Consider the following 230,168-nt stretch of genomic DNA (forward strand, 5'->3'; position numbering starts at 1 on the left):
GGAGTGCGGGGCCGCCTCGCTGGCGATGATCCTCGGCTACCACGGCAAGTTCGTGCCGCTGGAGGAGCTCCGCTCGGCCTGCGGCGTCTCCCGCGACGGCGCCAAGGCATCCAGCGTGGTGGCCGCCGCCCGCCGTTACGGGCTGATCGCCAGGGGCTTCCAGATGGAGGCCGAGGACCTGCGCTCGCTGACCGAACCGGCCATCGTGTTCTGGGCGTTCCAGCACTTCATGGTCCTGGAGGGGGTGCGCAGCCGGTTCGGCAGGAAGGCCGTCGCGGTCAACGACCCGGCGGGCGGCCCCCGGATGATCGACTGGGACGACTTCGACTCCGGCTTCACCGGCGTGGTCCTGACGTTCGAGCCGGGGCCGGACTTCCGGCCCGGCGGCCGGCCCACCCGGGTCGGGCAGGCCCTGCTGGCGCGGCGGATGCCCTCGGGCCGCGCGCTCCCGCTGGTGCTGCTGGCCAGCCTGCTGCTGGTCGTGCCGGGCATCATCGGCCCGGCCTTCAGCCGGGTGTTCATCGACCGGATCCTGACCGGGCGCGACCCGGGCTACCTGGTGCCGCTGCTGTTCGCGATGGGGGTCACCGCGGTCGTGGTGTTCGTGCTGACCTCGGTGCAGCGGCACTACCTGCTGCGGCTGGAGATCCGGCTCGGCCTGGTCAGCTCGGCCCGGTTCTTCCGCCATCTGCTGCGGCTGCCGGTGGAGTTCTTCCTCCAGCGCCGTCCGGCCGAGGTGGCCAAGCGGGTGCAGGCCAACGACGGCGTGGCCGAGATCCTCTCCCGGGACCTGGCCGTCACGCTGGTGAACCTCGTCCTGGTGCTGTTCTACGCGGCCGTGCTCATCCGGTACGACGTGCTGCTCGGGCTGGTCGGGGTGTCGATGGCGCTGCTGAACATCCTGGTGCTGCGCCAGGTGTCGCGGGCGCGGACGGACGCGGTGGCGGCGCTGCGGGCCGACCTGGGGAACCTGACCTCCACCACGTTCAACACGCTGCAGCTCGTGGAGACCGTCAAGGCGACGGGGGCCGAGCCGACGGCGTTCCAGCGCTGGGCCGGGTTCCTGGCCAAGGCGGTCACCGCCAAGCAGCGGCTGGGCGTGGCCACGGCCACGCTGACCGTCGTGCCGCCGCTGCTGGCCGGGATCAACAGCGGCCTGATCCTGCTGATCGGCGGGCTGCGGGTGGTGGACGGCGTGATCAGCGTCGGCATGCTGGTGGCGTTCCAGACGCTGCTCAACGCCCTGTCCAGGCCGGTCACCCAGCTCACCAACCTGGGCGGCCAGCTGCAGGACATCTCGGCCGACATCTGCCGCCTGTACGACGTCGAGAAGTACCCGATGGCCAGGACGTTCGAGCGGGCCGCCGCCGGCGGGGAGCGGGCCGACCCGGGCGGGCGCCTGGACGGGCGGCTGGAGTTCGCCGACGTGACCTTCGGCTACAACGCGCTCGCCGCCCCCGTGATCAGGAACCTGTCGTTCACCGTGGTGCCGGGCCGCCGGGTGGCGATCGTCGGCAACTCCGGCAGCGGCAAGTCCACCGCCGGCAAGCTGGCCGCCGGCCTGTACGCGCCGACCGCCGGCCAGGTGCTGCTGGACGGCCGGCCGCGCGACGACCTGCCGCGGGCCGTCGTGGCCGCCTCCGTCGCCTACGTGGACCAGGACATCACCCTGTTCGAGGGCACCGTGCGCGACAACCTGACGTTGTGGAGCGACGACGTGCCCGACGAGGTGGCGGTCTCGGCGCTGCGCGACGCGGCGCTGTTCGACCTGATCGCGGCCCGGCCCGGCGGCCTCAACAGCCGGGTGCTGGAGGGCGGCAGGAATCTCAGCGGCGGCCAGCGGCAGCGGCTGGAGCTGGCGCGCGCCCTGTCGATCCAGCCCACGCTGCTGATCCTGGACGAGGCGACCAGCGCCCTGGACCCGGAGACCGAGCGGACCATCGCCGACAACCTGCGCAGGCGCGGCTGCGGCTGTCTGATCATCGCGCACCGATTGTCCACCGTGCGCGACGCGGACGAGATCATCGTGCTCGACCGCGGCGAGGTGGTCGAACGCGGCAGGCACGCCGAGCTGCTGGCGCTCGACGGCCGCTACGCCGAGCTGCTCAGGAGCTCGCGCAAGAACGGCGACGGAGGATGACACGGAGGATGACGCAGTGCTGAAGGTGGCCGGTTTCTCCCCGTTCTTCACCGACGCCGCCACGCCGGTGGACTACTCGGCGGAGAACCTGTTCGTGTTGTCGGGCGTGCGCGAGGTGCTGCTGGTCGAGGAGGGCGCGGTCGACCTGTTCGCGGTGCGGCTGGAGGGCGGCCGTCCGGTCGGCCGGTGGCACTACCTGTGCCGGGTCCGGCAGGGCACGCTGCTGCCGGGCTCGCCCAAGGGGCCCAGGCACGGCATCGTGGGCCGTCCGGTGCTCGGCACCCGCGTCTCGCGCCTGCCGCTGGCCAGGCTGGGCGAGCTGTCGGGCACCAACCGGTCGGCCACGATGTCCACCGCCGAGTACGGGCTGGCCGTCCGGCAGTTCGTCCGCGGGCTGGAGGCCGGGATGATCGCGCTGGCCACCGCCCTGCGCGACGCGCTGCCGCCGCGCGAGTTCGTCCCGCTGCTGCCCGACGCGGTGACCGAGCTGTCCGCCGGACGCGCCGCCCGCTCGGTGGACGGCGTGCGGTGGATGACCGTCGAGGCGGGCGCGGTCGAGATGCCCGACGGGGTGGCCGGCGTGCTGACCGCGGGCGCCGAGCTGGCGGTGACCGAGCGGGACTGGCTGGTCGCCGACGCGCCGGCGCGGCTGCGCGCCCGTTCGACCTGGCAGTTGCTGGCCGACGAGACGATCTGGGCCCGCTGGGTCGAGCACGCCATCCGCTTCCTCTACACCGTGGACCGCCGGGTCGAGCGGCGGCGGGCGCAGGAGCTGGAGGCGTTGCGGCGGCGCAAGGAGCGCGAGGCCGGCACGACGCGGGCGGCCCGCCGCGGCTTCGACACGCTGCTCCGCGACACCGAGGCCAAGGTGCGCCTGGCCGACGTCACCGCCGACCCGCCGGCGCTGGCCGCGGCCAGGCTGGTGGCCTCGCACGGCGGGTTCACCGTGACCGCGCCGCCACCCGGCCAGGCCCGGGGAGCCGACCCGCTGCAGGCCGTCGCGCTGGCCTCCGGGGTGCGCACGCGCTCGGTCCGGCTGGACGACGGCTGGTGGAAACACGACATCGGGCCCATGGTGGGCTACCGGTCCGACGACGGGACGCCGGTGGCCCTGCTGCCGATCGGCTCGCGGTACGTGGTGGCCCAGCCGGGCCACAGCCGGGTCACGCCCGTCACCAAGGCGGTGGCGGCCACGCTGAGCGGCAAGGCCGAGGTGCTGTACCAGCCGCTGCCGCGCGAGGTGCGGACCGTGGCCGGGCTGCTGCGCTTCGGCCTGGCCCGCAACGGCCGCGACTTCTGGGTGCTGGCCTCCCTAGGCACGCTGGTGGCGGTCATCGGCCTGCTGGTGCCCGCGATGACCGGGCTGGTGCTGGGGACGTTCGTGCAGCGGGCCGAGCGCGACCTCATCGTGCAGGGCGCGGCGCTGGTGATCGGCGGCGCGCTGGTGGCGGGGGCGCTGTCGATCGTGCAGAACGTCGCGGCCCTGCGCATCGAGGGCCGCTCGTCGGCCCGGGTGCAGGCGGGCGCGTGGACGCGGCTGTTGTCGCTGCCCGTCACGTTCTTCGGCCGGTACTCCACCGGCGAGCTGGGCACGACGGTGCTGGGCGTGAGCGCGGCGCAGGAGACGCTGTCGGGCGTGATGACCACGGCGACGCTCGGGCTGTTCGGCGGGCTGGCCAACCTGGCGCTGGTGTACTTCTACGACGTCGGCCTGGCGCTGCTGGCGACCCTGCTGGTGCTGGCCGGCGTGCTGGTGTGCGCGGTCGCCGGGTTCTTCGAGGTGCGCCTGCAACGCCGCCTGTACGAGCAGGAGCAGCGGCTGTCCTCGCGGGTGTTCCAGCTCCTGTCGGCGGTGCCCAAGCTGCGCGTGGCGGCCGCGGAGGACCAGGCGTTCGGCGTGTGGACGCGCGACTTCATGGCCACCAGGACCACCTCGGCCGCGGCCCGGCGGCTGCAGAACGTGGTGACCACCTTCAACGCCGGCTTCCCGCTGGTCTGCTCGGTGGTGATCTTCGCCGTGGCGGCCGGGCCGCTGCGCGGGCAGCTCCCGATCAGCGCGTTCCTGGCCTTCTTCGCCGCGTTCAGCCTGCTCATCGCCTCGGTGCTGCAGTTCACCGGGGCGGCCATCACGGCCATGGGCGTCGTGCCGATGCTGGAGAAGCTGGCGCCGGTGCTGGAGGCCGAGCCGGAGGACCACGCGGGCAAGGCCGACCCCGGCGACCTGTCGGGCCGCGTCAGCCTGTCGCGGGTCTCCTTCCGCTACGGCGAGGACGGCCCCGCGGTGCTCACCGACATCGACCTGTCGATCGAGCCCGGCGAGTTCGTCGCGATCGTGGGCCCGACCGGCAGCGGGAAGTCCACGATCCTGCGCCTGCTGCTCGGCTTCGAGCAGCCCGACGTCGGCTCGGTCCTGTACGACGGCCAGGACCTGGGCGAGCTGGACCTCGGCGCGGTGCGCCGGCAGTGCGGCGTGGTGCTGCAGAACGGCGCCCTGCTGGCCGGCGACATCAGGCAGAACATCGTCGGCAGCACGAACCACACCGTCGACGACGCCTGGGAGGCGGCGGCGATGGCCGGCATCGCCGACGACATCACGGCCATGCCGATGGGCATGCACACCGTCCTGTCGGAGGGCACGAACACGCTCTCCGGCGGCCAGCGGCAGCGCGTCATGATCGCCAGGGCGCTGGTCTCGCGGCCCCGCATCGTCTTCTTCGACGAGGCGACCAGCGCCCTGGACAACCCCGCCCAGAACGTCATCGCCGAGAGCACCCGGCGGCTCAACGCCACGCGCGTGGTCATCGCCCACCGGCTGTCCACCATCCGGGACGCCGACAAGATCCTGGTGCTCGACGGCGGGCGCATCGTCCAGCAGGGCACCTACGACGAGCTGCTCACCGAGGAGCAGGGGCTGTTCGCGCGGCTGGCGCGGCGGCAGATGTGAGCGCAGGGAAGGAGCCGTCATGGAGTTCGCGCTGCTGATCCACGGGCCGGAACGGGCCTGGGCCGAGCTGCCCGAGCAGGACCGGGCCGGGCTGTTCGCCGCCTACCTCGACTTCGGGCGGGAGCTGCGGGAGGCCGGCGTCACGGTGCTGTTCGGCGCGCGGCTGGCCCGTCCGGACGCGGCGAAGGGGGAGCCGCGCGAGGACGGCAGTCCCGAGCTGGGCGGCATGTGGATCCTCGACCTGCCGTCGGAGGAGGCGGCGCTGGAGTGGGCCGGGCGCCTGCCGGCCGGGCCGGGCGACCGGGTCGAGTTACGGCGCTGCGACCGTGGAAGGATGTCACGATAGTGCCAACCGGGGCTCTGCCCGCGCCCCACCACGCCTTTGGGGCAGAACCCACAGGGAGGTAGACGACTCATGGACTTCGTGCTGCTGATCCACGGCGACGAGATGCTCTGGGACGCCTTCAGCGAGAGCGAGCGGGAGCGGATGGCCGAGGCGCACCGCCAGTTCGGCCGGGCGATGGCGATGGCGGGCGTCAAGGTCAAGTACGGCGCGGGGCTGACCAGGTCCAGGGAGGGCAAGCTGGTCAGGCCCGACGGGCCCGCCGTCGACGGGCCGTACGCGGTCGGGCGGGAGCAGATCGGCGGCATCTGGGTCATCGAGGTCCAGTCGGCCGAGGAGGCCGAGTCGTGGGCGCGCAAGATGCCCTACGCGCCCGGTGACATCGTCGAGGTGCGCCCCTGCGACCCGGCCTCCTGAAGGGCCGGGCCCCGGGCCGCCCTCAGTAGCGGGCTCTGCGGCTGAGCAGCACGCCGACGGCCAGGAACAGCAGGCCGGCGGCGCCGTACACGATGGCCAGCGAGGTCGAGGGCGGCTTCTCGCTGGCGTTCACGACGGCCAGCCCGAGGCCCACGATCGCGCTGATGTAGCTGAAGATCGCGATGAAGATCTTCCAGAACGGACTCATGACGTGCTTCCTTCCGATGGGTGCTGAGCCGGTCCGTACGGTGCGGTCCCGGCGACGACGAAGCCGAGCAGCATGACCCAGGCGTCCGGGTCGGCCAGGAAGCGCCGCCAGCGGTCGGCGGCCAGGGCGAGCCCCGCCATCGGCAGCGCGCCCGAGGCGACGAGCGGCGCCAGGCGTTCGGGCCCCAGATGCGGGGCGAAGGCCGCGGTGGGGTGGGTGTCGTTGGTGGTGGCGAACGGGCGCAGCACCACGTCGGCGAACCCGCCGCGGCGCAGCAGCCGGGTGAGCTTCCTGCCGATCTGCCGGTCTCCTCCGGCGCCGCGCTGGGCCTGGGCCATGGTGGCGTGGACGGAGGCCAGCTCCGGGTACATCGGGTCGGCCAGCCCCCACAACATGCTGTCCACCTCGACGACCACGATCCGGCCGCCGGGACGCAGCACGCGCAGCGCCTCGGCCAGCATCGGCGCCGGATCGCCCACGTGCTGCAGTACGTACCGCAGCAGTACGCCGCCCACGCTGCCGGTACGCAACGGCAGCCGGGCGCCGTCGGCGGTGACCAGCGGCGCGCCGCAGCCGCCCGCGTTGCGCAGCAGGGCGGCGTCCACGTCGAGCGCGATGACCGGCAGCCCCGGCTCGGCGGCGCGCAGCCTGCGGGTCACCGCGCCGGACCCGGCGCCGAGCTCCAGCAGCGGCCCCTGGCCGGTCAGGCCGAGGTCGCGCATGATGCGCAGCTCCTCCTCGAAGGAGAGCGCCGCCTGGGCCTCCAGCCGGGCCAGCTCGCCCGCCACGCCGCCCCAGGTGGTGTTGGCGGCGTCGTAGGAGCCGGTAGCGGCCTGAGCACTCACCGAGGCGCTCACCGGGGCCTCGGGGTCATCATCAGGCCGTGCCGGGGCCGCAGCGTGACCAGCGCCTCGGGCTCGACGGGGAAGCCCGCCACCAGCTCCATGCGCAGCCCGCGCAGGATGACCGCGAGCACGAGCGTGGCCTCCACCAGCGCGAAGTGCCGCCCGACGCAGATGCGCGGGCCGCCGCCGAAGGGCAGGTACTGGTGGCTGAGCAGCCGGGCGGCCCGGTCGGGGTCGAACCTCTCCGGCCGGTACGCATCCGGCTCCGCCCAGTACCTCGGATCCCGGTGCAGCACCCACGGGCTGACGCATACCAGCGACCCGGCCGGTACGTCGTAACCGTCCAGCACGTCGTCGGCCGTCCCGCGGCGGGAGATCAGCCAGACCGGCGGGTAGAGCCGCATGGCCTCCTGGACGGCCTGCCGGCAGCGCCGCAGCCTGGGCAGGTCGGCGGCGGTGGGCGAGCGGCCGGCCAGCACCTCGTCGATCTCGGCGTGCACCGCCTCGGCCGCCTCCGGGTTGCGGTCGAGCAGGTAGAGCGTCCAGGTCAGCGACTTGGCGGTGGTCTCGTGCCCGGCCATGACGATGGTCAGCACCTGGTCGCGCAGGTCGGCGTCGGACATCGCGTGCCCCTCGGCCAGCATCGCGCCGAGCAGGTCGTCGCCCGCGCCGCCGGCCCGGCGGGCGGCGATGATGAGCCTGGTGACCCGGTCGAGGAAGGCCCGCGCGCGCAGGAAGCCGGCGTGCCGGGCGGCCGTGTCGGCCGGGTCGGGGTCGTCGCTGGGTACGTAGTGGCCGATGAAGCGGTTGACCGCGTCCACGGCGCGGCCGAAGCCCTCGCCCGCGACGCCGATGTCGGTGCCCAGCATGGCCTTCACGATCACGGTGAGGGTGAGCGAGGTCAGGTCGTGGTCGACGCGTACGGGCCGGCCGCCGGCCCAGTGCGCCACCAGATTCTCGGCCGCCTCCACGATGACCCGGTCGAACCGGCCCACCTCGGCGGGCCTGAACGCGGGCGCGCACATCCTGCGCTGGGCCGCCCACTCGGCGCCGTCGCTGGTCAGCAGGCCGTTGCCGAGCAGGGGGCGGAGCATGTCGTCGTCCGGCGTGCGTTCCTTGGTGTAGGCGGCGCCGTTCTCCTTCAGCACGTGCCTGGCCAGGTCGGGGCGGTTGAGCATGTAGACCGGCTCCCCGTCGGCGTCGTGGCGGGTGACGTCGCCCAGGGCCGCCATGGCGGTGACGAACTCCAGCGGAGCGTCGCGCATGGCCCTCAGGCTCTGGGTTCCGGCGGGTCCCGGCGGCACCCGGGGGGATACGTACGTCCCGGACATGGGTTCTCCCGATGGCTTACGCAAACGAATATTCTCGATACGCATTTCCGGCCATCGAATACGTATATCGCTTCGTATTGTTCCGGTCGGCGTATTTGCAGAGTACCTTTTAAGCAGAGGGCTCTCAATACTTAATCCAGGGCCCCGGAAATTAAGTCTAGGCACTCCGAATTCGGCTGTGTAAGACTCCGTTCCGAGACGGCGCACCGCGCCGAAGGGGAAAAGCTCCAGGAGGACGCAATGGCCCTGAACCCCAGAGAGCGGACCGAATTCGTCAACGCCTACACGCGAGTCCTGATCACCGCGTGGTCGAGCGAGGAATTCTCGGCGAAGCTGGACGGCAACCCTCGTGAGGCGCTGGCCGAGGCCGGCCTCGAGGTTCCCGCGGGCGCCCAGATCACCCTCGTGCGCAACGTTCCCGACGGCCACCACGACACGAACCTCGACGTGCAGGTCTCGCTGTGGGAGCGCGGGCTGGAGACGGGGACGTTCGAGTTCCACATCCCCGAGACGCCGCAGATCGACATGGCCGAGCTGAGCGAGGGCGACCTCGACTCGATCGCGGCCGGCGTCGACGTCAACTGCTGCTGCTGCCCCTGCTGCTGCTGCACCTGACGCCGGGAGCCACGCACGCCAAGAGGAGGTAGAGGAGATCATGTCCGACGACCAGGCGAACCCCATCCACGTACGGGGGCTGCGCAAGCAGTACGGTCCCGCTCTGATCCTGCAGGGTGTGGACCTGGACGTTCGTCCCGGAGAGGTGTTCGCCTTACTCGGCCCCAACGGCGCGGGCAAGACGACCACGGTCGAGATCCTCGAAGGCGTGCGCAGGCGTTCGGGCGGCGACGTGCGGGTCCTCGGCCGTGACCCGGCCGAGGACGCCCCGCGGTGGCGGGCGCGGCTGGGCATCGTGCCGCAGACGACGGGCGCCTACGCGGACCTGACCGTCCGCGAGGTCGTCGAGCACTTCGCCGCCTTCTACCCCGCGCCGCTGCCCGCGGCGCAGGTGATCGACATGGTGGGCCTCGGCGCCAAGGAGCGCAAGCAGGCCCAGACCCTCTCGGGCGGCCAGTTGCGCCGCCTGGACGTGGCCGTCGGCGTCGTCGGCGACCCCGACCTGATCTTCCTCGACGAGCCGACCACCGGGCTGGACCCGGAGGCCCGGATGGAGGCGTGGGACCTGGTCCGCTTCTTCGCCGACCAGGGCAAGACGACCGTGCTGACCACCCACTACCTCGACGAGGTGGAGGCGCTGGCGCAGCGCGCGGCCGTGATCGTGGCCGGCCGTATCGTCGAGACCGGGCCGGTGAGCGAGCTGGGCGGGCGGCGCGACACACCCGCCGCGGTGAGCTTCACCCTCACCCCCGAGCTGAGCGCGGCCGACCTGCCGGACCTGCCCGCGGGCACCGCGCTCGACCCGTCCTGCACGCCCGGCGTGCCCGGCGGCACGCTCACGCTGCTCACCCACACGCCCACGCGGGCCCTGGCCGCGCTGCTGCCCTGGGCCGCGCGGGCGGGCGCCGGCGAGCTGCCCGACCTGCGCGTCCACCGGCCCACGCTGGAGGACGTCTACCTCAAGCTGATCCGCGAGAACCAGGGGGCCCAGGCATGACCAGCTCGAACGCGATCGTGGCCGAGCAGGGCCGTCCCGTGCGCGCGTCGGGCGGCGGGTCAGGGCTGTGGCGGGCGTCGGCGGCCCGTTCGTCGGTGGAGCTGAAGTCGTTCTTCCGCAACCGGCAGTCGTTGTTCTTCACGCTGCTGCTGCCGATCGTGCTGCTGCTGGTGCTCGGCTCGATCTTCTCCGGCACGGTCCCCGGCACGCACACCGACTTCAAGCAGATGTTCGTGGCCGGGATCATCGCCTGCGGCATCATGAGCGTCAGCTTCAACGGCCTGGCCATCAACATCGCGATCGAGCGGGACAACGGCATGATCCGCCGCCTGGCCTCCTCGCCGATGCCGAAGACGGCGTACTTCGTCGGCAAGATCGTCCGGGTGGTGGTGACCGGGGTGCTGGAGGCGGCGATCCTGCTGGGCGTCGGCGTCGCGCTGTTCCGCCTGCCGCTGCCGCCGGACGCCGGACACTGGCTGACCTTCGGCTGGGTGCTGCTGCTCGGGGCGACGTCCTGCTCGCTGCTGGCGGTGGCCTTCAGCGCCGTCATCCCGAACGCCCGCTCGGCCGCGGCCATCGTCACTCTGCCGTTCCTGGTGCTGCAGTTCATCTCCGGGGTGTTCTTCCCCTACAGCGAGCTGCCGGCGTGGATGCAGAGCCTGGCGGCGTTCTTCCCGCTGAAGTGGATGACGCAGGGCCTGCGCTCGGTGTTCCTGCCGGCCGACTTCGCGGTGGTGGAGCCCGCCGGCACGTGGGAGCTGGGCAGGACCGCCGCGGTGCTGGGCGCCTGGTGCCTGGCTGCGCTGCTGCTGAGCCTGCTGACCTTCCGCTGGCGCGGCGCCAACGTCCGCTGACCGGGGAAGGGGCTCAGATGGCGAGGGTGAAGCCGGTCAGCCTCCTGGGCACCAGGCCCGGCGCCCAGGCGGGCGGCTTCCCCGTGCGGCGCAGCCCGGGATACCGCTCCAGCAGCCCGCTCAGCAGCAGCCCGCCGGCCTGCCTGACCAGCGGCGCGCCCAGGCAGAGATGGGTGCCCGCGCCGAAGGCCAGATGGGGGTTGGGCGAACGGGTGACCAGCAGCTCGTCGGGCCGGTCGAACACCGCCGGATCGCGGTTGGCCGCCCCGACCAGGGCCAGCACCCTCGCCCCCGCCGGGATCACGCCGCCGTCCAGCGGGACCTCCTCGGTGGTCACGCGGGCGGTGAACGGGATCGGCGACTCCAGCCGCAGCAGCTCGTCGACGGCCGACTCGGCCACGTCCGGGCCGCCCTTCCTGATCAGGCCGGCGGCCTCCGCACGCGGCAGCAGCCAGTGGAGGGCGTTGCCCACCATCTCGGCCAGCGGCTTCCATCCGCCGACGACCGTGAGCGCGGCGATGCCGAGCATCTCGGCCCTGGTCAGCCGGTCGTCGGCGGCCAGCCGCCCGAACGGCGAGCCGCCCGGCCCGTTCCCGGCGGCTTCGGCGGCGGCGTCGGCGCGCTCGCCGAGGAAGCGGGTGAGCTCGCCCATCGCGGCCCGCCCGGCCGCAGCGGCCTGCGGCCCGGCCAGCGGGTCGAGGTTGACCGACACGCGGGCGGCCAGCCCGGCGAAGGCCGGCACGTCGGCGGCCGGCAGGCCGAACAGCCTGGCCAGCACGCCGGTGGCCAGCGGCTCGCCGAGGTCGGCGGTGGCCTCGATCTCCGCCCGGCCGGCCAGCCCGTCGAGCACCGCGCCGATCCCGGCCTCGATGTCGCCCGCGATGCCGCGGATGGCGGCCGGGCCCATCAGCAGGGCGCCGGGCGAGCGCAGGCGCTGGTGCTCGGGGGGATCGGTGGTCAGCATCGACGGCGGCAGCTCGTCGTCCCTGACCCGCTCCCGCTGCCCGAGCGCGGCCGAGAAGCGCGGGTCGCGCAGCGCGAGCGCGCAGTCGGCGTGCGCGGTCAGCAGCCACATGCGCGAGGTGACGTCGAAGTGCACGGGATCGTGCTCGCGCAGCCAGCGGTACGCCGGATACGGGTCGAGCCGCCCGCGAGGAGAGAACGGGTGCGCGAGGTGGCCGGGCAGCGTGCGGGGTGCCGTCATGGCGTCTCCTCGTGATCAGGCCGAGGACAAACTACTACAGAGGATGTGCCGGTGGCAGAGCTTGACGTCGTCGTGATCGGCGCCGGGGTGAGCGGGCTGACGGCGGCCGCGCGCCTGGCCGCCGCCGGGCTGGCGGTCACGGTGCTGGAGGCCAGGGAGCGGGTGGGCGGCCGGATCCGCACCCACCGGCCGTCCCTGCTGGAGCTGGGCGCGCAGGTGATCCACGGCGACCGCAACCCGATCGCGGCGCTGCCCGGCCTGGAGGCGCCGGTGCCGGTGCCGCGGCGCGCGGCCCGGGTGCTGCTGCCCGGCGGGCCGCGCCCGCTGACCGCGCTGCGGCCCACGCCGCCGCTGCTGGAGGAGCGGCTGACGTCGGGCGCGGCCCGGGAGCCGCTGCGCCGCCTGGCCGGGGCGAGCCCCTGGGACGTGCCGGTCGCGACGTGGCTCAAGGAGGAGACCGCGCAGTGCCCGCAGGCCCTGGAACCGGCGGCGGAGTGGTTCAGGCAGAACTGGGCGGCCGAGCCGGAGGCCCTGAGCGCTCCCGCGCTGGCCGCGCTGCGGCGGGCCGACCGGTCGGGGCGGGGCGAGTTCGCGCTGCCCGGCGGCTTCGACCGGCTGCCCGCGCGGCTGGCCGAAGGGCTGCGGGTGCGGCTCGGCGACGCGGTCGTCCGCCTGTCCTGGACGCGCGGCCGGGTGCGGGCGCTGACCGCCGCGGGGCACGTGGAGAGCGCCGCCGCCGCCGTGGTGACCGTCCCGCCGCCGGTGGTCGCCGAGGGGCGGCTGGTGCTGGACGACCTGCCCGTGCGCAAGCAGGCGGCGGCCTACGAGCTGCGGCCCGGCGACGCCTGGTGCGGGCTGGCCGCCTATCCCGTGCCCGCCCCCGAGTCCGTCGTGGTCTTCGACGCCGGCGGCCGTCTGGGGTTCGTCAGCACGACCGCCGGGCGACCCGAGGTGCTGGTGATGGCCAAGGCTCGCGCCGCCGCGGCGGCCCGGGGCGCGTGGGCCGAGCCGGGCGGCCTGGCCGCGCTGCTGGCCCGCGCCCTGCCGTGGACGCGAGGACTGAACCCGGAGGTGGTGGTGTCCGACTGGGGCGCCGACCCGTGGGCGGGCGGCGCGTACACCTACCCGGGCGTGGGGACGTTGTGGGCGTCCCCGGCCTGGGCCGAGCCGCTGGGCGGGACGGTCTTCTTCGCCGGGGAGGCCACCGTCGGCCTGTCCGGCCCGCCCATGGCGCACATGGCGATGGCCAGCGGGGAGCGCGCGGCCACAGAGGTGATTGGGGCACTGGAGAGATGACGGCCGGTAACGGGGAGCTCCACGGCGGGTGGTTCCTGCTCGCCCTCGACGACGAGATCGGCCCGGGAATCACCCCGCTGCGGCTGGGCGGCGCGCGCCTGATGGCCGTGCGCGACGGCGAGCGGATCCGGGTGTTCGAGGCCACCTGCCCCCACCGTGGCGCCCATCTGGGGTACGGCGGCAAGCTGGACGGCGACTGCGTGATCTGCCCCTTCCACGGCAAGCGGATCTCGCTGGGCGGCTCCGGCCGGCGCTGGTCGGTGGGTGAGCTGCGGACGCTGCGGGCCGGGGCGGCGCTGTTCGCCCGGCTGTCCGGCGACCCCGGCGACGACCGCGGCTTCGAGCAGGCGATCAAGCAGGCGGCCGAGGACCTGGTGATCGTGGCCGCGGTGAACCAGCCGGTGACGGTCCCGGCCGAGTACGTCGTCGAGAACGCCTTCGACGCCCAGCACTTCGGCACCGTCCACCTGGTGCCCTCGGTGCGCGGCATGCGGGTCAGCATGGGCGGGCACGACGAGCTGGTCATCGAGGGCGAGTTCCGTACCAAGGCGCCGCCGTGGGAGCGGGAGCGGCGGCTCGACTTCGCCTCCCGCTTCGTGGCCCGCGCCTACAGCCCGCACCTCGTGGTGACCGAGCTGGGCACGGAGTCGGCGCCGTACACGATCGTCACGGGCGCGGTGCCGGACGGGACGGGCTGCGTGGGCCGGGTGGCCATCGGCGTGCGGCCGGACCAGCAAGGCTCGCTGCCCGCGCTCGTGCACGGCGCCCGCTACGCCTTCGACCAGGACCGCGTGGTCTGGGACCACCTGGACACCGGCGCCCCGCAGCGGCTGGACGCCGGCGACACCCCGGTCATCGCCTTCCGCCGCTTCTGCCAGGGCTTCGCCCCCGTCCCCGTCCCCGCCTCCGCCTCCGCCGGAGCGTCCTCATGAGCCTGTACGTGCGCTCGACCGGCGAGGGCCGGGCCGTGTTGTGGATCCACGGCTACACGATGGACGCCTCGGTGTGGGAGCCGCTGTGGAACCTGCTGCCCGGCTGGCGGCACGTCGGCGTGGACCTGCCGGGGCACGGCCGGTCCGGGCCGCTGCGGCCGGGCACGTCGCTGCCCGCGCTGGCGGCCGAGCTGGCCGGGCTGGCCAGGGCGGAGTCGGCCACGCTGGTGGTGGCCGAGTCGATCGGCTCGATGATCGCCCTGCAGCTGGCCGTCGACCACCCCCGTGACGTGCGCGGGCTGATCGTCGGCTCCCCGACCATCGCCGGCGCGCCCCCAGAGCCGGGCACCGCCGAGCGTTACCGGGCGCTGGCCGGGCTGGCCAGGCTGGGCGCGGACGGCGAGCAGCTCGCCGACCTGTGGATGTCCTCGCCGCCGGACATCTTCCGCGGCACCGAGGACCATCCCGAGCTGCGGGCCAGGCTGCGGGCGATCGTGGCCGGGCACTCGTGGCGGGAGCTGCGCGACGGCGCGATGCACGGGCTGAGCAGGCACGTCCACACGGCCGACGACCTGCGCGGCATCCGGGCGCGCACGCTGGTCGTCGTCGGCGACCGGGACATGCCGACGTTCCGGGCCGGCGCCGCGCTGCTGCGCGAGTCGGTCCCCCGGTGCCGTACGGTCACCGTCCCCGGCGCGGGGCACCTGTGCCTGATCGAGCGGCCCGGAGTGGTGGCGCCGCTCGTCGCCGAGCACCTGCGGCTGTCGGCCCTGGATGCGGACGAGGAGGCCGGGCGTGCCGATTCACGAGCACTATGAGCCGGGCGAGCCGTGCTGGGTGGACTACGGGGCGCTCGACCCGGCCGGCGCGCGGGCCTTCTACGGGGAGCTGTTCGGCTGGACCTTCCGCGAGGAGGGCGGCTACTCCTTCGTCGAGCTGGGCGGCCAGGTCGTGGCCGGTTTCGGCCGGGTGCCGCCGGGCCTGCCCGCCTCGTGGAACACCTACCTGGCGGCCCCGGACGTGGACGCCCTGGCCGTCCGGGTGAAGGAGCTGGGCGGCGGCGTCCTCTTCGGCCCGATGGCGGCCGGCGCGGACGGCCGCGTGCTGTTCGCGACCGACCCGGCGGGGGCGGCGGTCGGCTTCTGGGAGGGGCACCGGCCGGCCGGGATCGTGCTGGCCGGCGAGCCGGGCACGTGGTGCGCCCACGAGCTGTGGTCGGCCGGCGCCGCGTTCTACCGGGACCTGCTCGGCGCCGCGCCCGCGGTCCGCGAGGGGACGGGGGCGCGGCCGCGGTGGATGACGTTCTTCGCGACCGCGGACCGCGCCGCGACCGCCGCGACGGCGGTCCGGCTGGGTGCCACGACCGCCCCCGGGCATCCCCGGGCGACGATCGTGCGCGACCCGTGGGGGGCCCTATTCGCGCTGACGTGACCGGCCGGACAGCACGAAGAACAGGGCCACGAGGACGGCGCCGGCGATGACGACCACCGAGCCGACCGTCTTGCCGATCAGGAAGGCCACGACCACCGCGGCGGCGTAGACCAGGGGAACGACCAGCCGGAGGTTCAATCCCATGCGCGCTCCTTGAAGAAAGACGGAACGGAACTCAGACGCATCATCGAACAGGCCGGGCCGGCGGTCCAGAATAACGCCGGAATATACGTATCGGCCTACGTATTGGGCCCCACCTGCCGGGCCCGTCACTGCGTAATACGTATCGATTATCGGAAGGGCTCGCGATGACCAGGGTATTAGTGATCGGCGGCGGCCCGGCGGGCTCGATCGCCGCGACGCTGCTGGCCCGTAACGGAATGGACGTCCGGCTGCTGGAACGCGAACGTTTCCCGCGTTACCACATCGGCGAGTCCGTCTCGCCGTCCTGCCGGACGATCATCGACTACGCCGGGGCGCACGAGAAGATCGAGGAGCGCGGCTACCCCGTCAAGGAGGGCCTGCTGCTGCGCTGGGGCGCCGAGCGCGACTGGACGGTGAACTGGGCGGCCACGTTCGGCCCCGAGGTGCGCTCCTGGCAGGTGGACCGGGACGACTTCGACCAGGTGCTGCTGGACCACGCCGCCTCCCAGGGCGTCGAGGTGATCCAGCGGGCCAGGGTCAGGCGCGTGCTGTTCGAGGACGGCCGCGCCTGCGCCGCAGAGTGGGACCGCGGCCTGGAGCGCTTCGATCACGTGGTCGACGCCTCCGGACGCGCCGGGGTACTGTCGGCGCAGCACTTCCGTGACCGACGACCGCACGACGTCTTCAGGAACGTCGCGATCTGGGGCTACTACCAGGGCGGCGACCTCCTTCCCGGCACGCCGGGCGGCGGCATCAACGTGATCTCCGCACCGGAAGGGTGGTACTGGGTGATCCCGCTGCGCGGCGAGGTGTTCAGCGTCGGCTTCGTCACCCACCAGACGCGCTTCCTGGAGCGGCGTCCCCACTACGGGTCGCCGGAGGAGATGTTCCACGCGGTGGTGGCCGAGTCGCCGACCGTGGCGGGGCTGGTCGGCAGGTTCACCGGCCCGGTGCGCATCGAGCAGGACTTCTCGTACGTGGCCGACTCCTTCTGCGGCCCCGGCTACCGCATCGCCGGCGACGCCGCCTGCTTCCTCGACCCGCTGCTGTCGACCGGGGTGCACCTGGCCATGTACAGCGCCCTGCTGGCCGCGGCCTCGATCACGGCCACCGAACGCGGCGAGGTGAGCGAGCAGGAGGCCCAGGGCTTCTACGAGTCCCTGTACCGCAACGCCTACCAGCGGCTGCTGACCATGGTCTCCTCGGTCTACCGGCAGTACCGTGGCCGGGCCAGCTACTTCTGGCTGGCCCAGCACCTGGTCAGGGGCGAGAGGTCCGACCACGCGTTCGCCGCGATCACGGCCGGGCTGTCCGACCTGACCGACGCCACCACCGCCGGCGGCACCGCGCCGATGAGCGAGCTGGTGACCGCCGCCCACGACGCGGGGCTGCGCGCCCTGCGCAACGTCACGCCCGCCGGCAGCACCCTGGCCCCCATGCGCATGGACGCCAACGACCTGTACGACGCCGCCACCGGCCTCTACCTGACCGCCCACCCCCGGCTCGGCATCAGCCGCTCACTGACGAGGACGCCTTGATGAAGTCACTGGTCCGCCTGCTCCTACCGCTCGCCTTACTGGCGGCCCTGCTCTCCCCCGGCCCGGCGACGGCCGCCCGGACACCCTCCTCGGCCGCGGCCGGGCAGGCGTTCGCCGGGCAGGCGGAGGCCATGCGGCGGCTCTCGTTCATGATCGGTACGTGGGCGGGGGCGGGCTGGACCGTCACGCCCTCCGGGACGCGGCAGGAGTTCCTGCAGACCGAGCGGGTGCGCCGGCAGGCGGGCGACCTGGTGATCTCGGTCGAGGGTCAGGGCCGCGACAAGGCCGACCCGCGCACGATCGTGGACAGCGCCCTGGCGGTGATCAACTACAACGAGGCGACCGGCCAGTACCGCTGGGAGGCGTTCTCGCGCGGCTACGTCACCACGGTGGTGCCGGTGGTCGGCGACGACACCTTCCAGTGGAGCCTCCAGACGCCCGGCTACACCAGCCGCTACACGCTGACGTTCACCGCCACGACCTGGCACGAGATCGGCGAGACCACCGTGGACGGCGGCCAGACCTGGCACCAGAACTTCCAGATGGACCTGCGCCGGCTCTACTGACGCCTGCGCGCACTTGTACAAATGTAACACTGCGCGAAAATTTGGTAGCAATGCGTGCATAGTCCCAGCTCAGCCGGGTACCGCGACTCCATTGGCTCCTCGTCCTGGAGGAAACCGTGGACATCAATATTGGCCAAGGCCTGACGGACGCCTGGCGACAGGTCGCGACGTTCGTGCCCAGGCTGGTCGCGTTCCTGGTGATCCTGATCATCGGGTGGATCGTGGCGAAGGCGCTGCAGAAGCTCGTGGACAAGATCCTCGACCGCGTCGGGTTCGAACGGGCGGTACACCGCAGCGGCGTGCAGCGCTGGCTCGAAAGCAGCCGGTACGACGCCAGCGGGCTGCTCGCCAAGCTCGTCTACTACGCGATCCTGCTGATCACCCTGCAGATCGCCTTCAGCGTCTTCGGGCCCAACCCGATCTCGGCGCTGCTCAACGGGGTGGTGGGCTGGCTGCCCAAGGCCGTGGTCGCCATCGTGATCATCGTGATCGCCGGGGCGATCGCCCGGGCCGTCAGAGATCTCGTCGACGGCGCGCTCGGCGGGCTGTCCTACGGACGCTGGCTCGGCATCGCGGCGGCCGTCTTCATCTGGGCGCTGGGCATCATCGCCGCGCTCAACCAGATCGGCGTCGCCACGACCGTCACGACCCCGGTGCTCATCACCGTGCTCGCCACCATCGGCGCGATCCTGGCCATCGGCCTGGGCGGCGGGCTCGTCCGCCCGATGCAGCAGCGCTGGGAGCGCTGGATCGGCCGGATCGAGGCGGAGGCGCCGCAGGCCAGGGCGCACGCCGAGGCGTACCAGCGGGGACGTGAGGACGCCCGCTCGATGGCCCGGCCCGCCGAACCGGCCCGGACCACGCCCGGCGCCACCGGCACGACCGGCCCGACCGGCCCGACGGGCACGACCGGCGGGGCGACCCGCGCGGACATCCCGCCGGAGACCTGAGCTCCGTGTGGCCGGGACGAGCGCCCGGTCACGCGGACCCACCGCGGCCCGCCCAGGCCCGCCTCCCTGGCGGTCGCCCCGGAACCGAGGTCCGCCGGCCGGCTCAGGCGGGTTCGGCGAGGAAGCCCTGTTCGCGGGCGAGCCAGCAGACCGCGGTCAGCCGCAGCGCGGGCGCGTCGTGGTCGCCGCTGAAGATCCAGCCGCGGTGGCGCAGCTCGTCGAGGAAGCCCAGCAGGTAGTCGCCGAGGGTCTCGCGGTCGAGCGGGATCGCGTCACGCAGCAGCGCCGCGTGCTGGTCCACGGCCGCGACCAGCGCCGGCTCGGACTCCATCCTGGCGAGCTGGGCATGGCCCAGCGTGTCCATCAACCACCGCAGGGGCGAAAGCGCCCAGCCCTCCTCGAAAACCACGCGCCAACTTTAAGGCATCGCCCGAGGTCAGCCCGCCTGGGGGGCGGTGGCGCGTCAGTCGAAGGGCAGCCCGACGTAGTTCTCCGCCAGCGTGGTCGCCGCCGCCTCCGAGGAGGTGACGTAGTCCAGGTAGGAGGTCTGCAGCCGCCGTCCGTACGCGTCGTCCTCGTCGAAGGTGTGCAGCAGCGTCGTCATCCACCACGAGAAGTGCTGCGCCCGCCACACCCGCTTCAGGCATGCCCGCGAGTAGCCGTCGAGCAGCTCCGACGAGCCGTGCTCGAAGAAGGCCGCCAGTGCCTCGGTCAGCACCCGGACGTCGGCCACGGCCAGGTTCAGCCCCTTGGCGCCGGTCGGCGGCACGATGTGGGCGGCGTCCCCGGCCAGGTAGAGCCGCCCGTACTGCATGGGCTCGGCGACGAAGGAGCGCATCGGCGTGACGCCCTTCTCGATGATCTCGCCCGTGGTCAGCTCGAAGCCAGGGACGGTCTCCAGCCGGGCCTTCAGCTCGGCCCAGACGCGCTCGTCCGGCCACTGCGCCACGTCGGCGTCGGCCGGGACCTGGAGGTAGAAGCGGCTGACCGTGGGCGAGCGCATGCTGTGCAGCGCGAAGCCGCGCTCGGTCCTGGCGTAGATCAGCTCCTCCGACGAGGGCGCCACCTCGGCCAGGACGCCGAGCCAGGCGAAGGGGTACTCCCGCTCGAACACCTCCAGGACCCCGTCCGGGACGCTCGGACGCGAGACGCCGTGGAAGCCGTCGCACCCGGCGATCACGTCGCAGTCGAGCCGCTCGCCGCCGAAGGTGAGGTACGGCTCGGAGCCCGGCGAGTGCACCGCGACGTCCTCGACCTCGAACCGCAGGTCGCCGCCCGCCGCCAGCCGGGCCGCGATCAGGTCCTTGACGACCTCCTGCTGGCCGTAGACGGTGATGGCGCGGCCGGGGACGAGCTTGTCGAAGGCGATGCGGTGGCCCGCGCCGCCGTACCGCAGCTCGATGCCGTGGTGGGGCAGGCCCTCGCGCAGCATGCGGGCGCCGACCCCCGCCTCGACGAGCGTGTCCACCGTGCCCTGCTCCAGGACGCCCGCGCGGACCCGCCGCTCGACGTAGGCGCGGCTGCGCTTCTCCAGCACCACCGAGGAGATGCCGCGCAGGTGGAGCAGATGAGACAGCAGCAGGCCCGCGGGGCCCGCGCCGATGATCCCGACCTGAGTTCGCATGAGGGAAGTCTGCTGCCTGCCGGCCCCGGGAGCCGAGTAGCCTCTTCCACTGAGTGGAAGAATTGTGCAGGAGTGTGGTCATGTCCGGAGGAGCCCGGCGTCCGGGGCAGACGGTGACGTCCAAGGTGCTGGCCATCCTGGGGGCGTTCGACGCGGCTCATCCGCAGCTCACGCTGACCGACCTGGCCAGGCGGAGCGGGGTGCCGCTGAGCACGGCCCACCGGCTGGTGGCCGAGCTGGAGGAGTGGCAGGCGCTCAGCCGCTCCCCCGACGGGCGGCTGCGGGTGGGGCTGCGGCTGTGGGAGCTCGGCCAGCTCGCGCCCGGCAGCCTCCAGGGCCGCGCGCACCCCTGGCTCCAGGAGCTGTTCGCCACCACCGGCGAGAACGTGCACCTCGCCGTCCGCGACGGCCTGGAGGTCCTGTACGTGGACAAGGTGTACGGCAGGCGGGCCGTGCCCATCGTCTCGCGCACGGGCGGGCGGCTGCCGATGCACCCGACCGGGGTGGGCAAGGCGCTGCTGGCCTTCGAGCCGGAGTGGTTCGTGCAGGCGTACCTGGCCCGCGCGCTCGAACGGCCCACGCCGCACACCGTCACCGAGCCGGGCCGGCTGGCCAGGGAGCTGGCGGCGGTGCGGGCGCAGGGCTACGCGCTGACGCACGAGGAGATGACGCTCGGCTCGTGCTCGGCTGCGGCGCCGGTCGTGGTGGACGGGCGGGCGGTGGCGGCCGTGGGGATCGTGCTGGCCTCGCGGCGCGCCCGCGAGCTGCCCCGGCTGGTGGACCCGCTCCTGGAGACCGCCGCCCGGATCGCCGCCGCCTGCCGGGCCCCGTGACCGGCCGCCGGATGGCGGTCAGTCGGTGAACTTATGGATGCGGTCCTTGAACAGGGTGGTCGCGATGGCCGCCTTGTGCGGCTGCCCCTTCAGGAACGCCTGGGCGAAGCTCTTGGCCTGGTCGTAGGAGACCTTGCCGGGCATGGGCGGCTCGTTCGGGTTGACGTCCACATCCACCAGGGCGGGGCCGTCGTGGGCGAGCGCCTGCCTGATCGCCGCGACCACGTCCCCGGCCTTGGTGACCTTGGCGCCGAACCCGCCGCACGCCCTGGCCCAGACCGAGTAGTCGGCCTCCGGCTGGGCGAAGCGCACGCCGTGCTCGGGGTAGCCGAGGACCATCTGCTCCCACAGGATCTGGCCGAGCGAGTTGTTGTTGTTGATGACGACCTTCACCGGCAGCCGGTGCTGGGCGGCGGTCAGGAACTCGGCCATCAGCATCGCGAACCCGCCGTCGCCGACGTAGGCGATGACCTGCCGGCCGGGGAAGGCGTGCTGCATGGCGATGGCGTACGGCAGGCCCGGCGCCATCGTGGCCAGCGTGCCCGACAGGTAGAACTCGCGCCCGCCGCGGATCGTCCAGTGGCGGGCGGCCCAGGTGGCGATCGTGCCGCTGTCGCAGGTCAGGATGGCGTCGTCGGCGGCCAGGTCGTCCAGGACGGACATGGCGTACTGGGGGGCGATCGGGTCCCTGTCGGGGTTCTCCAGGCTGTCCATGTCGGAGCGCCACTTGACCATGAGCTTCTGGTACTTGGCCAGGTGGCCGTCGCCGTCGCGCCGGGTGAGCAGCGGCAGCAGCTCGCGCAGGCCCTCCTTGGCGTCGCACACCACGGGCACGTCGGTCGGCACCCGCGCCCCGGCCCTGGTCGGCTCGGCCTCGAACTGCACCACCCGCGCCTTGCCCGGCTCGGGGAGGAACTTCGAGTAGGGGAAGTTCGTGCCGATCATGAACAGGACGTCGGCCTCGTCCATCAGCTCCTCGCTCGGCTTGGTGCCGAGCAGCCCGATGCCGCCCGTCGTGTACGGCGAGTCGTCCGGGACGACCGCCTTGCCGGGCAGCGTCTTGACCACCGGCGCGCCCAGCGCCTCGGCCACGGCCAGCACCTCCTGCCGGGCGTGCAGCGCGCCCTGCCCGGCCAGGATGGCGGGCCGTTCGGCGGCGTTGAGCACCTCGGCGGCCCGCGCCAGGTCCTCCTGGCGCGGCAGCCCCGGGGGCCGTAGGTAGATCGGCGCGGTCTCCGGCGCCCGCACCGGCGCGACCGTCCGGTACGGGTCCTCCCCCGCCTCGGCCACCTGGATGTCGTTGGGCAGCGTGAGATGGGCGACGCCGCGCCGCGCGTAGGCCGTCCGGACGGCCAGGTCCACCAGCGAGGGCAGCTGGGCCGGGTTGGTGATCATCATGTTGTACTCGGCCACGTCGGCGAACAGCTTGTCGAGGTGGACCTCCTGCTGATAGCCGGTGCCGAGCACGGCGGTCTCCTGCATGCCGGTGATGGCCAGCACGGGGACGTGGTCGAGCTTGGCGTCGTAGAGGCCGTTGAGCAGGTGGATGCCACCGGGGCCGGAGGTGGCCAGGCACACACCGATCCGTCCCGTGGCCTTGGCGTAGCCGGTGGCCATGAAGGCGGCGGCCTCCTCGTGGTGCACCAGCACGAACCGCACCCGGTCACGGTGACGGCGCAGCCCCTCCATGATGCCGTTGATGCCGTCGCCGGGCAGACCGAAGACGGTGTCCACGCCCCACTCGGCGAGCCGTTCGATCAGGGATTCGGATGCGATACGAGCCATATTGGCGGCTCTACCCCGCACCGCCGTCCACAGACCTCGTCACGAAAATCATTGTCATCTCTGGGGATTCGCGGGTATGGACCCGGCATGCGCATTCTGGTCACAGGAGCCACCGGCACCCTCGGCAGGGCCCTGGTGCCCGTCCTGCTCAAGGCGGGACATCGGGTACGGGCGCTCAGTCGTACCCGGCACGAGGACCGCGGGGGCGTGGAGTGGGTGTGGGGCGATCTGGCCTCGGGCAAGGGCGTCGCCGAGGCCGTCCGGCAGGTCGAGGCCGTCGCGCACCTGGCCACCGGCGGCCGGCAGGGGCGCGCCCAGGTGGACCTGGCCGGCACCCGCACGCTGACCGCGGCGGCCCGCGCGGCCGGGGCCTCGCACGTGCTGCTGCCCTCGATCGTCGGCGCGGACCGCGCGCCGGGTCACCGCCACAAGCTGGAGGCCGAGCGGCTGGTCCGGGAGAGCGGCATGGCCTGGACGGTCGTCCGCGCCACCCCGTTCCACCAGTCGGTGGACCGGCTGCTGCGCGACCTGTCGGCGCTGCCCGTGCTGCCCGTGGACCGCTCCCTGCTGTGGCAGCCGGTGCACGTGGACGACGTCGCCGGCCGCCTGGCCGCGCTGCTGGCCGGCGGCCCGGCCTGCGCCGTCGTCGAGTACGGCGGCCCGCAGGTCCTCGGCACCGAGGAGCTGACCAGGACCTGGCTGGACGCCCGCCGCCTGCGCCGCCTGTGCCTGCCGGTGCGCATCCCGGGCCGGCTGGCCGCCGCGCAGCGCGCGGGCGCGTTCACCACCGAGGCCGATCCCAAGGGCCGGATCACCTGGCACGACTACCTGTTCCCGCCGCCGCCCGTGCCCTCGGACGACTTCGCCGAGGAGCACACCGCCTCGCCGACCAGCCCGGCCACGCAGCCCGAGCGGGACCCGTCCGTGCGCGTCTACGGCGGCGACGAGGGCTACCAGCGGCCCACCCGCGGCTGACCCGCGGCCGACCCACGCAGCCCCGCGGCTGAGACCGGTTACCGATTCGTTAGGCACCCCCCTCTTGCTGGGCTTTCTCCGCCGTCGGTACCGTCACTGAACAACTTGTTCAGCCTGACCGATCGAGAGGTTCGATGACGGACCTGGGCACCCGCATCCGGGTCTACCGAGGCATGCGCGGCATGACCGTGCGCGCCCTGGCCGGCGAGGCCAAGGCGAGCCCCAGCTTCATCAGCCAGCTCGAACGCGGGCAGACCAGCGCGAGCATCGGCATGCTGCGCAGGATCGCCTCCGCGCTCGGCATCACCGTGGCCGACCTGTTCAACGAGGACGACGAGCCCGCCCACCGCGTGGTGCGCCGCGCCGAGCGTCCCGAGCTGGCCACCGCGCCGGGCACCCGCAAGTTCCTGATCTCCCAGCGCCCGCTGCGCACTGTGGAGATGTACGCCGGCGAGTTCGACCCCGGCGCCTCCACCGGCGACGAGCCGTACACGCACGGCGACTCGCAGGAGATCTTCCTCGTGCTGCGCGGCAGCCTCACGCTCTGGCTGGGCCCCGCCGGGTCCGCCGCCGCGCACCCGCTGGGGCCCGGCGACAGCGTGGAGTACCGCACCTCGGTCCCGCACCGGGTGGTCAACGACGGCGACGAGACCGCCGAGGTGCTCTGGGTGATCAGCCCGCCCACCCCGTCCGCCGGGGAGAGAGCGGACGGGGAAACAACGGACGGGCAAGCAGCAGCCGTGGAGGCAGAACAGTCATGACAGGCATCCCGCTCACCGACGACTTCGCCAACGGGGGCGTCTCGTTCTGGTACCGGCAGATCGGCCTGCCGGCCAGGCGGCCCTCGCTGCCCGGCTCCCGCGAGTACGACGTGGCGATCGTCGGCGGCGGCTACACCGGCCTGTGGACGGCGTACTACCTGAAGAAGGCCCAGCCCGACCTGCGGATCGCGATCCTGGAGAAGGAGTTCGCCGGGTTCGGCGCCTCCGGGCGCAACGGCGGCTGGCTGTCGGCCGAGTTCGCCGGCTCCCGCGAGCGGCACGCCCAGGCCCGCGGCCGGCAGGCCATGATCGACCTCCAGCACGCCATGTTCCGCGCGGTGGACGAGGTCATCGACGTCACCCGCGCCGAGGGCATCGACGCCGACGTGCACAAGGGCGGTCTCGTGCACGTGGCGACCAACCCGGCCCAGCGGCGGCGGCTCCGCGAGGAGGTCGCCGACCTGCGCTCCTGGGGGTACGGCGAGGACGACATGCGGCTCATGGACCGCGACGAGCAGCGCGAACGCCTCCAGGTGGCGGGCACGCTGGAGGCCGCGTACTCGCCGCACTGCGCCCGCGTGCAGCCGGCCAAGCTCGCCGTCGGGCTGGCCTCGGCCGTGGCCGCGCTGGGCGTGGACGTCTTCGAGGGCACGACGGTGACCGAGATCCGGCCGCGCGTGGGCGGCGGCAAGGCGACCGCGCACACGCCGCTCGGCATCGTCTCGGCCGACTACGTCATCCGCGCCACCGAGGGCTTCACCGCGTCACTGGCCGGGCAGCACCGGCAGTGGCTGCCGATGAACAGCTCCATGATCGTCACCGAGCCGCTGCCCGCCGAGGTGTGGAAGCACATCGGCTGGGCCGGGCACGAACTGCTCGGCGACCAGGCCCACGCCTACGTCTACGCCCAGCGCACGGCCGACGACCGGATCGCGATCGGCGGGCGGGGGGTGCCGTACCGGTTCGGGTCGCGCACCGACCGCCGGGGGGCCACCCAGGCGCGGACGGTGGCGCTGCTGTGGCGGATGCTGGTGAAGCTCTTCCCGGCGGCGGCCGACGCGCGGGTGCAGCACTCGTGGTGCGGGGTGCTCGGCGTGCCGCGCGACTGGTGCTCGACCGTGCACCTCGACCACGCGAGCGGGCTGGGCTGGGCCGGCGGGTACGTCGGCAGCGGCGTCACCACCACGAACCTGGCCGGGCGCACGCTGCGCGACCTGGTGCTGCGGCGGGACACCGAGCTGACGGCGCTGCCGTGGGTGGGCCGGCAGGTGCGGCAGTGGGAGCCGGAGCCGCTGCGGTGGGCGGGCGTGCAGCTCATCTACACGCTGTTCCGGGCCGCCGACCGCCACGAGAACGACCGCGGCACCGGCACCTCGCTCTACGCCCGCCTCGGCAACCTCGTCTCCGGCCGCTGACCCGCCCCACCGGACCGGTCAGGGGCCGCCGGCGCCCTGCCAGGGGTCGTAGTCGACCTCCAGCGGCTCCTGCGCCGGCCGCTCCTGCTCCGGCACGTGCTGGAGGTTGACCCGGATCCGGTACCACACGCTGCTGCGCCCGCGCATGCCGTCGACCAGCACGTCGGCGGGCTCCAGCAGGGCCGCGACCTCGGGGTGGCGGGCCTTCCAGCGGTCGAGCCCGGCCAGGGCCTCCTCCTTGTGCTGGGCCCTGGCGATCTCGACGACCGGCATGGTCTGCTGCCTGCGCCCGCTGCCCTTGGGCGGCTTGGGCGCGGGCCCGAGCTCCTCGGCCAGCTCCAGCAGGCCGTCGAGCGAGCCGGCGTGCAGGTCGATGTCCTCCCACGGGTCGCCGATCTCGGCCAGCCGCTTCGGCACGCTGTCGACGGTGAACTCCTCGGGCCGGCAGCCGGGCACCTCCTCCCAGCTCAGCGGGGTGGACACGCGGGCGTCGGGCACCGCCCGCACCGAGTACGCCGAGGCGACCGTGCGGTCGTAGGCGTTCTGGTTGAAGTCGACGAACACGCCGTGGCGCTCCTCCTTCCACCACCGGCTGGTCGCCAGGTCGGGGGCCCGCCGCTCGACCTCGCGCGCCACGGTCTCGGCCGCCTTGCGCACCTGGGCGAACGACCACCGCCGGTCGATCCGGGCATAGACATGGAACCCCCGCGACCCGGACGTCTTGGGCCAGGCGACCAGCCCGTGGTCGGCCAGCACCTCCCGCGCCACCTGCGCGGTCGCCAGCACGTCGGCCCACTCGACGCCGGGGACGGGGTCGAGGTCGATGCGCAGCTCGTCGGGCCTGGCCAGGTCGTCGGCGCGGACCGGGTGGGGGTTGAGGTCGACGCACCCGAGGTTGACCACCCAGAGCAACTGCGCCAGATCGGTGCAGACCACCTCTTCGGCGCTCAGCCCGGACCGGTAGCGCAGCTCGGCCACCTCGATCCAGTCGGGCCGCTTGGCCGGCGCGCGCTTCTGGAAGAACGCCTCCTGCTCGATGCCGTGGACGAACCGCTTGAGCACCATCGGCCGCCCGTGCACGCCGCGCAGCGCCGCCTCACCGACCGCCTGGTAGAACCGGATCAGGTCGAGCTTGGTGTGGCCGGACCGCGGGAAGACCACCTTGTCGGGGCTGGTGACGCGGACGGAGCGGCCCGCGACCTCGATGTCAGGCATGAGATCACGATACGCGGCGGGTCCGACAGTCAGCCGGGACGCCACCCCCGGCTGCGCGTCTCCCAGTACGTCAGCCCGAGCCGCCGGTGCAGCTCGACGGCGGCCTCGTTGTGCTCGCGCGCCTCCCGTCCGCGGCCGAGCCGCCGGGCCAGCTCGGCCAGCACGTCGTGCACCGAGCCCCAGGCGGCGCTGCCCATGCCCATGACGATGAGCTGGCCGGCGATGGGCAGCAGCCGTTCGTACAGCTCGGCGGGGTCGGGCGTGCCGAGGCGGGCGGCCACCAGCCCCCAGACGGGGTGCAGGAAGTCCGCGGCCCAGTCCTCGCGCAGCTCCACCCCCCAGCGGCCGATCAGCTCCCGGGCGAGCTCCGGCCGCCCGGCCTCCAGCGCCGCGAGCACGGCCAGCGGGCGCACCGGGCTCATCAGCGGCCGCTCCCCCGCCGCCACCAGCTCCTCCAGCAGCTCCGCGCCCCGGCCCTGGCCCCGTCTGCAGGTGTAGAGGGTGCCCAGGCGGCGCGCCTCGATCCCCCACAGGCTGCCGCCGAACGCGAGCCCGGGGAAGCGGCCGAGCAGGGCCTCGGCCTCGTCCCAGCGGGCATGCAGGGTGTGCGCGGCGGTCTGCGAGACGCGGACCATGGCCTCCAGCTCGGGCCTGGCGACCTCGTGCAGGAGCTGCTCGCAGCGGTCCAGGTCCCTGGCCCACTCGGCCAGGTCGCCCGCGCGCAGCAGGCACGACATGCGCAGGACGCGCCCGACCAGCCGGGCCTCCCTGGGCAGGCCGGGGACGGCCAGCATCTCCTCGGCCGCCCTGCGCCGCGCGTCGTTGCGGCCCGGGACGAACCCGGCGATCAGGTAGTTGTTCAGCGCCTTGGCCAGCAGCATCGGGTCGTCCAGGCCGCGGGCCAGCTCGACGGCCGCCAGCGCCAGCCGCTCGCCCTCCGCGCGGCGCGGGCCGTAGTGCAGCTCGATGCCGAGCGTGCCGAGCAGCGCCGCCCTGGACGCCGGGTCCACACCACCGGCGAGCAGGTCCTCCAGCACCGCGACCATCGTCTCGTCCACGACGCCGTACGGCCGCCAGTTCCACACCGACAGCCCGCCGAACACCGAGACCGCGGCCACCAGCGCGTCCTTGTCGCCGAGCCGCTGGGCCTGGGCGACGGCCTCGTCCAGGTCGCGGTGGGCGCCGGCGGCGTCGCCCAGGCTGCGGCGGGCCCGGCCCAGCTCGGTGAGCAGCCGGCAGCGCCGCGGCGAGTCGCCGGGCGGGAGGTGGGCGAGCGCCAGCTCCCACAGCTCGACGGCCTCCTGGTAGCCGTGCCGGGCGGCGGCCTGGGCGGCGGCCTCGCCGGCGTGCGTGACGGCCTTGGGCGCGCCGCCCAGCCTGGCCGCCGCGGCGAAGTGGCCGGCCAGCAGCGCCGGGTCGGCGCCGGGCACGCTCTCCAGGTGCAGGCCGGCGCGCAGGTGCAGCCGGGCGCGGGCGAGCGTGGTGAGGCCGGCGTCGAGGGCCTGGCGGACGAGGGCGTGCGAGAAGCGGTAGTCGGCCGCCTCGGTCAGCAGCCCGGCGGCCAGGGCGGGCTCCAGGCCGGTCATGACCTCCTCGACCGGCTGCTCGACGAGCGCGGCCAGCAGGTCCACCTCGACCTCGCGGCCCGCGACGGCGGCGGCCCTGAGCAGGTCCAGCGTCGGCCCGGGCAGCCTGGCCAGCCTGCGGTCGATCACGTCGCGCGCGCCGGGCGGGACGAGATGACGTTCGCGTTCGGGCAGCCGCAGCAGCTCGGTGAGGTAGAACGGGTTGCCGCCGGAGCGGTCGAGCAGTTCCCCGGGGTCGGCGCTCACCTCGCGCAGGCGCAGGAAGTCGCGCACCCCGTCGGCGTCGAACGGCGCGAGCGGCAGCCTGCGGCCCTCCCTGGACAGGGCGGCCAGGGTCTCGCGGAGCTGGGCCGGGTGGCCGGCCGGCTCGGGCCTGAGCGTGGCCAGCACCAGGGCGGACGTGCCCGCCAGCTCGCCGGCGACGTGACCGAGCAGCTTCAGCGACGAGGCGTCGGCCCAGTGCAGGTCCTCCAGCACCAGCAGCAGCGGGCCGCCGCGCAGCGAGTCGAGCACGGCGTCGTAGAGGTCGAACAGCTCGGCGTGCGGCGACGGCGGGATCATGCCCGCCCGCGTCCACGGCCAGAACGCCGGGGCCCTGGCGTCGTCCAGGCACCTGCCCCACTCCACCCGGAACCCGCGGGCGGCGGCCAGGTCGGCGGCGGCCCTGGCCAGGCTGGTCTTGCCGATGCCGGGCTCGCCGGTGACCAGCGCCGCCCCGCCCCGCCCGGCCCGCGCCGCGCCCAGCAGCTCCTCCAGGGTCCGCAGCTCCGCCTCCCTTCCCACCAGCCGCTCCCCCGCGCCCCGGCCGGCCACCGGCACGGGCTGCGGCGGGGGCTCCGGGGCGGCCTCCGCGTCCTTCTGCGTCCCCCGGTCCTCCGCCGGAGTGGCGGTCGTCGCGCCGGGGGCGTCCAGGGCCGGGGACTGGTCGAAGACGGCCTGTTCCAGACGTCTGAGCTCCGGTCCCGGCTCGATGCCCAGCCGTCCGGCCAGCAGCCCGCGCACCCGGCGCAGGGCGGCCAGCGCGTCGGCCTGCCGGCCCGCCCGGTAGAGCCCGAGCACCAGCAGCCGCCACGCCCGCTCCCGGTACGGGTACGCCTCGGCCAGCGACTCCAGGTCGGGCACGGTGGCCTCGCCCAGCTCCAGCCGCGCCTCCAGCCGGTCCTCCTCGGCCGCCAGCCGCAGCTGTGCCAGCCGGGTCGGCACCTCGGGCGCCAGCCCAGGGAACTCGGCCAGCGGCTCGCCGCGCCACAGGCCGAGCGCCCGGTCGAGCACCCGCGCCGCCTCGCCGTGCCGTCCCTGCCGCACCAGCCGGGCGCCGTCGGCCGTCCAGGAGGCGAAGCGGGCGACGTCCGTCTGGCCGGGCGCGATGTCCAGCAGGTAGCCGGGCTCGCGGGTGAGCAGCACCCGGGGCGGCGTGCGCGGCCTGCGTCCGGGTTCGAGCACCCGCCGCAGGTGCGACACGTACGCCTGGAGCGTGGCGGTGGCCTTGGCCGGGGCCTCCCCCGCCCACAGCTCGTCGATCAGCCGGTCGAGCGGCACGATGCGGCCCGGTTCCAGCGCCAGCATGGCCAGCACCGCGCGCTGCTTGCGGGTGCCGAGGTCGAGGCGGCGGCCGTCGGCGTCGTCCACCTCGAGCGGCCCGAAAAGTCTGAACTCCACAGACCTCAAGTCAACCCCAATTCCCACGCAAGTGGGGCGACGCATCATCGATCACATGAACGAACTGAGGAACATGACGGCCGGCCCGGTGCTGCTTCCCGGCGACGACGGCTTCGACCAGGCGCGACGGCCCTGGAACCTGGCGGTGGACCAGCCGGTGCGCGCGGTGGTCGAGGCGGCCGACGCCGACGACGTGGCCGCCGTGATCGGCTACGCCCGCCTGCACGGCCTGGCGGTGACCGCGCAGCCGGGCGGCCACGGCGCGTCGGGCGACACCGAGGGGACGATCCTGCTGCGTACCGGCCGGCTGGGCGGGGTGGAGATCCGCGACGGGGTGGCGCGCGTCGGCGCGGGCGTGAAGTGGGGCGAGGTGCTGGCGGCCGCGAGCCCGCTCGGGCTGACCGGCCTGGCGGGCAGCTCGCCGGTGGTGAGCGTGACCGGTTACACCCTGGGCGGCGGCCTGAGCTGGTTCAGCCGCAAGTACGGCTTCGCCGCCGACAGCGTGCGCGCCGTCGAGGCGGTGGACGCCGACGGCGGCCGGGTCAGGGTGACCGCCGAGCGCGACCCCGAGCTGTTCTGGGCCCTGCGCGGCGGCGGCGGCGACTTCGCGATCGTGACGGCGCTGGAGTTCGACCTGCACCCCGCGCCCTTCCTGTACGGCGGCCGGATCATCTGGCCGGCCGACCGCGCCGAGCGGGTCATGGCGGCCTTCCGCGAGGTCACCGCCGACGCGCCGGAGGAGCTGTCGGTGTGGTTCCAGCTCCTGACGCCGCCCGGGGCCCCCGGCTTCGTCATGGCCGACTGCACCTACCTCGGGGCCGACCCGGGGGCGCTGCTGCGGCCGTTCGAGGCGGTGGGCGGGGCGATCGCCGACACCAGGCGGCGGCTGCCGGTGGCCGACCTGGCCTCGATCTGCGACGAGCCGGTCGACCCGAGCCCGGGCGTGGGCCACACCGAGCTGCTGACCAGGTTGGACGACGAGGTCGCCGGCGTGCTGGCCGGCGAGCCGATCGAGCCGCTGCTGGCGGTGCAGGTCCGGCACCTGGGCGGGGCCGTGGCCAGGCCGGTCGAGGGCGGGGGCGCGGTGGAGCGGCTGACGGAGCCGTACCTCGTGCACGCGCTGGGCCTGCCGTCGCCGGAGGTGTCGGAGCGGATGGAGCGGCTCGGCAAGTCGCTGGTGCCGTTCAGCACCGGGCGGCGTCCGTTCACGATGCTGCACGGCGGGGAGCAGGCGGCGGCGGCCTTCTCGCCCGAGACGCTGGCCAGGCTGCGCGACCTCAAGCGCGCCCGCGACCCGCTCAGCGTCATCAGGTCCAACTTCCCGGTGCTCGGCTGACCGGCCTACGGTTCGTCGAGGACCAGGTCGTACGTCTCCCGGGGCGCCACGAAGGCGCACAGCCGGGCGGCCTCGGCCAGCAGGGCGTCGCGATCCGTGCGGGGCAACGGGGTGAACGGCCGGATGCGCAGTGTCCGGTCCCGGATCTGCCAGGTGCCCTGCCACATGCCGTCGACCAGGAAGGTGCCGGTGGTCGCGCCGTTGCCCGGTGGGAGCGGGACGGGGCGGTTGCCGGGGATCACCCGGGTCCGGTCCTTGTGTGACAGCAGCAGATTGTCGTATTCGGGGAGGAATCTGGGCGGGGCGGGCACGTCCTCGGCCGGCCGGGGCGCGTCGGGCAGGTCGTACAGCACCTGCCGCTCCTCCCCGCGGAACACCCGCAGGGGCAGCCGCTCCACCACCTCGCGCAGGTGGGTCAGCCCGGACCACAGCTGGACGTCCGCGACACTCGCCGGGCCGAACGCGCCGAGATAGCGCAGCACCAGCGCGTCCACCGGCACCGGACGCAGCGGCGCGCCCAGCCAGCTCTCCACGGGCGTCCACGCGGCGGGGCCGGTGCCGCCCCAGACGCCCCGGGGCGGCACCTGGCACAGCGCGAGGTGATGCGTGGCCGCGTAGGCCAGCGCGCTCGGATCGGCGTCCGGCCGGCTCTCCGCGAGCAGCCTGCCCAGCTCACCGCGGGTGCGCGGCCGCTCCGCCAGCAGCCGCCCGGCCTGTTCGAGCAGCGCCTCCCGGTCCACTTCGCCGAGACCGCGGCGGAAGTGCGCGCGGAAGTCGGCGGCGTGCAGCGGGTGGAACAGCGCGCGCCAGCCCAGGCAGTCGCGCGCGCTGACCAGGTGCACGGTGTTGCGCATCAGGTGCAGCCGCACCACCTGGCGCTGCTCGGTCAGCGCCGACAGCTCGCCCGGCGCGAAGCCCCGCAGCCGGGTCCACAGCCCCACGTACGGGGCGAGCGGCGCCTGGGACTGCATGCCGCCCAGGTGCTCGATCGCGTCGACCGCCCGGACCGGCGCGCGTTCCAGCAGGTACTGGCGGGCCAGCGTGGCCCGGTTGAGGCGACGCCGGCTCAGCACGTCGCTCACCGCAGCGGCCCGAAGAAGTCCCGCAGGTCGGCCGCCAGCACGGCGGGGGCCTCCATCGCGGGGAAGTGCCTGCCGCGCTCGAACTCGCTCCAGTGCGCGTCGGCCGGCGCGGGCACCAGCCTGCGCACCGTCTCGTCGGCGCCGAAGACCGCGAACCCCTGCGGCACGGCGGGCGGCGCGCCCCAATCGGCGGAGTGGGCCTGCTCGTACAGGGTGTGCGCGGCGGAGGCGCCGGAGCCGGTGAACCAGTACAGGCTGACCGTGGTGAGCAGCTGGTCGCGGTCGACCGGCAGGTCGGTCCACTCGTGGACCTTCTCGGCGATCCAGGCCAGCTGCAGCAGCGGCGAGTCGGCCAGGCCGTAGCCGATGGTCTGCGGCCGGCTGTTCTGGATCGCCAGGTAGCCGGAGCCCTCCTTCCGGAAGGCGTCCATCCGGCTCAGGATCAGCTTGTCGACCGGGTCGTCCGGGTCGAGCCGGTCGGCGATCCCCGGCATGAAGGTGGCGACGTTCGCGGCGGTGAACGGATCGGTCACCACGTGCACGCCGACGACGTGCTCGCCGTCGAGGCCGGCGAGCAGGCCGGACACGCCCGCGCCGACGTCGCCGCCGTGCACGCCGTACCGCTCGTAGCCGAGCCGGCCCATCAGCTCGGCCCAGGCGCGGGCGGTGCGCCCCATCGACCAGCCGGTCCCGCCCAGCGGGGTGGAGAAGGCGTAGCCGGGCAACGACGGCGCGACGACGTGGAACGCCTGGCCCTCGGCCGGGTCGACCAGCGGCTCGATCAGGTGCAGGAACTCGGCGACGGAGCTCGGGTAGCCGTGGGTGATCAGCAGCGGCCTGGCGTCGGGCCGGTCGGACCTGACGTGCAGGAAGTGCACGCGCTGGCCGTCGATCTCGGTGGTGAACTGCGGGTAGCGGTTGAGCCGTGCCTCCTGGGCGCGCCAGTCGTACCGCGTGCGCCAGTACTCGGCGAGCTCCTTCAGGTGGCCCAGCGGCACGCCGCGGGTCCATTCCACGCCGGGCAGCTCGCCGGGCCAGCGGGCGTGGGCGAGCCGGTCGTGCAGGTGGTCGACGTCGGCCTGGGGGATCTCGACGCGGAAGGGCTGGATGTCGTCGCGCACGGCGCTGCTCCTTGTCAACGGCACGGCCATGAGTGCTCTTGCGCTCATGCGGAGAAGACTAGGAACATTCACGGAAAGGATCGTTCCTAGATTGTCGTCAGGATCGAAGAATGCTGGAAACCTCGGCGCGGCTGCTGCGCCTGCTGTCCCTGTTGCAGGCCCGGCGCGACTGGACGAGCACCGAGCTGGCCGGCCGGCTCGGCGTCACCACCCGCACCATCCGCAACGACGTCGGCCGCTTGCGCGCGCTCGGCTACCCGGTCGACGCGCGGCCGGGCGTGGCCGGCGGCTACCGGCTCGGCTCGGACGGCGCCCTGCCGCCGCTGCTGCTGGACGACGACGAGGCGGTGGCGGTCGCCATCGGCCTGCGTACCGCCGCGAGCGGCTCGATCACGGGGATCGAGGAGACCTCGATGCGGGCGCTGGCGAAGCTGCAGCAGGTGCTGCCCGCGCGGCTGCGCCACCGGGTGAGCGCCTTCCAGGCGTACGCGCTGCCGATGCCGTCGCGCGGCTCGCAGGTGGATCCCGACGTGCTGACCGTGATCGCGAGCGCGTGCCGCGACCATGAGCGGCTGCGCTTCGACTACCGGGCGCATTCCGGGGCGACCGGCCGGCGCTCGGTGGAGCCGTACCGCCTGGTGCACGACCGGCGGCGCTGGTACCTGGTGGCCTGGGACGTCGACCGGGACGCCTGGCGCACCTTCCGGGTCGACCGGATCGAGCCGCGGACGCCCACAGGACCGCGCTTCACGCCCCGCGAGCTGCCGCCCGACCACGAGATCACGGCGCGGGTGGCCCGCGGTGCCGGCGAGGCGACCTGGCGCTACCGCGCGCGGGTGATCGTGCACGCGCCCGCCTCGCACGTGCGGGACCGGCTGCCGATCCCGGTGGAGGTGCAGCCGCTGGGCGAGGACCGGTGCGTGTTCGAGCCGGGCTCGGACCATCCGGAGATGCTCGCCCTGCACCTGGGCATGCTGGACGCGGACTTCACGGTCGTGGACTCGCCGGAGCTGGTGGCCGCGCTGCGCGCGCTGACGAGCCGCTACCAGCGCGCGATCGACGCCGCCGGCCAGGCACCCGGCTAGCCGGCCCGGCTCGGGAACGCCGCGCCCGGCCAGGCGCCCGCCGGTGCCGCCCTAGGCGAGGTCGCCGTGGCGGCCCGCGCCCGAGGCGAACCTGGCGGCGCCCTCCGCCGCGTCCGGCAGCGAGACCAGGCCGTGGCGCAGCTCGTTGCGCATGGCCTCCGCCTCGGGCAGGCCGTGCTGCTCCAGCAGCGACATGCGGTCGCCACGCAGGCACGCCTGCGGGAACGCGGCGATCCGCGCGGCCAGCTCCTCGGCGTGCCGCCGGGCCGTGCCGGTGGGCACCAGGCGGTTGACCAGGCCCATGTCACGGGCCTCCGGGGCGCTGACCGCGCGGCCGGTGAGGATCATGTCCATGGCGTGGGAGGCGCCGACGAGCCGGGGCAGCCGCACCGTGCCGCCGTCGATCAGCGGCACGCCCCAGCGGCGGCAGAAGACGCCGAACACCGCGTCCTCCTCGGCCACCCGCAGGTCGCACCAGAGGGCGAGCTCCAGCCCGCCGGCCACGGCGTGCCCGGCGACGGCGGCGATCACCGGCTTGGACAGGCGCATCCTGGTGGGCCCCATGGGGCCGTCGCCGTCCTCGCCGACGTGGTTGTCCAGCGCCTTGAGGTCGGCCCCGGCGCAGAACGTGCCGCCCTCGCCCCACAACACCGCCACGGCCGCGTCGGAGCGCTCGAAGTCGCCGAACGCGTCCGTGAGCGCGTCGGCGGTCTTCCTGTCCACCGCGTTGCGCGCCTCCGGCCTGCTGATCACGACGGTGGTGACGGGCCCCTCGCGCTCGACGCGTACGGTCATGCGACCCTCCTCCGGGGAACGTGCGGCTTCGCCTCGGGGAAACCTGCCGAGCGTACCCTCAGGCGAGGGCCCCGGCCAGCAACGCGTCGAAGTGGTCGGCGGCCGGGGCGTCGATGCCGCGCAGCGGGCCGCGGTCGGCCAGGTGCGCCTCGGCGTACAGGCGGGCGACCAGGGTCTTGCGCCCGTCGTCGAGCCCCCAGCCGGCCTGGTCCTCCAGCAGGGCGGCGGCGTAGACGTCGGCCATGAACTGGGCCAGCGGATAGAGACGTTCCTCGGCGAGCGCCGGGTCGAGCCCGTGCCAGGCCTCGACGGCCTTGGACAGGTCGTCGATCCGCGCGTTCACCAGGTCGGAGGTGGCCAGGGCGCGCAGGCGGGCCAGGAACGGCACGTGGGCCTCCTCGCGGAGCATGGCGCGGCGCACGTCCAGGCACAGGATGTTGTCGCCGCCCTCCCAGACCGGGTTGACCTGGGCGTCGCGCAGCAGCCTGGCCACCGGCCACTGCTCGATGTAGCCGTTGCCGCCGTGCACCTCGATCGCGTCGCTGGCCGCCGTCAGGCCGAGCCGGGCGGCGCGCAGCTTGATCAGCGCGGGCCCGAGCCGCAGCCGGGGGCCGACCAGGCCGTCGAACACCATCGCCTGGGCGGCCTCGACCTCGACGATCAGTTCGGCCAGCTTGCGGCGCATCAGGGGCTGGTCGATGAGCGGGCGGCCGAACGCCTCGCGGGAACGCGCGTAGCAGATCGACTCGACCAGGGCCCGCCTGGCCACGCCGACGCCCATCATGGCCACACCCAGCCGGGAGGCGTTGGTGAGCTTCATCATCGTCCCGAGCCCGGAGCCGGAGCCCCGGCCGGCCAGCAGGAACGCCTCGGCCCCGGTGAACTCGACCTCGGCCGAGGCGACCGAGCGGGTGCCCAGCTTGTCCTTGAGGCGCCGGATGCGCACCCCGTTGCGCGAGCCGTCGCGCCGCTCCCACAACGCCAGGAACGGCGCCACCGACCCGTCGGGCGTGCGGGCGAGCACCACGAACGCCGAGCCGTTGGCGTTGGAGGCGAACCACTTGAACCCGGTCAGCCGCCACGCCTCCCCGTCGGGCTCGGCCCACGCCTCCAGGGCGGCCAGGTCGGAGCCGCCGGTGCGTTCGGTGAACATCTGGGCGGCCTCGCCGGAGTAGTAGCCGTCGGCGAAGATCTCCCTGACCCGGTCGCGCACGTCCGGCGGCGCGTGCTTCTCGGCCAGCGAGACCACCATGTCCCCGCCGGTGCCGAGCGCGCAGCCCATTCCGATGTCGGCCTGGTCGAGCAGGTACGTCCAGGCCGCCGCCAGCGCGGACGGGGCCGCCCCGTTCGCCCGTGCCTCCTCGGCGAACGACGGCGAGGTGAAGTTGTCCTCCATGAGCGCCGCGCGCGCGGCCTGGAAGGACGGCGGCATGACGACCCGGCTGACGTCCCTGCCCCACTTGTCGTACTTCTCCAGGCGGGGCGGGTTGCGGTCGGTCTCCTCGGCGCACTCGGCGACCAGGCCGCCCATCAGCGCGCCGAGCCGTTCGAGGTGGGGCTCGGCCCAGGCGAAGCCGTCGCCGAGATGGCGCCGCATGAGCAGGCGCAGCGTGGGGTCGCAGGTCCACCAGTTGCGCCCGGCCGCCCCCTGGTAGCGCTCGGTGGCGTAGCGGTCGCTGTGGTCGAAAGGTTCGATGAGATACCGGCCCATACTCGCGAGTGTTACATATAATCAACACGCGATGGAAGACCGTAACACCTCACTCAGCGCCCGGTCGGCGGTCCTGAGCGCGCTGCTGGGCAGCCACCCGCCCCGCCTGCCCGCCCGTCACCTGGTGCGCATCGGCGCGCTGTTCGGCATCGCCGAGGGCACGGTCCGGGTGGCGCTGTCGCGCATGGTGGCGGCCGGTGACCTGACGCAGCAGGGCGGCCGCTACACGCTGTCCGAGCGGCTCGTCGAGCGCCAGGCCCGGCAGGACGAGAGCCGCGACCCGCACACCAGGCCGTGGGACGGCACGTGGGAGGTGGCGGTGGTCACCGCCGAGCGGCGCGCCCCGGCCGACCGGGCCGCGTTCCGGCACACGATGTCCGCGCTGCGCATGGGCGAGCTGCGCGAGGGCACCTGGCTGCGTCCGGCCAACCTGGTGCGCGAGTGGCCCGAGACCGTCACCGCGCAGTGCACCCTGATCGACGGCCGCCCGCACGGCGACCCCACCCCGCTGCTGTGGGACCTCGACGGCTGGGCGGCCGAGGCGGGCCGGCTGGAGCGGGCGCTCGACCGGGCCGACGGGCTGGCCGAGGGCTTCCTGGTGTCGGCCGCCGTGCTGCGCCACCTGCTGGCCGACCCGCTGCTGCCCGCCGAGCTGCTGCCCGCGGGCTGGCCGGGGGCCGCCCTGCGGGCCCGCTACGACGCCTTCGACCACCGCTACCGCGAGGTCCTGCGCGCCCATATGGAGGGCTGAGCCCTCCTGAATCAGAGCTCGACGCCGAAGACGATGCGCTTGTTCCTGAACTCGGTGACGCTCCACAGCTTGCCGCCGCGCACCGTCAGGTCCTCGGGCCCGATCGGGTAGGGCCTGGTCAGCAGCTTGTCGCCGCCGTGGACGAGCAGCCTGCCGTTGGTGGCTGCGTCGGCCGCCTGGCTCAGGTACCACTTGCCGCCCCACGAGACCGCGCCCTGGATCTTGGGGTGGCCCATGACGAAGGCGTCCTTGGGGGTGCCGTCGGTCAGCGGCAGGTTCCAGCGGGCGACCCACCCGCCGGGGTCGTTCTCCCGGTACTCGCCCGAGACCAGCGCGGGCGTGCCGCCGCTGCGGTCGACCGACAGGAACGAGAAGTGCGGCCCGCCGCGCGCGAGCTTCCAGCAGTCGGTCTGCGGGAGCAGGTAGCGGTAGCCGAAGGCGTGGAACTTGCCGCCGGAGCGCCCGATGCGCGTGGGGTCGCCCAGGTCGCTCTGGGCGGTGCGCAGGTCGAGCAGGTTGCCCAGGTCGAAGACGCGCAGGCCGTTGTAGGTGTCGGCGACGTAGAGCAGGTCGCCGTGGCAGGCCAGGCCGCCCGCGTGCACGTCGATGGGCCCGTACGAGCCGTCGGGCCTGGCCTCGACCAGCAGCGCGTGCTGGTACTTCAGCGTCCGGGGGCTCAGGAACGACACCCTGATCCCCCGCTCGCCCGCCGCCGGCTTGAAGTACCAGCTCACCAGCAGCACCGGCACGCCGATCTTGCCGGACTCCTCGCCGCAGGTCACGCCCTGCGGGTACCAGTCGACCGTGTCCTGGTCTTTCGCGTCGAAGGCGTACCAGTCCGACGGCCTGGGCCGCATCGAGCCCAGCGCCGCCGCCGCACCCTTGTGGACGGCGGTCCTGTTGGCGTGGGCCAGCAGGGCCTCGACCCCGGTCGCGCCGATCTCCTGGGCCAGCTTCGCCGCCCCCGTGGCCAACGTGCCCGTGGCCCGCGTTAACGCGTAGGGCGCCTTGTCGGCCGGTACCATCCCCGTCGCCGCCATATCTGCCTCACTTCGTCCGTCTCTCGGAGTAGTTTGACGGACGTGCGGCGGCATTTGTTGGCGTTCAGTCCCACAGGTGCACCGGCAGGCCCGACAGGGCCAGCTCGCGGTAGCGGCGCACGAGCCGCTCCCGGTCGCCGCCGAAGCGCGCCAGCGCCTCGCGCTGCCAGACCGCGCCGGTGCGCCGCAGCCGGGTGCGCTGGGCGATGACGTCCAGCGCGGTGTCGGCGTCGTGCGGGGTCACCCCGGCCGCCAGCAGCGCGGCCCGCGCCTCGGGCAGCAGCCTGAGCACCAGGTCGGCGGCCTCGAACTCGCCGTCCAGCCCCGGCCAGGTCAGCTTGGCCTCCAGCCCGTCCTGGGCGGCGCGGTAGAAGTTCTGGTACGCCTCGGCGAACCGGTAGCCGGTCAGGTCCCGCTCGGCCTGCGACAGCGTCAGCCCCAGCAGGAACGCCGTGTTCGCGGTCATGTCCGCGCACGAGGGCCCGGCGGGCAGCGCGCGCATCTCGACCCGCAGGTGGCCGCCGTCGGCCGGGTCGTAGACGGGCCGGTTCCACTGCCAGATCGTGCCCTGGTGCAGCCGCAGCTCGGGCACCTCGTGCGGCTCGGCGTCGTCGGACAGGTCGGGCACGATCGGCTCGTAGTCCTGGACGTACCGCTCGAACAGCTCGTGCGCGCCCTCCCGCACCCAGTCCGAGCCGAAGGTGACCCGCCCGTCCCTGCGCCCGCGCCGCTCCACGTCGCGGTCGTCGGCCGCCTCCTCCATCAGCGCGATCCGCGTCTCCGCCCACAACTCCCTGCCCAGGAAGAACGGCGAGTTGCCGCACGCGGCCAGCACCGGCCCGATGGCGAGCTGGGCGGCGTTGAACAGCCGGGCGAAGCGGTCGGGCGGCGTGCGGATGTGCACCTGCCAGGAGGTGTTGGCGCTTTCGAGGATCACGTCCTCCACCGACAGCTCCAGATCGTCGATCTTGACGAGGAACGGTTCCAGCCGCAGCCGCCTGATGCCCCTGCTCATGGCCCGGTAGCGGTTCTGGTCGCTCATCGCGCCGATGGTGAAGTCCTCGGCGGCCAGCGTGGGCAGGATGCCGATCGGCAGGGCGCCGCCGTCCTCGACGGCGGCGTCCACCTTGGTCACCGTCTCCTGGATCTCGGCCCCCATGCGCTCGAAGGGCGCGCCGGCCAACGGCATCGGGGTGAGGTTGACCTCGATGTTGAAGCGGCCCAGTTCGAGCACGACACGCGGGTCACCGAGCTTGTCCCGCACCTCGTCGTTGCGCGGCAGCGGCCGTCCTTGCTCGTCAATGAGGAACAGCTCCAGCTCGGCCCCGATGGTGGCCGGCCCCTGGCCGAAGCCAGGGGTTTCGAGCAGCTCGCGAAGAGTGCCGAGCTGCTCCCGGATGCGTTCTCCGAAGCGCGCGTACTCCGCCTCGGAGAACCGCTCTTTGTCCAGATCTCGTCCCATCGCCCCCTTCTGTCCAGTACGCAAGTGTCCACACCTCACCAGCCGATCGGGCCGCCGTCCTCCAGGTAGGCGCCGGTCGGGCCGTCGGCGTCCAGGGTCGCCAGCCGTACGGCGATGGCCGCGCCCTGCTCGGCGGTGCGGAAGCCGGTGTGCGCGTTGAGGTCGGTCGCGCAGTAGCCCGGGTTGGCGGCGTTCACCTTGACGGAGGTGCCCATCAGCTCCTTGGCGTAGCAGACGGTGATCATGTTGAGCGCGGTCTTGGAGGAGTTGTAGGCGGCGAAGTTGGTGTCCCACAACGGGCTGTCCGGCGTGAGCGCCAGGCTGATCGAGCCCAGCTCGCTGGACATGTTCACGATCCGGCCCGCCGGCGACCTGCGCAGCAGCGGCAGCATGGCGTTGGTCACGGTGACCACGCCGAACACGTTCGTCTCGTAGACGTCCCTGAACTCCTGCGCGGTGACGGCGCTCGGGAGGCCCCCGTCCAGCCCGCCGGCCACGCCCGCGTTGTTGACCAGGATGTCGAGCGAGCCGTACTCGGCCTCGATCCACTTGGCGGCGGCGGCCACGCTCGCCTCGTCGGTCACGTCGATCCGCACGTACGGCAGGCCCAGCCGCGCGGCGGCGGCCCGTCCGCGCTCCTCGTCGCGGGCCCCCACGATCGCGGTGATCCCCCGCTCCGACAGCAGCCGCGCGATCTCGTGACCGATCCCCTTGTTGGCGCCCGTGATCAGGGCAGTCGTTGTCATGGCCCAACGTTCTCCCAGGCCGGAGCGGGGACGGGAGAGACCCGCGGAAGCTGGGATCAGCGGTACCACCTTCGCGCGCCCGCTCACCTGCCCTCAGGACGGAGGATGGAGGCATGAACCGCGACGAACTGGCCGGCTTCCTGCGCAGCAGGCGCGCCCGCGTGACCCCGTCCGACGTGGGCCTGCCCGGCGGCGGGCGCCGCCGCACGCCCGGCCTGCGCCGCCAGGAGGTGGCCCAGCTCGCCGGGATGTCGATCGACTACTACATCCGGCTGGAGCAGGGCCGGGGCCCGCACCCGTCGCGGCAGGTGCTCGGCGCGCTCGGCCGGGCGCTCATGCTGGACCAGGACGAGCGCGCCCACCTGTTCCGGCTGGCCGGCCAGGTGCTGGAGACGCCCCGGATCAGGCAGGACGTGCCCGCGAGCATCCTGCACCTGCTCGCCTTCCTGGAGGACGTCCCCGCCTACGTCCTGGACGCCCGCTACGACCTGCGCGCCTGGAACCCCCTCGCCAACATGCTCATGGGCGACCTGGACTCCCTGCCGCCCGACGAGCGCAACGTGATCCGCTGGGTGTTCATGTCGCCCGGCATCGCCGAGCACCTCTCCGACGAGGAGAAGAGCCGCTTCGCCCGCGCCGCGGTCGCCGACCTGCGCGTGGCCGCCGGCCGCTACCCCGACGACCGGGCGCTGCGGGCGCTGGTGGCCGAGATGCTGGCGCTCAGCCCCGAGTTCGCCGAGCTGTGGGCCAGGCACGAGGTGGAGGTGCGCAGGGAGCAGCGCAAGCAGGTCACCCATCCGGTCGTCGGCACGATCGACGCCATCTGCCAGGTGCTCCCGGTGCCCGACCGCGACGACCTGCGGCTGGTGCTCTACACCACCGAACCCGGCTCGCCCTCCCACCGGGCCTTGCGCGACCTGCGGCGACTCACTCTAAGCTCATGAGATGCGAGCGGTTGCCTTTGACGTCTTCGGCGGGGAGCTCGACCTGCGCGAGCTCCCCGATCCCACCCCCGCGCCCGGCGGGGCGGTGATCCGGGTCGAGGCGACCGGGCTGTGCCGCTCCGACTGGCACGGCTGGCAGGGGCACGACCCCGACATCAAGGTCCTTCCCCACGTGCCCGGCCACGAGCTGGCGGGCGTGATCGAGGCCATGGGCCCCGATGTGCGCGGCTGGCTGCCGGGGGCGCGGGTGACCGTGCCGTTCATCTGCGCCTGCGGCACCTGCGCGGCCTGCGCCACGGGCGAGCAGCAGGTGTGCGAGCGGCAGACCCAGCCGGGCTTCACCCACTGGGGCTCCTTCGCCGAGTACGTCGCCGTCGACCACGCCGACGTCAACCTCGTCCCGATCCCCGAGGAGATGGCCTACGCCACCGCCGCCGGGCTCGGCTGCCGCTTCGCCACCGCCTTCCGGGCGGTCGTCCAGGTGGGCGAGGTGCGGCCGGGAGAGTGGGTGGCGGTGCACGGCTGCGGCGGCGTCGGGCTGTCGGCCGTGATGATCGCGGCGGCGTCCGGGGCGCGGGTGGTGGCCGTGGACATCAGCACCGACGCGCTGGAACTGGCCGAGCTGGCCGGGGCCACGCACTTCGTCAACGGCTCGGCCGGCGACGCGGCGGCCCAGGTCAGGGAGCTGACCAGGGGCGGCGCGCACGTCTCGCTCGACGCGCTGGGCAGCCCCCGCACGTGCGCGGCCTCGGTCGAGAGCCTGCGCAGGCGGGGCCGGCACGTCCAGGTCGGGCTGCTGCCGGGCGGGCCGACGCCGGTGCCGATGGACCGCGTGATCGGCCACGAGCTGCGGCTGCTCGGCAGCCACGGCATGGCCGCGCACGCCTACCCGCCCATGCTGGAGCTGATCAGGGCCGGGATCCTGCACCCCGACCAGCTCGTCACCCGGACGATCGGCCTGGCCGACGCGGGCAAGGCGCTGGCCTCGATCGGCTCGGTCCCGGGCGTGACGATGATCCTCCCGCGCGCGGGCGCGTGAGCGCCGGGCCGCGTACGGGCGGGTGCGGTGGGCTCACTCCTCCAGCTGCACGCCGAACGTCCTGAGCACCAGCGCCAGCATGGCGTAGTGCGCGACGAGGACGACCAGCTCGATCCTGCGCACCTCGTCGTAGCGGTCGCACAGGGCCGCCCAGGTGGCGTCGGTGAGGTCGCCCGCGTAGTGGAGGTCGTCGGCCACCTGTAACACCAGGCGGTCCTCGACCGGCCAGAGGGCGTCGAGCTGGCGGACCGACTCGATCTCCACGTCGGTCAGGCCCACCTCGCGGGCGATGCGGGCGTGGTGGACCCATTCGTAGGCGCTGCCGCTGTGGAAGGCGGTGCGCAGGATGGCCAGCTCGCGGTCGCGGGCCGGCAGCGTGCCGTTGAGCAGCGCGCCGCCGAAGCGCAGCCAGCCTTCGTAGACCGCGGGGTGCCGGCCCAGCGTCGTGAACACGTTCTGGGGGTTCGCCTGCTGAAAGTCGTCCCATTCCGCAGGAGGCAGGGGCTTCACTCGAGGCTTCATGGCCATGAGCATTCCCCAAATGAGCGTTCACTTGTGCAGGCGGCGGCTTTACCGTCACTTAGGAGGACTTTCCACAGTGCGGGCTTTACGTCAGGATTGAGTGGCCCGCAGGACGTTGCAAGCCTGGTCGACCGCAAGGACCCCATGGTGATTCGAACGTTGCTCGCTGAGGACATGAACCTGGTACGAGGGGCGCTCGTGGCGCTGCTGGCCTACGAGGAGGACATCGAGGTCGTCGCCGAAGTCGAGCGGGGGGACCGCATCCTGGCCGCCGCCCAGTCGTGCCGTCCGGACGTGGCGGTGCTCGACATCGCCCTGCCGGGCATGGACGGGCTCGCCGCCGCCGGCGAGCTGCACGACAAGCTGCCCGGCTGCGGCGTGCTGATCCTGACCGGCGTCGGCACCCCCGGGCTGCTGAAGCAGGCGCTGGAGGTGCACGTACGGGGGTTCATGGCCAAGGACGCGCCGCCGGAGCGGCTGGCCGACGCCATCCGCCGGGTCGCCGACGGCGAGCGGGTCATCGACTCCGAGCTGGCCATCGCGGCCATGCGCCCCGAGGAGCCGCCGCTCACCCCCCGCGAGCTGGACGTGATCGGCGCGGCGGCCGACGGCGCCTCCATCGGGGAGATCGCCGCGTCGCTGTTCCTGGCCGAGGGAACGGTCCGGAACTACCTGTGCCGGACGACGTCCAAGCTGGGCGCGCGCAGCCGCATCGACGCCATCCGCATCGCCCGCGAGTCCGGCTGGATCTGACCTCCCACCGCCCACCTCCGCCCGCTCAGGGCCGGGTGTGGGCGGCCAGGAAGGCCAGGACGTCGGCGGCGAGGGCGATGGACCGGCTGACGGCGCGGGCACCGTGGCCGACGTCGCGCTCGTGGCGCAGCAGGACGGGAGGGGAACCGGCTCCCCGGCCCCGCTGGGCCTGCTGGGCCCACTGCATGGCCGCGCACATCTTGCGGGCGTGCATCGGGTCCACCCGGGTGTCGGCGGCCGAGACGGTGAACAGCGTCGCCGGGTAGCCGGCGTCCGGCCGGACGTGGTGGTAGGGCGAGTAGGCCATCAGCCAGGCCAGGTGGTCGGGGTCGGCGGGGTCGCCGTACTCGCCGGTCCAGGACGGGCCGAGGCCGCTGAGGTGGTAGCGGGCCATGTCCAGCAGCCCGGCCGAGCAGACGGCGGCGGCGAACAGGTCGGGGCGCTGGGTGAGGGCCGCGCCGACGAGCAGGCCGCCGTTCGACTCGCCCCAGATGCCGAGCTGCTCCGGGGTCGTCCAGCCGTCGGCGACCAGTTTCTCGGCCGCGGCGACGAAGTCGTCGAAGACGTTCTGCTTGCGTTCCAGCATGCCGTCCCGGTGCCAGGACTCGCCCTCCTCGCAGCCGCCGCGCAGGTTCGCGATGGCCAGCACGCCGCCCGACTCCACCCAGGCCAGCGAGTCGGCCGCGTAGCCGGGCATGAGGGGGATGCCGAAGCCGCCGTACCCGTTGAGTATCGCCGGGCGGGGGCCCGAGCCGGAGGAGAGCGCGACCACGACCATGCGCACGGGGGTGCCGTCGGCCGAGGTGTACTCGACGTGGTGGCTCTTCACGTCGGGCAGCGCGACGCGGCCGGGCGGGGCGGCCCACAGGCCGGCGGCGCCGGTGCGGGCGTCGTAGCGCCAGATCTCGGCGGGGGTGACGGCGTCGGTGTAGGTGAACCAGGCCTCGTGGCCGCCCTCGGGGCGGGAGCTGAGCGAGGCGATCGAGCCGCTACCGGGCAGCGGCACCTCGCCCAGCCGCTCCCCCGTCCTGGCGTCGTGCACGGCGATCTCGCCGACCGCGTGGCGGGTCCTGGAGACCAGCAGGCGGTCGCCGTCCAGCAGGGTGAACGCGCCGAGCACCGCCCGGGGGTCCTCGGGGACCAGCTCGCGCCACACCTCGGGCTCGGCCGGGTCGGCCACGCACAGCCGGCGCCGGGGGGCGTTGCGGTCGGTGAGCAGGTACAGGCGGCCGTCGGAGGCCACCGCGCCCGCCGTGCGCACGTGCGCACCCTCCTGGACGATCCGCAGCTCCGGCCGGGCCGGGTCGCCGCCGGCCAGGTCCGCCAGCCAGAGCGAGTTGCCGGCCGTGCCGCCCGCGGAGATCGTCAGCCAGCGGCCGTCCGCGCTGAGCTGCACGCCGTAGGAGACCGGGCCTCCGGTCAGGACGGGCACGTCGTCGGGGACGCCGAGCCGGTGCAGGTGCACGCCCTCGTGGAAGCGCACGTAGTAGAAGCCCTCGCCGCCGGGCAGCCAGGCGACCGGCGAGTAGCGGCAGCCGCCGATGGGGCCGTCCACGAGCTTGCCGGTGTCGACCTCCTCGACGTACAGGTCGGCCTTCTCGTCGCCGCTGCGCGAGATCTGGTAGGCGACCAGGCGGCCCTGCGGGTCGGGCTGCCAGTCGTCCAGGGTGGTCAGGCCGCTGGGGTCGCGGTCGGCCGGGTTCAGGAAGGGCCGGTCGTCGCAGTACAGGACCGGGTGCTCCTGGCAGCCGGTCTGCCGCAGGTGGAAGCGCCGGCCGCCGCGCCACACGGGCGGGGTGACCAGGCCAGTGACGCTCAGCTCGGTGAGCCGGGCCAGGAAGCGCTCGCGGTCCGGCAGGCGCGCGGCGGCCTCCCGCCACAGCCGGTCCTGCGCGGCCAGCCATTCCCCGGTCCGCGGGTCGAGGGGGTCCTCCAGCCAGCGGTACGGGTCGGGGATGTCGCGCCCGTGGAGGCGGTCGGTGACCGGTTGACGTTCGGCGGGCGGGTACTCGTCTGCAAATGTCATGACACGGGCTCCGGTTGCCAGTGGCCGGCCAGGTCGGCGTACAGGGGCGAGACCCGGATCAGCTCGTCGTGCGTGCCGATCGTGATCCGGGGTCCGTCCATGAGCAGGACGCGGCGGGCGCGCAGCGCGGAGGTGAGGCGGTGCGCGACCACGATGAGCGTGCCGCCCCTGGCCGCGAAGGCGTTCTCGGCCAGGGCTTCGGCGGCGGGGTCCAGGTGACAGGTGGCCTCGTCCAGGATGACCAGCGGGGCCTGGGTCAGGTGGGCGCGGACGAGGGCGATGAGCTGGCGCTGCCCGGCCGACAGCGCCGCCGGGTCCAGCGTGGCGTCGTACCCGCCCAGGCTCTCGACCAGGTCCGTGGCGCCCAGGGCGGCCACGGCCTCGTCCAGGCGGCCGGACTCGGGCGCCAGGTAGGCGAGGTTGTCGCGCAGCGTGCCGCGGAAGACGTACGCCTCCTGGGGGATGAGCACGCGGGCGGCGGGGTCGGCCCGGTCGGCGGGCACGCCGCCGACCAGCACCTCCCCCTCGCCGGGCCGCAGGATGCCGCTGAGCAGGGCGGCGAGCGTCGACTTGCCCGCGCCGCTCGGGCCGACGACGGCCAGGTGGTCGCCCTCGGGGACGGTGAGGTCGAGACGGTCCAGGACCGGCGCCGAGTGCGGGCCGTAGGCGAAGGTGACCGACCGGAGGGTGACGCCGCCGCCGGACGGGCGGACCTTGGGCGGGGCCGGCGGCTGGGGCGGCGCGGCGGCGGCGATGCGGCGCAGCGTGGCCACGAGCCGCACGCCGCTCACCCCGAGCCCCTGGACGAGCCCGCCGAGCGCGGGGGCCAGCGACTGGGTGACGTAGGCGAGCGCGCCGACGATCACGCCGGGCCGGGCGCCGCCGTCGAGCAGCCAGGGTGTGCCGGCGAGCAGCAGGACGACGGGCAGCCAGCCGCCGACGGCCAGCGCGGCGGTGCGCACCGCGGTCACCCTGGCCAGGGCGCGGGCGGCGTCGCGCTGCGCGCCGACCTGGCGGGCCAGCCGCTCGTCCTCGCGGTCCTGCAGCCCGCACGCCTCGATGTCGCGCAGCCCGGCGGCCGTCGCGGTCATCGACCGGGCCAGCTCCTCGTCGGCCAGCAGGAACGCGCGCTGCCGCCGGGCCAGCGCGGGCAGCGAGGCCAGGAAGAACGCCAGCCCGGCCGCGAACGGCGGCAGCACCAGCACGAGCGTGCCCGGCGCCAGCGTCAGCAGCCCCAGCACCACGCTGACCAGCGTGAAGGCGAACCCCCTGACTGTGGTGACGACGGCGGCGAAGGCGTCCCTGGCCAGCTCGACCTGGAGCCCGGCCCGCGCGGTGGCCGCGCTGTCGGGCCGTTCGTCGAGCGGGCGGCGCAGCGCTCCCTGCACCACCCGCGTCAGGAGGTCGTCGCGGAACGGCTCGGCCACGGCGGCCACGGCCAGCACCACCTGGCGGGCGCCGACGGCCGAGACCAGCCACGCCAGGCCGAGCGCCGCCAGCCAGGCCAGCCCGGTCAGCGGCCTGGCGCGGGCGAAGCCGTCCTCGATGGCGCGGGCGACGGCGTGCCCGACCAGGAAGGCGGGCGCGGCCTCCAGCACCGACCAGAGCAGGATGGCGACCAGCCGCCGTGGGTCGCGGACGAGCGCCCGCCGGAACCCGGCCGGTGCGTCGGGGACCGCGGCGGCGCCGGAGGCGGGGGTCATGGGCGGGCCTCCTGGAAGACGGCCCGGTAGGCGGGGTCGCGCCACAGCACGTCGTGCGGGCCGGCGCCGCGCACCCGGCCCTCCTCCAGCCAGACGACCTGGTCGGCGCGGGCGGCGGTGGCCAGGCGGTGGGCGGTGATCAGGCGGGTGCGGCCCCTGGGGTCGCCGGTGAGCGCCCGGCTGACCTCGCGTTCGGTGACGGTGTCCAGGCTGGAGGTGGCGTCGTCGAGCACCAGCAGCCGATCCCCCCGCGCGAACGCCCTGGCCAGGCCGAGCCGCTGCCGCTCGCCGCCGGACATGGGGGTCTCGGCCAGCGGCGTGTCGTAACCGGCGGGCAGCCGGCGGACGAACCCGTCGGCGCGCGCCGCCAGGGCGGCCTCCCGTCCCGCCTGGGAGCCGGGGACGGCGCTGATCGCCTCGCCGACGGTGTCGCCGACCAGGACCGGCCGCTCGAAGGCGTAGCCGATGGCCGAGCGCAGGCCGTCGCGGGTCAGCTCACGTAACGGGACGCCGTCGAGCAGCACGTCCCCGCGTTCCGGATCGGCCAGCCGGCCGGCGAGCGCGGCCAGCAGGGACTTGCCGGAGCCCGACCGGCCCACCACGGCGGTGACCGTGCCGCCGGGGATCGTCAGGTCGCCCACGGTGAGCCCGTCCGCGGCGACGTCGCGGAACTCGACCGTGCCGGGGCCGGACGGCAGGGTGCGCGTGCCGTGGCGGACCGGGGGCAGGGTGAGGACGTCGGCGACGCGGGCGGCGGCGGCCCGCGCCCTGGCCAGGCCGCCGACGTAACCGAGCGAGGTGCTGAGCGCGGCGCCGAGGGCGGCGTAGCGGGCGGCGGCGTACAGGTCGCCGACGGTGAGCCGCCCGGCGGCCAGCATGAACCCGCCGGCGGCCAGCACGGCGACCTCCAGCAGCGGGATCATCAGCCCCGACCGGACCCCGGCGGCGGCGTTCGCGCGCCACAGGGCCATGCCGTGCGCGCGCAGCCGGGGCAGGGGCGCGAGCACGCGCCGGGCCTCCTGGCCGGCGGTCCCGGCGGCGGCGATGGTGCGGGCGCCGTCGAGCGCGTCCACGAGGCGGGCCGCGATCTCGCCCTGGACCTCCTGGTAGCCGCCGGAGATGACGGTCGTGGCGCGCAGGAAGGCCCGCAGGACGAACACGATGAGGACGATGCCGGCCGCGAGGGTGAGGGTCAGCAGCGGATGGATGAGGGTGAGCGCGACCAGGGCGCCGACGGTCGGCACCAGCAGGGCCAGGGCGCCGGTGACCGTCTCGGGGGCCCGTCCGGCCTCCTCGGCGTTCAGCCCGGCCCGGGTGACGAGTTCACCCTCGGGGAAGCGGCGGGTGGCGGCCCGGCCGACGCCGAGCACGTGCCGCAGCACGCCGAGCCGCAGCCGGGCGGCCGCGTACGCGCTGCTCGCCCCTCTGGCCCAGCCGCCGAGGCTCTCGCAGAGCACCACCACGGCGACCACGCCCGCGCACAGCGTCAGGGCGGTGCCGGCGTCCGGCGAGCGGACGAGGAGCAGGTCGAGCGTGCGGCCGACGAGGAACGGGACGGCCAGCTCACCGGCCGCGCCGGCGACGGCGGTGACCGCCAGCACGGCGGGCCACGGGCCGCAGCGCCGTACGGCGTCCGTCACCAGGCGGTCTCCCGGTCCCACCTGCCGGCCTCCTTCAGACTCGGGAGGTCCCCGCGCCACCACGAAACGGCGCGGGGACCCTGTCAGCTATCAGTGGCAGAGAGCGACACTGAGGTTGCTCGGGTGACCCGAGTGACACGTGAGAGCAGTGAGCGAGCTGCCGCCGCTGGCCACGTCGCTGGCCGCGGGAGCCTCCAGACCCTGCAGGTCGAGAAGAACCATGTTCTTACACCTCCTTCCGCGGTTGATCATGCGCAGGCCGCTCTGGTGCGGCCTCCAGGAACGGCAGGCGTGCCGGCTGGTCTCCCAGCACCGCCCCGAGGGCGAACAGCACGCCGGCCGTACCGGTCGCGAAATCCATGGACAGGCGCAACAGCCCGTCGCCGGGGAAGGCCAGGCCGCCGCCGTACGGCATGGCGTGCCAGCTCAACCCCTTGATCAGCTCGCGGGCCACCGGATCGCCGGCGAGTGCCGCGATGATGCCCGCGCGGCCGGTGAACAGCCCCGGCTGGACGAAGAACCCGGCGCGGGCGACCAGCTCGAGCCGGTCCAGTTCGGCGGCGAGTTCGTCGTCGTCGCGGTGCGCGAGATGACGTCTGAGCACCATGGCGATGCCCACGGAGCCCTCGTCCAGGTAGGGCAGCATCCGCCAGCCCTGGTTCACCTGGAGCGAGCCGTCCTCCGAGGCCCGGCAGCGCCGCAGGTCCTGCCTGAGCGCGATCTCGGCCAGGTCGAGCAGCGCCCGGTCGCCGGTGTGCTCGTAGGCGTGCAGGAAGAGCAGGGCGGAGCCGGACGAGCCGTACATGAGGCCGGCTCTGGGGTTGCTGCCGCCGCTGATCTCGGGCACGTCCTCGGGGCCGCCGAGGCGGTCGGCGCAGATGTCCACCGCGCGCATGGCGTGCCCGGTCAGGGCGGGCTCGGTCCGGCCGAGGCGCAGGAGGTTCAGGCCGATGCCGGGCAGGCCGGAGAACAGGGCCGTCTCCAGGCGGTCCCACTGCTCGCGCAGGGCGATGTCGACGACGTCGAGCGCGTCCTGGCGGTGTCCGAGCCGGTCGAGGACATGGGCGATGCCGTGCAGGCCGTCGTACAGGCCGATGCCGGAGCCCGCAGCGGGGCGCAGGGCGCGCTCGCGCAGCCAGGTCTCGTACTCGGGGAAGGGCCCGAGGCCGGTGGCCGACAGGGCGAGCAGCACGCCGGCCGCGCCGGTCGCCACGTTGAGGCCGCCGCCGGGCTTGAACTGGGCGACGTCGCCGGGGAAGAGGCGGTCGTCGCGCTCGGGGGTCGCGGCGGCCCGGATGGCCCGGCACATCGCCTCCCGCAGCTCGGCCCAGGTGGCCGTCCCCGGTATCGGCACGGGGGTCTCCACGGCCTGGTCACCCGCGATGGTCGCGGCGGCGGTGTCCATGAAGGCACCGGGGACGGGGAAGGTCTCCTTGACGACCCGCGCGAGCTGGACGATCTTCGGCCGGTGGATCGGCAGCATGATCGTGCACTGCGGGGCGAACAGGGCGAAGCGCAGGCAGGCCAGCGCGTACCGGTCGACCTCGACGCCGTGGCGGTCGCGCGGGGCGGCGAAGGCGGGATGGGCCAGCGCGGCCCTGGCCCGGTCCGCGGCGAGGGTGGCGACCTCGTAGTCGATGAGCACGACCCGGCCGTCCTGCGTGAGCAGGATGTTGTCGGGGTGCAGGTCGCCGAAGACGACACCGCGTCCGTGCAGCGACTCGACGGCCTCCTCGACGCTCTCCACCGTTGTGGTGGCCCAGGCGGTGTAGTCGGCGAGGTCCTGCTCGTCGCAGGTGGCCCGGGTCAGCGGGAAGCGGTGCACCAGCCGCCGCTGGAGCGGGGTGCCGTCCACGAACTCCTGGACGAGGAAGTGGTGGCCGCCGATGGCGAAGTAGTCGCGCAGCTCGGGGGCGGCGGGCAGGCCGGCCAGGCGGCGCAGCATGTCGCGCTCGTGCTCGAGCCTGGCGACCGCGTCCCGGCCGGCCACGTCGAGGCCGGCGTGCGGCCTGGCCTCCTTGAGCACCACCTGTTCGTCGGTACGGGTGTCGCGGGCCAGGTAGACGCCGCCGCCGTTGGAGAAGTGCAGCACGCTCTCGATCCGGTACGGCAGCCCTTCCATGGTCACCGCGTTGCGCGCGGCCAGGTGGGGTTCGAGGAACTCGGGCAGCGTCGTCCAGGGCGGCACCGAGAACGTCGCGCCGCGCACGTCGGGGATCAGCTTTCCGTCGCCGTCCTCGACGGCCAGCACCCGCTCCCCGGAGGGGGACAGGCAGTGCCGCTCGGCGAACCCGCCGTACCGGACGAACATCGGCCCGTCGCCGTAGCGCAGGTCGCTCAGGATGTACGGCCCCTCGACGCCGCGCAGCAGCTCGTCGAGCTCCTTGAGCACGAGTTCGAGCTGCCCCTCGTCCCGGGGGTAGATGGTGACCAGCTTGCCGCTGGACGCCCGGGAGGCGGCCTTGGAGTTGACCATGACGAGCACCGCCGGGCCGCGCAGGAACTTGAAGGCGATCCCGCGGGGCACGCAGTAGTCCCACACGGTGTCGACGACCTTCTCGGCGTCCTCGACGCGGGCCGACACGTGGATCTTCCAGCCCTGGGTCGGCAGGGGCGCCTCGCCGGTGGGCATGTAGTACGCCCAGGTGTCACTGAGGTCGTGGGCCCAGCCGTCGGGGACGGGCCGGCGCAGGTGGGCGAAGTCGGCGTCCGCCGCCGTGCTGTGGTCGGGAGTGTCGTAGAAACACTGGTCCACAAGGCAGTAGAGCTCGTACTTGTCCATTTGGCGCGGCCCTCCGAGGCGGTGTGGTTAGAGCCTGCCGCACCCGCGCCGGGTCGGACTAGTAACACGCAACATAAGCCATATATGGCTATGGAATGCGCTTTGATGCGTTTTTCACAAAAGGTAATTATATGCGCGGGGCATAAACACTGAACGAGAATTCCCCGCTGCGCGACGTGGACGCCTCCAGCCAGCCGCCCAGCGCCGAGACGCGTTCGGCCAGGTTGAGCAGGCCCTGACCGGCGTCTCCCGGCCGGCGCGGCGGGCGTACGCCGTCGTTCCTGATGGACAGGCGGACCACATTGTCGCGTTCCATGAGCTGGATCCAGCACTGTCCGGCTTCTGCGTGCCGCAGCACGTTCGTCACACCCTCGCGCAGCGCGTGCGTGAGGGCCTCCTCCACGTCGGGGTGCAGGTCACGGCAGGCCACCCTGATCTGGCAGCGCACCCGCGCCGACTCCAGCAGCGCCCGCGCCGAGCCCAGCTCGGCCGCCAGCGAGGAGCTGCGCAGGCGGCCGTGCGCGACGGCCCGGACGTCGGCCGACAGGTCGCGCAGCAGTTCGAGCGTCTCGCCCACCTCCTGCCGGGCCTTCTCGTCGCCCTCGGCCACCAGCCGCTGGATGAGCTGCGCCTTCAGCGTCAGGACGGTCAGCCGGTGCCCGACCAGGTCGTGCAGGTCGCGGGTGAAGCGGCGGCGCTCCAGCGTGACGGCCTGGCGCATGACGTCGGTACGGGCCCCGGACAGCCGGCGCACCCGGGCCAGCAGGCTCAGCAGCGCGAACTCCACGACGCCGATCAAGGGGGTGACCAGCGCCCACACCGGCTCGACCTGCCAGGAGCCCGGCGCGGCCAGCAGCACCGGCCCGCACGACAGCGCCAGCGCCACCAGCACGACCGACCTGATCCGGGACGCGACCACGAGCAGCGCGCCGGCCAGCAGCCCGCACACCGGGGTCCAGGCCGGCCCGAGCACCGCGAGCGGCACGTACGTGAGCCACGCCTGGACGGCCACCAGCCACCACGAGCCGGCGCGCCGCGCGGGCTCCTCCAGGACGAACCTGCCGTGCAGCGTGAGCAGGACGGCCAGCGCCACCGACCCCTCGACCGCCAGCCCCGACCCGGCCAGCCCGGCCTGCACCGGGATCACCAGCCCGACGCCCCCCGCCACCAGGCCGAGCCCGCCGGCCCAGCCGGGAGACGTCAGGACGTGCGCCTTGGAACGTAATCGAGGCGCCGGGCCACGGTCTGTGGCGTCCACCTCACCCCCGGTGTGCGGTTGACGTGACGGGACAGTACGCGTGGCGAGTGCGCTCACCGCTCCCTCGTTCCTCTAATCGACCTGACACGGCCACCTTATGTAAAGACCGAGGCCGCTTCCGGACACGCTGACTTCCCACCCCACAAGGGGTTAGGCAGTTCATATCAGTCATAGGGTGTCGGTATGGATTACATGCGACTTGGCACCACAGGTATGAAAGTTTCTCGCATCTGTTTGGGGATGATGAGCTACGGCGATCCGGCCCGCCAGGAATGGGCGCTGCCGGAGGAGCAGGCCGAGCCGATCATCCGGCGGGCCGCCGACGCGGGCGTGACGTTCTTCGACACCGCCGACATCTACAGCCGCGGCCAGAGCGAGGTCGTGACCGGCGCCGTGCTGCGCCGGATCTTCCCCCGCCGCGAGGACTACGTGCTGGCCACCAAGGTCTACTTCCCGATGGGCCGGGGCGCCAACGACGGCGGCCTGTCGCGCAAGCACATCCTCTCGGCCGTCGACGCCTCGCTCGCCCGGCTCGGCACCGACTACGTGGACCTGTACCAGATCCACCGGTGGGACGACGAGACGCCCATCGAGGAGACCATGGAGGCGCTGCACGAGGTGGTCCGGTCGGGCCGGGCCCGCTACATCGGCGCGTCCACGATGTGGGCCTGGCAGTTCGCCAAGGCCCAGCACGTCGCCGAGGCCAACGGCTGGACGCGGTTCGTCTCGATGCAGAACCACTACAACCTGCTCTACCGCGAGGAGGAGCGCGAGATGCTGCCCCTCTGCGCCGACCAGGGCGTGGGCGTGATCCCGTGGAGCCCGCTCGCGCGCGGCGTGCTGGCCAGGGCGGGCGCGGCGGGCCCGGCGGCCTCCGCGACCGCCAGGACCGGCTCCGACGCGCGCATCGACTTCCTGTACGACCCCGACAACGACCGGCGCATCCTCGACCGGGTCGCCCAGCTCGCCGCCGAGCGGGAGCTGCCGGCGGCCCAGATCGCCCTGGCCTGGCTGCTGCACCAGCCGGGCGTCACCGCGCCGATCGTCGGTGCCACCAAGGACGGTCACGTGGACGACGCCGTGGCGGCCGTCGGGGTGGAGCTGTCGGACAAGGAGCTCGCGTTCCTGGCCGAGCCGTACCGGCCGCGTGAGGTCAAGTTCTGAGCACCGGGATTGTCGGTCGGAGATCCTAAGGTAGGGGCATGCGGGCTAATGAGGAGGCGGCGGCGGCGCTGCAGGAATACGCGGAGCTGTTCGCGCTGAGCGGCGGCGACGCCTTCCGGGTGCGGAGCTACCAGAAGGCGGCCAAGGCGATCGCCGGGTTCCCCGAGGACATCGCGGAGGTCGACGTGCGCGGCGTCCCCGGCGTCGGGGAGGCCATCGCCAAGAAGATGGAGGAGTTCCTCCAGCGCGGCAGCTTCCGGCAGCTCGACGACCTTCGCGGCCGCGTGCCCGAGGGTGTGCGGCGGCTCACCCGGGTGCCCACGCTCGGCCCCAAGACGGCCATCATGCTGTTCGAGGACTACGGCATCGACTCCACGGTGGCGCTGGGCGAGGCCATCACCTCCGGCCGGCTCGACGGTGTCAAGGGCCTCGGCCCCAAGACCCTGGCCAATCTGCTCAAGGGCATCGAGCAGCTCGAGCAGTCGGGCCGCCGGGTGCACATCGGCGTCGCCATGGCCCTGGCCGAGCAGGTCATCGGCTCGCTCAAGGCCGAGCGCGTCGCGTACGCGGGTTCGCTGCGGCGGATGAAGGACACGATCGGCGACATCGACATCCTGGCGGTGGCGCCCGAGTCGATCATGGCCGACTTCCGCGCCCAGCCCTACGTCGCCGACGTGATCGCCGCGGGCGAGAAGAAGACCTCGATCCGCACGACCTCCGGCGTCCAGGTCGACCTGCGCCTGATCCCGGCCGGGTCGTGGGGCGCGGCGATGCAGTACTTCACCGGCTCCAAGGAGCACAACGTGGCCATCAGGGAGATGGCGGTGAAGAAGGGCTGGAAGCTGTCCGAGTACGGGCTGTTCGAGGGCGAGCGGGTGATCGCCGCGGAGTCCGAGGAGGACATCTACGAGGCGCTCGGCATGCAGTTCGTGCCGCCGCCCATGCGGGAGGACGGCGGCGAGGTCAAGGCGGCGCTGCGCGGCGAGCTGCCGGTGCCGGTGGAGCTGGCCGACCTCAAGGGCGACCTGCACACCCACACCGACCTCACCGACGGCATCGCCTCCCTGGAGGACATGGTGGCCGCCGGCGCCGCGCGCGGCTACTCCTACTACGCGGTCACCGACCACGCGCCCGACCTGGCCATGCAGCGCATGACCCTGGACAAGGCGCTGGAGCAGCGCGGGCGGGTGGCGGAGCTGCAGAAGCAGTATCCGCACATGCGCATCCTGCACGGGTCGGAGCTCAACATCGCGCCCGACGGGTCGGTCGACTGGCCCGGCGAGGTGCTGCGCGAGTTCGACGTGTGCGTGGCCTCCGTCCACTCGCACTTCGGCATGTCGCGGGATGAGATGACCCGCCGGTTCATCGCCGCCTGCGAGAACCCCTATGTCGACATCATCGGCCACCCGACCACCCGGAAGATCGGCAAGCGGCCGCCGGTCGACGCCGACTGGGACGCCGTCTTCCGGGCGGCCGCCCGTACGGGCACCGCGATGGAGATCGACTCCTACCCCGACCGCTCCGACCTTCCGGCCGACCTGGTGCGGCTGGCCAAGCACCACGGGGTGAAGTTCTCCATCGACAGCGACTCGCACGCGATCCCGCACCTGGCCCATCAGCGGTTCGGGGTCGGCATCGCGCAGCGGGCCTGGCTGACGGGCGACGACGTCATCAACACCTGGCCCCTCGACCGCCTCCTCACCTTCCTCGGCCGCTAGCCCTCTCCCTGTCCCACGCCGGGACGGGGTTGGGCGACGCCCGTCGGACGGGGTCGGGTGCTGCCCGCAATTAGCGTGCGGCGCCGCGTCGGGCTGCCGGGGCGGGTGCGGTCCGCGTTGATGTGCGGCGCCGCGTCCGGACGCAAGGGGACGCCGCCCATGTTGGCGCGCGGGCCGGCACGTCCCACCTCACAGTGCCGGTCGGGCGCGGCCCGCACCCAGCGCGGGCCGCACCCGAGCCTCGACGGGGGCATCCGCCGCAGATCGTCACGGCCCTTCTCCAGGAACGGTCATCCACCACAATTCTGCTCTCAAATCCGGACTTAACACCCCAAATCAGGACATTTGCCGCAACCTTAGAGCAGAACCGCCCCCTGAAGCGGGGGCCGACGCACACAAGCAACACCCGGCGACCAACGCGTAAGGGCCTCCTCCAGTGCGCGGCGTACACAGGGCTCTCCAGCGGCGTGCGCACGGGCCCCACCCCGCAGTCGGCGGACGCGCAGCCCCACCCGCAGACAGCCCGCGCACTGCCCACCGGCACGCGGCGTACACAGTGCCCTCCGGCAACGTGCACACCGGCCCCATCCACGGCATGCATACATCGCCACCCACGGACGGGGCGCGAACGGCTTTCCCCATAGGCGACCCGCGCAGGCCCTTCTGGGGGCGTACACATGGGCCTCCCGGCAAGCGACGCACACAGGACCCCACCATGGACGGCACACGCACAGCTGCTCCGCGGGCGGCGCGCGCACGGCCCCACCCGCGGACGTCGCACGCACCTTCCCCCACGGACGACGCGCAGGGCTCCCCCGGCGGACGACGCGCACAGGACCTCTTCGGCGGGCAGGCGTGCCCAGCCTGCCCGACGGCGTACGCAGCCCCCAGATGGCAGGTATGAGGGCCCGTGCGGTGGTCGGCGTAGGGCCCGTCCAGTGGTGGCGGATGACAGGAGCCGACCGGTGGCGGATGACAGGGCCCGTCCAGTGGTGGCGGGTGTCAGGGGCCGTCCGGTGGTTGGTGTGCGCGTGGTTCCTTCTGCTTCGCTAGCTTGGACGGCGATGGAGGACAACCAGACCCCGCCCCCCGCAGTCCCGGACCCGACCTCTGCGCCCCGGCCCGCCGACTCCGCCGGGCCGCATTCCGATCCGGCCGCCGCCCCTGCCGATTCCGCCAGGCCGCCCGCCGGACCAGCCGCCCCCACCGATTCCGCCAGGCCGTCCGGCGGACCGGCCGCCACCGCTGGGCCGCTCGCCGATCCAGCCGGCACGCCCGTCGCTTCCGCCGACGATCCCACCGACGATCCCACCAGCGATCCCGCCGGCGGTTCCGCCGCTGGGCCGTTGGCCGGTCCTGCCGCCGCACCCGCCAAGAGCCCCAAGTCGGGGCGCCGGGGACGTCGGGTGTGGAAGATCATCGTCGCCGCGTTGGCCGGGCTGTTGTTCGCCGCCGTCGGCGGGGTCGCCCTGGCCTATCCCTCGCTCGCCGCCACCACCTGCCCCGGCTGCTACGGCCTGACCGAGCTGAGCCCGGGAGTGCACGTCGAGGACGGCCTCACCCCCGCCCAGCGCGAGCGCGTCGGCGAGGTGGCCGGCCAGGCCACCCGCCGGGTCACCGCCTTCTACGGCGGCCGCCTGAGCTCACCCGGCCTGCTCGTCTGCCTGACCGAGGCGTGCTACCGGCGTATCGGCGGCGGCCAGGAGCGCGGTGTCGCGGTGCTCAACCGGTCGGTCATGCTCTCGCCGCGCGGCCTCGACCCGGTGATCGCCTCCCATGAGATGTCCCACGTCGAGCTGCACGCCAGGCTCGCCTCCTCCGCTGACGTGCCGCAGTGGTTCGACGAGGGGTTGGCGGTGGTGGTCTCCGGCGACCCGCGCTACCTGGCCCCGGAGTCCGCGGCGGACCGCTGCCTGGTGGCGCCGTCCGGGCCGCTGCCGGTGACGCTGGAGGAGTGGCTGCGCACGGCGAGCGCGGACCCCGCCACGTACGCCAGGTCGGCCTGCCAGGTGAGCCGCTGGCTGGGCGAGAACGGCGGCCGTGCGGGGCTGCTCAACCTGGTGACCAGGCTCAACGCCGGCGAGCCCTTCTCCGCCCTCGTCCGGACGCACTGACGAACCACCCCGAAAGGCACGGTTGCCGCACCCGTGCCGCTGGGTAGGTCTCGGTACGGCTGGAACGGTCCCACGGCCGGGACAGCATTCGGCAAGCACGCGCACGCGGAGACAGCGCGAGGAGATTAAATGGTTTCCAGGTAGGAAATACGTCTTGCGAGAGGTGGCTCCCATGAAGCAAGTCGCGGCGACGATCGTCAAACCGCTGCCCGACCACCTGTTCCTGGTCCACGACGGGAACGCGGAGATGCGGTGGGAGGCGATGTCCGGGGTCGGCTACCACACGCCGAACGACCGCTTCTTCGTCAGGAACCACACCTCCACCCCGCTGATCGACGCCGCCGGCTGGCAGCTCCACCTGCACGGCGCCGGGCTGCGCGGGCCGCGCGCCTTCAGCTACGACGAGCTGCTGTCGATGCCCTCGCGCACCCACGACGTGGCCATCGAGTGCGCCGGCAACGGCCGCGCGTTCTACGGCACCCAGCAGGGCGACCCCGCGCCCGGCACGCAGTGGGGCCTGGGGGCCGTCGGCGTGGCGAGGTGGCGCGGCGTGCCGCTGCGCCACCTGCTCGCCGAGGCCGGCCTGCGCCCCGAGGCCGTGGACGTGCTGCCCACCGGTCTCGACGCGCCCTTCGAGCACCACGGCCACGTCCGCCGCCCGCTGCCCGTCGGCAAGGCGATGCTCGACGTGCTCGTGGCGTACGAGATGAACGGCCGGCCGCTGCCGCCCGACCACGGGTTCCCGGTGCGGCTGGTGGTGCCGGGCTGGGTGGGGATCGCCTCCATCAAGTGGCTGGGGGACATCGAGGTCTCGACCAGCAAGATGTTCACGCCCTGGAACACCGTCTTCTACCGGGACGTCGCGGCGCAGCCCGTGAAGAGCGCCTTCGAGCTGCCCTGGGACGCCCGGCTGCCGATCCGCGGCCCGCACGCCTGGCGCGGCCGTCCGGGGCCGCACGTGCTGCGCGGCCGGTCGTGGTCGGGGCGCGGGCGGATCGTCGCGGTGGAGGTCAGCTTCGACGGCGGGCAGTCCTGGCATCCGGCCGAGCATCACGGCCCGCACCTGGTCGGGGCGTGGTTGCCGTGGCACGTCCAGTGGGCGCCGAAGCACACCGGGCCCGCCGTGCTGATGGCCAGGGCCACCGACGAGACCGGCGCCACGCAGCCGCTGCGCACGCCCAAGCACCCCTTCGGCTACTCCTTCGACGCGGTCGTGCGGCATCCGGTGCAGGTGGTCAACGGATAGGTAAGTGTCACGAACACGGCTGAGCTGGCCGTTCATCAGGAAGTGGTTCGGAGGTGTGCATTTCATCTGAAAGACTCTCGCGGAAACGTTACGGAAATGACACCGTGCGAGGCTTTCGCACAAGACGAAGCACACATCGAGGCAGACGTCGAAGCGGACGTCGAAGCACGCAAGGAAGAAGGGAGAGCAGATGCGCCAGCTGACCCCGTTGGACGCCCAGTTCCTCCATGTCGAGTCCGAGACCACCGCGGCGCACGTCGCCGGGCTGGCGGTCCTCGACCCGGCCGGCGGCGCGGTGGACCGGGACGCGCTGGCCGAGCTGCTGCTGGACCGCGTCCACCTCTCCCCCGCGCTCAGCCTGCGCCTGGTCGAGGTGCCGTTCGGGCTCGACCGTCCCTACTGGTGTGCCGACCCGGACTTCGACCTGGCCAACCACCTGTTCGAGACCACGCTGCCGGCGCCCGGCGACGACGCCGCGCTGGCCGAGGCGGTGGCCGCGATCCACGAGCGCAGGCTCGACCGGTCGCGTCCGCTGTGGGAGATGCACCTGATCAAGGGGCTGGCGGGCGGCCGGGTCGCGGTCTACACGAAGGTGCACCACGCGGCCATCGACGGCGTGTCGGGCGCGGAGACCCTGGCGACCCTGCTCGACCTGACCCCGGAGGGCGTGCGGGAGCGCGGGCCGCGCCCGGCGCCGCCGCGGCAGGACCCGCCGGGCCTGGTGGAGATGCTGGCCGGGGCCGCCGTGCGGACGCTCACCCATCCGGTGCGCGCCGCCCGCTCGGTGGTCAGGGCCGCGGGCGACCTCGACGCGATCCCGCTGGCCGGCGCGCTGCCCGGCGCGCAGGCGATCGCCAGGGCCGCCCGGCTGGTGACCGGCGACCAGAAGCAGCGCCCCGAGCTGCCGGGCCTGACCGCGCCGCGCACGCCGTTCAACGGGCCGATCAGCGCGCGGCGCGAGCTGTCGTTCGGGTCGGTGCCGCTGAAGGAGGTCAAGAAGGTCGCCAAGGCCAACGGCATCAGCGTCAACGACGTGGTGATGACGCTGTGCGCCTCGGCGCTGCGCTCGTGGCTGGACGAACGGGACGCGCTGCCCGCCGAGCCGCTGGTGGTGGCCGTGCCGGTGTCGGTGCGTACGGGCGGGGCCTCGGACGTGGTCGGGAACCAGATCTCGGCCATGGTGGCGCCGATGCCGACGAACGTACCCGACGCCGGGGAGCGGCTGCGGGCGGTCGGCGAGACCATGAGCAGGGCCAAGCGGCGCTTCGCCCTCGCGCCGGCGAGCTGGCTCGGCGAGTTGTGCTCGCTGCTGCCCGCGCCGGTCACCAGCCTGGCCACCCCGGCGATCTTCCGGCTGGCCGGGACGGCGTTCCCGCCGATCAACCTGATCATCAGCAACGTGCCTGGCCCGCAGTTCCCGCTCTACATGTGCGGCGGCCGGGTGCTGGCCTACTACCCGCTGTCGGTGCTGACCGACCTGTCCGGCGGCGTGAACATCACCTGCTTCTCCTACGACGGCATGCTCGACTTCGGCATCGTGGCCTGCCCCGAGCGCGTGGACGACGTGTGGGGCCTGCTCGGCCACCTGCGCGACGCCCTCGACGAGCTGCTAGCCGAGGGCGTGGGCGATGAGTTCGGCGACGGCGTCGGGGTCGATCTGGTGACCGGTTAGCTGGCAGAGGTTCTCCTGGTAGAGCAGCACGGCGGCGAACGTCGCCGCGGCCACCTCCAGGCGGGCCGCGTCGCCGCGCGTGCCGGGCAGCGCCAGCTCCAGCGCGAACCTGGCCCTGCTGATCAGCTCGCCGTTGAGCCTGCCGAGCCGCTCCTTGACCGAGCCGTGCGTGTCGGCCTCGCGGAACAGGATGCGCCGCATCGCCGGTGAGGCCCGCAGCGGCAGCCCGCGCGCCAGCCGGGCCAGCGTGCCGGCCGGGTCGCCGGGCACGGCGTCGACCTCGCGGCCCTCCTCGATCAGGGTGCGCTCGTCGACGAGGGCGACGAGTACGTCGATCTTCCGGGGGAAGTAGTGGAAGATCAGCCCTTTGGGGACTCTCGCGAGCCTGGCGATCACCGCGGTCGGCGTGGCCTCGTAGCCGCCGCCCGCGAACAGTTCCTCGGCCGCGTCCAGGATGCGCGTGCGCGCGTCACCGATCGACACAGCTCGCACCCTAGCGCCACCTGCGACTTCATCGCCATCCCGCCGGGGCGAGAGCCTGCTGCCCTCCGGCCGCCGTGTAGGCTTGAGACGTAAATGTCTCATATTTGACGGAGTTGTCTCATGGTGGTGAGCCGGGAGCAGGTCATGACCGCGGCGATCCAGCACCTCAACGAGCATCCGGCCGCCTCGATGGCCCAGCTCGCCGAGGCGGTGGGGGTCAGCAGGGCCACGCTCCACCGGCAGTTCAGCAGCCGCGAGGAGCTGATGACGGCGCTCGGCCACCGCGCGCACGACCGGTGGCACGACCTCCAGGTGCGCGCGGACGTGCCGGCCGCCGCCGCCTCCGACGACCCGCGCGTGCTCCGCCGGGCCCTGGAGACCCTGCTGGAGGGGTGGATCGAGGTGGCCGACGAGTACGGCTTCGGCCTCACCGACTACGCGATGGCCGTGCACCCGGAGCTGCTGCGCCGCTCGGAGGAGCTGGAGGAGCGCGAGATCGCGCTCTTCGCCGCCGCCCAGCGGGCCGGCCTGCTGCGCGCCGACCTGCCGCCCCGCTGGATCAGCAACACGGTCTACGGCCTGCTCGTGGCCGTCCGGGAGAGCCTGCGACGCGGCGACGTCGCCCGCAGGGACGCCGCCAGGCTGCTGCGGGAGACGTTCCTGGCCGGCGCGGGCGCCGGGGGGTGGTCGTGATGACGGTCACCGGCCTCTCGGCGCGCCGGCGGTGGGCGGGCCTGGCCGTGCTGTCGGCCAGCGTGCTGCTCGTGGTCATGGACATGACCGTGCTCAACGTCGCCCTGCCCGCGATCACCGAGGACCTGCGGCCGACCTCGGTCGAACTGCTGTGGATGGTGGACGCCTATTCGCTGGTGCTGTCCGGGCTGCTGGTCACGGCGAGCGCGCTCGGCGACCGGTGGGGGCGCAAGCGCATGCTGCTGGCCGGGTTCACCGTGTTCGGGGTGGCCTCGACGGCGGTGCTGCTGGCCGACTCGGCCGCCGAGGTGATCGCCGTACGGGCGCTGCTCGGCGTGGGCGGCGCGATGATCATGCCGTCCACGTTGTCGATGATCCGGAACCTGTTCACCGATCCGGGCGAGCGGGCCAGGGCGCTCGGCGTCTGGTCGGCGATGGCGGCGATGGGCGCGGCGCTCGGCCCGATCCTGGGCGGGTTCCTGCTGGAGCACTTCTCCTGGCAGTCGGCGTTCCTGGTGAACGTGCCCGTCATGGCGGCGGCCGTCGTCGCCGGGCTGCTCCTGCTGCCCGAGACGCGCAACCCCAGGCCGGGCCGATGGGACGCGCTCGGGACCGTCCTGTCGATGGCGGGCATGGCCGCGCTGCTGTACGCGGTCAAGACGTTCGGCAAGGACGGCCTGACCTCGCCCGCCGCCCTGGCCGCCACGGTGGTCGCGGCGGGCGCGCTGGGCTGGTTCGTGGTGCGGTGCGCGCGCAGGCCCGATCCGCTGCTGGAGATCGGTCTGTTCCGCAGCGGGCCGTTCTCGGCGGGCGTGGTGACGGCGCTGACCACGTCGATCGCGATGGCCGCCGTGCTGCTGCTGCTCGCGCAGTGGATGCAGCTCGTCCAGGGGTACGCGCCGCTGGAGACGGGCGTGCGGCTGCTGCCGGCCGCGCTGGCCGCGCTGATCGCCTCACCGCTCGCGCCGGTCCTGGCCGAACGCGTCGGCGCCCGGGTGGTGCTGACGGGCGGGCTCGCGGTGACGGGGCTGGGGTTCCTGCTGGTGTGCCTGGCGCCGCAGCCGCTGGGCTACTGGCCGGTCGCCGTCGCGCTGGCGCTGATCGGCGCGGGCAACGGCGCGCTGGCCATCGCCTCCGCGGTGATCATGGCCGGTTCGCCGCCGGAGAAGTCGGGCAGCGCGGCGGCCATCGAAGAGACCAGCTACGAGGTGGGCGCGGCGCTCGGCGTGGCCGTGCTGGGCAGCGTGGCGGCCGCGGTCTACCGGAACGCGCTCGACTACGCGGGCCCCGGCGCGGGCGCGGCGAGCGAGTCGCTGGGCGGCGCGCTCGACGTCGCCGCCGACCTCGGGGCACAGGGGGCGGGGCTGGTGGAGACGGCGAGGGCGGCCTTCACCGACTCGCTGGCGCTGACCTCGGGAGCCGGGGCCGCGCTGATGCTGGTCGGCGCGCTGGTGGTTTGGCTGCTCACCCCGCGCGCCCTCGACCTGGCCTCCGTGGAGCACTGACCGAGGGCCGCGCCGGCCGGCGTGCGTGGAGCACTGGCCCACGCCGCGCCGGCCGGCGGTCGCGGCGCCCTCGGCACCGCCGCTGACCTGGCGGCACGCGACCGGGGCGCCGTCCGTGCCCGCTCGCCGGTGACGCGGATAATGGCCGCATGAGATCAATAGGCACGACGGACCTGTCCGTTTTCCCGATATCGCTCGGCACCAACGTCTTCGGCTGGACCGCGGACAAGGAGACCTCGTTCGCGGTGCTCGACGCCTATGTCGAGGGCGGCGGCAACTTCATCGACACGGCCGACGTCTACCCCCACTGGGTGACCGGCGAGTCCACGTCCGAGCTGATCATCGGCGAGTGGATGGCCGACCGCGGCAACCGGGACTCGATGGTCGTGTCCACCAAGGTCGGCATGCTGGAGGGGCTCGAAGGGCTGGCCCCGGCCACCATCCGGGCGGCCGTCGAGGACTCGCTGCGCCGCCTGCGCACCGACTACATCGACCTGTACTGGGCGCACGTGGACGACCACGACACACCCCTGGTGGAGTCGCTGGCCGCCTTCGACGCCCTGGTCAAGGAGGGCAAGGTACGCCAGATCGGCGCGTCCAACTACGGGCCGGCGCGGCTGGCCGAGGCCCTGCGGATCTCCCGGGACGAGGGGCTGGCCGCGTACGTGGCGCTGCAGCAGCCGTACAACCTGGTCGACCGGGGCTACGAGGGCGAGCTGCGGGACGTGGTGGCGTCGGCCGGCCTGTCGAGCACGCCGTACTTCGGGCTGGCCCGCGGGTTCCTGACCGGCAAGTACCAGCCGGGCGTCACGGTCGACAGCCCGCGGGCCGGGAAGGCGGCCGAGTACCTGGACACCGAGCACGGGCGCAGGACGCTCGAAGAGCTGCTGAAGGTGGCCGCCGAGCGCGGCGCCGAGCCCGCCTCCGTGGCGCTGGCCTGGCTGGCCGCCCAGCCCACGGTCACCGCGCCGATCGCCAGCGCGCGCGACCCCCGTCAGCTCAAGCCGCTGCTGGCGGCGGCGGAGCTGGAGCTGGGCGAGGAGGAGCTGGCCCTCCTCGACGAGGCCTCCCGCCCCTGATCGACCGGCGCCCGTTCCCGCGCGGGCAACGGGGTCAGCGGGCGCGGCCGGCCAGCGAGACGCACAGCTCCCTGAGCGCGACGGCGCCGGGCAGGCATTCGTCCAGTACGTCCAGCGCCGCCTTCAGGTGCCGGGCGGCCAGGCGGTCCGCGATCGTCCGGCCGCCCGCCTCCTCGATCAGGCAGGCGGCCAGCGTCAGGGCCGCGTCGTCGGTCTCGCCCGAGGCCAGCGCGTCGGCCAGGCGACGGGCCGCGGGCTCGCCCGATCCCAGCGCGGCGAGCACCGGCAGGGTCTTCTTCCGCAGCCGCAGGTCGCCGTGCACGGGTTTCCCGGTGACCTGCGGCTCCCCCCAGATCCCCAGCACGTCGTCGGCGATCTGGAAGGCCACGCCGAGCTCCACCCCCATGCGCCACATGCGCTCGGAGAGGTCCGGCCGGCCGCCGAGCGCGACCCCCGCGGCCGCGGCCGCCCCCAGCAGGGACCCGGTCTTGCCCGCCGCCATCTGCGTGTACTCGGCCACGCTCACCTCGCCGGGCCCGCTCCACGGCCTGCTCTCGAAGGCCATGTCGGCGGTCTGGCCCTGGACCAGCTCGACGAGGGCCGCCGACAGGTGGCGCATCGCCTCGGGGCGGTCGGCGAGCCGGGCCACGGCCAGGGCCAGCAGCGCGTCCCCGGCCAGCAGGGCGGGCCCCACCCCGTACGCCTTCCACAGGGCGTCCCGGTGCCTGCGCAGCTCGTCCTGGTCGATGATGTCGTCGTGCACGAGCGAGAAGGCGTGCACGAGCTCGATCGCGACGGCTCCCGGCAGCGCCTGTTCGGCGGTGCCGCCGACGGCCTCGGCGCTGAGGATGGCGAGGGCCGGGCGCACGCTCTTGCCGCCGGCCCCCTCATGCGGCCGTCCGGTGGCGTCCGACCAGCCCAGACTGTAGGAGACCATGGCGGCTCCCCAGGGATGCAGACCCGCGACCGCGGCGCGCATGGCGGGCTCCACCAGGCGACGACAGCGGGCGATCATGTCGGCGTCCGACAGCCGGGCGCCGGGGCGGCTGAGGTTCACGTGGTGCTCCTGCCAATGTTCGATCTTGAATCTAGATGCACGCTCATGTGATACTCCAGCCTAGGTTTAACCTTCGTCATCAAATGTCCGTTATGTAAGACGGGCGCAAGGGAGACACACTCGTGGCGGATATTGCCACTGCCACCAGGACTATCCCTTTCCTCACCAGGCTCACCAGACACCGGGTTCCGGTCCACGCGCTCGAAGCGGCCGGCGCCGAGGCCGGCGGCCGGGTCGTACGCCTGAACATGGGCCCCTTCCGCCCCTACCTCGTCACCCACCCCGACCACGTCGAGCGGGTGCTCACCGCCAACCAGGCCAACTACCTGCGCGAGGGCATGTTCTGGGATCCGCTGGCGCCGCTGCTCGGCGAGGGGATCCTGTCCGACGGCGAGAACTGGGCCGAGAGCCGCCGCATCCTCCAGCCGCTGTTCACCGCCCGGCACGTCAACGCCATGGCCGAGAACATGGCGCGGATCATGGACGAGCTGATCGACACGACCATCGTCCCCGGGCAGCCGTTCGACGTGGCCAAGGGCATGTCGGCCATCGTGCACCCGGTGATCGTGCGGCTGTTCTTCGGGGCGAAGATCTCGCTGGAGGACATCAACCGGCTGGTGCCCGCCTACGACGTCGCCGTCACCGCCAAGGCGCTGCGCGTGGTGCTGCCGTTCGTGCCGGAGCAGGTGCCGATGCCGGGCGACCGGGCGTTCAGGCGGGCGATCAAGGCCATCGACGAGGTCGTCTATCCCCGGATCGCCGAGGCCCGCGGGCAGCAGCTGGAAGGCGACGACGTCGTCTCGCGCCTGGTCAGAGCCCGGACGCAGGACGGCGGCGCCGGCGGCGACCGCCGGATCCGGGACGACCTCGTCGCCATGCACGGCGCCTCGACCGAGACCTCGACCACCGCGCTGTCCTGGGTCTGGCCGGTGCTCCAGGCCCACCCGGAGATCGCCGCCAAGGTGTACGACGAGGTGGACCACGTGGTCGGGGACGACCCCGTCGGCATCGACCACCTGCCGCGCATGCCGTACCTGAAGATGTTCGTCAGCGAGCTGATGCGGCTCTACCCCTCGGGCTGGATCCTGCCCCGCAGGGCGATCGCGGACGACGTGATCGGCGGGGTCACCGTCGAGGCGGGCTCCACGGTGATCCTCAGCCCGTACCTCACGCACCGGCTGGCCGAGTTCTGGGACCGCCCCACCACGTTCGACCCCGAACGCTTCGCGCCGGACGGCGCCGCGCCGCGCCACCGCTACGCCTACTGGCCCTTCGCCGCCGGGCCGCACGTGTGCCTGGGACAACACCTGTTCGCGATGGAGGCGCCGCTGCTCATCGCCGGCATCCTGCGCAGGTACCGCCCCCACGTGCACCTCGACCGGCCGCCCGTCCCGCGCCTGGCCTCCTCGCTGCGCCCGCCGCGCGGCATGACCATGACGCTGGAGGCACGGCGGTGAACGCCTTCGACACCGGCCGCGCCTGCGCGCTGGCCGTGTCCGGCGGCCGGGAGCTGGCCCGGCACGCCGCGCGCTTCGGCGACCTGTTCCCGGCCGCCGCGTTCGACGCCGGGCTCTACACCTCCCTCGGGCTCGCGAGCGCGTTCGGCTCGCCCTGGGCGACGGCCGGGGAACTGCGGGCGATCAACCGGGCCTCGCTGCTGGTGTTCGCCGCCGACCGGCTGATCGACCACGAGGCCGGTACGCGCGAGGAGGTCGCCGCGCTGATCGCCGACTGCCTGTCGCAGGCCCCCGCCGCCCCGGCCGGGGCCTTCGCCGCCGACCTGCTGGCGACGCTGGGCACCACGCCGGAGCTCGAGGCCGCCTGGCGCGACCAGCTCGGCCGCCTGCTCACGGCCATGGCCCGCGAATGGGAGTGGAGCCGCGCCGACCGGCCGCCCGCCGTCGAGGAGTACCTGGCGAACGCCGGCAGTTGCGGCGCGTACTTCGTGGCCGTCTCGCACTGGATCGCGACCGGCCAGGTGGGCGCGCCCGCCTCCCTGGAGCTCCTGCGCCCGGCCGGAGAGGCGGTGCAGCGGTACCTGCGCCTGCTCAACGACCTGGCCACGCACCACCGGGAGAAGGCGTACGGCGACCTCAATGCCTTCACCCTCGGCCTGACCCGCGACGAGGTGACCGGACGGATGGCCGCGCTGGCCCGCGAGGCGCACGCGCTGATCGCCCCCCTGCGCGACGGCCATCCGCGCCCGGCCGCGTACCTGACATGGCAGCTCGACTACAGCGCCGGCTTCTACGGCCTGTCCGACTTCTGGGCGACGACGTGAACCTCTCCGAACAGGCCGGCCTCCTGGTGGCCGAGCTGATGGCGCAGCCGTGGGGCCAGGTGTCGCCGTCGGTCTACGAGACCGGGCGCCTGGTCACGCTCGCCCCCGATCTGGCCGGGCACCGCGAGCGGGTGGCGTACCTGCTGGCCGGGCAGCGCGGCGACGGCGCGTGGGGCCCTCCCGACGGCTACGCGCTGGTGCCCACGCTGAGCGCCACGGAGGCCCTGCTCACCGCGGTCGCGCGTGGCGAGGGCGACCCCGGCGCGCTGCTCCCGGCGGTCAAGGCGGGGCTGGAGGCGTTGCGTCCGATGCTGGCCGAGGCGTCGGACCTGCCGGACACGCCGGCCATCGAGCTGATCGTCCCGGCCCTCGTCCGGCTGGTGAACGAGCACGTGGACGGGCCGCCCCTGCCCCTGCCGCCCGGCATGGACACCACGCGGCTCGGCCGGATCAGGCGGCTGCTGGAGTCGGGCGGCGAGCCGCCGCAGAAGGTGCAGCACGTGCTGGAGGTCGTGGGCGCGACGGGCGCGGTGCGGCCCATGCCCATCGGCACCGTCGGCGCCTCGCCGGCCGCCACGGCCGCCTGGCTGTCCGCCCGGCCCGAGGCGGAGGGCGCGGCGCCGGCCAGGCACCACCTGGAGGCCGTCGCCCTCCGGTACGGCGGCCCGGTGCCCGTGGGCCTGCCGATCACCGTCTTCGAACGGGCCTGGGTGCTGAGCTGGCTGCTCAGGGCGGGCGTCCCGGTGGACGTGCCGCCGGAGATGGCTGCCGACCTGAGGGCCGCCATCGGGCCCGAGGGCACCCCCGCGGGAGCCGGCCTGCCCGCCGACGCGGACACCACCAGCGTCGCGCTCTACGCCCTGGCCCTGCTCGGGGTGCCGTACGAGCCCTCGTCGCTGGCGGCGTTCGACACCGGCGCGCACTTCTGCACCTGGCAGGGCGAGGACGGCTCCTCCGTCAGCGTCAACGCCCACGTGCTCGACGCGCTGGGCCAGTACGCGCGGGCCAGGCCCGCGGCGGCGCAGGCGTACCGGGCGCGGATCGAGCGGGTGGCGCGCTGGCTGGCCGAGCGGCAGCGGCCGGACGGGAGCTGGAGCGACAGGTGGCACGCCTCGCCGTACTACGCCACGCTGAGCTGTGTGCTCGCGCTGGGCGAGTTCGGCGGACCCCGGTACGCCGAGGCGGTGCGCCGGGCCCGGGAGTGGATCCTGTCGACCCAGCGGGCCGACGGATCCTGGGGCCGGTGGGCGGGCCGGCCGGAGGAGACGGCGTACGGGATGCAGGCTCTCCTGCTGTCCGGTCCCGAACCGGACGAACGATGCGAACGGGCCGCGCGGCGCGGTTATGAGTACCTGATTCGGTCGGCCAATTTATCTGACTATCCACCACTGTGGCATGACAAGGAGCTTTACTCGCCGACAGCCATCGTGCGGGCTGCGGTCATCGCCGCTCAGCATGTCACAATATGTCACACCGAAGGAAATTCCAGGTGTGAAAATAGGACATAGTACTCTTTATGGTGCTCTAGCGTGTTGAGGCAGTATTCAGGCGTTGCTAGGGTGACCCGAGTGTCGGATTCCTGGAGTACCCCTTTCTCCGTCTTGACATGGCCTGCTGACCGCGTGGTTTTTTCTTCCGGAGGGCTTCATGCGCTTCCGTAATGCCAGTGTCCGGGCCAAAGTCACGGCGCTAATCGTGTCGCTCACCTTGTTGTGGGCGTTCGCGGCGTGGGTCACGCTGAGAGAGGGCGTCAACCTGCTCTGGGCGGCGACCGTCGACAGCAGGATCGTCGAGCCGAGCGAGCCGCTGCTGGTCGAGCTCCAGCGCGAGCGCCGGCTGACCGTCGCCCACCTCGGCGCCGGCTCGCGGACCGTCGACAGGGGCATGCGCGACCAGCGGGCCAAGACCGACTCCCTGCGCGCGGAGTTCACCTCCACGGCCCAGGGCAACGTGGTCGATCTCGCCTCCGACGAGCCGCTGCTCGAACGTATCTCCGAGGTCAACGCCGAGCTGGACAAGCTCGTGGCGGCACGGAAGGCGATCGACACCGGCAAGGCGGACCTGTCCCAGGCGACGCGGCAGTACAACAACGCCATCGACGCGATGTACCGCATGTACGACTCCGTGGCCGCCTTCGACGACAAGGAGATCGCCAAGATCGGTCGTACGTTGTCGGACATGTCCCGCTCGCGGGAGTTCCTGGCCCGTGAGGACGCGCTCTTGTCCGGTGTCTTCGCCAAGGGCGCGTTCACCGAGAACGAGCACGCCGAGTTCGTCAAGACGTCGGGAATCTTCCACTACACGCTGACCGAGGCGCTGGACAGGCTGCCCGACGAGGACAGGACCGCGTTCGACGCGTGGCTCAAGAGCGAGTCCGTCGTGCGGCTGCAGGCCATGGAGGCGCAGCTCGTCCAGCACGAGCCGGGCATGGGCCCGCTTCCGATGAGCGGCGAGAGCTGGCGCGCGGCGGCCGACGGGACGCTCGCCGGCATGCAGACCACGACCCTGGCGGGCGGCGACCGCCTGCTCGACCGGATCGTCCCCGTCGCCATCGGCGTCATCGTGCGGCTGCTCCTGGCCGGCGGTCTCGGCCTGATCGCCGTCATCGCCTCGATCGTGTTGTCCATCACCACGACCAGGCAGTTGCTCGCCCAGCTCAAGAAGCTGCGCGACGCCGCCCACGAGCTGTCCGACGACCGCCTGCCCGGCATCGTCGAGCGCATCGGCCACGGCGAGGTGGTGGACGTCGCCAAGGAGGCGCCCGCGCTGGAGTTCGGCGACGACGAGATCGGGCAGGTGGGCCAGGCGTTCAACACCGTGCAGCGCACGGCGATCAGCGTCGCGGCCGAGCAGGCGGAGCTGCGCCGCAGCATCCGCGACATCCTGCTCAGCCTGGCCCGCCGCACCCAGGGCCTGGTGCACCGGCAGCTGACCGTCCTCGACGTGATGGAGCGCAGGGAGACCGACCCCGAGGAGCTGAAGGAGCTCTTCCGCCTCGACCACCTGGCCATCCGGATGCGGCGCAACGCCGAGAACCTGATCGTCCTGTCCGGTTCGTCGCCCGCCCGTACGTGGCGGCGGGCGGTCCCCATGGTGGACGTGGTGCGCGGCGCGCTGGCCGAGGTCGAGGACTACACCCGGGTCACGCTCATGCCGATGGGCGAGGTGGTGCTCGTCGGCCGGGCCGTCGGTGACGTCATCCACCTGCTGGCCGAGCTGATCGAGAACGCCGTGTCGTTCTCGCCGCCGTACACGAACGTGCAGGTCAGCGGCCAGCTCGTGGCCAACGGCTACGTCATCGAGATCGAGGACCGCGGGCTCGGCATGAAGCCCGAGGACCTCGACGCGGCCAACGAGCGCATCGCCGACCCGCCCGAGTTCCGCATCTCCGGCACCGCCCGGCTGGGGCTCTACGTGGTCAGCCAGCTCGCCCGGCGGCACGACATCCAGGTCGTGCTGAAGCCCTCCCCGTACGGGGGGACCACGGTCGTGGTGCTGCTGCCGCAGGAGCTCGTCGAGCTCGACCCGGCGCCGCGGCACCCGGAGGGCGACACCCGGCCGAGCCTGCCGCGCCGGACGAGCACCGGGACCACGCTGGCCACGGTCGCGCGGCCCGCCGAGAACGTCCGCACCCTGACCCCGCCGCGTCCCGCCCCGATGCCCGCCCCCATGCCCGCCCCCACCCCTTCCCAGCTCCACGCGGTGGCCACCCCCTTCCCAGCACCCTCGCCTTCACCTGAACCAGAACCGCCCGCGGAACCGGAGCAGCAGCCTGTGGCCGAGTTCACGCCGTCCGGCCTGCCGTTCCGAGTCCCCCAGGCCAACCTGGCGCCAGCGCTGCGTGACGACACGCCGACGCAGCCCGACTTCGAGGAGGACGATGACGAGCGCTCGCCCGAGGAGATCCGCGCCATGATGGGATCCCTGCAGTCAGGCACCCGTCTTGGCCGCACCGAGGCGGCCAGGCTGATGGAAGAGCAGCCGGGAGGCGAGGCATGAGCGCCGCGGCCCGGCTCCCGACGGGAGGCCCGACATGACGCCCAGCGCGGGCACCGACCTCAACTGGCTGCTCGACGACCTGATCGGCCGGATCAAGGAGGCCGAGCACGCCATCGTGCTGTCCTCCGACGGCCTGCTCATGGCCTCGTCCGCCGGTCTGCAGCGCACCGACGGTGAGCACCTGTCGGCCGTCGCCTCCGGCCTGCAGAGCCTGGCCAAGGGCGTCGCGGACCACATCTCCGCCGGCGCGGTGCGGCAGACGGTCGTGGAGTGGAAGTCACAGTTCCTGATCGTGACGACCGCGGGCGAGCGCGCCTGCCTGGCCGTGCTGTGCGCCCAGAACGCCGACATCGGGCTGGTGGCGTACGAGATGGCGATGCTGGTGGCGCGGGTCGGCCAGTACCTCACCTCCGGCGCGCGCAACGCCGAGGCCGTCGCCAGGAGCGACCGGTGAGCACCACGGAGGAGTCCACGGACGAACACTGGATAGATCCGGAGATCATCCGGCCCTACGTCGTCACGCGCGGGCGGACCCAGCCCGCGCACGGCAAGTTCGACCTCATCTCCATGGCGCTGGCGGTGGGTCCGCCGCCGGGGCCCGACGCCGGGCTGGACCCCGAACACCTGCGCATCCTCCAGCTCTGCCGCGAACCCAAGTCCGTCGCCGAGATAGCCGCGCACCTGAACCTCCCGGCCGGCACGATCCGCGTGCTGCTAGGCGACCTGTTCGACCGCGAACTCGTCTCTGCCCAGGAACCGCAATCCGAGGTGGACATGCATGACATGAAGATGTACAGGGCGGTGCTCGATGGTCTTCGCTCGCTCTGAGCGCCCGCGCCTCCCGACGGCGATCAAGATCCTGATCGCCGGCGGATTCGGTGCGGGCAAGACGACGATGGTCGGAGCCGTGTCCGAGACCCGGCCGTTGCGCACCGAGGAGGTGCTGACCGACCGCAGCGTGGGCGTCGACGACCTGACCTCCGTGGAGGCCAAGCGCACCACCACGGTGGCCATGGACTTCGGGCGCATCACCCTGGGCACCGACTACGTCCTGTACCTGTTCGGCACCCCCGGGCAGGAACGCTTCTGGTTCGTGTGGGACGAGCTGGCCGAGGGCTCCCTGGGGGCCGTCATCCTGGCCGACACCCGCCGCCTGGCCGACTGCTTCCCCTCGGTCGACTACTTCGAGCGGCGCGGGACGCCGTTCGTGGTGGCGGTGAACTGCTTCGAGGGGTCGCCGACGTTCGAGCTGGACGAGGTGCGGCTGGCGCTGCAGCTCAACCCGTCGATCCCGATCGTGATGTGCGACGCGCGGAAGCGGGACTCCAGCCGAGAGGTGCTGATCACCCTGGTCAAGCACTCGGCCCGGCTGCGCGCGGAGCCGGTCGGAAGCTGAGAACGGCCCGCGGACGACCTCCGGGAGGTCGTCCGCGGCCGCCTCGGCACGCGCTTGGCATACTTGCCGTGATGAACGACGCACGGGCTTCCTGGCGGAACACGACGCACGACTGGACGGGCGGCGTGGACGAAGAGCACCTCGCGGGCATCCGCCGCCGTCCGGGCGAGTTCGCTCCCGGCGGTGTGCCGCACCTGGTCCTGGAGGTCGTCGCGTACGCCGCCGACGAGGCGGAGAGCCGGGGCGGCGGGCGTTGCGCCGTCGTCCTGCACCCGGACGGCTCGGTCGAGGTGACCGACGACGGCCGGGGCACCGACACCCGCCTCGACGAGCACGGACGGCCCGTCAAGAAGCCGATCATGGCCACGAGGGACCTGCGGTTCTTCGACCATCCCGGCGCGCAGACGCTGCCCGACGGCCACCCGCGCCGGGGCATGTCCGTGGTCGCGGCCCTCAGCGAGTGGCTCGTCCACACCAACCGCCGCCTGGACGGCTCCTGGACCCGCCGGTACGAGCACGGCCTGCCGGTGAGCGACCTCGAACCGGTCGCCGGCGACGGCACGACCGGCACCGGCGTCCGGTTCCTCCCCCGGGCGGACCTGCGTGCCGCCGCGCCCGCGACGGCGGCGGACCTGGCGACCTGGCCGTGGCCGCACCTGGCCGTAGAGGTACACGACCGGCGAGGCTGACACTCGCCCGCCTGCCGCTTGACGGCGCGGGCGTGCGGGCAGACCTTGGCAGGTGAGACGATCCGCCTGCGTGCGGGAGGCCGGGCCATGACCGACGACGAGCTGCTGTCCGAGCGGGTGGCGGGCGGGATCCTGCCCCGCGTGCTGACCACCTTCGACATGGTCGCGATCTTCGTGGCCGTCGTCCTGTTCATCACGAACGCCGCCGTCATCCAGAGCGCCGGTCCGGCCGCCTTCGGCTGGTGGGCCATCGCGTTCGCGCTCTTCCTCGTGCCGTGCGCGATCGTCACGGGGCAGCTCGGCGTGATGTTCCCCGGCGAGGGGTCGATCTACCTGTGGACGAGCAAGGCGTTCGGGCCGTTCTGGGGGTTCTTCGCCGGGTTCTGCGCGTGGTGGCCGGGCGTGCTGGTCATGGTCGCCACGGGGACGCTGACGATGTCGTTCCTGGGGCTGGTGTTCCCGGCCCTGGGCGAGCTGCCGGTGCAGGCCCAGGGCGGGATCATCGTGGTGATCCTGGTGCTGGCCGCCGTCCTGGCGGCGCTGCGGTTCAGGCTCACGCAGAACGTGGTGAACGCGGTCTTCGTCGCCTACGGGCTGGCGATCCTGCTCATGTTCGCCGCCGGGGTCGTCCACCTGCTGCGCGGCAACCCGCCGGCGACCGACCCGTGGGACTTCGCCGCCTGGAGCCCGTCGGCCGAGCACGGCGTCAACTTCGCCAACTGGAGCTTCTTCGGCCTGGCGGTGCTGGCCCTGCTGGGGGTCGAGGTGCCGCTGAACATGGGGGTGGAGATCCGGCACGAGCGGGCGGTGACCCGCTACCTGCTGTGGGGCTCGCTCGCGGTCATGGTCGCCTACCTGGCGGCGACGTGGGGCGTGATGGTGTCGGTACCGCCGGACCGGGCGGCCGGGGTCACGGCCGTCGCCCAGGCGGTGGGCGTCGGGCTCGGCGAGTGGGCCGGACGGCTGGTGGCGCTGCTGCTGGCGGCCATGTTCTTCGTCATCACGGTGGTCTACGACTACTCCTTCGCCCGGCTGATCTTCGTCTCCGGGCTGGACCGGCGGCTGCCCGCCGTGGTCAGCCACGTGAACGCCCACAAGGTGCCCGACGTGGCCGTCTGGATCCAGACCGTGCTGGCGGCGGTGTTCACGGTGGCGGCGTTCGTCGTGGTGCCGTTCGCGTCGGCGACGCCGGCGGACGCCCAGACCGAGGTCTACAACGTGTTGCAGGCCGCGGTCACGGTGATCTGGTGCCTGTCGATCGTGGTGCTGTTCGTGGACGTGCTGATCATCCTGCGGCGCTACCGGACCCAGTTCGAGGCACGGCGGCTGGCCTCGCCCGCCGTGTTCTGGGCCGCCTCGATCGTCGGCGCCCTGGCCTCGCTGGTGGGCGTGGTGGCCACGCTGTCGGGCTCGTGGACGCCGCTGATCTCCAACGACGCCGGCACGGTCACCCTGTTCGGCGCCCGCGTCGCGTACGGCACCTGGTTCTGGCTGGTCGGCGGCATCGCCCTGGCCTCGCTCGCGGTCGGGGCGCTGCTGTACCTGGCCGGCCGGGCACACGCCCGTAGACGCTGACCGGGGCCCGGCCTGTGGCAGGCCGGGCCCCGTCACGCGCAGGGAGAGCGGGGGTCAGTGCTCGGTGGCCTTCTCGGCGCCGACGCCGGTCAGCGAGCGCACCTCGATCTCGGCGTACTTGGCGGCGTTGTACTCCTTGCTGAGGATCGTGCCCAGCCAGCCGAACAGGAAGCCGAGCGGGATGGAGACGATGCCCGGGTTGCTCAGCGGGAACCAGTGGAAGTCCACGCCGTGGATCAGCGCGGTCACCGCGCCGCCCGCGGGCGGCGGCGGGGCCGAGACCACCGGCGAGAAGATCACCAGGATCAGCGCCGAGCCGAGGCCGCCGTAGATGGCCGCGACCGCGCCCGCCGTGTTGAACCTCTTCCAGAACAGGCTGTAGAGGATCGCCGGCAGGTTGCCCGAGGCCGCGATGGCGAAGGCCAGGGCGACCAGGAACGCCACGTTCTGGCCCTGGGCGAGGATGCCGAGGCCGATCGCGATGGCGCCGATGACCAGCGCCGAGACGCGGGCCACCACGACCTCCTGCCGCTCGCTGGCGCCGCCGCGCTTGAAGACGTGCGCGTACAGGTCGTGGGCGAAGCTGGAGGAGGAGGCCAGGGTCAGGCCCGCGACGACGGCCAGGATCGTGGCGAAGGCGACGGCGCCGATGAGCGCGAGCAGGATCGTGCCGCCGACGTCGCCGAAGATCTGCGCGCCGATCCGCTCGGCGAGCAGCGGGGCGGCGGTGTTGGCCGCCTTGTCGGCCTTGAGGATGTCGGTCTTGCCGACGATGGCCGCCGCGCCGAAGCCGAGCACCAGGGTCAGCAGGTAGAACACGCCGATGATGCCGATGCCCCACAGGACCGACTTGCGGGCGTCCTTGGCGGTGGGGACGGTGTAGAAGCGGATGAGGATGTGCGGCAGGCCCGCCGTGCCGAGCACCAGCGCGAGGCCGAGGCTGATCAGGTCGATCTTGCCCGCGAGCCCCTGGGCGTCGGTGCCGTACTTCAGGCCGGGGATGAGGAAGTTGCCGGGGTTGGCCTTCGGGCCGCTGGTGGCGGCGGCCTGGCCGAGCAGGGACGAGAGGTTGAAGCCGTACTTGCCGAGCACCAGCAGCGTCACCAGCGCGGCGCCGGTCATCAGCAGCACGGCCTTGACGATCTGGACCCAGGTGGTGCCCTTCATGCCGCCGAACACCACGTAGACGATCATCAGCGCGCCGACGCCGATGATCGTCCAGACCTTGCCGGCCTCGCTGGTGATGCCGAGCAGCAGGCCGACCAGCGCGCCCGCGCCGACCATCTGGGCCAGCAGGTAGAAGATGCTGACCACGATCGTGGACACGCCCGCCGCCGTGCGCACCGGGCGCGGGCTCATCCGGAAGGCCAGCACGTCGGCCATGGTGAACTTGCCGGAGTTCCGCATCAGCTCGGCCACCAGCAGCAACGCCACCAGCCAGGCGACCAGGAACCCGATGGAGTACAGGAACCCGTCGTAGCCGGAGACGGCGATGATGCCGGCGATGCCGAGGAAGGAGGCGGCCGACATGTAGTCGCCGCCGATCGCCAGGCCGTTCTGGACGCCGCTGAAGGACCGGCCGCCCGCGTAGTAGTCGGCGGCCGTCTTGGTCTGGCGGCTGGCCCAGAACGTGATGGCCAGGGTGCCGGCGACGAAGGTGAGGAAGAGGATCATCCCCAGCGTCGTGGAACTCACTGCGTCTTCTCCTCGACCTCGTGACGGAGCTTGTCGGCGATCGGGTCGAGCTTCTTCTCGGCGTGCCGCGCGTACGCCCACGCGATGAGGAACGTCGAGACGAACTGCAGCAACCCGAAGATCAGCCCGACGTTGATGTCGCCGAACAACTTGATGCCCATGAAGTCGCGGGCCCAGCCGGACAACACCACGTACAGCAGGTACCACACCAGGAAGGCCACCGTCATGGGGAAGGTCCAGCGGCGGAAACGCCGCTTCAGCTCCTGGAACTCACTGCTCTCCTGCACCTGTTCATAAACGGACGCGTCATGTTCTCTGGTCGTCACGAGACCTCCACTGTGATGCGGATCACGCTCAACGTAAGAGCGCAACCTACCCGTCGTGGAGAGGCGTGGGGGTGCTGTTCGGCGAGCCGCTCGCGTACCGCGTTTAGTTGGGGATGGCCTGCGGTGAAAGGTCTGTTCAGCGCGATGAGCGGTCGGGTATTCCGTTCACCCCGATATCGGACGCGAGGGGCCGGGCAGGGCGCTCAGCGCCTGATCCAGGTCCTCGACGAGGACCGCGGCGGGCTCCAGGCCGATCGACAGGCGGGCCAGGCCGACGGGGATGCCCATGGTGGCCCGCACGCTCTCCTCGAGGGTCAGGGCGGGGGCGATGACCAGGCTCTCGAAGCCTCCCCAGGACACACCAATCCTGAAATGTCGCAATTTATCGAGGAAAAGTGCGGCCTGCTGGCGATCGTCCGTGGCGAGTTCGATGCTGAACAGGCTGGAGAAGCCGGACATCTGCCGCAACGCGGTCGCGTGGCCGGGATGGGAGGGCAGCCCCGGATGGTTCACCGCCCGTACGGCGGGATGCCCCTCCAGGAACGCCGCCACCGCGAGCCCCCGCTCCTGGTGGGCGGCCATCCGCACGGGCAGCGTGCGCAGCCCCTTGATCACCTTGGCCGCGTCGTGCGGCGACATGGCCGCGCCGTAGAGCTGGTACTCCGTCAGCGCCAGCGGCCGGATCAGCCGGGACGGTCCGACCACCACGCCGCCGACCAGGTCGCTGTGCCCGCCGACGTACTTCGAGAGCGAATGCACGACCAGGTCCACGCCCAGCGTCAGCGGTTTCTGGAACAGCGGCGTGGACCAGGTGTTGTCCATGACCGTGACGAGCCCGCGCCCGCGCGCCCAGGCCGCCACCTCGGCGATGTCCACGATCGCGTACGCCATGTAGGAGGGCGACTCGAAGTACAGTAGGCGGGTACTCGCCCTGATAGCGCTGTCACATCCCGCGAGGTCGTCGACGTGCGTATGCGTGACGCCGTACTTCTCCAGGTAACGCAGGAACTGCGTGGTCGGCCCGTACACCGCGCCGAGCACCAGCACGTGGTCACCGGCGGACACCAGCGAGGAGATCGTCGCCGAGATGGCGCCCATCCCCGAGCCGAAGCACTTGGCCCGCTCACCGCGTTCCAGCGCGGCCAGCTTGCGCTGCGCCACGTCGACGGTCGGGTTGGTGCCGCGGCCGTAGACATACCGCTCGTCCTCGTCCCGGATCGCGGCTCCCAGCTCGGCCGCCGTCCCGAAGGTGAACAACGAGTTCTCGAACACCGGCGGGTTCACCGCGCCCAGCGTCCACGGCTCGTCCTCGTCCATCCGGCCGCAGATCCATTCATCCTCCATGGGGGCAGACTATGACAACGCGTAAGCCCACCATGGCGGACGTCGCCCGGCACGCGGGCGTCAGCCTGAAGACGGTGTCCCGCGTGGTCAACCAGGAGCCGCACGTCCGGGCCTCGCTGCAGCAGCGGGTGCACGACTCGATCAGCGCGCTCGGCTTCCGCCGCAACGAGGCCGCCGCCCGGCTGGCCCGGGGTGCGACCATGCTCACGCTCGGCCTGGTGATGGAGAACATCTCCAACGAGTTCTACGCCCGCCTCGCCGCCGCGGTGGAGGCGGCGGCGGCCGAGCACGAGGCGCTGGTGGTGTTCGGTTCGTACGAGGAGCGTCCGGACAAGGAGCGCATGCTGATCGAGTCGATGCACGCGCGGGGCGTGGACGCGCTGATCGTCGTGCCCTCGCCGGCCGACCACTCCTGGCTGGCCGAGCACGGCGGCCCCCGTACGGTCTTCGTCGACCGTGTGCCATGCGGGCTCGACCGGGCCGACGTGGTCATGCTCGACGACGAGCGCGGCGGCCGGACGGCGACCGCGCACCTGCTCGCCCACGGGCACCGCCGCATCGCGCTGATCTCCGACGACGACGGGCTGAGCTCGGTGCACGACCGGGCCCGCGGCTACCGTGCGGCGCTGCGCGAGGCGGGGGCCGCGGCCGACGAGGCGCTGGTGGTGCGGGGGGTGTTCGATCCCGGGCGGGTGTCGTACGAGGTGGGGCGGCTGCTCGACCTGCCCGACCCGCCGACGGCGTTCTTCGCGACGAACAACCGGGCGGCGATCGGCGTGCTGCAGGCGTTGCGGGAGCGTCCCGAGCGGCCGGCGTACGTGGGGTTCGACGACTTCGCGCTGGCCGGCCTGTTCAGCCCGGGGGTGACGGTGGTGCGGTACGACATCGGCCGGCTGGCGCGCGGCGCGGTGGAGCTGCTGCTGGATCCCGTACGCGAGCCGCGCCGGATCACGGTTCCCGTGGAGCTGGTCGCCCGGGGGTCCGGGGAGTTGCCACCTGCCTGACCTTCCGGTCAAACCTCCCCCAAGTCCCCTTATGTCGGAGCCTGATGGGATACGTGAGGGGTAATCGCAGGTCATGGCCGAGAGCAGCCCGTACCGCGATGACCGTACGCCCGAGGAGCAGGCGCTCGGCTCCGACGCCTCGGCGTCCGCCCGTCCGAGCCCTGAGGTCTGCCTGGAGATCTCCGAGGTGCGGATGGAGGAGGCCGGGCCGCCTGTTGCCCGGCGCGGCGGCGCGCAGGCGCGGGCGACGTTGCGGGTACGCCTGGACGACGTGGCGCACCTCATCGACCACCTCCTGAACGCCGCCCCCCACCTCCTGGACCACCTCACCCCGACCACCGCCACTCCCCCACCCCGCCATGCCTTCCCCACCACCACGGACACCCCCTCCACCCCCGGCGCCTCGGGGACGCCCTCGGCGGCGCGGGCAGGCGGGGCGTGGGGAGGCCGGCCGATGGAGGGCGGCGAGGTGCGGCGGGGATGGCCGAGGGGCGGTGCCCCCTCCTGGCGACCGGAGCGGAAGCACGCGGGCGACCTGGGAGCGGCCACCGGACGAACCATCCACCACGCGGCCCCGGGCGAGGAGGCCCCGCACACCGTCCCGGGACACGAGGTGCTCGACGTCGAGGCCCACGCCGGGACGGCCGCCAGACCCATGACCGAACAGGCCGCCCGGCACAGCGACGCCTCCCACCCGACGCCCCCGACCAGACCGTACTTCGCCCCCGACGAGGGAACCCTCCCTGACGAGTCGCCCACCGCGAGCCCCACACCGCACGAGCTTTCCCGCCAGGCACGGGACGTCATGCCGTCGCCTGCGGACCGTCGTTCCGGCTCGGCCCGGCCCGCCGGCCAGGACCCGGGGCCCGGCCGTTCCAGGAGCCCGCACACCGGCGTCGGCCCGCGCCCTGGCCTGGACCCTCCGCCGCAGGAGCCGTCCCACCCCGGCCTCGCGCACCGGATACCGTCCCAACCCGGCCCTCGGCCACAGGCGCCGGCCCAGCCCGCCCACGCGCCGCACGCGTCGGCGCAGCGGCAGCCCGGCCGTCCCGCGCCCCAGGCCGGCAGCAGGCCACAGGAGTGGACCCGTCCGCACGTCCCGCCCCAGGGGACCGCCCAGCCACGTCCGGGCCGAACCCCGGCCCCGCCCGACACCGAGCCAGAGGGTTCGGCCCGGCCGGACGTCCCGCAGGAAGGGACGGGTCGGCCCTGGCCCGGCCGAAGCACGTCCCCACGAGCCGCCGGCCTGTACCGCCCCGGCCTGGACCCACCACCCCAGCCCCACGATCAGGGCGGCATCCCGCGCCCCACGCGAAGCGACCATGAGCTCAGAACCGCGAGCGACCGCACAAGCCCAGCCGCATCAAGGGCCGCAGGGGCCGCACACAGCGAGGAGGCCGGAGACAGAGCGGGGGCCGTGGGTGGCGCGGGGAGGGTGAGGGGTGCCGGGACCACAGGCACAGCCGGGGCCGGGGGCAGTGCCCGCACCGAGGGTGGCGCTGGTACCGGAGGCGGTCCCGGGAGGGGAAGGGGCACCGGGGGCGGGGCAGAGGCCGGTGGTGTGGCGCGGAACGAGGCCGCCAGCGGAAACGGGGTGGCGTCGGAGCGCTTGGGAGGCGTCGCCGCAGGCTGGTCGTGAGCCGGAAGATCTCGACACCTGAGCAAGCCGGGAGGGCGAGCAGCCCCCACCGACACGCTCCCACGCGAGCGTCCATCGGCCGCAGACGACGGACGGAGCCGACAGACGGGACGGCGGGCCGAGCGCGGGCCTACAGGCCCGGGAGGTCATGGGGAGCGGGGGTGCCAGTCGCCGCGGTCGAGGTCGAGGTTTTCCGGGGTGTGGAGGCGGACCATCGTGCGGGCCACGCCGGGCGGTACGCGGTGCGGGGTCAGGAACGACACCGACACCATCACGGTGAACGCGATCGGCACCGTCCAGGCCGCCGGCTGGGCCAGCAGTGCCCCCGTGAGCCCCTCGTACGGCCCCCCGGTGATCGTGGCGAGCACGGCCGAGCACGCCAGCCCGCCCCCCACGAACAGCCCCGCCAGCGCCCCGGTCGTGGTGAGCCGCCGCCACCAGATGCCCAGCACCAGCAGCGGGCAGAACGACGAGGCGGCCACCGCGAACGCCAGCCCCACCACGTCCGCGACCGGCAGCGCCCGCGCCCACAGCGCCAGCGCCAGCGGCACGGCGACGGCCATGAGGGTGGCGATCCGGAACGAGCGCACGCCGCCCTTCAGCAGGTCCTGCGCGATCACCCCGGCGACGGACACGGTCAGCCCCGAGGAGGTGGACAGGAAGGCCGCGAACGCCCCGGCCGTCACGAGGGCGGTCAGCAGGTCGCCGAGCGTGCCGCCGATCATGCGGCTGGGCAGGGTGAGCACGACCGCGTCGGTGCGCACGAGGTCGGGGGCGTAGAGGCGGCCGAGCCAGCCGTACAGGGCGGGCAGCAGGTAGAACGCGCCGAGCAGGGTCAGCACGACCAGCGTCGTACGGCGGGCGGCCCGGCCGTCGGGGTTGGTGTAGAAGCGCACGAGCACGTGCGGCAGGCCCATCGTGCCGAGGAACGTGGCCAGGATCAGCGAGTACGTCGAGTAGAGCCCGTACTCCTTGGCCCCGGCCAGCGGCATCTGCCAGGTGGTGGCGTCCTGGACGCTGAGGGCAGGCGCGCCGTCGCCCTTCCAGGCCAGCAGCAGGAACACCAGCGGCACGGCCAGCGCGGTCAGCTTGAGCCAGTACTGGAAGGCCTGCACGAACGTGATCGACCGCATGCCGCCGGACAGCACGTTCACCGCCACCACGCCGGCGACCAGCAGCCCGCCCGCCCACACCGGCGCCCCGGTGATCGTGCGCAGCACCAGCCCGGCGCTCTGGAACTGCGGCATCAGGTACAGCCATCCGATCAGGACGACGAGCACGCTGGCGGTCCTGCGTACGGTCATCGACTCCAGCCTGGCCTCGGCGAAGTCGGGCAGCGTGTACGCGCCCGAGCGCCGCAGCGGCGCCGACACCAGCACCAGCAGCACCAGGTAGCCGCCGGTCCATCCGACGGGCAGCCACAACATGTCCACGCCGTAGGACAGGATGAGCCCGGCGACGCCGAGGAAGGAGGCCGCCGACAGGTACTCGCCGCCGATGGCGGAGGCGTTCCACAGGGGGCTGACGGTCCGGGAGGCGACGTAGAAGTCGGAGGTGGTGCGGGAGAACCTGATGCCGTACGCGCCGATGAGCACGGCCGCCGCCATCACGACGACCACCGCGGTGAGGCTCACGAGGGGCCCTTCGCGCCGGTCACCGGCGTTCCACCAGCTCGGCGAAGTGGCGTTCGTTGCGCTCGGCCTGGCGGACGTACAGCCAGGCGCCGATGACGAAGGCGGGGTAGATGAGCCCGGCCAGCACCGCCCACGGCAGGGAGACGCCGAGGACGTCCACCTCGCGCAGTTCGGGGATGAGCAGGAACAGCAGCGGCAGGCCGCCGACCACGCAGGCCAGCACGGTGCAGACGAACAGGGCGAGCCGGAACTGGGTGCGCAGGAGCGAGCGCATGTAGACCTCGCCGAGGCGGGTCTGCTCGTCGATCTCCCTCGTGGCCGGGTAGCGGGGGCGGCGGGCGGCGGCGGTGCGCGGGCTGGTCACGCTGACCCGGCGCGGCGTCTCGGAGCGGCGGAAGGCGTCCATGCGGCGGGCGGCGGCGTCGGTGCGCGGCGACCCCGCCGGACGCCCCGGCCGGGGATCGGGGGTCATTCCGTCCTGCCCTTCCTGGCGCGGCGGACCAGCAGGTCGCGCAGCTCGCGGGTGTGCCGCCGGCTCACCGGGAGCTCGGTGTCGCCGACCCGCACGCTGCACCGGCCCGAGTCGATGTGCAGCTCCTCGATGTGCTTGACGGCGACCAGATGGCTGCGGTGCACCCGGACGAACCCGGCCGGGGCCCAGCGTTCCTCCAGCGTGGCGAGCGGGATGCGGACGAGGTGGCTGCCGTTCGCGGTGTGCAGCCGGGCGTAGTCACCCTGGGCCTCCACGTAGACGACGTCGGCGCTGGAGACGAACCGGGTCACGCCGCCCAGCTCGACGGGGATGGTGTCGCTCTCGCCGGTCTCGGCGGGCACGTCGGACGAGACCGCCACGCGCCTGATGGCCTCGGCGAGCCGTTCGGGACGTACCGGTTTGAGCAGGTAGTCCTCGGCCTTGATCTCGAAGGCGTCCACCGCGTGCTCCTCGTACGCGGTGACGAACACGACCCGTGGCGGGTTGGCGAACTGCGACAGCAGCCGTCCGAGCACGACGCCGTCCAGCCCGCGCATGCGGATGTCGAGGAAGACGGCGTCGATCGGGCGGCCCTCGGCGATGCCGCGGTCCAGCAGGCGCAGCGCGGCCGCCCCGTCGCGCGCCGTCACCACCTCGCCGATGCGGGCGTCGGCGCGGAGCAGGTAGGACAGGTCCTCCAGCGCGGGTAGCTCGTCGTCCACCGCCAGGACGCGCAGCCCGGTCACACGTCACTCCTCACACCTCGAATGCATTAGACAGTGATGAAACCGGCACCAAACGTCAAGGCCGTCACGGCGGGGTCACAGGTGGGGGCAGGTATGAGGGCGGGCTGGAGGAGGTCAGCGGGCCGAGACGCCGGGGTGGTACTTCGGCAGGCGCACGTTGACCTTGGTGCCCGCGCCCGTGCCGGTCTCGACGACCAGGCCGTACTCGTCGCCGTAGACCTGGCGGAGCCGTTCGTCGACGTTGGCCAGGCCGACGCCGCCGGTGGGGGCGATCTCGCCGGCCAGGATGCGGCGCAGCCGGTCGGGGTCCATGCCGAGGCCGTCGTCCTCGACGCTGATGCGGCACTCGGCGCCGGCGTCCTCGGCGATGATCGTGATGCGGCCGACGCCGTTGCGGCTCTCCAGGCCGTGCCGGACGGCGTTCTCGACCAGCGGCTGCAGGCACAGGAACGGCACCGCCACCGGCAGCACCTCGGGGGCGATGCGCAGGGTGACCTGCAGCTGGTCGCCGAACCTGGCGTGTTCGAGGGTGAGGTAGCGCTCGATCGAGTGCAGCTCCTCGGCCAGCGTGGTGAACTCGCCGTGCCGCCGGAAGGAGTAGCGGGTGAAGTCGGCGAACTCCAGCAGCAGCTCACGGGCGCGTTCGGGGTCCGTACGGACGAAGGAGGCGATCGTGGTGAGCGAGTTGTAGATGAAGTGCGGCGAGATCTGCGCGCGCAGGGCCCGGACCTCGGCCTCCATGAGCAGCGTGCGCGAGCGGTCGAGCTCGGCCAGCTCGAGCTGCGAGTTCACCCAGCCGGCCACCTCCTGCGCCGCCCTGACCAGGCCGGCCGAGGCGTTCTGCCCGTAGGCGGCCAGCGCGCCGACCAGGCGGTCGTCGGTGGTGAGCGGGACGACGACGGCGTGCCGGATCGGGCATTCGAGCAGCTCGCAGTCGATGGTGAGCACCTGGGTGCGGCCGTCCCGCAAGGTGGCGGCGGCGTGCTCGAACGCCTGGGCGGCGTGGTGGTCGCCGGCGCCGTCGTAGACGAGCAGGCGCTCGCGGTCGGTGATCGCCAGCGCGGCCGAGCCGAGCAGCGCGCGCAGGTGGCGGGAGGCGCGCTCGGCGCCCTCGGGGGTCAGCCCGGCCCGCAGCGGCGGCCCGGCCATGGAGGCGGTGTGCAAAGTCTCGAACGTGGCCCGCTCGGCCGGGCTGGTGCCCAGCTCGCGGCGGCCCCGCATGACGCGCCAGAGCACGATCGCGGGCACGCCCACCAGCACGGCCACGACGGCGACGCCGACCAGGTACTCCACGCGCCCCGAGCCTAGCGCCCGCCGCCGCCCGCCCCGCCGGCCACCCTCACTCCGCCGCCAGCGCCTTGGCGACGGCCGCCGCGTAGGTCTCGGCCTCCTGCGCGGACTCGTAGGTGGTGCGCGGCCAGAAGAAGCCGCGCAGGCCGTCCTTACGGTTGCGCGGCACGACGTGCACGTGGAGGTGGGGCACGCTCTGGCTGACCCGGTTGTTCATCGCCACGAACGTGCCGGCCGCCGCCAGCCCCTCCTCCACGGCCCTGGCCATGGCCTGGACCCGGGAGAAGAACGGCCCGACGTCGGCGAGGTCGGCCAGCGTCTCGACGTGGAGCCGGGGCACGACGAGCACGTGCCCCTTGAAGACCGGGCGGGTGTCCAGGAAGGAGACGGCCACCTCGTCGGCGCTCACCACGTGGGCGGGACGCGCGCCGGCGATGATCTCGCAGAACAGGTCGGTGCTCACCGCCCGACCTTATCGGCGAAGGCCGTCCAGCTCGTCATGTTGGGCGCGGTCCACTCGGCGGGGGCGTGCAGGAAGTGCTCGCCGACGCGCTCGCGCAGCCGTCCGGGGACGTCGGCGACCTTGGCGCCCCTGCAGTGGTAGACCAGCCCGCCCGGCCGCTGCCCCATGGCCATCCAGGGCAGCCAGGGCGAGACCCGGCACCAGGAGAAGACCGCCGGCACGTCGGGCATGCCGGACTCGACGTCGGCGGCCGAGGCGAAGAACTGGAACAGCTCCAGGGCCCGATACGTGTCCCGAGCCGAGTTTTCCGGATATTTCGCGACAGGTAGTGGCGAAGGGTAGGAAAGGCGGATGTCGGCGTTGAAGACGACCTGCTCCCCCAACCGCGTCACCGGCACCGGATAGGCCCCGAGCCGCTGGTTGACCGGGTCGTTGAAGACGTGCTGCACCTCGACGGACCGCCCGGTGAGCGGGTTGTCCCACACGTCGACCGGCTCCCTGGTCCTCGGGTCGAGGTAGAGCGCCGCCTCCCTGGTCAGCAGCTCCCAGCCGCCGTCGGCCGGGCGCGCCCGCGCCACGTTCAGGCCCTCGAAGCCGAACAGGTGGTGGGGGCCGTCGTCGTCCTGCCAGCCGTAGACGTCGCCGGTCCAGTAGGAGATCGTCTCGGCGCCGTCGGCCGAGGCACGCACCCGGATGAAGTCCATGATCCGGAGCTTACCCCTTGTTTCGAGACAGCATGTTGCTATCTTTAGGGACATGGTGTCGCTAAATGAGCGGACCCGGCAGAGCTGGCTCCCGCTGATCGTGCTCGGCGTCGGGATGTCGATGATCATCATCGACGCGACGATCGTGAACGTCGCCGTCCCCGCGATCATGGGCGATCTGGGGTTGTCGGCCACGGACGTCGAATGGGTGAACTCCATCTACTCCCTGGCCTTCGCCGCCCTGCTCATCCCCCTCGGCCGGACCGGCGACGTGCACGGCAGGCGCCGGATGTTCGCCGTCGGCCTGGTGGTGTTCCTGGCCGCGAGCATGCTGGCCGCCGCCGCGCCGAGCGGCGCGCTGCTCATCGCCGCCCGCGTCGTCCAGGGGGTCGGGGCGTCCATGGTCGTCCCGATGACGCTGGCGATCATCAACTCCCTCTACACGGGCTCGCGCCGGACGATCGCCTTCGCCGTCTGGGGCTCGATCATCGGCGGCATGGCCGCGCTCGGCCCGCTGCTGGGCGGCTGGGTGGTGACCGACTTCGGCTGGCGCTGGGCGTTCTGGGTGAACCTGCCGATCGGCCTGCTCGTGCTGCTCGGCACGGTCAGGGTGCCCGAGTCGAAGGACCCGGCGGCGGGCGGCTCGGACGTCCCCGGAGTGCTGCTGTCGGTGGTCGGCCCGGCCGCGCTGGTGTTCGGCCTGATCGAGGGCCAGCGCTACGGCTGGTTCACGCCGACCGGCGAGGCCACGCTGTTCGGGTGGGACTGGCCGCTCGGCGGCGTCTCGCCGATCCCGTTCGCCTTCGGGCTCGCGGCGCTCGCGCTGGCCGCGCTGCTGCTGGTCGAGCGCTCACGGGCCCGGTCGGGCCGCCCGGTCGTGCTGGACCTGTCGCTGTTCGCCATCCCCTCCTTCCGGTACGGCGGCGCCGCCGCGATGATCATCAGTCTCGGCGAGTTCGGCCTCATCCTGGTGCTGCCGCTGTTCCTCCAGGCGGCCATGGGGTTCACCGCGTTCGCCACCGGGCTGATCATCGCCTCGCTGGCCGGGGGCACGTTCCTGGCGGGCGGCGTCGTCCCGCGGCTCGGCCTGGCGCCCAGGCTCATCGTGCGGCTGGGGCTCGTCCTGGAGGCCGTGGGCGCGATCGCGATCGGCCTGGCCGTCTCCCCCTCGCTCGGCCCGTGGACGCTGGTGCCCTGGCTCGTCCTGTACGGCGTCGGCGTCGGCTTCGCCTCGGCCCAGCTCCCGAACGTGATGCTCGCCGACGTGCCCGCCCGCCGCTCCGGCGTGGCCTCCGGGCTCCAGAGCACGATCCGCCAGCTCGGCGCCGCCGTCGGCATCGCGGTGCTGGGCGCCGTCCTGGTCACCGGCCTGGACGCGGCGATGGCCGAACACCTGCCCGGCAAGCCCGCCCTCGGGCAGGCCGTACGCGAGAGCGCCGGCACGGCCATCGCGGCGATCAGGGAACCCGCCGACCACGCCGCCGCGGTCGCGGCGGGCGCCGACGCGACCCGCCGGGTCACGATCGTGACCGGCATCGTGCTGTTCGGCGGCGTCGGGGCGACGTTCCTGCTGCCCGATACTGGGAGGAGACGACACGAGGAGGAGTGAGTCCGGTGCCGAGGATCAGCGCGGCCACGGTGGCCGACCATCGGGCCAGCCAGCACGCGGCCCTGCTGGCGGCCGCCATGGAGATCCTGGCGGCCGAGGGTCCGGCCGGGCTCACCCCCGCGGCCGTGGGCGCGCGGGTCGGGCTCGCCCGCTCCAGCGTCTACCGCTACTTCTCCGCCACCGCCGACATCCTGGCCCAGCTCGTGGAGGACGCGATCCCCCGCTGGGCCGACCGGCTGGTCACGGCCACCCGCGACGGCGACCTGGAGGAGCGGGTGCGCGCCTTCGGCGCCGTGTCGCTGGCGTTCGTGACCAGCCCCGACCACGCGCTGCTGCGCGCGGTCGCCGCGGTCGATCTGCCCGCCGAGTGCCGCCACCGGCTCGACCAGCTGCACGAGACGATGATCGAGCCGCTGCGCGGCCTGCTCGCCGAGGCCGGGGAGCCGCATCCCGACCTGGTGGCCCACCTGGGGTGGAGCATCCTGGGCGAGGGCCGGCGCCGCCTGGCCGCGTGCGCCGACGCAGGCGCCGACGCCGAGGCGGAGATGATCACCGCAACCACCCTCGACGTGTTGTGCCGCGCCGTGCTCAGCGGACGGTGATCTCGAAGATCGCCTCGCCCGACTGCCGCCTGCTCTCCTCGTCGGGCGGCGTCGAGCTCCGGCCGCACCGCCAGCAGTCGCGCAGCGTGATCTCGGCGGTGCCCGGACTCTTGGTGTTGAAGACGAAATAGGCGGTGCCGCCGCTGCCGGGGCCCTGGCCCGCGCTCTTCCGCTCCTCGCTGATGTAGGAGGCCACCCTGGCGTCGGGCACCGCCGCCAGCCGCCAGCTGTCGCCCACCGACGGGTTGTCCGGGACGGCCAGCGAGAACCGCTGCCCCGGACGCAGCTCGGCGCGCACGGTCGTGCCCTTGGCACCCTTGACGACGGTGCCGAAGTCGCTGACCGCCGAGCCGCCGCCGCAACCGGCCACCAGGCCCGAGGCCACCAGGGCGAGTGCGGCGACGACGGCCTTTCCACGCTTCACTCGGGAAGGCTATCCTCCTTCGGCGGATCCCGGGGCTCCACGTACGGCTCCTGCCCGACGGGCTCGCCCTCGGCGATCTGGCGTTCCCTGATCAGCTCGGCGTCCAGCTCGGCGCCCAGCAGCAGGGCCATGTTCGACAACCACAGCCAGATCAGGAACACCACGACGCCGGCCAGCGTGCCGTAGGTCTTGCCGTAGGACCCGAAGTGGGCCACGTACAGGGCGAAGCCGCCGGAGACCACGACCCAGAGCGCCACGGCGAGCAGCCCGCCGGGGGTGATCCAGCGCACGCCGGGCTGGCGCACGTTCGGCGCGGCCCAGTAGAGCACCATGATCAGCCCGGTCGCGACGAGCGCGAGCACCGGCCATTTCAGGATGTCCCAGGCGGTCACCAGCGCGCTGCCCAGGCCGAGCGCCTTGCCGACGCTCCTGGCCAGGTCGCCGGTCAGCGCGACGGAGATCGCGCCGAGCGCCAGCAGCACGGTGGCCAGCACGGTGAGCCCGATCCGGAGCGGGGTCACCTTCCAGAACGGACGCCCCTCGTCGATGTCGTAGATGGTGTTGCCGGCCCGGATGAACGCGCCGATGTAGCCCGACGCCGACCAGAGCGCGACCAGCAGGCCGACGATCGCGACCAGGCCGGCCGAGGCCGCGTTCTCCTGGACCGACCGCACGCCCGTGACGATCAGGGAGCGCACCTCGTCGGGCGCCAGCACCACGAGGTTGCCGACCAGGGTGGCGGTGTCGCGCCTGCCGAGCAGGCCGAACACCGACACCAGCACGATCAGCGCCGGGAAGATGGACAGGACGGCGTAGTACGTGAGCGCTGCCGCGAGGTCCTGGACGCCGTCGTTGCGGAACTCGACGACGGTGCGTTTGAGCACGCTCCACCAGGCCCTGCGCGGCAGTTCCGCAGGTCTTTCGGGGGAACGCACGCCTACTTCGCCCTGTTGCGCTTCCTGAGGCGCCGGACGACGAGGGCCGTCACCGCCGCCGCAGCGGCCAGCAGCAGCACGGGACGCTTGCGTGCCCCGGTGGCGGCGTCCTTGACCTGGTGGGGCGTGGCCTCGCGGACCTTGCCCGCGACCTCGCCGGCCATGCCCTTGGCCGTGCCGGTCACCTCGGCGGCCTTGCCCTTGGCCACGCCGGTCATCTCGGCGACCTTGCCCTTGGCCGTGCCCGCCGCCTCGGTGGCCCGGCCCTTGAGGTCGGCCTTGTGGGCCAGGGCGCTGACCGTGTCGCCCAGTTCGTTCCTGGTTTCCTTGATGCTTTTTCGCACGTCGTCCTCTTCCTCTTCCTCGTCGTCCTCGCCGCGGCCTCCGGCCAACGACTCCTCCTCGACCGCGCGGCTCTCCACCGCCTCGGTCCGGTCGTCGGGCATGGGGGTCTCGGGGATGAAGGTCTCGTGTTCCTGCCGGGCCAGCTCGGCCCGTCTGGCGTTCTCCGCAGCCCCCGGTCTCGTCGGAGGCACGTTGATCGACTCGCGTTCGGTCGGCGTGCCGACGGTCGCCCTGCGGGCGCCCACGTCACCGGCGTGCTGCTCGCTGTATCCGGGGTCCGTCTCGCTCATCGGCGTGCCCTCTCCTTGACCATGTCGATATCGGCCTTGACGCTCGCGATGGTTTCCTCGGGGACCGGCGGCGCGGCCTGTTTCACCTGGTTCTTTCCGGTCAGGCCGAGCAGGGCGGCGGCGATGAGCAGGACCGCCCCCACGATCGCGGCGGCCGCCCACCCGGGCATGACCAGAGCGAGGAGCAGGACGACGGCGGTCACCAGCGCGGCACCGCCGAAGAACGCGGCCATCCCGGCCGCGCCGAACAGCCCCGCGCCGAACCCCGCCCGCCTGCCCTTCTCCGCGAGCTCCAGCCTGGCCAGGCGCAGCTCGTCCTTGACGAGCCTGGAGACCTGGTCGGAGAGATCACTGACCAGCTTGTGGGTATCGTTCACGACGTCGCCTCCTCCGCTGAGCAAGGCGACTACCCAGCTGACCGCCTGTTATTACCTCTTGGCGGCCTTCAGCAGGAACCGGAGGACGGACGCCACCGGCGACTTGGGCGCCTCGCACCAGCTGTCAGGCTGCTTCGGCTTGCTCCACGGTGAGGGGAGCTCGCACGAGGGAGCCTGCGGCTCAGGCCGCTCACACCACGATCCGGGAGTGTTCATACTTCGATGGTACGACTTGCGGCCCGGCCCGCAGAAGACTCGCGGACCGGTCGCTCCAGCCCGGCGGTAACCTGCCGGGGTGCTGGTACACGGGGTGTGGGCGGGTGACGGGCTCGCCTTCTGGGGCGAGGTTCCCGGGCGGGCCGCCGCCGTGTCCCGTGGGCCGGGCGCGCGGCCCCATCCGTTCGCCGCCTCCCCGGCCGAGCTGGCCGGCGCGCCGGGGCTCGGGGTGGGCGGGCCGCCGTCCAGGGTGCTGGAGCTGCTGCTTCCGGGGTCGGCCAGGGGGCCGCTGCCCTCGCCGGAGACGGGGCTGCTGACGGAGGTGGCCAGGCCGCGGCTGCTGCCGTGGCGGGTGCCCGCGGTCGTGCTGCCGCCCGCCGAGGCCCTTCGTGCGCTGGACGGCCATCCGGGCGACGCCACCGCCACCGTCCGCCACTGGGCCGCCGTCGCCGCACTCGCCCGCGACCTGGCCGGCCGCGGGCGGGTCGTCCCCCAGCTCGTGCCCGCGCCCGATGCCGAGGGCGCCGCGCTGGCCCTGTGGCGGCCCGTGCTGACCGGGGCCGACGCCGCCTACTTCCGCGACCTGGCCCTGGCCATGCCGCCCGCCTGCCGCACCTGGGCCGCCGAGCGCCCGGCCGCCGGGGTGCAGCTCCAGGCGCTGGAGGCGTTCACCGACGCGCTCGTCCGGCAGGCCGTCACCACTCCCCTGGCCGCTCCCTCTGCCGCCGCCCTCACGACGCCGCGGGAACGGTGGCTGGCCGCGCTGACCGGCGACCCGGCCTGCCCCGACGACCCCGGGCTGCGCGAGGAGCTGGACCGCTGGCGGGCGGCCGTCACGGCGGCCGAGGGCGCCACCCGCGTCTGCTTCCGCCTGCTCGAACCGGCCGCCGGCGACGACTGGCGGGTCGAGCTGGCGTTGCAGGCCGCCGACGACCCCAGCCTGTACGTCCCGGCCGCCCGCGTCTGGAGCGGCGAGAAGGGCCTGCCCGGCCGGCCGGAACGCGAGCTGCTGGCCGGGCTCGGCCGGGCCGTGCGGCTCTACCCGGAGCTGGACCGGGCCCTGCGCGTGCCGGAGCCGAGCGAGCTGGCCCTCGACACGGCGGGTGCGTTCGGCTTCCTGCGCCAGGCCGCGCCGCTGCTCCAGGCGGCCGGGTTCGGGGTGCAGCTGCCGCGCTGGGCGGGCCGTACGCGGCTCGGGCTCAAGCTCACCACCAGGACCAAGCCGCAGACGGCGGCCGTGAGCCAAGGCTTCGGGCTGCGTGAGCTGGTCGACTTCCGCGTCGACCTGGCGGTGGGCGAGGAGACGATCAGCGAGGCGGAGCTGGCCGAGCTGGCCAGGCTCAAGGTGCCGCTGGTCCGGGTCCGCGGCCAGTGGGTGGAGCTGGACGACCGGCAGCTCAAGGCGGCGCTGCGGGCGGTGGAGGGGGTGCGCGCGGGCGAGGCGGCGGCGGCCGACCTGCTGCGCCACGTGATCCAGGGCGACGACGAGCTGCCGTTGCTCGCGGTCGACGCCGACGGCGTGCTCGGCGACCTGCTGTCGGGCCAGGCCGAGCGGCGGCTCACCCCGCTCGCCACCCCGCCGGGCCTGGACGCCGTGCTGCGGCCCTACCAGGAGCGCGGCCTGGCGTGGCTGAGCTTCCTGTCGGAGCTGGGCCTCGGCGGGGTGCTCGCCGACGACATGGGCCTGGGCAAGACGGTCACGACGCTGGCGCTGCTCGTCCACGAGCGGTCCGCCGCGCCGACGTTGCTGGTCTGCCCGATGTCGCTGGTGGGCAACTGGCAGCGGGAGGCGGCCAGGTTCGCCCCGGGGCTGCGCGTGTACGTCCACCACGGTTCCGGCCGGGACGCCGCCCGCATCGCGGAGGCCGACCTGGTGATCACCACGTACGGCACCGCCCACCGCGACCTGGAGACCCTGCGGGAGCACGAGTGGCGCCGGGTGGTGTGCGACGAGGCCCAGGCGATCAAGAACAGCGGCACCCTCCAGGCCCGCGCCGTCCGGTCGATCCCCACCGGCACCCGGCTGGCCCTGACCGGCACGCCGGTCGAGAACCACCTCGCCGAGCTCTGGTCGATCATGGAGTTCGCCAATCCCGGCCTGCTCGGGCCGCGGGCCCGCTTCCGCACCCGGTTCCAGGAGCCCATCGAGGCCCGCCAGGACGAGCAGGCCGCCGATGCGCTGAAGCGGGCGACGGGCCCGTTCATCCTGCGCCGCCTCAAGACCGACCGGTCCGTCATCTCCGACCTGCCGGAGAAGATCGAGATCAAGGAGTGGTGCCCGCTCACCCCCGAGCAGGCCACGCTCTACCAGGCCGTCGTGGACGACATGCTGGCCCGGATCGACGACAGCGAGGGCGTCGAGCGGCGCGGCCTGGTGCTGTCGGCCATGGCCAGGCTCAAGCAGGTCTGCAACCACCCGGCCCACCTGCTCAAGGACGGCTCCCGCCTGGCCGGCCGGTCTGGCAAGCTGGCCCGGCTGGAGCAACTGGCCGAGGAGGTCCTGGCCGAGGGCGAGAAGGCGCTGCTGTTCACGCAGTACGCCGAGTTCGGGACGATGCTCCAGCCCTACCTGGCCCAGCGGCTCGGCCGCCCGGTCCTGTGGCTGCACGGCGGCCTGCCGAAGAAGACCCGCGACCGTCTGGTCGAGCGTTTCCAGCACGACCAGGAGCCGATGTTGTTCCTGCTGTCGCTCAAGGCGGCCGGCGTCGGGCTCAACCTGACGGCGGCGAGCCACGTGATCCACGTCGACCGCTGGTGGAACCCGGCCGTGGAGGACCAGGCCACCGACCGGGCCTTCCGCATCGGCCAGCGCAGGAACGTCCAGGTGCGCAAGCTGATCTGCGCGGGCACCCTCGAAGAGCGCGTCGACCAGATGATCGAGCGCAAGAAGGCGCTGGCCGAGCGGGTGGTCGGCGCCGGCGAGGAGTGGCTGACCGACCTGTCCACCGACGAGCTGCGCGAGGTGTTCCGCCTCACGGGAGGGTCCTGACCATGCCCGACTGGTACGACGGCGGCGGCCCCATCGAGGTCGAGGGCGGCCTGCGGGCCCGGTCGCGGCGCGGCAGCATCGGCTCGGCCTGGTGGTCCAGGCGCTTCGTCGACATCCTGGAACGCGTCTGCGACAAGGGCCGCCTGTCCCGCGGCCGCGCCTACGCCCGCAAGGGCCAGGTGCTCTCGATCGACCTGTCGGCGGGGCTGGTCCGGGCGTCCGTGCAGGGGTCGCGGCCGGCGCCGTACGACGTCGTGGTCAGGATCGGCGTCCACGGCGAGGACGTGTGGGCGCGGCTGGAGGAGGCCGTCGCGGCGCAGGCCGTCCACCGGGCCAGGCTGCTGGCCGGGGAGATGCCGGTCGAGATCGAGGAGCTGTTCGCCGCCCATGGCGTCGACCTGTTCCCGCGCGACCTGGACATGGAGTGCTCGTGCCCCGACTGGGGGTTCCCGTGCAAGCACCTGTCGGCCGTGCTCTACCTGCTGGCCGAGTCGTTCGACGACGACCCGTTCCTGGTGCTGGCCTGGCGCGGGCGCACCCGCGAGCAGCTGCTCGGCTCGCTGGCCGACGACCCGCCCGCGCCCGATCCGCTGGAGGTGGCCGACGTGCCGTTCGCCGACCGGCTGGCCGACTTCTACGCCCCCGGCGCCACCGCGCACCGCCCGGAACGCCGCCCCGCCGCGGCCGCCCCCGACCTGCTGCCGCGGGTCTTCCCGCCGCCCGCCGGCCTGGCGGACGCGCTCGCCCCCGCCTACCGGGCGCTGGGCGAGGGCTGAGGTCAGTTGTCCTCGAAGGAGTCGGGGACCATCACGCGCACGCCGTTGGGCACCACGCGCAGCGTGATCGGGGTGCGCAGGCGCACCTCGCCGTCGACGTCGGCGGCCATCGGCGGGTCGGTCTCCAGCAACATCTCCCGGCCGACCACGAACGGGCCGCCCGCCAGGCTGCGCCAGCGGCCGGTGGTCGCCCGCAGCAGCGTCTCGCCGAGCAGGCGCAGCTTCTTGCCCGAGCCGAGCTGGTAGGCCACCAGCATGCCGTTGTCGATGCTGATGTCCTTGGCCACCTGCCAGCCGCCGTGGAAGCGGCCGTTGGCGATGTTGAGCTGGTGGGTGAGCAGCTCGTGGCGCTGGCCCTCGACGGTGATGTAGGCCCGGAAGGGCCGGTGGCCCGGAAGGACGGTCAGCGCGGTCATCGGGTAGGCCGGACGGCCCACGATGCGCTTGAGCCACGGCTTGACCCGGCCGGCCACCTCGACCGAGACGCCGAAGCTGGCCAGGTTGGCGAAGGGCCGGTCGCCGGCCATGCCGAGGTCGATGTCGGCGACCTTGCCGGTGGAGAACACCCGGATGGCGCCGGCCAGGTCGAGCGGCAGGCCGAGGCTCCTGGCGAAGTTGTTGGTGGTGCCGAGCGGCAACACGCCGAGCGCCACGTCGCGGTGGGCGACGTGGCGCACGGCCGAGGAGAGGGTGCCGTCGCCGCCGCCCACGATCAGCAGGTCGGGGTTGGTGGCGAGGGCGGTGTCGAGCAGGTCGCGCAGCCGCTTGGGGTTGTAGACCGACAGCTCGGCCAGCGGCTCGAACCCCAGGTTGTGCAGCTGCTCGATGACCTCGAAGTAGTGGTGGCGGCCGCGGCGTGAGCGAGTGTTCACCACCACCGCCACCCGGCGATCCCGCCGGATCGCCTCAGTGTGCTCGATCTTGGTGCGCAGTTCGCTCATGGTCATCAATCGTAGGCGCTGTATCCGCCGCTCAGTGCTGGATCGAGGGCCGCCGGAGACCCGGCGGCCCTCCTCACGCTACTTCTTCGGCGGGACGACCTGGACGATGGCGCCCAGGTTGCCCGGCAGCGGGCTGATCAGCTTGAACTGCACGCCCAGCGCCTTGCCCTCGTCGCCGGGGTTGCCCGAGCCGGCGACGTGGCCGTCGCCGAGGTCGGTCCCGTACAGCTCGGTGGCGGGGGTGCCGTCCAGGTGCACCACGCGGGTGCTGTACGGCTGGTCGCCCTTGCTCGGCACCACCGTGGAGGCGTCGAAGTCACGGTAGTAGAGCGAGCCGTTCTGCAGCTCGAAGCCCGGAACCCAGGTCTTCGCGTCGGTGAAGTTCGGCACGCCCTTGAGCGCGGGGACGTTGGTGCAGTACTCGCTGTACGGCTCGTCCGGCGCCTCCAGGCACTCCTTCAGCGGGTAGGTCTTGTTGAAGGAGAACGCCGCGTTCGAGGACTGCGTACGGCCTTCCAGGTTCTTGTGCCTGGTCGGGTCCTTCTCGGCGGCGGTGCCGGTGCGGCGCAGCGGGTCGTAGTGCGAGTCCACGACCAGCAGGCTGCCCTTGGAGCCGATGCTCGGCGGCAGGGTCAGGTTGTTGACCACCGAGTTGTTGGTGAAGGTCGAGTCGCGGTACCAGACCAGCAGGCCGGGCGCGTTGTACTTGACCTTCTCGACCTTCCACGCCCCGTCGCGGGAGTAGTTGGTGTCGTAGGCGTACTGCAGGCCCTTGTCGAAGCCGTCGAAGTTGCGCCACTCGGCGAGGTAGAAGCGGGAGATCTCGCGCGAGCCGTTGTTGACGGTCCAGCCCTGGCCGCTGGTGTTGGTGAACGTGCCGCCGGTGGCCTTCCAGCCGTTGTCGCCGTTCTCGACGTCGTCGCTCCAGACGGCGGTGCCGCCGTTGGTGAGCGAGAAGTCGTCGGCGTGCCAGCCGCGCGGCTCGAAGGCGGCGTCGGTGTTGTAGGTCAGGCGCAGCTTGATCGACTGCCCGGCGTACGGCGTCAGGTTGACGTAGTCGTGCCGCCACTGGCCGCCGGTGTCACCGGTGAGCCCGTACTTCTTGTTGCCGAACGTCTTGAGGTTCTTGTTCGGGTCGGGGTAGCCGTCGGGGGTGGTGACCTCGGTGCCGGCCTCGTCGTAGACCTTGAGCTGGGTCCAGGTCTGGCCGCCGTCGGTCGAGACCTCCACGAAGCCGAAGTCCCAGTCCTGCTCGATCTCGTAGTTGTTCCACATCCAGAACCGCACGTCGGAGCCCGCGGGCACCGGGACGTCGCGGGTCAGGGTCTGGTTGGCCCAGTCCTGGTCCAGGTTGGACCACCAGGCCTTGGTGCCGCTGTGCGGGTCGATCATCTTCAGCGGCGTGGAGGCCAGGTTCACCCGGACGCCGTCCTCGGTGAGCTTGGGCGTGCGCGAGGACTGCCCGACCGTGACGAGCCTGCTGGCGTCACCCGGGTTGAACGTCTTCGGGTTGGCCCAGCCGAGCACCCACTTGTCCCACAGGCCCATGTGCGTGGGCATGGACTGGAAGATGGGGCCGGAGTGGGAGCCGCTGGACATCAGGTCCCAGAAGTCCACCGCGGAGCTGGCCTGGCCGCTGGTGTCGTACAGGTCGGGCAGGCCCAGGTCGTGGCCGTACTCGTGGGCGAAGACGCCGACGCCGGAGTCCTCGGGCTGCACGATGTAGTTGGAGATCTTCTTGTCGCTGCCGGGGATCTTGTAGCCGCCCGCGACCGCGCTGGAGTGCGCCCAGATGGCGTAGGTGCCCTCGGCGCCGCCGTCGGAGGACTTGTCCTTGCCGGCGTGCACCATCACCAGGTGGTCGATGACGCCGTCGGGCTCGTTGAAGTTGCCGTCGCCGTCGGAGTCGGCCACGTCCTCCAGGTCGTAGTCCGCCCACGGGAAGTTCGGCTGGGCCGCGGCCAGGGCGTTGACCGTGTCGATGGCGAGCTGGCCCGCGCCGGTCGGGTTGCTGGGGTGACCCGACATGTCCTGCGGCTGCCCGCCGCAGGCCGCGGCGCCGTAGTACGCCTCGGAGTGGGGGGCCTTGATCCAGCCGACGGCCGAGCCGGTGACGGAGTAGGCGCCCTTGGACAGCTCCTCGTACATCTTCTTCATCGTGAAACCGGAGATGTCGATGCCGGGCTTGCCGTCGCGCGGGTCCTTGAGGTCCTTGCGCACGCGCTCGGTGATGCCCTTGTCGCTGTAGAGCATCTTGTTGAAGTGGTCGGTGCTGAAGTCCTTGAGCCAGAAGGAGTTGTTGTCCTTCTGCGGCAGCGTCGCCGGGTCGGGGATGTTGTTGTGCAGCGGGCCGTTCTTGAGCGTGCCCGGCGGCTCGACCACGCAGTCGTCCGGCGGGCTGTCGGTGGTGCGCAGCCGGTTGAAGCCGGAGAAGTCGTCGTTCGCCTGCTCGTTGAACTCGACCAGGACGGTGAGGAGCTTGGCGGTCTTGACCTGCTTGGAGTTCTTGAAGATCCATTCAGCCGGGTTGCGGCCGGTCCTGATCGCCTGGTTCTCGCGGGCGGCGAGGACGCGGGCCGCGGCGGGGTTCCCGCTGACGAACTTCCTGTCGAACTTCTCCGCCGGTGAGAGCGAACGGGCCTTGCCCTTGTTCAGGCCGGGTTCCTGCGGCTCCTTCTCGACCCGCGGGGGAGCGTAGTTGATGTAGTAGTCCGCCGCCGAGGGCTGGTAGCTGGCCACTGACGTGGCCTGGGCCGCCGGGACGGTCAGCGCGGCGCCGAGAAGGGCGACCGCCGGGAACACGACTAACAGGCGCTTTGAGCTTGGCACCAGGTACCCTCTCTGCCCGGGGTCGCCGGGCGCATGGCCATAGGGTGTGCAATGCCGGACGCTAGAGGGTGGATAAACGGGTCGTAAAGTACGTTGTTGAAATGTGATCAAACTACGACATTTTGACCAACAGAATTGCTGCGGCGGCATCGCCCGCAATGGCCTCGCATAAACCGAACAACGCGATCTTGAAACGCCGGATCTCCCGGAAGGTCAGTCGGCGGCGAGCACCGGCGGCGGCTGCTCGGGGCCGGTGTCCGGCTCCACCGCGGGCGTCGCGTCCTCGTGCGGGTAGTGCAGGTCGAACGCGGGCCGCTCGGAGCGGATCGGCGGCATGCTGGTGAAGTTGTGCCGCGGCGGCGGGCAGGAGGTCGCCCACTCCAGCGAGTTGCCGTAGCCCCAGGGGTCGTCGAGCGTGACCCTGGGCGCGTGCCTGGCCGTCCTGTACACGTTGTAGAGGAACGGCAGCGTCGAGGCGCCGAGCAGGAACGCCCCGGCCGAGGAGATCTCGTTGAGCGCGGTGAAGCCGTCGGCCGGGCTGTAGTCGGCGTACCGGCGCGGCATGCCGAGCTGGCCGAGCCAGTGCTGGACGAGGAACGTGGTGTGGAAGCCGGCGAACAACGTCCAGAAGTGCACCTTGCCGAGCCGGTCGTCCAGCATCTTGCCGGTCATCTTCGGCCACCAGAAGTAGAAGCCGGAGAACATGGCGAACACGACCGTGCCGAAGACCACGTAATGGAAGTGGGCGACGACGAAGTAGGTGTCGCTGATCTGGAAGTCCAGCGGCGGCGAGGCCAGGATGACGCCGGTCAGCCCGCCGAGCAGGAACGTGACCAGGAACCCGACCGCGAACAACATCGGCGTCTCGAACGACAGATGGCCGCGCCACATCGTGCCGATCCAGTTGAAGAACTTCACCCCGGTCGGCACCGCGATCAGGAACGTCATGAACGAGAAGAACGGCAGCAGCACCTGCCCGGTCGCGAACATGTGGTGCGCCCACACGGTCATCGACAGCCCGGCGATGGCGATGGTGGCCCCGATCAGGCTCATGTAGCCGAAGATGGGCTTGCGGCTGAACACCGGGATCACCTCGGTGATGATCCCGAAGAACGGCAGCGCGATGATGTAGACCTCGGGATGGCCGAAGAACCAGAACAGGTGCTGCCACAGCAGCGGCCCGCCGTTCGCGCCGTCGAAGACGTGCGTGCCGAGCTTGCGGTCCGACTCCAGCACCAGCAGCGCGGCGGCCAGCACGGGGAAGGCCATCAGCACGAGCATGCTGGTCAGCAGCACGTTCCAGGTGAACAGCGGCAGGCGGAACATGGTCATGCCCGGGGCGCGCATGCCGATGATCGTGGAGATGAAGTTGACCGCGCCGAGGATCGTGCCGAGGCCGGACATCACCAGACCCATGATCCACAGGTCGCCGCCGACCTGCGGCGAGTGGATGGCCGACGACAGCGGCGTGTAGGCGAACCAGCCGAAGTCGGCGGCCCCGCCCGGGGTGAGGAAGCCCGCCAGCACCATGAGCCCGCCGAACAAAAACAGCCAGTACGCCACCGCGTTCAGCCGGGGGAAGGCCACGTCGGGCGCGCCGATCTGCAGCGGCATGACCACGTTGGCGAACCCGGCGAACAGCGGCGTGGCGAACAGCAGCAGCATCACCGTGCCGTGGATGGTGAACAGCTGGTTGTACTGCTGCTGGCTGAGCACCTGCATGCCGGGCTGCGCCAGCTCGGCCCTGATCAGCATGGCCATGACGCCCGCGACGAGGAAGAAGCCGAAGGAGGTGATCAGGTAGAGGTACCCGATGACCTTGTGGTCGGTCGTCGAGAGCCAGGAGGCGATGACGGTCCCGGTACGGCGGCGCCTGACCTGCTCGATCGAGGTGTCCCGAACAGTCGCCACGGCTGCTCCCTCCTTCGCGGAGTTGTGCCTGCCCCGATGTCCTCCATTCCACTCCGGCGATCGCCGGACGGGAAGCGCTTCTTTAGAACGTCTTTGAACCGGTGTCCCACATGCCGGGCGATTACCGGACCCCTTGTGGATTTCTTCTATCCTTTGGACCGAACCGACTCGGAGGAGAGATCTCGTGACCGCACAGAGTGACTACGCCGCCCTCGTCCAGCGGGGGCTCTCGCTCGACCTCACCCGGGGCAAGCCGTCACCGCGCCAGCTCGATCTCTCCGACGGCATGCTCGGGCTGCCCACCTCCGTCAGGGCCGCCGACGGCACCGACGGCCGCAACTACGGCAACCTCCAGGGCCTGCCCGAGCTGCGCGAGATCTTCGCGCCGCTGGTCCAGGTGCCCGCCGGGCAGCTCGTCGTGGGCGGCAACTCCAGCCTGACGCTGATGCACGACACGATCGTGCACGCGCTGCTGTCGAAGGTGCCGGGGGCCGAGCGCCGCTGGGTCGAGGAGCCGGAGATCACGTTCCTGTGCCCGGTGCCCGGCTATGACCGGCATTTCACCATCTGCGAGCGGCTCGGCATCAAGATGACGGCCGTCCCGATGAACGCCGACGGCCCCGACATGGACGTCGTGGAGCGCCTGGTCGCCGCGGACCCGGCGGTCAAGGGCATCTGGTGCGTGCCGAAGTACAGCAACCCGTCCGGCGTCACCTACAGCGACGAGACCGTGCGCAGGCTGGCCGCCATGCCGACGGCCGCCCCCGACTTCCGGATCATGTGGGACAACGCCTACGCCGTCCACCACCTCACCGACACGCCGGACGAGCTGGCCGACCTGCTCGCGCTGGCGGCCGAGCACGGCAACGCCGACCGCGTGTTCGTCTACGCCTCCACCTCGAAGGTGACGTACGCGGGCTCGGGCGTGTCGTTCTTCGGCTCCTCGCCGGCGAACGTGGAGTGGTTCCTCGCCAACACCGCCAAGCAGTCCATCGGCCCCGACAAGCTCAACCAGCTCCGGCACGTGGAGTTCCTGCGCGACGCCGCGGGCGTGGCCGCGCACATGCGGCGGCACGCCGAGCTGATCGGGCCGAAGTTCGAGCTGGTCGACAAGGTGCTGACCGAGCGGCTCGGCGGCCTGGCCACCTGGACCAGCCCGCGCGGCGGCTACTTCATCAGCCTGGAGGTGCCGCACGCCGCCGAGGTCGTGGCCAGGGCCAAGGCCGCGGGCATCGCGCTCACCCCGGCCGGCGCCACCCACCCCTACGGCCAGGACCCGGCCGACCGCACGATCCGCATCGCCCCCACCTTCCCCGAGCTGGACGAGCTGGAGCAGGCCATCGAGGGCCTGGCCGTCTGCGTCCGCCTGGTGGCGGAGGAGCGCGGCTAGATCGCCCGGCCCCGGAAGCCGAAGATGTACTCGCGCGTCTCGCCCGGATGGAACGAGACGCCGACCCCCGGCTCGAACGCGACGTTGTCGCGGGCGCAGTAGTACAGCCGTTCCCACACGGCCAGCGCCTTCTCCCGGGCCGGGGCCTCGGCGTGGTCGCGTCTGCGGGCGCCGCGCGCGCCGAGCACGAACAGCAGCCCGAGCCCCCAGAACAGCCCGGTGAGGCAGAACGGCGCGAGCAGCACCTCGCTCCACTGCGAGTCCTTGCCCATCGCGATCACCAGTGACACGACGAGGTGCACCAGGGCCGCCACGCCGAGCATGATCCACCCCTGGTTCCTCGCCCAGGGCGTGTAGTGGCGGCTGGGGAACGACATCCACACCGCGAGCTGCGTACGGCTCATGACGTGCTTCGACGCGCCCATCGACGGCGCGGTCGGCAGGTCGGCGACCTCGCGCTGGCCGGGCAGCCTGACCCTTCCGATCCGGTATGTCGTCCCCGAGGCGACCGCGCCCGGAACCGAGACGAGCTGGTCAGCCTGCGTACATACCGGGCACCTGACTTCCACCCAGGGCAGTCTGGCCTTAAGGAACGGTCCGCGCAAACCGTAAGGTGCAGGTGTGAGACCGATTGATGCCCTGGTGAACTCGCTGTCCGAAGCTCGCGTGCTGACCGACCCGGACGTGATCGACTCCTACGCCCGCGACCGCACGTTCGTCGAGCCGGGCAAGCCGCTCGGCGTGGTGCTCGCCGCCTCGCGCGAGGACGTGGTGACGACCCTGCGGTGGGCCACCGAGCACCGGGTTCCGGTCGTGCCGCGCGGCGCCGGCACGGGCCTGGCGGGCGCGGCCACCGCCGGCGACGGGACGATCGTGTTGTCGCTGGCCAGGATGACGGCCATCAGGGAACTCTCGCCCGCCGACGAGATCGCCGTGGTGGAGCCGGGCGTCATCACCGCCGACCTCGACCGCGCCGCCCGCGAGCACGGCCTCATGTACGCGCCGGACCCCTCGTCGTACGAGATCTCCACGATCGGCGGGAACCTGGCCACCAACGCCGGCGGCCTGCGCTGCGTGAAGTACGGCGTCACCAGGGACGCCACGCTCGGCCTCGAGGTCGTGCTGGCCGACGGGCGGATCCTGAACACCGGCCGGCGCACGATGAAGGGCGTCACCGGCTACGACCTGACCGGGCTGTTCGTCGGCTCGGAGGGCACGCTGGGCGTGATCACCGCGGCCACCGTGCGGCTGCGGCGGGCGCCGGCCGCGCCGCCGGCCACGTTCGCCGCCGAGTTCGGGTCGCTGCGCGAGGCGGGCGCGGCCGTGTCGGCGATCATGGCCGCGGGCTGCCAGCCCTCGCTGATGGAGCTGCTGGACCGGGCCACGCTGGAGGCCATCGACGACTGGCGCAACATCGGGCTCGAACCGGCCACGCAGGCCATGCTGATCGGCCAGTCCGACGCCACCGACGGCCAGGCCGTGGCCGCCCGCATGGAGCGGCTCTGCCTGGACAACGGCGCCTCGTTCGTGGCCGTCTCCACAAGCCCGCAGGAGACCGAGGAGCTGGTCGGGCTGCGCAGGATGGCCTACCAGGCCAAGGAACGGCTGGGGGCGTGCCTGGTCGAGGACGTGTGCGTGCCGCGCTCGGCGCTGCCCGAGATGATCACGGCGATCGAGGCGGCGGCGGTCCGGCACGGCGTGCGGATCTGCACGGTCGCCCACGCCGGCGACGGCAACCTGCACCCGGTCTTCATCTTCGAGCACGGCACCGCCGAGCCGCCCGCGCAGGTGTGGGCCGCGGCCGACGAGGTGTTCCGGCACGCGTTGTCGCTCGGCGGCACGCTGACCGGCGAGCACGGCGTGGGCGTGCTGAAGCGGCGCTGGCTGGGGCTGGAGTCCGGGCCGGTGGCGGCCGAGGTACAGCAGGGCATCAAGGCGGTCTTCGACCCGCTGGGCATCATGAATCCGGGCAAGGCCATCTGAATTTGCCAAGCCGTGACCTTGGGCTCCGGCACGGACACGACCTGCGACGAAACACTGACATGTCCCGTCAAAAGGTGGAAGTTAGTTAGAGGTCCGGCAGACGCCCCACATGTCACGCTGGTAGCGTTTTGCCCCATCTGTTGGTTGTGATGGGGGTCCGACGTGAATCAGTTCCAGCCGTTGGCGGCGGACGACCCGCGGCGGCTGGGGGCGTACGACATCGTCGCCCGGCTCGGCGAGGGTGGTCAAGGCGTCGTCTATCTGGGCAAGAGTGACTCAGGTGACCAGGTCGCCGTCAAGCTGCTGCACAACGCCCTCGTGGCCGACGCCGACGCGCGGACCAGGTTCCTGCGCGAGGTGGCGGTGGCGCAGCGGGTCGCCCGGTTCTGCACCGCGCCCGTCCTCCACGCCGACCTGGACGGGAGCCGCCCGTACATCGTGAGCGAGTACGTGCCCGGCCCCTCGCTGCGCGAGCTCGTCATCAACGAGGGCCCGCGGCGGGGCGCGGCGCTGGAACGGCTCGCGATCAGCACGGCCACCGCGCTGGCGGCCATCCACCGGGCCGGGATCCTGCACCGCGACTTCAAGCCCGCGAACGTGCTCATGGGCCCCGAGGGGCCGGTCGTGATCGACTTCGGCATCGCCCGCGCGCTGGACTCCCCCGGCGCGACGGCCACGGGGATGGCGATGGGGACGCCGTCGTACCTGGCGCCGGAGCAGCTCAGCGGGGCCGCCGTGTCCGAGGCCGCCGACGTCTTCGCGTGGGGCGTCACGATGGTGTACGCGGCCACCGGCAAGCCCGCGTTCGGGGCGGACTCGATCCCCGTGGTGATGAACCGCATCCTGAACGAGGAGCCGCAGCTCGGCGGGATGGAGGGCGAGCTCGCCGCGCTGGTGGGCCTGTGCCTGTCGAAGGACCCGGCGCAGCGGCCGAGCGCCGACGAGCTGATCGTCCGGCTCACGGGCCAGCCCGCTCCCAAGGCCGCCATCGAGCCGGTCACCGGCGCGACCGCCACCCCGGCCGTGCCCCACCAGGCCGGCCCGGCGACCGGCGGGACGCACGCGGGGGTCTCCGGCGCGGCGCAGGACGCCTACCCCGGTCCCTGGACCCAGCCCACCGGCACCAACGCCGTGCCCCGGCAGCCCGGCCCCGACAACCGTCCCGCCCCCGGCGTCCCGCAGGGACCGGCGGGCGGCCCCCAGGGCGCGGCTGGCCCTCAGGGTGCGGCGGGCGGCCCTCAGGGCGCCCCGACCGGCCCGACCGGCCCCGGCGCGCCAGGCGGCCCGCACGCGGGCGCGATGCCCGGCGCCGCCCAGGGCGGCCCCCACGCGGGCGTCCCGCAGGCCGGAGCCCCTGGCGTCCCGCAGGCCGGCGTTCCCGGCGGTCCGCACACGCCGGGCGGGCCCCAGACGGGCGCCCCCCACGGCGGCGCCCCCGGCGCGCCTCACGGCGGCACGCCCGGTGGTCCTCAGAGCGGCGTTCCCGGCGGCCCCCAGAGCGGCGGTCCTCAGGGCGTTCCCGGCGTTCCTCAGGCCAACGGCATGGGCGGTCCGGCCGCGCAGGCCGGTGCGATGGGCGGTCCGGGCGCGCAGGGCGCGGTGCCGCACGGGCACCCGCACGGCGGCATGCCGGGCGCTCCTCAGGCAGGGCACCCCGGTCAGGCGGGGCACCCCGGTGGCCCCCAGGCGGGGAACGCGGGGGCGACCAGGGTCGGCGGTCCCGGCGGTCCGCAGGGCGGATCGTCCGGCGAGGCGTCCGGCGGAGCGCCGGACAGGCAGCGGCGGACGCTGACGCTCGCCCTCTCCGGCGCGGCCGCCGCCGCGCTGCTGGTGGTGGCCGGCGCCGTCGTGGTGCAGGCCAACAGCGACAAGGTCGCCGTTACGACCACCGGCAACGGCTCCCAGAACCCCGCCGGCGACGGACAGGGCGCCGGGCAGCCCGAGCCGCCGGTCGCCGAGGTGACCCCGGACCCGATCCTCACGGCGGAGACCGGCGAGCCCGTCCCCACGCTGGACATCGGCCAGGCCGAGCCGCCCAAGAAGGTCAAGCACACCAAGGACCCCGTCATCACGGTCCCGAACCCGGTGACGACCGTGCCGCCGCCCCACCCGGCCACCAAGAGCCCCACCCCCAAGCCCACCCCCACCAAGAAGAAGAAGCCCACCGGGCTGATCAACGGCGAGGAGCAGCCGACGGTCTCCCCGTCCTCCGGCCCTACGACGGAGGTCCCGGCCAAGAGGCCGGCGGCGACCAAGCCCTCGCCCAAGCCGAACACCTACAACGTGGTGACCGTCTGCGGCTCCGGCTACAAGGTGATCGACAAGCACGCGCTGGGCACCTCGGCCACGATCTACCTGCTCTACAACACCGGCGCGGGCAAGAACTGCGTGGTCACGATGTCGAAGCTGGTCTATCCCGGCAAGGTCTCCATGAACGCCACCCTCCAGGTCAAGGACGGCGCGAGCGGCGGCAACCCGGGCAAGTTCACCGCGTACGCGGGCCCGGTCCGGCTGGCGGCCGTGAAGAAGTGCGTGATCTGGGGCGGTTCGTGGAACTCGCTGAGCTGGAAGTCCGGCTGGAGCCACTGCACCTGACGTGACGGCGCGCGGCGGGACCCCTTCCTTCCGCGCGTCCCGCTCGCTACGGTGACTGACGTGATCGTCAGGTCCCTGACCCTGCGCGGCAAGCGCACCCGGGCCACGTTGCTCGCGGCCGGGCGTGAGGCGTTCGAGGAGCACGGGTATGACGCCGTGCGGATCGACGACGTGTGCGCGCGGGCCGGGGTCTCCCACGGCACCTTCTACACGTACTTCGACTCCAAGGAGTCGCTGTTCGGGGAGGTGGCGCAGACGGTGGTCGGCGAGATGTTCGCGGCGAGCGCGGTCGGCGACGCCGCCTCCGGCGACCCGTACGCCCGCATCGAGGCGGCCAACCGCCTCTACCTGCGGGCCTGGGCGGCCAACTCGCGCCTGGTCCGCATGGTGGAGCACGCCGCCGACGCCGACGCCCGCTTCGGGCGGCTGGTGCTGGAGCTGCGCGAGGCGTTCGTCCGGCGCGGCGCCGACGGGCTGCGCCGGCTGCAGGAGCAGGGCCTGGCCGACCCCTCGCTCGACCCGCGGCTGACGGCCGTCATGCTGGGCGGCATGGTCGAGCACTTCGCCCACGTGTGGCTGGATCTCGGGGAGCGGGCCGGCGAGCAGGACGCCGTCGACCACCTGACCCGGCTGTGGGCGCGGGCCATCGGGCTGACGCCCGCGTCGACTTCGCGACAGGAGGCCCCGTGATCAGGAGCCGGCTCGATCCGCACGGCGCCGAGCATCTGGCCCGGCGCGCGGCCATGCTCGCCAAGCTGGCCGAGCTCGACGCCGAGCACGCCAAGGCGGTGGCCGGCGGCGGCGAGAAGTACGTCGAGCGCCACCGCCGGCGCGGCAAGCTGCTCGCCAGGGAGCGCGTCGAGCTGCTGATCGACCCCGACTCGCCGTTCCTGGAGCTGTCGCCGCTGGCCGCTTGGGGCAGCGAGTTCCAGGTGGGCGCGGGCATGGTGACCGGCATCGGGGTGATCGAGGGCGTCGAGTGCCTGATCACCGCGAACGACCCCACGGTCAGGGGCGGCGCGTCCAACCCGTGGACGCTGCGCAAGTCGCTGCGCGCGGCCGACATCGCGCTGGCCAACCGGCTGCCGTACGTCAACCTGGTCGAGAGCGGCGGCGCCGACCTGCCGACGCAGAAGGAGATCTTCATCCCGGGCGGCCGGATCTTCCGCGACCTGACGCGGCTGTCAGCGGCGGGCGTCCCGACGGTGGCGCTGGTCTTCGGCAACTCCACGGCCGGCGGCGCGTACGTGCCCGGCATGAGCGACTACGTGGTGATGGTCCGCGACCGCGCCAAGGTGTTCCTGGGCGGGCCGCCGCTGGTGAAGATGGCCACCGGCGAGGAGTCCGACGACGAGTCGCTGGGCGGCGCCGAGATGCACGCCAGGACCAGCGGCCTGGCCGACTACCTGGCCGAGGACGAGCACGACGCGCTGCGCATCGGCCGCGCCATCGTGCGCTCGCTCAACTGGCGCAAGCAGGGCGTGGCGCCGCTGCCCGCCCGCGAGCCCGCCTACCCGGCCGACGAGCTGCTGGGGATCGTCCCGGAGGACCTGAAGATCCCCTTCGACCCGCGCGAGGTGATCGCCCGCGTGGTGGACGGCAGCGAGTTCGAGGAGTTCAAGCCCCTGTACGGCCCCTCGCTGGTCACCGGCTGGGCGCGGGTCCACGGTTACCCGGTGGGGGTGCTGGCCAACGCGCGCGGGGTGCTGTTCAGCCAGGAGTCGCAGAAGGCCACCCAGTTCATCCAGCTCGCGAACCAGTCGCGCACGCCGCTGGTGTTCCTGCAGAACACCACCGGCTACATGGTGGGCAAGGACTACGAGCAGGGCGGCATCATCAAGCACGGCGCCATGATGATCAACGCCGTGTCGAACTCGACCGTGCCCCACCTGACCGTCGTCATGGGCGCCTCCTACGGCGCCGGCAACTACGGCATGTGCGGGCGCGCCTACGACCCCCGTTTCCTGTTCAGCTGGCCGAGCGCCAAGTCGGCGGTGATGGGCCCGGCCCAGCTCGCCGGGGTGCTGTCGATCGTCGGGCGGGCCGCGGCGCAGGCCAGGGGGCAGGTCTACGACGAGGAGGCCGACGCGGCGATGCGTGCCATGGTGGAGTCCCAGATCGAGGCGGAGTCGTTGCCGTTCTTCCTGTCGGGGCGGCTCTACGACGACGGGGTGATCGACCCGCGCGACACCCGTACGGTGCTGGGGATGTGCCTGTCGGCGATCAACAGCGCGCCGGTGCCGCCCGCGGCGGGGTTCGGGGTGTTCCGCCCGTGATCACCCGTCTGCTCGTGGCCAACCGGGGCGAGATCGCCCGCCGGGTCTTCCGCACCTGCCGTTCGCTCGGCGTCTCCACGGTCGCCGTCTTCTCCGACGCCGACTCAGGCGCGCCGCACGCCCGCGAGGCCGACCTCGCCGTCCGCCTGCCGGGCTCCCATCCGGCCGAGACCTACCTGGCGGTGGAGCGGATCGTCGAGGCGTGCCGGGCCTCGGGCGCCGACGCGGTGCACCCCGGCTACGGGTTCCTGTCGGAGAACGCCGCGTTCGCGCGGGCCGTGCTGGACGCCGGGCTCACGTGGGTGGGGCCGCCGCCCGAGGCGATCGAGGCGATGGGGTCGAAGGTCGCGGCGAAGCGGCTGATGGCCGAGGCCGGGGTGCCGGTGCTGCCCTCGCTCGACCTGGCCGCGCCGGGCGAGTTCCCGCTGCTGGTGAAGGCGTCCGCGGGCGGGGGCGGGCGCGGGATGCGGATCGTCAGGCACGCCGGTGACCTGGCCGCCGAGGTGGAGTCGGCGCGGCGGGAGGCCGAGGCGGCCTTCGGCGACGGCGCCGTGTTCGCCGAGCCGCTGCTGGAGGCCGCCCGGCACGTCGAGGTGCAGGTGCTGGCCGACGGGCACGGCACGGTGTGGGCGTTGGGCGAGCGGGAGTGCAGCGTCCAGCGCAGGCATCAGAAGGTCGTCGAGGAGTGCCCGTCGCCGGGGATCTCGGAGCGCACCCGCGAGCTGCTGTGCGCGGCGGCCGTGCGCGCGGCCCGGCGGATCGGCTACGTCGGGGCCGGCACGGTGGAGTTCCTGGTCAAGGGCGAGCGGGTGGCGTTCCTGGAGATGAACACCCGGCTCCAGGTCGAGCATCCGGTCACCGAGCTGGTGTTCGGCGTCGACCTCGTCCGGCTGCAGCTGGAGGTGGCCGAGGGCGCGGCGCTGCCGCCCGGGCCGCCCGCGCCGCGCGGCCACGCGATCGAGGCGCGGCTGTACGCCGAGGACGCCGCCTACGTGCCGCAGACGGGCGTGCTGCGCCGGTTCGAGGTGCCGGGGGACGTCCGGGTCGACTCGGGCGTCGAGTCCGGGTCGCGGGTGTCGCCGCACTACGACGCGATGCTGGCCAAGATCGTCGCGTACGGCGCGACGCGGGCGGAGGCGGCGCGGAAGCTGGCCGCGTCCCTGCGCGGGGCCCGGCTGCACGGCCTCACCACCAACCGCGACCTGCTGCTGGACGTCGTGACCAGCCCGGCCTTCCTGGCGGGCGAGACGAACACCGCCTTCCTCTCCCCCGGCGGCCCGCTGTCGCCGCCGTCGTCCCCGCCTTCCGGCGACAGCGGCCTGCCGGCGCTGGCCGCCGCGCTCGCCATGGCCGCCGCGCACCGGCGCGACGCCTCCGTCCTGGCCGGGCTGCCCGCCGGCTGGCGCAACGTGCGCTCGCAGCCCGCCCGCGCCCGCTTCGAGGAGGCCGACGTCGTCTACGACCCGCTGCCCGCGGGCGTCCGGGTGGTCTCCGCGCGGCCGGAGGCGGTGGTCCTGGAACGCGACGGCCTGCGGCGGACGTTCCAGGTCGCCCGGTACGACGGCGACGAGCGCGTCTACGTCGACTCCGCCATGGGCGCGGCCGTGCTGACGCCGGTGCCGCGCCTGCCCGAGCCGGTCGAGCACGTCGCCCCCGGCTCCCTGCTCGCGCCCATGCCGGGCAGCGTGCTGCGGGTCGAGGTGGCCGAGGGCGACACGGTGGCCCGCGGCCAGCCGGTCCTGGTGCTGGAGGCGATGAAGATGGAGCATCGCATCGCCGCCCCGGCGGGCGGCGTGGTGTCGGACGTACGCGTCGAGAAGGGACAGCAGGTCGAAGCCGGGGCCGTGCTGGCGATCATCCAGGAGGAGACCACATGACGAGCCTGGTGCACAGGGAGCTGGCGGAGGGCGTGGCCACCGTCACGCTCGACTCGCCGGCCAACCGCAACGCGTTGTCCAGGCGGCTGCTGGCCGAGCTGGCCGAGCACCTGCGCTGGGCGCTGGCCGAGCCGGGGGCCCGGGTGATCGTGCTGACCGGCACGGGCCCGGTGTTCTGCTCGGGCGCCGACCTGAAGGAGCAGCGCGGCGACGCGGACGCGCCGGTGACGGCGTCCTTCCCGGAGATCATGACGCTGCTCTGGGAGAGCCCGAAACCGGTGATCTGCCGCCTGAACGGCACGGCCCGCGCGGGCGGGCTCGGCCTGGTCGCCGCGTGCGACTTCGCGATCGCGCCGGACACGGCGTCGTTCGCGTTCACCGAGGTGCGGCTCGGGGTGGTGCCCGCCATGATCTCGGTGCCCGTGCTGCGCAGGCTCGACCCGCGGGCGGCGGCCGAGTACTTCCTGACCGGCGAGGTGTTCGACGCCGCCACGGCGGCCCGCATCGGCCTGCTGACCAGGGCCGTCCCGCAGGACGAGCTCGACGCGACCGTGCACCACTACGCGGGGATGCTGGCCAGGGGCGGCCCCGAGGCGCTGGCCATCACCAAGCGGCTGGTGCGGGAGGTCCCGGCGGTGTCGTTCGAGGAGGGCCTGCGGCGGATGAGCGAGCTGTCGGCCGAGCGGTTCACCTCGGCCGAGGGGCAGGAGGGCATCGCGGCGTTCATGGACAAGCGCCCGCCCAAGTGGGTGCCGTGATGGCGCTGCGCGTCGCGAACTGCAGCGGTTTCTACGGCGACCGGCTCTCGGCGGCCAGGGAGATGGTCGAGGGCGGCCCGATCGACGTGCTCACCGGCGACTGGCTGGCCGAGCTGACCATGCTCATCCTGGCCGGCAACCGGCTCAAGGGCCGCCCCGGCTACGCCCCCACGTTCCTGCGCCAGCTCGAGGACGTGCTCGGCCCGTGCCTCGACCGCGGCATCAAAATCGTGACGAACGCGGGCGGCCTCGATCCGGCCGGGTGCGCCGAGGCCGTGCACGAGCTGGCCGCCCGGCTGGGCCTGTCCCCCAAGGTCGCCCACGTGACCGGCGACGACCTCATGGGCCGCCCGCTCGACCTGGTCCACGCCGACACCGGCGAGCGCGCGCCGGCCGCGCCGCTGACCGCCAACGCCTACCTCGGCGGCCGTCCCATCGCCGCCGCGCTGACGGCGGGCGCGGACGTCGTGGTGACCGGCCGCGTGACGGACGCCGCCCTGGTCACCGGCCCCGGCATCTGGCGGTACGGGTGGGGCCCCGGCGACCTCGACCCGCTGGCCGGCTCGGTCGTCGCGGGCCACGTCATCGAGTGCGGCTGCCAGGCCACGGGCGGCAACTACGCCTTCTTCCAGGACGTGCCCGACCTGGCCCACTGCGGCTTCCCCATCGCCGAGCTGCGCGCCGACGGCTCGGCCGTGATCACCAAGCATCCGGGCACGGGCGGCCTGGTCTCGGTCGGCACGGTCACCGCGCAGCTCGTCTACGAGCTGGGCGGCCCTCGCTACCTGGGCCCCGACGTGGTGGCCAGGTTCGACACGATCACGCTCTCGGACGACGGCCCCGACCGGGTGCTGATCTCCGGCACGCGGGGCGAGCCGCCGCCGGACACGCTCAAGGTCGCCGTCAACTACCCGGCCGGCTACCGCAACACGATGACGCTCGTCCTGACCGGCCTGGACGTCGAGGCCAAGGCGCGGGTCGCCGAGGAGGCCGTCTGGGCGCGGGTGCCGCGCGAGACCTTCGACCAGGTGGACGTGACGCTGACGGACGCGGGCCTGCTGCGGATCACCGTCATGGACGCCGACCGGCGCACGGCGGGCCGGGTCTTCTCCTCGGCCGTCGTGGAGACGGGCCTGTCCAGCTACCCGGGCTTCCACGGCCTCACCCCGCCCGGCGACGCCTCCCCGTACGGGGTGTACTGGCCGGTCCTGGTGCCGGCCTCGCAGGTGCGCCCGCGGGTCTTCCTGGACGGCGTGGAGCTGCCCGCCCAGGAGGAGCCTCCGGTCCCCGCGGGCGGGCATGCCCCCGAGCCGCCCGAGCCGCCCGCGCCGCCCGCGCCGCCGACCGGACCGCCGGTTCCGGCGCCGCCCGCCGGGCCTGCCGTACGCGTGCCCCTGGGCCGGGTGGCGGGGGCGCGCTCCGGCGACAAGGGCGGCGACGCCAACCTCGGCGTCTGGGCCGCGACCGACGAGCAGTACGCCTGGCTGGCGGCCACCCTCACCGCCGACCGGCTCACGTCCCTGCTGCCGGAGCTGGCCGCCCACCGCGTCGAGCGGCACGATCTGCCCAACATCAGGGCGCTCAACTTCGTCGTGCACGGGCTGCTGGGCAGGGGCGTGGCGGCCAGCCCGCGCATGGATCCGCAGGCCAAGGCCCTGGGCGAGGAGCTACGCGCCCAGGTGGTCGACGTGCCCGCCGCCCTGCTCCCCCAGCGCCCGCAGGCCGAGCAGCCCGGCGCCTAGCAGGCCCGCGTCCACGCCGAGCGCCGACACCCGCACCTCGGGCGCGGGGCGGAAGGCGAGCCGCGCGGCCAGCCGGGCGCGCAGCGGGGTCAGCAGGGCGTCCCCGGCCAGCGACAGGCCGCCGCCGATGACGACCACCGCGGGGTCCAGCACCAGCGTGTACGTGGCCAGGGCCAGCGCCAGCGCCTCCACGGCCTCCGACCACACGCGGGCGGCCGGCTCGTCCCCGGCGGCGGCCCGGCGGACGACGTCCTCGGCGGAGGTCTCGCCGGCGCGGGCGGCGACGGAGGCGGCCGAGGCGTAGGCGGACAGGCAGCCGCGCTGCCCGCACGGGCACGGGAGCCCGCCTGGGCGCACCGGGATGTGCCCGATCTGCCCGGCCCAGCCGGCGGCGCCGCCGTACAGGGAGCCGGTCAGGACGACGGCTCCGGCGATGCCGGTGCCGATGGGCAGGTACAGCGCGTCGGGGGCGGCCGATCCGTACGCCAGCTCCGCCTCGCCGGCAGAGCGCACGTCGTGGCCGAGGGAGAGGGGGAGCGTCCCGCCGGTGAAGGCCGCGGCGGGCACGTCCCGCCAGCCGAACGCGGCCGAGAAGACCGCCCGCCCGGACGCGACCAGGCCGGGCACGGCCAGGCCCACGGCCGCCGGGCGCAGCGGGGCGCCGTCGACGGTCCGCGGCGCGCTCAGGTCGGCGACGAAGGCGGAGATCGCCGCGATCACGCGTTCCGGCCCCTCGGTGCGGGGGGTGGGACGGCGTTCCCGGTAGAGGATGCCGCCGTCCTGGGCGATCAATCCGCCCTTGAGGGTTGTCCCGCCCACATCGACTGCCACAACACACGTCATCCACCCATGTTCCCCCAATGAGGGATGATGTCCGCCATGACGCTGCGCCGCCTGACGGCGTCAGCATCGCCGACGGCGGCCACGCCCACCGGCGGGACGACGGCGGCGCCCTGGGTTGACCGGGCGTCGGGGGCTCTCGTAGGTTGAAGCCTCCAGAATATCGTTCTGTCAAAGGGCGGCCATGACCTCCACCCACATCGACGTCAGCGCCATCGACCTCGACGACCTCGGCGCGTGGATGGACGCCGAAGGGCTGCCCGGCGGGGAGATCACGGAGGTCGCGCCGATCCCGGGCGGCACCCAGAACGTCATGGTCCGCCTCGAACGCGGCGGCCGGCCGTACGTGCTGCGCAGGCCGCCCCTGCACGCGCGGGCCAGGAGCAACGAGGTGCTGCGGCGCGAGGCGCGGCTGCTGGCGGCGCTGAGCGGCACGGCGGTGCCGGCGCCGCGGCTGGTGGCCGCGCAGACCGCCCGGGAGCCGGTGTTCTACCTGATGGAGCCGGTGGCCGGGTTCAACCCCTCGACCGGGCTGCCCGAGCCGCACGCCTCCGACGCGGCGATCCGGCACCGGATGGGCCTGGAGGCCGCCGCCGCGCTGGCCGAGCTGGGCCGGGTCGATCCGGCGGTGCTGCCCGGGTTCGGCCGCCCCGAGGGCTTCCTCGACCGGCAGGTGCCGCGCTGGCTGAAGGAGCTCGACTCCTACGGCGAGCTCGACGGCTACCCCGGCCCCGACATCCCCGGCCTCGACGCCACCGCCGACTGGCTGACCCGCCACCGGCCGGCCGCGTTCGTCCCGGGGATCATGCACGGCGACTACCACTTCGCCAACCTGATGTTCGCCCTCGACGGGCCCCGAGTGGCGGCGATCGTCGACTGGGAGATGTGCACGATCGGCGACCCGCTGCTCGACCTGGGCTGGCTGCTGGCCACCTGGCCGGTGAACAACGGGCACGTGCCGGGGCTGCCGTCGGAACGGGAGCTGGTCGCGTACTACGCGGCGCTGTCGGAGCGCGACCTGTCGGCGATCGACTGGTACGCGGTGCTGGCCTGCTTCAAGCTCGGCATCGTGCTGGAGGGCACGCACGCGCGGGCGTTCGCCGGCAAGGCGCCCCGGGACATCGGCGACGTGCTGCACGCGACCACCCTCGGTCTCTTCGCCCGCGCCCACGACATCATGGAAGGCTTGTTGCGCTGAACCCGATGCGGGAAAAGGATCACGCCGGACGCCCAGATGCGTACAATTGCGCGCAATTGCATCTGGCATCGGGGAAAGGATCGTCATGCGCATGCGGTTCCTCGGCTCCACCTCGGAGGCGGGCGCCTGCCCCACCCTGTACGAGACCGATCGCGGCACCATCGTCGTCCAGGGACTTCACGTCACCGACCCCGAGGCGCTCGCGGACCTCCGCGACGTGCTCGACGGCGAGGCCGCCGTCGAGGTGCCCCGCGAGCTCCTCACCGAGATCGCCCGCCGGGTCCTGGCCGACGGATCAGCCGGCGCCCGGCCCACCAGCGACGGGACACCGTCGGCAACCGCTTGATCACGATTGCGCGGCTGGGCCTGGCATGATCGGTGCCCGCGGAGCTAGCCTCTTGCCGCGTGACGTCCTATCAGCAGGCGCGCATCGACCTCGGCGGCCAGCTTCGCCAGCTGCGCGAGGCCGCCCACCTGTCGGGCAAAGACCTGGCCGAGCGGCTGCGCTGGCAGCCGTCCAAGGTCTCCCGCCTGGAGAACGCCAGGCAGACGGCGACCGAGGATGACGTGGTCGTGTGGGCGCAGGCCGTGGGGGCCGCGCCCGACACGACCGACGAGCTCATCAGGCAGGCCATCGCGCTGCTGGAGCGGCACGACGACTGGAAGCAGCGTCACCGCAGCGGCCTGGCCGCCATCCAGGAGGACATCCGCGACCTGGAGGCGCGCACCAAGCTGTTCCGCGTCTTCGAGCCCGGCATCGTCGTCGGCCTGCTGCAGACCTCCGAGTACGCCCGGCACGTGTTCCGCAAGGTCAAGCGCCTCTACAGCGCGGCCGACCAGATCGACGCGGCCGTCCGCGTGCGCATGCAGCGCCAGGAGATCCTCTACGACCGCACGCGCACGTTCCGGTTCGTGGTGCCGGAGTCGGCGCTGCGCAGCGCGCTGGCCCCCGCCGACGTCATGCGCGGCCAGCTCGACCGGCTGCTGGCCGTCAGCACGCTGCCCAACGTGGAGTTCGGGGTGATCCCCTTCGGCACCGAGCTGCCGTCCGCGCCGATCAACGGGTTCTGGATCTACAACGAGGCCATGGTGGGCGTCGCCACGATGACCAAGGACCTCGTGCTGCGCGACCCCGACGACATCGCCTTCTACGTGCGGGCCTTCGACGACTACGCCAAGGTGGCGGAGTTCGGCGAGCCGGGGCGAGAAGTCATCATCCGCATTCTTCGCGAATACCTGCAACAAACTCCACATTAACCTCAGCAATTGCTTGCCACCCGCAGCAAGATCGTGCAATTCTGTCGCGAGACGTTGCGGAGGTGACGCATGATGCTTGATACCGCGCTCTGCCTTGAGCGGTTCGCGTGGCACGCGGGCCGTCACGCCGATCTTTCGGTGCAGAATGTCGCGCTGGCCAGCGACCCGGCGTACGTGTCGGTGCGCAACCGGTTCTCCGCCACCCTGGCCGAGACGGTGACCTGCTCCGACGACGGCGCGTACATCACGTCGTGGGGCTACCGCCTCGGCACCGCCGAGGACGTCGAGTCGGCGGCGGCCCGCCTGGCCTTCCTGCTGGCCGCCCTGCCCGCCTGAGTCAGCCGAACCGCTCCACCGCGATGCCGGCCTCCCCGGCGGCGGCCGTGCGCGCGTGGGCCAGCAGCCGCGCCCTGTCGAGCACGTTGGGATGCAGGGTGTAGCGGATGATCAGGCCGTCGAGCATGGCGTCGATGCGCTCGGCCGCGCCCGCCGGATCGGCGCAGGCGAACTCCCCCGCGTCGGTGCCGGCCGACAACACCTGGGCCAGCGCGTCGAGCCAGGCCGTCTCCAGCTCCAGCATGATCGCGTTGACCGCGGGCTCGCGCAGCGCGGTGTTCCAGGCGTCGATCCAGAGCAGCCAGCTCTGGTCGGAGCGCGACTCGGGGATGTAGTAGCGCAGCACCCGGTCGAGGCGCTCCACCGCCGTGCCGGGGCCGTCGGCCAGCTCCTTGAGCCGGGCGCTCTCGATGTCGAGCGTGGCCCGCAGCATGGCGGTGATCAGCTCGTCCTTGGTCGCGAAGTGGTAGTGGATCAGGCCGCCGCTGACGTTGATGGACTTGGCGATGTCGGCGATGCGCGTGTTGGCCAGGCCGCGTTCGAGCACCACTCTGCGGGTGGCCTCGAGAAGCTCTGCTCTGCGCTGGTCGGCCTGATCGGCCCGGGTCGTACTCGCCACCCGATCAGCCTATAGCGCGCCGCGGGGACGGGCCCCGCGGCCGCCGTCGGTTCCGTCTTTCTCCCGTCTGCTCGTCAGCCGGCGCAGTCGTACAGGCCGGTGTGGCCGTCCACGGCCGCGCAATTGGCGGTGACCCAGGCGGTCACCTCGGTGTCGCCGCCGCCGGGGCCGCCCCGGCCGCCGGGCAGCACGTACCTGAGCCGTCCCGAGGAGAGGAGCTCCCGGAGGCGGGGCACGGTCATGGCGGGGTCGGAGCCGGTGAAGCCGCCCATGGCGATCACCGGGCGGCGGGTGGCCAGGATGATCGAGGACGCCTGCTGGGCGCTGCCCACGGCCACCAGCCACGTCGCCCAGCCCTGGTTGGCGACCAGGTACTGCACCGTCGAGCCGGCCACGCCGCCGCCCATGAGACCGCGGCCCCGGGCGCCCGGCTGCCCCTGAGGCGGCTCGCCGTCCGGCTGCCCCTGAGGCGGCTCCGCGCCCGGCAGGTCGCCCGTACGGCCGCCGGGGAACTCGCCGACCGGTGGCGGGCCGCCGGAGCCGCCGGGGCCGCCCGTACGGCCCGTGGACGGGCCCGCCGTGGGGTTGGTCCCGTTCACCCGCGCCCCCAGCGGTGAGACGGCGTAGGCCGCCGGACCGGCGAGCCCCGCGACCAGAGCGGCCACCAACGCCACGACGGTCACCCGGCCCGCCATGCGCCCCCTGGCCGTCCCGAGCCCTGTCGCGGACCCTGCCACGGACCCTGCCACGGACCCTGTCACGAGCCCTGTCACGAGCGCCGCCACGGCCACTGCGGTCGCCCCGAGCACGACCCAGGCCAGCCACGGCAGCCACTCCGGCGTACGGCGCAGCACCACGAACGCCCACCCGCCGGTCACCGCGACCGCCGCGGGCAGCGCCCACGCCCAGCCCCGCGACCTGCGGTACGCCTGCCACATCACGCTAGCCCCCATGCCGGTCAGCGCGGCCACGGCGGGCGCCATCGCGGTCGTGTAGTAGGGGTGGAACGTGCCACTGGAGAAGCTGAACACGGCGTAGTGCACGACCAGCCAGCCGCCCCACAGCAGCCAGGCGGCCCCGTCGAAGGGGGTCCCGCGCACCCGCAGCAGCACGGCGAAGGCCAGCGCCACCGCGCAGAACGGCAGCAGCCAGGAGATCTGCCCGGCCAGGACGTCGTTGAACAGCCGCCCGGCCCCGGCCTGCCCGCCGAAGTTCGCGCCGCCGAACCCGCCGCCGGCCCGGTCCTGGCCGAAGATCCGGCCGAGCCCGTTGTAGCCGATCACCAGGTCCCGGACCGTGTTGTCGGTCGAGCCGCCGACGTAGGGCCGCGAGGCGGCGGGCCAGAGGTCGACGACCACCATCCACCAGGCGCTGGACACGACCAGCACGCCCCCGGCGGCCAGCAGGTGCCCCACCCGCCGGGCCAGGCCGTGGCGGGCGCACACCAGGTACGCCACCCCGAACGCCGGCACCACCAGGTACGCCTGCAACATCTTGGCGTTGAACCCGAGCCCCACGAACAGCGCGGCGAGCAGCAGCGGCCGCAGCCGGGCCGTGCGCAGCGACTCCAGGCAGAACCAGGCCGCCAGCACCAGCAGCAGCACGAGCACGGTGTCGGGGTTGTTGTCCCGGTTGATGGCCACCGTGATCGGGGTGAGCGTCATGACCACGGCCGCGACCAGCGCCGCGACGTGCCCCTGACGGGTGCGCCCGAAGGACCTGCGGACCGCCGAGTACACCGCCCCGACGGCCGCCACGCCGGCGAGGACCTGCGGCATCAGCATGCTGTACGTGCCGTAGCCGAAGATCCGCGCCGACAGCCCCATGACCCACAGCGCCAGCGGCGGCTTGTCCACCGTGATGAAGGACCCGGCGTCGATCGCGCCGAAGAAGAACGCCTTCCAGCTCCGCGTGCCCGACAGGACGGCGGCGGCGTAGTACTCGTTGGCGTCCCCGCTGAGCGCCCAGGCGTACAGGACGAAGGCGGCGGCCAGCACCGTCCACATCGCGGGCCGCGACCAGCGCGGGTCGCCCACGGCACCGGTCAGCGCGCGGACGCGGGCGGGCGCGGCGACGGCGGTCACCGCCCGCTCCTGCGCCTGGGGTTGAACACCCACACGCGCAGCAGCAGGAACCGGACGAGGGTGGCCGCCGCGTTGGCCGCGATGACCGCCACCAGTTCCACCCCGTGCGAGACCCCGCCGGGCAGCAGCGCGAGGCTCCCCGACGTCAGCGACAACCCCACCAGGAACGCGATCATGCCTTCGAACTGGTCGCGCAGCGCCCCGCCCGAGCCCTTGACCCCGAACGTGAATCGGCGGTTGGCCGCCGTGTTGGCCACGGCCGTGACCAGCAGCGCGACCGCGTTGGCGAGCTGGGCGGGGACGACCTGCCGCGACATCGAGAACAGCGCCAGGTAGGCCAGCGTGCTGACCACGCCCACGATCGCGAACCTGGGCAGCTGCCTGGCCATCCCCTTCGGCAGCTCGGCCCGCCGCACCCGGGCGGGCATCGGCAGGCGCGCCGCGCCCGACAGGGTCTTGCGGGCCACCCTGGCCAGCCCGCGCAGGTCGTCGAGGGCGGTCCGCAGGATGTCCACGCGGCTGTCGGGGTCGTCCACCCAGTCGACGGGGACCTCGTGGATGCGCAGGCCGTGCCGCTCGGCCAGCAGCAGCAGCTCGGTATCGAAGAACCACTGCTCGTCCTCGACGGCGGGCAGCAGCGCCTGCGCGATCTCCGTGCGCACGGCCTTGAACCCGCACTGCGCGTCGGAGAACCCGGCGCCCATCACCGAGCGCAGCAGCAGGTTGTACGAGCGGGAGATGAACTCGCGCTTGGGCCCGCGCTCCACCCGCGAGGCCCTGGCCAGGCGGGTGCCGATGGCCAGGTCGCTGTGGCCCGACAGCAGGGGGGCGACCAGCGGGAGGAAGGCGTCCAGGTCGGTGGACAGGTCGACGTCCATGTAGCTGACGACGTCGGCCTCGCTCGTGGACCAGACCTGGCGCAGGGCCCGGCCGCGGCCCTTCTCGTCGAGGTGCACGGCCCGTACCTGCGGCAGCTCACGGGCCAGCTCGGTGGCCAGCCGCCAGGTGTCGTCGGTGCTGGCGTTGTCGGCGACGGTGATGCGGAAGCCGTACGGGAACGTCGTGGCGAGGTAGTCGTGCAGCCGGGCGACGCTCTCGCGCAGCGCCCGCTGCTCATTGTGGACCGGGACGACCACCTCTACGAGGCGCGTCCTTACCGCTGTTGTCTCCATGCAGCCAGCTCACGATTCGGGTCTTTGAGAGGACTTATCCGATTGTGAGTGACGAGTGAGAGTTCCGGGAAGATCGATCGTCGCGATCGCGCCGCCGCCGGGCGCGTTGGACAGCCGTACCTTGCCGCCGGTCTCGGACACGGCCTGCGCCACGATCGCCAGGCCCAGCCCGGAGCCGGGCAGGCCGCGGGCCGAGGGCGAGCGCCAGAAGCGCTCGAAGACGTGCGGCAGCTCCTCCTCGGGGATGCCGGGGCCGTGGTCGCGGACCGTCAGCCGGCCGTCCTTGAGCGAGACCTCGACCTGGCCCTCGGGGCTGAACTTGCGGGCGTTGTCGATGAGGTTGAGCACGGCGCGTTCGAGCGAGGCAGGGCTGCCGACGACGTACCAGGGGTGCAGGTCGGTGCGCACGTCGGCGCCGCGCAGCCGGGCGCGTTCCGCGGCGGCCGTGACGACGTCGTGCAGGGCCAGCTCGACGTGCGGCTCGTGGTCGGTGTCGCCCCTGGCGAGCTGGAGCAGGTCGCCGACCAGCGTGGACAGCTCCGCGAACTGCGCCTTGACGTTGACCAGCAGGCGTTCCTTGGCGCCCGGGTCGAGCTGCCTGCCGGTCTGCTCGCTGCGCAGCAGCAGGTCGATGTTGGTGCGCAGGGTGGTGAGCGGGGTGCGCAGCTCGTGACCGGCGTCGGCGACGAGCTGCTGCTGGCGTTCGCGGGAGCCGGCCAGGGCGGCGGTCATGGCGTTGAAGGAGGAGCTGAGCCGGGCGATCTCGTCGTTGCCCTGGACGGGGATGCGGGTGTTGAGATCCTCGGTCTCGGCGATGTGCTCGGCCGCCCTGGTCAGCCGGCCCACGGGGCGCAGGGCGGTACGGGAGATGGCCCGTCCCGCCAGTGCGGCGCCGATCACGCCCACGGCCGCGACGGCGGCGAGCGCGAGCGCGGTGTTACGCAGCGTCAGCTTGATGTGGTAGAGCGGCCGCGCCTCCAGGACGGCCACGCCGGGCGCGAAGTTCAGGGTCACGACGCGCACCTCGTTGCCGTCGCGCGTCACGCCGTTGCGGTAGACCGGCTCGCCGCGTCCGGGTATCGCCTTCTTGTCCTCCTCCGCCGGCACGATCGGCGAGCCGAGCGAGCAGGTCCTGCCGTCGGCGAACAGCAGCGTCGCCATGTCGTGGTAGTCGGAGGAGCCCTCCGGCGTGCAGTTCTCCTGGAGGAACCGCTCGTCGCCCTTGCCCTCGGGCTCCAGAATGGTCTGGTCGAGCTGCCTGATGACCTGGTTCTGCACGATGAACCAGGACAGCCCGGCGCACACCGCGATCGCGATCGCGACGGCGGCCGCGACCAGCAGCGTCAGCCGCGTGCGCAGGCTGTTGCGGATCACGGGGTGGCCCGTAGGACGTACCCCACTCCGCGGACCGTGTGGATCACCCGGGGCTCTCCCCCGGCCTCGGTCTTGCGGCGCAGGTACATGACGTACACGTCGAGGGAGTTGGAGGTCGGCTCGAAGTCGAAGCCCCACACCTCGTTGAGGATCTGGTCGCGGGTCAGGACCTGGCGGGGGTGGGCCAGGAACAGCTCCATCAGCAGGTACTCGGTCCTGGTCAGGTCGAGCCCGCGGTCGCCGCGGGTGACCTCCCTGGTGGCCGGGTCCATGCGCAGGTCGCCGTAGGAGAGCGTGCCGCCGTCGGCGGCGCCCGTGCTGAGCGCGCCGCGGCGCAGCAACGCGCGCACCCGGGCCAGCAGCTCGTCCAGCTCGAACGGCTTGACCAGGTAGTCGTCGGCCCCCGCGTCGAGCCCGGACACCCGGTCGCCGACGGCGTCGCGGGCGGTGAGCATGAGCACGGGGATGTGGTTGCCCTGGGCCCGCAGCCGCCGGCAGGCGGTGAGCCCGTCGAGCCGCGGCATCATCACGTCGAGCAGCACCGCGTCGTAGGACTCCGCGGCCAGCGCCTCCAGCGCCGCCTGGCCGTCGTTGGCGGTGCCGACCCGGTAGCCCTCGAACTCCAGGCTCGACTGCAGCGCCTCGCGCAACGCGGGCTCGTCGTCCACCACCAGCAACCGTGCGGGCTCACTCATGTGTCACAAGATATGAGCCCACTATGAGAACACGATGAACGGGTTCACCGATGTGTCCTGAGAAATCGCCGCGGGGGAACGGCGGTCTTTCCGGCTCGGTTCAGGGCCGCAGCAGCGCCATGGCCGCGTTGTGGCCGCCGATCCCGCTCACGCCGCCGCCCCTGCGGGCCGCGGCGCCGCACAGCAGGATGCGTTCGTGCCCGGTCTCGACGCCCCATCCCCCTTCTTCCGCGTACGGCCAGCTCAGGTCGGCGTGGAAGATGTGACCGCCCGGCAGTCCCGCGTCCCTCTCCAGGTCGACGGGGGTCTTGGCCTCGACGCACGGGGTGCCGTCGGGGGCGCGGAGCAGGCAGTCCTCGATGGGTTCGGCGAGCACCGCGTTCATGGAGGCGAACGTGGCCCGCAGCGCATCCTCACGCGCTTTTTCTGGATTTTCCCGGAAAAGTCGGGCGGGCATGTGGAGGCCGAACAGGGTCATCGTCTCGGCCTTCCCCCGCAGTTCCGGTCCCAGAATGGACGGGTCCGTCAGGGAATGGCAGTAGACCTCCGCGGGCGGCGATTCCGGGATCTCCCCTCGCGCCGCCTGCTCGTACGCCTTCGCGAGCTGGTCGCGTCCCTCGTTGATGTGGAAAGTGCCGCTGAAGGCGGCCCGGGGGTCGGCCGCGGGGTCCTTCAGCCTGGGCAGCCGGGCGAGCACCATGTTGACCTTGAGCTGCGCGCCCTCCGGCACGGTCGCGGGCCCGCCGAGCACCCGGTCCAGCACCGCCGGGGGCAGGTTGACCAGCACGTGGCGGCCGTCCACGGTGTGCTCGCCGTCCTCGGCGACGTACGTGACCTCGCCCGACGGCGAGATGCCGACGATCTCGGCGCCGGTCCTGATCTCGGCCCCGGCCCGCCGGGCCGCCCGCTCCAGCGCGCCGGAGACCGCGCCCATGCCGCCCACCGGGACGTTCCACTCGCCGGTGCCGTCGCCGATCACGTGGTAGAGGAAGCACTTGTTGGCCAGCCGGTCGGCGGACGGGTCGGCGAACGTGCCGATCAGCGCGTCGGTGAGCACGACGCCGCGCACGGTGTCGTCGGCGAACCGCTCGTCCACGGCCTGCCCGACGGGCCGGGCGAACAGGTCGCGCCAGGCCTCCGGGCCGACCAGGCGCTCGATCTCCGCGGGGGTGCGCAGGGGTTCGAGCAGCGTGGGGGCAAGGGCGCGAGCCACGTCCGCCGTCATGGCGTAGAAGTCGCGCCAGGCGCGGTGGTCGTGCTCACCGCCGGTGACGGCGCGGAAGGAGGCGGCGGTGCGGGCCTCGTCCTCGTTGTCGACGAGCAGGCCGGTGTCGCCCTTGGGGGTGTAGGAGGCGTACCGGCGGCGGCGCAGGTCGAGGTCGAGACCGAGGTCGCGGACGATCCGGGTGGGCAGCAGGCTCACCAGGTAGGAGTAGCGGGACAGGCGGACGTCCACGCCCGGGAAGGCCCGCGTGGAGATCGCCAGGCCGCCGACGTGCCCGAGGCGCTCCAGCACCAGGACCCGGCGGCCGGCTCCGGCGAGGTAGGCGGCCGCGACCAGCCCGTTGTGCCCGCCACCTGCCACGACGACGTCATACGCACCCATCCCCGCACCTTATGACCCGACCTGTGCCCTTAGTCAACGGTTCGCGCGGAGATGGTGCGGCAACTCGCGGGTGGGCCCGGCCGGGGTCCCCTCCCGGCCGGGCCCGGATCCGTCAGCCCGTCCTGTTCACCCAGACGCGCTTGACCGGCCAGGGCGTGAGCCGTACCGAGGAGACTCCGCCGACGGCCGTCCAGCCGCCGGTGAGGACGATCGGCCCGGCGTACGGGTGCGACTGCTCCACTCCGACGGCGTGCTGGCCGGTGCCGGAGGTGCAGCTGCTGTAGGCGTAGCCGCCGCTGACCCAGGCGGTGCAGTCGGTGGGCGCGGCCAGGGCGGGCGACGGCGCGAGGCCCGCCGCCGCCAGGCACATCACCGCCGATCCGGCCAGGGCGACGAGAGGACGACGAAGGCTCATACGGAGTCTCCTGGGTTCGGGGGGTGAACGTGGCCTAACTTTTAGGAAACTTTCCTAAGCGAAAGCTAGATCGTCCGCCCGGCAGCGTCAACAGCCCGCCCGCCGGACCTCCTCACGGGCGGCTGGCGATGGCCAGGAGCGTGGCGGCCGGGGCGGTGAGCGAGCGCCCGCGCCGCCACACCGCGCGCAGGTTCCGCACCAGGTTGAGCCCGGCGAGCGGCACCTCGACCAGGCGGCCGGTCGCGATGTCCGCCTCGACCGCGTAACGGCTGAGCACGGCGGGCGCGGCCCCCGCCTGCGCCGCCCCCTTGACCGCCGAGTTCGACCCGAGCTCCAGGCGGGGGCTGGCCCGGTGGAGGCTCTTGAACGCCACGTCCAGGGTCTCGCGGGTACCTGAGCCCGGCTCGCGTACCACGAGGGGCGTGGCGGCCAGCTCGGCCCCGCGCAGGGCCGTACGGCGGCGGGCCCAGGGATGGCCGGGGGCCACCACGACGACCAGCCGGTCGGTGCCGACCACCCGGCTGTCCAGCCCCTCGGGCACGGTCGGCCCCTCGACGAACCCCAGCTCCACCTCCTCGCCCAGCACCCTGGCCGCGACGTCGGTGGAGTTGACCACGTCCAGCCCCACCTGGACCTCGGGCTCACGGTTCTGCAACTCGCCGAGCCAGCGCGGCACCAGGTACTCGGCCACCGTCATGCTGGCGGCCACCCGCAGGTGGGCCGCCTCGCTGTGCCGCACGGCCTGCACGGCCCGCATCAGCTCCTCGGCCGCGGCCAGCACCTGGGCCGCCCACCCGGCCACCATCCGGCCCTCGGCGGTGAGCGTGGACCCGCGCGGCGTGCGCTCCAGCAGGGGGACGCCGAGGCGGCGCTCCAGCATGGCCACCCGCTTGCTGGCCGACGGCTGGGCCATGCCCGCCGCCTTGGCCGCCTGGCCCAGGCTGCCCAGCTCGCCCACGTCGACCAGCAGCTTCAGCGAGTCGAGATCCGGCAGCGCACTCATAGCCACAGGCTATGGCCTCCCAGTCAACGCGTGTCTACCGGCCGGTACGCAGGCCCCGAAGACTGGCATCATGCCTCTCCCCGACCAGCGGATCCCCCCGCTCACCGCGCCCCGGCCGACACCCGACCCCCGAGGCGGCGAGGCGCCGGCCGCCCCCGCGGCGTCGGTGTGGCCGGGCATCGGGCTGGCCGCCGCCGCCGTGGTGGTGGCCGTGGTGGTGAACCGGTTCGCCCCGGCGTTCAGCCCGGCGGTGATCGCGGTGCTGTCCGGGGCGGTCCTGGCCAACCTCGTGGCCTGGGCGGCGACGTCCGCGCGGTGGGCCGGGGCGGGGGCCGTCTGGGAGCGGTTCAGGCCGGGGCTGGCGTTCGTGGCCCGGCGGGTGCTGCGAGTGGCGATCGCGCTGCTCGGGCTCCAGATCGCGCTGCCGCAGGTGCTCGCGCTCGGCTGGCAGACGCTGGTGATCGTGGTGACGGCGACCGGCGTGACGTTCGCGGTGACGCCGCTGATCGGCCGCCGCCTGGGCCTGTCGCCCGGCACGTCGCTGCTGGTCGCGACCGGGGTGTCCATCTGCGGGGCGGCGGCGGTCGCGGCCATGCGCGAGAGCGCGGACGACGCCGACGACGACGACGACGCGGCCGCCGCGCTGAGCGTGGTCGTGCTCTACGGCAGCGCGGCCATCGTGGCCGTCCCGGCTCTGGCGGCGCTGCTCGGGCTGTCGCCGGCCCAGCTCGGCGTCTGGACCGGCGCGGCCGTGCACGAGGTGGCGCAGGTGGCCGCGATCGGCGCCGCGTCGGGCGTCCTGGCCGCCGCGGTGACGGTCAAGCTGGCCCGCGTCGTGCTGCTGGCCCCGCTCGTCGCCCTGACGTCCTTCCGTGCCCGCCGCTCCGTGGCCGGTGCGCCCGCGGCGAGCCGGCGGGAGGGGCGCCGGACCCCGGTCATGCCGCTGTTCGTGGCGGCGTTCCTCGTCATGGTGGCGGTACGCAGCACCGGCTGGGTGCCGGACGTCGTCACGCGGGCGGTCCCGCAGGTCACCAACGTGCTCATGGCCGCCGCCCTGTTCGGCCTGGGCACCGGGATCGACGTGCGCAAGCTCGTCAAGGGCGGGCGGGCCGTGCTGCTCGGCGCCATCGCCACCGGGCTCATCGCGGCCGTCTCGCTCACCGGGGTCGCCGTGCTGCTGTGACAGCCGCCTGAGTGGACGTCCTGGCCAGGCCACCGTACGCTGCTCTGTTCGGAACAAATTCCGTCAGGCACGCCGTTCTCCCTGAACCGGCCAGGACCACTCAAGGAGCTTGAAACCCGTCATGCGCAGCGCCACCGATCCCTTCCTCCAGCCGTCCGACGAGGTCGCCGAGGCCCTGGCCGGCGGCGCGCCCGTCGTGGCCCTGGAGTCCACGATCATCTCCCACGGCCTGCCGCAGCCGCGCAACCTGGAGGTGGCCCGCGAGCTGGAGGGTGTGGTCCGCGCGGCGGGCGCGGTCCCGGCGACGATCGCCGTCCTCGACGGCGTGGCCAGGATCGGCCTGGACGAGCTGGAGCTGGAGCGCATCGCCACCGAGTCCGGGCTGCGCAAGCTGGGCCAGCGCGACCTGCCGCTGGCCGCCGCCCTGAAGGCGAGCGGGGCGACCACGGTGTCGGCCACGTCGTTCCTGGCCGCCCGCGCCGGCGTCCGGATCTTCGCGACCGGCGGCCTGGGCGGCGTGCACCGCGGCTGGACCGAGGACCAGGACGAGTCCGCCGACCTCGACACCCTGGCCCGCACCCGCATCACGGTCGTGTGCGCGGGCGTGAAGTCGATCCTCGACGTGCCGGCCACGCTGCAGCGGCTGGAGACGCGCGGCGTGACGGTGGCCGGCTACCGTACCGACACCTTCCCCGGCTTCTACCTGAACTCCTCCGGCCAGCCGATCGACTGGCGGATCGAGTCGCCCGAGGACGCCGCCGCCGTCATGCGCGGCCAGGACGCGCTGGCCGGTCCGGAGACCGCGTTCATCGTGGCCAACCCGGTGCCGCGGGACCAGCAGCTCGACCCGGCGCTGCACGACCGCGTGCTGGCCGAGGCGCTGGCCGCCGCCGAGCGCGAGGGCGTCAAGGGGCAGGCGATCACGCCCTTCCTGCTCAGCTACCTCGTCAACGGCACCGGCGGCGCCTCGCTGGAGGCCAACCTGGCCGCCGTACGCGGGAACACCGCCCTGGCCGCCGAGATCGCCGTGGCCTGGTCGCGGGCGTGAGTGACACGGGTCTCCTGGTCGTCGGTGACGTCGTCACCGATGTGGTGGCGCTGCACGGCTCCCCGGTCATGGCGGGCACCGACACCGCCGCGGAGATCGTGCTGCGGCCCGGCGGCTCGGGCGCGAACACCGCCGCCTGGGCCGCCCACCTGGGGGCCGACTCGCGGCTGCTGGCCAAGCTCGGCTACGACAGCAGCGAGTGGCACACGACCGAGCTGGTCAGGACCGGGGTCCGGCCCCACGTGCTGGTGGACCAGGAGCACCCCACGGCGGTCGTGATCGCCATGGTGGACAAGACCGGCGAGCGTTCCATGCTCACCAACCGCGGCGCGGGCGGCCTGATCTCCGACGCCGACTGGGACCCGTCCCTGCTCGACGGTGTCGGGCGGCTGCACCTGTCGGGTTACACGCTGTTCGCGGCGCCCGGCCTCCGCCTGGCCAGGGCCGCCGTCCGGGACGCCGTCGCCGCCGGGGTGCCGGTCAGCATCGACCCGGCCTCGACGGGCCCGCTGCGGGACTTCGGCGTCGAACGTTTCATGCGGGAGACGTCCGCGGCCGACCTGATCATCCCGAACCTGGACGAGGCCCTCGTCCTGACCGGTGCCCCGTCGCCGGAGCGGGCCGCCGTGCTGCTGAGTGAGACGTACGGCACAGCGGTCGTGAAACTGGGCGCCGAGGGCGCGCTGGTGGCGGTGGACGGCGCGGTCACGGCGACGTGCGCGGGCGTGTCCGCCGAGGTCGTGGACTCCACGGGCGCCGGTGACGCCTTCGCGGCCGGGTATCTCGCCGCCATCCTCCAGGGGGCGGACGCCGCGCTCGCGCTGGAGGCGGGTTGCCGTGCCGGTGCGCAATGTGTGGCCCAGGTGGGCGGCCGTCCACGGTACGGTTTGGATCTGAACCGTCTTTACCCTATTCACACTGATTGATAGCTTGCCGCGTAGGCTGCACCATTAGCCACATGCGTACCGGGTTGCCCACGCGGCCCACTGGGGAGGATAAGGTCCGCCGATGGAAGTCGAGTCATCGATCTGCCTGAGCGACCTCGTCCCTGCTCTGCGCTGGAGCCGCCCTCAGCAGGTGGCCGAGGTGCTGGGTGATCCGCGGCTGCCGGCGGGGTGGTGGTCCTCGCTCGCGGTGTCCAGGGCGCTCGGCACGGCGGGTCTCGACTGGGTCTGCGAACGGCTCGCCCGGCTGATCTCCACCCGCTGGGACCATCTGCCGCTGGTGGACCTGCTTCCCGCGCTCGCCGTCCATCAGGTCGATCCGGCGCTGCCCGGCTGGCCGGAGGCCACCCGTACGGCGATCACGGGGCTCGGCGGCTGGCAGCGGCTGCGCCGCCTGTCGCCCGGCGATCTCGGCACCCCGTCGGCGACGCCCGAGGTGGTGGTCGGCTCGGTGCTGCGCGAGGTGCTCGGGCGCATCCCGGCGCAGCGGGAGGCCGTACCCGCTCAGCAGTCCGCCTCGCCGGACGTCACCCGTCCGCTCGCGCGTGGCGCGACGGGGTCTTTCCCGGCCGTCCCGGTGGCCGAGCCCGATGCGTACGCCGCCCAGCCCGGCAGCGGCCCCCAGCGCCCGCCCGCCGCCTTCACCCCGCACAGCGACGCCTTCCCCGCTCAGCCCCAGGGCGCCCCGCGCCAGGCCCCGGCCGGTGAGGGCGGCCTGCCGCAGCGCCCGGCCGCGGCCCGGCCCGCCGCCCAGCAGCCCGGCTCGTTCCCCCCGCCGCCCGAGAGCGGCCAGGGACACCAGACCGGCTCCTTCACCGCCCAGCCCGACGCCGCCCGCCAGACCGGATCGTTCCCGGCCCAGCCCGAAGGCGCCCGCCAGACCGGCTCGTTCCCGGCTCAACCCGAAGGCGGCCGTCAGACCGGGTCGGTCCCGGCTCAGCCCGCCAATGGGCCTCAGACCGGGTCGTTCCCCGCGCAGCCGTCCGGTGGGCCTCAGACCGGGTCCTTCCCGGCGCAGGGTGGTGCACGGCTGCCGCAGCGGCCCACCGCCGGGCGTCCGGACGGCGGCCCGCAGGCCCCCGACGGCCCCCCGTACGCCGCCCCCGTCCCCGGCGGGACGCCCGCTCCCGGCCAGGTCCCCGCCGACCCCGACCACGCGATGGTCCGCGTCGTGGACGGCCTGTTCCGCAGCCTGGACAAGCTGGAGCTGGCCGTCGCCGTGCACCGGCTGTTCGCCGAGGACCCGGTCAGCCTGCGCACGCTGGCCCACAAGCTGCTGGTGGACCGCGAGGTGCTCTCCCAGGCCCAGCGCACCGCCGAGGAACGCGTCCTGCACTGGCTGCGCTCGTCGGAGTCCGCGCCGGTCACCGGCCACATGTTCCGGCTCACCGAATGGCTCGGCGCGGCGGCCACCGAGGAGCAGCTCATCGGCGCCGACCCGGCCCACCCCGCGATGGTCCCGTCGCTGCGCACGCCTCTGTGGCGGGTCTTGGTGACGCTCATGCCCGACCGCCGCCTCCAGGACGGCTGGCTGGTCGTCGGCGACATCCACGGCCTCCAGGCCCGTACGCGGCAGCTCCTGGCCGCCGCCCCGCCGGACACCGACGTCGTGGAGCTGCTCGCCGAGCTGGGCATCCGCGCCCACTCCGCCAAGGCGTGGCTCGACGCCCTGCCCTCGGAGTCGGCCCCCGGCCCGGCGGACGCCTCCCCGCAGCCCGCCCAGCCGCTCCCCCGCCGTACGCCGGGCGCCAACGGCCACCACCACCGGGGCGGCCAGCCCATCCCGACGGCGGGCGCGAACTCGATCGACCCCTCGGCGGCCCTGGCCACGTTGTCCGCGCTGTCCGGCGGCCGGTCGGGCATGCTGCCCGGCAGCCTGGCCGGAACGCCGGCCACGCCGCCTCCGCCGCTGCCGAGCCCGTCGTCCGACCCGCGCCGCTGGCAGCGCATCGAGGTCACCCCGGAACACCTCAGGGGCGGCCCGGTGCCGGTGCCGGAGGGCTACGCGGCCCAGCTCGGCATGCGTCCGGGCACCCTGCTGTCGGTGACCGGGCCCGGCGACAACGCGATCGTGCTGGTCTGGCAGGGCCACCAGCCGGTCTTCGACTCGCTGCAGCCGGTGCTCATGCGCCTGAACGCCCGCCCCGGCGACCAGGTCTACGTCACGGTGGACGGCTACCGCCTGGAGGCCCAGCTCACCGGCTGACGCTCGCGCCTACGCGGTCACCCGAACAGGCCCAGCCGGTGGGCCGTGGCCGCCGCCTCGCCGCGGGTGGCGACGCCCAGCTTGGCCAGGATGTTGGAGACGTGCACGCTGACCGTCTTCACCGAGATGAACAGCGCCGCGGCGATCTCCCGGTTGCTGCGCCCGTTGCTCACCTCGCGCAGCACCTCCAGCTCGCGCGCGGTCAGCCCCAGCGGCGGTCCGTCGGGCTCGTCGGCGCCGCCGACGCGGGCCCGCCGTCCGAACACGTCGAGCTGTTCGAGCAGCGGCGTGGCGCCCAGCTGCGCGGCCAGCTCCCGCGCCCGCGCCACCATCGCGGCCGCGGCCCGCCGGTCGCCCTCGGCCAGCGCCGCCTGGGCGGCCCCCACCAGGCACTGCGCCTCCGCGTACGGCTGCCGCAACCCCGCCCAGGCCGCCACCGCCGACTCCCACGCCTTGAGCTGGGCCGCCCCGCCGAGCCCCTCCTCCGGCCCGGTCAGCGCCGCGAACGTCAGCCGCTGCGCCTCCTGGAGGTCGCCGTCGACGGCCAGCTCCCGCGCCACCTCCCGCAGCCGCTCCACGACGGCCGCCGCGACCCCCGCGTGCGGCGCGCCGGCCTCGCCGAGAGCGGGCCGGGCGAGCTGCGCGAACGTCACCAGCAGCGGCCAGGCGTAGCGCGGCGAGGGCCGCAGGTCCTGCTTCTCCAGCCCCCGGGCCGCGGCCTCCAGCGCCTCGCCGAGCCGCCCCTGCGCCCGCAGCAGCAGGACCTGCCTGCGCAGCTGCGGCAGCACGGTCTGGTCCCGGTAGGTGCCGCGCGCGAACACGCTGGCGGAGGACGACAGCAGCCTGTCGGCCCGGTCGATCTGCCCCCGCGCGAGCGCGATGTCCATCACGAACCCCTGGAGGCTGGCCCGGTAGGGGGCCGGCGGCGCGAGGTCGAGCGCCTGCTCGACCACCTGGAGCGCCTCGTCCCAGCGGCCCAGCGAGAGCAGCGGCTCGGTCAGGTTGATCGCCAGGAACGTGCCGGACGTGCGCGCCAGGCCGTAGTGCCCGGCCTCCTGCACGCCCTCGCGGGCGACCTGGGCGGCCCGCTCGTGCCGTCCTGCGCCCTCCAGCGCGTCGGACTCGGAGATCGCGCAGCGCATCAGCGCGTTGTAGGCGCCCTGGGCGCGGGCGACCCGGCGCGCCTCGGCGAACTGCCCGAGCTGGGCCTCGATGTCGGAGAAGCGGGACCGCGCCCAGGCGAGGCTGATGAGCGCGTGGGCCTCGACGTTGGCGTCGCCCATCTCGTGGCCGATCTCCATGGCGAGCTGCGCCGTCGCCAGCTTCTCCGGCCAGTCCTCCGGACGGTGCAGCATGCGCGCCAGCGTCTCCAGGACCTGGCCGCGCAGCTTGGTCGGCGGCTCGGCGGGCACCAGCTCGGCCGCCTGGCGCAGGTCGTCGAGGTAGCCGGCGCGGCCCAGGTCGTAGCGGGTCAGGCCGCGCTGGCGCAGCAGGGTGGCCGCGGTGATCGGGTCGGCGTCGAGGTCGACCTCGGCGAGCGCGGCCCCGGCCATGGCCAGGCTGCGTTCGTACTCGCCGGCGAGGTGGGCGACCGTGGCGGTCTGCCGCAGCACGTCGAGGCGGCCGCAGCCGATGCGCTCGGCGGCGTCGGGCACCTGGTCCCACAGCTCCAGCACCCGCGAGAGCATCCTGAGCTGCTCGTCGTAGGCGGTGGACTTGCGGGCCGCGGCGGCCGCGCGCCAGGCGCTGACCAGCGCCCAGGTGGAGTCGTGGGCGGAGTGCCAGTGGTGGGCCAGCTCGATCGCGCCGCGCGGGGCGGGCAGGATCGACAGGTCGCGTTCGAGTGCCTCGGCGTAGCGGGTGTGGAGGCGGGTGTGCTCGCCGGGCAGCAGGTCGTCGTGGAGCGCCTCGCGGATGAGCGCGTGCCGGAAGCCGTAGCCCTCGCCGTCGACCACCAGCACGTTGCCCGCCACGGCGGGGCGCAGCGCCCGCGACAGGGCGGTGTCGTCGAGCCCGGCCACCGCGCTCAGCAGGTCGTGCTCGATGCGCTGGCCGCCCGCGCTGGCCACCCGCAGCAGCTCCTGGGTCTCGTCGGGCAGCCGCTCGACGCTGGCCAGCAGCAGGTCGCGCAGGGACTCGGGGAGCATGTCGCCGCCGTCGGCCTCGCTCAGCAGCGCCTCGACGAACAGCGGGTTGCCCTCGCTGCGGGCGTAGATCAGGTCCATCGCGGCGGCCGACGGCTCGCGCCGCAGGATGCTGGCCGCCTGCGCGACGGCCTCCCTGCGGGTGAGCCTGCGCAGCTCGACCCGGCTCACCCACTCGATGCGGCCCAGCTCGGCCAGCATCGGCCGGAGCGGATGGGTGCGGTGGAGCTCGTCGGTGCGGTAGGTGACCACGATCATCAGCCGGGCCGCCGTGCGCTGGTAGCGGACCAGGAAGGACAGCAGGTCGCGGGTGGAACGGTCGGCCCAGTGGGCGTCCTCGACCACCAGCAGCACCGGACGTTCCTCGGCCAGGCGCTCCAGCAGCCCGAGCACCTGCTCGAACAGCCGGGCCCGCGCCTCGGCGCCGTCCTTGTCCGGCTCGCCGAACTCGGGCAGCAGCCGGGCCAGCCCGCGCGTCGTGCCCCCGGGCACCAGCGCCGCCACGCCGTCGCGCCCGAGCTCGCGCACGAGCCCGCGCAGCACGGCCGTGAACGGCGCGAACGGCAGGCCCTCGGTGCCCAGCTCCAGGCAGCCGCCGACGAGCACCCGCGCATCGCCCGCCCGGTCGATGAACTCGCTGATCAGGCGGGTCTTGCCGACCCCCGCCTCGCCGCCGACGAGCACGGTGGACGACGCGCCCGCACGTGCTCTGACCAGGGCGTCGCCCAGAGCGTGCAGCTCGCGGGCGCGCCCGACGAACAGGGGGCTGACGGTGTGAATGCTCACGCCCCAAGGATGCCATCAAACACCGACAAAACGGACCGAAACTCCAGGCCGTCGTCTGTCAGCGCAAAACCTTGCGGAAGAAGGTGGCCGACGCCTCGTAGCCCAGGGCGTGGTAGAACTCCGGCGCCCGCCGGGTGGCCATCGCCACGTACCCGGCCCGCCGGGTACGCGCCCACGCCTCGAACTCCTCCAGCAGCCGGCGGCCGATGCCCTGCCGGCGCGAGCCCGACTGGACCATCGCCTCCTCGACCCAGGCGACCGGCCCGTTGGCGAACAGCGTCAGGTGCACGAACCCCAGCAGGTATCCGTGGACGCGTCCGCCCACGACGGCCGTGAGCAGCAGGGCGTCCTCGTTGCGCAGGAGTTGCGGGAGCGCGGCGTCGAAGGCCGCGCGCTCCGGCCTGAAGGTCAGCCCGAACTCGCGCGCCAACGCGAACACCTCGTCCGCGTCCGCCTTCTCCGCCCTCCTGATGAGAAGATCGTCCGCCGTCATGAGGTACGACACTAGAACCTCTGTGCCCTTTCGTCCATCGTGCCACGGGAGTGTGCCGTGACGTCCGGTACGGCGTCCGGTCAGAGGTCGCCGAGGCCGAGCTGACGGGCGATGAGCATGCGCTGCACCTCGCTGGTGCCCTCGCCGATCTCCAGGATCTTGGCGTCGCGGTAGAAGCGGCCGACCGGGAACTCGTTCATGAAGCCGTACCCGCCGAACACCTGGGTGGCGTCGCGGGAGTTGTCCATGGCCGCGTTCGAGGACACCAGCTTGGCGATCGCCGCCTCCTTCTTGAACGGCACCCCGGCCAGCATCTTCTCGGCCGCGTGGTAGTAGGCCAGGCGGGCGGTGTGCGCGCGCACCTCCATGTCGGCGATCTTGAACTGGATGGCCTGGTAGTGGCCGATCGGGTGGCCGAACGCCTTGCGGTCCCTGACGTACTTGAGGCATTCGTCCACGCAGCCCTGGGCCAGGCCCACGCTGAGCGCGGCGATGGCGATGCGGCCCTCGTCGAGGGTCTGCAGGAACTGCGCGTAGCCGCGTCCCCGCTCGCCGAGCAGGTTGGCGGCGGGCACCCGGCAGTCGGAGAAGGACAGCTCGCGGGTGTCGGAGGCGTTCCAGCCGACCTTGGAGTACTTCTTGGAGACGGTGAACCCCGGCGTGCCGCTCGGCACCAGGATCGTGGAGATCTCCCGCTCGCCGGTGAGCGCGGCCACGCCGATCACGCCGGTGATGTCGGTGCCGGAGTTGGTGATGAACGCCTTCGTCCCGTTGATCACCCATTCGCCGCCGTCGAGCACGGCGGTCGTCCGCATGCCGCCCGGCACGTCGGAGCCGCCGCCGGGCTCGGTCAGCCCGAACGCGCCCAGCATCTCGCCGGAGGCCAGCCGGGGCAGCCACTCCTGGCGCTGCTCGTCGGTGCCGAACCGGTAGATCGGCATCGCGCCCAGCGAGACCGCGGCCTCCAGGGTGATCGCCACGCTGGAGTCGGCGCGGGCCAGCTCCTCCAGGGCCAGGCACAGCGCGAAGTAGTCGCCGCCCATGCCGCCGTACTCCTCCGGGAACGGCAGGCCGAACAGCCCCATGTCGGCCATCTTGCGCACGATGTCGTAGGGGAACTCCTCGCGCTCGTAGTAGTCGCCGATCACGGGCGCCACCACGTCACGGGCGAACGCCTCGACGGTCTTGCGCAACTCTTGGTATTCGTCGTTCAGCATGATCAGCCTTTCGCGAGGGCCTGGACGACGCGCGAGGGGCTGGGCCGGCCCAGCCGCTCGGCCAGCCAGGTGCTGGTGGACACGAGTTTGTCCAGGTCGAGCCCGGTCTCGATGCCGAGCCCGCGCAACATCCACACGAGGTCTTCGGTGGCCAGGTTGCCGGTGGCGGACTCGGCGTACGGGCAGCCGCCGATGCCGCCGGTGGAGGCGTCGACGGTGGTCACGCCCGCCTTGAGGGCGGCGAGCGTGTTGCCGAGCGCCTGCCCGTAGGTGTCGTGGAAGTGCACGGCGAGCCGCTCGGGGCCGCCGAACGCGCCGATCAGCTCGGTGACGTGGCCCGGCGTGCCGACGCCGATCGTGTCGCCGAGCGACAGCTCGTAGCAGCCGAGCCCGAGCAGCCGCTCGCCGACCGCGACGACCTGCCCGACCGGCGTGGGCCCCTCCCAGGGGTCGCCGAAGCACATCGACACGTACGCGCGCACCCGCAGCCCGTGCTCCAGCGCCCTGGCCACGACCGGCTCGAACATGTCGAACTGGCTCTCCAGCGTGCGGTTGAGGTTCTTGGCGGCGAAGGTCTCGGTGGCGCTGGCGAAGATCGCGATCTCGGTGACGCCCAGCTCCAGCGCCCGGTCGAGCCCGCGCTCGTTGGGCACCAGCACCGGGTAGCGCACGCCTGGCCTGCGGTCGAGGCGGCCGAGCAGCTCACCGGCGTCGGCCAGCTGCGGCACCCACTTGGGGTGCACGAAGCTGGTCGCCTCGATGACCCGGTGGCCGGCGTCGGCCAGCCGGTCGATGAACTCGGCCTTCACCTCGACCGGCACGATCGCCGACTCGTTCTGCAGGCCGTCGCGCGGGCCCACCTCGTAGACCGTGACCCGCTCGGGAAGCCCTTGCATGCGGTACGGCATCACGCCTCCTCACCGGTGACCACGGCCAGCACGGCGTCCATGTCGACCGGCCTGCCCGGCTGGACGGGCAGCTCGGCGACCACGCCGTCGCACGGGGCGGTGACCGTGTGCTCCATCTTCATGGCCTCGACGACGACCAGCGGCTGCCCCTTGCTCACCTGGTCGCCGGGCTGCACCGTGACCAGCAGGACGGTGCCGGGCATGGGGCTCCTGACCACGCCGTCGCCGGCCGCGGCCGCGCCGGGCCGGTCGCCCGGGTCGCCGATGAGGTGGCGGGTGAACGCCCACGACTCGCCGTCCTTGCCGAGCCAGAGCGTGTCGCCGTGACGGGCGGTCAGGTAGCGGGCGGTCCGGCCGCCGAGTGTGACGGCCGCCTCGCCGCCGCCGGTCGTGATCCGGGCGGGCACCGCCTCGCCGTCGAGCAGCACCTCGGCCGAACGGCCGGGCAGGCCGCGGACGGGCACCGCGTGCACGCCGTCGCGCGACTCCAGCCGCCAGGTCGTCCAAGCGGGCTCGCCGACCCGCCAGCCGTCGGTGACCTGCCAGGGGTCGGGGCCCTGCGGCAGCGTGTGGAAGATCAGCGCCGCCGCCGCGGCCACCTCGCGCGGCACGCCGGACTCCGGCAGCAGCTCGGGCAGCACCCGTTCGACCAGGCCGGTGTCCAGCTCGCCCGCCACGACCGCGGGGTGGCGGGCGAGCGCGCGCAGGAACGGCACGTTGGTGACCACGCCCAGCACCGCGGTACGGGCGAGCGCCCGGTCGAGCGCCCTGAGCGCCGCCCCGCGCTCCGGCGCCCAGGCGATCACCTTGGACAGCATGGGGTCGTAGTCGCTGCCGACGACGCCGTCCTCGGCCAGGCCGGAGTCGACCCGCACCCGGCCCGGCCCGTCGTCGCCGGGCTCGCGCAGGGCCAGCACGCGCCCGCCGCTGGGCAGGAAGCCGCGCGCCGGGTCCTCGGCGTAGACCCGCGCCTCGACGGCGTGGCCGTCGAGCCGCACCTGCTCCTGGCCGAACGGCAGCGGCTCGCCGGCCGCGACGCGCAGTTGCAGCTCCACCAGGTCCAGGCCGGTGACCAGCTCGGTGACCGGGTGCTCGACCTGGAGCCGGGTGTTCATCTCCATGAAGTGGTAGGAGCCGGTGGTGCCGTCGACGATGAACTCGACCGTGCCCGCGCCGACGTACCCGACCGAGCGGGCGGCCTCGACGGCCGCGGCGCCCATGTCGGCGCGCATGGCGGGGGTCACGAAGGGCGACGGCGCCTCCTCGATGATCTTCTGGTGCCGTCGCTGCAGGCTGCACTCGCGCTCGCCCAGGTGCACGACGTTGCCGTGGGCGTCGGCCATGACCTGGATCTCGATGTGCCGGGGGTTCTCGACGTAGCGCTCGATGAGCAGGGTGCCGTCGCCGAACGCCGCCCGCGCCGTACGGCGGGCCGACTCCAGCGCGTCGGGCAGCTCGGCGGCCGAGCGCACCAGCACCATGCCCTTGCCGCCGCCGCCCGCGGACGGCTTGATCAGCGCCGGGAACTCGGCCCACTCCGCAAGGTCGTCGCCCGGCTCGGCCCCGCCGGGGACGACCGGCACGCCGGCCGCCGACACCGTGGCCTTGGCGCGGATCTTGTCACCCATGGCGTCGATGGCCTCGGGGGACGGGCCGACGAAGACGAGCCCGGCCTCGGCGCAGCGTCGCGCGAACGCGGCGTTCTCGGCCAGGAAGCCGTAGCCGGGATGGACGGCCTGCGCGCCGGAGGCGAGCGCCGCCTCGACGATCGCCTCGATGTCCAGATATTTCGAGACTTCGAGGGCGATGTCTGCTTCGCGGGCGTGCCTGGCGCCCGCGTCCGGCGGCGTGAACACCGCCACCGACTCGACGCCGAGCGCGCGCAGCGTCCGGACGACCCGGACGGCGATCTCGCCCCGGTTGGCGATGAGAACACGGTCGAAGAACATGATCACATCCGGAAGACGCCGTAGCCGGCGGGTTCGAGCGGCGCGTTGGCCGCCGCGGACAGGGCCAGACCGAGGACGGTGCGGGTGTCGAGCGGGTCGATCACGCCGTCGTCCCAGAGCCGGGCGGTGGAGTAGTAGGGGTTGCCCTGGTGCTCGTACTGGGCGCGGATGGCGTCGGGGTCGGCGTTGCCGACCGTGGTCAGCACGTTCGCCGCCTGCTCACCGCCCATGACGGAGATGCGGGCGTTGGGCCACATCCACAGGAACCTGGGCGAGTACGCCCGTCCGGCCATGGCGTAGTTGCCCGCCCCGAACGAGCCGCCGATCACCACCGTGAACTTGGGCACCCGCGCGCACGACACGGCCGTCACCATCTTGGCGCCGTGCTTGGCGATGCCGCCCGCCTCGTACGCCTTGCCGACCATGAACCCGCTGATGTTCTGCAGGAACACCAGCGGGATGCGGCGCTGGTCGCACAGCTCGATGAAGTGCGCGCCCTTCATCGCCGACTCGCTGAACAGGATGCCGTTGTTGGCCACGATGCCCACCGGGTGGCCGTGCAGGTGGGCGAAGCCGGTGACCAGGGTGGAGCCGTACTCGGCCTTGAACTCCAGGAAGCGCGAGCCGTCCACCAGGCGGGCGATGACCTCACGCACGTCGTAGGGCTGGCGGGTGTCGGCCGGGACGAGGCCGTAGAGGTCGCGCGGGTCGTGCCGCGGCTCCTCGGGGGCGACCGTGTCCCAGGGGCGGGGGGCCCGGGGGGCCAGCGTCGAGACGATGTCGCGGACGATGGCCAGGGCGTGGGCGTCGTCCTCGGCCAGGTGGTCGGTGACGCCGCTGACCCGGGAGTGCAGGTCGCCGCCGCCCAGCTCCTCGGCCGTGACCTCCTCGCCGGTGGCCGCCTTCACCAGGGGCGGACCGCCCAGGAAGATCGTGCCCTGGCCGCGGACGATGACCGCCTCGTCGCTCATGGCCGGCACGTACGCGCCGCCGGCGGTGCACGAGCCGAGCACCGCGGCGATCTGCGGGATGCCGCGGGCCGACATCGTGGCCTGGTTGTAGAAGATGCGCCCGAAGTGCTCCCGGTCGGGGAAGACCTCGTCCTGCCTGGGGAGGAACGCGCCGCCGGAGTCGACCAGGTAGACGCAGGGCAGGTGGTTGTGCAGGGCCACCTCCTGCGCGCGCAGGTGCTTCTTGACGGTCATCGGGTAGTACGTGCCGCCCTTGACGGTCGCGTCGTTGGCCACGACCACGCACTCGCGCCCGGCCACCCTGCCGACGCCGGTGATGATCCCGGCGGCGGGCGCCTGGTCGTCGTAGAGGCCGCCGGCCGCCAGCGGCGACAGCTCCAGGAAGCGGGAACCCGGGTCGAGCAGCCCGTCGACGCGGTCGCGTGGCAGCAGCTTGCCGCGCTCGACGTGGCGCTGCCGCGACCGCTCGGGACCGCCGAGCGCCGCCGCGGCCAGCCGTTCGAGCAGCTCGGCGGCCAGCCGCTCGTTGAGCTCGGCGTTGCGTTTGTACGCCTCGCTCCCGGGCGCCACGGCCGACTTCAGCACCGGCCAGTCGCTCATGAGTCCCCTCTCGTCATGGCCGAGATGTTAGTCATCATTAACGTAATCGTCTAGCATGTGAGACGTGACCACTGCCTCCACACCTACCCGCGAGCGCGGCAGAAGGCGCATGGAGATCCTCGCGGCGGCCGCCCGGCTGTTCGCCGCGCGCGGTTTCCACGGGGTCTCCATCGAGGACATCGGGGGCGCGGTCGGCGTCTCGGGCCCCGCGCTCTACCGGCACTTCAGCGGCAAGGAGGCGCTGCTCGCCGAGATGCTGCTCGACGTCAGCTCGCGGCTGCGGGAGTCGGCGGTGGCGGTGGCCACCTCCTCCGACGGGCCGGCCGAGACGCTCGACGCGCTGCTCAACGTGCAGATCACGTTCGCGCTCGACCAGCCGGCGCTGATCACCGTGCACGACCGCGAGCTGGGCAACGTGCCCGAGCCGGAGCGGCGCAGGATCAGGCGGCTGCAGCGCCTCTACGTAGAGGAGTGGGTGACCGCGCTGGCCGAGCTGCACCCGGCGTGCCCGCCGGCCCGGCTGCGCGCGGCGACGCACGCGGTCTTCGGCCTGCTCAACTCGACGCCCCACAGCGCGGGCGAGCTGGCCCCGCACGACATGCGCCCCCTGCTGCACACGATGGCCCGCGCCGCCATCGAGGCCAGCGTTAACAATCACTAACTGACAGACAGCGCCGTCAGGCCGGACGAAAACCCTGAAGCGTCGTAGACCTCTGCAAACGGTCACGGATCCGGGTCAAACGGACCGGGCCACAATCTGTCATGCACTCCGGCAGACGGCGGCGGCGATGACGGACATAATCAGGGTGTGGCGCGCGACACTGTTGAGACACATTTCATCCAATCCGTTGAGGCGCTGAAGTCAGGCCCCGCCCGAGATCCCGGCGGCCCGGTGCGCGAGGGCACGTCGCTCACCGGCGACCGGTGCCGGACCCTGTTCCAGCGCCAGCTCGACAGCCGCCTGCTCGACATCGCCGCCCGCTGGCTCCGCGAGCAGGACGAAGGCTTCTACACGATCGGGTCGGCCGGCCACGAGGGCAACGCGGCGGTCGCCGCCGCGGCCAGGGCGAGCGACCCGGCGCTGCTCCACTACCGGTCCGGCGCCTTCTACCTGACCAGGTCCGAGCAGGCCGGCCGGCTGCCCGAGCAGGGCCTTCGCGACGTGCTGATGGGCCTCACCGCGGCGGCCGACGAGCCGATCGCGGGCGGCCGGCACAAGGTGTTCGGCCACCCCCACCTGGCCGTCATCCCGCAGACCTCGACGATCGCCAGCCACCTGCCGCGCGCCGTGGGCGTGGCCTTCGCCATCGAACGGGCCGCCGCGCTCGGCGACCGGTCGGCCTGGCCGCCCGACGCCATCGCCGTGTGCAGCTTCGGCGACGCCTCGATCAACCACGCCAGCGCCCTGACCGGGCTCAACACCGCCTCCTACGCCACCTTCCAGGGGCAGCCGCTGCCCATCCTGTTCGTGTGCGAGGACAACGGGATCGGCATCAGCGTCCGCACCCCCAAGGGCTGGGTGGAGGCGGCGGCGCGGCGGCCGGGCATCGCCTACTTCGCCGCCGACGGCTGCGACCTGGCCGACGCCTACGACGCCGCCACGCTCGCCGTCCAGCACGTCCGCGCCAACCGCTCCCCCGCGTTCCTGCACCTGACCACCGTGCGGCTGATGGGGCACGCCGGGTCCGACGTCGAGTCGGCCTACCGCACCCAGCGGGAGCTGCGGGCCGACATGGAGCGCGACCCGCTCGTCCGCACCGCGCGGCTGCTGGTGGAGGCCGGCCTGGAGACGCCGGAGGAGCTGCTCAAGACGTACGAGTCGGCGCGCGAGCACATCCTGCGCATCGCCCTGGAGACCACCCGCGCCCCGCGGCTCGGCTCGGCCGCGGAGGTCATGGAGCCGATCGCGCCGCGCCGTCCCGACCTGATCGCCAACATCAGCCCGACCGCCGCCGAGGGCCCGCTCAGGGAGAAGGCGTTCGCCGGCTCGCTGCCCGAGCTGGAGAAGCCGCTGACGTTGTCGCAGACCATCAACCGCACGCTCGCCGACGCGCTGGTGGTCTACCCCGAGATGACGGTCTTCGGCGAGGACGTCGCCAGGAAGGGCGGCGTCTACGGCGTCACCCGGGGGCTGCAGAAGCGGTTCGGCGGCTCGCGGGTGTTCGACACGCTCCTCGACGAGCAGGCCATCCTCGGCCTCGCGCTCGGCTCGGCCGTGTCCAACCAGCTGCCGGTGCCGGAGATCCAGTACCTGGCCTACCTGCACAACGCGCTCGACCAGATCCGCGGCGAGGGCGCCACCCTGTCGTTCTTCTCGCGCGGCGCCTACACCAACGGCATGGTCGTCCGCGTCGCCGGCTACGCCTACCAGAAGGGCTTCGGCGGCCACTTCCACAACGACAACGCGGTGGCCGCGCTGCGCGACATCCCGGGCCTGGTCCTCGCCTCGCCCGCGCGTCCCGACGACGCCGCCGCCATGCTGCGCACCTGCCTGGCCGCCGCCCGTACGGCCGGGTCGGTCTGCGTGTTCCTGGAGCCTATCGCGCTCTACCACACGCGTGACCTGTTCGAGGAGGGCGACGGCGGCTGGCTGGCGCCGTACACGCCGCCGGGGCGCTGGCGCGAGACGCACGTGCCCATCGGCCGGGCCCGCTCGTACGGCGAGGGCCGTGACCTGACGATCGTGACGTTCGGCAACGGGCTGCGGATGAGCCTGCGCGCCGCGGTCCGGCTCACCCAGGAGGGCTACGGCTGCCGCGTCCTCGACCTGCGCTGGCTGGCCCCGCTGCCGGTGGACGACCTGCTGCGGGCGGCCGAGCTGACCGGCAAGGTGCTGATCGCCGACGAGACCCGCCACTCCGGGGGCGTGTCCGAGGGCGTGACGACCGAGCTGATCGACGCCGGGTTCACGGGGCAGGTGGCCCGGGTGACCTCGGCCGACAGCTTCATCCCGCTGGGCGACGCGGCCAACCACGTGCTGCTGTCGGAGGAGGAGATCGAGCAGGCGGCGCGCAAGCTACTGGGCTGAGCGCGCCCCTCTGACGCAGACCGGCTTCGACCAGGCGACCGTGGTGGCCGCCGAGATGCGCAGCGGCACGCCCACCAGGAAGCAGTAGCCAGTGTCCGGGTCGAGCCCGGCGACGCGGCCACTGGTGGCGCCCGGCCCGAGGGCGACGACGGTCACGTCGCCCCCGCCCGCCCGCGAACGTTGCAGGACGACCGGGTAGCGGCGGGCGTCGGCCGGGAGCGCCCAGCTCAGCTCCACCAGGGCGCCGCGGTCGGCGGTGACCTTGAGCCTGCGGGGGGCGAGTGCGGCGACGTCCCGCTTGCTGATCGGCGGCGGGGTGGTGGCGGCGGTCGCCGCGGGGGTCGCGGCCTCGGGGCGCCGGTCGGCGGGGCCCGGGCCGGCGGGCGGCCGCAGCGACAGGTAGACGGCCAGGCCCGTGCCGGCGATCGCCACGGCCGCGACCGCGCCCCCGATCAGCAGGCGCCTTCCGAGGCTCCCGGCCCCAGCGGGCGGCGTCGTGGGAGCCTCCCGCCGAGCGCCGCCCACGTCCCCCGCCGTGGGAGCCTCCCGCCTTGCTCCGGCCGCGCCTCCCGCCGTGGGAGCCTCCCGCCTTGCTCCCCCCATGTCCCCCGCAAGGCCGGGCGGTGGCGGGGCGGGTGCGGGGGCGTGGGGGTGGGCGAGCCGGCTGCCGGTGGCGGGGAGGGAGGAGTCGCCTGGATGCGGCGGGGCCTGCGGGCGGCGCGGGACGGTGGACGTCGCGGGCCCCGGCCCCGGATCCTGGCCCACCAGGTCGGTCACCGACAACCCCAGCTCGGCCTGCACCTCCTGCAACCGCCGCGCCAGCTCCCTGGCCGAGCCGGGCCGCCGCTCGGGCTGCTTGGACATAGCGTGCAGGACCGTCCCGAACACCGCCGGCGGCACGTCCGGCCGGTTGATCGGCGGCGGGTCGAGGCTCAGCACCCGGTACATCAGCGGCGCGATCGACGGGTCGGCCGGGTTGTGGAAGGCGGGCTGCCCGGCCAGCAGGTGGTAGAGCGTCGAGCCCAGGGAGTAGATGTCGCCGGAGGCCGAGTGCGGCTGCCCGGTGAGCACCTCCGGGGCGGCGTGCAGCGGGGTGAACGCCTGGGAGGTGGCCGAGATCTCCGCGGAGTCCACCACCCTGGCGACGCCGAAGTCGGCGATGGCGGGCTCGCCGTAGCGGGAGACGAGGATGTTCTGCGGCTTGATGTCGCCGTGCAGCACCCCGGCCTCGTGCACGGCGGCCAGCGCGCCGGCCAGCTTGACGCCCGCGCGCAGCACGTCGGGCACTCCGAGCGGCCCCTCCTTGCGGACCTTGTCGCGCAGCGAGCCGTTCTCGAAGAAGTCCATCGCGATGTACGGCTTGCCCGAGCGCGTCACGCCGGTGTCGAAGACGGTCACGACGTTGGGATGGCCGGTCAGGCGGCCGGTGAGCCGGAGCTCGCGCTGGAAGCGGCGCATGGTGCGCTGGTCGACCCGGTCGACCGACAGGACCTTCAGCGCCACGACCCGGTCGAGGCGCTCCTGGTAGGCGCGGTAGACGACGGCGAAACCGCCCTGGCCCGCCTGATCGAGTACCCGGTAGCCGGGCGCGTCCTCGGCTGGCAACACGGCACTCCCCCCTGTTGCCGGTGAGTTTAATGTGAAATTTCGGCTTTCAGGGGGTCAACGGGTTCATCAGGTACGCGCCGAACACCACCGACACGGCGGCCACGACCAGGAAGAAGAAGACGTAGAAGCCGCCGGGCAGGAACGTCAGCCGGGCGAGCTGGTCGGCGTCGGAGTCTCTGGCCTGCCGCCTGCGCCGCTTGCGCTGCAGCTCGACGATCGGCCGGACGCCGCCGAACAGCAGGAACCACGTCGCGACCAGGGCCACGATCTGCTGGACCTCGGCGGGGGCGTACATGGACAGGGCGAACACCGCGCCGCCGGTGACCAGCAGGATCAGCGCGCCGTAGAGGTTGCGGATCAGCAGCAGCATGCACACCAGGAAGAGCAGCACGCTCCAGATCAGCAGCGTGATGCGGCCCTGCTCGGTCAGCCAGGCGGCGGCCAGCCCCAGCAGCGAGGGGGCCAGGTAACCGGCGAGCGCGGTCAGCACCATGCCGGGGCCGTTGGGGCGGCCCCTGGTCAGCGTGACGCCGGAGGTGTCGGAGTGGAGCCGGATGCCTTCGAGCTTGCGGCGGGTGAGCAGCGCCATGACCGCGTGACCGCCCTCGTGGGCGATCGTGATCAGGCCCCTGGACACCTGCCAGGGTGTGCGGAACGCGACGACCGCGAGCGCGGCCAGCGCCGAGACCAGCACGACCCAGGGGTCGGGGTCAGGCTGAACCTTGATCAGGTGGGCCCAGAGCATGTCCATCGAGGAGAAACACTAGCCGGGTAAAGTCCCGGTTGTGGCCGCAGAACTACATTCTGACGCGGACGTTCCGGCGTGGTGGCGCGAGCTCGGGCTGCCGGGTCTGATCGACCTGCATGTGCACTTCCTGCCCGAACGAATGGAACGCCGGGTCTGGCATCACTTCAACCACGGCGGCCCGCTGATGGGCGCCGGCTGGAAGATCGAGTACGAACGGCCGGTCGAGGAGCGGCTGACCAGGCTGCGCGAGATGGGCGTACGGCGTTTCCCCGCCCTGGCGTACGCGCACCGGCCGGACATGGCGCGCGACCTCAACGCCTGGACGCTCGACTTCGCCCGCCGCAACCCCGACTGCCTGCCGTCGGCGACGTTCTACCCCGAGCCCGGCGTCGCCGACTACGTGCGCGCGGCGCTGGCGGACGGCGTCCAGATCTTCAAGGTGCACCTCCAGGTCGGCGGCTTCGACCCGGCCGCGCCCGAGCTGACCGAGGTCTGGGGGCTGCTGGCGGAGTCGGGCGTGCCCGTGGTCGTGCACGCCAGCTCGGTGCCCGTGCCCGGCGGCCACGTCGGGCCGGGGCCGATCGGCGCGGTGCTGGCCGCCCATCCACGGCTGCGGGCGGTCATCGCGCATCTGGGCATGCCGGAGTACGAGCCGTTCTTCGAGCTGGCCGTCCGCCATGAGCGGGTCGCCCTGGACACCACCATGGCCTTCACCGACTTCTCCGAGCGCGGCATGCCGTTTCCCACCCGATTGCGCCCGGTCCTGCGTGATCTCGGGCTTTCGGGGAAGGTGGTGCTCGGCAGCGATTTCCCGACGATCCCGTACCCCTACGCGCACCAGCTCGACGCACTCGCCCACCTGGACCTCGGCGAGCAGTGGCTGCGGGCGGTGTGCTGGGACAACGGTGCGGCCATGATTCGATAGCAAGGTGAACGATCGGCACGTGGCGCTCATCAGCGCCTTCTACGACGCTCTGGGCCGCGCGGACTTCGCGGCCATGGAGCGCTGCTACCACCCCGAGATCAGTTTCGGCGACCCCATCTTCCAGGAGGTCGAGGGCCGCGACCGGGTGATGGCGATGTGGCGGTTGCAGCTCGGCGTGCGCGACGGGCTGAGATGCACCTACCGCGACGTCCAGGCCGACGAGTTCAGCGGCTCGGCCCACTGGACGGCCGGCTACACCTTCTCCTCCACCGGCCGCACGGTCGTCAACGAGATCGACGCGCTGTTCAGGTTCGAGGACGACCTCATCGTCCGCCACCACGACGAGTTCGACTTCAGGCGCTGGTCCAGAATGGCTCTCGGCAGGCCGCAGGGGCTGCTGTTCGGCTGGACGCCGATGTGGCGCAAGACCATCAGGGACCGGGCGACCCAGGAGCTCGACAGCCTGTCGCAGTAGTTCTCACACAACCGGGATCGGAGGGTGCATGGCCAGGGTGAAGGGGTTCAGGCGCAGCGGTGACAACCGCGAGGAGGCGCCGGAGCACTCGATGGACCCGCGCGCCAGCGAGGAGCACCCCTACCGGCCCACCGTCATCGACAATGCCGTCTACCAGAACGGCGAGCGGGTCGACAACCCCGGCTCGCTCGCCGACGCCTTCGAACGCCTCAAGCAGATGCCGGACAGCATGGCCTGGATCGGCCTCTACCGTCCGAAGGAGTGGGAGCTGGTCAAGCTCGCCGAGGAGTTCGAGCTGCACGAGCTGGCGCTGGAGGACGCGATCGTCGGCTCCCAGCGGGCCAAGGCCGACCGCTACGGCGACACGCTGTTCGTGGTGCTGCGCGCCGCCCGCTACCTCGACGACGTGGAGGAGGTGGCCTTCGGCGAGTTGCACGTCTTCGTCGGCCCCAACTTCGTGATCACCGTGCGCCACGCCGAGGCCCCCGACCTGCAGGGGGTGCGCAAGCGGATGGAGTCCGACCCCGACCTGCTGCGCCAGGGCCCGCAGGCCGTCCTGTACGCGATCCTCGACGCCGTGGTCGACGGCTACGCGCCGGTGGTGGCCGGGCTGCAGAAGGACATCGAGGAGATCGAGGTCGAGGTCTTCAGCGGCGACCCCTCGGTGTCGCGGCGCGTCTACGAGCTGTCCGGCGAGGTGATCGAGTTCCAGCGGGCCACCGCGCCGCTGGTGGGCATGATCCACGGCTTCATCGCCGGCGCCGCCAAGTACGGCGTCAACGACGAGCTGCAGAGCTACCTGCGCGACGTCGCCGACCACGCGATCACGGTGACCGAGCGCATCTCGGCCTTCCGCCAGATGTTGCAGAACATCCTGGTGGTCAACTCGACGCTGGTGACCCAGGCCCAGAACGCGGAGATGGCCCGCATGACCGAGGCCAGCATCCAGCAGGGCGAGGAGGTCAAGAAGATCTCCGCGTGGGCGGCCATCCTGTTCGCCCCGACGCTGGTCGGCACCATCTACGGGATGAACTTCGACTTCATGCCCGAGACCCACTGGGTGTTCGGCTACCCGTTCGCGATCCTGCTGATGGCGGCGGTGTGCATGGTGCTCTACATGGTCTTCAAACGCCGCGACTGGCTCTAGGGCGGCGGGCGTACGCCGCGAAACTAACCACGTGGTAGGTTCTTGGGCGGGCCGGTGGAGGGCCGATCTCGCCGTACCGTGGCACGCATGCGCAGCCCGCGTGCCCCCAGACCCCCAGAAAGGGCCGGTCGGTGACCGAACCGATGCCACGCCGAGGCAGCAAGGGCGAGCGCACGCGCGCCCGCATCCTCGACTCCGCCACGGAGCTGTTCTCCCGCTCGGGCTTCCACGCGGTGTCGCTGCGCGACATCGCCGCGCACGCGGGCCTGACCCACGCCGGGCTGCTGCACCACTTCCCCGGCAAGGAGAGCCTGCTCATCCAGGTGCTCAGCCGCCGCGACGAGGTCGACGGCGAGCTGATGCACGGCCCCACCGACGGCCTGTCACCCGAGGAACTGCTCGACCGCGCGATAGCCCAGGTCGCCAGGAACATGAGCACGCCCGGCCTGGTCGGGCTCTACGTGAAGATCTCCGGCGAGGCCGCCGATCCCGGCCATCCCGCCCACGACTACTTCGTCAAGCGCTACCGCCGGCTGCGCCGGCAGGCCGCGTGGTTGCTCGGCGCCCTGTTCGAACGCGCCACGCCGCCGCTCGACCACGACCCCGACGCCGTCGCCCAGCAGCTCATCGCGCTCATCGACGGCCTGCAGACGCAATGGCTGCTCGACCCGGACCAGGTGGACATGCATGCCGCCGTCATCACCTTCCTCAATCAACTAGGACTGCATCCCAGATAACGAGGTTTTCCATGGCTCTTCCCCCCGACCTCACCACGGCAGAGAAGGCGTCGCTCACGTCCGGGAGCGACACCTGGCACACCACGGCGGTCCGCGACGCGGTGCCCGCGCTCACGCTGTCCGACGGGCCGCACGGCATCCGCCGCCAGCGCGCGGACGGCGGCGACGCGCTCGGGCTGACCCGCAGCGAGCCCGCCACGTGTTTCCCGCCCGCCGTGGCCCTCGGCTCCTCGTGGGACCCGGCCCTGGCCCGCCGGGTGGGCGCGGCGCTGGCCAAGGAGGCCGCCGCGCTGGGGGTGGACGTCGTGCTGGGCCCGGGGGTGAACATCAAGCGGTCGCCGCTGTGCGGTCGCAACTTCGAGTACTTCTCGGAGGATCCGTACCTGACCGGGGTGATGGGGGCGGCGCTGGTCACCGGCGTCCAGTCGCGCGGCGTAGGGGCCTGCGTCAAGCACTTCGCGGTCAACAACCAGGAGACCGACCGCATGCGCATCAGCGCGGACGTCGACGAGCGCACGCTGCGCGAGATCTACCTGCCCGCCTTCGAGCACATCGTCCGCGAGGCCCGCCCGTACGCGATCATGTGCTCCTACAACCGCGTCAACGGCGTGTACGCCTCCCAGCACCGCCGGCTGCTGACCGGCCTACTGCGCGAGGAGTGGGGCTTCGACGGCCTGGTGATGTCGGACTGGGGCGCGGTCAACGACCGGGTGGCGGCCATCGAAGCCGGCCTGGACCTGGAGATGCCGCCCACCGGCACCGACGGCCTGATCGAGGACGCGGTGCGCTCGGGCCGCCTGCCCGAGTCCGTGCTCGACCTGGCGGCGGGCCGCGTCGCCAGGCTCGCCGAACGCGTCGCCGGCCGCGAGCGGCACGACGGCTGGGACGTCGACGAGCACCACGAGCTGGCCCGCGAGGCCGCCCGCGCCTCCGCCGTGCTGCTGAAGAACGACGGCGTGCTGCCGCTCGCCCCCGGCCTGCGCGTGGCCGTGCTGGGCGAGCTCGCCCGCACCCCGCGCTACCAGGGGCACGGCAGCTCGCACGTGGTGCCCACCCGTCTGGACAGCGCACTCGACGCCCTCGGCCGGGCCGTCGAGGGGCTGACGTTCGCCGCCGGCTACCGGCTCGACGGCGAGGCCGACGCCGATCTGGAGCGGGAGGCGGTGGAGAGCGCGGCGGCGGCCGAGGTGGCGGTGGTGTTCCTCGGCCTGCCCGAGTCCGCCGAGTCCGAGGGCTTCGACCGCACCTCGATCGACCTGCCCGGCGTCCAGGTGGAGCTGCTGCGGCGGGTGGCCGAGGTGTGCCCGCGGGTGGTCGTCGTGCTGTCCAACGGCGGGGTCGTGTCGGTGGCCGGGTGGCGGCACCTCGCCTCGGCCGTCCTGGAGGGCTGGCTGCTCGGCCAGGCGGGCGGCGCGGCGCTGGCCGACCTGCTGCTCGGCACGCACAGCCCGTCCGGACGGCTCACCGAGACGATCCCGCTGCGCCTCGCCGACGTACCGTCCCACCTGCACTTCCCCGGCTCCGACGGCCACGTCGTGTACGGCGAGGGCCGCTACGTCGGCTACCGGCACCACGACACGCTGGGCACCGAGGTCGCCTACCCCTTCGGCCACGGGCTGACCTACACCCGGTTCGAGTACTCCGATCTGGACGTGCGCGAGACCGGCCCCCACACCTGGGACGTCGCCTTCACCGTCACCAACACCGGCGACCGCCACGGCCAGGAGGTGGCCCAGCTCTACGTCGCCTTCGAGGCCGAACGGCCCTCGCGGCCCCGCCACGGGCTGCGTGCCTTCGCCAAGGTCGACCTGGCCCCCGGGGCGAGCGAGCGCGTCCGGCTCACCCTCGGGCCGCGCGACCTGGCGCGGTGGTCTGTGACGCACGGCGGCTGGCGGATCGACCCCGGCCCGTTCACCGTCGAGGTGGGCGCGTCGTCGCGGGACATCCGCCTGCGCGCGGAGCTGAGCACGCCCGGTGACGGATATGTGGGGGAGCTGAGCGAGATGTCCACGCTGGGCGAGTGGCTGGCGCACCCGGTGGGCGGCCGGGTGCTGAAGGAACGGCTCCGGCAGGCCCCGGGGCTGCCCGACCTCGACCGGACGGATTCGCCGTTGGTGGGGCTGGCGCTCGGCATCCCGTTGATCAAGTTCCGGACATTCGGGATCGGGCTGACGGCCGACGTCGTCGCCGACCTCGTCGCGGCCGCCCAGAGCGCGTCTCCGGGGGATGATCGTTAGGTCGTACGTCCTCTTGGGCGAACACCCATGAGCGGCCGTTCACCCAAGCGGACGCGCTCCTCCATCTCTCCCAGCTCCACCAGCGGCACTGCGCGCTGCCCATACCCGCGGGCTTCGTGGGAATGGGCGGGCGCCGGGCCCCTCACTCTCGAACAACACCTTTCTCACCAACCTCCCACCCGCCCCCTCACCCAACAGCCCACCCGCCACCCACCCCAGCCCGCCCCCGACACCCCACCCGCACCCAGCCTGCGCCACCGGGCCCGACACCCCACCCGCACCCAGCCCAGCCTGCGCCACCGGGCCCGACACCCCACCCGCACTCAGTCCAGCCTGTGGCACGCGGGCCCGACACCCGCCCCGCACTCAGTCCAGCCTGTGGCACGCGGGCCCGACACCCGCCCCGCACTCAGCCTCTCCTCCAGCGCGCGCACCCCCTCACCTGACACCCACCCCAACGCTGCCCGCCCCTCCCATCCAGCAAATACAACGAAATAACGCATTTACTATCACAAGTCCCTCACCTAATTCATCAGCCCAGAGCCGAATTACGCGAGGGCTTCTTTTTCATTTCACCGGCGCCGACGCGGCGGGCTAATATGCCATCGACCACCCCTCCCCCTCCCTCCCCAAAGCGCAACGAAATCGGGTGATGATGGCGACGCAGCACGAAATAACCGCCGCCCGGCGTCACATCGAACGACTGCGCGACGAACACGCCAACGACCTGACCGCACTGATCCGCCTGGTGGACGGCGGCGCGCTCAAGGGCCCCGCTGGCGACAACCTCGCCGCCGACCTGCGCACCTGGGACCACGGCTTCAAGGACCTCTTCACCCGGGCACTGAGGCTGCTCGACACGCTGCACCCGTCCGAGCCCGCCTCATGACCCCTCCCGTGGGCATCGACCCCGCCCTGATGACCCAGCTCATCAACGGCATGAAACGAGCAAGCAGCACACTTCCCGAAATCGGCCTCCAAGTCGAACGAACCCTCACCACCCTCGGCGTATCCCTGTGGGGGCCGGCCCAGCTGTCGACCATCGGCCGCCGGCTGAACGACCAGATCCCCACACTCCAGGGCCGTCTCGACCTCATCCTCGCCACCCCCGACCGGCGCCCCGGCGAGAGCGGCGTCCTCTGGGCCGACGAATCCCCGTGGCTGTCGAAATCTCCCTCCGAAGGCGCGGCGGCGGCCACCGCACTGGCCGCGCGACTCCGTACACAAATCGCATCCCATTCACTCGACGCCGAATCCGTCGCCGAACTCGAACGCCACAAGAACGACCCGTTCTTCGCCGTGGCCTTTCTCACCCTGATATCGCCGCGTGAACTCAAGTCGCTCATCGCCCGCGCATACTCCTGCGACCTCCCGCCCGGCGACCGTCCTCTCCTCTACGACACGGCCACCCAGGACAGGTTCCTCACCATGCTCAGCACCCTGCTCGGCACCGCCTCCCACGGCGTCGGCCGGATGCGCCTGGCCGCCGACTACGCCGACCGCCTGATCGAGGACATCGACCACCCCCAGAACGCGTTCGCCGTGAAGAGACTCCTCCAGGACGGCGACTTCGACCACACCTTCCTGCTCACCCTGGTCCGCAAGCTGCACGACCAGGACCTGGCCCATCCCCCCGACCTGTCCCTCCCCCGAGACCCCTGGACGCTCCCCGGCCCGAGAGACGTCTCCCCCGGCGATCTCAGCCCCATGGGCACCGCCCTGATCGCCCTGGCCCACCACCCCGCCGTGGCCCAGGACTTCTTCACCGACCCTGCCCGCAAACCGCTCGCCTACCTGATGCGCACCCACCCCTGGCTCGGCGACGCCGACGCCGACCTCGGCTGGGCCATCCAGGCCGCCACCACGGAGTTCCGCGACCACGACCTGCCACCGGGCGGATCACGCGGCTACAAGTCCGCCTTGATCGCCTCATGGGCGGTCCGCTTCTGGAGCGACCCCAAGGTCCAGACCAACCTCCCCTCCACCCGCCCCCACCTCAGTACCGTCCTCAGCCAGTACATCGGCGACGTACACCGCTCCGCGCAAATCTTCAGCAAGGAGGTACCGGGCGTCGTAAGCGGTCTTGACCCGGCCAAGGAACTGCACGGCTGGAAACCCTATGGTTCGAGGTTCGACGCGGATGAAATCCAGAAGGCCATGACATGGGCCTTCGAGGACGAAGAAGCATTCCGGACCGTCGCCGCCGCGCATGGCCTGTACGCCGCCAGGATGCTGAACGAACTCGCAGCCAAGGTCGCCATAGAGGTCGAACGCGGCTTCATTGCATGGCAGGAGGCACACCCAGAGGCAACGCAGCAGCAGCGAGACAACATGCGTCAGGACATGCTGGAGGAGCGCATGGCGCGTAGCGGAGGGGCGGAGTTCGCCGCGGCGGTGGGCAGTCTCGGCATGACGACCTGGTTGATCACTGATGCCGCCAACATTTCCTCGATCGCAAAGGCGAGAGCGGACGACGTCCACCTGGACTCTTTCAAGAGGTTGACCGAACAGGTGGTCGGACTGATCCCGATGCCATCGGGGAAGTTCGTCGGACTCATGGCCGACACAGCCAAGGGGTTGATCTTCGACAAGGCTTCACCGGGTTATGAGGAGCAGGCCCGCCAGGACGCTGACACCGCACTGGGCGCGGCCAAGCACATGTTCACCGATCTGACGGCATCCGTAATGATGCGCCACGGCCTGTTCGGAAAAGCTACTGCCCAGACTCACCCGTACTACTACGAGGATTTCTCGCCTGGCGCGCCGGGGCATTTCATTGCAGACGAGTCCATCAAACCTTGGGCTGAGATGAACGCCGAACAACGTTCCGCCTACGACGAGTGGCTGTCACTGCCTGTAACTGCCCGCGTCTTCGGCCAGCCCGATGACGCCATCGCACTCAGTTTCAAGGCGGCGGAAAAGCATTACGGCGGACATGACTCATGAGAAGGAAAGTATCGCTTGTATACGCTGCTACCATCCTGTCACTCACGGCGGCATGCTCATCATCGCTCGATACGGCTTCGGACACTCGGCCACTGGGAAGCGTCACGGCCAGCCCGCGCGAATGTGACTTGATTTCGGCGAACGCGATCCAGATCGCCACCGGCTTCACGGATTATCGGGCCCTCGGTACAAAAATGAGCGGAGGGAAGTTCGCGTCTTGCTCAGTTATTGGCGGTCTTGCCCTGGAAGGCGAGCTAGGGTTGGTGATCAAAATCCATGAGCCGTCTCCGGTCAGCCCCGAAGGGCTCGAGAACACGAAAGTGGCCACTGGGGGAAATGACCTACCTGCTGGACTCAGACCGGGATTCGCGTCACAACGCAAGGATGCCACCGGCCAAGTGGTCGCTTTCGTCTACGGCTGGACCCCTGACTACCAGCGTCTTCTCAGCATCGAGGTGACGAAGGGGGCGCCGGGGAGGGATTCGGTGGCGGATGCGGTGGAGTTTTTTCGGCAGCTCAAGCCGCTGCTGCTCACGTCGTCTCGATAGTCAGGTGCCTCGTGGTGGTTGGTGGGTGCATGTGGGAGGCGGGCGGGCGGTTGCCCGGGGCTCCGGGCAGGTCAGGTGGGGAAGTTGGTGAGGTGGGGTTCGGCCTCGGTTATGGATTGGCGGAGGTCGGTGAGGAGGGCCGGGAGGCGGTCGGGGGTGTAGCGGGCCGAGGGGATCGAGATGGACAGGGCTCCTACGGGGGTGCCGCAGCCGTTGCGTAGCGCCGCTCCGACCGCCGAGACGCCCTGTTCCGTGTCGTCGAGGTTGAGGGCGTAGCCGCGGGGGCGGATCTCGTCGAGTTCGCGGAGCAGGGACGCGCGTTCCCGGTCGGGCAGGTCCTGGTAGAGGTCGGCGAGCTGGTCGCGGGGCAGCGAGGACAGCAGGACCTTGCCGCCGGAGGCGCGGTGGGCGGGCAGGATCGTACCGCGGCGGTCGCCGACGTACAGGATCTGCGGGAACTCGATGCTGTCCAGGAAGCGTACTTCGGTGCCCATCCTGACCATGAGGTTCACGGTCTCCCGGACGCGGGCGCACAGCGACTCCATGGCGGGCCGGACGTGGGCGCGCAGCTCGCGCAGGGACGAGCCGCCGCCGTCGCCCGCCGCCGGGCCCAGGAAGGGGCCCGGCAGGTATGTGTGGTGCTCGTCCTGGACGGCGAAGTCGCGATAGACCAGCATCGCCAGCAGGCGGTGCGCGGTCGAGCGGGCGATGCCGAGCTCCTTGGCGACGTCGGTGACCTTGAGACGTCCTTGGTCACGCAGCATGTGGAGCAGCAGGAGCACGTTGTCGACCGAGCCCAGGGGGTACGCGGGCTTGTTCTTCACAGCAGAACGCTAGTGCAGTACGCGGAATTACTCCCTAGCGTTGGGCAGCATGAATTTCGCGGAGAGGTTGTACGCGGACCTCGCCGCCGTGCATCTGTCCCGTTCTGGGAGCAGGTCGGCGACTTGATGCCTGTACGTCTTGAGTTCAGAGCGTTTGAGGGCCTGCACCGGTATCGAGAGGAGCTCGAGTGAAGCTCGCGACGCTGCGACTGCCGCGCCGTACGGCCGCCGTCCGGATCGACGGGGAGCACGCCGTTGAGGTCGGGGCGCCCGACGTCGGGATGTTGCTGGCCGACCCGCGCTGGCGGGAGGTGGCCGCCGCGGCCGACGGCGCGCGGCATCCGCTGTCCACGGCCGACCTGGCGCCCGTGGTGCCGGTGCCCGGGAAGATCATCTGTGTCGGGCTCAACTACCGCGACCACATCCTGGAGATGGGACGGGAGCTGCCGCGGTATCCGACGGTGTTCGCGAAGTTCGCCGAGGCGCTGATCGGGCCGTACGACGACATCGAGCTGCCCGCTGTGTCGGATTGCATGGACTGGGAGGGTGAGCTGGCCGTGATCGTCGGGGCGGAGGTGCGCGACGCCTCGCATGAGGAGGCCGAGGCGGCCATCGCCGGGTACTCGGTGCTCAACGACGTGACGGCCAGGGACTACCAGAACCGTACGGCGCAGTGGCTGCAGGGCAAGACGTTCGAGGGCACGACGCCGTTCGGGCCGTTCCTCGTCACGCCGGACGAGATCGGCGGGGCGATGACCCTGGAGTGTGTGGTGGACGGGGAGGTCGTGCAGCAGGCGGACACGGCCGGCCTGGTGTTCCCGCCGGGCGAGCTCATCGCGTACCTGTCGCAGATTCTCACGTTGCGGCCGGGAGACGTCATCGCGACCGGCACGCCAGGGGGCGTGGGGCATGCCCGGAGGCCGCCCCGGTATCTGGCGGACGGGAGCAAGGTCGTCACCCGGATCGCGGGGGTCGGCGAACTGGTGAACACGGCTCGCCGCCTGAACTGACCCGGCCTCGCTGGACGCCCGGGGCGACGTACTTCCCGGACCGCCCCGGGCCTGGCCTGGTCTCGCTGGGCGCCGCGACGACCTACTTCGTTGATTGCCTTTGGGTAGCCGACCTCGACCGTCTGTTGGCGCTGCCCGAGGGTGCGCGGGGGCGTGGCGGCCGTCGTTGGTGGCTGCCGAACTGCACGATGGTTCGGCGAGGGCCCGAGAGATGCGGTGTATGGGCGGTCCCTACGGACGGGTGCGCTGGCGATCCCGATGGACGGGGAGGTGGCGGGCAAGGTGCGGTGGCGGTCCCGGCGGACAGGCTGGACCGGCGGTCATGGTCCTGGCAGGACACGATGCAGGGGCGGTTCCAGCGCACGGATGCGGTGACGGTCCCGCCGAACGGGGAGGTGGTGGCGGGCAGGGCGCGTCGCCATCCCAGCGGACGGGTGCGCTGGCAGTCCCGGTCAACGGAGGTGGCGGCGAGGGCACGGCGACGGTCCCAGCGGACAGGCTAGGCCAGCGGTCACGGTCCTGGCAGGACACAGTGCAAGGGCGGGCTCAGCGGACGGGTGCGGCGACGGTCCCGGCGAACGGCAGCTGGTGGCGGGCAGGGCACGGTGGCGGTCCCGGCGGACAGGCTCGGGCGGTGGTCATGCTCCCGGCAGGACACGGTACAGGAGCGGTCCCAGCGGACGAGTGCAGTTACGGTCCCGGCGAACGGGGAGGTGGTGGTGACGGTCTCGGCAGACGTGGTGGGGGCAGGGGGCGATGGCGTGCCGGTGGACGGGTGGGGTGGCGGTGCCGGTGGACGAAGTGCGGTCGGCCGTGACCCCTGGGGGCCGGTCCGCGGTCGGTACGTGGGGCAGGGTTGATTGGTTCTTCGCCGGTGATGGTGTGCGGGCGGTGATGCGGTGTCTGGTGGGCGACGTCGCGGCACGGTGTCGCGGTTCTTGGCCCTGGGCGGCCGGCGGGCTGTAGGGAGGACGTGGGCGAGCCGGTCGCGGGGTCCGGCGGTGACGAGGACGCAACGCTGGCCGCTTAACCGCGACGCTGGCCCCTGCCGCGACGCTGGCCACAGCGCTGGGCGCCCTACCGCGACGCTGGCTGCCTGACGAATGTGCGACTGTTTCGTGTCAGGGGGAATGGTTCCATGGCGGGGGCAGGCGGGCGGGGTCAGGGATGTCGGTGCCTGGGACGATCACGGTCAGGACCTCGGCCGCGCTTCCTGACGTGACCCTCACCGCCTCCTCGGTGCGCAGGTAGCCGGTGGAGACCGTGGTGGCCCCCACCTCCATCCCCGTCGCGGGCCACTGGAGCAGCGTGACCCGCCAGTCGCCGTCGCCGAGCACCACGGCGTCCGCCCGTCGCTCGACCAGTCCTAGCGCGGGGTCGAAGTGCCACAGGCTGCGCAGCGTCCCCGAGGGGACCGAGTCGCGTACGGTCATCACGTCCTCGCCGTGCCCGACCAGGACGCGGCGGGTTCTGGTCGCCCCGTAGGCGTCGTCGGCCAGCTCGAACTCCTGACGTCCGGGGCCGAGGTCGGCGTGCACCAGGCGGGTGGCCGTGCCCGGACGGAAGTCCCCGTCCGGGACGGGCACGTTGTGGGCCTGCGGGGTACGGGTCCAGGCCGCGTACTCGGTCCGCTCGTAGGAGTGGAACCCGGCCTCGACCAGGATGCGGCGGCCCTGGGCGCTGTAGGTGACGCCGAGGTGGTCCTCGTGGCCGTGCAGGCGGCGGCCGGGGCCGAACCTGATCGAGTAGTGGGCCGAGCGCGGGTCGTCCCAGGCGGTCCTGCCGAAGACGTACCCGGCGTCGAAGACGCGTACGAGGGGGCCGTCGTGGGGGAAGCCGGGGGCGCGGGTGTCGGCCGGGCTGTCGCCGATGGGGGTCAGGCAGCCGTCGGGCTGGGTGGCGTGCGCGATGTAGCCCTCCAGGGCGGTCCGGCGGGTGGCGAGGCGGGCCGGGGGCTCGGCGCCGCTCTCGCTGATCGCGTGCAGGGCCACGCCGAGGCGGCGGTGCACGTACAGGCCGTAGCGGGGGGCCTGTTCGTGCAGTACGCCCTGGGCGTCGACGGCCAGTTCGGCCGATCCGGTCATCCTGCGTACGGCCAGGTCGCGCCACTTGGCGCGGCCGAGGCGGCAGCCGACGAGCAGCAACCCGATGTCCTGGTCCAGCCCGTGGTTGTGGCCCGCGCGGTAGAGCGCGGGGTCGGCCAGGACCTCGCCGTGCTCGGCCAGGCTCGCCCACAGCAGCGGGGTGCGCACGTGCTCGCTCAGGCAGACCAGCACGGGCGCGCGCAGGGCGACGGCGTGCTCTGCCCACGCCCACGGGCTCAGTTCGTGCCCGCCGCGCGGGTTCCGGCTGATCCACTGCGCGGTCACGTCGGCGGCGCGCTCCAGGCAGGCCCGCTCGCCCGTGCGCTCGTACGCGGCGACCAGCCGGCCCGCCCAGCGCAGCGTGTGCAGGTTCAGCGCCCAGGAGCGGTTGCCGTACGGGTCGGCGGTCCAGTCGATCTCCGTGCCGAGGTCGGCGGGCGGCAGGCCGGCGAACCTGACCCGTCCGTCCATCACCTCCGCGACGTCGGCGGCGGGGAACTGGTCGCTCAGGCAGATGGCCCTGCCGGTGGTCGTGCGGGCACGCCAGAACACGTCGCGGCTCCTGTTTCCGGGCGCGCCGAACTCGCCGCGTGGCGGTCACGCGCCTGCCGGGGTGGGGGTCAGTGCAGGTCGGGTGGGGGCGGTGCGGGTTGAGGTGAGGGTCAGTGCGGGTTGTGGGGCAGTTCAGGTCGGGGTGAGGGTCAGTGCAGGTCGGGGGCCTGGTCGGTCCAGCCTGCCGTGAGGACGATCTGCGAGCCGCCGGTCCCGCCCGCGTCGGTGCCGGCGAGGACCTGGGAGGTGGCCGGATCGATGATCAACGTCCGCCGGACGCCGGTGGGGAGCGGATAGCTGAACGCCTCGCCGGGGCGGCCCAGAGGGTCGGCGCGGCCGCCCAGGTAGCGGACGTCGGGCAGGTCGGCCAGCGCCCGGTAGGCGGCGGCGCGTACGGCGGGAGGTGACGGTTTGCTCCACAGCAGGCCGCTGAGCGCGTCGGCCAGCAGGTCCGCCGAACCGGCGGGCAACATCGCGGCCACCCGTTCTTTGAGCTCCGCGGGGTCGGCGGGCAGCTCCTGGATCTGGCGGAACGTCAGGTCGCGGCCCGCCATGCTGAACGGCGCCCGGCCGGTCACCGGGACGACCCGCCCGCGTCCCGCACAGCTCTTCTCGTAGGTCGCCCCCGAGAGGGGCGCTGGGGTGGAGGTGATGGTGAGGGCGGAGTCGGGAGCCGGGGTGGAGGTGCAGGTCCAGGCTCGGCCGTCTCTGGTGGCCCAGAGCTCGGTGAGGCGGTCGCCGTCGTGCAGCCGGCCGATGTGCCAGTAGGCCGCCTGCTGCCCGGAGGCCGCCGTGCTGGCCGCCGCGAGCAGGATGGAACGGCCCGGCACGGCGGACGGCGTCCCTCTGACCAGCATGAGGGCCACGGCGAGCGCGGCGGCCGTGGCCAGGGAGAGCGCCGACCACCGCGCCAGGCGCCGGCGGCGGCGCGCGGCCGCCACCCGCCGCCACACCCTGGCCTGGGCGTAGGGGGCGGGCGCCGGATGCCCGTACAGGTCGCGGACGGCCCGCAGGTCGTCACCGCCGGGGAACGAACGCGGGTCGTGATCGGCCCGGGACTGCTCGGGAACGGAGGCCGAACGCGGGTCGTGATCGGCCCGGGACTGCTCGGGAACGGAGGCCGAACGCGGGTCGTGATCGGCCCGGAACTGCCCGGGACCGGAGGCCGAGCGCGGGTCGGCGGCGGGCCGGGGCTCCTCGGAGGCGGAGGGTGAGTGGGAGGCGCGGGGGTCAGCCATGGGTGGCCTCCAGGACGTGCGTGCCGAGCAGGCCGCGCAGCTTCCTGCGGGCCCGGCTGAGCCGCGACCCGACGGTCCCGTACGGGATGCCGAGGACGGTGGCGATCTCGTCGTGGCTCAGCCCGGCGAGCGCGACCAGCAGCACCACGTCGCGGTCGCGCCGGTCGAGCTCGGCCAGGGCGGCGGCCAGGTTGGGGCGCAGGCTCTGGGCGCTGACCCGCAGGGCAACGGCCTCCTCGTGGCCGGGCGCGTCGCCGTCCGGGCCGCAGCGGCCGAGCGCCCGCAGCGTGCGGGCCTCCAGCCTGCGCTGCTTGCCGATGAGGTTCGTGGCGATGCCGTAGAGCCAGGCGCGCACGCCCGCCCGCGTGGGGTCGTAGTGCGCGCGCTTGCGGAAGGCGGTCAGGAAGGTCTCGGCGACGATGTCCTCGGCGTGGTCGGGGCCGAGCCGCTGGGCGACGTAGGCGTGGATCTCGCCGAAGTACCGGTCGAACACCTCCTCGAAGCGCTCGTCGAGCGTGCGCTCGCCGGGCGCGCGGGCGGCCCACGGCACCGCCGTCGCGATGGTCTCCCCCGTCATGTCCTGCCTCCGTGCGTCAAGTGGTTCTTCTCTTATCACCCGACGCGCCGGATCGCTTTCACGACAATTCACTCTCAACGGTCACACGCCCTCTTCCCGGGTAGGCGGACGGCATGGGGAAGCTGGTCATCGCCCTGGTCGGGGTGGGACCGCGCGGGTTGTCGGTGCTGGAACGGCTGCTGGTCCGGCTGGCCGGGCTCGACCGCGCGGTGACCGTGTGGGCGTTCGACGCGGTTGGGCACGGGGACGGGCGGGTGTGGCGGGCCGGCCAGCCCGCGTGGTTCGGCGCCAACACGACGGCGGGCGAGAGCACGGTGCGCTCGCCCGACGGTCTGCTGCCCGAGGAGCGGTTCGGGTCGCTGGCCGTCTGGGGCGGCCTGGACCCGGCGGAATGCCCGCCGCGCCGGCTCTACGGGCAGTACCTGGCCGCCGCGTTCGCGGCGTTGTGCGCCTCGGCGCCGCCGCGGGTGGGGGTGCGTCCGGTGGTGGCCGAGGTGACGCGGATCGTGCGGACGGCGGACGGGCTGCGGGTGGACGCGGGCGGGACGGCGTACCGGGTGGACAAGGCGGTGCTGACGACCGGGCACGCGGACGTGGAGACCACGCGGGAGCAGCTCACGCTGGCCCGGCACGCCGAGCGGTGGAGCGGGGCCGTCTACGTCCCGCCGGGGCTGGCCGTGGAGATGCCGCTCGACGTCCTGCCGCCGGGGGCCGCGGTCGCGGTGCGCGGGCTCGGGCTGACCTTCTACGACGTGCTGCGGGCGGTCACGCTGGGCCGGGGCGGCCGGTTCACCGGCGGGCCCGGCGGCCTGCGCTACCTGCCGAGCGGGAACGAGCCCCGGCTGCTGGCGATGTCGCGCGGCGGGCTGCCGTTCCTGGTCGGCCGTCCGTGCCCGCCTTCCCCGCGCCGGCGGTGCCGCTGCGGATGATCACCGAGGAGCGGCTGGCGGGGCTGCGCGCGGACGCGGCGGCGGCGACCGGCACGCCGCAGCTCGACTTCGCCCGCCTGGTGGAGCCGCTGATCCAGTACGAGGCCGACCTGGCCTGCATGACCGGGGCGGCGCGCCCCCTGGGCACGCTGGCGCGTCCCTTCGCCGGACGGCGCTTCGCCACCCCGGACGCCTATCGCGCCCGCCTGGCGGCCCTGCTGCGGGCCGACGCCGGACGGGCGCGCGCGGGCTGCGCGGGCGGCGTGCTCAAGGCGGCGACCGAGATGTTGCGGGCGATCAGGCCGCTGCTCCCGGCGATCGTGGACTTCGGCGGCCTGCTGCCGGACTCCCACCGCGACTTCCTCGGCAGGTTCGCGCCGGAGAGCTTCGTGTTGTCGGCCGGGCCGCCCGCCGCCCACGTCGAGCAGCTCGCGGCGCTGCTGGAGGCCGGGATCGTGCGGCCGGTCGGCCCGGCGGGCGTCGTGCTGCCGGTCGAGGACGGGTTCGCGGTGTCCTCGCCGCAGGTGGGCGGATCGTGGCGGCACGCGCGGGCGCTGGTGGAGGCGAGCGCGCCGCGCCAGGACGTCACCCGGGACGTCTCGCCGCTGTTCCGGCGGCTGCTGGCGGACGGGATGGTCAGCGAGTTCGTGAACGTGGACCCGGTGACGGGGGCCCGGTTCCGTACCGGCGGGCCGGCGGTGACGCGGTCGCCCTACCGGGTGCTGGACGCGCGCGGGCGGCCCGATCCCGACATCCACGCGCTCGGCGTGGCGACCGGCGACACGCGCTGGTTCACCGAGGTCGGCACGGGCCGGCCGGGCCGCGACAGCCCGTTCCGCCGCGACGCCGACGCCGTGGCCGCCGCCCTGCTCGGCCAGGAAGAGCGCGGCCAGGACGGGGTCAGCGCCCGCTGAGGAAGCGGCGGACGTCCTCGACCTCCGCCCGGACCAGCTCCTCGGGCAGTTCATCGAACGGCTGCACGCTCACCTGCGCGCCCTTCCTGGACCACACGCCCGCGACCGCCCCCGCGGACAGCACGACCGGGCGCAGGACGCCGCCGCCGGGGAACACCTTCGCGGCGTGCTCGGGAGCCAGGACGCCGTCCCTGCCGTGCCAGCCCATCAGGTACTCGTCGAAGGCGGGCGCGAGGCGCAGCACGGGCTCGCCGGGCTCGGGCGGGTCCTGGGCGGCGCTCGTCCGCCAGGCGGCGCGGGCCTCGCCGAGCGGCAGGCCGGACCAGGCGGCCAGGTCCTCGGGGGTGGCCGGGTGGTGGGCGCGGCGGTAGCGCACGGCCAGCTCCTTCAGCGCCTTCCCGCGGTCGGGCTCGGGCACGACGGGCGCGCCGAGCCAGTCGCCCGCGTGCACGTACGTCGGCTTGCCCGCCCTGGACGGGCCGAGCACCGCCAGGCCGTGGTGGGCGGCCAGCGCCATCAGGTGCACGACGCCCTGGCCGCGGGCCCGTCCGGCGAGGCGTTCCGTCAGCTCGGCCTTGGTCAGCGGGCCCTGGCCGGCGAGGGCGCCCTCGGCGAGCGGGAGCAGGTCGTCGCCCGTGACGCCCTCCTGCCGCAGGCGGCGCAGGGCCGCGGTGTCGCTGCTGGTGAGGGCGTGGATCCAGGGGAGGTCGTCGGCGTGCACGAAGTGCAGCGTGCCGCGCGGGCCCCACGTCCTGACGATCTCGCGGGCCTGCCAGGCGGCCTCGATGCCGGACGGTGTGAGGGTGGCCGAGCGGGCGCGGAAGGCGAGCAGGGCGGAGGGCACGTCCTGGGCCTGGATCGCGGTCAGGTGCCGGACGACGTCGGCCGCGGTGAGGCCGGGCGGGCGGTGCAGGAGCTGGGCCTCGACGCTTCTCATGGCCTGGATCATCGCAGGAGGAGGCGGTCGCGCAGGCGGGTGGGGAGGGGGGTGCGCGAGCGTGCGGCGCGGCGGACGGCGTCGCTGCTGTCCCATGCGCGGGCGGCGTCGGCGTCGGTGACGTCGTCGGGGGCGTACCGGACGAAGTTCGAAATTTCGGCCAACGGCCTGAGATGGGTGGTGATGTCGGGCGGCTGGCCGGTCAGGACGTCCTCGGCGGTCAGCGTCCGCCTGCCGCCCAGTCGCAGGTCGTCACAGGTCTGCCGCCAGGCGCCGAGCACGCGGTCGCCGGGCTCACCGCCGCGTCTCCTGGACCGCCTGCGCCACCAGGGCAGCACGGCGGCCGTCGCCGCGTACGCCACCAGCAGGCTCCCGCCCACGGCGGCGGCGAGCATCCAGGGCGACGGCCCGCCGCCGGGCCGCGCGCCCTTTTCCCCGGCCTTCGGCCGGGCCGTGCCGGACCGGTCGCCGCCCCCGCGCGTGAACTCGCCCTCCAGCTGCTCGCTCTCCTCGATCGCCGAGGAGACGACGTCGTGGTCGTCCTTGGCGCCGCTGCGGCCGGGCGTGGGGTAGAACGGCCGCCAGCCCAGCCGCTCGAACTTGATCTCCGCCCACGCCATGACGTGCCCCGACCTGACGTGGTAGACCCCGCCGGACGCCTGTCCCGGCCGGAAGCCCACCACCACCCGCGACGGCAGCCCGAGCGTCCGGGCCATGAGCGCGAACGTCGCCGCGAACTGCTCCGACGTGCCCCGGTGCGTGGTCCGCAGGAAGAACTCCAGGCCCTTGAGCGAGTGGCCGGGCGGCGCAGTGACGTCGTAGGAGGCGCTGGTGCGCAGGTAGCTCTGCAGCCGGTACGCCTGCTTGATCGGCGCGTCCGCGCCCTTGGTCGCCTCCTGCGCGAGCTCGCGGAACAACTTCTCCTGCGGCCCCGGCGGGAACGCGGTCAGCGCGGCGTCCTCGTGCGCGGGGGTGGCCGCCAGCAGGTCCTCCTTGGACGGCTCCGGCACCTTGGACGTCACCTCGTAGGCGAAGCCCTTGCCGGGACGCCCGCCGGTTCCCGCGGCGGGGTCGGCCAGCAGGGCGCCGCTCTGCGGGTCGGCGGCCAGCCCGGGTACACCGTCGACCTCGACCGGCCGTTCGGCGGCGGGCAGCCACGTCCCCGGCAGCCCGGTGAAGGTCACCCGCTGCCGGACGACCCGCGCGGCCCCCGTCCACTCCCCCTCGGGGATCCGGCCGCCCGTGGGACGGAAGCGGGCCCCGGACGTCCAGCGCACGCCGTCGTAGCGGTCGAGCACGGCCAGCCGCCAGTTGAGCGGCTTGTCCGCCTTGACGGTGAACAGCTCCCTGTCGGGGATCTGCAGCCAGCCCGACACGCGGTCGAGCGGGCTCACGCTGTCCACCCGCCGGGGCGGCGGCAGTTCGGCGTCCCGCCTCGGGTCGTAGGGCTGCGCCGCCACGGGCAGCAGCGGCCCCACCACCAGGGCCAGAGCGGCCAGGACGGCGGCAGCGGGCAGGCCGCCGAGCAGCCAGAGCGGCGAGCGGTCGTCGCGGACCAGGGCGAGGGCGGCGACGAGCACGAACAGGGCGGCGGCGACCGGCAGGTTCGAGCCCTCGCCGTCCACGCCGAGCAGCAGCGCGGCGGCGAACACGGCCAGGGCGGGGACGGCGGCGGCGATCCTGGTGCGGGTGCGGGTGAGGGTCTCGGCGCCGATGACGGCCGCGGCCCAGACGAGCGTGTGCACGAGGACGAGCAGGCGCGGCTCGGGCTGGGCGGGGAGCAGTGTGGTGAGCAGCGCGTGCCAGGCGTCGGCCACGTCGGCGAGCACGCCGGGGGCCAGGCTGCGGTAGAGCGGGATCGTCCCGGCGATCCAGGCGACGAGGTCGAGCGCGAGCGCTAGCCACAGGGGCCGCCGCGCGGTGAGCGCCGCCACCAGGACGGGTGCGACGGCGGCGGGCGCGATCGCGAGCAGGAGCTCCCCGCCGGGGAAGACCCGGTGGAACCCCCACCCGGCGACCCCGGCGACGGCCGCCACCACCACCAGCCCGGCGCCTCCCCGCCACCCCACCCCGGACGCGGGCGCGGAAGGGAAAGGAGCGGGCGGGACAGGAGCGGGCGTGGAAGGGGCAGGCGCGGGCGGGACAGGAGCGGGCGCCGGGGGTGCTGGGGGCGTCATCGGGAGGTCCAGGCGAAGGGGAGGGCGGCCAGGTCGGTGAGCGGGACGACCGTGACGCCCGGGACGCTCACCGGCCCGGGACCGGTGTGCACGCAGATCACCCGGTCGAAGCGCCGCCGGACGCCCGCCGCCCGTCCCACCTCGGCCGCGTCGCCGGTGACCAGCACCAGCGCCCCGCCGCCGCGCGCCAGCCGCATGGTCTCCCCCACGCCCGCCGTGCCCGGCCGCGCCAGGGCGAGCCGGTCGAGGATCGCGTCGGGATCGGCGTCGGCCTTGGCCTCGGCCGCCGCCCGCTCGCCGGCCAGCACCCGCACCGGGAAGCCCGCGCGGGCGGCCGCCACCGCCACGGACGCCGCCGCGTCGACCGCCAGTTCCGTCAGCTCCCGCGTGTCCAGGACGACGGTCGTGGTGGGCAGGCTCGCGTCGATGAGCTGGCGCACCATCAGCGTGCCGGTCCTGGCGCTGGAGCGCCAGTGGACGTGCCGCAGGTCGTCGCCCACGACGTACTCGCGCAGGGTGTGGAAGGTGACGGTGCCGCTGGGGGCGTTGTCGCTGGTGGGCCCCTCCAGGTGGTGGGCCCGGCCGGACGGCGGCACGGAGAGCGCGACGGTGCGCGGGCGGACCAGGAGGGTGACGGCGTCGCCGTACCGCCGCACCCGGCGCGTGAGGCCGAACGGGTCGGCCCGGACCAGCAGCAGCGGCCCGACCGGGATCTCGCCGCGCACGTCGGTGGGCAGCGGGTAGGAGACGGTGCGCGCGGCGTTCCTGGGCAGCCGCGGCAGGCCGATCAGGTGCTCCGACGCCCCCACGCGGTCCTGGACGCGCAGCCCCGACAGGCCGCGCCGGCCCCGGTTGACCACGTTCAGCACCGCGACCGCCGCCTCGCCCCTCGGCACCTTGAGCGGCGTCACCTCGCGCCGCACCTCCAGGTCGGGGGCGGGGGCCGTCCAGGCGAGGGCGGCGGCCAGGGCGAGCACGCCGCCGGTGGCCAGCACGACCGGCTCGGGGTAGCCGAGCGCGAACCCCGCCGCGTAGAGCGCCGCCGAGCCCGCGAGCGTGGCCCACCCGAGCGGGGTGAACAGGGCCGTGAGCCGCATCTACGCCGCCTGCGGCACCGGCATCCCGGCGAGGATCTCGCCGAGCGCGGACGCCGCGCCGATCTCGCGCAGCTCGGCCTCCGGCGTGACGATCAGCCGGTGTGCCAGCACCGGGACGGCCAGCGCCTTGACGTCCTCGGGCACCACGTAGTGCCGTCCGGCGGCGGCCGCCCTGACGCGGGCGGCGCGCAGCAGCGCGAGGCTCCCCCGGGGGCTCGCGCCCAGCCGCAGGTGCGGGCTGGTACGGGTGGCCGCGCACAGCCCGACGATGTAGTCGTAGACCGGGTCGGCCACGTGGATGCGGGAGGCGAAGTCGATCATCCCGGCCACGTCCGTCGCCCGCGCCACCACCGGCAGCCGCTCGACCTGCGGCCCGGTCGGCCCGCCCTTGAGCACCTCGACCTCCGACACGTGGTCGGGGTAGCCGACGGAGATCTTCATCAGGAACCGGTCGAGCTGGGCCTCGGGCAGCGGGTACGTGCCGTCCATGTCCACCGGGTTCTGCGTGGCCACCACCAGGAACGGCCGCGGCACCGGGTGCGGCTCGGCGTCCACCGTGACCCGGCGCTCCTCCATGACCTCCAGCAGGGCCGACTGGGTCTTGGGCGAGGCCCGGTTGATCTCGTCGGCGAGCACGATGTTGGCGAACACCGGGCCCTGGTGGAACTCGAACTTCTGGTGCGCCTGGTTGAAGATCGACACGCCGGTGATGTCGCTCGGCAGCAGGTCGGGGGTGAACTGGATGCGCCGCCACTCGGCGTCCACGCTGGCCGCGACCGAGCGGGCGAGGGTGGTCTTGCCGGTGCCGGGGACGTCCTCGATGAGCAGGTGGCCCTCGGCGAACAGGCAGATCAGGGCCAGTTCGACGGCCTCGCGCTTGCCGCGGACGACGCGTTCGATGTTGCCGGCCAGGAGCTGGAACCGCTGCGCGAACTGGCCGGCCAGGGCGGCGGGCTGCTGGGCCTGGGCCATCTGGTCCGGGTAGTTGTACTGGGTCAACCGGGTCCCCCTCCTCAGTCGGTGCACTCGAAGAGCGGTGGCGCCGGGAACGAGCCGCGGGGCGTGGTCATGAGCGTCTCGCTCAGGTAGGCCACGCCGCCGTTCCACTCGATCCTGTTCCAGACGTCGCTGGTCTCCTTGGATTCGTCCTCCGTGACGCTCTGGCCCTTGACCTGGCAGATGACGGTGAGCGAGACGTACTGCCCCTTCGGGATGCGGCCCGCCTCGCCGGTCTTCGTCGCGGCGGGGCGGACCAGCGTGTCCACCACGTTGTTGTTGGCGTTCTTGTACTGCTGCCTCGGGTAGGTCAGGTCCACCTCGGCGGTGGCCACGTCCGGGCTCTCCCCCGCCGCGTTCGTGGCCTTGAGCTTGAAGGCGTACTTCGCGTTGTTCTTCAGCCCGTCCACCGTGAACGACGTCCCCTTGATCGCGTCGTTCGCGGCCCCGCCGCTGAGCTGGTAGGTCACGCCCGCGTCGCCGTTCTCGGGGGCGTTCCAGGTCAGCTCGGCGCCCCGGTTCCTGGGCTTGGCGGCGAAGTTCGACGGCGCCCCGGGCGCCACGCAGGGCCTGGCCCCCGCGCTCTGCTCCGACTCCACCTCGCCGCCCGGCCAGTGGGCGACGACGACGAAGGTGTACTCCCGGGCGCAGTCGCCGCCGGTGAACTCGAACTGGAACGGCTCGTCGCCGTCCACCGACTGCGGTTCCGGCCGTCCCTCGCCGGACGCCTTGAGCGTGTAGCGCTCGACCTTGCCGCCGGTGGACGGGCTGAAGGTGACGGTCACCCGGCCGGGGCCCGATCGCGCGGTCACCGCGCCGGGCGCGCCGGGCGCGGTGGGCGCGGTGGTGGGCGTCGGGGTCGGGGTGGGGGTGGTCGTGGGGGTCGGCGTGGCCGTCCTGGCCGGACGGCGGGGCCGCTCGGCGTCCTTCGTCCTGGTCGGGTCGGGTTCGCTGGTCTCGGGCGGATCGTCCGGCGGCGGGTCGGTGATCGTGGGGTCGGGGCGCGGGGTCTGCTTGGGCTTGGGGGTGTTGGTCGGCCCCGGTACGTCGGAGTCGTCCTTGTCCACGTCGTGCTTGCGGCCCTCGGGGTCGATGACCAGGGCCTTGTCGCCGTTCTCGTCGTTGGCCCAGAGCAGGCCGTCCTTGACGAACACGTCCACCGGGCCCGGCCCGTCCGCCACCTGCAGCGTGGTGGGCCGCCCGCCGGCGGCGCTGTCCCAGACGATCAGCGCGCCCCGGCTCTTGTCCGGTACGTACACCTTCGACCCGAGCACCTGCGGCACCCCGAGCCCGGCGGGGTCGTCGATCGCGAACCTGGTGCTGAGCACGGCGTTGGAGGAGGTGTCGAGCACGACGAGCAGCCCCGAGCCGCCCGGCGTCAGCACCGGGACGAGCGGGCCCTCGGTCGTGGCCGGGGTGAGCACGCCGCCCTTGGCCGCCCGCGCGACCTCCTTGGGCAGGGCGATCTCGCCGACGCCGCCGTCCGCGCCGATGGTGACGGCGGTGGCGGCACGCGTGTTGACCACGACGGGCAGGCCGCCGGCGATGGTCACGGCCAGCTCCTCGCCCGGTTCGCCCACCTTGACGGGGGGCGCGGCGACGCCGCCGGACACCGGCACGACCTCGCCCCTGGCGGTCACCGGCACCCACAACCGGCCGCCGCCGTCGATCCTGGCCGCGCCGAGCGGGCCGGGCAGGGTGACCGGCGCGCCCACGGCGTTCAGCGTGACCGGGTCGATGCGCTGGACGCGGCCCGCCGCCGGGTCGACGGCGTAGGCCGTGCCGCCGGAGACGGCGAGCTGCATCCCGGCCGCGCCGAGGTCGCGCGTCTGGGTGACGGTGAGCTGGCTGGGCTCGACCCGGCTGACGAAGCCGGTGCGGTCGTCGACGAGCAGCACGTTCGTGCCGTCCTGGACGACGCGCAACTGCTTGCCGGCCTTGTCGTCGAGGTAGCCGTCCACCTCGCCCGACAGGCCGTTCACGTGCACGACCCTGCCCCTGGCCTTGGTCCACAGCCACGCTCCGACGTCGGCCAGCTCCGGATTGGCGCTGGAGACGCCCACGCCGAACCACGCCGCCGCGGCCACCAGGATCACGGCCGCCCCACCGGCCATCAGGGCCGTCGCCCGGTCCCCGCCGAGCACACGGATGGACAACCGTCACTCACCCCGTATGTGCGATCACAGAGAGTTTGCCCCGCTTTAACCGGGATCACCCTAGCGGGCAGGAGTCCCATCCGCGTCCATACCGACTGGTAGCCCGCGCCGGGTTCCGAGTCTGTCGGTCTGAAGCCGTACCTTAGTGCGCGTGTCCGAACAGCCCCTGACCCTCGACGCCGCCCTCTCCGAGGAGGCGGTGCTGTCGACCTACCGCCGCATGTTCGCCGCGCTGGCCCGCGACAGCGGCGCGGTGGTCGACGACCCCGCCCTGGTCGACATCGCCGAGACGCTGTTCGCGGCGTTCGCCGAGGCGGGCGAGGAGTGGCTGACGCACGAGCAGATGCGCTTCGCCTGCCGGGCCTACCCCAGCGACCAGTTCGACAACCGGCTGCGCGTGCTCAAGGGGCTCGGCGCGATCCGCGAGGTGTTCCCCAAGCCCAACCAGCTCCGCTACCGCGCCTCGTTCACCAGCGTCGTCGGCCTGATGTTCATCCGCCGCATGATGGACGACGGCGGCCAGTCCGAGATGCACCGCCTGCTCGCCCTGGAAGACCTCAACGTCGCCGACCCCCGCACCACGAGCGAGGAGGCCCGGCAGAGCGCGGTCAACCTGGCGCGCGCGTTCCGGCTCTGGGCCCTGGAGCTGATCACGCTGACCACGGGCACCATCGAGGAGCTGCGCGAGCAGGCCCCCAAGCTCTGGGGCACCGAGGAGATCGCCCGGCGCGCCCAGGGCCTGCACGGCACGATCCTGACCCGCTGGCCCGAGCTCGACCGGGTCTGCACCGACCTGCGGGCGTCCATCTACTCCTACAGCGACGCCTCGCGCCGCGCCGCCGGCCGCCTGGCCGACTCGGCGGGCACCACCCGCAACCTGATGCTGCTGCCCACCGAGACGTGGCGCACGTTCGCCCAGACCGCCTCCAAGGAGCGGCTGGCCTCGGTGCTCGACGGGTTCGTCTTCGACGCGCCCGCGCCGTGGCACGATCCGGCCGCCGTCGCGCGGGCGGTCGACGAGGCGCCGCGGCCGGCTCCCGTCCAGCCCACTCCCCCGCGTTCGGCGCTGCCCGACCCCGGGCCCGAGGGCTCGCTCGACTCCTCGCCGGGGGCCGCCGTCGAGCGGCTCACGCAGGTGGCCGAGTCGCTGCTCGGCGCCGCCTCGCGGGTCGCGCTGGCCGACGTGATCGGCTCCGACTGGCCCGCCGCCCGCCGTCTGCTCGCCGACCTGACCACCGCCGACCTGCGCCCCGAGCTCCCCTACCGGCTCGCCTGGTCCGACGGCCTGACCGTCGATCCCGACGGCGAGCCCGCCTGGCTGTCCCACGGCTACCTGGAGCGCACCTCATGACGTCCACCGGTTCTCCGGCCTCCGAGCGCGGCCGGTCCGCGGGCCAGGCGCTCGCCCACGCGCGGGCACGCTCCGGCGGGCCGCTGCGGCTGGGGGCGGGCGTGCCGGCGCCCGCCGGGATGACCCGCCTGACCCGGCCCGACTCCACCGGGCACGCGCTGCCGGTGTGGCCCGACGGGGTGACGCCGTCGCTGCTGGAGGAGTACCAGGTCGCCGCCGTCCCGGTGGAGCGGGCCGGCGAGACGCGGCGGGTGCTGGCGGCCACGCTCAAGTGCTGCTGGAACGATCTCTCCGTCGATCCGTGGCCCGGCGACCCGGCGCCCGTCGAGCTGGTGCTCGACACCTACCGGGCGCTGATCGGGCGTACCGACGACCTGATGCGCAACTGGGCGCGGGGCGCGCTGCGGCGGCTGCACGACTCGGCGTGGATCGTCCTCGACGACGGGGTGGTGACGCTCGGGCCGCGCTGCGCGCTGTGGCCGGTGGAGTCGCACGCCCAGTTGCAGGAGCTGGTCCGCCGCCTGCCCGAGCCCGAGCGGCCGGAGCTCACGGTGGTGGGCGATGCCGACATCGTGGCCGCGGCGGTCCTGCCCCTGCCCGGTGCCGGAGGGCGGGCCGAGCTCGGCGTGGCGGAGTTCGACGACCTGCTGGGGGCCTACGACGAGCGGCGGCGGGCCGAGCTGGTGGCCGCGTTCATGGTGGTCGAGCACGCCGCCGAGCCGGTCGCCGAGGGCCGCTTCGCCGCGCTGCGCGATCCGGCGCTGCGCCACACGCTGGGCGAGATGCTGGCCCGCCGCGGCCGTGCCCTCATCCAGCTGCGCGAACGCTGGACCTCCGGCTACGACGACAGCCACACGGCCGCGCTGGCCCAGCCCCCGTCCCCCGCCCCCGAGCCGGAGGCGGGCCTGGAGACGGCGGGCGCGGAGGCGGCGGATCGCCCGCCGGCGGTCGCGGGGGGCGCGGGGCTCGGCGTGAGTGAGCGGGCGGTGCTGACGCTGGTGCTGGTGCACTCGGTCGCGATCCCCAGGGCCGAGGGCCTGCTGCCGGAGGACTCCTGGTTGTCGCCGCACCCCACCCCGGTCGAGGAGCTGCGCCGCCACACCCAGGTCCCGATCGGCGAGCTGGAGTCGGCGCTGCGCACGCTGCGGCACGCCGGCCTGCTGGCCCAGGTGAAGGCCGGCGAGGAGGCGGGCGGCTACGTCCCCGGCCCGCAGTTCCACCGGCTCACGCCGGCGGCCCGGCGGCGGCTGCAGGAGGAGCTGATCCTCGCCGCCGGCCCGCACACGCCGCTCGCGGCGGCCGTACGCGCCCGCAGGTCGGCGCAGTGAACGTCAGGACAGATGGAAGGGTTACGGGGGTTCGGGTGTCGCAGATGGAGAACGTCGTCGGAGACCGGGTGCTGATCGCCGTGCAGGCGGTCAACATCTCACGGCTCTCGACCCATCCGGTGCCCACGGTCCCCGGCACGCTCATCGTCGTCGCGGGCGCGGGCCCCAAAGACTCCAACGGCGCGGGCAAGTCGTCGTTCATCGCCTCGATCACGGCGCTGCTCGGCGACGAGCAGTGGCGGTTCGCCTCGGGCGCCAAGGCGGTCTCCGAGCTGCTCTTCAACGCCGAGCTGGCCAGCGGCGCGGGCGCCCGCCAGTGGGCGAGCGCCGACCACGGCTACATCGTGGGCGTCTTCGGCCCGCCCGGCACGGACTCCTTCGCCCCGCCGCCCGCCCCGGCCCCGGCCGAGCCGGTCGCCTCCGCCGACCTCACCCTGACCGATGAGGGCGAGGAGGACAGCGGTGAGCTGTTCGAGGTGCCCGACACCTCGGGCGGCGCGATCACCGTGTGGCTCAAGGTCAACCAGGAGGCTCCGCACCTGGAGATCCGCTGGCGGGAGGGCGTCCATCTGGCCGCCTCGCCGTCCGAGGCCGAGCGGGTGGCGCGGGCCGACGAGATCTGGGCGTCGCTGCCGAGGTCGGCGGGCAAGCGCGACGTCGTGGCCCGCGACCTGACCAAGGTGCTCTACGGCGACCGGGTCAGGTGCGTGTCGTTCCTGTCCACGTCCGTGCGCAGCAAGGTCGCCACCAACCTGCTCTCCCAGCCGCTCAACGAGATCTCCCCCGAGCGGGTCTTCGAGGCCATCGCGGCGCTCACCGGCCTCGACGCCGAGCTGGAGCAGGAGCGCGAGGCCCGGCGCGACGAGCACGCCAAGCGGGTGCGGGCGGCGCAGGCGGCCGACCGGCTGGCCGAGTTCGAGGTGGAGTCGAAGGCGCTGCTCGGCACGTTCGACCGCCGCGACCAGGCCCGGGTGCGCCTGGCCGAGGCGTTGCGCTGCTGGCGCGGCAGGCAGGCGCGCAAGCTCGCCGACGCCGCCGCCAAAGACGAGCTGCTGGCCGCCGACCTCGACCGCCACCGCGCCGCGAGCGAGTCGGCCGCCGAGGAGATCGCGCTGGTCAAGGCCGAGATCGCCACGCTGCGCGAGGACACCTTCGACCGCCAGGTGTCCCAGGCGCGCAAGGAGCTGGCCGCCCTGCAGGCCCGTGGCACCAAGCTCGACGCCGACCGCGCGGTGGCCGAGAACTCCGCCGACGAGCTGCGTGCCGCGATCCCGGCGCTGGAGGAGACCCGCAGGTTCGCCGACGGGCGTGACGTGCCCGCCGCCGAGGGCGAGCTGCGGCAGGCCGGGCTCCGGCTCAACGAGGCGCTCAAGGCGCTCGGCGTGGCCGACCAGGAGGTGTCCTCGGCGCGGGCGGCGCTCGACGACGCGGAGGGCGGCCCGGCCGCGGCCCAGCTCGACGCGCTGTCGGCGGCGGGGGTCGGGGCGACCGGCCTGCTCGACGCCCTCGACGTGGCCGAGCAGGCCCGCGACGCCGCCCTTCCCGGCGCCGGCCTGCGCGGCTGGCCGCACGAGCACGCCGTCATCGTCGACGCCGCGCGGCTCGGCGAGGCGGCCCGCGCCCTGGCCGAGCTGCCGGGGTCCGTGCTGGTCAGCGCGGCCGGGGTGAGCGTGGTGGGGGCGTTCGACGGGGTGGCGACCGGGCGGGAGGCCCGCATCAAGGCCGCCGGCCAGCGGCTCAACCGGGCCGAAGACGCCCAGGAGAACGCCGCGGCGGTGGTGCGCGAGGCCGAGGAGGCCGTCGCCGAGGCGCAGCGGCGGCTGGAGGGCGCGCGGGCCGGGGTGCGGCTGGCGGAGCTGGAGGCCAGGCTGGCCGAGCGGCGTGACCGGCTCGTCGGGCTCAACGCGGCGATCGAGGAGCTGGCGCCGAAGGTCGCCGAGGCCGAGCGGCAGGCGGGCGCGCTCGACTTCCGGGCCCGTACCCGGGACATGGAGATCGAGCGCCTCGATGGGCGGCGGCAGCGGCACGAGAGCGAGCGGGCGCAGGCCCGCGAGCAGGAGGCCAAGGTCACCGCCGAGCGCGAGTCGCTCAGGCTCGAAGCGCTGGCCGCCGACTGGGGCGGCACAGTGGAGACCGCCCGCGAGTGGATCGCGGCGCTGCCGGAGGAGGAGCGCCCGCGCGCGGCCGAGGAGTGGTGGCGCGTCGCCGAACGCCACTTCGACCAGGCGTTGCGCGACACCTTCCCCGAGGAGGACGCCGAGATCCCGGAGGAGCTGGCGTTCCTGCTGTCGGAGCGGGGCGGCAGCACGGCGCGCGAGCAGGCGACGTTCGCGGCGGTGTGCGGGGCGCTGGCCTCCTACCTGCGCGGCCAGGAGGAGTACGAGAAGCACCAGCGGCGGCAGATCGAGGCGCAGGTCGTCTCCCGGCAGCGCGACCTGGCGGCGGCGGCCCGGGGCGCGGAGGAGGCGGCGCAGTCCACGGCCGTCCACCGGGCGGCGCTGACGGCGGCGATCAGGGCGAGGCTGACGCGGGTGGCCGAGGAGTTCGAGAAGCTCGACACCTCCTACGGCGGCTACGGCGCGACGCTGGAGTTCCCGGTGCCGCCCGCACCCGCCGACCCCGAGCAGCGCTGGCAGTGGCGGGTGACGCCGAAGTGGCGGCGGGGCGAGGGGCAGGGGTTCGTGCCGTACAACCGGCGGGCCAACACCGCGCTCATGGACGAGAAGGCCGTCAAGCTGGTGTGCGCGGCGGCCATCGCCTCCTCCGGCGGCGGCCATCTGTGCCTGGTGCTCGACGAGCTCGGCCGCAACCTGGGCAAGGAACACCGCAGGGAGGCGGTCGCGCTGTTCCGGCGGATCGGCGAGACGTACGGCATCACGGTGATCGGGGCGCTGCAGGACGACATGGAGCCGTACGCGATCGACGCCTGCGGCCAGTACGTCAAGCTGCGGCGGTCGTCGGACGCGATGCCGTACAACGAGCCGCCGGTGATCGTCGGCCACGACCAGCACGCCGAGCGGGTGCGCGCGCTGGCCGCGTACGTCGACCGCGGCCAGCCGGTCGAGCAGCCGGTGTAGCGGGCGCGGGGAGGGCGGGTCAGGCGGCGCGGTCGAGTTCGTCGGCCGCCAGGGCCTGGCGGAAGTCCTCCCCCGCGTGCTCGATGGCCGTGAGCTGCACCGCCTCGCGCCGGAACACCATCGACAATCCCCAGTCCGCCAGCACCCGCGCCTTGTGGTTGAACGTCGGCACCCACGCCAGGTGGTACGCCCGGTGCGCCAGCCATCCCAGGAACCCGGTCAGCCGGATCGCGTGCACCTGGGCCACGCCCTGGTGGTGGCCGAGCCCGGCCACCGACCCCAGGTACGCGTGCCGGTACGCCTTCAGCCGGCGTCCCCGAACGTGGGCCGCCAGGTTGCGGGCGAGCAGTTTGGCCTGGCGCACCGCGTGCTGCGCGTTGGGCGCGGTGAACCTGCCCGGACGGGTCAGGTCGGGCACCGCCGCGCCGTCGCCGGCCGTGAACGCGTCCTCCAGCCCGGCCACCGTCAGGTATTCGGTGGCCCGCAGCCGTCCGACCTCGTCCACGGGCAGCCCGCTGTCGGCGGCGAGCGGGCTGGGCCGGCCGCCGGCCGCCCACACCAGCGTCCCGGCCGCCAGCGATGTGCCGTCCGACAGCCTGGCCACGCCGCCCTCGGCCGAGTTCAGCCGGGTCTCCAGCCGCACGTCCACGCCGCGCGCGCGCAGCGCGTCCACGGTCCAGCGGCCGAGGCCGGGGTGGAGTTCGGGCAGGATGCCGCCGGTCGCCTCGACCAGGGTCCAGCTCAGGTCGGCGGGCGCGATCCCGTCGTGGTAGCGCAGGGCCTCGTCGGCCAGCCCCTGCATCTCGGCCAGCGCCTCGACGCCCGAGAACCCGCCGCCGACCACCACGAACGTCAGCGCCCTGCGCCGCACCAGCGGGTCGTCGGTCGAGGCGGCCGCGGCGAGCTGGGCCAGGACGTGGTTGCGCAGGTGCACGGCCTCGCCGAGGCTCTTGAACCCGACCGCGTGCTCGGCCAGCCCCGGGATGGGCAGCGCGCGGGTGATCGACCCGGCAGCCATCACGAGGATGTCGTACGTGAGCGTCCTGGCCGGCCCCTGGACCGGCTGGAACCGCGCGGTGCGGGCCTCGTGGTCGACGCGGGTGACGTTGCCGGTGAGCACGCGCGCGCCCTTGAGCACCCGGTTGAGCGGGGCGACGACGTGGCGGGGCTCGATCGTCCCGCCGACCGCCTCGGCCAGGAACGGCTGGTACGTCATGTACCCCCGCGGATCGACCACGGTGACCGTCACCTCGCCCGACCGGATCAGCCGCCGCAGCCCGCGGGCCGTGTACATCCCGACATATCCACCGCCGACGATCAGAATGTGCTTGCTCATCGTCCGCTCCTCCTCATCAGGTTCTTCACCAGGAGGACGAGACAGCCCCGGCGGATGTGACAGGAAAAGCCGGACTATCGGAGTGAGATGTCGCCGGTCTCCGGCAGGGCGAGCAGGCAGAGCAGGCTCAGCAGGGCCATCGCCGAGACGTAGAGCCCGACGCCCATGACGCCGAGGCCGCTCGATTGCAGGCTGGTGGCGACCAGCGGTGGCACCGCCCCGCCCAGCACGCCACCGAGGCTGTAGGCGACCGAGGCGCCGCTGTAGCGGAACTCCGTCCTGAACAACTCCGGCAGGTACGCCCCCATCGGCCCGAAGATCAGCCCCATCAGCCCGAGCGCGCCGGCCAGCGCCACCCCGGTCAGGACGACCGACCCGGTCTCCATCAGCGGGAACATCACCAGCCCCCACGCGACGGCGACGGCCGTACCGGTGAGGAGGGTGCGGCGGCGGCCCAGCCGGTCGCTGACCAGCGCCGAGACGACCGTGCCCGCCGCCATGAACAGCACGCCGACCATGGTCAGGGTCAGCATGGTGGTCTTCGGGATGCCGAGGGTGGCGGTGCCGTAGGACAGGCAGTAGGTGGTGGCGGTGTAGAAGAGCGTGTAGGCGACGGTCATCGCCCCGGCGGCGAGCAGCACCCGCCGCCACTGGTGGCGCATCAGCCCGGCGAACGGCACCTTGGCGATGCGGCGCTGGTCGAGGGCGGCCCGGAAGACCGGCGTCTCGGAGATCCGCAGCCGCACGTACAGGCCGACGACCACGAGGAGCAGGCTGGCCACGAACGGCAGCCGCCAGCCCCAGCCGCCGAACTGCTCGTCGGTCAGCGTCTCGCCGAGGATCAGGAACAGCCCGTTGGCCACGATGAACCCGGCCGCGGGGCCGAGCTGCGGGAACATCGCGTACCGGCCGCGCCTGCCGGGCGGGGCGTGCTCGGTGGCCAGCAGCGCCGCGCCGCCCCACTCGCCGCCGAGGCCGATGCCCTGGGTGAACCGCAGCAGCACCAGCAGCACGGGCGCGGCCACGCCGATGGCCGCGTACCCCGGCAGCAGCCCGATCGCCACCGTGGACAGGCCCATCACCAGCAGCGAGACGACCAGCATCGACTTGCGCCCGACGCGGTCGCCCCAGTGACCGAACACCGCCGACCCGAGCGGACGCGAGACGAACGCCACCGCGAACGTCGAGAACGCGGCCAGCCGGCCGGCCACCGGGTCCATGCCGGGGAAGAACGCGGTGTTGAGCACCAGCGCGGCGGCGGTCCCGTAGATGTAGAAGTCGTAGAACTCGATCGCGGTGCCCATGAGGCCGGCCATGGCGATCCTGGTCGTGCTGGGCGCCGAGACCCGGGGGGAAGTCTTCACTTCACGTCTCACTATCCGGACTGACATCTTGTCAAGCGATACAACGACGCTACCACCTGCGCAATGTCACACAGCCGCCCGATAGATTCGACCGCAAACGTCGTCTTTGGGAGGACCGCATCTTGGCCGTGGAACTGGTCATCTTCGACTGTGACGGGGTGCTCGTCGACAGCGAGCGCATCTCGGTACGCGTGGGCACCGCCGCCCTGCGCCGCCTGGGCTGGACGATCGACGAGACCGAGTACGCCGAGCGCTTCGTCGGCTGCAGCAACGAGTACTGGGACGAGCAGGTCGGCGAGACGCCCCCGGGCTGGCACGACCAGATCACCCAGGAGTACCTGGCCGCGATGGAGGCCGAGCTGCGCGCCATCGAGGGCATCGAGGTCGCCCTGGACCGCCTGGACATCCCCTACTGCGTGGCCTCCAATGGCCGGCACGCCAACGTCTGCAACAGCCTGGAGCTGACCGGCCTCGCCCGGCGTTTCGACGGCCGCGTCTTCAGCGCCGAGGACGTGGCCCGCGGCAAGCCCGCCCCTGACCTGTTCCTGCACGCCGCGGCCACGATGGGCGCCGCGCCGGAGGGCTGCGTGGTGATCGAGGACAGCCCGTTCGGGGTGCGGGCGGCGATGAGCGCGGGGATGCGCTGCCTGGCGTTCGCGGGCGGCCTGACGCCACCCGCACGCCTGTCCGGCCTCGGCGCCACCCTCTTCCACGACCCCACCACAATCCCCGACCTGATAGCCAACCTCCCCTGACACCCGTCCCCCTGCCCCCTCTCCTTCCCCGCGCCCTGCCTCCAGGCCCGCCCCAACTTGACGCCCCACCCCTCAGGCCGCCCCGGCGGGGGCGGGCGGTCAAGTCCGGCTCGCCGGGGACGTCGGGCCTGGACGACCGGCCGGGGGCGAGGGGGCGATCACACTGCGCCGCACCAGCCAGACGATCGAATCCGCCCAGCCGAAGACGTCAGATGTATGCGACCGACAGCGCGAGCACATCAGGGCCGCCCGGATCTCAAAAGAAGGGGCAGTCCCACCTCACCGCGCCAAGCGGACAGTCGACCCCGAACGGCCGGGGCGCCTCCGGTCTGGACGACCAGCAGGGCGGGACACCAGAGCTGTCCGGATCTCACGAGAAGGGGCGGTTCACGCCTCGCCGTATCGGGTGGGTGGGCAGGTGGGGTCGAGGCGGTCGGCGGTGCGGCGTAGCGAGTGCGCGAGCCGCGCCCGTACGGCGACCCGCTCCGGGTCCCGCCTGCGCGGCGCCCCCGGCAGGGCCGCGTCGAGCGAGCCGCGGAACCCCATCGTCGTCCGGTGCGCGAGAACCTGCATGGCATCCATCTCTCTCCTCCTTAATCAATTAAGACCTTAATCAATTAAGAACGCACCGGCAAGGCCGTTCGATACGGTTGGACGATGGCAAGGGTCACCCTGCAGACGATCGCCGACAGGCTCGGCGTGTCCCGCGCCACCGTGTCGTACGCCTTCTCCCGGCCCGACCAGCTCAGCGACGGGCTGCGGCGGCGCATCCTGGAGGTGGCCGACGAGCTCGGCTACGCGGGCCCCAACCCGACGGCGCGCTCGCTCCGGCTCGGTCGCGCCGGCGCGCTCGGCCTGCTGTTCAGCGAGACGCTGGCCTACGCCTTCGCCGACCCGTACGCGCTCGGGTTCTTCCAGGGGCTCGCCACGGCGGCCGAGGAGGCGGGCGTCGGCCTGCTCATCCTGCCGCTGCCGCACGGCGACCGGCGCAGCGACACCGTGCGCGACGCGGTGGTCGACGCGTTCTGCGTGGTCTCGCTGCCCGACGGCCATCCGGCGCTGGCCGAGGTGCTGGCCAGGAAGCTGCCCGTCGTGGTGGTGGACGAGCCGTACGTGCCCGGCCACCCCTTCGTCGGCATCGACGAACCGGCCGCCGGGGCCGCCGCCGCCGCGCACGTGCTCGGCCTCGGGCACCGGCGGGTCGCGGTGGCCATGGTCGGCCTGCACGACGACGGCCACACCGGCTGGGCCGACCGCGCCCGCCAGGAGGGCGCGGTGTTCGCGGCGATGCGCGCCCGGCGCGGCGGCTACCAGACGGCCTGCGAGCAGGCCGGCCTCGACTGGGACGACGTGCCCTGCTACGAGGTCGCCAGGAACTCGCGGGAGGCGGGCAGGAAGGCCGGCCACGCGCTGCTGCGGCTGGACCCGCGCCCCACGGCGATCCTGACCAACACCGACGTGCTCGCCCTCGGCGTCCTCGACGCCGCCGCCGACCTGGGCATCGACGTGCCGGGCGAGCTGTCGGTCGTCGGGTTCTCCGACAGCGCGGCCGAGGAGGCGGGGCTCACCACGATCCGGCAGGCCAAGCAGGAGATCGGGGAGGCGGCCGGGCGGCTGCTGCTGTCGGGGGCCGCGGCCCGGCCGGAGCGGCGGCTGTTCCCGTACGAGCTGATCGTGCGCGCCTCGACCGCGCCGCCGCCTGGCTGACCGGCCGCCTAGCCGACCAGCGTCGAGCCCCGGCGGGTCTTGCCCACCTTGAGCTGCACCGGGATCCGGGTACGCAGCTCGCCGACGTGGCTGACGATGCCGACCGCGCGTCCGCCGTCGCGCAGCCCGTCGAGGATGTCGAGCACGTCGTCGAGGGTGTCCTCGTCGAGGGTGCCGAAGCCCTCGTCCACGAACAGCGTGCCGACCTCCGCGCCGCCCGCCTCCGCCGTGACCACGTCGGCCAGGCCGAGCGCGAGCGCGAGCGAGGTGATGAAGCTCTCGCCGCCCGACAGGGTCGCCGGGTCGCGGTCGACTCCGGTCCAGGCGTCGGCCACCTTCAGGCCCAGGCCGCCGCCGGACCGCGCCCGTGATCCGGCGGTCTTGCGCAGGTCGTGCCGGAGCAGGTAGCGGCCGGACGACATGTGGTCGAGGCGCTCGTTGGCGGCGTCGACCACCTGCCTGAGCCGCTCCCCCAGCACGAACGAGGTCAGACTCATGTTCCACTGGTTGTCGCCGGAGGTGCCCGAGGCCAGCGCCGCCATCCGTTCGGCCAGCCGGTGCCGCTCGGCCGCGGGACGCCACCGCTCGATGCGCGCGGCCAGCTCATCGCGGAGCTCGGCGAGGCGGGCGGCCCTGGCCACCGCCCGGTCGCGCTCGCTGGCCAGCCGCGTGTGCGCCTCCTCCGCCGCGTCTCTGCCGCCTGCGGCCGCCGCCAGGTCCGGCTCGGGCTCGGCGGCCGCGGCGATCAGCTCGGGGTCGGCGAGCAGGGCGGTGACGGCGGCGTGCTGGTCGTCCAGCCGCCGCAGCAGCTCCGCCTTGCCCTCCCGCTCGGCCGGGCTCCGGTACGCCTCCTCGGCCTCCCGCACGTCGGCGAACCCCGCCTCGGCCGCCGCCCGCCCGGCCGCCTCGGCGGCGGCGTCGAGCTCACCGGCCGCCGCGACCGCCGCCCTGGTGGCCTCCAGCGCCTCGCGCAGCAGCTCGGCCTCGTCGTTGAGCCTGGACAGGCGGGCCGTCAGGGTCGTGTCCCCGCCCCGGGCCGCGTCGAGCCGTGCGCCCAGCCGCCCGGCATCCGCGCTCAGCTCCTCATGTCTGGTACGCCCGGCCGTCACCCGCGCCGCGATGCGGCGTCCGCGTTCCTCCAGCTCGGCACGTTCGCGGCCGAGCGCGGCGACCTCGGCCGCCAGCCCCGCCTCCTTGGCCGCCACCGCGGCGAGCCGCCGCAACTCCTCCTCGGCCGCGGCCAGCACCCGCCTCCCGTCGACCCCGTCTGGGGTCTCGGGAAGGGGATCTGCCGTGAGAGGGCGCTCGGACAGGAGCGTCTCGGGGTGCAGGGTCTGGGTGAGGCGAATGTGGAGGCGGGCGCGTTCGGCGGTGAGCCCGGTGCGGTGGGCGTGGTGGGCGGCGAGCGCCTCGGCGATCTCCCTGGCCCGGTCGCGGACGTGGTCGCGGTCGCCTTCGAGGCGGTCGAGCGCGTCGGCGAGGGCGGGCTCCCGGTCGGCGACCGACCGCAGCCGGGCCAGTTCCTCCTCGGCCGCGAGCACGTGCCCGGCCGCGGTGTCGGCGGACAGCCCCTCGGTGGCCTCCGAGGCGTCGGCGAGCCGGGACTCGATCGAGGCCAGAGCACGTTCGGCGGCCTCCCGGTCGGCGGCGGCCGCCTCGTGGGCGGTCTCAGCGGCGTGCTCGTCGTCGGGCGAGGGCGCGCTGGGCGCCGGGGCCGCGGGCACGGGGTGGCGCTCGGAGCCGCAGACCGCGCACGGACGCCCGTCGGCCAGGTCGCGGGCCAGCTCGGCCGCCATGCCGTCGATCCTGGCCTGACGCAGGTCGAGCCAGCGTTCGCGGGTCTCCTGGGCGCGGTCCACCAGGACCTGGTGGGCGGCGGCGGCCGACTCCAGGTCGGCGGCGAGGGCGTCGCGGCGGTGGGCGGCCTCCAGGACGGAACGGGCGGCGTCGAGACGGGCGGCGGCGGCGGGCACGGCCGCCGCCTCGGCGCGCACCTCGGCCAGGGCGGCGCCCGCCGCGGCCAGCCGGGCGGGCAGCTCGGACTCGGCCGCCGCCACCTCGGCCTCGCGCCGGGCCAGCACTTCGAGCTCACCGGCCAGCGCGGCGAGCTCCCGGTCGACGTCGATCAGGTCGGCGGCGGCGTCGCGTACGGCCTGGGCCGCCGGGATGCGCGCCGCGGCCACCCGCGCGCCGGCTAGCCTGCCCTCGGCGTCCGCGACCAGGCCGGGCAGGACGGCGAGCCGCGCGGCGACGGTCTCGTCGGCGCGGACCAGCTCGGCCAGCTCCTGCTCCACCCGCGCCAGGTCGCGCCGGACGACCGACAGCCGGGCCTCCTCGGTGAGCAGCTCGGACAGCCGGGCCAGCTCGGCCCGGCGCTCCCGCTCCAGGCCCTCCAGCTCCTCCACCGACGGCTGCCCGCCGCCCGCCGGCCCCTCGACGCCCGGCGCGGGGCGGCGGGTGAGGAGAGGGCGGGCGCGGGCCAGGGCGTCGGCGACCATGGCGCGGGCCTTGGCGGCGGCCTCGGCGCGTTGCCCGGCGGCCGTGATGAGCGGGAGCACGCGGTCGGCGCGGGCGGCGTCGTCGATGACGGCCTGGAGGTCGGCGCGTTCGTCGGCGCGCTCGTCGAGGGTGCGGCGCAGGGTCAGGGCCTCGGCGTGGCGGCGGCGGCGTTCGGCGAGGGCGGCGGCCTGCTCGAACCGTGACCGCGCCGCGCGTACGGCCTCGCCCGCGGCGGTGTGCCGCTCCTCGCACCGGTGGACGACGGCCCGCGCCGCGCCCAGCAACGCGCCGGCCCATCCGAGCGGATCGTCCGCCGCCGACGGCGGATGCCCCTCCCCGGCACCCTCGTCCGGCGCGGGGGCGAGGACGGGGCCGGCGGCTTCCTCCAGGCGTTCGACGGCGAAGGCCACCTCGCGCCCCAGCTCCTGCTCCTCCCGCCCCGTGGCCCGCCGCCGCTCGGCCAGCCACGCCTCGGCCTGGGTGAACACCTTGACGGTGAACAGCCGCTCCAGCAGCCGGGCGCGGTCGTCGCCGTCGGCGCGCAGGAACTTGGCGAAGTCGCCCTGCGGCAGCATCACCACCTGGCAGAACTGCTCGGCGTTCATCCCGAGCAGCCCGCCCACCAGGTCGCCCGCCTCGTCGAGCCGGGTCGTGAGCCCCTGCCAGGCGGCCCCGCGGCGCTCCTCGACGACGACCTTGGCCTTCTCCTCGGTGAACCCGGAGCCGCGCAACTTGGGACGCTGCCACGACGGCGAGCGCCGGATGCGCAGCGAACGGCCCCGGATCGTGACCTCCAGCGTCACCGAAGGGCCGGTGCCGGCGGGCGCGTGGTCGCAGCGCAGGCTGCGGGCGCTGTTGCGCTGGCCGGGCACGACGCCGTAGAGGGCGAAGCAGAGGGCGTCGAGGATCGTGGTCTTGCCCGCCCCGGTGGGCCCGTGGATGAGGAACAGGCCCGCCTCGGTGAGGGCGTCGAAGTCGACCGTCTCGGTGCCGGGGAAGGACCCGAAGGCCGTGAGGGAGAGCTGGTGCGGCCGCATCTACGCCATCGTCTCCTGCACCCGCGACGCCTCGACCGCCTGTCTCAGCAGGTCTTCCTCCTCGGGCGCGGCGGGCTCGCCGCGCACCTCGCGGACGAAGTCGAGGGCGACCTCCGCCTCGGGCCGCCCGCTGACCTTCACCGGCCCGGCGGCGGGCGCCGCGCCCACCGGCTCGAACGACAGGGCGAGGGCGTGCGGGAAACGGGCCCGCAGCCGGTCCATGGCCTGCTTGGGACGGACGGCGTCGGTCAGGGTGATCTGCAGCCAGTGGTCTTCGTAGGAGGAGAAGGCGGGCAGGGTCAGCAGGTCGTCGAGGTCGCCGCGGAGCCGCCCGACCGGCCGGGGCACGGGCGCGGGCACGAACTCCGCGCCCGAGCCGAGCGTGACCAGCCAGCAGCCCTTGACGTGGCCGGTCTCGGAGAAGGAGTAGGCCAGCGGGGAGCCGGAGTAGCGCACGGTCTCGGACATGCGCTGCCGCCCGTGCAGGTGGCCGAGCGCGACGTAGTCGACGCCGTCGAAGGCCGACAGGGGGACGTGGGACACGCCGCCCACGCTGATGTCGCGCTCGCTGTCGCTGGCCTGCCCGCCGGTCACGAAGCAGTGGGCCAGCACGACGGCGGCCCGATGGCGGACGGCGTCGGCGCGGACCCGGCTCATCGCGTGGGAGATCGCGGCGGTGTGGCCGCGGTCGGGGAGCTGCCAGGGGGTGCGCACCAGCTCGGGCTCCAGGTAGGGGATGCCGTAGAAGGCGACGTCGCCGACCAGCACCGGCTCCCACGACTGCGCGGGCTCGGTGCGGACGTGCACCCCCGAGGACTCGAACAGCGCCGACCCGAACCCCAGCCGCAGCGCCGAGTCGTGGTTGCCGCTGATCAGCACCACCCGCGCCCCGGCGGCGCGCAGGCGGGCGAGCGCGTCGGAGAGCAGGGCCACCGCGTCGACCGGCGGCAGGGCGCGGTCGTAGACGTCGCCGGAGACGGCCACGACGTCGACCCGCTCGGCGCGCACCGTCTCGACCAGGTGGTCGACGAACGCGGCCTGCGCCCCGAGCAAGCTCTCCCGATGGAAGGAGCGCCCGAGGTGCCAGTCGGAGGTGTGCAGGATCCGCATGTCGCAGGAAGCTAACATCTCTCACCGACAAATGCGGCCCCTCCCGTCACAGAAGCCGGGAGTAGGCTGGATGATCAGCGGGCAAACCAACGCACATGGGGAGGCCAATGCGCACTGGCCGTGGCACCTTGAGCGTCGCCGCCGGCCTGGCACTGGTGGCTCTCGCGTCGGTCGGCTACGTGTTGCCGCCCGCGTTCGACCCGCCGCCGCTGAAGGCGGACCCGGCGTTCGCGGCGATTCCCCCGCAACCGGCCGACGAGCTGCGCCCGGTGGTGGCGGCCACCGCCGTGCGGCGGGAGGAGATCTCGCTGCCGGCCGAGGGCCAGCGTCTGGAGGGCACCTTACGCGTGCCGCTCTCGCCCGGCCCGCACCCGGCGATGGTGTTCGTGTCGGGGTCGGGCAACGGGTCGCGGACGGAGTTCACGCCGCAGGCGGAGTTCCTGGCCAGGGCGGGCGTGGCGACGATCGCCTTCGACAAGCGGACGGTCGGCTACGACTTCCGCGACCGCGACTTCGGGCTGCTGGCCGACGACGCGCTGCGCATGGTGGAGTACCTGCGCACCCGGCCGGAGGTGGACGCCTCCCGCGTCGGGCTGTGGGGGGTCAGCGAGGGCGGCTGGGTCGTCCCGATCGCGGCGGCGAAGAGCGCGGCGGTGGGCTTCGCGGTGCTGGTCTCCTCGCCGAACGTCTCGCCGCTGCGGCAGGTCGCCTGGGCCCTGAACGAGCAGCTGCTGCGGCTGCACGCCCCCATCGGCGCCCGCGACCTGCTGACCAGGGCGATGGGCGGCGTCGGCTTCACCTTCCTGCGCTACGACGCGATGCCGGCCTTACGGCAGGTCAAGCAGCCGGTCCTGGCGTTCTACGGCACGACCGACCCCTCGATCCCCTTCGTGGAGTCCACCAAGGCGCTGGTCACGGCGCTCGCCCAGGCGGGCAACGACCGGTACACGATCCGCTTCATGGACAAGGGCGACCACGCGATGCGGGTCAACGGCGGCCCGTTCACCAAGGGCTACCTGGAGACGCTGGCCAACTGGATCACCGGTCTGCCGGCCACTGCCCGGCCGTCGGCGCACATGGCGGGCAGCACGCCGGTCCAGCGGTTCGAGGCCAGCGACGTGCCCGCGGCCCCCTGGTACGCGGGGGGCACGATGCTCGGGCTGACCGTCTGCCTGGCCGCCGTCGGGTACGTGGCGGGCCCGGTGGCGGCGATGGTCGTCCGGCTGCGCGGCCACGGCAGGCCGCCGGTCGAGACCAACGCCCGGCTGTGGCCGCCGATCAGGCGCAGGCTGCGCAGGATGGCGTGGACGGGCCTCGGCCTGCTGGCCTCGGTCGTGGCGTTCATCATGCTGCTGGTGCTGTTCTCGGTGAACCAGGCGGGCGCCTGGCCGGCCGTGCTGGCGGGCTGGCTGGTGGTCCGCGTGCTGGCCGCGCTCATGCTGGTCCAGGAGGTCACGGCGGTGGCCGCGTACGTGTCGGCGCTGCGGGAGGGCATGCAGCCCACCCGGTGGCAGTACGTGGCGATCGGCGGCGTGCTCGGCGGCACCGGGCTGCTCCTGGTGGCGGCGGCCTACTACGGCCTGTTCTCGTTCCCCTGGTAGGCGTTCATCCAGCGGTCGAGCTCGGCGAAGACCTGCTTGCGCGCGGGCTCGGCCGACAGCACCAGGTCGTGCACGCCGTCCTGGATTCGCACGCAGGTGACGTGGGGGCCGATCGAGGTGGCCCAGCGGGCCATGTGCTCCGGGTCGAGCACGATGTCGGCCGAGCGCGCCTCGGGCACGAAGTCGCGTACCCGCAGGCCCGTGGAGGCGGCGAGGACAAGCACCGGCACGTCCACCGCCAGCCCGCGGTGCAGCCGCCGCTGGGCCCGCCGGATGGCGGCCAGCCACATGGCGTGCACGGAGAACCCGACCAGGGGCTTGAGCTCCAGGTCGTAGTCCCATTCGCCCTGTTCGGTGCGGTGCAGGCTCTGGCCGTAGGCGGTGCTGATGCCGAGGGGCAGCGGGCGCCGGACGTAGGACATCGGGGTCTTGAGCAGGTCGGCGGCCAGCCGGAGCGGGGCCGGCACGTTGAGGTCGAGGAACGGGCTGTTGAGCACGAGCCCCTGCACCAGGCCCCGGCCGCGGACCCGGTCGGCCCACAGCGCGGTGATCAGGCCGCCGGTGGAGTGGGCGTTGACGGTCAGCTCGTCGTGGTCGCGGCGGATGAGGCGGACTGCCTCGTCGATCTCGGGGAAGTAGTCGGTGACGCTCCTGATCAGCCCCCTGGTCTGGTGCGGGAGCAGTGAGCGGCCGTACTTGCGCAGGTCGAGGGCGTAGAAGTCGATGCCGCGCTGGACGTAGTGGTCGGCCAGATGGTCCTGGAAGAAGTAGTCGGTGAATCCGTGGACGTAGAGCACCGCCCTGCGCGAACCGGTCTTCCTGGAGATCAGGGTCGCGACGACCTCGCCCTCGAAGTCGGGCTGCATGGGGAGAACGGTGATCTCGTACATATCAGACAGAATATGGATTGTCCGGCCATGTGGGGACGCCGGGCGGAAGGTCGGTGCTCACCTTCATCGGGAAGTCGGCCGGACGCTTCTCCAGGAACGCCGTCACCCCCTCCACCGTGTCGGCCGCGCCCCCGAGCTCGGCCATGAGCCTGGAGTCGGCGGCGTGCGCCTCCCAGGGCGAGGCGGCCGACAGGCCCGACCACATCAGCCTGCGCACGGCGGCGACGGAGACGGCCGAGGTGTTGTCGGCGATCTCGCGGCCCAGCGCGTACGCGGCGGGCAGCAGGTCCTCGTCCGGCAGCACCCGCGACACCAGGCGGCCCTCCAGCGCCTCGGCGGCGGGGAAGACCCGGCCGGTCACGGCCCACTCCATGGCCCGGGAGATGCCGACCACCCGGGGCAGGAACCAGCTCGACGCCGCCTCCGTGACGATGCCGCGCCGGGCGAACACGAACCCGAACCTGGCGCTCTCGGCGGCCAGCCGGACGTCCATGGGCAGCGTCATCGTGACGCCCACGCCCACCGCCGGGCCGTTGATCGCGGCGATGACGGGCTTGAGCGAGGCGGCGATCCGCAGCGCGACCGTGCCGCCGCCGTCGCGCGGCGCGCCCTCGACCAGCTCGGCCTCCGCCCGGTGGCCGAACGTGCCACCGCCGCCGCCCAGGTCGGCCCCCGCGCAGAAGGCCCGCCCGGCTCCCGTGACCACCACCGCGCGCACCTCGTCGTCGGCGTCGGCGAGGTCGAACGCGCTGATCAGCTCGGCGCGCATGGTCAAGGTGAACGCGTTGAGCCGCTCGGGGCGAGACAGTGTGATGGTGGCGACGCGATCGGCCACGTGGTACTCGATCTCGGAGAAGGCCATGACCCGAATCTTATTCGGTTACCGATGTTCACCCTCCGATAAAGACATATTTCGCATCCAATGCGTAGGCTGCCCGCGCTGTCCGTGCCTGCGGGTTACGGTGGAGTTCGGGGAACGGGGATGGCCGTGCAGGGTAAGGAACCGGTGAGCGCGGGAGCGGTCCTCGGCTGGCTGGCGCTCTCGGCGCTGGCGCCCGGGGCCGCGCATCTGCGTGCCGGCCGGCGCACGGCCGGCCTGATCCTGCTGTCGTGCTACTTCGCCGGCCTGCTGGCGCTGCTGGCGCTGGTGCTGACGACCGACAACCTGCTGGGCTCGCTGACCCAGGACTCGTGGCTGACCGCGATCGTGGTCGGAGCCGCGGCGCTGGGCGTCGCCTGGTTCGCGGTGATCGTGCACTCCTTCGTGGTGCTGCGTCCCGGGCGGCTGCCGCAGAACGGCCAGATCCTGGCCGGCACCCTCGCGGGGCTGCTCGCCGTCGCCGTGGTGGTGCCGTTCGGGCTGGTCGCGCAGTACGTGTGGACATCCCAGCAGACCCTCGGCGACATCTTCACCGGCCCCGAGCCGGCCGAACCCGCCGTACCGGCCGGGCAGGAGCCGCCGCAGGACCCGTGGGCCGGGCGGGAGCGGGTCAACATCCTGCTCCTCGGCGGCGACGCCGACGACAACCGCACCGGCGTGCGCACCGACAGCATGAACGTGGCCAGCATCGACGTGAAGTCCGGCAACACCGTGCTGGTCAGCCTGCCGCGCAACCTGGAGAACGTGCGCTTCCGCCCCGGCACGCCCATGGCCCAGCGTTTCCCGGGCGGCTTCCGCCTGCCGCCCGACCCCGGCGGCGGCCGCAGCGACCTGCTCAACAGCGTCTGGGAGTACGCCGACGCCCACCCGGAGATCTTCGGCGGACGCCGGCAGCAGGGCCCGCAGGTGCTCATGGACACCATCGGCTACACCCTCGACCTGAAGATCGACTGGTACGCCCTGGTCAACATGTGGGGCTTCGCCCGGCTCATCGACGCCATCGGCGGCATCACGCTCACCGTCGAGCAGGACGTGGTGTTCGGCAAGTACAACGAGGGCCTGGTCAAGGCCGGCACCAGGAAGCTCAAGGGCGCCGACGCCATGTGGTACGCCCGCTCCCGCACCTACAGCGACGACTACACCCGGATGCGGCGGCAGCGCTGCGTGCTCGGCGCGCTGCTGGGCCAGGCCGACCCGGCGACCGTGCTGGCCCGGTTCAACCGGATCGCGCTGGCCGCCAAGGAGCTGATCAGGACCGACATCCCGCGCTCGATGCTGACCAACCTGGTGCCGCTCGCGCTCAGGGTCAAGAACGCGAAGGTGACGAGCCTGCAGTTCGTGCCGCCGCTGATCCGCACCGGCTACCCCGACTGGGACAAGATCCGCCGGCTGACCGCCAAGGCCGTGCGCGACTCGGCCGCGGCCACGTCCGCCGTCGCCGCTTCAGCGACCCCGTCGGCGACCCCCTCGGCGAGCCCGTCGGCCACGGACGGTTCCTCGCCCAGGAAGTCCGGCAAGCCGTCCACCCAGCCCTCCGCGCCGCCGACCAAGGGGCTCACCGAGGGATGTGGCGCGGGTTGAGCCGGACGCCCTGACGATCCGGTCGCGGATGGCATGCTGGGTGGGACCGGCAAATCTGGAGGAGATTCGCGATGTCCCACCCCCTCGGCAGCTCACCCGCCGTCCGGCACACCCCTCTCGACGCCGAGGAGAGAGTGCGGGCCGAGGCCGGCTTCGTGCCCCTCGTGGCCCAGCAGCTCGCCGAGAACGGCCGGTTCCGGGTGAGCGCCGACAGCGCCGAGCTGGTGGAGGTGTTCCAGGGGGTCGCCCGCAAGGTCGGCGAGCTGCTCGGCCGGCCGGTGGTCAGCTACTCCAACGGCCGCTACATGGTGATCACCTTCGCTCAGGACTCACCGGTGGGCTGAGGCGGGAAGGCGGTCCAGGAGGGCGCGCAGGATCCGGTGGGGGTGCGTCCACAGCAGGGCGCCGCCGGCGCCGGGCACGACGTGCCGCACGGCTCCCGGGATGCGGGCGGTCAGGCCCTCCCCCTGGTCGGGCGAGTGGGTGGCGTCGTGCTCGCCGTACCAGACGTCGACCGGCACCGTGATCGACGACAGGTCGATGCCCCAGCGGCCCATCGCCAGGACGGTGTCGCGGGCGTAACCGCCCGGCCCCTTCGCGAACGCCTCCCCCAGCGCCTCGCGGTATCCGGCGGCGAACTCGGGCCGCTGGTAGACGGCCAGGTCGCAGGCCGGGCTGCCGCCCATCACCAGATCCCACATCGCCTGCGGGGTGAAGCCCGCGAAGACCCGCTCGGCGGCCTCCGGGTCGTGCGTGGACAGGTCCGTCAACTGCCGCAGCTCGGCCGGCAGCACGCCGGCGAAGCGGGGGTCGGCCACCTCGTCGGCGGCCGAGACCAGGGCCAGCGCGCCGGTCACGCCGGCGGCGGCGCAGGCGAGCGCGAACGGCGCGCCCTGCGAGTTGCCCACCATGGCCGGACGCCCGAGGCCGCGCAGCCCGGCGAAGACCTCGACGTCGGCGGCGAAGCCGGCGAACGTGCGGCCCGGCGCGGGGGTGGAGGCGCCCAGTCCGGGCCGGTCCAGGGAGATCAGGCGCACGCCGAGGTCGTCGGGCGCCGCCGCGCCCATGCCGAGCCGGCGGCTGGTGGCGGCCCCCGGGGACAGCAGGACCGGCCGCCCGTCCGGCGGCCCCCACTCGGCCCAGCCCAGGAGGCGGCCATCGGGCAGCCGTTCGGCGCCCGTGCGGGCAGGACGTGCGACCAAGGTGTGCATGCGCCCATCATCTCGTGCGCACCTCGGGGTCTCTCCACCGGTTTTCCGTGGCACGCCGGGTCGGCCGGCGGGTGAATCCGCAGGTCATCCTGCACACTGGGCTTGTGCTCATCGATCTGGTCCCGCCCTTCGAGGGGCGTCACTGTGAGACGACCACCGCCGGCACGCTGCTGCGGCACGCGGGCGTGGAGCTGTCGGAGGCGATGCTGTTCGGGCTGGGCGAGGGGCTGAGCTTCATCTACTGGGACAGCGGCTCGCTGGACGTCCCGCTGATCGGCGGGCGGGTCAAGCCGCACGCGCTCACCGAGAAGCTGGCCGCCGCGCTCGGGTTCACGCTGGACACGCAGGAGACCTCCTCGCCCATCACGGCCTGGTCGAACGTCCGCCGGCACCTCGACGAGGGCGTCCCCGTCGGGATCCGGCTCGACTGCTTCCACCTCGACTACGTCAGGACGCCCTACCACTTCGGCGGCCACTACGTGGCGATGGTCGGCTACGACGAGGGCCACGCCCACCTCGTGGACACCGCCCAGCAGGGCACCCGCAACCGGGTCCCGCTGGACTCGCTCGAACGGGCCCGCGCGGCGACCGGGCCGATGACGGCGCACAACCTGTCGTACACGCTGGGGCCGTGCGCCGAGCCCGACCTGCCGGACGCCATCAGGGCGGCCGTCCGGTCCACCGCCGCCGCCTTCCTGAACCCGGCGATGCGGAACGTCGGCTACCGGGGCATCGAGCAGGCCGCCGCGCTCATCCCCACCTGGCTGGAGCGCGGGCCGACCGCGCAGCTCACGCGGACGGCCAACCTCATGGAGCGGGGCGGCACGGGCGGCGCGTTCTTCCGCAACCTCTACACCGAGTTCCTGGCCGAGGCCCAGACGATCGCGCCCGGCAAGGCCCTGGAGACGGCCTGCCAGGCGTACATGGCGCTGGCGCCCAAGTGGAGCGAGGTGGCCGACCTGCTGGCCCAGGCCGGGGAGACCGGCCGGCAGCAGCCGCTCGACCAGGCGGGGGCGCTGCTGTACGACCTGGCCGTGCGCGAGCGGCTGGCCATGGAGACGCTGTACGAGGCGGCGTAGCGGGAGCGGAGACCAGCGGGGTCAGCGGGGGCGGCGGAAGGTGGCGCGCCAGCGGTGGCGTCCGCCGTCGCGCAGGTCCTCGATCCGCTCCGCCGTCAGCCCGCCGGTCGCGAACGCCGCGATCTCCGACGCCGTCAGCGGCCACGGCGGGGCCCCGACCGGCCCGCCGTCCTCGCGGCCGGAGGCGATCACCAGCAACGTGCCCCCGGGCCGGACGAACCCGGCCACGCTCTCGGTGGCGCGGGCGTGCAGCTCCTCCGGGAGTGCCTGCACGGTCATGATCTCCACCACCAGGTCGAAGGCGTGCCGCCAGTCGGCGGGCGGGTCGAGCAGGTCGGCGGTGACGTAGTCGACCGGGCTGTCCGGGAAACGCTCGCGGGCCAGGCGCACGGCCGACGCGCTCACGTCGAAGGCGACCGTCGCGTGCCCGAGGGCCGCCACGTGCTCGGCGTCGTCGCCCAGGCCCGCGCCCACCACGAGCGCCCGCCCGCCGCCGGGGCCGCGTCCGGCGGTCCACTCCGCGAGCAGGACGTGCGGGGTGCGCGAGTCCCAGGGCACGATCGCGTCGCCGGTCGCCGACTCGGCGTAGAGGTGCTCGAACCAGCCGGTCGGGTCGTCGGCGGCCAGCGATCGGGCGGCCAGCCGCCTGGCGTCGGCGTCGGGGTCGCGCTCGGTCATCGGCTCTCCGGGTCGGTGATGCGGGTCGGTCATGCGTGGAAGGACTCCTTGGCCAGGCGGCCGAGGCGGGTCTCGTCGATCGTGTGGCCCAGGCCGGGCTGGGTGAGCGGGACGGCGATGACACCCGCGTTCGCGCCGACCAGCGGCGTGACGATCTGGTTCTGCTTCGGCGGCTGGGTGACGTCGCACGGCAGCGTGCAGCCGGGCAGGCTCGCGACCGCCACCGTGGCCGCCCTGGCCAGACCGGCTCCCTGGCCGCCCGCGCACTGGATGTCCCAGCCGGCGGCGGCGGCCCGGTCGTGCGCCCGCCGGGCCTCCGACAACGACGGGAAGGCGGTGGGGCGCAGCAGGAGCACCCTGGCGGCGCGCAGGGTCAGGTAGTCGTCCAGCTCGGCGGTCGAGCGCACCTCGACGGCGACCGAGGCGGCCACGTCGTCCTGGAGCGCGGCGTGCGCGTGGACGTCGCCGAGCGGGAAGGGCCGCTCGATGACCTCCAGGCCGTAGGAGTCGAGGGCGACGAGCTGGCCGAGGTCGGTGTAGGCGTTGCCACCGTCGACGGCCAGGGTCAGGGCGGGGTAGGCCCGCCGCACCGCGCGTACGGGCTCGACGTCCCAGCCGGGCCTGATGTCGAGGGTGACGTGCCCGTAACCGGCGCAGACCTGCTGGTTGACGCGGGCGACCAGGCTCTCGACGGACGGGTCGGGCGCCAGCCGCACGGTGGCCATCACCGAGGTGCGGGTGCCGCCGATCGCGTGCGCGAGCGGCACGCCGCGCATCCTGGTCCACAGGTCCCAGCAGGCCATGTCGACGGCCGGATCGCCGCTCGGCACGGCGTCGGGGTGCTCCCAGTCGACGCCGATCAGCAGCGCGGCCAGCGACTCCTCCAGCCGCGACCAGGCTTTGGGCTCCGGCGAGACGGCCTCGCCCCAGCCGGTCATGCCGCCGTGGTCGGTGAGCTTGACGAGCAGGCTCTCCGACCTCGCGCCGTACGGCAGGACCAGCCGGAAGACCTCCAGCTCCCGCACTCGCGGCATGAACCCCCCTTAAGCCATGACGAGAGAGTCGTCGCGCCTGGTGAAGGCCATCCACGCCGATGCGTTTGGCAGCGTTCTCAGCACTATGACGTTCTCATCACTATGACGCGGTCCCTTCCATAGTGCCTGCCTTGGCGGACTGCACAAAACGGGGGGCCAGCACGACGGCCAGGACGGCGAGCACGACGGTGAATCCGAGCCCCACGGCGTAGTTCTCGCCGGTGGCGGTGAACAGGGCGCCGCTGACCGCGACGGCCACGACGGTGAACACCGACTCGCCGACGCCCACGGCCGCGCTGTTCTGCCCCTCCTCGCCCTCCTTGGACATCTCCAGCACCAGCACGGACACCGTGGGGTGCAGCGCGCCGATGCCCAGACCGGAGATGGCCATGGCGACGTAGGCGATCGCGATGGGCAGGGAGTCGACGAGCACGAGCGACACCAGCGCGATGCCGACGGCGATCATCGCGGCGCCGCCGCGGATGGCGGCCATGTGGCTGATCGTGCCGCGGCCCTTGATCCAGGAGCCGGTGGACCAGCCGAGCGCCCCCACCGTGAGGACGACGCCCGCGCCGGTGGCGGTCAGGCCGCGCTCCTTCATCAGCATGAGCGGGATGAGCACCTCGGCGGCCATCAGCGAGCCGTAGGCCAGGCCGCGCAGCACGGGAGCGGTCGGCAGGCCGCGGGCGGCGCGCAGCGAGCCGGGCAGCAGCAGCTTGGGCAGGGCCACGGCCAGCAGGACGACGCCGGCCACGAGCAGCGGCAGGCCGTCCAGCTTCGCGGCGCTGCCGTACTGGATGAGGGCGGCGGCGACGGCGGTCAGCGTGGCCCAGACGAGCTTGCGGCCGATGCCGGGGGCGGGTTCGGCGGAGCCGCGCTCGGCCGCACGGCCCGCGGTGCCGCGCCACAGCAGCAGGGCCGCGGGGATGACCAGCGCGGAGACGCCGAGGAAGATCCATCGCCAGCTCACGTTCTCCACGACGAACCCGGCGATGGCCGGGCCGATCATGGAGGGCACCACCCAGGCGGCCGAGAACAACGCGAACACCTTGGGATGCATGGCCCCGGGGAAGACCCGGGCGACCAGCACGTACAGGGAGACCTGGATCAATCCGGCGCCGAGCCCCTGGATGAACCGCCCGGCGACCAGCACCTCCATCGTGGGCGCGAACCCGGCGACCAGCAACCCGGCCACGAAGGCGACCACGCCGACGGCGATCGGCTGCACCGGCCCCCGCACGTCGCTCCACCTGCCGCCGAGCACGGTCGCGATCACGCTGGCCGCGAGGGTGGCGCTGAAGGCCAGGTTGTACAGGTCCATGCCGCCCAGGTCGCCGGCCACGATCGGCATCGCGGTCGCCACCGCCATCGCCTCGAAGGCCACCAGCATGACGAGCGCGACCAGGCCGACGCTGAGCGCCCGGTACTGCGCGGACAACACCCCGGCCGGGGCCGGGGCGACGTCGTCGATCGGATCAACAGTCGTAGTCATGACCGCAAAGCTACGAGGAACCCCGGGCCGGCACATCGGGCGCGGGGCCTAGGCAATTGGGCCTAAGGCATGCGCGACTCGATGCCGTCGAGCAGCAGTTCGAGGCCGTAGCGGAACCGTTCCTCGCCGTCGGCGGCGATCAGGTCGTCGATGTGCTCGACCAGGTACGGGAAACGGTCGCGCGGCAGGGCGCGGTAGTAGTCGGCGATCTGGCCGGCGAAGGAGGCGAAGTACTCCTCCGGCGAGGACACGTCCGCGGCGCGCATCCGGCTGACGTGCACCGAGCCCTCGTAGGCGTCGCCGATGAGGTAGAGGGACAGGCGGTCGAGGCACAGGGCGGCCTCGCGCGGCGGCATACCGGCCTCCAGCAGCAGCCCGTAGACGAACTCGCCGGTGCGCAGCGAGTTGCCGCCCGAGGGGATGTTCGCCAGGGCCGCCCTGGCGACGTCGGCGTGCTTGTTCAGCACCCGGTAGACCTCCAGCGCGTACGCCCTGAGCTGGTCCTTCCACTGGCCGGGGTCGCGCTCGGGCAGCCGGATCTCGCCGAGCACCCGGTCGTAGACCAGTTCGAGCAGCTCCTCCTTGTTGGCCACGTGCGCGTACAGCGAGGCGGGGCCGGTGTCGAGCTCCTGAGCGACGCGTCTCATGCTGAGCGCGTCGAGCCCTTCCGCGTCGAGGACGCGCAGCCCGGTCTCGACGATGAGGTCCTGGCTGAGCTGCCGCCTGATCTGCGGTTGCTTGCGGGACTTGCGCCACGGCGGCACCGGTACGGCTTCTTCCTTGCTCCCCATGGCGAACACTGTACTTGACACGAACACTGTTCGCCACTAAAACGGTGTTCGTAAACGAACAGTGTTCGTAGAAAAGAACGGCGTTCTGAAGGAGTTCCTGTGACAGTGACCAATGCGGGGCAGGCCACGGAGGCCGTCGCGCCCTACCGGTGGCGCTGGGCCGCCCTTTTCGTGATCCTGGCCGCCGAGGTGATGGACCTGCTCGACGCGCTGATCACCACGATCGCCGCCCCCACCATCCGCGCCGACCTCGGCGGCAGCGACAGCCTCGTGCAGTGGCTCGGCGCCGGCTACACGCTGGCCATGGCCGTCGGCCTGGTCACCGGCGGGCGGCTCGGCGACCTGTTCGGCCGCAAGCGCATGTTCCTCATCGGCGCCTTCGGCTTCACCGCCGCCTCGTTGCTGTGCGGAGTGGCGGGCAGCCCCGAGATGCTCATCGCCAGCCGCGTGCTGCAGGGCCTGTTCGGCGCCGTGATGTTGCCGCAGGGGCTGGGGCTCATCAAGGAGATGTTCCCGCCGCAGGAGATCGGCAAGGCGTTCGGCATGTTCGGGCCCGTCATGACGATCTCGTCCGTCGGCGGCCCCGTGCTGGCCGGCTGGCTGGTCGACGCCGACTTCTTCGGCACCGGCTGGCGCATGATCTTCCTGATCAACCTGCCGATCGGCCTGGCCGCCGCGCTGGCCGGCATCCGCTTCCTGCCCGAGTTCCGCCTCTCCAACGCCACCAGGCTCGACCTGGTCGGCGTCGGCCTGGTCTCGGTCGCCGGGTTCCTGCTGATCTACCCGCTGATCCAGGGCCGCGAGCTCGACTGGCCCGCCTGGACGTTCGTCTCGATGGCCGCCTCGCTGGTCGTCTTCGCCCTGTTCGGCCGGTACGAGTCGCGCCGCGCCGCGTCCGGCAAGGACCCGCTGGTCACGCCCAGCCTGTTCCGCAAGCGGGCCTTCTCCGGCGGCCTGGTGGCCGGTCTGGCGTTCTTCTCCGGCATGATCGGCCTCAGCCTGGTCTTCAGCATCTACATGCAGGCCGGCCTGCACTTCAGCCCGCTCAAGGCGGGCCTGGCCAGCCTTCCCCAGGCGGTCGGCGGCGTGCTCGGCTTCGGCCTGGCCATGTCCGGGCTGCAGGAGAAGCTGGGCCGCGGGCTGCTGCAGATCGGCGTGGTCGTCATGGCCGCCGGCGCGGCCGTGCTCGGGGTGACCATCCAGCTGGCCGGCACCGACGTCGGCGTCTGGCAGCTCGCTCCCGGGCTGGCGCTGGTCGGCATCGGCATGGGCCTGACCATGGCGCCGTTCTTCGACATCGTGCTGGCCGGCGTCGAGCCGCACGAGTCGGGGTCGGCCTCGGGCACGATGACCGCCGTCCAGCAGCTCGGCGGCGCGCTCGGCACCGCCGTGCTCGGCACGCTCTTCTTCAACCTGCTCAAGCACGAGTGGAGCTTCGGCTCGGCGATGCAGGTGACCGTCTGGGTCGAGGTCGGGCTGCTGGCCGTGACCTTCGCCCTGTCGTTCCTCATGCCGCGCAGGGCCCGCCCCGAACAGGCCGGCCACTGAGCACCGACCCGGCCGCGGCTCCCCGGCGGGGGTGGAGCCGCGGCCGTTCGCGTGTGCCGGTCAGGTGCTGACGTGGCGTTCGGCCCACCGCGCGATGTCCCGGCGTTCGATGGCGGCGGCCATCAGGTCGGGGAAGGCGTCGGGGGTGCAGGCGAACGCGGGCACGCCCATCGCGGCCAGCGCGGCGGCGTTGTCGTGGTCGTAGAAGGGCGCGCCCTCGTCGGAGAGCGCGAGCAGCACGATCACCTGCACGCCGGCCTGGGTCATCGCCGCCACCCGGCGCAGCATCTCCTCGCGCACGCCGCCCTCGTACAGGTCGCTGACCAGGACGAAGACGGAGTCGGCCGGGCGGGTGATGAGACCCTGTGAGTAGGCGATCGCCCGGTTGATGTCGGTGCCGCCGCCGAGCTGGGTGCCGAACAGCAGCTCGACCGGGTCGTGCAACTGCTCGGTCAGGTCGACCACCGCCGTGTCGAACACCACCAGCGACGTCTTCAGCGACCGCATCGAGGCCAGGACCGCCCCGAACACGCTCGAATACACCACCGAGGCCGCCATCGAACCGCTCTGGTCGATGCAGAGCACCACCTCGCGCTGCACCGACCGCTGCCGGCGCGCGTAGCCGACGAGCCGCGACGGGACGACCGTGTTCCGGTCGGGCAGGTAGTTCTTGAGGTTCGCCCGGATCGTCCGGTCCCAGTCGATGTCGGCCACCCGCCTGGGCCGGTGGGTGCGCGCCGAACGGTCGAGCGCGCCCGTCACCGCCGCCCGCGTACGGTCGGCCAGCCGGCGTTCGAGCTCCTCGACGACCTTGCGCACCACCGCCCTGGCCGACTCGCGGGCCTGCGCGGGCATCACCCGGTTGAGCGCGAGCAGCGTGCCGACCAGGTGCACGTCGGGCTCCACGGCCTCCAGCATCTCCGGTTCGAGCAGGAGCCTGGTGAGGTTCAGCCGCTCGATCGCGTCCTTCTGCATGACCTGGACGACCGTGGACGGGAAGTACGTGCGGATGTCGCCCAGCCAGCGGGCCACCCGCGGCGCGGACGCCCCGAGTCCGCCCTCGCGCCGGCTCTGCCCCTCGCGGCCGTCGTGGTCGTAGACGGCGGCCAGGGCCGCGTCCATCTGCGCGTCGGCACCCTGCAGGGCGCAGCCGGTGCCGTCGGCGTCGCCGCCCCCGAGCACCAGCCGCCACCTGCGCATGCGCTCATCCACGGTCTCTCCCGATGATCGCCAGCACGGTCGCCACGGCTCCCGCCGCGCGCCGCTCGTCGATGTGCGGCTCGTCCGCGCCGCCGGTGCCGCCGGTGCCGCCTGTGCGGCCCGCCGCGCTCACCCGCTCGCCGAGGGCCCGCCGCTCCGGCACGGCGAAGCCGCCGAACGTGCGGCGCAGCAGCGGCAGCACGTCGGTGAACTGGTCGGCGGGCAGCGCGGTCAGCCAGGCGTCGACCAGGCCCAGCAGGCGCGGGTCGTGCACCAGGAGCAGGCCGCCGCCGGACAGGAACCCCTCGACCCAGGCCGCCGCCCTGACCGGGGTCTGCCCCCGGGACATGGCCCTGGACATGCGGTCGCCCGCGTCGGCGAGCTCGCCGCAGTCGAGCAGGAGGCGGGTCAGCCGGCCCTCGATGAGCCCGTGCAGGTCCTGCCGGTCGGCGATGCCCCGCAAGGTGCCCAGCCACCGGGCACGCGGTGAACCGCCCGCCCCGCCCTCGTCGGCCGCCTCCGCCGCATCGCTCCCACCAGCCGCGTCGGCCGCCGCGGGGGGTGCCTCGGGGGGCGGCGGACCGGTTGGGGGTTCGGCGAGCAGGGCGACGGCGGCGTGCACGGCGTCGACGTGCTTGAGCAGCTCGGCCGCCGCGTCGTCGTCGAGGGCGGTGACCGCGACCGGCAGCCCGACGCAGATCCGGTCGAGCATCGAGCGCACGATCACCGCCAGCCCCTCGGCCGACGTGCCGCGCACGTCGCCGTACCGGTGGGCGCGGACCATCGCGGGCAGCGCCGCCATCAGGTGCGTGACGTCGGTGTCCAGCGCCGCCTTGGCCGACAGCGCGGCGAGCACGCCGGGCAGCGCCTGCGGCAGGTCGGCCAGCAGGCACTGCTCCACCAGCGCGGTCAGGTCGGCGAGCGCCGCCGACGCGGCCCCGGCCAGGTCGCGGGCGCGCCGCGCGGCCGCGGCGGCGACGGTGGTGCCGAGGGCGGCGTGCTCGATGAGCGCGAGGTCGTGCTCGGGCCGCCACTGCAGCGTCCAGGACTCGCGGAACGTGCCCTTGCCGCGCGCCTGCCCCGGCGTGCCCCAGCCCACCTCCAGCAGCCGCAGCCGGTGCAGCAGATGGCTGCGCTCCAGGTCGAGCGGCTTGCGCAGGTCGAGGTCGAGCTCCCGGTCGAGGGCCTCGGGCCGCAGCTTCAGCCGCCGCCGCTGCTCGCGCAGGTCGCGCTGGAGCGGGACCATCGGAGTGCCGTCGGTGACGTGGCCCAGCCGGTCGCCGACGACCATCCGCCGCTGGATCAGCTCGACGGCCAGGTCGTCGCCCTCGCACAGCACCGCCCTGGCCGCCTCGGTCACCTCGCCCAGCCCGGCCAGCGGCCTGCCGCGCAGCCCGGCCAGGGTGGCGGCCAGGCGGACGGACTCGATGACGTGCGCGGAGGAGACCGGCAGCCCCTCCTCGCGCAGCACGGCGGCGGCCTCGGTGAGCCAGCGCTCGACCGGCCGGTCGGGGGCGGTGAACAGGTGGTGGTACCAGCCCGGCGAGGTGATGCCCGCGCCGTAGCCGCTCCAGGAGGCCAGCCGCCCGTACGTCCAGGGCACCCACGTCAGCTCGGCCTTCACCTTCGGCATGCCGCGCAGCAGCGCGTTGTCGGCCGCGGCCGGGGGCAGCGGCCCGGCGAGCGCGGGCACGTGCCAGGCGCCGCAGACCACCGCGATCGTGCCGAACCCCTCCTTGATCGCGGCCCGCAGCGCCTTGCGCATGTACGCCTCGCGCCTGGCCTCCCGGCCGGCCGGCACGTGCCCCTCGCGCACGGCGGCCATGGCCTCGGCGATCACCTCGAAGGGGGTGTCGCCACGGTGCTCGACGACGTCCTCCCACCAGCGTTCGGGGTCGTCGTGCCCGGCCGCGGCGGCCAGCGCGCCGATCGGGTCGGCCCGCAGCCCGTCGCCGGTCTCCTCGTCGCCGTCGTCCTCGTCGTCAGCCAGGGAATGGGCGGCGGGCAGGTCGCAGAAGCGCACCGGGACGCCGGCCGCGGCGCCGTACAGGATCGCCTGCCATTCGGGCGAGAACTGCGCGAACGGCCAGAACGCGGCCCTGGCCGGAGCGCCGGGCACGTGCGCGAGCAGCGCGACCGGCGGCTCCAGGTCGGGGGCGAGCGCCACCAGCGCGTCGGCCTCCGGCGGCCCCTCGACGAGGATCGCGTCGGGACGCAGGCGTTCGAGCTCGCGCCGCAGCGCGCGGGCCGAGCCGGGGCCGTGGTGGCGCACGCCCAGCACGGAGACGGCGCTCATGACACCTCGCGGCAGGCGCGGTAGAAGTCGCGCCAGTCGGGACGCTCGCGCACCACGGTCTCCAGGTACTCGCGCCACACCACCCGGTCGGAGACCGGCTCTTGCACCACCGCGCCCACGATCCCGGCCGCCACGTCGGCGGGCCGCAGCACGCCGTCGCCGAAGTGGGCGGCCAGCGCGATGCCGCTGGTGAGCACCGAGATCGCCTCGGCCGTGGACAGGGTGCCGCTCGGCGACTTGACCTTGGTGCGGCCGTCCTCGGTGACGCCGGCGCGCAGCTCGCGGAAGACGGTCACCACGCGCCTGATCTCGGCCAGGCCGGTGGAGGTCTCCGGCAGCTCCAGCGAGCGGCCTAGCTGGGTGACGCGGCGGGCGACGATGTGCACCTCCTCCTCGGCGCTGGCGGGCACGGGCAGCACGACGGTGTTGAACCGGCGGCGCAGGGCGCTGGACAGCTCGTTGACGCCCCGGTCGCGGTCGTTGGCGGTGGCGATGACGTTGAAGCCGCGCTCGGCCTGGACCTCGCGGTTGAGCTCGGGGATCGGCAGCGTCTTCTCCGACAGGACGGTGATCAGCGCGTCCTGGACGTCGGAGGGCATGCGGGTCAGCTCCTCGACGCGGGCGATCCGCCCTTCGGCCATGGCCCGCATCACCGGCGAGGGGGTCAGCGCCTCGAACGAGGGGCCCTCGGCCAGCAGCCTGGCGTAGTTCCAGCCGTACCGGACGGCCTCCTCGGCGGTGCCCGCGGTGCCCTGGACGAGCAGCGTCGAGTCGCCGCTGACGGCCGCGGCCAGATGCTCCGACAACCACGTCTTGGCCGTGCCGGGCACGCCGAGCAGCAGCAGCGCGCGGTCGGTCGCGAGCGTGGCCACGGCGACCTCGACGATGCGGCGGGCGCCGACGTATTTGGGGGTGACGCGGTCGTCGTCGCCCAGGATGTAGCGGGTCACCGCCCACGGCGACAACTTCCAGCCGGGGGGACGGGGGCGGTCGTCGTCCTTGGCCAGGTAGGCCAGCTCCTCGGCGTACTGGTCTTCGGCGTGGGGACGCAGGACGGTCATGCGAGCTCCTTGTACATGTCGGCACGGAAACGCAGGAGGGCGGCGACCTGCTGGATCGGCGCCACCGGCGAGTAGCTCTCGGCCAGCGGGAACAGCGCGGGGTCGATGTGCTCGCCCGCCAGCTTGACCAGCTCGCCGAGGTTCCACGGCTGGACGGCCGCCACCTTGACGATCTTGTGCAGGACGGCCGTGGCCAGGCCCTCCCGCCAATGGGACGAGACGCCGCCGAGAACCATGATCAACTGGCTGTCGAGGTCGTGCTTCTTGACGAAGCCCGCGGCGAGCTCCTGCTGCTCGGCGGCCGGGAGCGCTTCGAGCAGGTCGGCGATCGGGTCCCAGCCGAACATCGCGCGTGCCCACTCGGGGTCCTTCTGCAGCACCGCGGCCCGGACCCAGGCGGCCTTCACCTCGGCGTCCCAGTCGGGGATGCGCATCTTCAGCAGCCTGGACGGCGGCCGGCCCCAGAAGCCCAGCGGGGCGCGGGCCAGGATCTGCTGCAGCCACCAGGCCCGCTCGCCGATGCCGCGCGGCGGCTTGGGACGCACGCCGTCGCGCTCCATCGCCCGGTCGCACTCCAGGGGCGCCTCGACGGCGATGGCCGAGCCGGAGATCGACACGCAGGCCCGCGCCCGCTCGGCCATGCGCCTGGACAGGCGGGAGCCGGGCAGCCGGGTCAGCAGGTTGGCGGCGGCCTGGCGGACCTCCCGGCGGCGGTCGTCGAGCGCGGCCTCCAGGAACGGCTCGTCGCCCATGGTGAGCCCGTCGGCCAGCAGCTCGACGAACTCGGCCCGGTCGTCGGGCGTCTCCCGCTCCCAGGTGCTCTCCAGCAGCTCCCTGGCCGCGGCGGGGTCGGCGGCGCGCAGGGCGCGCAGGTGGGCGCGGCGGTCGGCGGGGCCGCCGAGCTCCCAGGTCTCGCCGGTGGGCTCCTCCAGCAGGTAGCCCCACGCCTGGTTGAGACCGGCCAGCCAACGGCCGCGCTGCCCGGCCAGGACGCCCAGGTGGGCGCGGATCGAGCGGTCGCGCCGGCCTCTTTCGAGCAGGTCGGGCAGCACGTCGCAGGGCACCCTTCGGCCGGTCGCGGCGGCCGCGGCCAGCCATTCGGGCAGCAGGCGGTCGTAGTCGCCGCTCATGATCCGGACCAGCCGCCCGGCCGCGCGCCTGGCCACGGCGGGCAGCTCCTCGGCCGGGGCGGGGGCCGGCGGCGCGGCCTCGACCGGGCCGCGGCCCGCGCGCCGCCGGGCCGTCTCGACGGCGGCGGCCGCCAGCAGGTCTCCCTGGTACGGCCGGCGGTCGGTGCCCACCAGGGCCGTGGAGGCCAGGTCGTCCCAGGTCACAGGAGCACCGCCGTTCCTTCGTCGTCGTAGGTGGTGAGCGGGCGCAGGCCCTGCGGGGTCCATTCGGCGGCCAGCGTGACGGGACGGCCGCCCGAGACGGCGATCAGCCGCCAGGGGTCGCGGGCCCGGGGGTGCAGCGGCAGCCCGCCGACCGCCGTGCGGCCGGGGACGACGCCGGCCAGCACCACCGGCCACGACTCGGTCCAGGGATCGTCGGCCAGCACCCGTGCCACCTCCTCCAGCGCCTCACCGGCCGACACCCCGACCGGCACCTCGGCCGGCACCGCGCCTTCGCTTGGAAGGGGGTCGGTGAGGTGGCGGGTGGCGACGAGGGCGCGGAGGGGGGCGGCGCCCGGGTAGAAGGCGAGGTCGGCGTCGATCGTGGTGCCCGTGACCAGCGAGGCGTCGAGGGTCTGACCGGGCGGGGCGAAGGAGAGGATGAGCGCCGCCCGGCCGGTGGCGCGGCCCTTGAGCCAGACGCGGCGGGCGGTCAGCCGGTCGTGCTCGTCGTCGCGGCTGCCGAGCACGTGCCAGTGGTCGCGCACCGCCGGCCCGGCCAGCACCTCTTCCCGGGTGACCGGGAAACCGGTGCGGATGCGGACGGTCTCGGCCAGGGGGGCGGGCAGCTCGGCGCGGCGGCGGTAGGCGACGGCGAGAAGGTTGATCAGGGCGTATTCCTCCAGGAGCCGGCCGGGCCAGTCGTCGTCGGCGCGCACCTGGGTCAGCCGGGACACCAGGCCCGCGACACCGGGGGCCTGGGCGTCGATGAGGCGCTTGGCCAGGCCGTCCCAGTCGTGCTCGGCGGAGGACGCGAGGCCCTGGCGGATCTGGTCGGCCAGCCAGCGCTCCAGCTCCGCCAGCCCGGCCCCCACCCGCGCCTGCCGCACCGACTCCGCCTTCCCAGCCCCGGCCGCCCCCGCCGCTTCTGCGCCGGTCCCGGTCCCGGTCGCGGCCCCGGTCGCGGTCGCGCTCGCGGTGGCATCGTCCCGAGCGGCCTCGACGCGGGCCGCGGACCTGGCGGCACGCTCGGCGCGGCCGTCGAGCCACTCGGTGACCCACTGCGGCGCGGCCTCCTCGGCGGGCACGCCGTCGGCCGACCACAGCAGCAGCAGGCCCAGCGCGTGTTTGCAGGGGAACTTGCGGCTGGGGCAGCTGCACCGGTAGGCGGGCTCGGTCAGGTCGACGCACGCCAGATAGGGCTTGGACCCGCTGCCCTCGCACTCGCCGTAGAGGACGCTGCCCGTCGTGCCGCGCGAGGACCACTTGCCCGCCGCGGCCACCCCCTGAGCCGCCTTCCTGGACGGCGCGTCGGGGGCGAGGGCGAGCACCTGATCACGGCTCCACCGTTCGATCACCTGCCGCAGACTAGCCAGGCCGACCGACAGTTCGCGCGGCGAGCGGCCCCGTCCGCCGGACGTGGTCCCCGCGCACCGCGAGGCCCTCGTAAGATCGGCCATGTGGAGCTGAGGATCTATCCCGACGGCGCGCCCACCGAGGTCGCCGACGAAGCCGCCGCTCTGGCGCTGGCCGCCGCGCTCGACGGCCAGGCCGTCCTCGACGGCACCCGTTTCCTGCGGCGCGACGTCACCGGCGCGCCCGTCGGCTTCGCCGAGCGCCCGCCGGTGGCCGCCGCGCTCGACCTGCTCCCGCATCCGGAGGGCGGCTGGTTCCGCGAGACCTGGCGCTCGCCCGTCACGGTGCGGCCCGACGGCTACCCGGGCCCGCGCGCGAGCGCCACCGGCATCTACTTCCTGCTCCAGCCGGGCGAGGAGTCCGTCCCGCACGTCGTCAGGTCGGACGAGGTGTGGTTGTGGCACCGGGGCGGCCCGCTGAGCCTGACCGTGGGAGACCGCGACGTCGTCCTGGGGCCGCTGGTCGAGCGGGGGCAGGTGCCGCAGGCGGTCGTGCCGGGCGGCGTGTGGCAGTCCGCTCGCCCGGCGGGTGACGAGGCGGTGCTGGTGAGCTGTGTCGTGTCGCCGGGGTTCGACTTCGCCGATTTCACCGCGTGATCGTAAAGATCGTCTTATATAGAAGGCATGCCGGGCATCGAGGCGGCCCTGACCGCCGCTGGGAAGAGCGTCGCCGAGCGCGCCATGCGCGAATGGCTGGCCGTCCGGGCCGCGCGCAAAGACCGGACGAGTGAGCTGAAGGACCTGGTCCAGAGCGGCTTTCGCGACCGGCTGGCGCCCCGGAAGATCGACAACCAGCTGCAGGGCATCGCGCTGGCCGTCGAGGGCCGGCTGTCGCGGCTCATCGAGCAGGAGTTCCGCGGGCTCGACGAGTCCTCGCGGGCCGCCGTCCTGCTGGAGACCGTGGCCGCGCTGCGCACCGCCGACCTGTCGGACGAGGCGCTGTTCGAGTCCGACGCCGACCCGGCCAAGCTGGCCGAGCGCATCCTGGCCGCCCTCCCTGAACCGCGCCTCGGGGAGGCCGAGGACCGCCTGTACGCCGTCCTGCTCGCCGAGTCCGTCGACTGCCTGGTCGGCCTGATGCGGCAGCTCCCCCAGTACGTGCCGCGCGCCGCCACCGAGACGCTGGGCAGGCTCAGCGGCCTGGCCGAGGGCGTGGAACGGCTGCTCGCCAGGTTGCCGCAGCGCACGCTGGAGGCCCCGGAGGGCACCCAGGACGACGCCGCGTTCGAACGCCTCTACCTCGGTTTCGCCAGCCGCACCCTCGACGAGGTCGAGCTGTTCGGCGTCCGGGTGGAGACCTACCGCCCGCGCACGTCACTGAGCATGGCCTACATCAGCCTCAACGTCTCCTCCGGCGAGCGCGGGCCGCGCGCGCCGGAGCGGCTGTCGATCGCCGCGCTCACCGGCGGGCACCCCGCCGAGCGCGGCACCGAGCGCATCGAGTCGGCGCTCGGCCGCGCCCGGCTTACGCTGCTGCGCGGCGACGCGGGTTCGGGCAAGAGCACGTTGCTGCGCTGGCTCGCGGTGACCGCCGCGCGCGGCGGCTTCTCGGGCGACCTGGCCGCCTGGAACGGCTGCGTGCCGCTGATGATCAAGCTGAGGAGCCATTCGTCGGGACGGCTGCCCGCCCCCGCCGCCTTCCTCGACGACGTCGCGCGGGAGGTCGCCGGGCGCATGCCGCGCGGCTGGGTGGAACGCGTGCTGGACTCAGGCCGCGGGCTGCTCCTGGTCGACGGGGTGGACGAGCTGCTCGTCCGGCACCGGCCGGCCGTTCGGGAGTGGTTGTCGCGGCTGCTGGCGGCCTGTCCGGGGCTGCGGGTCGTGGTGACCTCCCGTCCGACCGCCGCCGACGCCCGCTGGCTGGCCGACGAGGGGTTCGCGGCGTCGACGCTGGAGCCGATGACGCCCGACGACCAGCGGGAGCTGATCCGCCAGTGGCACGTCGCGATCCGCGACTGCCCCAGCCTGCCGTGCGAGCCCGACGAGCTGGAGGGCTACGAGGTCGCCCTGCTGGCCCGCATGGAGTCCAATCCGCATCTGGGCGTGGTGGCCTCCACCCCGCTGCTGGCCGCCATGTTGTGCGCGCTCAACCTCGACCGCCGCACCCAGCTCCCGCGCAGCCGGATGGGCTTCTACGACGCCGTGCTCAGCCTGCTGCTGGAACGCCGCGACGCCGAGCGGCGGATCGACGACGACGTGTCCCTCGACCCGGGCCAGAAGGTGTGGATCCTGCGCGACCTGGCCTGGCGGCTGGTGTCGATGGGCCGTTCCGAGCTGTCGAAGGCGACCGCGCTGCGCCGGGTCGAGCAGAAGCTCGCCTCGATGACCCGCGTCTCGCACACCGCCTCCGACGTGCTGGAACACCTGTTGCGCAGGAGCGGCGTGCTGCGCGAGCCGGTGCCCGGCCGGATCGACTTCGCGCACCGGACCGTGCAGGAGTACCTGGCCGCCGGGCAGCTCGTGGAGGACGAGGACGTCGAGGCCGCGGTCGAGCGGGCCCACCTGGACCAGTGGCGCGAGGTCGTGGTGATGGCCGCCGGGCACGCGAACGGCCGGCTGCGCGGGGAGTTGCTGAGCGGCCTGCTGGACCGCGCCGACCAGGGCGGCAAGCACGCCCGCCGGCTGCGGCTGCTGGTGGCCGCGTGCCTGGAGACCGTCCAGGAGATCCCGGCCGGGCTGCGCGACCGGGTCGAGGCGTGCCTGGCGCAGGTGATCCCGCCGCGTACGGAGGAGGAGGCGACCCTGCTGGCGGCGGCGGGCGAGGAGATCCTGCGCCGCCTGCCCCGCGACCTGACGGGCCTGCCGGTGCAGCGCGCGGCGTGGACGGTCCGCACGACGTTCCTGATCAACGGCCCGGAGGCCCTGGACCGCCTGGCCGGCTACGCGTCCGACCCGCGGTGGCAGGTACGGGAGCAGCTTCGCCAGGGCTGGGAGTACTTCGACGCCGACGTCTACGCCCGGCGCGTCCTGGCCGACATGGAGGACGTCACCTTCACCGGCGCCCGGCATCTCCGCAGCGCCTGCCTGCTGAAGGCGACAGACGTGCGCGTCACCGTACCCACTCCCCTCGCCGACCTGCGGTTCCTCCGCGACCTGCCGCAGACGGAGTCGCTGAGCGTGCAGGACGCCCCGATCCGGTCCCTGGACGGGGTGGAGTCGCTGCCCCGGCTGACCCATCTCGGCCTGTACTTCTACAGCGAGCCGCACGCCGTGGACGTGGCCTGCCTGGACAAGTCGCGACATCTGCGCGACCTGGGGCTGTGGGGAGTCCGGCTCGACGATCCGGCCTTCCTCGACCGGCTGCCCCGCCTGAACAAGCTCTCCCTCGACCTGCTCGACGACGATCGGGACTCCTGGCACGCGCCGCTCGCCCGGCAGGACGAGCTGGAGTCGCTGCACGTCAGGCGCGAGGGCCTGCCGCTGCCCGGCACGGTCCTGTCCGGGATGCGGCGGCTGCAGCGGTTGTGGCTGGACGACGTCGCGGAGGCCGGCGCCTGCCTCGACGCCGCCGCCCGGACCTGCCCGGCCGTCACGGAGGTGTCCCTCGACGGGGTCGGCGGGCTCGACCTCGCGCCGCTCGACCGGTTCTCCCTGACCCGCCTGCGCCTGCGCCACTGCCCCACCCTGACGGACCTCACCCCGCTGCGCGGGCAGACGCGGCTCTCCTCCCTGACCCTGGCCCTGTGCCCCGGCGTGACCGACCTCTCGCCGCTCGCCGCGCTCCCCCAGCTCCGCAGCCTGAGCCTGTTCCTCATGCCCCACGACCTCGACGTGAGCCCGCTGGCCGGGATGCCGGGGCTCACCGTCCGGCTCGGGCACTCGCAGCGGGTCGTCAACGGGAACGGCGTGCGGATCAGGAGGGTGTGACGGCCGGCCGCCGGTGAAAGATCGCTTTATCTACCCGGAATTTCGTGCTAAACGTGGCAATATCCCGTTCGGAGTTCCCATCAACCGGCATGTCCGGCCTGGCGCCCTGCCCTGCTCACCGTCCAGGCCGTCGTCACAGAACTTGCACGGCGTGTACACGTTCACCCCCCCGGGACGCCCGGCCTCCGCCCGTGCGCGGGCGCCGCCTCCCGCTGGACGAGAAGGGGAACCACCATGACCCTGCCCCTCGCCGCGACCTCCGCCGTCGAACCAGCCCTCGCCCGCCGCCGCGGACTCGTGCTGCTGCTCAGCGCCCTGGCGGGATTCCTGCTGACCGTCGTGTGGTCGGCCGAGTTCGTGGACCAGACGATCGGCTCGACGGTCGCCGACACGATGCTCGGCCGCGACGCCGACGCCACCCCCATCGCCGGGACGCTCTCCGGCATCGTGTTCGCCTTCGCCTCCGGCCTGGCGGGCTCGTTCACCGCCTGCAACATCGCCGCGCTCGGCGCGGTCGCGCCCCTGGTCGGGGCCAGGCCGTCGGTCGGCGAACGGATCCGCGGGACGCTGCGTCCGCTCGGCTGGCTGGCGGCCGGCGCGCTGGCCGTGTCCGGCGCGTACGGCGTCGTGGTGGGGATCGTCGGCACCGCCATGCCGCAGTTCGCCACGGCCAGGCCCGCGCCGGGCACCCTGTCCCCCGGCCTGATCCAGGCGATGGTCACGTTCGGGCTGATCGGGCTGGCCTTCCTCTACCTGGGCCTGGCCGCGCTCGGCTACCTGCCCGACCCGCTGGCCCGCCACCCGAGGGCCCGCATGGCCGTCATGGGCGCGCTGATCGGCGGCTTCCTGATCGGCCGCCCGTTCCCGCTGTTCCGCCAGCTCTTCCGGGACGCCGCCGAGAGCCACAACCCCCTGTACGGGGCGCTGGCGTTCATGCTGCAGTCGGCCGGCAACATCGTCGTCATGTCGGTCCTGTTCGTGCTGCTCGCCCTGGCCACCGGGGGCCGCGCGCACCGCTGGCTGACCGCCACCCCCACCCGCCTGGCCCTCATCACCGGTGCTGCGCTGGTCATGGCCGGCGTCTTCACGCTTCTGTACTGGGACGTCCGGATCCTGGCCCGCCGCGACCTCATCTGGTACCCCACGGCGCCCTGGAGCTGACCGGCGCGGCGGCTGCCCGCGCGCGGGCTACCGGCCGTTTCTGCGGGAAGGAGGAAAGGTGACCGTGGGAGGTGCGCGATGAGGGCCGTCATGAACGCCGCGTTGTTGCGGATCCGCAGGCACCGGCCGGACCGCAACCCGTTGCGCCGCCGCTCCGACCGGCTGGAGAGCGCCGGGCTGGCGGTGGCGGTGCTCCTCGTGCTGCTGAGCGTCTGGCCGGCCGTGCTGGCCGGCCGGGTCACCTACGAGGGCGGCCTGCGCGAGGCCCGCGTGGGCCCCGGCTTCCGGCAGCAGGTGACCGCGACGACGCTGCGGGAGCCGCGGCCCGTGCGGCCGTCGTTCGGCGAGGCGGCGACCACCATGGTCCCGGCGAGCTGGACCACCCCGGCGGGGGTGGCCAGGACCGGGCACGTCCAGGTCCCGGCCGGCACGCGGGCGGGCGCGACCGTCCCCCTGTGGATCGACCGTGCGGGCGACCCCACGACGCCGCCGCCGAGCCGCACCGACGTGGTCCTGCGCGGCGTGGGCATGGCGGCGTTCGTCCAGGTGCTGGCCTTCCTGGTGGTCCTGGGGGCCGTCGCGGCGCTGCGCCGGCTGCTGGACCGGCGCAGGTACGCCGACTGGGACGCGGCCTGGATCCGCGCCAACGACCGGTGGCGCCGCCCGCGCCGCCCGTAGCCGGTCCATCCGGTTTACCGCCGTGTGTCCGGGCAGCCGTACGCGGGAGGAGGCGAGCCATGGAAGCCAAGGAGTGGACGGTCCGGATCAGTCTCGCCGAGGACGGCGACGACACCTCGGCGCGGGCGGTCCTGACCGTCCCGGACGGCACGCGGGTCGAGGGCTCGGGCCACGCCCGCCGCAACCCCGCCGACCCGTCCATGCCCGAGGTCGGGGACGAGCTGGCCGTCGCGCGGGCGCTGGCGGACCTGGCCGGCCGGCTGTCCAGTGACGCCCGGCACGAGCTCGGCGACGGCGGCCCGGTGCCGACCAGGTCCTGGTGAGGGCGGCAATAACGACTTGACGCGCCCGCCCCCGGTCCGCTGACATGGCCCCCGCGGATCGTACGGACCGAGGGGGATGCGCATGGGCGGCAGGATGCACGCGGACGAGGCCGACATCGACGAGGCCCTCGTCCGGCGGCTGCTGGCCGCGCAGTTCCCGCGGTGGGCCGGTCTCCCGCTGCGCCGCTTCCCCTCCGCCGGCACCGTCAACGCGGTCTTCCGGCTCGGCGACGATCTGGCCGTCCGCCTGCCGCGCGTCAGGCAGGGCGTCGGCGACGTCGCCAGGGAGCGGCGGTGGCTGCCGCTGCTGGCCCCCGCGCTGCCCGTCCCGATCCCCTCGGTGCTCGGCCAGGGCCTGCCGGGCGAGGATTTCCCCTGGCCGTGGTCGGTGTGCCGGTGGCTCGACGGCGACAATCCGGAGGCCGGGGCGCTCTCCGGCGGGGAGGCGCTGGCCGCCGACCTGGCGGCGTTCGTCGCCGCGCTGCGCGAGGTGGAGCCCGCGGGCGCGCCCGACGCCTACCGGGGCGGCCCGCTGTCCCGCCTCGACGAGGCCACCCGGGCCGCGATCGGCGAGCTCGACGGCCTGATCGACACCGCCGCCGCCACGGCCGCCTGGCAGGACGCGCTGAGCGCGCCCGAATGGCGGGGCGGGCCCGTCTGGGTGCACGCCGACCTGATGCCGGGCAACCTGCTGGTCCGCGACGGGCGGCTGAGCGGGGTCATCGACTGGGGCACGGCCGGCGCGGGCGACCCGGCCTGCGACCTGATCCCGGCCTGGAACCTGCTGCCGCCGGCCGCCCGCGAGGTCTTCCGGGCCGCGCTCGGCGCCGACGACGCCACCTGGGCACGCGGCCGCGGCCGAACCCTGTCCATGGCGCTCATCCAGCTCCCCTACTACAAGGACACCAACCCGGCCATGGCGGCCAACGCCCGGCACGTGATCCGCGAGGTGCTCGGCAGCCCCGCACGCTGAACCACACACAGAATCGCACGCTGACGGGTTTCTTGGGTTTTTTCCGGCGAGATGATTGTCTGTCCGGAGGAACTACGAGGAGGCCACCGGTGAGCCGTCAGATCGTGTCAATCGTGGGTGGGAAGGACACCACCGGCGAGAGCGTGTACGAGTCGACCAACCCCGCCCGCCCCGGCGAGGTCGTGGCCCGGGTCGGCCTGGCCGACGCCGCCGCGTTCGCCGCCGCCTGCCGTACCGCCAAGGAGGCCCAGCGCGAGTGGGCCAAGGTGCCGGCGCCGGTGCGCGGCCGGGTGATCGCCTCCATCGGGCGGCTGGTCGAGGCCAACGCCGAGAGCCTGGCACGCCTGGTCACCCGGGAGATCGGCAAGCCGTACGCCGAGGCGCTGGGCGAGGTGCGGGAGATCGTCGACACCTGCGACTTCTTCCTGGGCGAGGGCCGCCGGCTCTACGGGCAGACCGTTCCGTCGGAGATGCCGGACAAGAACCTGTTCACGTTCCGCAACCCGGTCGGGGTCGCCGCGGTGATCACGGCGGGCAACTTCCCCGTGGCCGTGCCGTCCTGGTATCTCGTGCCCGCGCTGCTGTGCGGCAACGCCGTGGTGTGGAAGCCCGCCGAGTACGCCGCCGCCTCCGCCGAGGCCATGTACCGGCTGTTCGCCGCCTCGGGGCTGCCCGACGGGGTGCTCAACGTGGTCTTCGCCGACGGCGCGCAGACCTTCGCGGGGCTGGAGCTGGCCCTGGAGGAGGGCAGCGTGCACAAGGTCGGCTTCACCGGGTCGAGCGAGGTCGGCCGGAAGGTCGGCGAGCTGACCGGGCGCCACCTGCAGTCGGCGTGCCTGGAGCTCGGCGGCAAGAACCCGATGGTGATCATGCCGGACGCCGACCTCGACCTGGCCGTCGAGGGCGCGCTGTTCTCCGGCTTCGGCACCGCCGGCCAGCGCTGCACCAGCCTGGGCACGGTCATCGTGCACGAGAGCGTGCACGACGAGTTCGTCGAGCGGTTCGCGCGGGCGGCCGGTGCGGCCAGGATCGGCGACCCCGAGCAGGACGTGCTGGCCGGCCCGCTGCTCGACCAGAGGTTCGCCGACCGGTACGAGGAGTACCTGACCTGGATCCAGCCCCACCACGAGGTCGTCTCGGGCAGCACCGGCAGGATCACCAAGGACAACCCGCGCGGCGACTTCGACGGCGACGGCGGCCTCTACTACCACCCGGTCATCGTCGACGGCGTGCGGCCCGGCGACCGGCTGTTCCTGGAGGAGACGTTCGGCCCGATCGTCGGCGTGACCACCTTCTCCACCCTGGACGAGGCCGTCGAGCTGGCCAACCGCCCCGGTTACGGCCTGTCGAGCTCGATCTACACGACCAGCCCCAAGCACGCCTTCCGCTTCCGCGAGGGCATCTCGGCCGGCATGGTCAGCGTCAACAACTCCACCTCCGGCGCCGAGGCCCACCTGCCCTTCGGCGGCAACGGCAAGTCGGGCAACGGCAGCCGCCAGTCGGGCCTGTGGGTGCTCGACCAGTTCACCCGCTGGCAGGCGATGAACTGGGACTTCTCGGGCCGCCTGCAGAAGGCGCAGATGGACGTGGCGGAGATCGTCCCGGACCTGGAGTTCCGGATCTGACACGGAAGAAGCCGCCCCCGTGGCCGGGGGCGGCTTCTCACGCGTGCGGGCGGATCAGACCTGGCCGGCCTTCTCCAGGGCCTCGCAGCAGGTGTTCACCAGCAGGCGGGTGACCACGTACGGGTCGACGTTGGCGTTCGGGCGGCGGTCCTCGATGTAGCCCTTCTTGTCCACCTCGACCTGCCACGGGATGCGCACGGACGCGCCGCGGTTGGACACGCCGTAGGTGTACTTGTTCCACGGGGCGGTCTCGTGGTGGCCGGTCAGGCGCAGCTCGATGTCGGCGCCGTACTGGGAGACGTGCTCCATGGGCTTGTCGCCCTCGCCGAGCGCCTCGCAGGCGGTGATGATGGCGTCGTAGCTCTCGCGCATCGCCTTGGTGGAGAAGTTGGTGTGCGCGCCGGCGCCGTTCCAGTCGCCGCGGGCGGGCTTGGCGTCGAGGGTGGCCTCGACGCCGAACTCCTCGGCCGTCCGGTAGAGCAGGTAGCGGGCGACCCACATGTGGTCGGAGACCTCAAGGGGGCCGGCCGGGCCGATCTGGAACTCCCACTGGCCGGGCATGACCTCGGCGTTGATGCCGGAGACGGCGAGGCCGGCCGCCAGGCAGCGGTCGAGGTGCAGTTCGACGATGTCGCGGCCGAACACGGCCTCGGCGCCCACGCCGCAGTAGTAGTGACCCTGCGGGGCGGGGAAGCCGCCCTCGGGGAAGCCGAGCGGGCGGCTGCCCTTGAAGAAGGTGTACTCCTGCTCGATGCCGAACCAGGACTCCTGGGCGGCGTACCGCTCGGCGATCGGGCGCAGCAGGGCGCGGGTGTTGCTGGAGTGGGCCTGCCCGTCGATCTCCTCGACCTCGCACAGGACGAGCACGTTGTCGCCGCCGCGGATCGGGTCGGGGCAGGTGAACACCGGGCGGAGCACGCGGTCGGAGGCGTGGCCCTGGGCCTGGTTGGTGCTGGAGCCGTCGAAGCCCCAGACCGGAGGCTCGGCACCGTCGGCCAGGATCTTCGTCTTCGAGCGCAGCAGAGCCGTGGGCTCGGTGCCGTCGATCCAGATGTACTCAGCCTTGTAGCTCACGGTGATCCTTTCGGGATTTCTCTCAGCCACGCCGAGTCTTATGGACGGCCATTTCCCGGTTTTTGCCCGAATGTGAACGCCGTGTTAATCGTGCCGCCACCCGTCCCGCTATTAGGGGGTAAATCCAATAAAGACGGTTAGCTGGGGCAGGTCGGTCGTCCGGGGGACGGCGGCCGTACGACGATCGAGGCCGGGGGATGATGATCATGGAGGATGTCTGGTTCGGCGCGCTGCTCGCGCCCGAGGCGGCGAACGGCGACCGGGTCCTGCGGCACGCAGAGCTCGCCGACCGGCTCGGCCTGGACCTGGTCGGCGTCCAGGACCACCCCTACCAGGCGGGTTTCCTCGACTCCTGGACCCTGCTGGCCACGATCGCGCAGCGCACCGAGCGCGTCCGGCTGGTGCCCGACGTGGTCAACCTGCCGCTGCGCCCGCCCGCCGTGCTGGCCCGGGCCGCCGCCTCGCTGGACGTCCTCAGCGGCGGCCGGGTGGAGCTGGGGCTCGGCGCGGGCGCGCTGTGGGACGCCATCGCCGCCATGGGCGGCCCCCGGCTCTCCCCCGGCGAGTCGATCGACGCGCTGGCCGAGGCGATCACCGTCATCCGGGCGCTGTGGACCCCGGGCGACCCGGTGACCTTCTCCGGCGCCCACCACCGGCTGGCGGGCGCGCGCCCCGGCCCTTTCCCGGCGCACCCGATCGGGATCTGGGTCGGCGCGACCAGGCGGCGGATGCTGGAGCTGACCGGCCGGATGGGCGACGGCTGGCTGACCTCCTCCTTCCACAGCCCGCCCGAGGCCGTGACCGCGCAGGCCAGGATCCTCGACGCGGCCGCCGCGGACGCCGGGCGCGACCCGGCGGCGATCCGCAAGGTCTACAACCTCGGCGGCAGCCTGTCGCCGCTGCCCGGCGCGGGCTTCCTCGACGGTCCCGCCTCCCTGTGGGCCGAGCAGCTCACGGAGCTGGTGTTCGAGGCGGGCATGAGCGGGTTCGTGCTGGCCCCGGGGGTGGAGGCCGAGCGGGACCTGCGGGTGTTCGCCGAGGAGGTCGCGCCCGCCGTACGGGCGGCCGTGGCCAGGGAGCGCGGCCGGCCCGCCCCCGAGCCGGTCCGCCGTCCGGTGACGATCCCCGACCTGGACGAAGCCGGCCGGCCCAGGACGGCGGGCGGCGACCCCGCCGCCCTGACCCCCGACCAGGCCCGGTCGGGCCGCCACCTGGTGGACGTGCACGACGGCTACCGCGCCCAGCTCCGCCAGGTCAGGGACGCGGTCGAGCAGGTGGCCGCCGAGACCGCGGCCGCGCACCCGGACGGCGACCGGCTCGCGGTGCGCCAGAACCACTGGACGCTCGGCGTGTTCTGCGCGACCTTCCGCCGCCTGCTGACCGTGCACCACGACGTCGAGCACGGCAGCACCTTCCCCGCCCTCACCGAACGCGACCCCGCCCTGGAGCCGGTGGTCAAGAAGCTGGCGCAGGAGCACGAGGTCATCGCCGAGCTGCTGGCCCGCCTGGACCGGGCGTGCGCGGAGATGATCGCCGACCCGGCCAGGATCGACCGGGTCCGGGCCGGCGTCGAACGGCTCTCCCAGGCCCTCGCCTCGCACTTCGCCTACGAGGAGGAGGAACTGGCCGAGCCGGTCGGCCGCCTGGAGATCCGCCTCTAACCCGAGGAGCGTTCGTGGACGTGTCCGCGCCCGTGTGGTGGCTGACGATCCTGGGGATCGCCGGCCTGCTGCTGTTCGACTTCTTCTTCCACGTGCGGCAGGCGCACGTTCCCACGCTGCGCGAGGCGGCCGTCTGGTCGGCCCTGTACGTCGGGATCGCCCTGCTGTTCGGCGTGGGCGTATGGGTGTTCGGCGGCGCCGAGCCGGGCGCGGAGTACTTCGCCGGGTACGTGACCGAGAAGGCGCTGTCGGTCGACAACCTGTTCGTCTTCCTCGTCATCATGGGGAGCTTCCGGGTGCCGCGCGCCGACCAGCAGAAGGCCCTGCTGTTCGGCATCGTCTTCTCGCTGGTCGCCCGGACCGGGTTCATCCTCCTCGGCGCCGCGATGATCGAGACGTTCGCCTGGGTGTTCTACGTCTTCAGCCTGATCCTGCTGCTCACGGCGGGCAACCTGCTGCGGCCAGAGGCCAGCGAGGGCCACACCGACAACATCATGGTCCGCCTGGCCCGCAGGCTGTTCCGCGCCACCGACACCTACGACGGCGACCGGCTGTTCACGGTGCGGGACGGCCGGCGGGTGATGACGCCGATGTTGCTGGTCATGGTCGCCCTGGCCGGCACCGACGTGCTGTTCGCGCTCGACTCCATCCCGGCCATCTTCGGCCTCACCCAGAACGTCTACCTCGTCTTCACCGCCACCGCCTTCTCCCTGCTGGGGCTGCGCCAGCTCTACTTCCTCATCGACGGCCTGCTCGACCGGCTCATCTACCTCGCCTACGGGCTGGCGGTCATCCTGGCCTTCATCGGCGTCAAGCTCGGGCTGCACGCGCTGCACGAGAACAACGTGCCGTTCGTCAACGGCGGCGAGCCGGTGGACGTCACCGAGATCAGCACCGGGCTGTCCCTGTCGGTGATCGTCGGCGTGCTGCTGGTCACCGTGGCCGCCTCGCTGGCCAGCCCGCGCGGCCGGGCGCAGAACGTGGTCTCGGCCGTCCGCCGGCACGCCCAGGACTACCTGGACGTGGAGAAGGACCCGGAGCGGCGCGAGGAGGTCTACCGCGACCTGCTCGCGGCCGAGGCGCGGCTGGGCGAGCTGCCGGAGCGGCAGCGGGCCGGCGTCGCCCGGGACGAGCGGCTGGCGGCCCTGGTGGCGCGGGCGCACGCCGAGCACCTGGCCGGGCACGGCCCGGCTAGGTAGAGGTGGCCTGGCGGGAGGTCAGCGGGGCCGCGATGTGCTCCAGCGGCGTGCGCTCGGCCTTCACCCCGAAGACGATCTCCACCAGCCCGGCCGCCACCATCATCCCCGCGCCGAAGCAGTAGCCCCAGAACAGCCTGGTCGGGTCGGGGTCGCGCTGGTCGCCGATGAGCGAGGCGAAGACCGTCGGCCCGAACGCCCCCGCGACCTGCCCGAGCGCGAAGAAGATCGCGATGGCCTGGGCCCGCAGCTCGATCGGGAAGATCTCGCTCACGGTCAGGTACGCCGAACTGGCCGCCGCCGAGGCGATGAAGAAGATCACCGACCAGAGCACGGTCTGCGTGACCGCCGTCAGCAGCCCCTCCTTGAACAGCCACCCGGTGACCGCCAGCAGCAGCCCCGAGGTGATGTACGTGGCCGAGATCATCTGCCTGCGCCCGACCGTGTCGAACAGCCTGCCCAGCAGCAGCGGCCCGAGCAGGTTCCCGGCCGCGAAGGCGAACATGTACTGCGGCACCGAGCCCGCCGGGACGCCGTAGAAGTGCGTCAGCACCAGCGAGTAGGTGAAGAACACGGCGTTGTAGAGGAACGACTGGCAGATCATCAGCGTCGCCCCCAGCACCGAGCGCTCCGGGTACGTGCGGAACAACGTCCTGGCGACCTGCGACAGCGGCGCGTGGTGCTCGGGGACGATCTCCAGCGCCTGCTCCTGCGGCACCGGCTCCAGCCTGACCCGGTCCTCCCGCTCGACCTCCTGCTCGATGCGGGCGACGACCCGCTCGGCCTCCTCCTCGCGGCCGTGCGTCATCAGCCAGCGCGGGCTCTCCGGCAGGTGCCGGCGCAGCCCCCAGATCGCCAGGCCGATCACCGGCCCGACCGCGAACCCGAGCCGCCAGGCCCAGTCGGGGTCCAGCGGCCCGCCCGGGTGCAGCAGCAGGAACGTGGCCGAGGTGGCCAGCAGCGAGCCCAGCCAGTAGGTGCCGTTGATGGCCAGGTCGACGTGGCCCCGGTAATGCGAGGGGATCATCTCGTCGATGGCGGAGTTGACGGCCGCGTACTCGCCGCCGATGCCCGCCCCGGCCACGAAGCGCAGCACCAGGAAGCTCCACAGGTCCCACGACAGAGCGGTCAGGCCGCTGGCGACCAGGTAGATGCCGAGCGTGAGGATGAACAGCTTCCTGCGGCCGAGCCGGTCGGACAGCCAGCCGAAGTAGAGCGCGCCGGCCACCTGGCCGATCAGGTAGACGGTGGCCGACAGGCCCACCTCCGCGGAGGTGAAGCCGAGCGTGTCGGGGCGCTGCAGGAACGCCCCGACGTTGCTGGCGATGGTGATCTCCAGCCCGTCGAGCACCCAGGCCACGCCGAGCGCGATCACCAGCCGGGTGTGGAACGGCGCCCACGGCAGGCGGTCCATGCGGGCGGGGACCAGGCTGCGTACGACGCCGTCCTTGCTCATGCGTCCTTACTCTAAGTGACCATGAGATCACCCATCGGCCCGGGTCCCGTTGCCGTTGCCGTCGTAGCCGAGCAGCCGCATGGCCGTGTCCGGGTCCATGGCCGCGGCCAGCAGCTGGGCCCGCCGGTGGGCCTCGTCGCGCTCGCGTTCCGCCTTGGCCTGCGCCGTCCGTACGCCCCTGACCGCCACGAACGCGAGCCCGGCGCCCACGACCACCCCGACGACCACGACGAACAGCAGGAGCAGCAGGGCCGGCGAGGCGAGCGCGGGAGCCGCCGCCACGTCGGCGCCCGCGCCGGGCACCGCGCCGGTCACCGCCAGCGCCGCGATCAGGGCCAGCGCGATCAGCCCGAGCAGGCTGGCCACGACCAGCCAGGCCCGACCGGCGCGCCGGCGCCGCCGGGGCTCGGCGACCGCCCCGGGAACCGGCCCGAAGCCCGCGTGCGGGACGGCGGCCGGAATCCCGGCCGGGACCGGGACCGCTGACGGTACCGCCGCCTGGACCGCCGCCGGGACCGCCGCCGGGACCGGGGCGGCCCGCGGGCCGGGCGCCCACGGCACGAACTCGGGCCGGTCACCGCCCTGTTCGACGCTCTGCCGGACGCCCTGCCCGACGCCCTGGTCGATCCGGGTGACCTCGGCCGTGATCACCTGCGCCACGGCCGTGCCGGCGCCTCCGGCCGGGGCGGCGAAGGCGACCGCCCGCGGCTCGGCCTCCGCCTCCACCGGGCCGGGCAGCTCGCGCTCGATGCGGCTGTGCTCCTTGTGCGCCCTGGCCGCGTCGCGGTGGTAGTCCTCCAGCTGCGCGTAGAGCTCGTCGGAGGCGTAGATCGTGCCGTCCACGAGCGGTCCGCGCTCGCCGCGGACGACGGCCACCACGTCGTCGCCGTTGAGCGTCTTGTGCGTCTCCAGGGCGTGCGCCAGGCACAGCACCTGCCTGCGGTGCTCCTCCAGCAGCCGCTCGGTCTTCTCCAGCAGCCGCACCAGGTTGAACTCGATGCGCTCGCCCAGCACGTCGGGGGTCAGGTCGGGCGCGGCGCGCACCGGCTCGCGCTCGGTGATGCCGATGCCGCCTCCCCCGCCGCCCCGGCCGCGCACGGCCTTGCCGCCGTGGATCTCCAGCTCCTGGAGCGCGGGCAGCGAGGTGACGCCGGAGCCCATCCCCCAGTACGACTCCATGAGCGCGGTGAGGAACGTGGCCGCGTGCAGGTCACCGGAGACGCCGGAGGAGTTGTCCTCGCCGAAGAACATGCGCTCGCCGGCCAGCGAGGCCAGGGAGACCATGATGTCGGCCTCGTACTCGGACTTCCAGCGGGTGAACTGGTCCTCGGGCTTGATCGAGGCGACCATGCCCAGGTAGTCGGCGCCCTTCTCGATGGTGGCGATGTCGATCTCCAGATGGAACCGGGTCACGTACGCCACCACGGCGTGGCACGCCTCGTGCACGGCCACGGCGTGCCGCTCCCGCTCGATGTACTCGACGTCCTCGGGCGGGCCGAGCTGCTTGAGCCGCTTGGCGCGCAGCACGTCCGACCAGGTGATGACCTCCCGCCCGTCGCGGATGGCGGTGATCAGCGACTCGTTGACCAGGTCCTTGATCGTGGCCCCGGTCGCGTACGGCGTGATCGTGGCCAGCTTGTCGATCTGCTCCCCGGTGAGCTCGTGGTCGACCTTGTCGAAATAGCCCTGGTACGTCCGCACCCGCCCGGCCTTGGACGGATAGCCGACCTTGTAGATGCGGTCGATACGGCCCGGCCGCAGCAGCGCCTCGTCCAGCGCGTCGGGCCGGTTGGTGGCCATCATGACGAGGATGCGGTATTTGGGCGGCGGCTTGGGCCGCATCCCGAGCAGCCGCCTGACCAGCCGGTTGAAGAAGCCGCGCGGCTTCTTGAGCCCGGACAGCTCGGTGAGCAGCGCCTGGAGGGTGCCGGGGTCGCCGCTGTTCATCATGCCGCCGCCGGCGAAGAAGCGCTCCCGCCAGGTGCCCGGCGGGTCGGCGGCCTCGCGCCGGCCCTTGACGGCCAGCGCCGAGCGGCTCTCCTCCGACAGGTACGTCATCCCGTGGCAGCCGGAGTGCGCCGAGAAGCCGCCCTGCCCGGGTGGCCCCTGCTGGGCCAGCTTGCCGCGCTTGCCGAGCGAGTCGGCCTCGTCGAAGAAGACGATCACCCCGCCGTACCGCAGCGCCAGCTTGCGCAGCTTCCTGAACAGGCCCTTGACCTTCAGGATGCCGACGCCCATGAACATGTTCGTGAAGGCTCCCGGATCCACGAACACGTACGGCTTGCCGGTCTCGCCCGCCACGGCCTCGGCCATCAGGGTCTTGCCGGTGCCGGGCGGGCCCCACAGCAGCAGGCCGCTGGGCACGTACCCGCCGCGACGCTCGATCTCGTCGGGCCGCTCCAGGAAGACGATGTTCTCCTGGACCCGCTCGACCACGTGGTCCTGGCCCCAGACGTCGGCGAAGCGGGTCTTGATGTCGTCGGGGAAGTACGTCTCCACGCCGCCCCTGGACAGGAACCAGAACAGGCCGACGAACTGGATGATGACGAAGAAGAACAGGAAGACGATCTGCAGCAGGAACGGCAGCGCCTGCCAGATCAGCGTCGGCGCCTGCAACAGGGCGACGAACGGGCTGACGTCCAGCACCGCCCCCGCCACCAGCGCGGTCAGCGTGACGAAGAAGGCGATCTTCAGGGCCCTGGAGATGCGGTATCTGGTCCAGTCGTCGAAGCGCCGGTGCGTCCACCGCTCGAACCCGCCGAAGACCTTCTGGCTCCAGAACCGGTGATAGCCCGACCAGTGCTCGCTGACGAGGAAGTGCAGTTGCCGCACGGCCTCGGCGCCGAGCAGCCAGAAGATCCACTGGTACTCGTAACCGACTTTCCAGGCCGCCTCGGGGAAGGCCACGACGCCCGTCCAGTCGGCCGTCACCTTCCAGGTGAGGATCAGGTAGGCCAGGACCAGCGCGACGAGGAACTTGCTCCGGTCCCAGAACTGCATCTTCTTCCTGGTCACGGAGTCCGGGTCGGAGGGCCCGCTGCCGGGTGCGCGCAGCCCTTCGTGCTGAAAGGTGGTGGTCACTGACGCCCCCTCATCCGGGCAGCCGGAGCAGCTTGAACGAACCCGCGATCTTGTCGAACTCGGCGCCGCGGTCGCGGTAGCAGGTCGCCCGGCAGCCGATGAGCATGACCGAGACCGTCGCGCCCTTCTCGTCGAGGATCGCGGTCTGGTCGAACGTCTGTACGTCGGCGCCGATCTGGTAGTTGAAGCGCACCCGTACGCCTCTGGCGCCGTTCTCCAGGGCGAGGACGTCGTCGCTGAGGAGCTCGAACTTGGCGAACATCGGCGGCCGGCCGGTGCTCATGGTCCGCTGCTCGTACAGCTCGCGCATCGGGTCCGTGACGGGCAGGACGAAGTCGCGCAGCCGGTTGAGCGAGATCGCGTCGCGCTGCTGCTCGGTGAGCTTGTGCACGGTGGCGTACACGAACGGCTCGGACGAGCTCAGCAGATGGTTGACCGACGGCTCGGCCGACTGGTCGAAGGCCGTGGACCAGACCCGCTGCGCGCGTGTCGCCGCCGCCAGCGAACCGGGTTGGTCACCCGTCAGATACAGTTCGATCGGATAGGCGTTGAGCTGCTTGAACGAGGCGGGCACCTTGAAATAGGTGGTCCCTTCCCTGTCCCGCACGTAGGTGAACTCCGGCTGCCCGCACGCCGACAGCACGAAAACCGCGACCATGAGCGCGATCCAAGCCCGTGTCCTTTTCACCAGGGCTTACCTCCGCTTTACGGACCAACGCAGTTGTTGTGCCCGCTTTCATGCGGAATGAGGCCGGATGCACGATGAGAAATCTTGACCAAATCTTGGCCATTGATTGGCTTTACTTGTTACAGATCACCAAATGATGGTATGGGCCAGGCCGCCACACTCTACGGTCGCCCGGGATACAACGTTCGTGCAACCCCCATTGGTAGACCACAGGAAGTAGCAAAGGATATGAGGACGCCCATCCCGAGCCCCGGAGCGCACCATGAAAGAACCCGCGATGGAGACCGTCGACTCCTTCGGCATGACGGCTGAGCGGCAGTTCGCCGACCTGTGGTCCAGGACCGCCCTGTCGGTCAAGGAGCGCCGGCTGCTCCTGCTCGGGCTGCTCGTCGGACAGGGGCTCGACGAGCTGACCGCCGTACAGCTCGACGTCGCGCTGCGGGCGGGCGACCTGAGCGAGAGCGAGTTGCGCGAAGTGGTGGTGTTCCTGACCCACTACGCCGGCTGGACCCGCGGATCGCGGCTCAACGACCAGGTCGAGGAGCTGATCGAGCGGGTCAGGCAGGCTCGATCCGGTAGAGCGGACCCCGCAGGCTGAGCGCGTAGAGCTCGCCGTCGAGCCCCTCGCCGAACGAGGACAGCTGCTCGACCCTGCCGATCTCGGCCGCCTTCGACGGCTCCCCCGCGGGCGCGGCCCTGACCCAGCCGGCGCAGAAGTCCCCGTACAGGAAGCTGCCGCGCAGCCAGGGCAGCGCGGCGCCGCGGTAGACGTACCCGGCGATCACCGAGCAGCTGCCGTCCTTGCGCAGGGGGTAGGTGATGACCGGCTCGGTCAGGCCGCGGCCCGTGCCGCCGCGGAAGGGCCGCTCGCCCTCGCGCAGGTTCCAGCCGTAGTTCTCGCCGCCCTTGGAGGCGGCCGGCTGGCGGTCGACCTCCTCCACCTCGTCCTGGCCGACGTCGCCGATCCACAGGTCGCCGCTGTGCCGGTCGAAGCCGAACCGCCAGGGGTTGCGCAGGCCGTAGGCCCAGATCTCGGGCCGCGCGCCGTCCTTCCCGGCGAACGGGTTGTCCCGCGGCACCTTGTACGGCCTGCCGCGCGGGTCGATGCGCAGGATCTTGCCCAGCAGCGTGCCGAGGTCCTGGCCGTTGCCCTGCGGGTCGCCCGCGCTGCCGCCGTCGCCGAGCCCTATGTAGAGATGGCCGTCGGGGCCGAAGGCGAGCTGGCCGCCGTTGTGGTTGGCGTACGGCTGCTCCTGGGTGAGCACGTCGCGCCGGCCGGTGGCACGATGCCCGTCGAAGGCCCATTCGGTGACGTGGGTGGCGCCGCGGGTGTCGGTCCAGTCGAGGTAGAGCCAGCGGCCCGAGGGATGGAAGGCCACGCCGAGCAGGCCCTGCTCGTTGCCGCCGCTCACCTCGCCCGACAGGTCCACGAGGACGTCGCCGTCCATGGCGCGCAGCCGGCCGCCCTGCTCGGCGACGTAGAGCCGGGCGTCGCCCTTGCGCACGGCGAGGGCGACCGGCCGTTCGAACCGGCCGATCTCACGGAAACGCACCTGCCGGGGAGCGCTTTTCGGCTCAGGGCTCGCCGGCGTGGAAGCCCGAGTGGCGGCCGGCGGGGCGGAGGACACGGTGGCCGGGCCGGGCGGGGGCGAGGCGGCCGAGCAGGCGGTGAGGGCCAGGAGGAGCACGGCCGCGAGGGGGCGCACGCCGTCCATACTCGCACGCCCGACCGGGGACGTTAAGGTTCAGGACATGCCAACCGCATTGATCACGGGCGCCACCGCCGGCATCGGCGCCGCGTTCGCCCGCCGCCTGGCCGCCGACGCCTGCTCGCTCGTCCTGGTCGCGCGCGACGAGCAGCGGCTCGTCCAGGTCGCCGACCAGCTCAGGCTCAGGTACGGCGTGCACGTCGAGGTGCTGCCCGCCGACCTGGCCACCGAGGAGGGCCTGGCCAGGGTCGAGTCGAGACTCCGCGACGGCGTCGACCTGCTGGTGAACAACGCCGGCTTCGGCCACCCCGGCGACTTCCTGAAGGTGCCGGTCGAGGACGAGCTGCGCATGCTCAAGGTCCACTGCGAGGCCGTGCTGCGGCTCACCCTGGCGGCGCTGCCCGCGATGCGCAAGCGCGACCGGGGCGCGGTGATCAACGTGGCGTCGGTCGCGGCGTTCTTCTCCCGCGGCACCTACAGCGCCTCGAAGGCGTGGGTGGTCAACTTCAGCGAGTCCGCGGCCAACGACGTGCGCAACCCGCGGATCAAGATCATGGCGCTGTGCCCCGGTTTCGTGCGCACCGAGTTCCACCAGCGGGCGTCCATGGACACCTCGGGCATCCCGGGGTTCCTGTGGCTGAAGGCCGACAACGTGGTCAGGGACGCCATGCGCGACCTCGCGCTCGGCAAGCGGGTCTCGGTGCCCGACCTGCGCTACAAGGCCATCGTGGCGATCGGCAAGCTGGTGCCGCACAACCTGGCCGGGCGCGTCTCGGCCCGGCTCGGCCGCCGCTGACCTCGGGGCGTACAACAAGGTGGGCCCCCGCCGCGGGAGGGGGTCGCGGTGGGGGCCCGGGACGGCCGTGAGGAACTCACGGCCGGGACCGGCAGATCCGGCTGGACCTGCTAGCGGTTGGCCTCGTGGCCGATGGCCAGGCCGCTCGTCGGGTCGAAGAAGTGCAGGTTGTGCGTGTCCAGGACCAGGTCGATGCGCTGGCCGGGGCGCACGTGGCTGCGGGCGTTGACGCGGGCGGTCCACAGGGACTTGTCGCCCACCAGCGGCAGCGCCGCCTCCTCGTCGTCGCCCGTGTCGGCGGCGGCGACGGTGTCCTTGTGCTCGACCGGCGGGGCGTCGATCAGGAACAGCACGTTGATCTCGGAGCCCAGCTCCTCGGTGACCTCCGCCTTGACGGGCAGGGTGGCCCAGCCGTTGGCGTGGTTGCCGGCCGAGTTGGCGTCCTCGAAGTCCGACGGGCGGATGCCGAGGATGACCTTCTTGCCGATGTACTGGTCGAGGCCCGGCTTGTCGGCGAACGCCGAGTCGGGGATCGGCAGGCTGATGTCGGCGAAGCGCACGACCGCGCCGTTGTCGCGGGCCAGCTCGGCGGTGACGAAGTTCATCGAGGGCGAGCCCATGAAGCCGGCGACGAACAGGTTGACCGGCTTGTCGAACAGGTTCTGCGGGGTGTCGACCTGCTGCAGCAGACCGTCGCGCAGGACGCAGACGCGGTCGCCGAGGGTCATGGCCTCGACCTGGTCGTGGGTGACGTACACGGTGGTGACGCCGAGGCGCTCGTGCAGGGTGTTGAGCGAGGCGCGCATGGAGACGCGGAGCTTGGCGTCGAGGTTCGACAGCGGCTCGTCCATGAGGAAGGCCTGCGGCTCACGGACGATGGCGCGGCCCATGGCGACACGCTGGCGCTGACCACCGGACAGGGCGGCCGGCTTGCGCTTGAGGTAGGTCTCCAGGCCGAGCATCTTGGCGGCCTCGTTGACCCGCTTCTGGATCTCCGGCTTGGGCATCTTGCGGAGCTTGAGGCCGAAGGCGAGGTTCTCCTCGACCGTCATGTGCGGGTAGAGCGCGTAGTTCTGGAAGACCATCGCGATGTCGCGGTCCTTGGGCGGAAGGTGGTTGACCACCTTGTCGCCGATGGCGATCTCGCCGCCGCTGATGTCCTCGAGGCCGGCGATCATCCGGAGCGCGGTCGACTTACCGCAACCCGATGGGCCCACCAGCACCATGAACTCGCCGTCCTTGATCTCAAGGTTCAGCCCGTTCACGGCCTTCACGCCACCGGCGTAGATCTTGTCGACGTTCGTCAGAACGATGGATGCCATGACATTCCTTCGCGCTCCAGGGCGATCGGCCCGGACGTTGGTTCTCGGTTCCCGTGGATACGTTTTCACGTATCTCACCCGAAACGGACATCCGTGTCAAGGGGTACCGCGTGACCAGCCTTTGTAGGCACGGCGCTCTTCCGGTGGACCGGAATCCATGATGGAATCGTTTCCATGGAGAAGCGGGCGACGATCAAGGATGTGGCCGAGGCGGCGGGCGTCGGCGTCGCGACCGTGTCCCGGGTGTTGTCGGGCGGCTCGGCCAGCCCCAGCACCAGGGAACGGGTCCTGGCCGTCGCCGCCCAGCTCGACTACCGGCCCAGCGCGCTCGGCCGCAACCTGCGCCAGCGCCGCACCGGCGGCCTCGGCCTGCTGGTGCCCGACCTCACCGACACCTTCTACGGGCAGCTCTGCGAAGGCGTGCTCGCCTGCGCCCGGTCGGCGGGCGAGCCGGTCGTGCTGGGCTCGACGGGCGGCGACCCCGAGCAGGAGGCCGAGCTGATCGGCATGCTGCTCGAACAGAGCGTCGACCGGGTCATCGCGGTGCCCTCCGGCGACGCCGAGACGTGGGCCCCCGCGCTCAGGGCGGGCATGACGGTGGTCTTCGCCGACCGCCTGCCGCCCGAGGCCGGGCGCGACGGCGACCGCGACCCCGCCGAGAGCGCCCTCGACGATCTCATGCTCCTCGACGGCGTGGCCCCCCGCGGGCGC

General features: G+C 73.2%; 189 protein-coding genes (2 of these 189 cut by a window edge). 97 read left to right on the plus strand and 92 right to left on the minus strand.

Annotated elements, in window-relative coordinates; genetic code table 11:
• The 4 genes from ABZ459_RS01155 to ABZ459_RS01170 all read left to right on the plus strand — a co-directional run.
• Positions 1–2,140, plus strand: partial view of an NHLP family bacteriocin export ABC transporter peptidase/permease/ATPase subunit gene (locus tag ABZ459_RS01155; RefSeq protein ID WP_357964414.1) — the 3' portion only. 185 nt of this gene lie to the left of the window's left edge; 2,140 of the gene's 2,325 nt are visible here — the last part of the coding sequence; its start codon lies off the left edge, out of view; the stop codon is at positions 2,138–2,140.
• A gap of 16 nt (positions 2,141–2,156) precedes the next feature.
• A complete protein-coding gene (locus ABZ459_RS01160) occupies positions 2,157–5,084 on the plus strand; it encodes an NHLP bacteriocin export ABC transporter permease/ATPase subunit (RefSeq protein WP_357964416.1) in 2,928 nt (975 codons plus the stop codon).
• 19 nt (positions 5,085–5,103) lie between these two features.
• Positions 5,104–5,430, plus strand: coding sequence for a YciI family protein (locus tag ABZ459_RS01165; RefSeq protein WP_357964418.1), 327 nt, complete (start codon positions 5,104–5,106; stop codon positions 5,428–5,430).
• A gap of 69 nt (positions 5,431–5,499) precedes the next feature.
• On the plus strand, positions 5,500–5,844 hold the full coding sequence (locus ABZ459_RS01170) for a YciI family protein (protein WP_352356825.1): 345 nt from the start codon (positions 5,500–5,502) through the stop codon (positions 5,842–5,844).
• A 22-nt stretch (positions 5,845–5,866) separates the two neighbouring features.
• On the opposite strand, the gene ABZ459_RS01175 is transcribed toward ABZ459_RS01170, so the two are convergent.
• From ABZ459_RS01175 to ABZ459_RS01185, 3 genes are read right to left on the minus strand one after another with little or no spacing between them, the layout of a single operon-like run.
• On the minus strand, positions 5,867–6,052 hold the full coding sequence (locus tag ABZ459_RS01175) for a hypothetical protein (RefSeq protein ID WP_352326166.1): 186 nt from the start codon (positions 6,050–6,052) through the stop codon (positions 5,867–5,869).
• Positions 6,049–6,897, minus strand: coding sequence for a methyltransferase domain-containing protein (locus ABZ459_RS01180; RefSeq protein WP_352356827.1), 849 nt, complete (start codon positions 6,895–6,897; stop codon positions 6,049–6,051). The genes ABZ459_RS01175 and ABZ459_RS01180 overlap by 4 nt, the downstream gene beginning before the upstream one ends.
• An 8-nt stretch (positions 6,898–6,905) precedes the next feature.
• A complete protein-coding gene (locus tag ABZ459_RS01185; RefSeq protein WP_357964420.1) occupies positions 6,906–8,162 on the minus strand; it encodes a cytochrome P450 in 1,257 nt (418 codons plus the stop codon).
• Positions 8,163–8,468: 306 nt separating this feature from the next.
• Between ABZ459_RS01185 and ABZ459_RS01190 the strand changes: the two genes are divergently transcribed.
• From ABZ459_RS01190 to ABZ459_RS01200, 3 genes are read left to right on the plus strand one after another with little or no spacing between them, the layout of a single operon-like run.
• Complete coding sequence (locus tag ABZ459_RS01190; RefSeq protein WP_352326163.1) at positions 8,469–8,843, plus strand: hypothetical protein; 375 nt, start codon at positions 8,469–8,471, stop codon at positions 8,841–8,843.
• Positions 8,844–8,883: 40 nt separating this feature from the next.
• A complete protein-coding gene (locus tag ABZ459_RS01195) occupies positions 8,884–9,840 on the plus strand; it encodes an ABC transporter ATP-binding protein (protein ID WP_357964422.1) in 957 nt (318 codons plus the stop codon).
• Positions 9,837–10,694 (plus strand): ABC transporter permease, encoded by an 858-nt coding sequence (locus tag ABZ459_RS01200; RefSeq protein WP_357964424.1) that lies wholly within the window; start codon positions 9,837–9,839, stop codon positions 10,692–10,694. Before ABZ459_RS01195 ends, ABZ459_RS01200 begins: the two co-directional genes overlap by 4 nt.
• A gap of 13 nt (positions 10,695–10,707) precedes the next feature.
• On the opposite strand, the gene ABZ459_RS01205 is transcribed toward ABZ459_RS01200, so the two are convergent.
• Positions 10,708–11,898, minus strand: a complete 1,191-nt coding sequence (locus tag ABZ459_RS01205; protein ID WP_357964426.1) for a cytochrome P450 — start codon at positions 11,896–11,898, stop codon at positions 10,708–10,710.
• A gap of 51 nt (positions 11,899–11,949) precedes the next feature.
• Here ABZ459_RS01205 and ABZ459_RS01210 point away from each other — a divergent pair, with 51 nt between their 5' ends.
• The 4 genes from ABZ459_RS01210 to ABZ459_RS01225 are packed head-to-tail and all read left to right on the plus strand — an operon-like array spanning position 11,950 to position 15,557.
• The gene (locus tag ABZ459_RS01210) at positions 11,950–13,194 is read left to right on the plus strand and encodes an FAD-dependent oxidoreductase (RefSeq protein WP_357964428.1); all 1,245 of its coding nucleotides are present in this window, start codon (positions 11,950–11,952) and stop codon (positions 13,192–13,194) included.
• Positions 13,191–14,126 (plus strand): Rieske 2Fe-2S domain-containing protein, encoded by a 936-nt coding sequence (locus tag ABZ459_RS01215; protein ID WP_357964430.1) that lies wholly within the window; start codon positions 13,191–13,193, stop codon positions 14,124–14,126. The genes ABZ459_RS01210 and ABZ459_RS01215 overlap by 4 nt, the downstream gene beginning before the upstream one ends.
• Positions 14,123–14,944: an alpha/beta hydrolase gene (locus ABZ459_RS01220; protein WP_357964432.1), complete on the plus strand. Its 822-nt coding sequence runs from the start codon at positions 14,123–14,125 to the stop codon at positions 14,942–14,944. Before ABZ459_RS01215 ends, ABZ459_RS01220 begins: the two co-directional genes overlap by 4 nt.
• The gene (locus ABZ459_RS01225) at positions 14,922–15,557 is read left to right on the plus strand and encodes a VOC family protein (RefSeq protein ID WP_357964434.1); all 636 of its coding nucleotides are present in this window, start codon (positions 14,922–14,924) and stop codon (positions 15,555–15,557) included. The genes ABZ459_RS01220 and ABZ459_RS01225 overlap by 23 nt, the downstream gene beginning before the upstream one ends.
• Here the strand turns inward: ABZ459_RS01225 and ABZ459_RS01230 are convergent.
• Positions 15,540–15,701, minus strand: a complete 162-nt coding sequence (locus ABZ459_RS01230; RefSeq protein ID WP_352329725.1) for a hypothetical protein — start codon at positions 15,699–15,701, stop codon at positions 15,540–15,542. The genes ABZ459_RS01225 and ABZ459_RS01230 overlap by 18 nt on opposite strands.
• A gap of 164 nt (positions 15,702–15,865) precedes the next feature.
• Here ABZ459_RS01230 and ABZ459_RS01235 point away from each other — a divergent pair, with 164 nt between their 5' ends.
• The 3 genes from ABZ459_RS01235 (at position 15,866) to ABZ459_RS01245 (ending at position 18,755) form a co-directional block, all read left to right on the plus strand.
• Complete coding sequence (locus ABZ459_RS01235) at positions 15,866–17,239, plus strand: NAD(P)/FAD-dependent oxidoreductase (protein ID WP_357964436.1); 1,374 nt, start codon at positions 15,866–15,868, stop codon at positions 17,237–17,239.
• On the plus strand, positions 17,239–17,805 hold the full coding sequence (locus ABZ459_RS01240) for a hypothetical protein (protein WP_357964438.1): 567 nt from the start codon (positions 17,239–17,241) through the stop codon (positions 17,803–17,805). Before ABZ459_RS01235 ends, ABZ459_RS01240 begins: the two co-directional genes overlap by 1 nt.
• 122 nt (positions 17,806–17,927) lie before the next feature.
• Positions 17,928–18,755: a hypothetical protein gene (locus ABZ459_RS01245; protein WP_357965840.1), complete on the plus strand. Its 828-nt coding sequence runs from the start codon at positions 17,928–17,930 to the stop codon at positions 18,753–18,755.
• A 103-nt stretch (positions 18,756–18,858) separates the two neighbouring features.
• Here ABZ459_RS01245 and ABZ459_RS01250 read toward each other — a convergent pair whose 3' ends face one another.
• Positions 18,859–19,164: a DUF6401 family natural product biosynthesis protein gene (locus tag ABZ459_RS01250; RefSeq protein WP_357964440.1), complete on the minus strand. Its 306-nt coding sequence runs from the start codon at positions 19,162–19,164 to the stop codon at positions 18,859–18,861.
• 54 nt (positions 19,165–19,218) lie between these two features.
• On the minus strand, positions 19,219–20,379 hold the full coding sequence (locus ABZ459_RS01255) for a 4-hydroxybenzoate 3-monooxygenase (protein WP_357964442.1): 1,161 nt from the start codon (positions 20,377–20,379) through the stop codon (positions 19,219–19,221).
• An 80-nt stretch (positions 20,380–20,459) separates the two neighbouring features.
• On the opposite strand from ABZ459_RS01255, the gene ABZ459_RS01260 reads away from it, so the two are divergent.
• Entirely contained in the window at positions 20,460–21,212 is a 753-nt protein-coding gene (locus ABZ459_RS01260) for an IclR family transcriptional regulator (protein ID WP_352356857.1), read from the plus strand.
• A gap of 18 nt (positions 21,213–21,230) precedes the next feature.
• Here the strand turns inward: ABZ459_RS01260 and ABZ459_RS01265 are convergent, their stop codons facing one another.
• Positions 21,231–22,997, minus strand: coding sequence for a thiamine pyrophosphate-binding protein (locus ABZ459_RS01265; protein WP_357964443.1), 1,767 nt, complete (start codon positions 22,995–22,997; stop codon positions 21,231–21,233).
• Between the two features lie 87 nt (positions 22,998–23,084).
• Here ABZ459_RS01265 and ABZ459_RS01270 point away from each other — a divergent pair, with 87 nt between their 5' ends.
• From ABZ459_RS01270 to ABZ459_RS01280, 3 genes are all read left to right on the plus strand, one after another.
• Positions 23,085–23,972, plus strand: coding sequence for an NAD(P)H-binding protein (locus ABZ459_RS01270; RefSeq protein WP_357964445.1), 888 nt, complete (start codon positions 23,085–23,087; stop codon positions 23,970–23,972).
• 134 nt (positions 23,973–24,106) lie between these two features.
• On the plus strand, positions 24,107–24,733 hold the full coding sequence (locus ABZ459_RS01275; protein ID WP_357964447.1) for a cupin domain-containing protein: 627 nt from the start codon (positions 24,107–24,109) through the stop codon (positions 24,731–24,733).
• Entirely contained in the window at positions 24,730–26,148 is a 1,419-nt protein-coding gene (locus ABZ459_RS01280) for an FAD-binding oxidoreductase (protein ID WP_357964449.1), read from the plus strand. The genes ABZ459_RS01275 and ABZ459_RS01280 overlap by 4 nt, the downstream gene beginning before the upstream one ends.
• Positions 26,149–26,166: 18 nt before the next feature.
• On the opposite strand, the gene ligD is transcribed toward ABZ459_RS01280, so the two are convergent.
• Both ligD and ABZ459_RS01290 read right to left on the minus strand, forming a co-directional pair.
• Positions 26,167–27,363 carry a non-homologous end-joining DNA ligase gene (ligD, locus tag ABZ459_RS01285; protein WP_357964451.1) on the minus strand — a complete coding sequence of 399 codons (1,197 nt, stop codon included), beginning with the start codon at positions 27,361–27,363 and terminating at the stop codon, positions 26,167–26,169.
• A 29-nt stretch (positions 27,364–27,392) separates the two neighbouring features.
• Complete coding sequence (locus ABZ459_RS01290; RefSeq protein ID WP_357964453.1) at positions 27,393–30,608, minus strand: BTAD domain-containing putative transcriptional regulator; 3,216 nt, start codon at positions 30,606–30,608, stop codon at positions 27,393–27,395.
• Between the two features lie 55 nt (positions 30,609–30,663).
• Here ABZ459_RS01290 and ABZ459_RS01295 point away from each other — a divergent pair, with 55 nt between their 5' ends.
• The gene (locus tag ABZ459_RS01295) at positions 30,664–31,944 is read left to right on the plus strand and encodes an FAD-binding protein (protein ID WP_357964454.1); all 1,281 of its coding nucleotides are present in this window, start codon (positions 30,664–30,666) and stop codon (positions 31,942–31,944) included.
• 5 nt (positions 31,945–31,949) lie between these two features.
• Here the strand turns inward: ABZ459_RS01295 and ABZ459_RS01300 are convergent, their stop codons facing one another.
• A complete protein-coding gene (locus ABZ459_RS01300) occupies positions 31,950–33,017 on the minus strand; it encodes a winged helix DNA-binding domain-containing protein (RefSeq protein ID WP_357964456.1) in 1,068 nt (355 codons plus the stop codon).
• Positions 33,018–33,022: 5 nt separating this feature from the next.
• A complete protein-coding gene (locus ABZ459_RS01305) occupies positions 33,023–34,195 on the minus strand; it encodes an epoxide hydrolase family protein (RefSeq protein ID WP_357964458.1) in 1,173 nt (390 codons plus the stop codon).
• A gap of 62 nt (positions 34,196–34,257) precedes the next feature.
• Here ABZ459_RS01305 and ABZ459_RS01310 point away from each other — a divergent pair, with 62 nt between their 5' ends.
• A complete protein-coding gene (locus ABZ459_RS01310; protein ID WP_357964459.1) occupies positions 34,258–35,232 on the plus strand; it encodes a YafY family protein in 975 nt (324 codons plus the stop codon).
• A 51-nt stretch (positions 35,233–35,283) separates the two neighbouring features.
• On the opposite strand, the gene ABZ459_RS01315 is transcribed toward ABZ459_RS01310, so the two are convergent.
• Both ABZ459_RS01315 and ABZ459_RS01320 read right to left on the minus strand, forming a co-directional pair.
• Positions 35,284–36,027 carry a crotonase/enoyl-CoA hydratase family protein gene (locus tag ABZ459_RS01315; RefSeq protein WP_357964460.1) on the minus strand — a complete coding sequence of 248 codons (744 nt, stop codon included), beginning with the start codon at positions 36,025–36,027 and terminating at the stop codon, positions 35,284–35,286.
• A gap of 58 nt (positions 36,028–36,085) precedes the next feature.
• On the minus strand, positions 36,086–37,738 hold the full coding sequence (locus ABZ459_RS01320; RefSeq protein ID WP_357964462.1) for an acyl-CoA dehydrogenase family protein: 1,653 nt from the start codon (positions 37,736–37,738) through the stop codon (positions 36,086–36,088).
• A gap of 31 nt (positions 37,739–37,769) precedes the next feature.
• Here ABZ459_RS01320 and ABZ459_RS01325 point away from each other — a divergent pair, with 31 nt between their 5' ends.
• Entirely contained in the window at positions 37,770–38,489 is a 720-nt protein-coding gene (locus ABZ459_RS01325) for a PaaX family transcriptional regulator C-terminal domain-containing protein (protein WP_357964464.1), read from the plus strand.
• A gap of 11 nt (positions 38,490–38,500) precedes the next feature.
• On the opposite strand, the gene ABZ459_RS01330 is transcribed toward ABZ459_RS01325, so the two are convergent.
• From ABZ459_RS01330 to ABZ459_RS01340, 3 genes are all read right to left on the minus strand, one after another.
• Positions 38,501–39,529: a hypothetical protein gene (locus ABZ459_RS01330; RefSeq protein WP_357964466.1), complete on the minus strand. Its 1,029-nt coding sequence runs from the start codon at positions 39,527–39,529 to the stop codon at positions 38,501–38,503.
• A 64-nt stretch (positions 39,530–39,593) separates the two neighbouring features.
• The gene (locus tag ABZ459_RS01335) at positions 39,594–40,991 is read right to left on the minus strand and encodes a glutamate--cysteine ligase (RefSeq protein WP_357964468.1); all 1,398 of its coding nucleotides are present in this window, start codon (positions 40,989–40,991) and stop codon (positions 39,594–39,596) included.
• Positions 40,992–41,026: 35 nt separating this feature from the next.
• Positions 41,027–41,737 (minus strand): SDR family oxidoreductase, encoded by a 711-nt coding sequence (locus ABZ459_RS01340; protein ID WP_357964469.1) that lies wholly within the window; start codon positions 41,735–41,737, stop codon positions 41,027–41,029.
• Positions 41,738–41,850: 113 nt separating this feature from the next.
• Between ABZ459_RS01340 and ABZ459_RS01345 the strand changes: the two genes are divergently transcribed.
• Together ABZ459_RS01345 and ABZ459_RS01350 are read left to right on the plus strand one after the other, a co-directional pair.
• A complete protein-coding gene (locus ABZ459_RS01345; RefSeq protein ID WP_357964471.1) occupies positions 41,851–42,681 on the plus strand; it encodes a helix-turn-helix transcriptional regulator in 831 nt (276 codons plus the stop codon).
• 1 nt (position 42,682) lies between these two features.
• Entirely contained in the window at positions 42,683–43,720 is a 1,038-nt protein-coding gene (locus tag ABZ459_RS01350; RefSeq protein WP_357964472.1) for a zinc-dependent alcohol dehydrogenase family protein, read from the plus strand.
• 33 nt (positions 43,721–43,753) lie between these two features.
• Here the strand turns inward: ABZ459_RS01350 and ABZ459_RS01355 are convergent, their stop codons facing one another.
• The gene (locus ABZ459_RS01355) at positions 43,754–44,242 is read right to left on the minus strand and encodes a carboxymuconolactone decarboxylase family protein (RefSeq protein ID WP_357964473.1); all 489 of its coding nucleotides are present in this window, start codon (positions 44,240–44,242) and stop codon (positions 43,754–43,756) included.
• 144 nt (positions 44,243–44,386) lie between these two features.
• Between ABZ459_RS01355 and ABZ459_RS01360 the strand changes: the two genes are divergently transcribed.
• Positions 44,387–44,995, plus strand: a complete 609-nt coding sequence (locus tag ABZ459_RS01360) for a response regulator transcription factor (protein WP_357964475.1) — start codon at positions 44,387–44,389, stop codon at positions 44,993–44,995.
• A gap of 25 nt (positions 44,996–45,020) precedes the next feature.
• Here ABZ459_RS01360 and ABZ459_RS01365 read toward each other — a convergent pair whose 3' ends face one another.
• The 6 genes from ABZ459_RS01365 to ABZ459_RS01390 all read right to left on the minus strand — a co-directional run bounded on the left by ABZ459_RS01365 (position 45,021) and on the right by ABZ459_RS01390 (position 54,404).
• Positions 45,021–47,021, minus strand: a complete 2,001-nt coding sequence (locus ABZ459_RS01365) for a prolyl oligopeptidase family serine peptidase (protein ID WP_357964477.1) — start codon at positions 47,019–47,021, stop codon at positions 45,021–45,023.
• A complete protein-coding gene (locus tag ABZ459_RS01370; protein WP_357964478.1) occupies positions 47,018–48,724 on the minus strand; it encodes an ABC transporter ATP-binding protein in 1,707 nt (568 codons plus the stop codon). Before ABZ459_RS01370 ends, ABZ459_RS01365 begins: the two co-directional genes overlap by 4 nt.
• Positions 48,721–50,385 carry an ABC transporter ATP-binding protein gene (locus ABZ459_RS01375; RefSeq protein ID WP_357964480.1) on the minus strand — a complete coding sequence of 555 codons (1,665 nt, stop codon included), beginning with the start codon at positions 50,383–50,385 and terminating at the stop codon, positions 48,721–48,723. The genes ABZ459_RS01370 and ABZ459_RS01375 overlap by 4 nt, the downstream gene beginning before the upstream one ends.
• A gap of 69 nt (positions 50,386–50,454) precedes the next feature.
• Entirely contained in the window at positions 50,455–50,616 is a 162-nt protein-coding gene (locus tag ABZ459_RS01380) for a SapB/AmfS family lanthipeptide (protein ID WP_357964481.1), read from the minus strand.
• Positions 50,591–53,146 carry a class III lanthionine synthetase LanKC gene (gene lanKC, locus ABZ459_RS01385; protein WP_357964483.1) on the minus strand — a complete coding sequence of 852 codons (2,556 nt, stop codon included), beginning with the start codon at positions 53,144–53,146 and terminating at the stop codon, positions 50,591–50,593. Before lanKC ends, ABZ459_RS01380 begins: the two co-directional genes overlap by 26 nt.
• A gap of 127 nt (positions 53,147–53,273) precedes the next feature.
• Positions 53,274–54,404: a histidine kinase gene (locus ABZ459_RS01390; RefSeq protein ID WP_357964484.1), complete on the minus strand. Its 1,131-nt coding sequence runs from the start codon at positions 54,402–54,404 to the stop codon at positions 53,274–53,276.
• Positions 54,405–54,587: 183 nt separating this feature from the next.
• Here ABZ459_RS01390 and ABZ459_RS01395 point away from each other — a divergent pair, with 183 nt between their 5' ends.
• The 5 genes from ABZ459_RS01395 to ABZ459_RS01415 all read left to right on the plus strand — a co-directional run bounded on the left by ABZ459_RS01395 (position 54,588) and on the right by ABZ459_RS01415 (position 62,318).
• Positions 54,588–55,568: an aldo/keto reductase gene (locus tag ABZ459_RS01395; protein WP_357964486.1), complete on the plus strand. Its 981-nt coding sequence runs from the start codon at positions 54,588–54,590 to the stop codon at positions 55,566–55,568.
• Positions 55,569–55,606: 38 nt separating this feature from the next.
• Positions 55,607–57,286: a DNA polymerase/3'-5' exonuclease PolX gene (gene polX, locus ABZ459_RS01400; RefSeq protein ID WP_357964488.1), complete on the plus strand. Its 1,680-nt coding sequence runs from the start codon at positions 55,607–55,609 to the stop codon at positions 57,284–57,286.
• A 1,406-nt stretch (positions 57,287–58,692) separates the two neighbouring features.
• Complete coding sequence (locus tag ABZ459_RS01405) at positions 58,693–59,400, plus strand: hypothetical protein (RefSeq protein ID WP_357964490.1); 708 nt, start codon at positions 58,693–58,695, stop codon at positions 59,398–59,400.
• 172 nt (positions 59,401–59,572) lie between these two features.
• Positions 59,573–60,646, plus strand: a complete 1,074-nt coding sequence (locus ABZ459_RS01410; protein ID WP_357964491.1) for a sulfite oxidase — start codon at positions 59,573–59,575, stop codon at positions 60,644–60,646.
• Between the two features lie 190 nt (positions 60,647–60,836).
• Positions 60,837–62,318 (plus strand): wax ester/triacylglycerol synthase family O-acyltransferase, encoded by a 1,482-nt coding sequence (locus tag ABZ459_RS01415; RefSeq protein WP_357964492.1) that lies wholly within the window; start codon positions 60,837–60,839, stop codon positions 62,316–62,318.
• Here ABZ459_RS01415 and ABZ459_RS01420 read toward each other — a convergent pair.
• On the minus strand, positions 62,256–62,801 hold the full coding sequence (locus tag ABZ459_RS01420; RefSeq protein ID WP_357964493.1) for a TetR/AcrR family transcriptional regulator: 546 nt from the start codon (positions 62,799–62,801) through the stop codon (positions 62,256–62,258). The genes ABZ459_RS01415 and ABZ459_RS01420 overlap by 63 nt on opposite strands.
• Before the next feature lie 120 nt (positions 62,802–62,921).
• On the opposite strand from ABZ459_RS01420, the gene ABZ459_RS01425 reads away from it, so the two are divergent.
• From ABZ459_RS01425 to ABZ459_RS01435, 3 genes are all read left to right on the plus strand, one after another.
• On the plus strand, positions 62,922–63,494 hold the full coding sequence (locus tag ABZ459_RS01425) for a TetR/AcrR family transcriptional regulator (protein WP_357964495.1): 573 nt from the start codon (positions 62,922–62,924) through the stop codon (positions 63,492–63,494).
• Positions 63,494–64,999 carry an MFS transporter gene (locus ABZ459_RS01430; protein WP_357964496.1) on the plus strand — a complete coding sequence of 502 codons (1,506 nt, stop codon included), beginning with the start codon at positions 63,494–63,496 and terminating at the stop codon, positions 64,997–64,999. The genes ABZ459_RS01425 and ABZ459_RS01430 overlap by 1 nt, the downstream gene beginning before the upstream one ends.
• 149 nt (positions 65,000–65,148) lie before the next feature.
• On the plus strand, positions 65,149–66,078 hold the full coding sequence (locus tag ABZ459_RS01435) for an aldo/keto reductase (protein WP_357964498.1): 930 nt from the start codon (positions 65,149–65,151) through the stop codon (positions 66,076–66,078).
• A gap of 34 nt (positions 66,079–66,112) precedes the next feature.
• Here the strand turns inward: ABZ459_RS01435 and ABZ459_RS01440 are convergent, their stop codons facing one another.
• A complete protein-coding gene (locus ABZ459_RS01440) occupies positions 66,113–67,135 on the minus strand; it encodes a polyprenyl synthetase family protein (protein ID WP_357964500.1) in 1,023 nt (340 codons plus the stop codon).
• A 122-nt stretch (positions 67,136–67,257) separates the two neighbouring features.
• Here ABZ459_RS01440 and ABZ459_RS01445 point away from each other — a divergent pair, with 122 nt between their 5' ends.
• From ABZ459_RS01445 to ABZ459_RS01485, 9 genes are all read left to right on the plus strand, one after another.
• Complete coding sequence (locus ABZ459_RS01445) at positions 67,258–68,592, plus strand: cytochrome P450 (RefSeq protein WP_357964502.1); 1,335 nt, start codon at positions 67,258–67,260, stop codon at positions 68,590–68,592.
• On the plus strand, positions 68,589–69,416 hold the full coding sequence (locus ABZ459_RS01450) for a hypothetical protein (protein ID WP_357964504.1): 828 nt from the start codon (positions 68,589–68,591) through the stop codon (positions 69,414–69,416). The genes ABZ459_RS01445 and ABZ459_RS01450 overlap by 4 nt, the downstream gene beginning before the upstream one ends.
• Entirely contained in the window at positions 69,413–70,924 is a 1,512-nt protein-coding gene (locus tag ABZ459_RS01455; RefSeq protein ID WP_357964506.1) for a prenyltransferase/squalene oxidase repeat-containing protein, read from the plus strand. The genes ABZ459_RS01450 and ABZ459_RS01455 overlap by 4 nt, the downstream gene beginning before the upstream one ends.
• A 187-nt stretch (positions 70,925–71,111) precedes the next feature.
• Positions 71,112–73,415 carry a nitrate- and nitrite sensing domain-containing protein gene (locus ABZ459_RS01460; protein WP_357964508.1) on the plus strand — a complete coding sequence of 768 codons (2,304 nt, stop codon included), beginning with the start codon at positions 71,112–71,114 and terminating at the stop codon, positions 73,413–73,415.
• A 34-nt stretch (positions 73,416–73,449) separates the two neighbouring features.
• Positions 73,450–73,869, plus strand: coding sequence for a roadblock/LC7 domain-containing protein (locus tag ABZ459_RS01465; protein WP_357964510.1), 420 nt, complete (start codon positions 73,450–73,452; stop codon positions 73,867–73,869).
• Entirely contained in the window at positions 73,866–74,243 is a 378-nt protein-coding gene (locus ABZ459_RS01470) for a DUF742 domain-containing protein (RefSeq protein WP_352356948.1), read from the plus strand. Before ABZ459_RS01465 ends, ABZ459_RS01470 begins: the two co-directional genes overlap by 4 nt.
• Positions 74,224–74,811 (plus strand): ATP/GTP-binding protein, encoded by a 588-nt coding sequence (locus ABZ459_RS01475; RefSeq protein ID WP_352324453.1) that lies wholly within the window; start codon positions 74,224–74,226, stop codon positions 74,809–74,811. Before ABZ459_RS01470 ends, ABZ459_RS01475 begins: the two co-directional genes overlap by 20 nt.
• Positions 74,812–74,882: 71 nt before the next feature.
• Positions 74,883–75,500, plus strand: a complete 618-nt coding sequence (locus ABZ459_RS01480) for a hypothetical protein (protein WP_357964512.1) — start codon at positions 74,883–74,885, stop codon at positions 75,498–75,500.
• A gap of 87 nt (positions 75,501–75,587) precedes the next feature.
• Complete coding sequence (locus ABZ459_RS01485; protein WP_357964514.1) at positions 75,588–77,075, plus strand: APC family permease; 1,488 nt, start codon at positions 75,588–75,590, stop codon at positions 77,073–77,075.
• 54 nt (positions 77,076–77,129) lie between these two features.
• Here ABZ459_RS01485 and ABZ459_RS01490 read toward each other — a convergent pair whose 3' ends face one another.
• The 3 genes from ABZ459_RS01490 to ABZ459_RS01500 all read right to left on the minus strand — a co-directional run bounded on the left by ABZ459_RS01490 (position 77,130) and on the right by ABZ459_RS01500 (position 80,440).
• Complete coding sequence (locus ABZ459_RS01490; RefSeq protein ID WP_357965842.1) at positions 77,130–78,749, minus strand: cation acetate symporter; 1,620 nt, start codon at positions 78,747–78,749, stop codon at positions 77,130–77,132.
• 17 nt (positions 78,750–78,766) lie between these two features.
• A complete protein-coding gene (locus ABZ459_RS01495; RefSeq protein ID WP_357964516.1) occupies positions 78,767–79,096 on the minus strand; it encodes a DUF485 domain-containing protein in 330 nt (109 codons plus the stop codon).
• 165 nt (positions 79,097–79,261) lie between these two features.
• Positions 79,262–80,440, minus strand: coding sequence for an aminotransferase class I/II-fold pyridoxal phosphate-dependent enzyme (locus ABZ459_RS01500; protein WP_357964517.1), 1,179 nt, complete (start codon positions 80,438–80,440; stop codon positions 79,262–79,264).
• An 11-nt stretch (positions 80,441–80,451) separates the two neighbouring features.
• Between ABZ459_RS01500 and ABZ459_RS01505 the strand changes: the two genes are divergently transcribed.
• The gene (locus ABZ459_RS01505) at positions 80,452–81,444 is read left to right on the plus strand and encodes a LacI family DNA-binding transcriptional regulator (protein ID WP_357964518.1); all 993 of its coding nucleotides are present in this window, start codon (positions 80,452–80,454) and stop codon (positions 81,442–81,444) included.
• 1,785 nt (positions 81,445–83,229) lie between these two features.
• Here the strand turns inward: ABZ459_RS01505 and ABZ459_RS01510 are convergent.
• The 6 genes from ABZ459_RS01510 to ABZ459_RS01535 form a co-directional block, all read right to left on the minus strand.
• Positions 83,230–84,717 carry a cation acetate symporter gene (locus ABZ459_RS01510; RefSeq protein ID WP_357964520.1) on the minus strand — a complete coding sequence of 496 codons (1,488 nt, stop codon included), beginning with the start codon at positions 84,715–84,717 and terminating at the stop codon, positions 83,230–83,232.
• Positions 84,718–84,736: 19 nt separating this feature from the next.
• Complete coding sequence (locus tag ABZ459_RS01515; protein WP_357964522.1) at positions 84,737–85,189, minus strand: hypothetical protein; 453 nt, start codon at positions 85,187–85,189, stop codon at positions 84,737–84,739.
• Entirely contained in the window at positions 85,186–85,935 is a 750-nt protein-coding gene (locus ABZ459_RS01520; RefSeq protein WP_357964524.1) for a LytTR family DNA-binding domain-containing protein, read from the minus strand. Before ABZ459_RS01520 ends, ABZ459_RS01515 begins: the two co-directional genes overlap by 4 nt.
• A 114-nt stretch (positions 85,936–86,049) precedes the next feature.
• Positions 86,050–87,228 (minus strand): histidine kinase, encoded by a 1,179-nt coding sequence (locus tag ABZ459_RS01525; RefSeq protein ID WP_352356966.1) that lies wholly within the window; start codon positions 87,226–87,228, stop codon positions 86,050–86,052.
• Positions 87,229–87,274: 46 nt separating this feature from the next.
• Complete coding sequence (locus ABZ459_RS01530; protein WP_357964526.1) at positions 87,275–87,688, minus strand: HIT family protein; 414 nt, start codon at positions 87,686–87,688, stop codon at positions 87,275–87,277.
• Positions 87,685–88,392: a DUF1838 family protein gene (locus tag ABZ459_RS01535; protein ID WP_357964528.1), complete on the minus strand. Its 708-nt coding sequence runs from the start codon at positions 88,390–88,392 to the stop codon at positions 87,685–87,687. The genes ABZ459_RS01530 and ABZ459_RS01535 overlap by 4 nt, the downstream gene beginning before the upstream one ends.
• Before the next feature lie 52 nt (positions 88,393–88,444).
• On the opposite strand from ABZ459_RS01535, the gene ABZ459_RS01540 reads away from it, so the two are divergent.
• Positions 88,445–90,001 (plus strand): MFS transporter, encoded by a 1,557-nt coding sequence (locus ABZ459_RS01540; protein ID WP_357964530.1) that lies wholly within the window; start codon positions 88,445–88,447, stop codon positions 89,999–90,001.
• Between the two features lie 5 nt (positions 90,002–90,006).
• Complete coding sequence (locus ABZ459_RS01545; RefSeq protein ID WP_357964532.1) at positions 90,007–90,603, plus strand: helix-turn-helix domain-containing protein; 597 nt, start codon at positions 90,007–90,009, stop codon at positions 90,601–90,603.
• On the opposite strand, the gene ABZ459_RS01550 is transcribed toward ABZ459_RS01545, so the two are convergent.
• The 4 genes from ABZ459_RS01550 to ABZ459_RS01565 are packed head-to-tail and all read right to left on the minus strand — an operon-like array spanning position 90,590 to position 92,974.
• Complete coding sequence (locus ABZ459_RS01550; protein ID WP_357964534.1) at positions 90,590–91,027, minus strand: protease inhibitor I42 family protein; 438 nt, start codon at positions 91,025–91,027, stop codon at positions 90,590–90,592. The genes ABZ459_RS01545 and ABZ459_RS01550 overlap by 14 nt on opposite strands.
• Entirely contained in the window at positions 91,024–91,962 is a 939-nt protein-coding gene (locus ABZ459_RS01555; RefSeq protein WP_357964536.1) for a YihY/virulence factor BrkB family protein, read from the minus strand. The genes ABZ459_RS01550 and ABZ459_RS01555 overlap by 4 nt, the downstream gene beginning before the upstream one ends.
• 2 nt (positions 91,963–91,964) lie before the next feature.
• Positions 91,965–92,597, minus strand: a complete 633-nt coding sequence (locus ABZ459_RS01560; protein ID WP_357964538.1) for a DUF3618 domain-containing protein — start codon at positions 92,595–92,597, stop codon at positions 91,965–91,967.
• Entirely contained in the window at positions 92,594–92,974 is a 381-nt protein-coding gene (locus ABZ459_RS01565) for a phage holin family protein (RefSeq protein WP_357964540.1), read from the minus strand. The genes ABZ459_RS01560 and ABZ459_RS01565 overlap by 4 nt, the downstream gene beginning before the upstream one ends.
• 295 nt (positions 92,975–93,269) lie before the next feature.
• On the opposite strand from ABZ459_RS01565, the gene ABZ459_RS01570 reads away from it, so the two are divergent.
• Both ABZ459_RS01570 and ABZ459_RS01575 read left to right on the plus strand, forming a co-directional pair.
• Entirely contained in the window at positions 93,270–96,179 is a 2,910-nt protein-coding gene (locus ABZ459_RS01570) for a DEAD/DEAH box helicase (protein WP_357964542.1), read from the plus strand.
• Between the two features lie 2 nt (positions 96,180–96,181).
• Positions 96,182–96,955, plus strand: coding sequence for an SWIM zinc finger family protein (locus ABZ459_RS01575; protein WP_357964544.1), 774 nt, complete (start codon positions 96,182–96,184; stop codon positions 96,953–96,955).
• 2 nt (positions 96,956–96,957) lie between these two features.
• Here ABZ459_RS01575 and ABZ459_RS01580 read toward each other — a convergent pair whose 3' ends face one another.
• The 3 genes from ABZ459_RS01580 to ctaD all read right to left on the minus strand — a co-directional run bounded on the left by ABZ459_RS01580 (position 96,958) and on the right by ctaD (position 102,636).
• Positions 96,958–97,896: a diacylglycerol kinase family protein gene (locus ABZ459_RS01580; RefSeq protein WP_357964546.1), complete on the minus strand. Its 939-nt coding sequence runs from the start codon at positions 97,894–97,896 to the stop codon at positions 96,958–96,960.
• Between the two features lie 78 nt (positions 97,897–97,974).
• On the minus strand, positions 97,975–100,725 hold the full coding sequence (locus ABZ459_RS01585) for an immune inhibitor A domain-containing protein (protein ID WP_357964548.1): 2,751 nt from the start codon (positions 100,723–100,725) through the stop codon (positions 97,975–97,977).
• A gap of 213 nt (positions 100,726–100,938) precedes the next feature.
• Entirely contained in the window at positions 100,939–102,636 is a 1,698-nt protein-coding gene (ctaD, locus tag ABZ459_RS01590; protein ID WP_357964550.1) for a cytochrome c oxidase subunit I, read from the minus strand.
• A 184-nt stretch (positions 102,637–102,820) separates the two neighbouring features.
• Between ctaD and ABZ459_RS01595 the strand changes: the two genes are divergently transcribed.
• Positions 102,821–104,026: an aminotransferase class I/II-fold pyridoxal phosphate-dependent enzyme gene (locus tag ABZ459_RS01595; RefSeq protein WP_357964552.1), complete on the plus strand. Its 1,206-nt coding sequence runs from the start codon at positions 102,821–102,823 to the stop codon at positions 104,024–104,026.
• Here ABZ459_RS01595 and ABZ459_RS01600 read toward each other — a convergent pair.
• On the minus strand, positions 104,023–104,595 hold the full coding sequence (locus ABZ459_RS01600; RefSeq protein WP_357964553.1) for a hypothetical protein: 573 nt from the start codon (positions 104,593–104,595) through the stop codon (positions 104,023–104,025). The two genes, ABZ459_RS01595 and ABZ459_RS01600, sit on opposite strands and share 4 nt — an antisense overlap.
• Positions 104,596–104,647: 52 nt before the next feature.
• Between ABZ459_RS01600 and ABZ459_RS01605 the strand changes: the two genes are divergently transcribed.
• The 7 genes from ABZ459_RS01605 (at position 104,648) to ABZ459_RS01635 (ending at position 115,257) form a co-directional block, all read left to right on the plus strand.
• On the plus strand, positions 104,648–106,009 hold the full coding sequence (locus ABZ459_RS01605; RefSeq protein ID WP_357964554.1) for an FAD-linked oxidase C-terminal domain-containing protein: 1,362 nt from the start codon (positions 104,648–104,650) through the stop codon (positions 106,007–106,009).
• A gap of 162 nt (positions 106,010–106,171) precedes the next feature.
• Positions 106,172–108,604, plus strand: a complete 2,433-nt coding sequence (locus ABZ459_RS01610; RefSeq protein ID WP_357964556.1) for a serine/threonine-protein kinase — start codon at positions 106,172–106,174, stop codon at positions 108,602–108,604.
• Between the two features lie 60 nt (positions 108,605–108,664).
• Positions 108,665–109,294 (plus strand): TetR/AcrR family transcriptional regulator, encoded by a 630-nt coding sequence (locus tag ABZ459_RS01615; protein WP_357964558.1) that lies wholly within the window; start codon positions 108,665–108,667, stop codon positions 109,292–109,294.
• 53 nt (positions 109,295–109,347) lie between these two features.
• On the plus strand, positions 109,348–110,880 hold the full coding sequence (locus tag ABZ459_RS01620) for an acyl-CoA carboxylase subunit beta (protein ID WP_357965844.1): 1,533 nt from the start codon (positions 109,348–109,350) through the stop codon (positions 110,878–110,880).
• The gene (locus tag ABZ459_RS01625; RefSeq protein WP_357964560.1) at positions 110,877–112,757 is read left to right on the plus strand and encodes a biotin carboxylase N-terminal domain-containing protein; all 1,881 of its coding nucleotides are present in this window, start codon (positions 110,877–110,879) and stop codon (positions 112,755–112,757) included. The genes ABZ459_RS01620 and ABZ459_RS01625 overlap by 4 nt, the downstream gene beginning before the upstream one ends.
• Positions 112,754–113,515 carry an enoyl-CoA hydratase-related protein gene (locus ABZ459_RS01630; RefSeq protein ID WP_357964562.1) on the plus strand — a complete coding sequence of 254 codons (762 nt, stop codon included), beginning with the start codon at positions 112,754–112,756 and terminating at the stop codon, positions 113,513–113,515. The genes ABZ459_RS01625 and ABZ459_RS01630 overlap by 4 nt, the downstream gene beginning before the upstream one ends.
• Complete coding sequence (locus ABZ459_RS01635) at positions 113,515–115,257, plus strand: acyclic terpene utilization AtuA family protein (protein ID WP_357964564.1); 1,743 nt, start codon at positions 113,515–113,517, stop codon at positions 115,255–115,257. The genes ABZ459_RS01630 and ABZ459_RS01635 overlap by 1 nt, the downstream gene beginning before the upstream one ends.
• Here the strand turns inward: ABZ459_RS01635 and ABZ459_RS01640 are convergent.
• Positions 115,183–116,088, minus strand: coding sequence for an ROK family protein (locus tag ABZ459_RS01640; protein WP_357964566.1), 906 nt, complete (start codon positions 116,086–116,088; stop codon positions 115,183–115,185). The two genes, ABZ459_RS01635 and ABZ459_RS01640, sit on opposite strands and share 75 nt — an antisense overlap.
• A 193-nt stretch (positions 116,089–116,281) precedes the next feature.
• Between ABZ459_RS01640 and ABZ459_RS01645 the strand changes: the two genes are divergently transcribed.
• From ABZ459_RS01645 to ABZ459_RS01660, 4 genes are all read left to right on the plus strand, one after another.
• A complete protein-coding gene (locus ABZ459_RS01645) occupies positions 116,282–117,295 on the plus strand; it encodes a phosphotransferase family protein (RefSeq protein WP_357964567.1) in 1,014 nt (337 codons plus the stop codon).
• An 85-nt stretch (positions 117,296–117,380) separates the two neighbouring features.
• On the plus strand, positions 117,381–117,641 hold the full coding sequence (locus tag ABZ459_RS01650) for a hypothetical protein (RefSeq protein WP_357964568.1): 261 nt from the start codon (positions 117,381–117,383) through the stop codon (positions 117,639–117,641).
• A gap of 59 nt (positions 117,642–117,700) precedes the next feature.
• Positions 117,701–118,552 (plus strand): helix-turn-helix transcriptional regulator, encoded by an 852-nt coding sequence (locus tag ABZ459_RS01655; RefSeq protein ID WP_357964569.1) that lies wholly within the window; start codon positions 117,701–117,703, stop codon positions 118,550–118,552.
• A gap of 69 nt (positions 118,553–118,621) precedes the next feature.
• Entirely contained in the window at positions 118,622–118,888 is a 267-nt protein-coding gene (locus ABZ459_RS01660; RefSeq protein ID WP_352320256.1) for a hypothetical protein, read from the plus strand.
• Between the two features lies 1 nt (position 118,889).
• Here ABZ459_RS01660 and ABZ459_RS01665 read toward each other — a convergent pair whose 3' ends face one another.
• The 8 genes from ABZ459_RS01665 to ABZ459_RS01700 form a co-directional block, all read right to left on the minus strand.
• Complete coding sequence (locus tag ABZ459_RS01665; protein WP_357964572.1) at positions 118,890–119,507, minus strand: TetR family transcriptional regulator C-terminal domain-containing protein; 618 nt, start codon at positions 119,505–119,507, stop codon at positions 118,890–118,892.
• A gap of 74 nt (positions 119,508–119,581) precedes the next feature.
• Positions 119,582–121,591 (minus strand): glycosyltransferase family 39 protein, encoded by a 2,010-nt coding sequence (locus tag ABZ459_RS01670; protein WP_357964574.1) that lies wholly within the window; start codon positions 121,589–121,591, stop codon positions 119,582–119,584.
• Positions 121,588–122,763, minus strand: coding sequence for a bifunctional glycosyltransferase family 2/GtrA family protein (locus tag ABZ459_RS01675; RefSeq protein WP_357964576.1), 1,176 nt, complete (start codon positions 122,761–122,763; stop codon positions 121,588–121,590). Before ABZ459_RS01675 ends, ABZ459_RS01670 begins: the two co-directional genes overlap by 4 nt.
• A 9-nt stretch (positions 122,764–122,772) precedes the next feature.
• Complete coding sequence (locus tag ABZ459_RS01680) at positions 122,773–124,137, minus strand: HAMP domain-containing sensor histidine kinase (protein ID WP_357964578.1); 1,365 nt, start codon at positions 124,135–124,137, stop codon at positions 122,773–122,775.
• A complete protein-coding gene (locus ABZ459_RS01685; protein ID WP_357964579.1) occupies positions 124,134–124,832 on the minus strand; it encodes a response regulator transcription factor in 699 nt (232 codons plus the stop codon). Before ABZ459_RS01685 ends, ABZ459_RS01680 begins: the two co-directional genes overlap by 4 nt.
• A gap of 100 nt (positions 124,833–124,932) precedes the next feature.
• Positions 124,933–126,438, minus strand: a complete 1,506-nt coding sequence (locus tag ABZ459_RS01690) for an NAD(P)/FAD-dependent oxidoreductase (protein ID WP_357964581.1) — start codon at positions 126,436–126,438, stop codon at positions 124,933–124,935.
• A gap of 112 nt (positions 126,439–126,550) precedes the next feature.
• A complete protein-coding gene (locus tag ABZ459_RS01695) occupies positions 126,551–126,853 on the minus strand; it encodes a hypothetical protein (RefSeq protein ID WP_357964583.1) in 303 nt (100 codons plus the stop codon).
• A 112-nt stretch (positions 126,854–126,965) separates the two neighbouring features.
• Complete coding sequence (locus tag ABZ459_RS01700) at positions 126,966–127,856, minus strand: LysR substrate-binding domain-containing protein (protein ID WP_357964584.1); 891 nt, start codon at positions 127,854–127,856, stop codon at positions 126,966–126,968.
• A 70-nt stretch (positions 127,857–127,926) separates the two neighbouring features.
• Here ABZ459_RS01700 and ABZ459_RS01705 point away from each other — a divergent pair, with 70 nt between their 5' ends.
• From ABZ459_RS01705 to ABZ459_RS01720, 4 genes are all read left to right on the plus strand, one after another.
• Entirely contained in the window at positions 127,927–129,039 is a 1,113-nt protein-coding gene (locus tag ABZ459_RS01705; protein ID WP_357964585.1) for a putative sulfate exporter family transporter, read from the plus strand.
• Positions 129,040–129,160: 121 nt separating this feature from the next.
• Positions 129,161–130,087 carry a pseudouridine-5'-phosphate glycosidase gene (locus tag ABZ459_RS01710; RefSeq protein WP_357964587.1) on the plus strand — a complete coding sequence of 309 codons (927 nt, stop codon included), beginning with the start codon at positions 129,161–129,163 and terminating at the stop codon, positions 130,085–130,087.
• Positions 130,084–131,013, plus strand: a complete 930-nt coding sequence (locus tag ABZ459_RS01715; RefSeq protein ID WP_357964589.1) for a sugar kinase — start codon at positions 130,084–130,086, stop codon at positions 131,011–131,013. Before ABZ459_RS01710 ends, ABZ459_RS01715 begins: the two co-directional genes overlap by 4 nt.
• A gap of 82 nt (positions 131,014–131,095) precedes the next feature.
• Positions 131,096–133,237, plus strand: a complete 2,142-nt coding sequence (locus ABZ459_RS01720; RefSeq protein ID WP_357964590.1) for a hypothetical protein — start codon at positions 131,096–131,098, stop codon at positions 133,235–133,237.
• Between the two features lie 17 nt (positions 133,238–133,254).
• Here ABZ459_RS01720 and ABZ459_RS01725 read toward each other — a convergent pair whose 3' ends face one another.
• The 6 genes from ABZ459_RS01725 to ABZ459_RS01750 form a co-directional block, all read right to left on the minus strand.
• Positions 133,255–136,167, minus strand: coding sequence for an AAA family ATPase (locus ABZ459_RS01725; RefSeq protein ID WP_357964591.1), 2,913 nt, complete (start codon positions 136,165–136,167; stop codon positions 133,255–133,257).
• A gap of 58 nt (positions 136,168–136,225) precedes the next feature.
• A complete protein-coding gene (locus ABZ459_RS01730; RefSeq protein ID WP_357964592.1) occupies positions 136,226–136,660 on the minus strand; it encodes a GNAT family N-acetyltransferase in 435 nt (144 codons plus the stop codon).
• Between the two features lie 80 nt (positions 136,661–136,740).
• Positions 136,741–137,877 carry an acyl-CoA dehydrogenase family protein gene (locus tag ABZ459_RS01735; RefSeq protein ID WP_352357043.1) on the minus strand — a complete coding sequence of 379 codons (1,137 nt, stop codon included), beginning with the start codon at positions 137,875–137,877 and terminating at the stop codon, positions 136,741–136,743.
• Positions 137,878–137,879: 2 nt separating this feature from the next.
• On the minus strand, positions 137,880–138,785 hold the full coding sequence (locus ABZ459_RS01740) for a hydroxymethylglutaryl-CoA lyase (RefSeq protein ID WP_357964594.1): 906 nt from the start codon (positions 138,783–138,785) through the stop codon (positions 137,880–137,882).
• A complete protein-coding gene (locus ABZ459_RS01745; protein ID WP_357964596.1) occupies positions 138,785–140,734 on the minus strand; it encodes a biotin carboxylase N-terminal domain-containing protein in 1,950 nt (649 codons plus the stop codon). The genes ABZ459_RS01740 and ABZ459_RS01745 overlap by 1 nt, the downstream gene beginning before the upstream one ends.
• Positions 140,735–140,736: 2 nt before the next feature.
• Positions 140,737–142,305: a carboxyl transferase domain-containing protein gene (locus ABZ459_RS01750; RefSeq protein ID WP_357964597.1), complete on the minus strand. Its 1,569-nt coding sequence runs from the start codon at positions 142,303–142,305 to the stop codon at positions 140,737–140,739.
• 109 nt (positions 142,306–142,414) lie between these two features.
• Here ABZ459_RS01750 and ABZ459_RS01755 point away from each other — a divergent pair, with 109 nt between their 5' ends.
• Together ABZ459_RS01755 and ABZ459_RS01760 are read left to right on the plus strand one after the other, a co-directional pair.
• The gene (locus ABZ459_RS01755; RefSeq protein ID WP_357965845.1) at positions 142,415–142,966 is read left to right on the plus strand and encodes a TetR/AcrR family transcriptional regulator; all 552 of its coding nucleotides are present in this window, start codon (positions 142,415–142,417) and stop codon (positions 142,964–142,966) included.
• Positions 142,967–143,197: 231 nt separating this feature from the next.
• Positions 143,198–145,333: a thiamine pyrophosphate-dependent enzyme gene (locus ABZ459_RS01760; RefSeq protein WP_357964598.1), complete on the plus strand. Its 2,136-nt coding sequence runs from the start codon at positions 143,198–143,200 to the stop codon at positions 145,331–145,333.
• Here ABZ459_RS01760 and ABZ459_RS01765 read toward each other — a convergent pair.
• Positions 145,322–146,941 (minus strand): protein kinase, encoded by a 1,620-nt coding sequence (locus ABZ459_RS01765; protein ID WP_357964600.1) that lies wholly within the window; start codon positions 146,939–146,941, stop codon positions 145,322–145,324. The genes ABZ459_RS01760 and ABZ459_RS01765 overlap by 12 nt on opposite strands.
• 46 nt (positions 146,942–146,987) lie before the next feature.
• On the minus strand, positions 146,988–147,692 hold the full coding sequence (locus tag ABZ459_RS01770; RefSeq protein ID WP_357964602.1) for a M50 family metallopeptidase: 705 nt from the start codon (positions 147,690–147,692) through the stop codon (positions 146,988–146,990).
• A 34-nt stretch (positions 147,693–147,726) separates the two neighbouring features.
• Here ABZ459_RS01770 and ABZ459_RS01775 point away from each other — a divergent pair, with 34 nt between their 5' ends.
• The 8 genes from ABZ459_RS01775 (at position 147,727) to ABZ459_RS01810 (ending at position 156,704) form a co-directional block, all read left to right on the plus strand.
• Positions 147,727–148,614 (plus strand): amidohydrolase family protein, encoded by an 888-nt coding sequence (locus ABZ459_RS01775; protein WP_357964604.1) that lies wholly within the window; start codon positions 147,727–147,729, stop codon positions 148,612–148,614.
• 4 nt (positions 148,615–148,618) lie between these two features.
• Positions 148,619–149,089, plus strand: a complete 471-nt coding sequence (locus ABZ459_RS01780) for a nuclear transport factor 2 family protein (protein ID WP_357964605.1) — start codon at positions 148,619–148,621, stop codon at positions 149,087–149,089.
• A 28-nt stretch (positions 149,090–149,117) separates the two neighbouring features.
• The gene (locus ABZ459_RS01785; RefSeq protein WP_357964607.1) at positions 149,118–150,236 is read left to right on the plus strand and encodes a magnesium and cobalt transport protein CorA; all 1,119 of its coding nucleotides are present in this window, start codon (positions 149,118–149,120) and stop codon (positions 150,234–150,236) included.
• Between the two features lie 131 nt (positions 150,237–150,367).
• Positions 150,368–150,973: a TetR/AcrR family transcriptional regulator gene (locus ABZ459_RS01790; RefSeq protein WP_357964609.1), complete on the plus strand. Its 606-nt coding sequence runs from the start codon at positions 150,368–150,370 to the stop codon at positions 150,971–150,973.
• An 11-nt stretch (positions 150,974–150,984) separates the two neighbouring features.
• Positions 150,985–153,210, plus strand: a complete 2,226-nt coding sequence (locus ABZ459_RS01795) for a glycoside hydrolase family 3 C-terminal domain-containing protein (protein ID WP_357964610.1) — start codon at positions 150,985–150,987, stop codon at positions 153,208–153,210.
• A gap of 652 nt (positions 153,211–153,862) precedes the next feature.
• Positions 153,863–154,099 (plus strand): hypothetical protein, encoded by a 237-nt coding sequence (locus tag ABZ459_RS01800; RefSeq protein WP_357964611.1) that lies wholly within the window; start codon positions 153,863–153,865, stop codon positions 154,097–154,099.
• A gap of 8 nt (positions 154,100–154,107) precedes the next feature.
• Positions 154,108–156,156, plus strand: a complete 2,049-nt coding sequence (locus ABZ459_RS01805) for a hypothetical protein (RefSeq protein ID WP_357964613.1) — start codon at positions 154,108–154,110, stop codon at positions 156,154–156,156.
• Positions 156,153–156,704 carry a hypothetical protein gene (locus ABZ459_RS01810; RefSeq protein ID WP_357964614.1) on the plus strand — a complete coding sequence of 184 codons (552 nt, stop codon included), beginning with the start codon at positions 156,153–156,155 and terminating at the stop codon, positions 156,702–156,704. Before ABZ459_RS01805 ends, ABZ459_RS01810 begins: the two co-directional genes overlap by 4 nt.
• Positions 156,705–156,775: 71 nt before the next feature.
• On the opposite strand, the gene ABZ459_RS01815 is transcribed toward ABZ459_RS01810, so the two are convergent.
• On the minus strand, positions 156,776–157,528 hold the full coding sequence (locus tag ABZ459_RS01815) for an IclR family transcriptional regulator (protein ID WP_357964616.1): 753 nt from the start codon (positions 157,526–157,528) through the stop codon (positions 156,776–156,778).
• A gap of 188 nt (positions 157,529–157,716) precedes the next feature.
• On the opposite strand from ABZ459_RS01815, the gene ABZ459_RS01820 reads away from it, so the two are divergent.
• Positions 157,717–158,538, plus strand: coding sequence for a fumarylacetoacetate hydrolase family protein (locus ABZ459_RS01820; RefSeq protein WP_357964618.1), 822 nt, complete (start codon positions 157,717–157,719; stop codon positions 158,536–158,538).
• 1,121 nt (positions 158,539–159,659) lie between these two features.
• Here ABZ459_RS01820 and ABZ459_RS01825 read toward each other — a convergent pair.
• From ABZ459_RS01825 to ABZ459_RS01835, 3 genes are all read right to left on the minus strand, one after another.
• On the minus strand, positions 159,660–161,174 hold the full coding sequence (locus ABZ459_RS01825) for a heparinase II/III family protein (RefSeq protein ID WP_357964620.1): 1,515 nt from the start codon (positions 161,172–161,174) through the stop codon (positions 159,660–159,662).
• A gap of 149 nt (positions 161,175–161,323) precedes the next feature.
• Positions 161,324–162,412 (minus strand): hypothetical protein, encoded by a 1,089-nt coding sequence (locus ABZ459_RS01830; RefSeq protein WP_357964621.1) that lies wholly within the window; start codon positions 162,410–162,412, stop codon positions 161,324–161,326.
• Positions 162,405–162,989: an RNA polymerase sigma factor gene (locus ABZ459_RS01835; protein ID WP_357964622.1), complete on the minus strand. Its 585-nt coding sequence runs from the start codon at positions 162,987–162,989 to the stop codon at positions 162,405–162,407. The genes ABZ459_RS01830 and ABZ459_RS01835 overlap by 8 nt, the downstream gene beginning before the upstream one ends.
• A gap of 113 nt (positions 162,990–163,102) precedes the next feature.
• Here ABZ459_RS01835 and ABZ459_RS01840 point away from each other — a divergent pair, with 113 nt between their 5' ends.
• Both ABZ459_RS01840 and ABZ459_RS01845 read left to right on the plus strand, forming a co-directional pair.
• Positions 163,103–163,918, plus strand: a complete 816-nt coding sequence (locus ABZ459_RS01840) for an FAD/NAD(P)-binding protein (protein ID WP_357964624.1) — start codon at positions 163,103–163,105, stop codon at positions 163,916–163,918.
• Positions 163,879–164,832 carry a hypothetical protein gene (locus ABZ459_RS01845; protein ID WP_357964626.1) on the plus strand — a complete coding sequence of 318 codons (954 nt, stop codon included), beginning with the start codon at positions 163,879–163,881 and terminating at the stop codon, positions 164,830–164,832. The genes ABZ459_RS01840 and ABZ459_RS01845 overlap by 40 nt, the downstream gene beginning before the upstream one ends.
• Here ABZ459_RS01845 and ABZ459_RS01850 read toward each other — a convergent pair.
• The 5 genes from ABZ459_RS01850 to ABZ459_RS01870 all read right to left on the minus strand — a co-directional run bounded on the left by ABZ459_RS01850 (position 164,819) and on the right by ABZ459_RS01870 (position 172,195).
• Complete coding sequence (locus tag ABZ459_RS01850; protein WP_357964628.1) at positions 164,819–165,769, minus strand: winged helix DNA-binding domain-containing protein; 951 nt, start codon at positions 165,767–165,769, stop codon at positions 164,819–164,821. The two genes, ABZ459_RS01845 and ABZ459_RS01850, sit on opposite strands and share 14 nt — an antisense overlap.
• An 8-nt stretch (positions 165,770–165,777) precedes the next feature.
• The gene (locus ABZ459_RS01855) at positions 165,778–167,811 is read right to left on the minus strand and encodes a DUF3488 and transglutaminase-like domain-containing protein (protein ID WP_357964630.1); all 2,034 of its coding nucleotides are present in this window, start codon (positions 167,809–167,811) and stop codon (positions 165,778–165,780) included.
• Between the two features lie 131 nt (positions 167,812–167,942).
• Positions 167,943–169,043 (minus strand): DUF58 domain-containing protein, encoded by a 1,101-nt coding sequence (locus ABZ459_RS01860; protein WP_357964631.1) that lies wholly within the window; start codon positions 169,041–169,043, stop codon positions 167,943–167,945.
• Positions 169,044–170,042 carry a MoxR family ATPase gene (locus ABZ459_RS01865; protein WP_357964633.1) on the minus strand — a complete coding sequence of 333 codons (999 nt, stop codon included), beginning with the start codon at positions 170,040–170,042 and terminating at the stop codon, positions 169,044–169,046.
• Positions 170,043–170,056: 14 nt separating this feature from the next.
• Positions 170,057–172,195 carry a hypothetical protein gene (locus ABZ459_RS01870; RefSeq protein ID WP_357964634.1) on the minus strand — a complete coding sequence of 713 codons (2,139 nt, stop codon included), beginning with the start codon at positions 172,193–172,195 and terminating at the stop codon, positions 170,057–170,059.
• A gap of 151 nt (positions 172,196–172,346) precedes the next feature.
• Between ABZ459_RS01870 and ABZ459_RS01875 the strand changes: the two genes are divergently transcribed.
• Genes ABZ459_RS01875 through ABZ459_RS01885 form a run of 3 tightly spaced genes read left to right on the plus strand, consistent with a single transcriptional unit; the run spans position 172,347 to position 177,951 of the window.
• Complete coding sequence (locus ABZ459_RS01875) at positions 172,347–173,546, plus strand: hypothetical protein (protein ID WP_357964635.1); 1,200 nt, start codon at positions 172,347–172,349, stop codon at positions 173,544–173,546.
• On the plus strand, positions 173,543–174,874 hold the full coding sequence (locus tag ABZ459_RS01880) for a hypothetical protein (protein WP_357964637.1): 1,332 nt from the start codon (positions 173,543–173,545) through the stop codon (positions 174,872–174,874). Before ABZ459_RS01875 ends, ABZ459_RS01880 begins: the two co-directional genes overlap by 4 nt.
• Positions 174,875–174,918: 44 nt before the next feature.
• Entirely contained in the window at positions 174,919–177,951 is a 3,033-nt protein-coding gene (locus ABZ459_RS01885) for a chromosome partitioning protein ParA (RefSeq protein ID WP_357964638.1), read from the plus strand.
• Between the two features lie 19 nt (positions 177,952–177,970).
• On the opposite strand, the gene ABZ459_RS01890 is transcribed toward ABZ459_RS01885, so the two are convergent.
• Together ABZ459_RS01890 and ABZ459_RS01895 are read right to left on the minus strand one after the other, a co-directional pair.
• Positions 177,971–179,287 carry an FAD-dependent oxidoreductase gene (locus ABZ459_RS01890; protein WP_357964640.1) on the minus strand — a complete coding sequence of 439 codons (1,317 nt, stop codon included), beginning with the start codon at positions 179,285–179,287 and terminating at the stop codon, positions 177,971–177,973.
• A gap of 74 nt (positions 179,288–179,361) precedes the next feature.
• The gene (locus ABZ459_RS01895) at positions 179,362–180,651 is read right to left on the minus strand and encodes an MFS transporter (RefSeq protein ID WP_357964641.1); all 1,290 of its coding nucleotides are present in this window, start codon (positions 180,649–180,651) and stop codon (positions 179,362–179,364) included.
• Positions 180,652–180,779: 128 nt separating this feature from the next.
• On the opposite strand from ABZ459_RS01895, the gene ABZ459_RS01900 reads away from it, so the two are divergent.
• A complete protein-coding gene (locus tag ABZ459_RS01900; protein ID WP_357965847.1) occupies positions 180,780–181,406 on the plus strand; it encodes an HAD family hydrolase in 627 nt (208 codons plus the stop codon).
• Between the two features lie 387 nt (positions 181,407–181,793).
• On the opposite strand, the gene ABZ459_RS01905 is transcribed toward ABZ459_RS01900, so the two are convergent.
• Positions 181,794–181,988 carry a hypothetical protein gene (locus ABZ459_RS01905; RefSeq protein WP_357964643.1) on the minus strand — a complete coding sequence of 65 codons (195 nt, stop codon included), beginning with the start codon at positions 181,986–181,988 and terminating at the stop codon, positions 181,794–181,796.
• Positions 181,989–182,063: 75 nt separating this feature from the next.
• Here ABZ459_RS01905 and ABZ459_RS01910 point away from each other — a divergent pair, with 75 nt between their 5' ends.
• Positions 182,064–183,113 carry a LacI family DNA-binding transcriptional regulator gene (locus ABZ459_RS01910; RefSeq protein ID WP_357964645.1) on the plus strand — a complete coding sequence of 350 codons (1,050 nt, stop codon included), beginning with the start codon at positions 182,064–182,066 and terminating at the stop codon, positions 183,111–183,113.
• 8 nt (positions 183,114–183,121) lie between these two features.
• On the opposite strand, the gene ABZ459_RS01915 is transcribed toward ABZ459_RS01910, so the two are convergent.
• Positions 183,122–186,649, minus strand: a complete 3,528-nt coding sequence (locus ABZ459_RS01915; protein WP_357964646.1) for an AAA family ATPase — start codon at positions 186,647–186,649, stop codon at positions 183,122–183,124.
• Entirely contained in the window at positions 186,650–187,759 is a 1,110-nt protein-coding gene (locus ABZ459_RS01920; protein ID WP_357964648.1) for an exonuclease SbcCD subunit D, read from the minus strand.
• 107 nt (positions 187,760–187,866) lie between these two features.
• Here ABZ459_RS01920 and ABZ459_RS01925 point away from each other — a divergent pair, with 107 nt between their 5' ends.
• Positions 187,867–189,360 carry a prolyl oligopeptidase family serine peptidase gene (locus ABZ459_RS01925; protein ID WP_357964650.1) on the plus strand — a complete coding sequence of 498 codons (1,494 nt, stop codon included), beginning with the start codon at positions 187,867–187,869 and terminating at the stop codon, positions 189,358–189,360.
• Here ABZ459_RS01925 and ABZ459_RS01930 read toward each other — a convergent pair.
• Positions 189,333–190,250: an alpha/beta hydrolase gene (locus tag ABZ459_RS01930; protein WP_357964651.1), complete on the minus strand. Its 918-nt coding sequence runs from the start codon at positions 190,248–190,250 to the stop codon at positions 189,333–189,335. The two genes, ABZ459_RS01925 and ABZ459_RS01930, sit on opposite strands and share 28 nt — an antisense overlap.
• Position 190,251: 1 nt before the next feature.
• Entirely contained in the window at positions 190,252–191,112 is an 861-nt protein-coding gene (locus tag ABZ459_RS01935) for an enoyl-CoA hydratase-related protein (protein WP_357964652.1), read from the minus strand.
• Between the two features lie 120 nt (positions 191,113–191,232).
• Between ABZ459_RS01935 and ABZ459_RS01940 the strand changes: the two genes are divergently transcribed.
• Together ABZ459_RS01940 and ABZ459_RS01945 are read left to right on the plus strand one after the other, a co-directional pair.
• The gene (locus tag ABZ459_RS01940; protein WP_357964654.1) at positions 191,233–192,711 is read left to right on the plus strand and encodes an LCP family protein; all 1,479 of its coding nucleotides are present in this window, start codon (positions 191,233–191,235) and stop codon (positions 192,709–192,711) included.
• A 71-nt stretch (positions 192,712–192,782) separates the two neighbouring features.
• Positions 192,783–193,055 carry a hypothetical protein gene (locus ABZ459_RS01945; RefSeq protein ID WP_357964656.1) on the plus strand — a complete coding sequence of 91 codons (273 nt, stop codon included), beginning with the start codon at positions 192,783–192,785 and terminating at the stop codon, positions 193,053–193,055.
• Here the strand turns inward: ABZ459_RS01945 and ABZ459_RS01950 are convergent.
• The gene (locus ABZ459_RS01950) at positions 193,041–193,922 is read right to left on the minus strand and encodes an alpha/beta hydrolase (protein WP_357964658.1); all 882 of its coding nucleotides are present in this window, start codon (positions 193,920–193,922) and stop codon (positions 193,041–193,043) included. The two genes, ABZ459_RS01945 and ABZ459_RS01950, sit on opposite strands and share 15 nt — an antisense overlap.
• A 104-nt stretch (positions 193,923–194,026) precedes the next feature.
• On the opposite strand from ABZ459_RS01950, the gene ABZ459_RS01955 reads away from it, so the two are divergent.
• Positions 194,027–195,001 (plus strand): BtrH N-terminal domain-containing protein, encoded by a 975-nt coding sequence (locus ABZ459_RS01955; RefSeq protein ID WP_357964659.1) that lies wholly within the window; start codon positions 194,027–194,029, stop codon positions 194,999–195,001.
• Between the two features lie 21 nt (positions 195,002–195,022).
• Here the strand turns inward: ABZ459_RS01955 and ABZ459_RS01960 are convergent, their stop codons facing one another.
• The 4 genes from ABZ459_RS01960 to ABZ459_RS01975 form a co-directional block, all read right to left on the minus strand.
• Positions 195,023–195,712 carry a class I SAM-dependent methyltransferase gene (locus ABZ459_RS01960; protein ID WP_357964661.1) on the minus strand — a complete coding sequence of 230 codons (690 nt, stop codon included), beginning with the start codon at positions 195,710–195,712 and terminating at the stop codon, positions 195,023–195,025.
• Positions 195,709–196,713: an enolase C-terminal domain-like protein gene (locus tag ABZ459_RS01965; RefSeq protein ID WP_357964663.1), complete on the minus strand. Its 1,005-nt coding sequence runs from the start codon at positions 196,711–196,713 to the stop codon at positions 195,709–195,711. The genes ABZ459_RS01960 and ABZ459_RS01965 overlap by 4 nt, the downstream gene beginning before the upstream one ends.
• A gap of 100 nt (positions 196,714–196,813) precedes the next feature.
• Positions 196,814–198,205, minus strand: a complete 1,392-nt coding sequence (locus ABZ459_RS01970; RefSeq protein ID WP_357964664.1) for an MFS transporter — start codon at positions 198,203–198,205, stop codon at positions 196,814–196,816.
• Positions 198,206–198,267: 62 nt separating this feature from the next.
• The gene (locus ABZ459_RS01975) at positions 198,268–198,996 is read right to left on the minus strand and encodes a TetR/AcrR family transcriptional regulator C-terminal domain-containing protein (protein WP_357964665.1); all 729 of its coding nucleotides are present in this window, start codon (positions 198,994–198,996) and stop codon (positions 198,268–198,270) included.
• Positions 198,997–199,095: 99 nt separating this feature from the next.
• Between ABZ459_RS01975 and ABZ459_RS01980 the strand changes: the two genes are divergently transcribed.
• A complete protein-coding gene (locus ABZ459_RS01980) occupies positions 199,096–200,544 on the plus strand; it encodes a DHA2 family efflux MFS transporter permease subunit (RefSeq protein WP_357964666.1) in 1,449 nt (482 codons plus the stop codon).
• Positions 200,545–200,604: 60 nt separating this feature from the next.
• Here the strand turns inward: ABZ459_RS01980 and ABZ459_RS01985 are convergent, their stop codons facing one another.
• Genes ABZ459_RS01985 through ABZ459_RS02005 form a run of 5 tightly spaced genes read right to left on the minus strand, consistent with a single transcriptional unit; the run spans position 200,605 to position 207,790 of the window.
• Entirely contained in the window at positions 200,605–201,744 is a 1,140-nt protein-coding gene (locus ABZ459_RS01985; RefSeq protein WP_357965849.1) for a VWA domain-containing protein, read from the minus strand.
• Between the two features lie 4 nt (positions 201,745–201,748).
• Positions 201,749–204,040: a DUF5682 family protein gene (locus ABZ459_RS01990; protein ID WP_357964667.1), complete on the minus strand. Its 2,292-nt coding sequence runs from the start codon at positions 204,038–204,040 to the stop codon at positions 201,749–201,751.
• Positions 204,037–205,101, minus strand: a complete 1,065-nt coding sequence (locus tag ABZ459_RS01995; protein WP_357964668.1) for an AAA family ATPase — start codon at positions 205,099–205,101, stop codon at positions 204,037–204,039. Before ABZ459_RS01995 ends, ABZ459_RS01990 begins: the two co-directional genes overlap by 4 nt.
• Positions 205,098–206,435 carry a DUF5691 domain-containing protein gene (locus tag ABZ459_RS02000; protein WP_357964669.1) on the minus strand — a complete coding sequence of 446 codons (1,338 nt, stop codon included), beginning with the start codon at positions 206,433–206,435 and terminating at the stop codon, positions 205,098–205,100. The genes ABZ459_RS01995 and ABZ459_RS02000 overlap by 4 nt, the downstream gene beginning before the upstream one ends.
• The gene (locus ABZ459_RS02005) at positions 206,432–207,790 is read right to left on the minus strand and encodes an SWIM zinc finger family protein (protein ID WP_357964671.1); all 1,359 of its coding nucleotides are present in this window, start codon (positions 207,788–207,790) and stop codon (positions 206,432–206,434) included. Before ABZ459_RS02005 ends, ABZ459_RS02000 begins: the two co-directional genes overlap by 4 nt.
• A gap of 102 nt (positions 207,791–207,892) precedes the next feature.
• Here ABZ459_RS02005 and ABZ459_RS02010 point away from each other — a divergent pair, with 102 nt between their 5' ends.
• The 7 genes from ABZ459_RS02010 to ABZ459_RS02040 all read left to right on the plus strand — a co-directional run bounded on the left by ABZ459_RS02010 (position 207,893) and on the right by ABZ459_RS02040 (position 216,474).
• A complete protein-coding gene (locus ABZ459_RS02010; RefSeq protein ID WP_357964673.1) occupies positions 207,893–208,444 on the plus strand; it encodes a cupin domain-containing protein in 552 nt (183 codons plus the stop codon).
• A gap of 27 nt (positions 208,445–208,471) precedes the next feature.
• Positions 208,472–211,714 carry an NACHT domain-containing protein gene (locus ABZ459_RS02015; RefSeq protein WP_357964675.1) on the plus strand — a complete coding sequence of 1,081 codons (3,243 nt, stop codon included), beginning with the start codon at positions 208,472–208,474 and terminating at the stop codon, positions 211,712–211,714.
• A gap of 234 nt (positions 211,715–211,948) precedes the next feature.
• Positions 211,949–212,875: a hypothetical protein gene (locus tag ABZ459_RS02020; RefSeq protein ID WP_357964677.1), complete on the plus strand. Its 927-nt coding sequence runs from the start codon at positions 211,949–211,951 to the stop codon at positions 212,873–212,875.
• A 78-nt stretch (positions 212,876–212,953) separates the two neighbouring features.
• Positions 212,954–213,553, plus strand: a complete 600-nt coding sequence (locus ABZ459_RS02025) for a hypothetical protein (RefSeq protein WP_357964679.1) — start codon at positions 212,954–212,956, stop codon at positions 213,551–213,553.
• Positions 213,554–213,612: 59 nt separating this feature from the next.
• A complete protein-coding gene (locus ABZ459_RS02030; RefSeq protein WP_357964681.1) occupies positions 213,613–213,876 on the plus strand; it encodes a DUF1876 domain-containing protein in 264 nt (87 codons plus the stop codon).
• Positions 213,877–213,958: 82 nt separating this feature from the next.
• A complete protein-coding gene (locus tag ABZ459_RS02035) occupies positions 213,959–214,849 on the plus strand; it encodes an aminoglycoside phosphotransferase family protein (protein WP_357964683.1) in 891 nt (296 codons plus the stop codon).
• Between the two features lie 113 nt (positions 214,850–214,962).
• Positions 214,963–216,474 carry an aldehyde dehydrogenase family protein gene (locus tag ABZ459_RS02040; protein WP_357964685.1) on the plus strand — a complete coding sequence of 504 codons (1,512 nt, stop codon included), beginning with the start codon at positions 214,963–214,965 and terminating at the stop codon, positions 216,472–216,474.
• 54 nt (positions 216,475–216,528) lie between these two features.
• Here the strand turns inward: ABZ459_RS02040 and glnII are convergent, their stop codons facing one another.
• The gene (gene glnII, locus ABZ459_RS02045; RefSeq protein ID WP_357964687.1) at positions 216,529–217,548 is read right to left on the minus strand and encodes a glutamine synthetase; all 1,020 of its coding nucleotides are present in this window, start codon (positions 217,546–217,548) and stop codon (positions 216,529–216,531) included.
• Positions 217,549–217,754: 206 nt separating this feature from the next.
• On the opposite strand from glnII, the gene ABZ459_RS02050 reads away from it, so the two are divergent.
• Positions 217,755–219,209, plus strand: coding sequence for an LLM class flavin-dependent oxidoreductase (locus tag ABZ459_RS02050; protein ID WP_357964689.1), 1,455 nt, complete (start codon positions 217,755–217,757; stop codon positions 219,207–219,209).
• Positions 219,210–219,223: 14 nt separating this feature from the next.
• Positions 219,224–220,408 (plus strand): TerC family protein, encoded by a 1,185-nt coding sequence (locus ABZ459_RS02055; RefSeq protein ID WP_357964691.1) that lies wholly within the window; start codon positions 219,224–219,226, stop codon positions 220,406–220,408.
• Here the strand turns inward: ABZ459_RS02055 and ABZ459_RS02060 are convergent.
• Genes ABZ459_RS02060 through ABZ459_RS02070 form a run of 3 tightly spaced genes read right to left on the minus strand, consistent with a single transcriptional unit; the run spans position 220,401 to position 225,600 of the window.
• Positions 220,401–221,861 (minus strand): MFS transporter, encoded by a 1,461-nt coding sequence (locus tag ABZ459_RS02060; protein ID WP_357964693.1) that lies wholly within the window; start codon positions 221,859–221,861, stop codon positions 220,401–220,403. The two genes, ABZ459_RS02055 and ABZ459_RS02060, sit on opposite strands and share 8 nt — an antisense overlap.
• A gap of 27 nt (positions 221,862–221,888) precedes the next feature.
• A complete protein-coding gene (locus tag ABZ459_RS02065; protein WP_357964694.1) occupies positions 221,889–224,942 on the minus strand; it encodes an AAA family ATPase in 3,054 nt (1,017 codons plus the stop codon).
• 10 nt (positions 224,943–224,952) lie between these two features.
• Complete coding sequence (locus ABZ459_RS02070) at positions 224,953–225,600, minus strand: hypothetical protein (protein ID WP_357964695.1); 648 nt, start codon at positions 225,598–225,600, stop codon at positions 224,953–224,955.
• A 292-nt stretch (positions 225,601–225,892) separates the two neighbouring features.
• Between ABZ459_RS02070 and ABZ459_RS02075 the strand changes: the two genes are divergently transcribed.
• Positions 225,893–226,228, plus strand: coding sequence for a carboxymuconolactone decarboxylase family protein (locus tag ABZ459_RS02075; protein ID WP_352324894.1), 336 nt, complete (start codon positions 225,893–225,895; stop codon positions 226,226–226,228).
• Here ABZ459_RS02075 and ABZ459_RS02080 read toward each other — a convergent pair.
• On the minus strand, positions 226,188–227,336 hold the full coding sequence (locus ABZ459_RS02080; protein WP_357964697.1) for a PQQ-dependent sugar dehydrogenase: 1,149 nt from the start codon (positions 227,334–227,336) through the stop codon (positions 226,188–226,190). The two genes, ABZ459_RS02075 and ABZ459_RS02080, sit on opposite strands and share 41 nt — an antisense overlap.
• Positions 227,337–227,382: 46 nt before the next feature.
• Between ABZ459_RS02080 and ABZ459_RS02085 the strand changes: the two genes are divergently transcribed.
• Positions 227,383–228,135, plus strand: a complete 753-nt coding sequence (locus tag ABZ459_RS02085) for an SDR family oxidoreductase (RefSeq protein WP_357964698.1) — start codon at positions 227,383–227,385, stop codon at positions 228,133–228,135.
• Between the two features lie 110 nt (positions 228,136–228,245).
• Here ABZ459_RS02085 and ugpC read toward each other — a convergent pair whose 3' ends face one another.
• Positions 228,246–229,457: a sn-glycerol-3-phosphate ABC transporter ATP-binding protein UgpC gene (ugpC, locus tag ABZ459_RS02090; RefSeq protein ID WP_352357172.1), complete on the minus strand. Its 1,212-nt coding sequence runs from the start codon at positions 229,455–229,457 to the stop codon at positions 228,246–228,248.
• 174 nt (positions 229,458–229,631) lie between these two features.
• On the opposite strand from ugpC, the gene ABZ459_RS02095 reads away from it, so the two are divergent.
• Positions 229,632–230,168 carry the 5' portion of a LacI family DNA-binding transcriptional regulator gene (locus tag ABZ459_RS02095; RefSeq protein ID WP_357964699.1) on the plus strand. Its footprint extends 546 nt past the window's final position, so the window shows 537 of its 1,083 coding nt (coding positions 1–537); its start codon is at positions 229,632–229,634; the stop codon falls past the right edge of the window.

Origin of the sequence: Nonomuraea sp. NPDC005692 (assembly GCF_040631115.1) — a bacterium.
Lineage (GTDB): Bacteria > Actinomycetota > Actinomycetes > Streptosporangiales > Streptosporangiaceae > Nonomuraea.

What these genes read in the sequence shown, in the direction of transcription:
- ABZ459_RS01165 (WP_357964418.1), top strand. Translation starts at nt 5,104, where the DNA reads ATGGAGTTCGCGCTGCTGATCCACGGGCCGGAACGGGCCTGGGCCGAG.
- ABZ459_RS01170 (WP_352356825.1), top strand. Translation starts at nt 5,500, where the DNA reads ATGGACTTCGTGCTGCTGATCCACGGCGACGAGATGCTCTGGGACGCC.
- ABZ459_RS01175 (WP_352326166.1), bottom strand. Translation starts at nt 6,052, where the DNA reads ATGAGTCCGTTCTGGAAGATCTTCATCGCGATCTTCAGCTACATCAGC.
- ABZ459_RS01185 (WP_357964420.1), bottom strand. Translation starts at nt 8,162, where the DNA reads ATGCGCGACGCTCCGCTGGAGTTCGTCACCGCCATGGCGGCCCTGGGC.
- ABZ459_RS01190 (WP_352326163.1), top strand. Translation starts at nt 8,469, where the DNA reads ATGGCCCTGAACCCCAGAGAGCGGACCGAATTCGTCAACGCCTACACG.
- ABZ459_RS01195 (WP_357964422.1), top strand. Translation starts at nt 8,884, where the DNA reads ATGTCCGACGACCAGGCGAACCCCATCCACGTACGGGGGCTGCGCAAG.
- ABZ459_RS01200 (WP_357964424.1), top strand. Translation starts at nt 9,837, where the DNA reads ATGACCAGCTCGAACGCGATCGTGGCCGAGCAGGGCCGTCCCGTGCGC.
- ABZ459_RS01205 (WP_357964426.1), bottom strand. Translation starts at nt 11,898, where the DNA reads ATGACGGCACCCCGCACGCTGCCCGGCCACCTCGCGCACCCGTTCTCT.
- ABZ459_RS01215 (WP_357964430.1), top strand. Translation starts at nt 13,191, where the DNA reads ATGACGGCCGGTAACGGGGAGCTCCACGGCGGGTGGTTCCTGCTCGCC.
- ABZ459_RS01220 (WP_357964432.1), top strand. Translation starts at nt 14,123, where the DNA reads ATGAGCCTGTACGTGCGCTCGACCGGCGAGGGCCGGGCCGTGTTGTGG.
- ABZ459_RS01230 (WP_352329725.1), bottom strand. Translation starts at nt 15,701, where the DNA reads ATGGGATTGAACCTCCGGCTGGTCGTTCCCCTGGTCTACGCCGCCGCG.
- ABZ459_RS01235 (WP_357964436.1), top strand. Translation starts at nt 15,866, where the DNA reads ATGACCAGGGTATTAGTGATCGGCGGCGGCCCGGCGGGCTCGATCGCC.
- ABZ459_RS01240 (WP_357964438.1), top strand. Translation starts at nt 17,239, where the DNA reads ATGAAGTCACTGGTCCGCCTGCTCCTACCGCTCGCCTTACTGGCGGCC.
- ABZ459_RS01255 (WP_357964442.1), bottom strand. Translation starts at nt 20,379, where the DNA reads ATGCGAACTCAGGTCGGGATCATCGGCGCGGGCCCCGCGGGCCTGCTG.
- ABZ459_RS01260 (WP_352356857.1), top strand. Translation starts at nt 20,460, where the DNA reads ATGTCCGGAGGAGCCCGGCGTCCGGGGCAGACGGTGACGTCCAAGGTG.
- ABZ459_RS01265 (WP_357964443.1), bottom strand. Translation starts at nt 22,997, where the DNA reads ATGGCTCGTATCGCATCCGAATCCCTGATCGAACGGCTCGCCGAGTGG.
- ABZ459_RS01270 (WP_357964445.1), top strand. Translation starts at nt 23,085, where the DNA reads ATGCGCATTCTGGTCACAGGAGCCACCGGCACCCTCGGCAGGGCCCTG.
- ABZ459_RS01275 (WP_357964447.1), top strand. Translation starts at nt 24,107, where the DNA reads ATGACGGACCTGGGCACCCGCATCCGGGTCTACCGAGGCATGCGCGGC.
- ABZ459_RS01280 (WP_357964449.1), top strand. Translation starts at nt 24,730, where the DNA reads ATGACAGGCATCCCGCTCACCGACGACTTCGCCAACGGGGGCGTCTCG.
- ligD (WP_357964451.1), bottom strand. Translation starts at nt 27,363, where the DNA reads ATGCCTGACATCGAGGTCGCGGGCCGCTCCGTCCGCGTCACCAGCCCC.
- ABZ459_RS01295 (WP_357964454.1), top strand. Translation starts at nt 30,664, where the DNA reads ATGAACGAACTGAGGAACATGACGGCCGGCCCGGTGCTGCTTCCCGGC.
- ABZ459_RS01305 (WP_357964458.1), bottom strand. Translation starts at nt 34,195, where the DNA reads ATGAGCGCAAGAGCACTCATGGCCGTGCCGTTGACAAGGAGCAGCGCC.
- ABZ459_RS01310 (WP_357964459.1), top strand. Translation starts at nt 34,258, where the DNA reads ATGCTGGAAACCTCGGCGCGGCTGCTGCGCCTGCTGTCCCTGTTGCAG.
- ABZ459_RS01315 (WP_357964460.1), bottom strand. Translation starts at nt 36,027, where the DNA reads ATGACCGTACGCGTCGAGCGCGAGGGGCCCGTCACCACCGTCGTGATC.
- ABZ459_RS01320 (WP_357964462.1), bottom strand. Translation starts at nt 37,738, where the DNA reads ATGGGCCGGTATCTCATCGAACCTTTCGACCACAGCGACCGCTACGCC.
- ABZ459_RS01325 (WP_357964464.1), top strand. Translation starts at nt 37,770, where the DNA reads ATGGAAGACCGTAACACCTCACTCAGCGCCCGGTCGGCGGTCCTGAGC.
- ABZ459_RS01330 (WP_357964466.1), bottom strand. Translation starts at nt 39,529, where the DNA reads ATGGCGGCGACGGGGATGGTACCGGCCGACAAGGCGCCCTACGCGTTA.
- ABZ459_RS01335 (WP_357964468.1), bottom strand. Translation starts at nt 40,991, where the DNA reads ATGGGACGAGATCTGGACAAAGAGCGGTTCTCCGAGGCGGAGTACGCG.
- ABZ459_RS01340 (WP_357964469.1), bottom strand. Translation starts at nt 41,737, where the DNA reads ATGACAACGACTGCCCTGATCACGGGCGCCAACAAGGGGATCGGTCAC.
- ABZ459_RS01345 (WP_357964471.1), top strand. Translation starts at nt 41,851, where the DNA reads ATGAACCGCGACGAACTGGCCGGCTTCCTGCGCAGCAGGCGCGCCCGC.
- ABZ459_RS01350 (WP_357964472.1), top strand. Translation starts at nt 42,683, where the DNA reads ATGCGAGCGGTTGCCTTTGACGTCTTCGGCGGGGAGCTCGACCTGCGC.
- ABZ459_RS01355 (WP_357964473.1), bottom strand. Translation starts at nt 44,242, where the DNA reads ATGAAGCCTCGAGTGAAGCCCCTGCCTCCTGCGGAATGGGACGACTTT.
- ABZ459_RS01360 (WP_357964475.1), top strand. Translation starts at nt 44,387, where the DNA reads ATGGTGATTCGAACGTTGCTCGCTGAGGACATGAACCTGGTACGAGGG.
- ABZ459_RS01365 (WP_357964477.1), bottom strand. Translation starts at nt 47,021, where the DNA reads ATGACATTTGCAGACGAGTACCCGCCCGCCGAACGTCAACCGGTCACC.
- ABZ459_RS01370 (WP_357964478.1), bottom strand. Translation starts at nt 48,724, where the DNA reads ATGACCCCCGCCTCCGGCGCCGCCGCGGTCCCCGACGCACCGGCCGGG.
- ABZ459_RS01380 (WP_357964481.1), bottom strand. Translation starts at nt 50,616, where the DNA reads ATGATCAACCGCGGAAGGAGGTGTAAGAACATGGTTCTTCTCGACCTG.
- lanKC (WP_357964483.1), bottom strand. Translation starts at nt 53,146, where the DNA reads ATGGACAAGTACGAGCTCTACTGCCTTGTGGACCAGTGTTTCTACGAC.
- ABZ459_RS01395 (WP_357964486.1), top strand. Translation starts at nt 54,588, where the DNA reads ATGGATTACATGCGACTTGGCACCACAGGTATGAAAGTTTCTCGCATC.
- polX (WP_357964488.1), top strand. Translation starts at nt 55,607, where the DNA reads ATGCGGGCTAATGAGGAGGCGGCGGCGGCGCTGCAGGAATACGCGGAG.
- ABZ459_RS01410 (WP_357964491.1), top strand. Translation starts at nt 59,573, where the DNA reads ATGAAGCAAGTCGCGGCGACGATCGTCAAACCGCTGCCCGACCACCTG.
- ABZ459_RS01415 (WP_357964492.1), top strand. Translation starts at nt 60,837, where the DNA reads ATGCGCCAGCTGACCCCGTTGGACGCCCAGTTCCTCCATGTCGAGTCC.
- ABZ459_RS01425 (WP_357964495.1), top strand. Translation starts at nt 62,922, where the DNA reads ATGGTGGTGAGCCGGGAGCAGGTCATGACCGCGGCGATCCAGCACCTC.
- ABZ459_RS01430 (WP_357964496.1), top strand. Translation starts at nt 63,494, where the DNA reads ATGACGGTCACCGGCCTCTCGGCGCGCCGGCGGTGGGCGGGCCTGGCC.
- ABZ459_RS01435 (WP_357964498.1), top strand. Translation starts at nt 65,149, where the DNA reads ATGAGATCAATAGGCACGACGGACCTGTCCGTTTTCCCGATATCGCTC.
- ABZ459_RS01465 (WP_357964510.1), top strand. Translation starts at nt 73,450, where the DNA reads ATGACGCCCAGCGCGGGCACCGACCTCAACTGGCTGCTCGACGACCTG.
- ABZ459_RS01475 (WP_352324453.1), top strand. Translation starts at nt 74,224, where the DNA reads ATGGTCTTCGCTCGCTCTGAGCGCCCGCGCCTCCCGACGGCGATCAAG.
- ABZ459_RS01480 (WP_357964512.1), top strand. Translation starts at nt 74,883, where the DNA reads ATGAACGACGCACGGGCTTCCTGGCGGAACACGACGCACGACTGGACG.
- ABZ459_RS01485 (WP_357964514.1), top strand. Translation starts at nt 75,588, where the DNA reads ATGACCGACGACGAGCTGCTGTCCGAGCGGGTGGCGGGCGGGATCCTG.
- ABZ459_RS01490 (WP_357965842.1), bottom strand. Translation starts at nt 78,749, where the DNA reads ATGATCCTCTTCCTCACCTTCGTCGCCGGCACCCTGGCCATCACGTTC.
- ABZ459_RS01500 (WP_357964517.1), bottom strand. Translation starts at nt 80,440, where the DNA reads ATGGAGGATGAATGGATCTGCGGCCGGATGGACGAGGACGAGCCGTGG.
- ABZ459_RS01505 (WP_357964518.1), top strand. Translation starts at nt 80,452, where the DNA reads ATGACAACGCGTAAGCCCACCATGGCGGACGTCGCCCGGCACGCGGGC.
- ABZ459_RS01515 (WP_357964522.1), bottom strand. Translation starts at nt 85,189, where the DNA reads ATGACCCCCGATCCCCGGCCGGGGCGTCCGGCGGGGTCGCCGCGCACC.
- ABZ459_RS01535 (WP_357964528.1), bottom strand. Translation starts at nt 88,392, where the DNA reads ATGGACTTCATCCGGGTGCGTGCCTCGGCCGACGGCGCCGAGACGATC.
- ABZ459_RS01540 (WP_357964530.1), top strand. Translation starts at nt 88,445, where the DNA reads ATGGTGTCGCTAAATGAGCGGACCCGGCAGAGCTGGCTCCCGCTGATC.
- ABZ459_RS01560 (WP_357964538.1), bottom strand. Translation starts at nt 92,597, where the DNA reads ATGAGCGAGACGGACCCCGGATACAGCGAGCAGCACGCCGGTGACGTG.
- ABZ459_RS01575 (WP_357964544.1), top strand. Translation starts at nt 96,182, where the DNA reads ATGCCCGACTGGTACGACGGCGGCGGCCCCATCGAGGTCGAGGGCGGC.
- ABZ459_RS01580 (WP_357964546.1), bottom strand. Translation starts at nt 97,896, where the DNA reads ATGAGCGAACTGCGCACCAAGATCGAGCACACTGAGGCGATCCGGCGG.
- ABZ459_RS01620 (WP_357965844.1), top strand. Translation starts at nt 109,348, where the DNA reads ATGCTCGCCAAGCTGGCCGAGCTCGACGCCGAGCACGCCAAGGCGGTG.
- ABZ459_RS01630 (WP_357964562.1), top strand. Translation starts at nt 112,754, where the DNA reads ATGACGAGCCTGGTGCACAGGGAGCTGGCGGAGGGCGTGGCCACCGTC.
- ABZ459_RS01635 (WP_357964564.1), top strand. Translation starts at nt 113,515, where the DNA reads ATGGCGCTGCGCGTCGCGAACTGCAGCGGTTTCTACGGCGACCGGCTC.
- ABZ459_RS01645 (WP_357964567.1), top strand. Translation starts at nt 116,282, where the DNA reads ATGACCTCCACCCACATCGACGTCAGCGCCATCGACCTCGACGACCTC.
- ABZ459_RS01650 (WP_357964568.1), top strand. Translation starts at nt 117,381, where the DNA reads ATGCGCATGCGGTTCCTCGGCTCCACCTCGGAGGCGGGCGCCTGCCCC.
- ABZ459_RS01660 (WP_352320256.1), top strand. Translation starts at nt 118,622, where the DNA reads ATGATGCTTGATACCGCGCTCTGCCTTGAGCGGTTCGCGTGGCACGCG.
- ABZ459_RS01675 (WP_357964576.1), bottom strand. Translation starts at nt 122,763, where the DNA reads ATGGAGACAACAGCGGTAAGGACGCGCCTCGTAGAGGTGGTCGTCCCG.
- ABZ459_RS01685 (WP_357964579.1), bottom strand. Translation starts at nt 124,832, where the DNA reads ATGAGTGAGCCCGCACGGTTGCTGGTGGTGGACGACGAGCCCGCGTTG.
- ABZ459_RS01690 (WP_357964581.1), bottom strand. Translation starts at nt 126,438, where the DNA reads ATGGGTGCGTATGACGTCGTCGTGGCAGGTGGCGGGCACAACGGGCTG.
- ABZ459_RS01695 (WP_357964583.1), bottom strand. Translation starts at nt 126,853, where the DNA reads ATGAGCCTTCGTCGTCCTCTCGTCGCCCTGGCCGGATCGGCGGTGATG.
- ABZ459_RS01700 (WP_357964584.1), bottom strand. Translation starts at nt 127,856, where the DNA reads ATGAGTGCGCTGCCGGATCTCGACTCGCTGAAGCTGCTGGTCGACGTG.
- ABZ459_RS01705 (WP_357964585.1), top strand. Translation starts at nt 127,927, where the DNA reads ATGCCTCTCCCCGACCAGCGGATCCCCCCGCTCACCGCGCCCCGGCCG.
- ABZ459_RS01710 (WP_357964587.1), top strand. Translation starts at nt 129,161, where the DNA reads ATGCGCAGCGCCACCGATCCCTTCCTCCAGCCGTCCGACGAGGTCGCC.
- ABZ459_RS01720 (WP_357964590.1), top strand. Translation starts at nt 131,096, where the DNA reads ATGGAAGTCGAGTCATCGATCTGCCTGAGCGACCTCGTCCCTGCTCTG.
- ABZ459_RS01730 (WP_357964592.1), bottom strand. Translation starts at nt 136,660, where the DNA reads ATGACGGCGGACGATCTTCTCATCAGGAGGGCGGAGAAGGCGGACGCG.
- ABZ459_RS01735 (WP_352357043.1), bottom strand. Translation starts at nt 137,877, where the DNA reads ATGCTGAACGACGAATACCAAGAGTTGCGCAAGACCGTCGAGGCGTTC.
- ABZ459_RS01740 (WP_357964594.1), bottom strand. Translation starts at nt 138,785, where the DNA reads ATGCCGTACCGCATGCAAGGGCTTCCCGAGCGGGTCACGGTCTACGAG.
- ABZ459_RS01745 (WP_357964596.1), bottom strand. Translation starts at nt 140,734, where the DNA reads ATGTTCTTCGACCGTGTTCTCATCGCCAACCGGGGCGAGATCGCCGTC.
- ABZ459_RS01750 (WP_357964597.1), bottom strand. Translation starts at nt 142,305, where the DNA reads ATGAGCGACTGGCCGGTGCTGAAGTCGGCCGTGGCGCCCGGGAGCGAG.
- ABZ459_RS01755 (WP_357965845.1), top strand. Translation starts at nt 142,415, where the DNA reads ATGGAGATCCTCGCGGCGGCCGCCCGGCTGTTCGCCGCGCGCGGTTTC.
- ABZ459_RS01770 (WP_357964602.1), bottom strand. Translation starts at nt 147,692, where the DNA reads ATGGACATGCTCTGGGCCCACCTGATCAAGGTTCAGCCTGACCCCGAC.
- ABZ459_RS01785 (WP_357964607.1), top strand. Translation starts at nt 149,118, where the DNA reads ATGGCCAGGGTGAAGGGGTTCAGGCGCAGCGGTGACAACCGCGAGGAG.
- ABZ459_RS01795 (WP_357964610.1), top strand. Translation starts at nt 150,985, where the DNA reads ATGGCTCTTCCCCCCGACCTCACCACGGCAGAGAAGGCGTCGCTCACG.
- ABZ459_RS01800 (WP_357964611.1), top strand. Translation starts at nt 153,863, where the DNA reads ATGATGGCGACGCAGCACGAAATAACCGCCGCCCGGCGTCACATCGAA.
- ABZ459_RS01810 (WP_357964614.1), top strand. Translation starts at nt 156,153, where the DNA reads ATGAGAAGGAAAGTATCGCTTGTATACGCTGCTACCATCCTGTCACTC.
- ABZ459_RS01830 (WP_357964621.1), bottom strand. Translation starts at nt 162,412, where the DNA reads ATGGCTGACCCCCGCGCCTCCCACTCACCCTCCGCCTCCGAGGAGCCC.
- ABZ459_RS01835 (WP_357964622.1), bottom strand. Translation starts at nt 162,989, where the DNA reads ATGACGGGGGAGACCATCGCGACGGCGGTGCCGTGGGCCGCCCGCGCG.
- ABZ459_RS01840 (WP_357964624.1), top strand. Translation starts at nt 163,103, where the DNA reads ATGGGGAAGCTGGTCATCGCCCTGGTCGGGGTGGGACCGCGCGGGTTG.
- ABZ459_RS01850 (WP_357964628.1), bottom strand. Translation starts at nt 165,769, where the DNA reads ATGAGAAGCGTCGAGGCCCAGCTCCTGCACCGCCCGCCCGGCCTCACC.
- ABZ459_RS01860 (WP_357964631.1), bottom strand. Translation starts at nt 169,043, where the DNA reads ATGCGGCTCACGGCCCTGTTCACCCCGCTCGGGTGGGCCACGCTCGCG.
- ABZ459_RS01880 (WP_357964637.1), top strand. Translation starts at nt 173,543, where the DNA reads ATGACGTCCACCGGTTCTCCGGCCTCCGAGCGCGGCCGGTCCGCGGGC.
- ABZ459_RS01885 (WP_357964638.1), top strand. Translation starts at nt 174,919, where the DNA reads ATGGAGAACGTCGTCGGAGACCGGGTGCTGATCGCCGTGCAGGCGGTC.
- ABZ459_RS01890 (WP_357964640.1), bottom strand. Translation starts at nt 179,287, where the DNA reads ATGAGCAAGCACATTCTGATCGTCGGCGGTGGATATGTCGGGATGTAC.
- ABZ459_RS01905 (WP_357964643.1), bottom strand. Translation starts at nt 181,988, where the DNA reads ATGGATGCCATGCAGGTTCTCGCGCACCGGACGACGATGGGGTTCCGC.
- ABZ459_RS01910 (WP_357964645.1), top strand. Translation starts at nt 182,064, where the DNA reads ATGGCAAGGGTCACCCTGCAGACGATCGCCGACAGGCTCGGCGTGTCC.
- ABZ459_RS01915 (WP_357964646.1), bottom strand. Translation starts at nt 186,649, where the DNA reads ATGCGGCCGCACCAGCTCTCCCTCACGGCCTTCGGGTCCTTCCCCGGC.
- ABZ459_RS01920 (WP_357964648.1), bottom strand. Translation starts at nt 187,759, where the DNA reads ATGCGGATCCTGCACACCTCCGACTGGCACCTCGGGCGCTCCTTCCAT.
- ABZ459_RS01925 (WP_357964650.1), top strand. Translation starts at nt 187,867, where the DNA reads ATGCGCACTGGCCGTGGCACCTTGAGCGTCGCCGCCGGCCTGGCACTG.
- ABZ459_RS01930 (WP_357964651.1), bottom strand. Translation starts at nt 190,250, where the DNA reads ATGTACGAGATCACCGTTCTCCCCATGCAGCCCGACTTCGAGGGCGAG.
- ABZ459_RS01935 (WP_357964652.1), bottom strand. Translation starts at nt 191,112, where the DNA reads ATGGCCTTCTCCGAGATCGAGTACCACGTGGCCGATCGCGTCGCCACC.
- ABZ459_RS01940 (WP_357964654.1), top strand. Translation starts at nt 191,233, where the DNA reads ATGGCCGTGCAGGGTAAGGAACCGGTGAGCGCGGGAGCGGTCCTCGGC.
- ABZ459_RS01945 (WP_357964656.1), top strand. Translation starts at nt 192,783, where the DNA reads ATGTCCCACCCCCTCGGCAGCTCACCCGCCGTCCGGCACACCCCTCTC.
- ABZ459_RS01950 (WP_357964658.1), bottom strand. Translation starts at nt 193,922, where the DNA reads ATGCACACCTTGGTCGCACGTCCTGCCCGCACGGGCGCCGAACGGCTG.
- ABZ459_RS01960 (WP_357964661.1), bottom strand. Translation starts at nt 195,712, where the DNA reads ATGACCGACCCGCATCACCGACCCGGAGAGCCGATGACCGAGCGCGAC.
- ABZ459_RS01965 (WP_357964663.1), bottom strand. Translation starts at nt 196,713, where the DNA reads ATGCCGCGAGTGCGGGAGCTGGAGGTCTTCCGGCTGGTCCTGCCGTAC.
- ABZ459_RS01970 (WP_357964664.1), bottom strand. Translation starts at nt 198,205, where the DNA reads ATGACTACGACTGTTGATCCGATCGACGACGTCGCCCCGGCCCCGGCC.
- ABZ459_RS01975 (WP_357964665.1), bottom strand. Translation starts at nt 198,996, where the DNA reads ATGGGGAGCAAGGAAGAAGCCGTACCGGTGCCGCCGTGGCGCAAGTCC.
- ABZ459_RS01985 (WP_357965849.1), bottom strand. Translation starts at nt 201,744, where the DNA reads ATGCGCAGGTGGCGGCTGGTGCTCGGGGGCGGCGACGCCGACGGCACC.
- ABZ459_RS01990 (WP_357964667.1), bottom strand. Translation starts at nt 204,040, where the DNA reads ATGAGCGCCGTCTCCGTGCTGGGCGTGCGCCACCACGGCCCCGGCTCG.
- ABZ459_RS01995 (WP_357964668.1), bottom strand. Translation starts at nt 205,101, where the DNA reads ATGACCGTCCTGCGTCCCCACGCCGAAGACCAGTACGCCGAGGAGCTG.
- ABZ459_RS02015 (WP_357964675.1), top strand. Translation starts at nt 208,472, where the DNA reads ATGCCGGGCATCGAGGCGGCCCTGACCGCCGCTGGGAAGAGCGTCGCC.
- ABZ459_RS02020 (WP_357964677.1), top strand. Translation starts at nt 211,949, where the DNA reads ATGACCCTGCCCCTCGCCGCGACCTCCGCCGTCGAACCAGCCCTCGCC.
- ABZ459_RS02025 (WP_357964679.1), top strand. Translation starts at nt 212,954, where the DNA reads ATGAGGGCCGTCATGAACGCCGCGTTGTTGCGGATCCGCAGGCACCGG.
- ABZ459_RS02030 (WP_357964681.1), top strand. Translation starts at nt 213,613, where the DNA reads ATGGAAGCCAAGGAGTGGACGGTCCGGATCAGTCTCGCCGAGGACGGC.
- ABZ459_RS02035 (WP_357964683.1), top strand. Translation starts at nt 213,959, where the DNA reads ATGGGCGGCAGGATGCACGCGGACGAGGCCGACATCGACGAGGCCCTC.
- ABZ459_RS02050 (WP_357964689.1), top strand. Translation starts at nt 217,755, where the DNA reads ATGGAGGATGTCTGGTTCGGCGCGCTGCTCGCGCCCGAGGCGGCGAAC.
- ABZ459_RS02060 (WP_357964693.1), bottom strand. Translation starts at nt 221,861, where the DNA reads ATGAGCAAGGACGGCGTCGTACGCAGCCTGGTCCCCGCCCGCATGGAC.
- ABZ459_RS02070 (WP_357964695.1), bottom strand. Translation starts at nt 225,600, where the DNA reads ATGGTCGCGGTTTTCGTGCTGTCGGCGTGCGGGCAGCCGGAGTTCACC.
- ABZ459_RS02075 (WP_352324894.1), top strand. Translation starts at nt 225,893, where the DNA reads ATGAAAGAACCCGCGATGGAGACCGTCGACTCCTTCGGCATGACGGCT.
- ABZ459_RS02085 (WP_357964698.1), top strand. Translation starts at nt 227,383, where the DNA reads ATGCCAACCGCATTGATCACGGGCGCCACCGCCGGCATCGGCGCCGCG.
- ugpC (WP_352357172.1), bottom strand. Translation starts at nt 229,457, where the DNA reads ATGGCATCCATCGTTCTGACGAACGTCGACAAGATCTACGCCGGTGGC.